At 51.1% G+C, this 230,686-nt stretch carries 202 protein-coding genes, 5 tRNA genes and 3 pseudogenes (2 of these 210 running past the window's edge); 62 read left to right on the plus strand and 148 right to left on the minus strand.

Annotated elements, in window-relative coordinates; all coding sequences use genetic code 11:
- The 4 genes from mnmA to FCN78_RS09040 form a co-directional block, all read left to right on the plus strand.
- On the plus strand, positions 1 to 737 hold the 3' portion of the coding sequence (gene mnmA, locus FCN78_RS09025; protein ID WP_077659475.1) for a tRNA 2-thiouridine(34) synthase MnmA. 373 nt of this gene lie to the left of the window's left edge; only the last 737 of its 1,110 coding nucleotides appear in the window; the start codon falls outside the window, past its left edge; it ends in the stop codon at positions 735 to 737.
- Between the two features lie 13 nt (positions 738 to 750).
- Entirely contained in the window at positions 751 to 1,395 is a 645-nt protein-coding gene (gene hflD, locus FCN78_RS09030; protein ID WP_069361197.1) for a high frequency lysogenization protein HflD, read from the plus strand.
- Between the two features lie 25 nt (positions 1,396 to 1,420).
- On the plus strand, positions 1,421 to 2,788 hold the full coding sequence (purB, locus tag FCN78_RS09035; RefSeq protein WP_077659391.1) for an adenylosuccinate lyase: 1,368 nt from the start codon (positions 1,421 to 1,423) through the stop codon (positions 2,786 to 2,788).
- Positions 2,789 to 2,899: 111 nt separating this feature from the next.
- On the plus strand, positions 2,900 to 4,048 hold the full coding sequence (locus FCN78_RS09040; protein ID WP_077659390.1) for a ribosomal protein uL16 3-hydroxylase: 1,149 nt from the start codon (positions 2,900 to 2,902) through the stop codon (positions 4,046 to 4,048).
- A 16-nt stretch (positions 4,049 to 4,064) separates the two neighbouring features.
- Here FCN78_RS09040 and FCN78_RS09045 read toward each other — a convergent pair whose 3' ends face one another.
- The 5 genes from FCN78_RS09045 to FCN78_RS15870 all read right to left on the minus strand — a co-directional run bounded on the left by FCN78_RS09045 (position 4,065) and on the right by FCN78_RS15870 (position 10,799).
- On the minus strand, positions 4,065 to 6,176 hold the full coding sequence (locus FCN78_RS09045; RefSeq protein ID WP_077659389.1) for a methyl-accepting chemotaxis protein: 2,112 nt from the start codon (positions 6,174 to 6,176) through the stop codon (positions 4,065 to 4,067).
- Between the two features lie 146 nt (positions 6,177 to 6,322).
- Positions 6,323 to 7,234, minus strand: coding sequence for an oligopeptide ABC transporter permease OppC (oppC, locus tag FCN78_RS09050; RefSeq protein WP_100297933.1), 912 nt, complete (start codon positions 7,232 to 7,234; stop codon positions 6,323 to 6,325).
- 10 nt (positions 7,235 to 7,244) lie between these two features.
- The gene (gene oppB, locus FCN78_RS09055) at positions 7,245 to 8,165 is read right to left on the minus strand and encodes an oligopeptide ABC transporter permease OppB (protein ID WP_069361193.1); all 921 of its coding nucleotides are present in this window, start codon (positions 8,163 to 8,165) and stop codon (positions 7,245 to 7,247) included.
- Between the two features lie 117 nt (positions 8,166 to 8,282).
- A complete protein-coding gene (locus tag FCN78_RS09060; RefSeq protein ID WP_077659388.1) occupies positions 8,283 to 9,959 on the minus strand; it encodes an ABC transporter substrate-binding protein in 1,677 nt (558 codons plus the stop codon).
- A gap of 675 nt (positions 9,960 to 10,634) precedes the next feature.
- Entirely contained in the window at positions 10,635 to 10,799 is a 165-nt protein-coding gene (locus FCN78_RS15870) for a hypothetical protein (protein WP_155522562.1), read from the minus strand.
- A gap of 815 nt (positions 10,800 to 11,614) precedes the next feature.
- On the opposite strand from FCN78_RS15870, the gene FCN78_RS09065 reads away from it, so the two are divergent.
- Together FCN78_RS09065 and yvcK are read left to right on the plus strand one after the other, a co-directional pair.
- On the plus strand, positions 11,615 to 12,187 hold the full coding sequence (locus FCN78_RS09065) for an LON peptidase substrate-binding domain-containing protein (RefSeq protein ID WP_077521160.1): 573 nt from the start codon (positions 11,615 to 11,617) through the stop codon (positions 12,185 to 12,187).
- 206 nt (positions 12,188 to 12,393) lie between these two features.
- Entirely contained in the window at positions 12,394 to 13,326 is a 933-nt protein-coding gene (gene yvcK / locus FCN78_RS09070) for a uridine diphosphate-N-acetylglucosamine-binding protein YvcK (protein WP_077659387.1), read from the plus strand.
- On the opposite strand, the gene FCN78_RS09075 is transcribed toward yvcK, so the two are convergent.
- From FCN78_RS09075 to uvrB, 3 genes are all read right to left on the minus strand, one after another.
- The gene (locus FCN78_RS09075) at positions 13,258 to 13,617 is read right to left on the minus strand and encodes an Hpt domain-containing protein (protein ID WP_069361189.1); all 360 of its coding nucleotides are present in this window, start codon (positions 13,615 to 13,617) and stop codon (positions 13,258 to 13,260) included. The two genes, yvcK and FCN78_RS09075, sit on opposite strands and share 69 nt — an antisense overlap.
- Before the next feature lie 13 nt (positions 13,618 to 13,630).
- Positions 13,631 to 15,079, minus strand: a complete 1,449-nt coding sequence (gene luxO / locus FCN78_RS09080) for a quorum-sensing sigma-54 dependent transcriptional regulator LuxO (protein WP_235607579.1) — start codon at positions 15,077 to 15,079, stop codon at positions 13,631 to 13,633.
- A gap of 308 nt (positions 15,080 to 15,387) precedes the next feature.
- Positions 15,388 to 17,415, minus strand: coding sequence for an excinuclease ABC subunit UvrB (uvrB, locus tag FCN78_RS09085; protein ID WP_069361187.1), 2,028 nt, complete (start codon positions 17,413 to 17,415; stop codon positions 15,388 to 15,390).
- A 759-nt stretch (positions 17,416 to 18,174) separates the two neighbouring features.
- Here uvrB and FCN78_RS09090 point away from each other — a divergent pair.
- From FCN78_RS09090 to gloA, 10 genes are all read left to right on the plus strand, one after another.
- Positions 18,175 to 18,250, plus strand: a tRNA-Asn gene (locus tag FCN78_RS09090).
- A 38-nt stretch (positions 18,251 to 18,288) separates the two neighbouring features.
- Positions 18,289 to 18,364 (plus strand) — tRNA-Asn (locus FCN78_RS09095).
- Positions 18,365 to 18,698: 334 nt separating this feature from the next.
- Positions 18,699 to 19,283, plus strand: coding sequence for an electron transport complex subunit RsxA (rsxA, locus tag FCN78_RS09100; RefSeq protein ID WP_046075315.1), 585 nt, complete (start codon positions 18,699 to 18,701; stop codon positions 19,281 to 19,283).
- Positions 19,280 to 19,855: an electron transport complex subunit RsxB gene (rsxB, locus tag FCN78_RS09105; protein WP_077484805.1), complete on the plus strand. Its 576-nt coding sequence runs from the start codon at positions 19,280 to 19,282 to the stop codon at positions 19,853 to 19,855. Before rsxA ends, rsxB begins: the two co-directional genes overlap by 4 nt.
- A complete protein-coding gene (gene rsxC / locus FCN78_RS09110; protein WP_137317900.1) occupies positions 19,855 to 22,449 on the plus strand; it encodes an electron transport complex subunit RsxC in 2,595 nt (864 codons plus the stop codon). Before rsxB ends, rsxC begins: the two co-directional genes overlap by 1 nt.
- A 5-nt stretch (positions 22,450 to 22,454) precedes the next feature.
- Positions 22,455 to 23,534 carry an electron transport complex subunit RsxD gene (gene rsxD / locus FCN78_RS09115; protein ID WP_077659624.1) on the plus strand — a complete coding sequence of 360 codons (1,080 nt, stop codon included), beginning with the start codon at positions 22,455 to 22,457 and terminating at the stop codon, positions 23,532 to 23,534.
- Positions 23,531 to 24,169 (plus strand): electron transport complex subunit RsxG, encoded by a 639-nt coding sequence (rsxG, locus tag FCN78_RS09120; protein WP_077521145.1) that lies wholly within the window; start codon positions 23,531 to 23,533, stop codon positions 24,167 to 24,169. Before rsxD ends, rsxG begins: the two co-directional genes overlap by 4 nt.
- The gene (locus FCN78_RS09125; RefSeq protein ID WP_077607675.1) at positions 24,166 to 24,864 is read left to right on the plus strand and encodes an electron transport complex subunit E; all 699 of its coding nucleotides are present in this window, start codon (positions 24,166 to 24,168) and stop codon (positions 24,862 to 24,864) included. The genes rsxG and FCN78_RS09125 overlap by 4 nt, the downstream gene beginning before the upstream one ends.
- A gap of 17 nt (positions 24,865 to 24,881) precedes the next feature.
- Positions 24,882 to 25,523: an endonuclease III gene (gene nth / locus FCN78_RS09130; RefSeq protein ID WP_046075309.1), complete on the plus strand. Its 642-nt coding sequence runs from the start codon at positions 24,882 to 24,884 to the stop codon at positions 25,521 to 25,523.
- Positions 25,524 to 25,567: 44 nt separating this feature from the next.
- Entirely contained in the window at positions 25,568 to 25,984 is a 417-nt protein-coding gene (gloA, locus tag FCN78_RS09135; protein ID WP_046075308.1) for a lactoylglutathione lyase, read from the plus strand.
- 113 nt (positions 25,985 to 26,097) lie between these two features.
- Here gloA and motY read toward each other — a convergent pair whose 3' ends face one another.
- Positions 26,098 to 27,006 carry a flagellar protein MotY gene (gene motY / locus FCN78_RS09140; protein ID WP_077456254.1) on the minus strand — a complete coding sequence of 303 codons (909 nt, stop codon included), beginning with the start codon at positions 27,004 to 27,006 and terminating at the stop codon, positions 26,098 to 26,100.
- Between the two features lie 209 nt (positions 27,007 to 27,215).
- On the opposite strand from motY, the gene rnt reads away from it, so the two are divergent.
- The 3 genes from rnt to FCN78_RS09155 all read left to right on the plus strand — a co-directional run bounded on the left by rnt (position 27,216) and on the right by FCN78_RS09155 (position 31,425).
- Positions 27,216 to 27,884, plus strand: coding sequence for a ribonuclease T (gene rnt, locus FCN78_RS09145; RefSeq protein ID WP_069362007.1), 669 nt, complete (start codon positions 27,216 to 27,218; stop codon positions 27,882 to 27,884).
- A gap of 500 nt (positions 27,885 to 28,384) precedes the next feature.
- The gene (locus tag FCN78_RS09150; RefSeq protein ID WP_077659623.1) at positions 28,385 to 29,686 is read left to right on the plus strand and encodes an outer membrane protein transport protein; all 1,302 of its coding nucleotides are present in this window, start codon (positions 28,385 to 28,387) and stop codon (positions 29,684 to 29,686) included.
- 416 nt (positions 29,687 to 30,102) lie between these two features.
- Positions 30,103 to 31,425 (plus strand): Na+/H+ antiporter family protein, encoded by a 1,323-nt coding sequence (locus FCN78_RS09155; RefSeq protein WP_077521133.1) that lies wholly within the window; start codon positions 30,103 to 30,105, stop codon positions 31,423 to 31,425.
- A gap of 105 nt (positions 31,426 to 31,530) precedes the next feature.
- On the opposite strand, the gene grxD is transcribed toward FCN78_RS09155, so the two are convergent.
- Positions 31,531 to 31,869 (minus strand): Grx4 family monothiol glutaredoxin, encoded by a 339-nt coding sequence (gene grxD, locus FCN78_RS09160; RefSeq protein WP_069362009.1) that lies wholly within the window; start codon positions 31,867 to 31,869, stop codon positions 31,531 to 31,533.
- Positions 31,870 to 32,151: 282 nt separating this feature from the next.
- Here grxD and sodB point away from each other — a divergent pair, with 282 nt between their 5' ends.
- Positions 32,152 to 32,736 (plus strand): superoxide dismutase [Fe], encoded by a 585-nt coding sequence (sodB, locus tag FCN78_RS09165; protein WP_069362010.1) that lies wholly within the window; start codon positions 32,152 to 32,154, stop codon positions 32,734 to 32,736.
- A gap of 151 nt (positions 32,737 to 32,887) precedes the next feature.
- On the opposite strand, the gene asd is transcribed toward sodB, so the two are convergent.
- Entirely contained in the window at positions 32,888 to 34,009 is a 1,122-nt protein-coding gene (gene asd / locus FCN78_RS09170) for an aspartate-semialdehyde dehydrogenase (RefSeq protein ID WP_106407198.1), read from the minus strand.
- Between the two features lie 535 nt (positions 34,010 to 34,544).
- Between asd and nhaC the strand changes: the two genes are divergently transcribed.
- Positions 34,545 to 35,984 carry a Na+/H+ antiporter NhaC gene (gene nhaC / locus FCN78_RS09175; RefSeq protein ID WP_077521128.1) on the plus strand — a complete coding sequence of 480 codons (1,440 nt, stop codon included), beginning with the start codon at positions 34,545 to 34,547 and terminating at the stop codon, positions 35,982 to 35,984.
- Between the two features lie 126 nt (positions 35,985 to 36,110).
- Here nhaC and yejK read toward each other — a convergent pair whose 3' ends face one another.
- Positions 36,111 to 37,130, minus strand: a complete 1,020-nt coding sequence (gene yejK, locus FCN78_RS09180) for a nucleoid-associated protein YejK (RefSeq protein ID WP_069362012.1) — start codon at positions 37,128 to 37,130, stop codon at positions 36,111 to 36,113.
- A gap of 77 nt (positions 37,131 to 37,207) precedes the next feature.
- Between yejK and FCN78_RS09185 the strand changes: the two genes are divergently transcribed.
- From FCN78_RS09185 to FCN78_RS09195, 3 genes are all read left to right on the plus strand, one after another.
- The gene (locus FCN78_RS09185; protein ID WP_069362013.1) at positions 37,208 to 37,426 is read left to right on the plus strand and encodes a YejL family protein; all 219 of its coding nucleotides are present in this window, start codon (positions 37,208 to 37,210) and stop codon (positions 37,424 to 37,426) included.
- 42 nt (positions 37,427 to 37,468) lie between these two features.
- Positions 37,469 to 39,346 carry a DUF3413 domain-containing protein gene (locus FCN78_RS09190; protein ID WP_069362014.1) on the plus strand — a complete coding sequence of 626 codons (1,878 nt, stop codon included), beginning with the start codon at positions 37,469 to 37,471 and terminating at the stop codon, positions 39,344 to 39,346.
- A 135-nt stretch (positions 39,347 to 39,481) separates the two neighbouring features.
- Positions 39,482 to 39,558, plus strand: a tRNA-Pro gene (locus FCN78_RS09195).
- 60 nt (positions 39,559 to 39,618) lie between these two features.
- Here FCN78_RS09195 and FCN78_RS09200 read toward each other — a convergent pair.
- On the minus strand, positions 39,619 to 41,685 hold the full coding sequence (locus FCN78_RS09200) for an alpha-amylase (RefSeq protein ID WP_077659622.1): 2,067 nt from the start codon (positions 41,683 to 41,685) through the stop codon (positions 39,619 to 39,621).
- 169 nt (positions 41,686 to 41,854) lie between these two features.
- Positions 41,855 to 44,800, minus strand: coding sequence for a bifunctional diguanylate cyclase/phosphodiesterase (locus FCN78_RS09205; RefSeq protein WP_077659621.1), 2,946 nt, complete (start codon positions 44,798 to 44,800; stop codon positions 41,855 to 41,857).
- Positions 44,801 to 45,022: 222 nt separating this feature from the next.
- Here FCN78_RS09205 and FCN78_RS09210 point away from each other — a divergent pair, with 222 nt between their 5' ends.
- Complete coding sequence (locus tag FCN78_RS09210; RefSeq protein WP_077456268.1) at positions 45,023 to 45,781, plus strand: sulfite exporter TauE/SafE family protein; 759 nt, start codon at positions 45,023 to 45,025, stop codon at positions 45,779 to 45,781.
- A 78-nt stretch (positions 45,782 to 45,859) separates the two neighbouring features.
- On the opposite strand, the gene FCN78_RS09215 is transcribed toward FCN78_RS09210, so the two are convergent.
- From FCN78_RS09215 to FCN78_RS09225, 3 genes are all read right to left on the minus strand, one after another.
- The gene (locus FCN78_RS09215; protein ID WP_077659620.1) at positions 45,860 to 47,863 is read right to left on the minus strand and encodes a DNA topoisomerase III; all 2,004 of its coding nucleotides are present in this window, start codon (positions 47,861 to 47,863) and stop codon (positions 45,860 to 45,862) included.
- A 115-nt stretch (positions 47,864 to 47,978) separates the two neighbouring features.
- Entirely contained in the window at positions 47,979 to 48,527 is a 549-nt protein-coding gene (locus FCN78_RS09220; RefSeq protein ID WP_069362019.1) for an NAD(P)H nitroreductase, read from the minus strand.
- Between the two features lie 95 nt (positions 48,528 to 48,622).
- Positions 48,623 to 50,635, minus strand: coding sequence for an NADPH-dependent 2,4-dienoyl-CoA reductase (locus FCN78_RS09225; protein ID WP_069362020.1), 2,013 nt, complete (start codon positions 50,633 to 50,635; stop codon positions 48,623 to 48,625).
- Positions 50,636 to 50,851: 216 nt separating this feature from the next.
- On the opposite strand from FCN78_RS09225, the gene sppA reads away from it, so the two are divergent.
- The 3 genes from sppA to FCN78_RS09240 all read left to right on the plus strand — a co-directional run bounded on the left by sppA (position 50,852) and on the right by FCN78_RS09240 (position 54,665).
- Positions 50,852 to 52,738 (plus strand): signal peptide peptidase SppA, encoded by a 1,887-nt coding sequence (gene sppA, locus FCN78_RS09230; RefSeq protein ID WP_077659619.1) that lies wholly within the window; start codon positions 50,852 to 50,854, stop codon positions 52,736 to 52,738.
- A 131-nt stretch (positions 52,739 to 52,869) separates the two neighbouring features.
- Complete coding sequence (gene ansA / locus FCN78_RS09235) at positions 52,870 to 53,883, plus strand: asparaginase (RefSeq protein ID WP_069362070.1); 1,014 nt, start codon at positions 52,870 to 52,872, stop codon at positions 53,881 to 53,883.
- A 119-nt stretch (positions 53,884 to 54,002) separates the two neighbouring features.
- Complete coding sequence (locus FCN78_RS09240; RefSeq protein WP_077456276.1) at positions 54,003 to 54,665, plus strand: glutathione S-transferase family protein; 663 nt, start codon at positions 54,003 to 54,005, stop codon at positions 54,663 to 54,665.
- Positions 54,666 to 54,733: 68 nt separating this feature from the next.
- On the opposite strand, the gene FCN78_RS09245 is transcribed toward FCN78_RS09240, so the two are convergent.
- Positions 54,734 to 55,030, minus strand: a complete 297-nt coding sequence (locus FCN78_RS09245) for a YeaC family protein (protein ID WP_069362023.1) — start codon at positions 55,028 to 55,030, stop codon at positions 54,734 to 54,736.
- A 153-nt stretch (positions 55,031 to 55,183) separates the two neighbouring features.
- On the opposite strand from FCN78_RS09245, the gene FCN78_RS09250 reads away from it, so the two are divergent.
- The 3 genes from FCN78_RS09250 (at position 55,184) to FCN78_RS09260 (ending at position 58,430) form a co-directional block, all read left to right on the plus strand.
- Positions 55,184 to 56,047, plus strand: coding sequence for a DUF2989 domain-containing protein (locus FCN78_RS09250; RefSeq protein WP_077659618.1), 864 nt, complete (start codon positions 55,184 to 55,186; stop codon positions 56,045 to 56,047).
- Positions 56,048 to 56,412: 365 nt separating this feature from the next.
- Positions 56,413 to 57,408, plus strand: coding sequence for a type I glyceraldehyde-3-phosphate dehydrogenase (gene gap / locus FCN78_RS09255; RefSeq protein ID WP_077456280.1), 996 nt, complete (start codon positions 56,413 to 56,415; stop codon positions 57,406 to 57,408).
- 137 nt (positions 57,409 to 57,545) lie between these two features.
- Positions 57,546 to 58,430: a D-hexose-6-phosphate mutarotase gene (locus FCN78_RS09260; protein WP_077659617.1), complete on the plus strand. Its 885-nt coding sequence runs from the start codon at positions 57,546 to 57,548 to the stop codon at positions 58,428 to 58,430.
- A 55-nt stretch (positions 58,431 to 58,485) separates the two neighbouring features.
- Here FCN78_RS09260 and FCN78_RS09265 read toward each other — a convergent pair whose 3' ends face one another.
- The gene (locus FCN78_RS09265) at positions 58,486 to 59,244 is read right to left on the minus strand and encodes a MipA/OmpV family protein (protein WP_077659616.1); all 759 of its coding nucleotides are present in this window, start codon (positions 59,242 to 59,244) and stop codon (positions 58,486 to 58,488) included.
- A 276-nt stretch (positions 59,245 to 59,520) separates the two neighbouring features.
- On the opposite strand from FCN78_RS09265, the gene FCN78_RS09270 reads away from it, so the two are divergent.
- From FCN78_RS09270 to FCN78_RS09280, 3 genes are read left to right on the plus strand one after another with little or no spacing between them, the layout of a single operon-like run.
- Positions 59,521 to 61,455 (plus strand): PrkA family serine protein kinase, encoded by a 1,935-nt coding sequence (locus FCN78_RS09270; RefSeq protein WP_069362028.1) that lies wholly within the window; start codon positions 59,521 to 59,523, stop codon positions 61,453 to 61,455.
- A 33-nt stretch (positions 61,456 to 61,488) separates the two neighbouring features.
- Positions 61,489 to 62,760, plus strand: coding sequence for a YeaH/YhbH family protein (locus FCN78_RS09275; RefSeq protein ID WP_069362029.1), 1,272 nt, complete (start codon positions 61,489 to 61,491; stop codon positions 62,758 to 62,760).
- A gap of 41 nt (positions 62,761 to 62,801) precedes the next feature.
- Positions 62,802 to 64,349: a SpoVR family protein gene (locus tag FCN78_RS09280; protein ID WP_077659615.1), complete on the plus strand. Its 1,548-nt coding sequence runs from the start codon at positions 62,802 to 62,804 to the stop codon at positions 64,347 to 64,349.
- Positions 64,350 to 64,427: 78 nt separating this feature from the next.
- Here the strand turns inward: FCN78_RS09280 and fadR are convergent, their stop codons facing one another.
- Positions 64,428 to 65,279, minus strand: coding sequence for a fatty acid metabolism transcriptional regulator FadR (gene fadR, locus FCN78_RS09285; protein ID WP_077456284.1), 852 nt, complete (start codon positions 65,277 to 65,279; stop codon positions 64,428 to 64,430).
- A gap of 405 nt (positions 65,280 to 65,684) precedes the next feature.
- Between fadR and nhaB the strand changes: the two genes are divergently transcribed.
- Positions 65,685 to 67,265 carry a Na(+)/H(+) antiporter NhaB gene (gene nhaB / locus FCN78_RS09290; protein WP_077659627.1) on the plus strand — a complete coding sequence of 527 codons (1,581 nt, stop codon included), beginning with the start codon at positions 65,685 to 65,687 and terminating at the stop codon, positions 67,263 to 67,265.
- Positions 67,266 to 67,353: 88 nt separating this feature from the next.
- Entirely contained in the window at positions 67,354 to 67,893 is a 540-nt protein-coding gene (gene dsbB, locus FCN78_RS09295; protein ID WP_077650391.1) for a disulfide bond formation protein DsbB, read from the plus strand.
- Here dsbB and FCN78_RS09300 read toward each other — a convergent pair.
- The 8 genes from FCN78_RS09300 to FCN78_RS09335 all read right to left on the minus strand — a co-directional run bounded on the left by FCN78_RS09300 (position 67,859) and on the right by FCN78_RS09335 (position 74,454).
- A complete protein-coding gene (locus FCN78_RS09300) occupies positions 67,859 to 68,365 on the minus strand; it encodes a (deoxy)nucleoside triphosphate pyrophosphohydrolase (RefSeq protein WP_077659614.1) in 507 nt (168 codons plus the stop codon). The genes dsbB and FCN78_RS09300 overlap by 35 nt on opposite strands.
- A 4-nt stretch (positions 68,366 to 68,369) precedes the next feature.
- Positions 68,370 to 69,008 carry a YecA family protein gene (locus FCN78_RS09305; protein WP_069362034.1) on the minus strand — a complete coding sequence of 213 codons (639 nt, stop codon included), beginning with the start codon at positions 69,006 to 69,008 and terminating at the stop codon, positions 68,370 to 68,372.
- The gene (gene dusC / locus FCN78_RS09310; protein ID WP_069362035.1) at positions 68,996 to 69,997 is read right to left on the minus strand and encodes a tRNA dihydrouridine(16) synthase DusC; all 1,002 of its coding nucleotides are present in this window, start codon (positions 69,995 to 69,997) and stop codon (positions 68,996 to 68,998) included. Before dusC ends, FCN78_RS09305 begins: the two co-directional genes overlap by 13 nt.
- 116 nt (positions 69,998 to 70,113) lie before the next feature.
- Positions 70,114 to 70,845 carry a DsbA family protein gene (locus tag FCN78_RS09315; protein WP_077659613.1) on the minus strand — a complete coding sequence of 244 codons (732 nt, stop codon included), beginning with the start codon at positions 70,843 to 70,845 and terminating at the stop codon, positions 70,114 to 70,116.
- 26 nt (positions 70,846 to 70,871) lie between these two features.
- Positions 70,872 to 71,393, minus strand: a complete 522-nt coding sequence (locus tag FCN78_RS09320; RefSeq protein ID WP_077659612.1) for a protein disulfide oxidoreductase — start codon at positions 71,391 to 71,393, stop codon at positions 70,872 to 70,874.
- On the minus strand, positions 71,390 to 73,513 hold the full coding sequence (locus tag FCN78_RS09325) for a protein-disulfide reductase DsbD family protein (RefSeq protein ID WP_077659611.1): 2,124 nt from the start codon (positions 73,511 to 73,513) through the stop codon (positions 71,390 to 71,392). Before FCN78_RS09325 ends, FCN78_RS09320 begins: the two co-directional genes overlap by 4 nt.
- A gap of 49 nt (positions 73,514 to 73,562) precedes the next feature.
- Entirely contained in the window at positions 73,563 to 73,922 is a 360-nt protein-coding gene (locus FCN78_RS09330; protein WP_077456298.1) for a hypothetical protein, read from the minus strand.
- Between the two features lie 91 nt (positions 73,923 to 74,013).
- Positions 74,014 to 74,454 carry a YcgN family cysteine cluster protein gene (locus FCN78_RS09335; protein ID WP_069362038.1) on the minus strand — a complete coding sequence of 147 codons (441 nt, stop codon included), beginning with the start codon at positions 74,452 to 74,454 and terminating at the stop codon, positions 74,014 to 74,016.
- A gap of 163 nt (positions 74,455 to 74,617) precedes the next feature.
- On the opposite strand from FCN78_RS09335, the gene FCN78_RS09340 reads away from it, so the two are divergent.
- Positions 74,618 to 74,884 carry a YkgJ family cysteine cluster protein gene (locus FCN78_RS09340; protein ID WP_077659626.1) on the plus strand — a complete coding sequence of 89 codons (267 nt, stop codon included), beginning with the start codon at positions 74,618 to 74,620 and terminating at the stop codon, positions 74,882 to 74,884.
- A gap of 60 nt (positions 74,885 to 74,944) precedes the next feature.
- On the opposite strand, the gene FCN78_RS09345 is transcribed toward FCN78_RS09340, so the two are convergent.
- Positions 74,945 to 75,808 carry a Tim44 domain-containing protein gene (locus tag FCN78_RS09345; RefSeq protein WP_069362039.1) on the minus strand — a complete coding sequence of 288 codons (864 nt, stop codon included), beginning with the start codon at positions 75,806 to 75,808 and terminating at the stop codon, positions 74,945 to 74,947.
- Between the two features lie 186 nt (positions 75,809 to 75,994).
- Here FCN78_RS09345 and FCN78_RS09350 point away from each other — a divergent pair, with 186 nt between their 5' ends.
- Entirely contained in the window at positions 75,995 to 76,390 is a 396-nt protein-coding gene (locus tag FCN78_RS09350; RefSeq protein WP_069362040.1) for an NINE protein, read from the plus strand.
- Positions 76,391 to 76,500: 110 nt separating this feature from the next.
- A complete protein-coding gene (locus FCN78_RS09355; protein ID WP_077659610.1) occupies positions 76,501 to 78,363 on the plus strand; it encodes an MFS transporter in 1,863 nt (620 codons plus the stop codon).
- Here FCN78_RS09355 and FCN78_RS09360 read toward each other — a convergent pair.
- The 7 genes and pseudogenes from FCN78_RS09360 to FCN78_RS09390 form a co-directional block, all read right to left on the minus strand.
- Positions 78,360 to 79,775, minus strand: coding sequence for an AMP-binding protein (locus FCN78_RS09360; RefSeq protein ID WP_131825573.1), 1,416 nt, complete (start codon positions 79,773 to 79,775; stop codon positions 78,360 to 78,362). The two genes, FCN78_RS09355 and FCN78_RS09360, sit on opposite strands and share 4 nt — an antisense overlap.
- Positions 79,757 to 80,746, minus strand: a complete 990-nt coding sequence (menC, locus tag FCN78_RS09365) for an o-succinylbenzoate synthase (RefSeq protein WP_077650382.1) — start codon at positions 80,744 to 80,746, stop codon at positions 79,757 to 79,759. Before menC ends, FCN78_RS09360 begins: the two co-directional genes overlap by 19 nt.
- Positions 80,747 to 80,754: 8 nt before the next feature.
- Positions 80,755 to 81,621: a 1,4-dihydroxy-2-naphthoyl-CoA synthase gene (menB, locus tag FCN78_RS09370; RefSeq protein ID WP_069362044.1), complete on the minus strand. Its 867-nt coding sequence runs from the start codon at positions 81,619 to 81,621 to the stop codon at positions 80,755 to 80,757.
- A 55-nt stretch (positions 81,622 to 81,676) separates the two neighbouring features.
- Entirely contained in the window at positions 81,677 to 82,456 is a 780-nt protein-coding gene (gene menH, locus FCN78_RS09375; RefSeq protein ID WP_077659608.1) for a 2-succinyl-6-hydroxy-2,4-cyclohexadiene-1-carboxylate synthase, read from the minus strand.
- Positions 82,449 to 83,699 (minus strand): hypothetical protein, encoded by a 1,251-nt coding sequence (locus FCN78_RS09380; RefSeq protein WP_137317901.1) that lies wholly within the window; start codon positions 83,697 to 83,699, stop codon positions 82,449 to 82,451. The genes menH and FCN78_RS09380 overlap by 8 nt, the downstream gene beginning before the upstream one ends.
- A gap of 197 nt (positions 83,700 to 83,896) precedes the next feature.
- A pseudogene (locus FCN78_RS16025) lies at positions 83,897 to 84,211 on the minus strand (thiamine pyrophosphate-binding protein); the annotation flags it as partial.
- Positions 84,211 to 85,509: an isochorismate synthase gene (locus tag FCN78_RS09390; protein WP_077456314.1), complete on the minus strand. Its 1,299-nt coding sequence runs from the start codon at positions 85,507 to 85,509 to the stop codon at positions 84,211 to 84,213. The gene FCN78_RS09390 and the pseudogene FCN78_RS16025, both read right to left, overlap by 1 nt.
- A gap of 271 nt (positions 85,510 to 85,780) precedes the next feature.
- On the opposite strand from FCN78_RS09390, the gene FCN78_RS09395 reads away from it, so the two are divergent.
- Positions 85,781 to 87,001, plus strand: coding sequence for a pyridoxal phosphate-dependent aminotransferase (locus FCN78_RS09395; protein ID WP_077456316.1), 1,221 nt, complete (start codon positions 85,781 to 85,783; stop codon positions 86,999 to 87,001).
- Positions 87,002 to 87,092: 91 nt separating this feature from the next.
- Positions 87,093 to 87,692, plus strand: coding sequence for a tRNA-uridine aminocarboxypropyltransferase (locus tag FCN78_RS09400; protein ID WP_077659606.1), 600 nt, complete (start codon positions 87,093 to 87,095; stop codon positions 87,690 to 87,692).
- A 57-nt stretch (positions 87,693 to 87,749) separates the two neighbouring features.
- Here FCN78_RS09400 and FCN78_RS09405 read toward each other — a convergent pair whose 3' ends face one another.
- The 10 genes from FCN78_RS09405 to FCN78_RS09450 form a co-directional block, all read right to left on the minus strand.
- A complete protein-coding gene (locus FCN78_RS09405) occupies positions 87,750 to 89,108 on the minus strand; it encodes an anti-phage deoxyguanosine triphosphatase (protein ID WP_077521059.1) in 1,359 nt (452 codons plus the stop codon).
- Positions 89,095 to 89,697, minus strand: coding sequence for a 5'-deoxynucleotidase (gene yfbR, locus FCN78_RS09410; protein ID WP_069362051.1), 603 nt, complete (start codon positions 89,695 to 89,697; stop codon positions 89,095 to 89,097). Before yfbR ends, FCN78_RS09405 begins: the two co-directional genes overlap by 14 nt.
- Before the next feature lie 106 nt (positions 89,698 to 89,803).
- Positions 89,804 to 90,106 (minus strand): ComEA family DNA-binding protein, encoded by a 303-nt coding sequence (locus FCN78_RS09415; protein ID WP_077659605.1) that lies wholly within the window; start codon positions 90,104 to 90,106, stop codon positions 89,804 to 89,806.
- Positions 90,107 to 90,267: 161 nt separating this feature from the next.
- The gene (gene ppiD, locus FCN78_RS09420; protein WP_077659604.1) at positions 90,268 to 92,148 is read right to left on the minus strand and encodes a peptidylprolyl isomerase; all 1,881 of its coding nucleotides are present in this window, start codon (positions 92,146 to 92,148) and stop codon (positions 90,268 to 90,270) included.
- Between the two features lie 169 nt (positions 92,149 to 92,317).
- Positions 92,318 to 92,593, minus strand: a complete 276-nt coding sequence (locus tag FCN78_RS09425; protein ID WP_046075257.1) for an HU family DNA-binding protein — start codon at positions 92,591 to 92,593, stop codon at positions 92,318 to 92,320.
- Positions 92,594 to 92,781: 188 nt separating this feature from the next.
- Positions 92,782 to 95,154, minus strand: a complete 2,373-nt coding sequence (gene lon, locus FCN78_RS09430; protein WP_069362054.1) for an endopeptidase La — start codon at positions 95,152 to 95,154, stop codon at positions 92,782 to 92,784.
- 138 nt (positions 95,155 to 95,292) lie between these two features.
- Entirely contained in the window at positions 95,293 to 96,570 is a 1,278-nt protein-coding gene (gene clpX, locus FCN78_RS09435; RefSeq protein ID WP_069362055.1) for an ATP-dependent protease ATP-binding subunit ClpX, read from the minus strand.
- 145 nt (positions 96,571 to 96,715) lie between these two features.
- Positions 96,716 to 97,339 (minus strand): ATP-dependent Clp endopeptidase proteolytic subunit ClpP, encoded by a 624-nt coding sequence (gene clpP, locus FCN78_RS09440; protein ID WP_046075254.1) that lies wholly within the window; start codon positions 97,337 to 97,339, stop codon positions 96,716 to 96,718.
- A 278-nt stretch (positions 97,340 to 97,617) separates the two neighbouring features.
- Positions 97,618 to 98,922, minus strand: a complete 1,305-nt coding sequence (gene tig / locus FCN78_RS09445; RefSeq protein ID WP_069362057.1) for a trigger factor — start codon at positions 98,920 to 98,922, stop codon at positions 97,618 to 97,620.
- Between the two features lie 336 nt (positions 98,923 to 99,258).
- Positions 99,259 to 99,335 (minus strand) — tRNA-Arg (locus FCN78_RS09450).
- A gap of 305 nt (positions 99,336 to 99,640) precedes the next feature.
- On the opposite strand from FCN78_RS09450, the gene folD reads away from it, so the two are divergent.
- Positions 99,641 to 100,501, plus strand: coding sequence for a bifunctional methylenetetrahydrofolate dehydrogenase/methenyltetrahydrofolate cyclohydrolase FolD (gene folD, locus FCN78_RS09455; protein ID WP_069362058.1), 861 nt, complete (start codon positions 99,641 to 99,643; stop codon positions 100,499 to 100,501).
- A gap of 31 nt (positions 100,502 to 100,532) precedes the next feature.
- Here the strand turns inward: folD and FCN78_RS09460 are convergent, their stop codons facing one another.
- From FCN78_RS09460 to FCN78_RS09475, 4 genes are all read right to left on the minus strand, one after another.
- A complete protein-coding gene (locus FCN78_RS09460; RefSeq protein WP_069362059.1) occupies positions 100,533 to 101,774 on the minus strand; it encodes a response regulator in 1,242 nt (413 codons plus the stop codon).
- A 214-nt stretch (positions 101,775 to 101,988) separates the two neighbouring features.
- The gene (locus FCN78_RS09465; protein ID WP_235607594.1) at positions 101,989 to 103,212 is read right to left on the minus strand and encodes a GGDEF domain-containing response regulator; all 1,224 of its coding nucleotides are present in this window, start codon (positions 103,210 to 103,212) and stop codon (positions 101,989 to 101,991) included.
- 64 nt (positions 103,213 to 103,276) lie between these two features.
- Positions 103,277 to 103,777, minus strand: a complete 501-nt coding sequence (gene rfaH, locus FCN78_RS09470; protein ID WP_069362060.1) for a transcription/translation regulatory transformer protein RfaH — start codon at positions 103,775 to 103,777, stop codon at positions 103,277 to 103,279.
- A 154-nt stretch (positions 103,778 to 103,931) separates the two neighbouring features.
- On the minus strand, positions 103,932 to 104,987 hold the full coding sequence (locus FCN78_RS09475; RefSeq protein ID WP_069362061.1) for a response regulator: 1,056 nt from the start codon (positions 104,985 to 104,987) through the stop codon (positions 103,932 to 103,934).
- 512 nt (positions 104,988 to 105,499) lie between these two features.
- On the opposite strand from FCN78_RS09475, the gene FCN78_RS09480 reads away from it, so the two are divergent.
- Positions 105,500 to 106,099: a Yip1 family protein gene (locus FCN78_RS09480; protein ID WP_046075248.1), complete on the plus strand. Its 600-nt coding sequence runs from the start codon at positions 105,500 to 105,502 to the stop codon at positions 106,097 to 106,099.
- A 62-nt stretch (positions 106,100 to 106,161) separates the two neighbouring features.
- On the opposite strand, the gene purF is transcribed toward FCN78_RS09480, so the two are convergent.
- The 10 genes from purF to fabB form a co-directional block, all read right to left on the minus strand.
- A complete protein-coding gene (gene purF / locus FCN78_RS09485) occupies positions 106,162 to 107,676 on the minus strand; it encodes an amidophosphoribosyltransferase (RefSeq protein WP_069362062.1) in 1,515 nt (504 codons plus the stop codon).
- Positions 107,677 to 107,707: 31 nt separating this feature from the next.
- Entirely contained in the window at positions 107,708 to 108,205 is a 498-nt protein-coding gene (locus FCN78_RS09490) for a CvpA family protein (protein ID WP_069362063.1), read from the minus strand.
- A gap of 61 nt (positions 108,206 to 108,266) precedes the next feature.
- Positions 108,267 to 108,815, minus strand: coding sequence for an SPOR domain-containing protein (locus FCN78_RS09495; protein ID WP_069362064.1), 549 nt, complete (start codon positions 108,813 to 108,815; stop codon positions 108,267 to 108,269).
- A 12-nt stretch (positions 108,816 to 108,827) separates the two neighbouring features.
- Positions 108,828 to 110,078, minus strand: coding sequence for a bifunctional tetrahydrofolate synthase/dihydrofolate synthase (folC, locus tag FCN78_RS09500; RefSeq protein WP_077659603.1), 1,251 nt, complete (start codon positions 110,076 to 110,078; stop codon positions 108,828 to 108,830).
- Positions 110,079 to 110,143: 65 nt separating this feature from the next.
- Positions 110,144 to 111,070, minus strand: coding sequence for an acetyl-CoA carboxylase, carboxyltransferase subunit beta (gene accD / locus FCN78_RS09505; protein WP_077456328.1), 927 nt, complete (start codon positions 111,068 to 111,070; stop codon positions 110,144 to 110,146).
- Between the two features lie 167 nt (positions 111,071 to 111,237).
- Positions 111,238 to 112,023 carry a tRNA pseudouridine(38-40) synthase TruA gene (gene truA / locus FCN78_RS09510; RefSeq protein ID WP_077659602.1) on the minus strand — a complete coding sequence of 262 codons (786 nt, stop codon included), beginning with the start codon at positions 112,021 to 112,023 and terminating at the stop codon, positions 111,238 to 111,240.
- Positions 112,024 to 112,158: 135 nt separating this feature from the next.
- Positions 112,159 to 116,772 (minus strand): FimV/HubP family polar landmark protein, encoded by a 4,614-nt coding sequence (locus FCN78_RS09515; protein WP_137317903.1) that lies wholly within the window; start codon positions 116,770 to 116,772, stop codon positions 112,159 to 112,161.
- Between the two features lie 283 nt (positions 116,773 to 117,055).
- A complete protein-coding gene (locus FCN78_RS09520) occupies positions 117,056 to 118,069 on the minus strand; it encodes an aspartate-semialdehyde dehydrogenase (protein WP_069360719.1) in 1,014 nt (337 codons plus the stop codon).
- On the minus strand, positions 118,066 to 119,220 hold the full coding sequence (locus FCN78_RS09525; RefSeq protein ID WP_077659334.1) for a 4-phosphoerythronate dehydrogenase: 1,155 nt from the start codon (positions 119,218 to 119,220) through the stop codon (positions 118,066 to 118,068). Before FCN78_RS09525 ends, FCN78_RS09520 begins: the two co-directional genes overlap by 4 nt.
- Positions 119,221 to 119,475: 255 nt before the next feature.
- Positions 119,476 to 120,690 (minus strand): beta-ketoacyl-ACP synthase I, encoded by a 1,215-nt coding sequence (fabB, locus tag FCN78_RS09530; RefSeq protein WP_069360721.1) that lies wholly within the window; start codon positions 120,688 to 120,690, stop codon positions 119,476 to 119,478.
- A 118-nt stretch (positions 120,691 to 120,808) separates the two neighbouring features.
- Between fabB and mnmC the strand changes: the two genes are divergently transcribed.
- Complete coding sequence (gene mnmC / locus FCN78_RS09535; protein ID WP_077659335.1) at positions 120,809 to 122,809, plus strand: bifunctional tRNA (5-methylaminomethyl-2-thiouridine)(34)-methyltransferase MnmC2/FAD-dependent 5-carboxymethylaminomethyl-2-thiouridine(34) oxidoreductase MnmC1; 2,001 nt, start codon at positions 120,809 to 120,811, stop codon at positions 122,807 to 122,809.
- A gap of 101 nt (positions 122,810 to 122,910) precedes the next feature.
- On the opposite strand, the gene FCN78_RS09540 is transcribed toward mnmC, so the two are convergent.
- From FCN78_RS09540 to prmB, 4 genes are all read right to left on the minus strand, one after another.
- Complete coding sequence (locus FCN78_RS09540) at positions 122,911 to 123,189, minus strand: YfcL family protein (RefSeq protein WP_077456339.1); 279 nt, start codon at positions 123,187 to 123,189, stop codon at positions 122,911 to 122,913.
- A gap of 4 nt (positions 123,190 to 123,193) precedes the next feature.
- Positions 123,194 to 123,745: an elongation factor P hydroxylase gene (locus FCN78_RS09545; RefSeq protein WP_077659380.1), complete on the minus strand. Its 552-nt coding sequence runs from the start codon at positions 123,743 to 123,745 to the stop codon at positions 123,194 to 123,196.
- 77 nt (positions 123,746 to 123,822) lie between these two features.
- Positions 123,823 to 124,884: a chorismate synthase gene (gene aroC / locus FCN78_RS09550; protein ID WP_077659336.1), complete on the minus strand. Its 1,062-nt coding sequence runs from the start codon at positions 124,882 to 124,884 to the stop codon at positions 123,823 to 123,825.
- A 178-nt stretch (positions 124,885 to 125,062) separates the two neighbouring features.
- On the minus strand, positions 125,063 to 125,995 hold the full coding sequence (gene prmB / locus FCN78_RS09555; RefSeq protein WP_069360747.1) for a 50S ribosomal protein L3 N(5)-glutamine methyltransferase: 933 nt from the start codon (positions 125,993 to 125,995) through the stop codon (positions 125,063 to 125,065).
- Positions 125,996 to 126,116: 121 nt separating this feature from the next.
- On the opposite strand from prmB, the gene smrB reads away from it, so the two are divergent.
- On the plus strand, positions 126,117 to 126,647 hold the full coding sequence (smrB, locus tag FCN78_RS09560) for an endonuclease SmrB (protein WP_077659337.1): 531 nt from the start codon (positions 126,117 to 126,119) through the stop codon (positions 126,645 to 126,647).
- 49 nt (positions 126,648 to 126,696) lie between these two features.
- Here smrB and sixA read toward each other — a convergent pair whose 3' ends face one another.
- Positions 126,697 to 127,185, minus strand: coding sequence for a phosphohistidine phosphatase SixA (sixA, locus tag FCN78_RS09565; protein ID WP_077659381.1), 489 nt, complete (start codon positions 127,183 to 127,185; stop codon positions 126,697 to 126,699).
- A gap of 142 nt (positions 127,186 to 127,327) precedes the next feature.
- On the opposite strand from sixA, the gene FCN78_RS09570 reads away from it, so the two are divergent.
- Positions 127,328 to 130,105 carry an insulinase family protein gene (locus FCN78_RS09570; RefSeq protein WP_167483333.1) on the plus strand — a complete coding sequence of 926 codons (2,778 nt, stop codon included), beginning with the start codon at positions 127,328 to 127,330 and terminating at the stop codon, positions 130,103 to 130,105.
- Positions 130,106 to 130,165: 60 nt separating this feature from the next.
- Here FCN78_RS09570 and fadJ read toward each other — a convergent pair whose 3' ends face one another.
- The gene (gene fadJ, locus FCN78_RS09575; RefSeq protein ID WP_077659338.1) at positions 130,166 to 132,301 is read right to left on the minus strand and encodes a fatty acid oxidation complex subunit alpha FadJ; all 2,136 of its coding nucleotides are present in this window, start codon (positions 132,299 to 132,301) and stop codon (positions 130,166 to 130,168) included.
- Positions 132,301 to 133,611 carry an acetyl-CoA C-acyltransferase FadI gene (gene fadI / locus FCN78_RS09580; protein WP_069360728.1) on the minus strand — a complete coding sequence of 437 codons (1,311 nt, stop codon included), beginning with the start codon at positions 133,609 to 133,611 and terminating at the stop codon, positions 132,301 to 132,303. Before fadI ends, fadJ begins: the two co-directional genes overlap by 1 nt.
- A gap of 484 nt (positions 133,612 to 134,095) precedes the next feature.
- Between fadI and FCN78_RS09585 the strand changes: the two genes are divergently transcribed.
- From FCN78_RS09585 to FCN78_RS09595, 3 genes are all read left to right on the plus strand, one after another.
- Positions 134,096 to 134,614, plus strand: a complete 519-nt coding sequence (locus FCN78_RS09585) for a sigma-70 family RNA polymerase sigma factor (RefSeq protein WP_235607575.1) — start codon at positions 134,096 to 134,098, stop codon at positions 134,612 to 134,614.
- Positions 134,601 to 135,305 carry a DUF3379 family protein gene (locus FCN78_RS09590; protein ID WP_077659339.1) on the plus strand — a complete coding sequence of 235 codons (705 nt, stop codon included), beginning with the start codon at positions 134,601 to 134,603 and terminating at the stop codon, positions 135,303 to 135,305. Before FCN78_RS09585 ends, FCN78_RS09590 begins: the two co-directional genes overlap by 14 nt.
- Before the next feature lie 274 nt (positions 135,306 to 135,579).
- Complete coding sequence (locus FCN78_RS09595) at positions 135,580 to 136,947, plus strand: outer membrane protein transport protein (protein WP_077659340.1); 1,368 nt, start codon at positions 135,580 to 135,582, stop codon at positions 136,945 to 136,947.
- Positions 136,948 to 137,030: 83 nt separating this feature from the next.
- Here FCN78_RS09595 and FCN78_RS09600 read toward each other — a convergent pair whose 3' ends face one another.
- From FCN78_RS09600 to ccmA, 10 genes and pseudogenes are all read right to left on the minus strand, one after another.
- Complete coding sequence (locus FCN78_RS09600) at positions 137,031 to 137,789, minus strand: MlaA family lipoprotein (RefSeq protein WP_077659341.1); 759 nt, start codon at positions 137,787 to 137,789, stop codon at positions 137,031 to 137,033.
- A 75-nt stretch (positions 137,790 to 137,864) separates the two neighbouring features.
- Positions 137,865 to 139,076 (minus strand): c-type cytochrome biogenesis protein CcmI, encoded by a 1,212-nt coding sequence (gene ccmI / locus FCN78_RS09605; RefSeq protein ID WP_077659342.1) that lies wholly within the window; start codon positions 139,074 to 139,076, stop codon positions 137,865 to 137,867.
- 89 nt (positions 139,077 to 139,165) lie between these two features.
- Positions 139,166 to 139,639: pseudogene (locus tag FCN78_RS09610) on the minus strand (cytochrome c-type biogenesis protein); the annotation flags it as partial.
- Entirely contained in the window at positions 139,636 to 140,187 is a 552-nt protein-coding gene (locus tag FCN78_RS09615) for a DsbE family thiol:disulfide interchange protein (protein ID WP_069360735.1), read from the minus strand. The pseudogene FCN78_RS09610 and the gene FCN78_RS09615, both read right to left, overlap by 4 nt.
- Positions 140,184 to 142,148 (minus strand): heme lyase CcmF/NrfE family subunit, encoded by a 1,965-nt coding sequence (locus FCN78_RS09620; RefSeq protein WP_077659343.1) that lies wholly within the window; start codon positions 142,146 to 142,148, stop codon positions 140,184 to 140,186. Before FCN78_RS09620 ends, FCN78_RS09615 begins: the two co-directional genes overlap by 4 nt.
- Entirely contained in the window at positions 142,145 to 142,630 is a 486-nt protein-coding gene (gene ccmE / locus FCN78_RS09625) for a cytochrome c maturation protein CcmE (protein ID WP_069360737.1), read from the minus strand. The genes FCN78_RS09620 and ccmE overlap by 4 nt, the downstream gene beginning before the upstream one ends.
- A complete protein-coding gene (gene ccmD, locus FCN78_RS09630; RefSeq protein ID WP_069360738.1) occupies positions 142,627 to 142,833 on the minus strand; it encodes a heme exporter protein CcmD in 207 nt (68 codons plus the stop codon). The genes ccmE and ccmD overlap by 4 nt, the downstream gene beginning before the upstream one ends.
- Positions 142,833 to 143,570 carry a heme ABC transporter permease gene (locus FCN78_RS09635; protein WP_069360739.1) on the minus strand — a complete coding sequence of 246 codons (738 nt, stop codon included), beginning with the start codon at positions 143,568 to 143,570 and terminating at the stop codon, positions 142,833 to 142,835. Before FCN78_RS09635 ends, ccmD begins: the two co-directional genes overlap by 1 nt.
- A gap of 28 nt (positions 143,571 to 143,598) precedes the next feature.
- A complete protein-coding gene (gene ccmB, locus FCN78_RS09640; protein ID WP_069360740.1) occupies positions 143,599 to 144,267 on the minus strand; it encodes a heme exporter protein CcmB in 669 nt (222 codons plus the stop codon).
- Positions 144,264 to 144,881: a cytochrome c biogenesis heme-transporting ATPase CcmA gene (gene ccmA, locus FCN78_RS09645; protein WP_077659344.1), complete on the minus strand. Its 618-nt coding sequence runs from the start codon at positions 144,879 to 144,881 to the stop codon at positions 144,264 to 144,266. Before ccmA ends, ccmB begins: the two co-directional genes overlap by 4 nt.
- Positions 144,882 to 145,001: 120 nt before the next feature.
- Between ccmA and FCN78_RS09650 the strand changes: the two genes are divergently transcribed.
- Positions 145,002 to 145,811 carry a hypothetical protein gene (locus FCN78_RS09650; RefSeq protein WP_077659345.1) on the plus strand — a complete coding sequence of 270 codons (810 nt, stop codon included), beginning with the start codon at positions 145,002 to 145,004 and terminating at the stop codon, positions 145,809 to 145,811.
- Positions 145,811 to 146,110 (plus strand): EscU/YscU/HrcU family type III secretion system export apparatus switch protein, encoded by a 300-nt coding sequence (locus FCN78_RS09655; RefSeq protein WP_327293049.1) that lies wholly within the window; start codon positions 145,811 to 145,813, stop codon positions 146,108 to 146,110. The genes FCN78_RS09650 and FCN78_RS09655 overlap by 1 nt, the downstream gene beginning before the upstream one ends.
- A 13-nt stretch (positions 146,111 to 146,123) precedes the next feature.
- On the opposite strand, the gene FCN78_RS09660 is transcribed toward FCN78_RS09655, so the two are convergent.
- From FCN78_RS09660 to FCN78_RS09835, 36 genes are all read right to left on the minus strand, one after another.
- A complete protein-coding gene (locus tag FCN78_RS09660; protein ID WP_069360744.1) occupies positions 146,124 to 146,558 on the minus strand; it encodes a DUF2802 domain-containing protein in 435 nt (144 codons plus the stop codon).
- Entirely contained in the window at positions 146,558 to 147,046 is a 489-nt protein-coding gene (locus tag FCN78_RS09665) for a chemotaxis protein CheW (protein ID WP_069360745.1), read from the minus strand. Before FCN78_RS09665 ends, FCN78_RS09660 begins: the two co-directional genes overlap by 1 nt.
- Before the next feature lie 34 nt (positions 147,047 to 147,080).
- Positions 147,081 to 148,220: a chemotaxis protein CheW gene (locus tag FCN78_RS09670; protein ID WP_077659346.1), complete on the minus strand. Its 1,140-nt coding sequence runs from the start codon at positions 148,218 to 148,220 to the stop codon at positions 147,081 to 147,083.
- Positions 148,207 to 148,989 (minus strand): ParA family protein, encoded by a 783-nt coding sequence (locus FCN78_RS09675; protein WP_069363177.1) that lies wholly within the window; start codon positions 148,987 to 148,989, stop codon positions 148,207 to 148,209. Before FCN78_RS09675 ends, FCN78_RS09670 begins: the two co-directional genes overlap by 14 nt.
- A 10-nt stretch (positions 148,990 to 148,999) precedes the next feature.
- Entirely contained in the window at positions 149,000 to 150,136 is a 1,137-nt protein-coding gene (locus FCN78_RS09680) for a protein-glutamate methylesterase/protein-glutamine glutaminase (RefSeq protein ID WP_077659347.1), read from the minus strand.
- An 18-nt stretch (positions 150,137 to 150,154) separates the two neighbouring features.
- Entirely contained in the window at positions 150,155 to 152,416 is a 2,262-nt protein-coding gene (locus FCN78_RS09685) for a chemotaxis protein CheA (RefSeq protein WP_077659348.1), read from the minus strand.
- A 9-nt stretch (positions 152,417 to 152,425) separates the two neighbouring features.
- Positions 152,426 to 153,160, minus strand: coding sequence for a protein phosphatase CheZ (locus tag FCN78_RS09690; RefSeq protein ID WP_077456365.1), 735 nt, complete (start codon positions 153,158 to 153,160; stop codon positions 152,426 to 152,428).
- Between the two features lie 30 nt (positions 153,161 to 153,190).
- A complete protein-coding gene (gene cheY, locus FCN78_RS09695; protein ID WP_046074931.1) occupies positions 153,191 to 153,559 on the minus strand; it encodes a chemotaxis response regulator CheY in 369 nt (122 codons plus the stop codon).
- Positions 153,560 to 153,614: 55 nt separating this feature from the next.
- The gene (locus FCN78_RS09700; protein WP_069363181.1) at positions 153,615 to 154,340 is read right to left on the minus strand and encodes an RNA polymerase sigma factor FliA; all 726 of its coding nucleotides are present in this window, start codon (positions 154,338 to 154,340) and stop codon (positions 153,615 to 153,617) included.
- Positions 154,333 to 155,220 carry a MinD/ParA family protein gene (locus tag FCN78_RS09705; RefSeq protein WP_069363182.1) on the minus strand — a complete coding sequence of 296 codons (888 nt, stop codon included), beginning with the start codon at positions 155,218 to 155,220 and terminating at the stop codon, positions 154,333 to 154,335. The genes FCN78_RS09700 and FCN78_RS09705 overlap by 8 nt, the downstream gene beginning before the upstream one ends.
- Complete coding sequence (flhF, locus tag FCN78_RS09710) at positions 155,213 to 156,727, minus strand: flagellar biosynthesis GTPase FlhF (RefSeq protein WP_369801980.1); 1,515 nt, start codon at positions 156,725 to 156,727, stop codon at positions 155,213 to 155,215. The genes FCN78_RS09705 and flhF overlap by 8 nt, the downstream gene beginning before the upstream one ends.
- Before the next feature lie 55 nt (positions 156,728 to 156,782).
- Positions 156,783 to 158,888 carry a flagellar biosynthesis protein FlhA gene (gene flhA / locus FCN78_RS09715; RefSeq protein ID WP_069363184.1) on the minus strand — a complete coding sequence of 702 codons (2,106 nt, stop codon included), beginning with the start codon at positions 158,886 to 158,888 and terminating at the stop codon, positions 156,783 to 156,785.
- Positions 158,889 to 159,039: 151 nt separating this feature from the next.
- Positions 159,040 to 160,176, minus strand: coding sequence for a flagellar biosynthesis protein FlhB (gene flhB / locus FCN78_RS09720; protein WP_069363185.1), 1,137 nt, complete (start codon positions 160,174 to 160,176; stop codon positions 159,040 to 159,042).
- Positions 160,177 to 160,180: 4 nt separating this feature from the next.
- Positions 160,181 to 160,963 carry a flagellar biosynthetic protein FliR gene (fliR, locus tag FCN78_RS09725; RefSeq protein ID WP_077456367.1) on the minus strand — a complete coding sequence of 261 codons (783 nt, stop codon included), beginning with the start codon at positions 160,961 to 160,963 and terminating at the stop codon, positions 160,181 to 160,183.
- An 11-nt stretch (positions 160,964 to 160,974) separates the two neighbouring features.
- On the minus strand, positions 160,975 to 161,244 hold the full coding sequence (gene fliQ / locus FCN78_RS09730; protein WP_046074938.1) for a flagellar biosynthesis protein FliQ: 270 nt from the start codon (positions 161,242 to 161,244) through the stop codon (positions 160,975 to 160,977).
- A gap of 11 nt (positions 161,245 to 161,255) precedes the next feature.
- Positions 161,256 to 162,095: a flagellar type III secretion system pore protein FliP gene (fliP, locus tag FCN78_RS09735; protein ID WP_077659349.1), complete on the minus strand. Its 840-nt coding sequence runs from the start codon at positions 162,093 to 162,095 to the stop codon at positions 161,256 to 161,258.
- Positions 162,092 to 162,475 carry a flagellar biosynthetic protein FliO gene (gene fliO / locus FCN78_RS09740; RefSeq protein ID WP_158014702.1) on the minus strand — a complete coding sequence of 128 codons (384 nt, stop codon included), beginning with the start codon at positions 162,473 to 162,475 and terminating at the stop codon, positions 162,092 to 162,094. The genes fliP and fliO overlap by 4 nt, the downstream gene beginning before the upstream one ends.
- Before the next feature lie 8 nt (positions 162,476 to 162,483).
- Positions 162,484 to 162,882: a flagellar motor switch protein FliN gene (fliN, locus tag FCN78_RS09745; protein WP_046074940.1), complete on the minus strand. Its 399-nt coding sequence runs from the start codon at positions 162,880 to 162,882 to the stop codon at positions 162,484 to 162,486.
- Between the two features lie 29 nt (positions 162,883 to 162,911).
- Positions 162,912 to 163,982: a flagellar motor switch protein FliM gene (gene fliM, locus FCN78_RS09750; RefSeq protein WP_069363189.1), complete on the minus strand. Its 1,071-nt coding sequence runs from the start codon at positions 163,980 to 163,982 to the stop codon at positions 162,912 to 162,914.
- A gap of 8 nt (positions 163,983 to 163,990) precedes the next feature.
- On the minus strand, positions 163,991 to 164,482 hold the full coding sequence (gene fliL, locus FCN78_RS09755) for a flagellar basal body-associated protein FliL (RefSeq protein ID WP_069363190.1): 492 nt from the start codon (positions 164,480 to 164,482) through the stop codon (positions 163,991 to 163,993).
- A 22-nt stretch (positions 164,483 to 164,504) separates the two neighbouring features.
- Positions 164,505 to 166,196 (minus strand): flagellar hook-length control protein FliK, encoded by a 1,692-nt coding sequence (locus FCN78_RS09760; RefSeq protein ID WP_077659351.1) that lies wholly within the window; start codon positions 166,194 to 166,196, stop codon positions 164,505 to 164,507.
- 91 nt (positions 166,197 to 166,287) lie between these two features.
- Positions 166,288 to 166,740, minus strand: a complete 453-nt coding sequence (gene fliJ / locus FCN78_RS09765; protein WP_077484638.1) for a flagellar export protein FliJ — start codon at positions 166,738 to 166,740, stop codon at positions 166,288 to 166,290.
- A gap of 3 nt (positions 166,741 to 166,743) precedes the next feature.
- Positions 166,744 to 168,063, minus strand: a complete 1,320-nt coding sequence (gene fliI / locus FCN78_RS09770; protein WP_077659352.1) for a flagellar protein export ATPase FliI — start codon at positions 168,061 to 168,063, stop codon at positions 166,744 to 166,746.
- Positions 168,063 to 169,025 carry a flagellar assembly protein FliH gene (locus tag FCN78_RS09775; protein ID WP_077659353.1) on the minus strand — a complete coding sequence of 321 codons (963 nt, stop codon included), beginning with the start codon at positions 169,023 to 169,025 and terminating at the stop codon, positions 168,063 to 168,065. Before FCN78_RS09775 ends, fliI begins: the two co-directional genes overlap by 1 nt.
- A gap of 22 nt (positions 169,026 to 169,047) precedes the next feature.
- Positions 169,048 to 170,103, minus strand: a complete 1,056-nt coding sequence (gene fliG, locus FCN78_RS09780) for a flagellar motor switch protein FliG (RefSeq protein WP_046074947.1) — start codon at positions 170,101 to 170,103, stop codon at positions 169,048 to 169,050.
- The gene (fliF, locus tag FCN78_RS09785) at positions 170,093 to 171,868 is read right to left on the minus strand and encodes a flagellar basal-body MS-ring/collar protein FliF (RefSeq protein WP_069363195.1); all 1,776 of its coding nucleotides are present in this window, start codon (positions 171,866 to 171,868) and stop codon (positions 170,093 to 170,095) included. The genes fliG and fliF overlap by 11 nt, the downstream gene beginning before the upstream one ends.
- A gap of 15 nt (positions 171,869 to 171,883) precedes the next feature.
- The gene (gene fliE, locus FCN78_RS09790) at positions 171,884 to 172,195 is read right to left on the minus strand and encodes a flagellar hook-basal body complex protein FliE (RefSeq protein ID WP_046074949.1); all 312 of its coding nucleotides are present in this window, start codon (positions 172,193 to 172,195) and stop codon (positions 171,884 to 171,886) included.
- 110 nt (positions 172,196 to 172,305) lie between these two features.
- Positions 172,306 to 173,715, minus strand: a complete 1,410-nt coding sequence (locus tag FCN78_RS09795) for a sigma-54-dependent transcriptional regulator (RefSeq protein ID WP_077659354.1) — start codon at positions 173,713 to 173,715, stop codon at positions 172,306 to 172,308.
- Entirely contained in the window at positions 173,712 to 174,761 is a 1,050-nt protein-coding gene (locus tag FCN78_RS09800) for a sensor histidine kinase (protein WP_069363197.1), read from the minus strand. Before FCN78_RS09800 ends, FCN78_RS09795 begins: the two co-directional genes overlap by 4 nt.
- 138 nt (positions 174,762 to 174,899) lie before the next feature.
- Positions 174,900 to 176,384, minus strand: coding sequence for a sigma-54 dependent transcriptional regulator (locus FCN78_RS09805; protein ID WP_069363198.1), 1,485 nt, complete (start codon positions 176,382 to 176,384; stop codon positions 174,900 to 174,902).
- A 163-nt stretch (positions 176,385 to 176,547) separates the two neighbouring features.
- Entirely contained in the window at positions 176,548 to 176,952 is a 405-nt protein-coding gene (fliS, locus tag FCN78_RS09810; RefSeq protein ID WP_046074953.1) for a flagellar export chaperone FliS, read from the minus strand.
- 12 nt (positions 176,953 to 176,964) lie between these two features.
- A complete protein-coding gene (locus tag FCN78_RS09815; protein ID WP_077456377.1) occupies positions 176,965 to 177,267 on the minus strand; it encodes a hypothetical protein in 303 nt (100 codons plus the stop codon).
- Between the two features lie 2 nt (positions 177,268 to 177,269).
- Positions 177,270 to 178,628: a flagellar filament capping protein FliD gene (fliD, locus tag FCN78_RS09820; protein ID WP_077522305.1), complete on the minus strand. Its 1,359-nt coding sequence runs from the start codon at positions 178,626 to 178,628 to the stop codon at positions 177,270 to 177,272.
- Positions 178,629 to 178,646: 18 nt separating this feature from the next.
- On the minus strand, positions 178,647 to 179,045 hold the full coding sequence (locus tag FCN78_RS09825) for a flagellar protein FlaG (RefSeq protein WP_268794361.1): 399 nt from the start codon (positions 179,043 to 179,045) through the stop codon (positions 178,647 to 178,649).
- A gap of 86 nt (positions 179,046 to 179,131) precedes the next feature.
- A complete protein-coding gene (locus tag FCN78_RS09830; RefSeq protein WP_077649423.1) occupies positions 179,132 to 180,256 on the minus strand; it encodes a flagellin in 1,125 nt (374 codons plus the stop codon).
- Between the two features lie 266 nt (positions 180,257 to 180,522).
- On the minus strand, positions 180,523 to 181,665 hold the full coding sequence (locus FCN78_RS09835; protein WP_077456385.1) for a flagellin: 1,143 nt from the start codon (positions 181,663 to 181,665) through the stop codon (positions 180,523 to 180,525).
- A 444-nt stretch (positions 181,666 to 182,109) separates the two neighbouring features.
- Between FCN78_RS09835 and FCN78_RS09840 the strand changes: the two genes are divergently transcribed.
- Entirely contained in the window at positions 182,110 to 184,218 is a 2,109-nt protein-coding gene (locus tag FCN78_RS09840; RefSeq protein WP_077659355.1) for a tetratricopeptide repeat protein, read from the plus strand.
- Positions 184,219 to 184,316: 98 nt separating this feature from the next.
- Here FCN78_RS09840 and flgL read toward each other — a convergent pair whose 3' ends face one another.
- The 13 genes from flgL to FCN78_RS09905 all read right to left on the minus strand — a co-directional run bounded on the left by flgL (position 184,317) and on the right by FCN78_RS09905 (position 197,064).
- Positions 184,317 to 185,510, minus strand: a complete 1,194-nt coding sequence (gene flgL, locus FCN78_RS09845; RefSeq protein ID WP_077659356.1) for a flagellar hook-associated protein FlgL — start codon at positions 185,508 to 185,510, stop codon at positions 184,317 to 184,319.
- Positions 185,511 to 185,521: 11 nt separating this feature from the next.
- Entirely contained in the window at positions 185,522 to 187,399 is a 1,878-nt protein-coding gene (gene flgK / locus FCN78_RS09850) for a flagellar hook-associated protein FlgK (RefSeq protein WP_077522315.1), read from the minus strand.
- A gap of 169 nt (positions 187,400 to 187,568) precedes the next feature.
- Entirely contained in the window at positions 187,569 to 188,519 is a 951-nt protein-coding gene (gene flgJ, locus FCN78_RS09855; RefSeq protein ID WP_077659357.1) for a flagellar assembly peptidoglycan hydrolase FlgJ, read from the minus strand.
- An 8-nt stretch (positions 188,520 to 188,527) separates the two neighbouring features.
- Positions 188,528 to 189,574, minus strand: a complete 1,047-nt coding sequence (locus FCN78_RS09860; RefSeq protein ID WP_369801983.1) for a flagellar basal body P-ring protein FlgI — start codon at positions 189,572 to 189,574, stop codon at positions 188,528 to 188,530.
- 67 nt (positions 189,575 to 189,641) lie between these two features.
- Positions 189,642 to 190,439 (minus strand): flagellar basal body L-ring protein FlgH, encoded by a 798-nt coding sequence (locus tag FCN78_RS09865; protein WP_240789785.1) that lies wholly within the window; start codon positions 190,437 to 190,439, stop codon positions 189,642 to 189,644.
- Positions 190,440 to 190,456: 17 nt separating this feature from the next.
- Entirely contained in the window at positions 190,457 to 191,245 is a 789-nt protein-coding gene (gene flgG / locus FCN78_RS09870) for a flagellar basal-body rod protein FlgG (protein ID WP_069363210.1), read from the minus strand.
- Between the two features lie 22 nt (positions 191,246 to 191,267).
- Positions 191,268 to 192,017 carry a flagellar basal-body rod protein FlgF gene (gene flgF / locus FCN78_RS09875; protein ID WP_077599131.1) on the minus strand — a complete coding sequence of 250 codons (750 nt, stop codon included), beginning with the start codon at positions 192,015 to 192,017 and terminating at the stop codon, positions 191,268 to 191,270.
- 172 nt (positions 192,018 to 192,189) lie between these two features.
- A complete protein-coding gene (gene flgE, locus FCN78_RS09880; protein WP_077599130.1) occupies positions 192,190 to 193,503 on the minus strand; it encodes a flagellar hook protein FlgE in 1,314 nt (437 codons plus the stop codon).
- 24 nt (positions 193,504 to 193,527) lie between these two features.
- Positions 193,528 to 194,271 (minus strand): flagellar hook assembly protein FlgD, encoded by a 744-nt coding sequence (gene flgD / locus FCN78_RS09885; RefSeq protein WP_069363213.1) that lies wholly within the window; start codon positions 194,269 to 194,271, stop codon positions 193,528 to 193,530.
- A gap of 14 nt (positions 194,272 to 194,285) precedes the next feature.
- Positions 194,286 to 194,699: a flagellar basal body rod protein FlgC gene (gene flgC, locus FCN78_RS09890; protein ID WP_077456397.1), complete on the minus strand. Its 414-nt coding sequence runs from the start codon at positions 194,697 to 194,699 to the stop codon at positions 194,286 to 194,288.
- A gap of 3 nt (positions 194,700 to 194,702) precedes the next feature.
- A complete protein-coding gene (gene flgB / locus FCN78_RS09895) occupies positions 194,703 to 195,098 on the minus strand; it encodes a flagellar basal body rod protein FlgB (protein ID WP_046074968.1) in 396 nt (131 codons plus the stop codon).
- 188 nt (positions 195,099 to 195,286) lie between these two features.
- Positions 195,287 to 196,114, minus strand: a complete 828-nt coding sequence (locus FCN78_RS09900; protein ID WP_069363215.1) for a protein-glutamate O-methyltransferase — start codon at positions 196,112 to 196,114, stop codon at positions 195,287 to 195,289.
- A 26-nt stretch (positions 196,115 to 196,140) separates the two neighbouring features.
- Positions 196,141 to 197,064, minus strand: coding sequence for a chemotaxis protein CheV (locus tag FCN78_RS09905; RefSeq protein WP_069363216.1), 924 nt, complete (start codon positions 197,062 to 197,064; stop codon positions 196,141 to 196,143).
- Between the two features lie 124 nt (positions 197,065 to 197,188).
- Between FCN78_RS09905 and flgA the strand changes: the two genes are divergently transcribed.
- The 3 genes from flgA (at position 197,189) to FCN78_RS09920 (ending at position 198,745) form a co-directional block, all read left to right on the plus strand.
- Positions 197,189 to 197,881: a flagellar basal body P-ring formation chaperone FlgA gene (gene flgA, locus FCN78_RS09910; RefSeq protein WP_077659358.1), complete on the plus strand. Its 693-nt coding sequence runs from the start codon at positions 197,189 to 197,191 to the stop codon at positions 197,879 to 197,881.
- An 89-nt stretch (positions 197,882 to 197,970) separates the two neighbouring features.
- Positions 197,971 to 198,294: a flagellar biosynthesis anti-sigma factor FlgM gene (gene flgM / locus FCN78_RS09915; protein ID WP_069363218.1), complete on the plus strand. Its 324-nt coding sequence runs from the start codon at positions 197,971 to 197,973 to the stop codon at positions 198,292 to 198,294.
- A 16-nt stretch (positions 198,295 to 198,310) separates the two neighbouring features.
- Entirely contained in the window at positions 198,311 to 198,745 is a 435-nt protein-coding gene (locus tag FCN78_RS09920) for a flagella synthesis protein FlgN (RefSeq protein ID WP_069363219.1), read from the plus strand.
- Between the two features lie 310 nt (positions 198,746 to 199,055).
- Here FCN78_RS09920 and FCN78_RS09925 read toward each other — a convergent pair whose 3' ends face one another.
- Together FCN78_RS09925 and FCN78_RS09930 are read right to left on the minus strand one after the other, a co-directional pair.
- Positions 199,056 to 199,490, minus strand: a complete 435-nt coding sequence (locus tag FCN78_RS09925; protein ID WP_077659359.1) for an LPP20 family lipoprotein — start codon at positions 199,488 to 199,490, stop codon at positions 199,056 to 199,058.
- Positions 199,491 to 199,514: 24 nt separating this feature from the next.
- Positions 199,515 to 200,150, minus strand: coding sequence for a FlgO family outer membrane protein (locus FCN78_RS09930; protein WP_069363221.1), 636 nt, complete (start codon positions 200,148 to 200,150; stop codon positions 199,515 to 199,517).
- 210 nt (positions 200,151 to 200,360) lie between these two features.
- Between FCN78_RS09930 and FCN78_RS09935 the strand changes: the two genes are divergently transcribed.
- Positions 200,361 to 201,494: a flagella assembly protein FlgT gene (locus tag FCN78_RS09935; protein ID WP_077659360.1), complete on the plus strand. Its 1,134-nt coding sequence runs from the start codon at positions 200,361 to 200,363 to the stop codon at positions 201,492 to 201,494.
- A 50-nt stretch (positions 201,495 to 201,544) separates the two neighbouring features.
- A tRNA-Arg gene (locus FCN78_RS09940) sits at positions 201,545 to 201,620 on the plus strand.
- Positions 201,621 to 201,628: 8 nt separating this feature from the next.
- Here the strand turns inward: FCN78_RS09940 and FCN78_RS09945 are convergent.
- The 10 genes from FCN78_RS09945 to glyA form a co-directional block, all read right to left on the minus strand.
- A complete protein-coding gene (locus FCN78_RS09945; protein ID WP_077659361.1) occupies positions 201,629 to 203,518 on the minus strand; it encodes a BCCT family transporter in 1,890 nt (629 codons plus the stop codon).
- A gap of 144 nt (positions 203,519 to 203,662) precedes the next feature.
- Positions 203,663 to 204,151: a phosphatidylglycerophosphatase A gene (gene pgpA / locus FCN78_RS09950; RefSeq protein ID WP_077659362.1), complete on the minus strand. Its 489-nt coding sequence runs from the start codon at positions 204,149 to 204,151 to the stop codon at positions 203,663 to 203,665.
- Positions 204,138 to 205,127, minus strand: a complete 990-nt coding sequence (gene thiL, locus FCN78_RS09955; protein ID WP_077659363.1) for a thiamine-phosphate kinase — start codon at positions 205,125 to 205,127, stop codon at positions 204,138 to 204,140. Before thiL ends, pgpA begins: the two co-directional genes overlap by 14 nt.
- Before the next feature lie 63 nt (positions 205,128 to 205,190).
- Positions 205,191 to 205,655, minus strand: a complete 465-nt coding sequence (nusB, locus tag FCN78_RS09960; protein WP_069363225.1) for a transcription antitermination factor NusB — start codon at positions 205,653 to 205,655, stop codon at positions 205,191 to 205,193.
- The gene (gene ribH / locus FCN78_RS09965) at positions 205,656 to 206,126 is read right to left on the minus strand and encodes a 6,7-dimethyl-8-ribityllumazine synthase (RefSeq protein ID WP_069363226.1); all 471 of its coding nucleotides are present in this window, start codon (positions 206,124 to 206,126) and stop codon (positions 205,656 to 205,658) included.
- Positions 206,127 to 206,247: 121 nt separating this feature from the next.
- Positions 206,248 to 207,357 (minus strand): bifunctional 3,4-dihydroxy-2-butanone-4-phosphate synthase/GTP cyclohydrolase II, encoded by a 1,110-nt coding sequence (gene ribBA / locus FCN78_RS09970; RefSeq protein WP_069363227.1) that lies wholly within the window; start codon positions 207,355 to 207,357, stop codon positions 206,248 to 206,250.
- Positions 207,358 to 207,367: 10 nt separating this feature from the next.
- A complete protein-coding gene (locus FCN78_RS09975; protein WP_069363228.1) occupies positions 207,368 to 208,030 on the minus strand; it encodes a riboflavin synthase in 663 nt (220 codons plus the stop codon).
- Between the two features lie 5 nt (positions 208,031 to 208,035).
- Positions 208,036 to 209,166, minus strand: coding sequence for a bifunctional diaminohydroxyphosphoribosylaminopyrimidine deaminase/5-amino-6-(5-phosphoribosylamino)uracil reductase RibD (ribD, locus tag FCN78_RS09980; protein ID WP_077659364.1), 1,131 nt, complete (start codon positions 209,164 to 209,166; stop codon positions 208,036 to 208,038).
- Positions 209,163 to 209,612 carry a transcriptional regulator NrdR gene (gene nrdR, locus FCN78_RS09985; RefSeq protein WP_046074984.1) on the minus strand — a complete coding sequence of 150 codons (450 nt, stop codon included), beginning with the start codon at positions 209,610 to 209,612 and terminating at the stop codon, positions 209,163 to 209,165. The genes ribD and nrdR overlap by 4 nt, the downstream gene beginning before the upstream one ends.
- 182 nt (positions 209,613 to 209,794) lie before the next feature.
- Positions 209,795 to 211,045, minus strand: coding sequence for a serine hydroxymethyltransferase (glyA, locus tag FCN78_RS09990; protein ID WP_069363230.1), 1,251 nt, complete (start codon positions 211,043 to 211,045; stop codon positions 209,795 to 209,797).
- Between the two features lie 525 nt (positions 211,046 to 211,570).
- Between glyA and FCN78_RS09995 the strand changes: the two genes are divergently transcribed.
- Positions 211,571 to 212,188, plus strand: coding sequence for a YitT family protein (locus FCN78_RS09995; RefSeq protein WP_077659365.1), 618 nt, complete (start codon positions 211,571 to 211,573; stop codon positions 212,186 to 212,188).
- A 104-nt stretch (positions 212,189 to 212,292) separates the two neighbouring features.
- Here FCN78_RS09995 and glnB read toward each other — a convergent pair whose 3' ends face one another.
- Complete coding sequence (gene glnB / locus FCN78_RS10000) at positions 212,293 to 212,631, minus strand: nitrogen regulatory protein P-II (protein ID WP_046074987.1); 339 nt, start codon at positions 212,629 to 212,631, stop codon at positions 212,293 to 212,295.
- Between the two features lie 149 nt (positions 212,632 to 212,780).
- Positions 212,781 to 216,671, minus strand: coding sequence for a phosphoribosylformylglycinamidine synthase (gene purL, locus FCN78_RS10005; RefSeq protein WP_077659366.1), 3,891 nt, complete (start codon positions 216,669 to 216,671; stop codon positions 212,781 to 212,783).
- 424 nt (positions 216,672 to 217,095) lie between these two features.
- Between purL and mltF the strand changes: the two genes are divergently transcribed.
- Positions 217,096 to 218,616, plus strand: coding sequence for a membrane-bound lytic murein transglycosylase MltF (gene mltF, locus FCN78_RS10010; RefSeq protein ID WP_077659384.1), 1,521 nt, complete (start codon positions 217,096 to 217,098; stop codon positions 218,614 to 218,616).
- Positions 218,617 to 218,623: 7 nt separating this feature from the next.
- Positions 218,624 to 218,785 (plus strand): hypothetical protein, encoded by a 162-nt coding sequence (locus tag FCN78_RS15875; RefSeq protein WP_167369481.1) that lies wholly within the window; start codon positions 218,624 to 218,626, stop codon positions 218,783 to 218,785.
- Here FCN78_RS15875 and tadA read toward each other — a convergent pair.
- From tadA to FCN78_RS10030, 4 genes are all read right to left on the minus strand, one after another.
- A complete protein-coding gene (gene tadA, locus FCN78_RS10015) occupies positions 218,782 to 219,324 on the minus strand; it encodes a tRNA adenosine(34) deaminase TadA (protein ID WP_077650353.1) in 543 nt (180 codons plus the stop codon). The two genes, FCN78_RS15875 and tadA, sit on opposite strands and share 4 nt — an antisense overlap.
- Before the next feature lie 98 nt (positions 219,325 to 219,422).
- Positions 219,423 to 220,937, minus strand: a complete 1,515-nt coding sequence (locus tag FCN78_RS10020; RefSeq protein WP_077484886.1) for an AbgT family transporter — start codon at positions 220,935 to 220,937, stop codon at positions 219,423 to 219,425.
- A 337-nt stretch (positions 220,938 to 221,274) separates the two neighbouring features.
- On the minus strand, positions 221,275 to 222,120 hold the full coding sequence (locus tag FCN78_RS10025; protein ID WP_077659367.1) for a hypothetical protein: 846 nt from the start codon (positions 222,118 to 222,120) through the stop codon (positions 221,275 to 221,277).
- Complete coding sequence (locus FCN78_RS10030; protein WP_205912064.1) at positions 222,074 to 223,162, minus strand: type IV toxin-antitoxin system AbiEi family antitoxin; 1,089 nt, start codon at positions 223,160 to 223,162, stop codon at positions 222,074 to 222,076. The genes FCN78_RS10025 and FCN78_RS10030 overlap by 47 nt, the downstream gene beginning before the upstream one ends.
- A gap of 16 nt (positions 223,163 to 223,178) precedes the next feature.
- Here FCN78_RS10030 and FCN78_RS10035 point away from each other — a divergent pair.
- Positions 223,179 to 223,289: pseudogene (locus tag FCN78_RS10035) on the plus strand (IS5/IS1182 family transposase); the annotation flags it as partial.
- A 223-nt stretch (positions 223,290 to 223,512) separates the two neighbouring features.
- On the opposite strand, the gene FCN78_RS10040 reads toward FCN78_RS10035, so the two are convergent.
- From FCN78_RS10040 to guaB, 4 genes are all read right to left on the minus strand, one after another.
- Positions 223,513 to 225,030 carry a hypothetical protein gene (locus FCN78_RS10040; RefSeq protein WP_235607577.1) on the minus strand — a complete coding sequence of 506 codons (1,518 nt, stop codon included), beginning with the start codon at positions 225,028 to 225,030 and terminating at the stop codon, positions 223,513 to 223,515.
- A gap of 260 nt (positions 225,031 to 225,290) precedes the next feature.
- Positions 225,291 to 226,364, minus strand: coding sequence for a DUF4297 domain-containing protein (locus tag FCN78_RS10045; RefSeq protein WP_077659368.1), 1,074 nt, complete (start codon positions 226,362 to 226,364; stop codon positions 225,291 to 225,293).
- Between the two features lie 205 nt (positions 226,365 to 226,569).
- Positions 226,570 to 228,147 carry a glutamine-hydrolyzing GMP synthase gene (gene guaA, locus FCN78_RS10050; RefSeq protein ID WP_077659369.1) on the minus strand — a complete coding sequence of 526 codons (1,578 nt, stop codon included), beginning with the start codon at positions 228,145 to 228,147 and terminating at the stop codon, positions 226,570 to 226,572.
- 75 nt (positions 228,148 to 228,222) lie between these two features.
- On the minus strand, positions 228,223 to 229,686 hold the full coding sequence (gene guaB / locus FCN78_RS10055) for an IMP dehydrogenase (RefSeq protein WP_069363240.1): 1,464 nt from the start codon (positions 229,684 to 229,686) through the stop codon (positions 228,223 to 228,225).
- A gap of 214 nt (positions 229,687 to 229,900) precedes the next feature.
- Between guaB and xseA the strand changes: the two genes are divergently transcribed.
- On the plus strand, positions 229,901 to 230,686 hold the 5' portion of the coding sequence (gene xseA / locus FCN78_RS10060) for an exodeoxyribonuclease VII large subunit (protein WP_106407188.1). 603 nt of this gene lie beyond the right edge of the window; 786 of the gene's 1,389 nt are visible here — the first part of the coding sequence; its start codon is at positions 229,901 to 229,903; the stop codon falls past the right edge of the window.

The raw sequence follows: 230,686 nt of genomic DNA on the forward strand, positions 1-230,686 counted from the left end.
TTGCCATGGGACATTATGTCCGTCGCACCTTCCCTGAAAGCGGCGAAAAAGCGCAAATGCTGCGCGGCTTAGACAATAACAAAGACCAAAGCTATTTCTTGTACACGCTTAGCCATGATCAAGTGGCACGCAGCCTGTTCCCTGTGGGCGATTTAGAAAAACCGCAGGTACGCCAAATCGCGGAAGAGCAAGGTTTGGTGACGGCGAAGAAAAAAGATTCAACCGGCATTTGCTTTATCGGCGAGCGTAAGTTCACTGACTTTTTGTCGCAGTACTTACCCGCACAGCCCGGCCCTATCGAAACCACTGAGGGCGACGTGATTGGTGAACACCAAGGGTTGATGTACCACACTTTGGGTCAGCGCAAAGGCTTAGGCATTGGTGGTCTTAAAGGCGGCAACGGTAGCGAAGCGCCTTGGTATGTGGTCGATAAGGACGTTGCGCGTAATGTATTGCTCGTCGGTCAAGGCCATGATCACCCTCGACTCTATTCAGAAGGACTCATCGCAGCGCAATTACACTGGGTCGATCGCGAGATTGTGACTGAGACCCGCCGTTGCACGGTAAAAACCCGATACCGTCAACACGATATATCGTGTACTATCACGCCCGTTGATGATGATACAGTGAAAGTTATCTTCGACGAGCCGCAAATTGCGGTAACGCCGGGGCAATCCGCTGTCTTTTACGATGGCGATGTGTGCCTAGGCGGTGGCATTATCGAGCAACGTATTTAAGGAGCCGTGATCAGTGGCAGAGACGATTTATGATCGCACCCTGGCGTTTGCCAGCATTTGTCAGGCAGCAAAATTGGTGCAAGACGTATCTCGCAATGGGTATTGTGACCAAGACGCATTAAATACGAGCCTGAGCAGCATTATTATCACCAATCCCTCTTCTACCCTAGACGTATTTCGTGGAGAAGTAGGGAATGTCACCGGTGGCGGTGAATCAGGCCTTCACCTTGGTTTAGAGACCCTCATTGGCCAACTCGATAATAGCCGCAACGGTAGCGAAACCATGCGCTACCTGATTAATTTGTTGGCGTTGGAGCGCAAGCTGTCCAGCCGCCGTGATGCCATGGCACAACTGGGCGATCGCATTGAAACGATCGAGCGCCAAGTGAGCCATTTTGATTTGCTCGATGAGCAAATGATCAGCAACCTTGCCAGCATTTATCTCGACGTGATCAGCCCACTTGGGCCGCGCATTCAAGTATCTGGTGATCCACAACATTTACAGCAAACTGGCGTGCAACATCGCGTGCGTGCCATCTTGCTTTCCGGTATCCGCAGTGCTGTCCTATGGCGTCAAGTAGGCGGCAAACGCCGGCATCTTATCTTTGGTCGCAAACAAATGGTTGAGCAGGCCAAACTCATTCTAGCCCGAAGCTAATCAGATTGAACTCAGGAGACAAAAAATGGAACTGTCAGCGCTGACTGCTGTTTCACCGGTCGATGGCCGATACGGTACGAAAACGATTGCGTTGCGATCGATTTTTAGTGAATTTGGATTGCTTAAATACCGCACCATCGTAGAAATCCGTTGGCTGCAAAAACTGGCAGCCACAGACAGCATTGCTGAAGTGCCCGTTTTTAGCGATGACGCCAATGCCCAACTCGACCGCATTGCTGCTGAGTTTGATGAGCAAGATGCCGCGCGTATCAAAGAGATTGAGCGTACCACCAATCATGATGTCAAAGCAGTTGAGTATTTTCTAAAAGAAAAGATTGCCGATAACGCAGAACTCCATGCCGTGAGTGAGTTCATTCACTTTGCCTGCACCTCTGAAGACATTAATAACCTGTCACATGCACTGATGCTCAAAGAAGCACGTGACACCGTGATTGTGCCAGAAATGCAGCGCCTGGCTGACGCTGTTCAAGACCTGTCTCAGCAGTTCCGCGATGTGCCCATGCTTTCACGCACCCACGGTCAGCCTGCGTCTCCATCGACCATGGGTAAAGAGATGGCAAACGTGGCGTACCGCATGGCGCGCCAAATCAAGCAGGTTAAAAGCAGTGAGATCCTGGGTAAAATCAACGGCGCAGTGGGCAACTACAACGCGCACTTGTCGGCCTATCCAGAGATCGATTGGCATGCCTACAGCGAAGCCTTTGTGACCTCATTAGGTATTGACTGGAACCCGTACACCACCCAAATTGAGCCGCATGACTATATTGCCGAGCTTTTTGATGCCGTGTCGCGTTTTAACACCATTTTGATCGATTTTGACCGTGATATCTGGGGCTACATTGCGCTGGGCCACTTTAAGCAAAAAACTATCGCGGGTGAAATTGGCTCATCGACCATGCCGCACAAGGTTAACCCGATTGATTTTGAAAACTCGGAAGGTAACCTCGGCCTAGCCAATGCCATTTTCTCTCACCTTGGGCAAAAGTTGCCGATTTCTCGCTGGCAGCGTGACCTGACTGACTCCACCGTATTACGTAACCTCGGTGTGGGTGTGGGCTACACCCTGATTGCTTATGCGTCGACTCTGAAAGGGATCAGCAAGCTGGAAGTGAACCAAGCCGCACTCGAAGCGGAATTGGATCAAAACTGGGAAGTCCTTGCCGAGCCTATTCAAACCGTGATGCGTCGTTATGGGATAGAAAAGCCCTACGAGAAGCTCAAAGAGCTGACACGTGGCAAACGGGTTGATGGCGAAGGAATGCGTATCTTTGTTGATAATCTTGATTTGCCTGAGCACGAGAAAGCACGCTTGAAGCAAATGACACCGGCTAACTACATTGGCGATGCGGTCAAGCTCACGGACAAACTGTAAGCAAAACGCATCCAATGCTCGCGGCCTCCAATATGGAGGCCGTTTTTTCTCCCCCTCGCACCGCCCCGCTCGTCACGTTATACTGCCGCAAATTTCGTAAACTAAGTCGTTATGTATCAATTTCAGTTCTCGCTCGCCGAATTTATGGCCACACATTGGCATCAAAGCCCCACCGTTATCCGCCAGGGATTAGCCGATTTTGACGATCCGATTGAGCCTGAAGAAGTCGCAGGACTCGCGATGGAAGAGGACATTGACTCGCGCCTAGTGACCCAAGCCGATGGCAAGTGGCAAGTCGCAAACGGCCCTTTCGAGCACTTCGATGATTTCCCAGAGACCCATGCGCAACTGGTGGTACAAGCCGCTAACCATTGGCACCTAGGCGTACGTGAACTGGCTGACGCATTTACCTCGCTACCGCAGTGGCTATTTGACGATGTGATGGTGTGTTATTCCCAGCCTCAGGGCGGCGTCGGGCCACACATTGACCAGTATGATGTGTTTATCGTGCAAGGCCAAGGCCGCCGCCGTTGGCGCGTTGGGCCAAAAGGTGATTACCAAGAAGCCAACTTAGACACCGGGCTCAAGCAGATCACCGGCTTTGATGCCATCATCGATGTGGTGCTAGAGCCAGGCGATATTCTTTATATCCCGCCAGGCTTTCCACACGAAGGCGATACCCTTGAGCCTTCACTCAGCTACTCAATTGGCTATCGCTCACCAAAAGCCCGCGAGCTACTGAGCAGTTATGCCGACCAAGTGATTGTCGACGAAGCCGGCGATAATCATTTCCATTGGCCTGCCATGTCAGCCCAACCAGACGCGCCTGCGGCATTGGATCCACAGCATCTCGCCCAGATGGACGAAATGATGATGGCATTAATGCACGACGAGACCCGTAAAAAGCGCTGGATTGGCGAGTTTCTCTCTCAAGCTCGGCATGAACTCGATTTGCTGAGCCCCGATCCTCAGTGGCAACCAGACAGTCTCAAAGCCGCCATGCAAGATGGACTCTGTCTGGAAAAGCTCAGTGGCTTGCGTGCGTTCTATCACGCCGATCAGCCAGAGATGGTTTTTATGCTCGGTGAGAGCTTTGACTTACCGGAAGGCTGTGAGTCACTGACCCCTAAGCTGTGCAATCAACGTTTTGTCGATTGGGAAACGCTCGGTAAAGCCGCTGACAATAGTCTGTTTTGGCCGATGCTGACGCTGTGGGTAAACCGCGGCTACTGGTATCCTCTAGAGGAAGCGCCAGAGTAACCGCGGCTCACCAAGGTTAGACTTTAAACTGGGCCGTTAGCGCACGCTGACGGCCAGCCAGCGCTTCCAGTTGACTGGCAATACTCGCCGCCGATTCGGCATGCGACAAGAGTTCATCACTGCGCTCACGAATATGGGTCACGTTTTGCGTCACGTCGCCTGACACCGCGCTTTGTTGTTCCGCCGCCGCGCTAATTTCACTGTTAAGCCCCATCATATCCTGCATCGCAGTACGAATTTGGTCCAAACTGGTGACGGTTTCTTGCACCTTTTCAGCGGTATCATCCGCTAGCTGATTCCCATCATGAATCGCCGCTACCACTGATTGTGCGCCGGACTGCAACGAATCAATCACGGTACGGATCTGGGTGATTGACTGGTTAGTACGCTGTGACAGTTCACGCACTTCGTCAGCGACTACCGCAAACCCGCGCCCTTGCTCACCCGCACGCGCCGCTTCTATCGCCGCATTTAACGCCAGCAAATTAGTTTGCTCAGACATGGTATCAATCACGGTTAAGATTTCAGTAATGTCCTGACTACTCTTTTGTAAGGCTTGCGCATCATGGGTCGCTCCATTCAGCGTCTCCACCAAACGCGCCATGGCTTGCGATGAACCAGTCACAATTTTTTCACCGCTCTCTGTGGCGGTGTTGACCGCGTTGGCTGCAGTCAGCGCTGACTCAGTATGGCTGGCAACCTGTGAGGCGGTTTGCGTCATCTCTTCTGATGCTGTCGCCACTGCATCCAAGCTTGATACTTGTTCACGGCTACCATCTCGGGTTTGCGCGGCCACACGGGCAGCTTCTTTGGCCGTATGTTCCGCTTCTTCAACGCTATTAATCACATTCGCCATAATAGGCTGCAGCTTGTCGAGGAAGCGATTAAAGCGCCCCGCCAGTACCCCGATTTCATCACGATTTTTAAGCTGGATACGTTGCGTGAGATCGCCATCGCCGTCGGCAATCTCTGCCAAACGTTCTGCCAGTAGCTTCAGGGGTTTAACGATTTGGCGCGCCGCGAATCCGGCGATCACCAAGGCAAGCAGGGTTGCCACAACCCCTAAGCTACGTTCTGTCCACGCGGCTTGACTGCGTTGCGCGGTAATTTGTTGGCTTAATTGGTTTGCCTCAGAGAGTAAGACCTCTTCCGGCAAGGTGATAAGGGCTCCCCACGTGGTGCCTGGCAAAGCAATTGGCACATAGGTCATCAACTGGCTTTTTTGCCACACGGTCTGTGGTTGACCTTCGGTCAGCCACCCACCCATGTTATCGGGCGCCGACGGCAAATCATCGACCTTCCCTCCCGTTGCTTGCGAGTTATCCGACGCGACTACTCGCCCACCTTGGCTTAGTACACTGACATTGCCAGCGCCATCAAAAAGGGCTTTATCCGCCTTTGAGATCACTGACTGTAAGCCGCCAAGCGCAATATCAATGCCTAGTACCCCCAGCACTTGCCCATCACGCATCAGCGGTGAGGAAATGGTGACACTCATACTGCTGCCCGCTTGTTTGGGCGCAGATACACAAGCGGCGCCTTGGCTCAATGGACACTGGTACCAATGATTCGCTGCTTGCCCGTTGTCATTTTTATCGCCGTTGTTAATTTGTTTCTCACTGAGCACGGTACCTTGCAGCTCGCCGTCCCGCTTTTGCCAGCGGCTGGCAAAACGCCCTGCGGCATTGGCGCCCCGTTCTGTATCGAGCTGATAAAAATCATCTTCTTGATCGAGCGCGTTGGGCTTAAACACCACGAACGCAGCTTGCACCGTATCGAAGTTCTCCACTGAGCGCCGCACCAGCTCATTGATTGAGCCGCGAAGCTCACCACTGTCGGTAAAGTTTTGCTCAGCGTTATATTGTAGGTACACCACACTTTGCGCCAGCATTTGGGCACGATACACCGCTTCATCCAACGAGCGTTGAACATGCGTCGCTTGCACTTGGGCTTGGCTGGTCGCGAGGCGCTGGGCGGCACTGCGCAGCGTTTGGGTACTCGCTTGCCCGACCGTTTGCTGAAACTGGTTATTAACGTATGTTGAGAAGGTTAATAATGTCACCGCGGTTACGGCAACACACACACTGGCCACCAGGGTGACCTTCCATTGAATTGAGAGGGATCGCATGACAGCTCCTTTGTCACTCTATCGACAGCCACCACTGCTATCGATTCTCATCCTTGAAACACGCATTTAACAGTAACAAAAAAGCGCAGGAAATAAACCTGCGCTTTTCATATTATTGCGTTTTTTACGATGGCAAAAAACGTCGCTTATCTGTCTTTTGGATCCAAGGCGTCACGAAGCCCATCGCCAACATAGTTAAAACAGAACAATGTCATCACCATAAAGGCGGCAGGGAACAGCAGCTGCCAAATCGCAATTTCCATGGTTTGCGAGCCCTCTTGTAGTAAGGCCCCCCAACTGGTCATTGGCTCTTGTACACCTAACCCCAAGAAACTCAAGAAAGACTCAAACAAGATCATGTTCGGCACCAGTAAGGTCGAGTAAACCGCAACAATCCCAAGCACGTTTGGCACGATATGGCGGGTAATGATATGACGGGTACTGACCCCAGACACATGAGCGGCTTCGACAAACTCTTTGCTGCGTAAGCTCAGGGTTTGACCGCGCACAATACGTGCCATATCTAGCCAGGCAATACAGCCAATGGCCACGAAGATCAGTACGATATTACGGCCAAAGAAGGTGACCAGCACAATCACAAAGAACATAAACGGAATAGATTGGAGGATTTCCACCAGACGCATCATCACCGCATCGGTGCGACCACCAATAAAGCCTGATGTGGCACCATATAAGGTACCAATCAAGACGGCGACAAAGGCGCCCATGACGCCTACCATGATCGATATACGCCCACCCATCATGGTGCGAGTAAAGAGATCTCGGCCTAACGCATCGGTACCAAACCAATGGCCCTCTAAGCCCAATGAAGGCGCGGCATGAATCGCATACCAATCGGTCGCGTCATAGGCATAAGCACTGATGTAGGGCCCAAGGATCACGCTCAAACCAATCAATACAAGAATCACCAAGCTCGCCATCGCAGCACGGTTACGCTTAAAACGAATCGCTGCATCCTGCCAAAGGCTACGCCCCTTGACATCGACTTCTTCAGCAAAGTTTTCGAGGGCGTCAATGTTTTCTTTTTTCGTCAGCATCATGTCACCCCTAGTAACGAATCTTAGGATCGATATACGCAAGCAGGATATCGACGATCGCGTTGAAAAGAATGGTCAGTGTACCGATCAAAATGGTACAACCAAGCACTAATGAATAATCACGATTAAACGCGGCGTTCACAAACAGCTTACCGATACCCGGCAAGCCGAAAATGGTTTCGATCACCACCGACCCAGTAATAATGCCCACAAACGCGGGCCCCATGTAGGAGACAACCGGTAGCATCGCAGGCTTGAGCGCATGTTTAACAATAATTTTAGGGTAACTGAGCCCTTTGGCACGCGCGGTACGGATAAAATTACTGTTTAGGGTTTCAATCATGCTGCCTCGAGTCACACGAGCAAATGTGGCCACGTACAGCAAGGACATGCCAATCATCGGCAACACCATAAATTGCCAGCCCCCGCCTTGCCAGCCACCCGCAGGGAGCCAACCAAGATTAATGGCGAAGATGTAAATCAGCACGGGCGCGAGCACAAAGGATGGCATCACCACGCCCAACATGGCCGTGGACATAATGGTGTAATCAATCCAGGTGTTCTGCTTAAGCGCGGCAATGGTGCCAATGCTCACGCCGAATAAGAGGGTAAAAATAAATGCGACAGCACCAATTTGCGCTGACACGGGGAGCGAGCCCGCGATCAACTCGTTCACCGAGTAGTCCACATACTTGAATGAGGGACCAAAATCGCCTTTTAGGATATTCCCCAAATAGGTGGTGTACTGCTCAAACACCGGCTTATCGAGGCCGTATTTGGCATTGATATTCTCCATTACGGCAGGGGGCAATGGGCGTTCGCTTGAAAAAGGGTTGCCTGGTGCAAACCGCATCAAGAAAAAAGAGATAGTAATTAAGACCAACAAGGTTGGAATAGCTTCCAAAAGGCGCTTGGCGATAAATTTCAACATAACTGTACCGTTTCGTTTTGAGCCTCACAGCGTCCGCTACCTAGGCGATACCTACATAGCGACAACCAGCCAAGGGAGCTGCATGTTGCAGCTCCCTTATCAGCTGTGAATCAGGCGTTACTCCGCCTTGATGTAAAGATCTTTTGAGTAGATCTTTTCTTCAGCGTTATTGGCAGGGAAGCCACCGACTTGTGGACTAAGCAGACGCGCTTTTACATATTGGTAAATAGGCGCAATCGGCATGTCTTTTGCCATTTGGGCTTCTGCATCCAAGTACAGTTGTGTGCGTTTCGCGTCGTCTGTAGTGGTCATGGCGTTTTCCATGATCGCATCGTAGGCTTGGCTATCATAGTGCACACCACCTGACGAGTTAGAGCTGCGCATCAAGCTAAGGAAAGTAGAGGCTTCGTTGTAATCGCCACACCAACCGGCACGCGCCACATCAAAGTTCCCCTCATCTTTGGTGTTAAGGTAGGTTTTCCACTCTTGGTTATTGAGTGCAACATCCACACCCAGCTTGTCTTTCCACATTTGACCAATGGCGACGGCCAACTTTTTGTGGTTTTCACTGGTGTTATACAGCAGTGAGAAATCAAGCGGATTATTTTCACCGAATCCAGCTTCTTTGAGCAGACGCTTCGCTTCCGCGTCACGCTCTTCTTGGCTCATCTTCGCGTACGCAGGCAGCTCAGGATCAAATCCAGCAGTGATTTCAGGCGTCAAGAAGTACGCCGGCTTTTGACCCTGACCCAGCAAGGCATCAGTGATCACGTTACGGTCAATCGCGTAAGACAGCGCCTTACGTACACGCACGTCATTAAAAGGTTCACGCTTGGTATTGAAGATGTAGTAATAGCTACACAGGTTACCGACGATTGAAAGATCCTCAGGATGTTCCTTTTTAAGACGACGGAAATGCTCGTTAGGGATCTCATACGTCATGTCGATTTCGCCAGCCAAGTAGCGGTTCATTTCCGATACTTGGTTTTCAATCGGCAAATAGGTCACTTTATCGAGCGTGGTGTTTTCATTATCCCAATATTGGTCGTTGCGTGTTAATGCAAGACGCTCGTTAATCACCCATTCGTCGACCACATACGCACCATTACCGACGAAGTTTTCAGGCTTGGTCCACTGATCGCCATATTCTTCTACCGTTTCTTTATGCACCGGCTTCATGGTGGTGTGGCCCATCATTTTAACCAGGTAAGGCACGGCGGTATCTAACGTCACCTGAAGGGTATGATCATCTAGCGCTTCAACGCCCAATGTGTCTTTGTCTTTGTCACCCTTGATGATGGCTTTGGCATTTTCCATGTGGGTGTAGCCAAGATACCAAGAATACGGTGATGCGGTCATTGGATCAGCCACACGCTTAAAGCTGTATTCAAAATCTTGCGCGGTCACAGGATCACCGTTAGACCATTTGGCGTCTTCCCGCAGATAAAAGGTAAACACCTTGTTATCTTTGTTTTCCCAGCGTAAAGCGACGCCTGGAATGACATTGCCATCTGCATCTTGGTTAACCAGGCCTTCTAACAGGTCACGAATAACGTGCGATTCTGGCACACCTTGGGTTTTATGCGGATCTAACGACGCCACTTCGGCACCGTTGCCACGCACGAGTTCTTGCTCTGCCGCCAGTTGCGGTTCGCCTGTCGCGGACTCGGCTTGTTGTTTGGTTTCAGGGTTAGATTGAGAGGTCTGTTTTTGCTCTGGTTCGCTGCATCCTGCTAGAGCCAGAGAAAGGCCAGCGCCCATAAAGAGGGTTCGGGTGATCGTGTTTAGCTTCATCGTGTAACTCCATAACAATCGCTATTGCATCCATGACAATCGACGCCGCTTGGCGGGAGAATCCGTTTTGCACAATCTAAAAAGCTGTGCTACGCCTCACTGCGCGATTAGAGGCAAAACATTACCAAGCAACGCTGTGTTTTGCCATAAATCTGAAGTATTTTGCCATAGAATGAGATTAAAAACTCATCTTTCACTACTCAAAAGTCACATAAAGGAATTTTAAGCTGGTAAGACGAGGCCGCGTTAGCGCTTTATTCACCACAAGAAACAAAATACGGAACAAATTGCTATTTATACTGAATCTGGGGGCATTGGCACTAATGCTGAACTAGCTTGCAGTCAAAAGAACACACAAGCCTCTCTCTATCTTCGCAATCTCAGTGACTTTGACTGCCAATATGCGTCAAATGTTACTTAATTGTAAAGCCGTTACTAAACGTTATTTGTCGGAAAAACTCAACAGAAACACATGCACGTGATGTCAGACAGCTATCACGGTCACAAAATCTGGCTTGGATGAGCGTTAATGGAACCTGTCATCGCGAATAGGCACGAGGGTCGAGCGAGGATATAAAATAGAGGGAGAAGGTAGAAACGGCTGCTACGGTAGACTCGAGCGGTGATAATGTCGCAACAAAGCCAGCTTCGAGGCTGGCTTTGTCCTGTAAACCACTATTTTTTGGCATCGTCGGGACTAAAAACGGGGCCACTATCGGATGAGCGATCATTGGCCTCATCGTGCAGAGCACGGTTGTCCTCGCGTGCTTTTTCCATTTCTGGCATGACCTCGTTGAGCATTTCTTTCATTTTCTTGTTGCTATAGCGCTTGTGTTTCATTGTGTCCTCCTGAACTCATCAGTATTTGGCACAGTCACTCGCACAACACCGACCGAGTGTGATCGGCTGTTGCGCCAGTACAAACCGCTTGTGCAATTTTTACGCTACACCTTCATCGTCAATAAAGCAAAATATGGCCGAAAAGGCATACCAGACAGTATCGTCCCTATAGCACCTTGACGTCGCAACCCAGGACCAGAGCGGATGTCGGCCCGCTCTTGCCTTAGTTTAATAACATTTGCTGATAATAAGCGGCTGTTTAGACGAAATACCAATATTGATGCTTTTTTAAGCAAACAATGTTGTTATTCGACGCCATATCCCCCATCATTATGTTGTTGATGAGTTGTTCCCGATCATCAACCTGATTTTTCTTCCGACAAGAGAGTAAAAAGCAAGACTATGAGACCACAAAGCTCAACCTCGCGCCCTTTATGCGCTCGCGTTCGCCATGGTTACAACCCAAATAAAGGAAAAAAACCACAGGTTAACCGCTAACGCGGTGTTGATGTTAAAACACCCCTTTAATAGCCTCCAAGTCGAGGCTATTTTTTTGTCTTTATACCGCGATGCTGACGACGAGTCAGAGCAGCCCCCTACTCACAAGCCGCCACAACGCGGGCAAGTTAGCGTTTGCGTAATGCGGTATCGCGAGCGGATTTGCATTGCAAATTGCGACTTTTCTCTCTCAAGCGCTACGCAACCGCGGCGTCACCATGCCGAACCGCTGGTATAAGGGCGTTTCAAAAAGTAGGCACCCCTTTTGCAATATCTAAATTACTAGACCAACGCCATTGCTTGTCAGGGGGTGTCACATGGGACAATCCACACCAATTTTGTTTAATGATCGTCACATCTTGCCAGGGGGGCGGATGCCTCTTCGCATTCCAACAGGCGACTCTTTAGACACACTCGTATTCGCGTTAAAGCATGGACTGCCTATCGGGGTGTGTATGGCGGAAACACAAGCTCAGCGCTCTCACGTGGATATTGGTACCTTTATTGAAATTGAGGACTATACCCGAAGCCAAGAAGATGGCTGCTTAGTGATCACGGCACGGGGAACCGCACGCTTTGCGATTCATGCGTTTAACCAGCAGCACAACCACATCTTGTTTGCCTCGGTAAACGCGTTACCTCGGTGGCCTGATTGCCACGTCGACAAACAAAGCGAGCCTCTCGTGGAGCGCTTACAGTCGATGTTTGAGCGCTATCCTGAACTACAACAAATGCACCGAGAGACCGAGTTCTCCAATTTGGCGTGGTTATGCCAGCGCTGGTTAGAGCTGCTGCCGCTCCCCACCGGGGAAAAACAACAGTTAATGGCGAACAGCTCCTGTGTCGCCACACGGGATTATCTGTTGAGCATGATGCAAGATCCCCATTAAACCGTTTTTATTGCTGCCTTGCTATTTGCCCTAATTATTCATTTGCTTGATTGGGCGAGGTAACGCGACACGTTACCTCTTTTTTTTTGCTTTCACCCTTCATCCTACTTTCCTGACTTGTTCACACTTTACTGCTGCGGTCAATACCTTGTCGCTCGAGCTTCAGGTAAACTATGCGCATTGATTTTTTCTCAGGAAACCAAGCAATGACCCAACAAGTTTCAGATCAGCATTCACAACGTATCGTCGCGATTGGGGGCGGACATGGTCTGGGACGCGTCTTATCGGCATTGGGGGACTATGGCGAGCAGGTAACAGGCATTGTCACCACAACCGATAACGGCGGGTCAACGGGTCGTATTCGCGCATGCCAAGGGGGGATAGCCTGGGGCGACATTCGTAACTGCCTCAACCAACTAATTACCGAGCCCTCGGTCGGCTCCATGCTGTTTGAATATCGCTTCAAAGGGAAAGGTGAGCTGAACGGGCATAATTTAGGTAACCTGATCCTGACGGCGCTGGATAACCTCTCAGTCCGTCCGCTTGAAGCCATCCAACTTATTCGCGATCTGCTAGATATCCGCCCCAATTTACTGCCGATGTCTGAGCACCCTTCTGAGCTTGCCGCGTTAACGCCAGAGGGCGAAACAGTGTCGGGGGAAACACACATTGATGAGCTAAGCGCGCCACCGACGCGTCTCTTTTTGTCCCCAACCGTCCCCGCGACCCGCGAAGCGATTGAGGCTATCGAGCAGGCTGACTTGATTTTACTCGGCCCTGGCAGCTTTTTGACCAGTGTGATGCCGCCACTATTGGTCCCGGAACTCGGCCGTGCGTTAAAACATGCGCAGGCCAAGCTGGCGTTTATTAGGAACCTTGGCAAGGAAATCGGGCCAGCGGGCGAGATGCCTTTAGCAACGATGCTTTCCTGGTGCGAGCGCGCGATGGGCGGGAAAGAAATCGATGTTGTGATCGGAGAACAACACGCGCCGCAGCTCGCCACGCGTTACCAACAAAAAGAGGCCAGCTTGTCCTCTTCAAATCATCATTGGCGTCATGACAGGGATAAACTACGTCAAGCTATTGATGAAACTCTGCTCGACGGCCATTTCTCGGTAGGTAGAAGCCGTTCCTCGTAGCATTTCGGTTAGCTCATCTAAATGATGTGTCATCCACTCTTGTTGGCCTTGCTTGACCCGTGATTCACACTCACGCGCCATCTCGGCCAGATCATCCGCACCAAAACTGGCTGCACTGCTTTTTATCGCATGGCTGATCTCACGCACTTGCTCGATCGACGGAGAACCAGACAATTGAGAATGGTATTGCGATAGCTCATCGCTAAAAACAGTGAGCAAAGCCGTCACCGTATCCTCGCCTACTTCTGATTTCAGTCGACGTAATGTGTCAGTATTTACTGTGGTGGCCATACATCCATTCCTATCATTCATGCGCCGCAGATTTTTGCCAAGCTTGTAGCTTTCGATACAAGGTTGAAGGGCTAACTTCAAGTAACCCCGCTGCTTGCGGGATATTGCCATTACACACATCGATCGCGACTTCAATCGCCCGTTTTTCCGTTTTCCATAGTGGTTCTATATCGGCTTTCATCACCACTGGTGATGCTGGTTTGACGGGCTCGTGCGTCGCTAGTGCGCTGTTCGCCGTTTCCGATCGCGTGTTATCCCCTGTAGATGCAATTTCAACACCAGAAACGCGAGCGACTGGCGATGGTAGCATTTCTTTGCTGACTTCTTCGCCGTTATGCAACACCACAATGTTACGAATCACGTTTTGCAGCTGCCGAACATTGCCTGGCCAATCGTAGCGAAGGAGCTGCGTGGTCACTTCGTCACTAAAACGACAAAAATCTTTGCCTTCTTCCGCGGAAAACAAAGCAAGCAACGCATTGGCAATGGCGATGACGTCGTCTCCACGCTCTCTTAAAGGTGGCAACTCGAGTGGAATGACGTGCAAGCGGTAGTAGAGATCTTCCCGGAATTTCCCCTGCTGTACTTGGAGCCAGGGATCGCGGTTGGTGGCACAGACAAATCGAACATCCACTGACTTCACTTGCGAAGAGCCAACCTTTTGAAAACTCCCCGTTTGAATGAAACGTAGCAGTTTGGATTGCAAATCCATATCCATTTCGCAAATTTCATCCAAAAACAAGGTGCCACCATTGGCCATTTCTGCAGCCCCTTCACGCTCGGACGCAGCGCCCGTAAAGGCTCCTTTCACATGGCCAAATAACTCACTTTCAATCAAATCTTTCGGAATCGCCGCGCAATTTAGTGCAATAATCGGCTTGTTACTTCGTGTACTGGCAGCATGAATCGCTTCTGCGCACACCTCTTTACCGGTCCCGCTTTCACCGGTAATAAACACCGTGGCTTTACTGGGTGCGGCCGATTCGATCACACGGTAGACAGCCTGCATCGGCAAGCTACGGCCAATGAACCCGTGGTATTCACTTTCCTGTTTAGTCGCTTTCCCCGGATGACTCGGCTTGGGTTTGAGCGACTTATTGACCGTGACACGCAACTGATCGGCTTCACAAGGCTTGATCAAAAAGTCATTGGCACCATGACGCATCGCATCGACAGCGGCATCAATCGAACCGTGAGCGGTCATGATAATCACGGGTAAATCGGGCGCGACCGCGCGCACTTTGGCAAGCACATCGATACCCGACATATCTGGCAGGCGTAAATCTAAAATCATCAGTGCTAACTGGTCGCCTTCTTGCTCGAAAAAAGCCATTGCATCCTGCCCCGTCCCTACAATGGTGACATCCACATCTAAGGGGTTAAGGTAGGATTTATATAACGCCGCCACCGACGCTGTGTCTTCCACCATCAATATTCGTTTACTGGGTGATAGTGCTGGCATGTATCCTCCAAGAATCGCATCGCGGCGTGTAGCGTTAACTCACTCAGTTGCACGAGCGTATGCGAAATGCGTTGCATTATGCAATTTTGCAACCATTGTAGCGGGACGAGTCCGTTAAAACCACACGTTTTGTCGATGTAATGGCTATCTTTTATTTTTGGCACGCCAAATGCATCTATTCCAGTGACCCTCAGGGGTCACCTAGCCAACTGACGTTGTTTGTGAGTTTTCACTCACTGAAACACTGTAGCCAACCTGTCGTTTAGGTTGGCTTTTTTTTTACTTTCAAGCGGTGATTGTTCACCCCATTAACTATTAACAATAAACTGCTCACGCAGTGCTTGTAACTGATCTCGCAATTGTGCCGCGGTTTCAAACTCAAGGTTCTGCGCGGCCTCAAACATCTGACTTTCCAATTTTTTGATTTCAGCATCAATTTGTTGTGGTGACTTCAACGCATAATCCGCATCAGGCTCGGCAACGGCACGCAGCGATTTGGCTGCTGGTTTCGCAGGTTTACTCCGTTTACCCGTGCCTATCTCCATCACGTCCATCACTTTCTTGTTCAGTTTCTGTGGCGTGATGCCATGCGCCTCATTATGGGCAATTTGCTTAGCCCGGCGTCGCTCCGTTTCATCAATCGCGCGTTTCATCGATTTGGTCATCGAATCGCCATACAAAATCGCTTTGCCGTGAAGGTTACGTGCTGCGCGGCCAATGGTTTGAATCAATGAACGTTCAGAGCGTAAAAAGCCTTCTTTATCCGCGTCCAAAATCGCCACCAATGACACTTCGGGCATATCTAACCCTTCTCGCAGCAAGTTGATCCCAACTAACACATCAAACTCACCGAGGCGCAAGTCTCGAATGATTTCCATACGCTCCACCGTATCAATATCGGAGTGCAGATACCGCACGCGGACGTCATGTTCTTGCATATATTCGGTTAAGTCTTCAGCCATGCGCTTAGTCAGGGTCGTAACGAGTACGCGCTCGTCTCGCTCACGACGCGCGCGTACTTCGGAGAGCAAATCATCAACTTGGGTGGCCACCGGACGTACTTCTATTTCAGGGTCGATAAGCCCCGTTGGACGCACGACTTGATCAATGATATCTGAGCCCGATTTCTCAGCTTCATAGTTACCCGGCGTGGCCGAGACATACACAGTTTGTGGTGCCAGTGCCTCGAACTCATCAAATTTTAGCGGTCGGTTATCCAACGCTGAAGGCAGCCGAAACCCATAGTCCACCAAGGTCTCTTTACGCGAGCGATCGCCCTTGTACATGGCACCAATTTGCGACACCGTGACGTGCGACTCGTCGATGATCAACAGTCCATCGGCGGGTAAATAATCAAACAAAGTCGGTGGTGGTTCACCTTCTGCGCGGCCACTCAAATAACGCGAATAGTTTTCGATGCCCGAGCAATAGCCCAACTCGTTCATCATCTCTATATCAAACTGCGTTCGCTGAGTGATCCTTTGCTCTTCCAGCAGTTTATTGTGCTCAAGCAGTGTTTTTTTACGGTCCGCTAACTCCACTTTTATCTGCTCGACCGCTTCGAGGATCCGCTCGCGCGGTGTCACATAGTGCGTTTTAGGGTAGATGGTGCAACGAGGCATATCTTTGACACTCACCTGCCCGGTTAAGGGATCAAACACACTAATGGTTTCCACCTCGTCGTCAAACAGCTCTACCCGTATGGCATCTTTGTCTGACTCGGCCGGAAAGATATCGATGACTTCTCCGCGAACGCGAAACGTTCCACGCTCAAAAGCCAAATCATTGCGGGTATACTGCAATTCAGCGAGGCGTTGTAAGATGGTGCGCTGGTCTAAAAAGTCACCACGACGGATGTGAAGCATCATTTTTAAATATGAATCGGGGTCGCCCAACCCATAAATGGCAGAGACCGACGCCACAATCACCACATCACGGCGTTCCATCAACGCTTTTGTCGCCGACAAGCGCATCTGTTCAACATGATCATTAATCGATGCATCTTTCTCTATAAAGGTGTCCGTCGAAGGGACATACGCCTCTGGTTGATAATAATCGTAGTAAGAGACGAAATACTCCACCGCATTATCAGGGAAAAACTCGCGCATCTCTCCGTAGAGCTGCGCCGCCAAGGTTTTATTGGGGGCCAATATCATCGTCGGACGATTAAGCTCAGCAATGACATTGGCCATGGTGAAGGTTTTCCCCGACCCTGTTACCCCCAGCAGCGTTTGATGGGCAAGACCGGCCTCTAATCCTTCACACAGGCGATGAATGGCCTCAGGCTGATCCCCTGATGGTTTAAAAGCAGAGTGCAGTGTAAATGTTTTACTCATGAAACTGTCCTGTTAGGGGCTGACCACTGTGTCTAGATTGGGGCGCTAGCGCGAAAAGCCTATTGTCCTGACTCGCCCTACGGAGTCAACGACTGCGGTTCATTACTCGCAAGATAATCATTGCGATCTTTTTCTTATTGAATGCTTGATCTCACTATGGCTCCTAGGTAACCTGTCTGTCCTCTTTTGGCATGCATGCACTGCATCCAGCCTCTACACGAAGACAAAGCGCTAAGCAAAGAAAACGCTAACTAAAGATAGTGCGATAAAAATAAATCCTCTAAATCACGTGTTTTCGTGCGTATCTCTGCCCAATACTCTCCAATACGACCGTTTTATCCCCGATACTCAGGGAGTGAACACATAGCGACCTGTGTATAATCCCCAACAGTTTTTTTTTCAATCTTATTGCGTTAAACAAACAAAAACCATTAAAAATAAACACGTTATATATTTTTTTATGCGTATCACCACTGCGTCAAGCTGGTAGAAAATCAGTCATCGCGTGAGTTGATCAGGATCCACACACATGGTTATCCACAGAATCTGTGGGTAACCGCTTAGAGCCCTCTCATAATCGGCCGTATAAAAAGTCAAGATAAAATTAGCCGCCATGCTTAATCAATCGCCACTATGGTGTTTTTATCATCGTCGATGGCTAGCTTTTCAGCAGTCGATTGAAAAGATAGATTTTATTGCTTTTCATCAGTTGACACCTTTCAAGGCGCTCGCTAACATTCGCTCCGTTCTCAAGGCAATTCCCCCTTAGTTCAGTTGGTAGAACGGCGGACTGTTAATCCGTATGTCGCAGGTTCGAATCCCGCAGGGGGAGCCACTATCTTGAGACCTCACAGAACACAATAGCAACACAATTCCCCCATAGTTCAGTTGGTAGAACGGCGGACTGTTAATCCGTATGTCACTGGTTCGAGTCCAGTTGGGGGAGCCAAATTTATGTCCGATGGCAAATTTAGTTCTTCAGACTAATCGTTCCGCAATGCGGAATATGTCACTGGGCTGGGCGCCCCCGATGAGTCCAGTTGGGGGAGCCAATTCTATGTCTCTCTTCTCCTTGACCTATCCTACTTTCTCCGTGATCTCATCACACACTCTTACCGTGATCGCACACGCTACGCTGCCACTACCCCTAGAATAAGGTACGCGTAAAGCGTCACTAACAGCTTACAGCGAGCCAAGCAAAAACCCTGCGTAATGGCGGTTGTTATAGCCGCTTCAAAGGTCGATAATAGGCAGATCACAAAAACATTAAATGATTAAACAGCATGGCTGAGTATTTGTTGCTACTGGTGGGCACAGTATTGGTCAATAACTTCGTACTGGTGGAGTTTTTGGGCTTGTGTCCATTCATGGGCGTATCAAAAAAACTGGAAACAGCAATTGGGATGGGGCTTGCCACAACCTTTGTGTTGACCTTGGCATCAGTGAGCTCGTATCTGGTTGAAACCTATATTCTGATCCCACTTGATCTCGGATACCTGCGTACACTGAGCTTTATCTTAGTGATTGCGGTGGTGGTGCAGTTCACGGAGATGGTGGTGCATAAAACCAGCCCAACACTGCACCGGCTATTGGGTGTATTTTTACCCTTGATCACCTCCAACTGCGCAGTGTTAGGCGTCGCTCTACTCAACGTTAAGCAACAGCACAGTTTTATCGAGTCGATTATTTATGGCTTTGGTGCGGCGTGTGGTTTCTCTTTGGTGCTGGTTTTATTCGCTGCAATGCGTGAGCGCATTGCGGCCGCTGACGTTCCGGCACCTTTTAAAGGCGCGTCCGTGGCGATGATTACTGCAGGATTAATGTCGCTCGCCTTTATGGGCTTTACAGGACTGGTGACTTTATCATGAGTGGAATAGTGATAGCGGTGATAGTGCTTGCCGCGCTTGCCGCCATATTCGGTGCAATTCTCGGTTTCGCCTCGATTCGCTTCAAGGTGGAGGCGGATCCGATTGTCGATCAAATTGATGCCATTCTGCCGCAAACGCAATGTGGCCAGTGCGGTTACCCTGGCTGTCGTCCCTATGCGGAAGCCATTGCCAATGGTGACGAGATTAACAAATGTCCACCAGGTGGTCAGCAAACCATTGAAAACTTGGCTGATTTGATGGGTGTCGAAGCGACCGAACTCGCCCACGATGAAGAAAAAAGTATCAAAACCGTTGCCTTCATTCATGAAGAAGATTGCATTGGCTGCACTAAATGCATTCAGGCCTGTCCGGTCGATGCCATTGTGGGCAGCACCAAAGCGATGCATACCGTGATCGAGCAAGATTGTACTGGGTGTGATTTATGTGTCGCCCCCTGTCCGACCGACTGTATTGAAATGATCCCCGTTCAGGACACGCCCGAAACCTGGAAATGGAAGCTTGAACAAATTCCCGTTGTAGATGTTACTGAGAGTCAGAGAGCACGCGCCTGATGGACAGCCTTATCGAACAAATAAAACATGGCCAGATCTGGGATTTCCATGGTGGCATTCATCCGCCTGAGCATAAAACCCAGTCGAATCAGGGGGCCATTTTAGAAAAGATTCTCCCTACCGAGCTTGTTATACCGCTCAAGCAGCATATTGGCAGTAAGGGCAAACTATGCGTGAGCCAGGGCGATCAGGTATTCGCGGGACAAGCCCTCACTGAGACAGATATTCAACAATGTGTGCCGGTACATGCACCGACATCAGGCACCGTGATTGCTATCGAAGATAGAACCATTGCGCATCCCTCAGGCTTGTCCGACCGTTGCGTGGTCATTCAGCCCGATGGCAAAGATACGTGGAGACCTAAGCCTGCCCTACCGGCCTATCAAACTCAGCCGCCCGAGCAATTGATCGATCATATCCGGTCTATGGGCATTGCGGGAATGGGAGGCGCAGGCTTTCCAACCGCAAGAAAGCTACAAAGTGGCTTGGCCAGAACAGAAGCCCTTATCATCAACGCCGCAGAATGTGAGCCTTATATCACCGCCGACGATCGGCTGATGCAAGATTGCGCCGATGAAATCGTCGCAGGGATACAGATTCTTAATCACATTGTTAAGCCTAAGCTGACCGTGATTGGCATTGAAGATAATAAACCAGAGGCTATCGCGGCGCTTAAAGCTGCGGTGAAAGCCGTCGATGAGGACATACTCATCCAGGTAGTCCCTACCAAGTATCCATCTGGCGGTGAAAAGCAACTGATTCAAATCATTACCGGGAAAGAAGTCCCTGCCAAAGCCTTTCCCGCTAGTATTGGCGTGCTGATGCAAAACATCGGGACCATCTATGCGATCAAACGTGCCGTGTTAGATGGCGAGCCGCTGATTAAGCGTGTGGTCACCTTGACTGGGAAAACGCTCAAAACCCAGCAAAATCGGTGGGCGCTTCTCGGCACGCCAATTGGCGAGCTGTTGGAACACCATGGCTATAAGGCAGAGAAAAAACAGCCACGGGTGATCATTGGTGGCCCGATGATGGGCTTTACCGTCCCACACGCACAAGTGCCGGTAACCAAAACCACTAACTGTGTGCTGGTGCCAACGCGCAAGGAAATAGCGCCTGCCAAGCAAGAAATGGCCTGCATTCGTTGCAGTGCCTGTGCCGATGTTTGTCCCGCTCACCTTTTACCTCAGCAATTGCAGTGGTATGCCAAAGATCAGGACTACGACAAGTGCCAAGACTATGATCTCTTCGATTGTATTGAATGCGGCGCTTGTGCCTATGTGTGTCCCAGTGAAATCCCGCTGGTGCAATACTATCGCCAGGCCAAAGCGGAAATTCGTGAAATTGAAGCGGAAAAAGAAGCCGCGGAGCGCGCGCGTCAGCGCTTTGAAGCCAAAAAAGCGCGCATGGAACGTGAAAAGCAGGAGCGAGAAGAAAAACATCGCAAAGCCGCGGAGCGTCGCAAAAAAGCCGCGCAACAAAACACGGGCTCCGATGATGCGCTTAACGCTGCAGTGGAGCGGGTGAAGGCGAAAAAAGCCGCGCAGTCGGCATCGAGCGATGTCAAACCTGCCGTGGCGGCGGCAATCGCCCGAGCGAAAGCGAAACAGGCCGAAGCGGCGCAAGCAGGCAGTGATGAGCCAGACAACAGTGAAATGATGAAGTTGCGTGAGGAGCGCAAACGGCAAGCACGTGAACGTAAGGCGGCCAAAGAGGCGCAAAAAGCCTCAGAGGCCACCGATTCACAGGCAACCCCCAACACCGATAGCCAAGACGGCAAGAAGGACGCCGTCGCCGCCGCGGTTGCCCGCGCCAAAGCACGTAAAGCGGCGCAGCAAGGCGACACCAAGGCACAATCTGCAACAGCTGCCGATACGTCATCCGATGCTGCGAACACCGCGCCGGCAGCTGACGAGGCTAACGACAAAAAAGCCGCCGTCGCGGCCGCCGTTGCCCGCGCCAAAGCGCGTAAAGCGGCGCAGCAAGGCGACACCAAGCCACAACCTGAGACGGCTGCCGATACGCCATCCGACGCTGCAGACACCGCGCCGGCAGCTGACGAGGCTAACGACAAAAAAGCCGCCGTCGCGGCCGCCGTTGCCCGCGCCAAAGCGCGTAAAGCGGCGCAGCAAGGCGACACCAAGGCACAATCTGCAACAGCTGCCGATACGTCATCCGACGCTGCAGATACCTCGCCGGCAGCTGACGAGACTAACGACAAAAAAGCCGCCGTCGCGGCCGCGGTTGCCCGCGCCAAAGCGCGTAAAGCGGCTCAGCAAGGCGACACCAAGCCACAACCTGCAACAGCTGCCGATACGCCATACGATGCTGCAGACACCGCGCCGGCAGCTGACGAGGCTAACGACAAAAAAGCGGCTGTCGCCGCCGCGGTTGCCCGTGCCAAAGCGCGCAAAGCGGCGCAGCAAGGCGACACCAAGCCACAACCTGAGACGGCTGCCGATACGTCATCCGACGCTGCGGACACCACACCGGCAGCTGACGAGGCTAACGACAAAAAAGCCGCTGTCGCCGCCGCGGTTGCCCGTGCCAAAGCACGTAAAGCGGCACAACAATCACAAGAAGATAAGGAATAACCCACGTGGCGTTTTTCATCGCAAGTTCACCACACGCCCACAACAAACGTTCCACCAGCCATCTTATGCTGACGGTGCTCCTCTGTGCCCTACCCGGTTTGGCCGCACAGTGGTATTTCTTCGGCTGGGGCGTGCTGGTTCAATTAACCTTGGCAGTTATCACGGCATGGTCAACCGAAGCGCTGGTGATGCGGCTACGACGTCGTTCCGTAATGGCTTACCTGCGTGACAACAGTGCCCTTCTCACCGCGTTTTTATTGGCGGTCGCGATCCCGCCGATGGCACCTTGGTGGGTGATCGTCATAGGTACCGCGTTTTCGATTATTGTTGCCAAGCATATCTACGGCGGATTAGGACAGAACCTCTTCAATCCTGCCATGGTTGGCTATGTGGTACTGCTCATCGCTTTTCCAGTGCAAATGACCACCTGGTTACCACCGGAGAGTCTCGCCACCCATAGCTTGACCATTGCCGATACGCTCGCGGCAATTTTTGGCGGCTATACCTTAGATGGCTTTAGCATCAACCAATTGCGTATGACCGTGGATGGCGCCACCATGGCGACACCTCTGGATACGATAAAAACCGCACTGGCCGGCGGCCAAACTGTGAGTGAAGCCTTGCAGCAGCCCATTTTCTCAGCGCTAGGCGGTAAAGGTTGGGCGTGGGTCAACACGCTTTATCTCCTCGGCGGTTTGGTGCTGATCCAACGTGGCATTATCAATTGGCATATTCCGGTCGCGGTACTCGCCGCCTTACTTGCATGCTCATTGCTCGGCCACCTGATCGCGCCGGATCAACTCGCCTCGCCTCTGATCCATTTGTTATCCGGTGCCACCATGCTCGGGGCATTTTTTATCGCCACCGATCCGGTTTCTGCTTCCACGACCGACCGTGGCCGCTTATGGTTTGGGGGCCTGATTGGCGTATTGGTCTATTTAATCCGTACGTGGGGCGGCTACCCTGATGGGATCGCATTTGCGGTGATCATTGCCAACTTGTGCGTCCCTTTGATTGATTATTACACCAAGCCAAGAACGTATGGGCATGCCACAAACCGTGCAGAGAAGAAGTCAAAATCATGATTGAGACCATAAAAAAACATGGGGGCATTCTCGCAATCGCTGCCCTCTTGTCGACAGCACTGGTTGCGGTCACTCACGCACTGACCGAAGACACCATTAAAGAGCAGCAGCAAATTCAATTATCAAAGGCGCTCAATCAGGTGATCCCTGAAGACAGGCACGATAATGCACTGCATCAAAGCTGTCGCCTTGTCGAAAATAAGGACGCCTTGGGGACCGATGACGCGCTGCCTTTTTATGTTGCCACCCTCAACGGTGAGGTCAGCGCCGTTGCCATCCAAGCCATCGCCCCTAATGGCTACAATGGTGCTATCAAGGTCTTGATCGGTATGGACGCGACTAGTCACCAGGTGCTGGGCGTAAGGGTTCTCGAGCATAACGAAACCCCGGGGCTGGGTGATAAAGTGAGCTTGCGGGTGTCAGATTGGATCCATAGCTTTAGCGGCAAAACCGTCACCAGTGAGGGTGATGCGCGCTGGGCGGTGAAAAAAGACGGCGGGCAGTTTGATCAGTTTACCGGTGCCACCATTACCCCGCGCGCGGTTGTCGGCGCCGTCAAAAAGGCGGCTTGGTTTGTGAGTCAACGCCAAGAAGCGCTGATCAACCAACCAGTTAATTGCGGAGGAGCGTCATGAATAGCGCCCACAAAGAGCTAATGAAAAATGGCTTGTGGAGTAATAACCCAGCGTTTGTGCAGTTATTGGGGCTGTGTCCACTTTTGGCGGTATCCGCTACCGTCACCAATGCACTTGGCCTAGGGGTCGCCACCTTGGCCGTACTCGTTGGCTCTAATTTAATTGTGTCACTGATCCGAGACTGGGTACCTAAAGAGGTACGGATTCCTATTTTCGTGATGGTGATTGCTTCACTGGTGACCTGCGTGCAACTGGTCATGAATGCGTATGCTTACGGCCTTTATCAATCACTGGGGATTTTTATCCCCTTGATTGTCACCAACTGTATTATCATCGGCCGTGCCGAAGCCTTTGCCTCCAAAAATCCTGTTGGTTTGTCAGTGAGCGATGGTTTTTGGATGGGCACTGGCATGACAGCAGCCTTGGTGGTACTCGGCGCTATTCGCGAAATCATCGGCAATGGCACCTTGTTTGATGGCGCCGACCTCTTGCTCGGTGATTGGGCTGCCGCACTGCGGATTGAAATTTTTCAATTCGACACCAAGTTTCTACTAGCGATATTGCCACCAGGCGCGTTTCTCGCGGTCGGCTTTCTGATCGCGTTGAAGAACATCATTGATACACACCTTGCCAGTAAAACAGAAAAAGACGATAAGCCGGTGATTGAGCGCGCACGGGTGACGGGTAATCAGTGATCGACAGGATAGGGTAAATGAATAAAGAAAAACGACGACAAATTCTGGAGCGCCTGCGCGATAACAACCCGAATCCGCAAACGGAGCTCAATTGGTCAACCCCTTTCGAGTTATTGATCGCGGTGTTACTGTCTGCGCAAGCGACCGATGTGAGTGTCAATAAAGCCACCGATAAGCTGTATCCAGTGGCCAATACGCCCGAAGGGCTACTGGCATTGGGCGTGGATGGGGTGAAGTCCTATATCAAAAATATTGGCCTGTTTAATTCCAAAGCCGAGAACGTGATTAAAACTTGCCGCGCCTTGATTGAACAACACCATGGCGAGGTACCAGAAAGTAGAGAGGCGCTAGAAGCCCTGCCCGGCGTGGGACGCAAAACCGCCAATGTGGTACTCAACACCGCGTTTGGTTGGCCCACCATCGCTGTCGATACCCACATCTTTCGCGTGTCCAATCGTACCAAGTTCGCGATGGGTAAAAACGTCAATGACGTAGAAGAAAAACTGATCAAGGTGGTGCCGAAAGAATTTAAGGTCGATGTGCACCACTGGCTAATTCTGCATGGACGCTATACCTGCCTCGCACGAAAACCTCGCTGTGGCAGTTGCATCATTGAAGATTTATGTGAGTACAAAGAAAAAGTTTATCCAGATAGCTAACGCCATCGAGGGCGAGCACTGGCAAGCAAAAAAGGAGCAACGTCATGTCAAACGGCAGAATTCTACACACTATGATCCGCGTCGGTGATCTAGACCGTGCTATCAAGTTTTACACCGAAGTAATGGGAATGCGTTTGTTACGCACCAATGAAAATGAGCAGTACAAATATAGCCTCGCGTTTGTCGGCTATAGCGACGAATCAGAAGGTGCCGTGATTGAGCTGACCTATAACTGGGGTGAAAGCGAGTACGATCACGGTAACGCCTTTGGCCATATCGCGATCGGTGTGGATGATGTTTACGCGACCTGTGATCAAATCCGCCAAGCGGGTGGCAACATCACCCGTGAGCCAGGCCCAGTCAAAGGCGGTAGTACTGAAATCGCGTTTGTTACTGACCCTGATGGTTACAAGCTCGAGCTGATTCAGAACAAAAGTGCCTCTGCGGGCCTGAACGGCTAACACAGCAAGACAGGTCAAAATGAAAAGCCCGGCGTACGAGATGCCGGGCTTTTTTGTGCTGTCTTTGTTTTATCGCCGCATGTGCTGTCTGTGATAACGTCTGCGGCTATCGTCTACAACAAAGTTCTTCCCAACGAAATCACCACACGGCGGTTTTTGCTGCGTCCAATCGGGTTATCGTTGTCGGCAATCGGGCGACGTTCGCCATAAGCCTCAACGGTAATTCTATCTTCAGGCAAGCCCAGCGAGGTGAAGTAGTCGCGCAATTTCTTCGCCCGCCGCTCCGACATTTGCTGGTTGGCTTCACGGGTGCCTCGTGCATCTGAATAGGTCGCCACTAACACCAAATCGATATCGTCGCTGTAACGAACAAACTCGGCTATCTGCGTGAGTCGCTGGCGGCTGGCTTTGGTCAACTCATCGCTATTTTCTTGGTAGCGCAACACCGTAAAAGAAATATCCTCAAACGCATAAGGCAAAAGCTTATTCAGACATCGGCTGAATTCATTATATGGCGAGCCAAATGCTACCGCCGACAAGGCCACATCTACCTGCTGCCGCTGACGCCGCCAATCTTTAAAGCTAAATGTCGGGAAGCGACCTGCCTCTAACTCACTCAGCATCGCCCAAGCCGTTTGACCGCCCACATAACCATTGAATTGCTTGAAAAATTTGAGCTGGTCCATATAACGTGCGGGTTCACCGGGCATCCAGTCAGCGGGCATGGAAAGCAGCGACACCTGCGCGGTCTCACCCATGGGCCGCTGCATATCGAGTGAGAAATCGAGATTCATGTCTTTGCTCGCCCGCGACGTAAACGAGGCCTGCCCGTACCCTGGCACGTCATGCTCTAGCCGGCACTCGATTGGCGTATCAATCGTCACTGTCCAGTTTGACTCCCCCAAGGATGCCACGTACTGCTTGTTGGCAGACGCTTGGTTGGGCAGAAGCAGACCAACACATGACAACACCACCACTGAGGTAAAGCGCCATTTTATTAAATCAACAGGACAAAACGCCATTACAGACTCCGTACGTCGCGTGATTCTGTCTTCACGCACAGTTTACTGCTTGCAAGGTTGCGTACGTCACCGCTAGGACAGTGACCGAAACATGACTAAGACACAAACAAATGATTATAAAGTTATCGACGCGTGACACGCCGACTTTAGCTTAACGCCACTATTTGCGATAATCACGCTTTTCTTATTGTTAGTAAAGTGACATCAGCATGAGCCAAGCAAGTGATCCAAACAGTCTCAAAGCCCGATTCCGTGGTTATTTCCCTGTCGTTGTCGACGTTGAGACAGCCGGCTTCAATGCCCAAACCGATGCACTGCTAGAAATATGTGCCGTGACACTAAAAATGGATGAGCAGGGCTGGCTAATGCCAGACAAAAAGCTGCACTTTCATGTCACCCCTTTTGAAGGCGCTAACCTCGAGCCAGCCGCTCTAGAGTTCACCGGCATCCGTGACCCTTATAGCCCACTACGTGGCGCGGTTGATGAGGGCGAGGCCTTGCGGGAAATCTTCAAGCTGATCCGTAAAGAGCAAAAAGCAGCGGAATGCCAACGCACCATTATGGTCGCCCACAATGCCAATTTCGATCATAGCTTTGTAATGGCCGCCGCCGAGCGGGCAAAGCTCAAGCGTAACCCGTTCCACCCTTTCGCCACCTTTGATACCGCCGCCCTGAGTGGACTGGCGCTCGGGCAAACGGTATTGGCTAAAGCCTGCCAAACGGCGCAGATCCCGTTCGATAATAAAGAGGCGCATAGTGCACTCTACGATACCGAGCGCACCGCTGAGCTATTCTGTGAAATCGTCAATCGTTGGAAACGTTTAGGCGGTTGGCCACTTCCCTCCACCTCGGAGAGCACAGCGTCCCCCTCTACCTAATCACGCTGATGTAAAGACCACATGCGTGCAGCCAGGTCGGCGACAACGCAACCTTTGCGTTGCGACCGACCCTGGTTAATTGACGCCAAACGTATTCACAAACCACAAAAAGTTCCGCTTAGACTTGTTAACAATTTGTTTGCGGTCACATTTTTGTGATCTTCTTTTGACCTTTATTTGGCGATCAGACTAACCACTATTAAACAGGCACATAAGGAGTGAGCGACAAAATAAAAATGTAAAAATCACGTTAAATAGGGGTTGAGCATAGTTATTAGGCAAATAGAGTTTTTACTTAAAACAGCCGATAGAAACATTGCTAGCCTAACCAGGTGAAATATTGTGTTACCCGTTTTGAAACCAACCTTTAACAAACGTGAAATTGGTGCCACTATTGAACCTGTAGAACATCCGACCACTTCTCACGCCCACGTAAGATGGGCACTGAAGCGGCGGCCCCAAAGAACAAGAAGCTAATTAACAAAGGAGTGAGGCGCGTTATGTCATCACTATTTAAAAAATCGCTAGTGGCAACCAGTTTATCTTTGTTAGCCGTGCAAGCACACAGTGCCGGCTTCCAAGTATCAGAAACCTCGGTATCCGGTTTGGGGCGTGCTTTTGCCGGTGAAGCCGCTATCGCAGATAATGCCGCAGTGGGTGCGCGCAACGCCGCTGCCCTAACCCGTTTTAACACCACCGCGTTCTCGGGCGGCTTAAGCATCATTGACCCAGATGTGCATGCGGATGTGGAGGCAACTTCACCACTCACAACGGACGCAAAAGATATTGCTCCGACTGAGTATGTGCCTAACATCCATATCATTCAGCCAATTGATGATAAATTAGCGGTGGGTTTCTCTGCCTTCTCCAATTTTGGCCTATCAACCGACTATCCGAAAGATTTTCATGCCGGTTCCATTGCGGGGTCAACCGAACTCGTGACCATGAATTTCAATCCTAATATTGCCTACAAGCTTAATGATCAGTGGAGCATCGGTGCCGGTATCAGTGCTATTTATGCCGATGCAGAACTTAAGCGTCAGAAAGGGGCTCTCAGCTTACAAAATCCGCCTAATGGTTTGGGAGGTAATGCCAGTGATCAAGTAGCAAAGCTAACCGGCGATGGTTGGGGATTCGGCTGGAATCTTGGCTTGCTGTGGGAAGTTAATGAAGATAACCGATTCGGTTTAACTTACCGTTCGCAAACAGACGTGACGCTTGATGGCAAGTTTACAGATGGCTTACCTGCACTGGCGGGTGGTCCAACTGGAGGAGGCCCTGGGACTGAAGTGGATGGTGAGTTGGAACTTAATTTACCTGAAATCATCGAGTTCTCTGGCTTTCATCAGTTAAACCAACAAATCGCAGTTCATTATAGTGCCATGTACACTGGTTGGGATAGCCTAAAAGAGCTGAAAGCAACGGGTTCAGGGTGCTCTGCCAATAACAATGTATGTTTCCAAAAAGAAGAAGACTGGGACAACAGCTGGCGTTATGCGCTGGGTGCCACCTACACCATGGATGAGCAATGGGCGTTCCGCGCCGGTTATGCCTATGATGAAAGTCCAGTACCTGCAGAAAAACGTACGCTAAGCATTCCTGACTCAGACCGTCACTGGTGGAGCTTAGGCACAACCTATACGGCGAACGAAAATCTGTCGGTTGACCTCGGTTTCGCTTACTTAGACGGTGATCAAGTTGATGGTACGGAAGCACTAACTAGTACGACCTCATCTGATACTGATTTCTCAGCTGGTGGCGATGCTTATATCTATGGTTTGCAGCTGAACTACTTGTTCTAAGCCCTGCAACTTAGCCATCACCCAACAAGTCGGCCTACATAGGCCGGCTTTTTTCGATCTATGTTCTGCCCTGAATGACATTAGAAGCGATTGCTGGCCGCTAAGCAGGCCCTCCGCGCCAAGGACGGCGCGGCGGAGCCCCCAGGGATGGGTTCACGGTGTGCCTGCGAGTGGCCTGCAATTGCTCCCCCACACCACTGCTCTTCACACCACTAGCATTTGCAGCCGTCCCTTTTTGCCTACTTTACTGGTCGCGAATTGCAGCAACGCTGACAAGCATGAAAGAAAGTAACCAAAAAAACCGATTACCCCTCGACACGGACAAAATTTTGCGCAAACTGGGTAGCTTAATTACAAAACCATAGATAATCCCTGCAGTGAAGCTGCAGTCACCACACCCATAACAGGAATGTTTAATGAACCCGGTAGTCATTTCAGTCTGCGTCATGCTGGCATTGGCGCTTATGCGTGTAAATGTCGTTGTCGCGCTCACGTTCAGCGCCGTCCTTGGTGGCTTGGTCGGTGGTCTTAGTATTTCCGACACCATTAGTGCCTTTGAGGGCGGACTGGGTGGCGGCGCCACCATTGCCCTGAGCTATGCGATGCTCGGCACCTTTGCGGTCGCTATCAGCCGTTCTGGGATCACGGATGTGCTTGCGCACTCGGTGATCCGCAAGTTAAACGCGCGTCCCACCGATGCCAATACCGCCACCTTTAAATACGTTGTTTTAGTCCTATTAGGCCTGTTAGCGATTTCGTCGCAAAACGCAATCCCGGTCCACATTGCCTTTATTCCCATTGTGATCCCCCCTCTATTGCATGTGTTCCAACGCTTAAAGCTCGACCGTCGATTGGTCGCCTGTGTACTCACCTTTGGCTTAATCATGCCGTATATGGTGTTACCGGTCGGTTTTGGCGGCATCTTTTTGAACAACATTTTGCTCAAAAATCTCAATGACAATGGTCTCGATGTGGTCGCAAGCCAAGTCCCTACCGCGATGTTATTGCCTGCAGCGGGTATGGTCGTTGGTCTGCTGGTCGCCACCTTTATCAGCTACCGTCAGCCTCGCCAATACAGTGAAAAAGACGTACTCAGCGCTGAGCCGGAAAACCAAGGCATTCAATCGCGCAACTTGTGGGTCGCCGCGATTGCGATTGTTGCCGCGCTAAGTGTTCAGCTGATGGCCGGCTCAATGATTGTGGGCTCGTTGGCTGGCTTTATGGTGTTTACCTTTGGTGGCGTGATCCGCTGGAAAGACACCCAAGATGTGTTTACCAAAGGCGTGCACATGATGGCGATGATTGGCTTTATCATGATCACCGCCGCGGGCTTTGCCGCCGTCATGAAAGCGACAGGGGGTGTCGAGTCCTTGGTCGCGTCGCTGTCTGGCTCCATTGGTGAGAATAAGCCACTGGCGGCTTTTCTAATGTTGGTGGTGGGTCTACTGGTCACCATGGGGATTGGCTCGTCCTTCTCGACCATTCCCATTATCGCGACGATTTACGTGCCCCTCTCACTGGCATTTGGTTTTTCACCGATGGCAACAATTGCGTTGGTAGGCACGGCAGCCGCGTTGGGCGACGCAGGCTCGCCAGCGTCAGACTCCACCTTGGGCCCCACGTCCGGGCTGAATGCCGATGGTCAGCACGAACACATTTGGGATACGGTCGTCCCCACCTTTATTCATTACAATTTGCCATTAATTGCGTTTGGCTGGCTCGCGGCCATGGTGCTCTAAGCGGGGGCGCCAAACAAACGTAACGCGCGATTTCACGCACCGATGAATACAAAAAGCCACGTCCAAGACGTGGCTTTTTCAAGGCCTGTCACATCAGTAACCGCGTTATTCGTTTTCGCTCGCATCACGGCGCTCGGCCGCTTCTTTGACCAGTGGCTGTAGCTCACCTTTTTGGAACATTTCCAGAATGATGTCACAACCACCGACTAATTCACCATCAACCCAAAGTTGTGGAAAGGTTGGCCACTGCGCGTATACAGGCAGCTCTGCGCGAATATCTGGGTTTTGTAATACATCCACGTATGCAAACTTTTCACCACACGACATAAGCGCTTGAGAGGCTTGTGACGAAAAACCACAGCTTGGCAGTTTTGGCGACCCTTTCATGTAAAGCAGAATCGCATTTTCTTCGATTTGCTGCTTGATTTTGTCCGTTGTTTCCATTGCTTCCTCGAACACTGTCTGTGAATCTTGTCTTGATTCTACTGGTTAACAAGCCGGAAAAAAATGCCTAAATCTTTTGTGGGATTAGGCATAAAAATTTTACCGCGATCCTTTTAATAAAGTAAAAACTTGCTAAACTACACTGAGCAAAACGAAAATAGTAGCCACACCCGATGCTTAGGTGATGTATGGTTCGTGTGATAATTGATGACAAACCATACGCTTGAGCGCCGGTGATGGACTACAGGAAGCACTCTCACGATAAAAACGGAGATATAAGCAATGTCATTCCAACTACCAGAACTCCCGTTCGCAAAAGATGCACTAGAACCACATATCTCAAAAGAAACCTTGGACTATCACTACGACAAGCACCACAACACCTATGTCGTGAAGCTTAATGGTCTGATTGAAGGGACTGATTTTGAAGGTAAGTCACTCGAAGAGATCATCAAAAACTCTTCAGGCGGCGTATTCAACAATGCCGCGCAAGTGTGGAACCACACCTTCTACTGGCACTGCCTAAGCCCTAACGGTGGCGGCGAGCCTACTGGTGACGTTGCAGACGCAATCACGAAAGCCTTTGGCTCTTTTGACGAGTTTAAAACTCAATTCACCAACGCAGCAGTCACCAACTTCGGCTCTGGCTGGACGTGGCTGGTGAAAAAAGCTGATGGTTCAGTGGCGATCGTCAACACCTCAAACGCTGAAACCCCACTGACTCACGACGGTGAAACACCACTACTAACTGTGGACGTTTGGGAGCACGCTTACTACATCGATTATCGCAACGTGCGTCCAGACTATCTGGCTGCCTTCTGGAAGCTGGTTAACTGGGACTTTGTGGCGAAAAACTTCGCGGGCTAAGTCAGCTTACGAAAAAATCTTGAAGAGTTAAGGAGGCGCCTATCGCCTCCTTTTTTGTGCGCGCTTGAAACGCTTGGCTAACCATGAAGAAAACCGGACATAAAAAAGCCGCCAACGCCGTTGACGGCTTGCAATGGTTATCGCTCAGTGATTAGTCTTGCGCTTTTTCCGACAAGATAATACGCAATGTACGACGCAGAGGCTCTGCCGCGCCCCACAGCAGCTGGTCACCCACGGTAAAGGCATTGAGGAAATCGTCACCCATTGCCAGTTTACGTAAACGACCCACAGGCACAGACATGGTGCCTGTCACTTTAGCCGGACTCAGATCCGTCATGGTCACATCGCGCTCATTAGGCACCACACTGACCCAGTCGTTATGTGATGCAATCATGTCTTCAATTTCATCCATTGGCACCGCTTTTTTCAGCTTAATGGTCAGTGCCTGACTGTGACAACGCATCGCCCCGACACGAACGCACGTACCGTCAATAGGGATCGGATTGTTGTCTAGCCCTAAGATCTTGTTGGTTTCAACCGAGGCTTTCCACTCTTCTTTGCTTTGACCATTGTCACGCTTCACGTCAATCCAAGGGATCAGTGAGCCAGCAAGCGGCACGCCAAAGTTGTCACTTGGGAAGTCGCTCGAGCGTAGGGTTTGCGCCACTTTGCGGTCAATATCCAGAATAGAGGTAGCAGGGCTGGCCAAATCGGTATTAACGGCATCGTTGATCACGCCCATTTGGCTGATCAACTCGCGCATATGCTTGGCGCCTGAGCCAGACGCAGCTTGGTACGTCTGGGCGGTCATCCACTCGACCAACCCGTTTTGGTACAAACCGCCCAAGCCCATCAACATTAAACTGACGGTACAGTTCCCCCCCACAAAGGTACGCGTGCCTTGATGAATACCCGCTTGGATTTGTTTGAAGTTAATCGGATCCAAGGTGATGATACTATCATCTGCCATTCGTAGTGATGACGCCGCATCAATCCAATAGCCTTTCCAACCTGATTCACGCAGCTTTGCGTAAACATCGTTGGTGTAGTCTCCGCCTTGGCAGGTGATAATAGCATCGAGGGTTTTTAGCATCTCAATGTCGTAAGCATCTTTTAAGGTGCCCGCATCCTTACCGTAGTTCGGTGCGTCGATACCCACTTGAGAGGTACTAAAAAAGACAGGTTCGATATGGTCGAAATCTTTTTCTTCTACCATACGCTGCATCAGCACCGATCCCACCATGCCGCGCCAGCCAACTAAACCTACTCGCATCATAATTTTCACACTCCATGTTGTGTGACCGTCGTATAAAGTTCGACAGTCAGTGAAAAAACGTTTTTGATACTAACACGTCTTTTCTCAGTCGTCAGGTTAGCCCCTTTTTCTGCTCAATTATCCACCATTTTTTAAACATTCCGTCACTGATCCCTTACTTGGTTTAACGTACATACGTCGAAAAACACTGCCCTCATACACATAAAAATCATTAATAAAAAACACGCAGGTAACCTTTGAAAAACACGGTAACAACAACTCATGATGACAATTAACTCAGCTCGCGTTTGACTCACATAAGCGACAAAAATGTTTCCCATCTCATTGTTCTGTTAGCTAGAGTATGACGCCTCACAAATGGAACAAAGGATACTGACACACGGACAGTGATGTGAGTTTGGTTGTTGCTAGTTGCATCGCTAAATCGCGCAGGGAGTAGTCGCGCAATCACAGACGATCCACCTTCCGATAATGATATTGATACGTTCGCCCTATCGGTTGTCACCGAGTGCGACGTGAAGAAGGTTCAGTTATGACAACACATCAAATTCGATTACCATCCATCGTTCAGGTCATTCTAGCGCTGGGTGCATTTTTGGCGCTCGCGTTTTCGTTTACCGCAAAACTCGATTTACCTATCCAACTGGCACTGTTTATTGGCTGGTTTGTGATCATGGGCTTGGGGCTCAAATTAGGCCATCAATATAAAGATCTTGAGTCGGCAGCGACCAAAGGCATTTCCAACGGCCTTGGCGCGGTGTTAATTCTCCTTTCCGTGGGCGCACTCGTGGGTACCTGGATTGCCGGCGGCATTGTCCCCACTATTATTTACTATGGTCTGAAAGCTATCCATCCTTCTATCTTCCTTTTAGCGACCATGTTGATTTGCTCGTTAACCGCTTTGGCGACGGGGACCTCTTGGGGCGCGGCGGGTACCGCGGGGATTGCGATGATGGGGATTGGCCAAGGCCTTGGGATCCCCGCGCCAATGACCGCGGGTGCGGTGCTCTCTGGCTGTTATTTCGGCGACAAAATGTCCCCGCTGTCTGATTCGGTGATCCTGGCTTCATCCATGTCAGGCGTGGAAATTGTCGAGCATATTAAAGGGATGCTTCCGATTGCGCTTATTAGCTACATAATTACCGGCATTCTATTTACCCTTGTGGGTTGGCACTACGCCGGCAATGTCGATATGAGCCAGGTAGAAATGGTGAAACAAGCGATGCAGGATCAGTTTGTGATCACCCCGATGTCATTTATCCCTGTACTCATCGTACTCGCGCTGCTCGCCATGCGCCTTCCATCCTTCCCGGTGATCAGCTTTGGCTCACTACTGGGCGTGGTGTGGGCAGTGATGTTGCAAGACATGGCTCCCGTTTCGGCGATTAACACCGCTTGGGCCCCCTTCTCTGTCGCATCAGGGGTAGATTTCATTGATGCCATTCTCAATCGTGGCGGCATGTCGTCGATGCTTGGGTCTGTGGCAGTGATTGTATTTGGTCTCGGCTTTGGCGGGTTACTGGAAAAAGTGGGCGTCCTCCATACTATCGCGAGCCTCTTTGAGCGTCGCGTCAACAGTGCTGGAAGCTTGGCCACCTCCACCATCGGCACAGCCTTTATGGGCAACATTTTTGGCTCAGCGATGTACGTGTCACTGATACTGACCCCCAAAATTTGTGCGAAAAACTACGACCGCTTGGGTTATCAGCGTAAGAACTTGTCACGTAACGCCGAGTTCGGTGGTACCTTGACATCCGGGATGGTGCCTTGGAGTGACAACGGCATTTATATGGCAAGCATCTTAGGGGTCGCCACCTTGTCGTATGCGCCGTTTATGTGGCTAAGCTTTGTTTGTATCGCTGTGACTATCGTGACCAGCTATATGGGTTGGTTTGTTGATAAAGTCGATCCAGCACAAACCGTGCAGACTGATGACGCTGCGACCCTAGACGCTCAGCCCGAGCGCGCATAAAAACGCCGATAAGGTTTTGTTGCGAACACGGCACGAGGCAAAGTAAAGAAACAAGCGGGACACCATCAGGTGTCCCGCTTTTTATCATCAAGATACCTGACCCAACCTCGGTCAATGAATTAGACCCTAGTCGTCATCTCGGCTCGACAAGCGGCGCTGAAGCTGGTCGCGCAAGTTCGGCGGCGTGCCTTTTATGGTCAGCGTATCTGTTTCTGGATCATAAAACACACGCTCCCCCAACAGCATGGCATCAAAGTTTACCGACAAACCGCCACCGGCCCCGACAAACTTGGTGAGCTTTCGCATCGTGGTTCTGTCAGCCGGGAACTGCTCTTCAAGCTCATACCCTTGCTGGTTAGCATACTGATAAAAGTCAGTGCCTTCGGGGGTGGCCGGCAACTCGCCCGCCAGCTCTTTCACCACCACCTCATCGCCCGCTTTAAGCTGATCATTACAATAATCAAAAACTTGCTTGCGATAGTTATTCTTTTCTTCCTTGTCGAGGCGAGCATCGTCGCAGTAGTCTTCTACCGCTTGCATCAGCACCTGGTTTTGCTGCTTGCTATCCATTCCCACTTCCGCTTGTAGAAAGTCGAGGAAGAAATCAGCGACTTTGCGCCCTACGCGACCTTTGATAAAGGAAAGGTAACGATTTGACTCGGCGTCCGTCTCCCAAGTCGATAAGTCAATGCGCGCAGCGATATCCATCTTGCTCACATCGAGATACTCGGTGGCATTTACCTCCAATTCATCGGTGACGCGTAAACTGTGCTTGGACTCAAGCACGCCGATAAACAGATAATCCGTCGCGAGCGCTCGGTAGTGCGCCATCACCAAGGTGCCGTTATCGGCAAAAGGGTATTTGGCTAGTTCAGCACGCAAGCGCTCCACCGCTTTTTCGGACAAGGCTTGAAAGTCGAGTTCACCGGTACGATAAGCCTTTAACCACTGCTGGAAGTCACTCTCGGTGTCAAACAAAGCAAACCCTTTGCCTGCTTTTGCATGATAAACCCGATGAATGTCTCCCATCAGGTTTTCGGTCTGCTCAGTCAGCGGCAACGGGCCGTCTCGAAGGTGAACGTTAAGCGAATCATCATCTTGCTTAACGATTTGATGCAATATTACGTTAGAAAGCGTGAGGGTCATGATTGAAAAGATTTTCAGTAAGACTAAAGTGTGAGTTATTATACGCTGCTTTGGTTTTAAGAAGAAAAGACGAATTTATGCCTGTAACTTCAAAATATGACGACGAGCAAGTGGAACGTATTATCAACGATGTTGTCAACGTGTTAGAGCAACACGATGCATCGACAGATTTATCGCTGATGGTGATCGGGAATGTCGCCACCAACATCCTTAATCACAATATCCCTGCCGCCCAACGCCAGGCATTTGCCGACAAGTTTGCCCAGGCATTAATGGCATCTATCGATAAGCAATAATGCATAAAGCAGCAGTCGCTAATAAGAGAAGAATAAATTTGTATGGTTGATAGCGGAACATCGTATCGTGACAAAGTATCCCAGCTTATCAGTTGGGGGCATTGGTTTAGCTTTTTTAACATCATTGCCGCTATGTTGCTGGGCACGCGCTACATCAGCCAATCGGGATGGCCTGAAACCCTATTAGGGCAAAGCTACTTGGTATTCAACTGGGTTGGACACTTTGGCTTTCTGGTGTTTGCGCTTTATATTCTGATTATTTTCCCGGCCAGTTTTCTTATCCCCTCCCAGCGGTTAATGCGACTGTTTGCCGTACTGGTTGCCACTGTCGGGATGATGGTGCTGCTGCTCGATATTTACGCCTACCAAACCCTGCACCTTCATCTTAACCCGCTGGTGTGGGAGCTGCTGTTAAGCGGCGAAAAAACCGATATGAATGCGCATTGGCAGTACTTGTTTATTGCCGTGCCTGCTATTTTTATCTTAGAGTTGATTATTGCCGAATGGGTGTGGCGCAAACTGCGTAAACTGACGCGTAAACGGATTGGTATCCCAGTGGCTACCGTCTTTGCGCTTTGCTTTATCTCTAGCCATCTTATCCATATTTGGGCGGACGCCTTCATATATAGCCCGGTCACTGCACAGCGCTCTACCTTCCCGGTCTCCTATCCGATGACTGCGAAAACCTTTATGGAAAAGTACGGCTTGCTCGACAGGCAAGAGTACCAACGTTTGCGTGAACAACGTGGACAAGAAACCAGCGAAGTGATCCGGTATCCCCTTCAGCCGCTTGCCTTTGCGCCGGATGCCAACAAATACCAGAAAAACTTACTGATGGTGATGGTAGAGGGACTGCGTGCGGACATGGTAAACCCAGTCACCATGCCTCACCTCCACCAGTTTGCTAATCAAAACCTGTGGTTTAAAAATCACTTTAGCAGCAGCAATGACGACATGGCGGGGTTGTTTGGCTTTTTCTACGGCTTGCCTGGCAGTTATGCGCAAAGCGCCCGTACCGAGGGGCTGCGTCCGGTACTGATAGAAACACTCAAACAGCGTGATTATCAACTGGGGTTGTTTAGTGGCGATCATTTTGCCAATCCCATTTATTATCAAAGTATTTTCAGCCAAGCGCTTGAACGCGATAGTCAATCGGACAAACCCGCTTGGCAAGCCGATGCCGAGGCCGTCAGCACGATGCAAAACTGGCTGGGAAGTCGCGAAACCGACAAGCCATGGTTTGGTTACCTAGAATTAGCAACCGTGAATGAATACGAGCAAGGTGGTGACTACCCACAGCCTTTTCAACCGGCACTGGATAGTGCCATGGCAGGGGTCGATACTCAGACAAGCTTGGTATTAAAAAACAGCTACAACAACGCCGCGCATTATGTCGATGACCAACTTGGCCGCTTGCTTGAGCACCTAGGCCAGTCAGGGCAATTGGACAATACCGTGGTGATGATTACCGCCAATCACGGGATGGAGTTTAACGAGACCGGACTCAACAGTTGGGGCTCAAACTCAAACTACAGCCGATATCAGTTACAAGTGCCCATGATTATGCATTGGCCCAACCAAAATGCGGAGCAAACTGCGCATTACAGTAGCCACCTAGATGTGGCCCCCACATTGATGGAATCCATGTTATCGGTCAGCTCTCCGGCGGAGACGTATAGCAGTGGAACCAACTTGTTCGAGCTTAAAAACCGTCCACGCAAGTGGGTGCTCGCCGGCGATAGCCGAGATATCGTGGTGGTACAACCGCAAAAAACCACCGTGGTGGATAAGTTTGGCAACTATAAGGTGTTTGATAAGCACTATACACCGCTGCCAGAGGGGAAACCGCAGTTGTCACTGCTGATGCAAGTGATGCATGAACTGAAACGCTTTTATTATCCCGAAGAGCCGTCGTCGTGATGAGCAAGAGGCAGAGTAAAATGTCACATCGCTACGGTGGGTTGACGCTTTAATAGCCAAACGGTTGAAAAACCGAAAAACAATGCCCCTTGGCAATTGACACCCACTAGGCCGATTCGTAATATAGCGCTTAGTCGGTCTGTAGCGCAGTCTGGTAGCGCACTGTCATGGGGTGTCAGGGGTCGCTGGTTCAAATCCAGTCAGACCGACCAATATTTAAGCCCACCGTTCATCGAACGGTGGGCTTTTTCGTGTGTGCGCATTAAAGGCGGTTACTTCGCTTGCCGCCCGACAAATGCCGCAACCACGGTATCTTCGCCGCGTTGACGAGAAAATACATAGGCCCCCGCTTGGGGGATGACTTGGTGCGTACCTGCCCCAATCGCCGGGTGATCTTGCCTAAACTGGCCCACTTTACGCCAATGGTTTAGCAAACCTGTTTGCATATCATTGCGCTGCCATATCATGTCTGAACGGGTACCTTGATGGAAATCGTCTCCGTAAGGGCCCAAGTCACGCCCGACTTCATCACCATAGAACACTTGTACCGCACCGGGCGCCAGCAAGAGTGCGTTAGCGGCACCACGCTGCATGCTGGCGTCTTTAAAGCGACTGAAAAAAAGCTCAGTATCATGGGACGACATATAGCTTACCGGAATGAAATCGCCCTCTTTTGCCATGGTGTCAGCATACGCTTGATAAGTGTCTTGCATTTCACTGAGGCAATACGCTCCCTTGTCCATCTGCTTTTGCAAATCGAAATTAATCAAGGCATCAAAGCCTTGGTCAAAATAAGGGCTGCGATAAGCACGGTGACCCCACACTTCTCCCATCATCCAAAACGGCTCTCCCGTTTTGCCATGCTGATGCCGCCACGTCTCTAACGCCGCCGAGGCTTGCGATTTCAATGCTCGCCATACTTCGCCATCGACATGCTTGACCGTATCCACCCGAAAACCATCAATACCGAAACGCTCTACCCATTGGGTTTGCCATTCCAGTAAGTAATCACTCACGGTATAGTTATCGCGCGCTTCAACGCGAGTACCTGGGTTGTTGAGCAACCATTGCGGTGGCGTCACTGGCTGATCGGATTCCGTTTTAAAGTCGGGTAGCCCAGCCAGTGTCAGGGTTTTATCACTGCTGCCGGGCTGATCATAACCAGGTAACCCAGCTCGCACCCAGTCTTTGCCCCACCATTGGTGCCAGTGGGTGCTCTTGTAGTCAATGGCCTGATGGAAGTCATGCCAACTTTGCCCCTTATCGGGCTGCCAATCTTGCCATTTTTCTGGCAACTCAGCGTCATTGACGACGTTAATCCCATCTTGCTGTAAGTCCGCGAGCGTGGCATAACCTGGGTGATTAACCACAGCGTCAAGAAACACTTTCAGGCCGCGCTGGTGGGCTTCATCCATGAGGGTTTTGAGTACAGTGTCATCACCAAAGTTTTTGTCTACTTGGGTAAAGTCACGTGACCAGTAGCCATGATAGGCATAAAAAGGAAAGCTGCCCTTGCTCCCACCGCCCACAAAGCCATGGACTTGCTCGACAATCGGCGACAACCAAATCACATCTGTGCCGAGCGACTGGATATAATCCAGTTTATCGATCACCCCTTGCAGATCTCCGCCATGAAAGGTGCCGATGTTCTGTGCGTTATCTTGATGGCGTCCATAACTGTGATCATTGCTCGGATCGCCATTGTTAAACCTGTCCACCATCACAAAATAGATATTGGCATTCCGGTAGCTAAACGTAGGAGAAGGCGCGTCAACCGGGGCTAAGAGTACCAAGCCACCACTGTTCGGTGCCGGCGTCAGCGTGACACTGTGATCCTTTACACGCACCACCTGGCCACTGAGCGCTTCTTTTAGACGGGTCCCTTCGGCAAAGCTATCGCCCAGTTGCAGAGTAACCGGCCCGCCTTGATACTGCTGGCATTGCACATCTGGCAAAGGCCGCTTAAAGGTCGAGGCCGTCTTTTTTGGCTCACGCTTTACCCGTAATGTGCGCGTATCCGCTTGATAATAAAAGCCATAGTCACCAGCAAAGCGAATGGTGAGATCAAAGGTGCTGGCCGTATCGCACTCAAGCGGTATCGGCGTATTAAACTTGGCTTTGTTTGGCGTATCGGCTTGGCAGTCCCCCTCAACGCCATCCACGGTGATTTGGTAAGTGTTCTTTCCCAATGCGAAGACCGCTGGTGCGTCTACATCAAGTGGTTTATCAGCTTGTGTGGTTGAGGTGGTCACCGTGATATGAGGAGAGGCTGCGGCTGTCATTGAGAGCGACGCGGCTATCGCGATAGCGAGCCGCTGCCAAGTAAATACAGGGGTCATGATCGTGCTCCTTGCGATTTTCTTTTAGGGTAAAAAACCCGCAAGCGATTGACATCATTCCTGCGTCTGCGCCCTAAAAATGTGAGCCATGACCATCCAAGGATGAGTCAAGTCAGTCATTGCTCTGTTTAATCGGCAACAGTTTGATCAGCAACAGCATGGTGAAACATCAATCATTCTCCACACCCAAAAGCTCGCCAATATCGGCAGCAGGGGCTGGACGACGATATAAATAACCTTGCCCAAAGGTGCAGCCAAGCTCATGCAGTATGGCTTGTTGATGTAGCGTTTCAATTCCTTCCGCCACCACGCCGATCCCGAGACTATCCGCCATCGCTATCATTGCTGAAACAATGGCAACCTCTTCTTCATCGGGCGATTGGCTTTGAATATCTTTGATAAAGTGACGGTCAATTTTTAGCTTCGAGATCGGATAACGTTTTAGGTACGCCATGGACGAATAGCCGGTACCAAAATCATCGATCGCTATCCCAACCCCCTTTTCACGCAACTGTTCGAGAACACGTAACGCATTGGCTTGGTTTTCGATCAAGGTATTTTCTGTGATCTCTAATTCTAAAAAGCGCGGATCCGCGCCGGTTTTATCTAATGCCTCAGCCACTACTTGGACAAAAGTGACGTCAGCAAGGTTACGGGGAGAGATGTTTACGGCCATGGAGATCGGCGCACCCGCATCATGCCACGCTTTTAATTGCTGGCAACCGGTTTCCACCACCCATCGGGTAATATCATGAATGATTGAGCGCTCTTCCGCGACCTCGATAAAATGAATAGGAGACAGCAAGCCACGTTCGGGATGATGCCAGCGCAGTAACGCCTCGACACCAATGATTTGCCCCGTCACCAGATCCACTTGTGGCTGATAATAAAGCGCCAGTTCATTGTTTTGTACACATTGGCGTAACTCCACCGCTAAACGTAGTTTATGGTTGGCATTAATGGTTAACGCATCATCATAGAACGCATAGGTATTGCGGCCCGACTTTTTGGCGTGATACATGGCTGAATCGGCGAACGTAAGGAGCTCTTCGGTACTTGACGTATCGTCTGGGTAGTGCGCAATACCTATGCTTACCCCAATTTGTGCATCAATGCCGCCATCGAGGACAAACAAACGATTCATGGCATGGATCACATCTTCTGACAAACGAATACACGCCGTGTTATCAGTATGAACCAAACGCAGGATAACAAACTCGTCGCCCCCTAAACGCGCCAAGGTGTCGCCTTCCTCGAGCAAGCCATGTAAGCGCTCACTGACCAACTTCAACAACTCATCGCCCACCGCATGGCCATGGCTGTCATTGACGAACTTAAACTGGTCGAGATCCAGAAACATCAAAGCGATCTGGTTGCGCTGAACGGACTGCCTATTCATCGCTTGACGAACGCGGGACGTTAACAACAGGCGGTTCGGTAGCTCGGTTAGCGCGTCGTAATGGGCCAAATCAATCAGTTTTTTCTCTGAATCTTTCAGCTTAGTGATATCCGAGAACACCCCAATATAATTGACCACATTGTCAGCCTCATCTCTCACCACGCTGATAGAGAGTAGCTGGGGATACACTACACCATCTTTGCGCCGATTCCATATTTCGCCTTTCCACCGCCCGTGTTCGGTAATTTGCTGCCACATTTCAGCGAAAAACGATTTGTCATGACGTCCAGAGTTCAAAATGGCCGGCGTGGCACCAAGCACTTCTTCCTCTTGATACCCGGTAATCGCACTAAAGCCACCATTTACCGTCACGATCCTTCCCGTCGCATCGGTAATCAGCACCCCTTCACTGGACTGCTCGAAAATTTTTGCATTCAGCATCAGCTTTCTCTCTACTTCAAGACGTTCTGACACATCATGAATCACAGAAAAAAGCAGCTTGGCATGACCAATGGTGATCGGTGAAGAATGAACTTCCACTTGCCGCACCTCACCACTTTTCAGCCGATGTGAGAAGATAAAACAATTTTTCGCGCGCTGTTGTGCCTGCGAGAGGCTTTCTCTGAGGACACTATCGGTTTGGGTATTGATATCACTGATCTGCATCGACGTCAGAGCAGCATGGTCATAGCCATAGAACTGCTGCGCACTGTCATTGGCATCAAGAATATCGCCCGTTTTCGCATCGAGGAGCATCATCACCGCATCGTGACGTTTAAAAATGCTTCTAAAGCGGTAGCTATCATCCACCACACGCCCGATCGATTGGGCAAAACTGCGCCCCGCATTGTAACGGCCATACAGGCCACCCAGCCAAAAAAGCAAAATAATCGTACCCACAACCCAGACCGTGGGGTGAGGATGCAACCCTTTCCACCCCGATTGCGGTACCCCCAATAAACGCCAATCCCCCGAGGGCAAATTGACCGTGACCGTCTCAGGCGACTGGCTGAGTACTGACGTGTCACCATAAACCGTGGTAAACACTTGGTCAGATTCGCGTTTTTCTTGTAATACCGCGCGGACAGGATAGTTTTCACCTTGCTTAAAACTGGCGGAGAACAAACCATCAATATCTAACACCGTGGATAACACCCCCCAAGGCAGACCGGTGTTTTGGTTAACGATTGACTGCCTGGCAATCAACGCCGTCCCGCCTTGTATAAGCTCAACAGGGCCGGAGATGACCGGCTGTCTCGAGCCATAGGCGGCACGAACACTCTCTAGTTGCTCGGGAATATCATGATAATGGGTACCCAATACGGAAGTTTCTAACGTGTTGGGGTAAACGTGGCTGATCACCCAGTTTCGCGCGGCACCAAAATTAAGAATATAGGGGGTTTTGTCTTGAAGCTGGCCCGCAAACTGAGAAAAATCCTCTTGGTCCAAATCCGGATTAAGGCTGATGTAGGTGGCAAGCCCGTGGCTTAAATCCAAATTCTGTGTCACTTTCAGCTCAATACGAGAGCGATAGGCCAGTAGCGCACGTTGCACTTCTTTCACCTCTTGGTCATGCGCTTGCTGGTAAAGCCAAAACTCCACCGAGACCACAGAGAAAGCAAAGACCATGATGGAGATAAGCACATTATAAACAAACCCCACTCGCGCGGAGCGGCGCGCGACTTTATCAAGCGCGGATGGAACAGCTTGCTGCATGACGTGATATAACCTTATTTCGCACGACTAATAGGGCGAAAATAACCAAACTTCAGGTGTAGCACGTGATTATAAAGGGCGTGAACAGATTCGCCAGTATTACTATTAGGTTTCACAACATTGCGCATAAACAGTATGCTTGATGGGGCTTTTCTATCAAGCGGTTACCCCTTTCACTCAAGGTAACCACACCAACGCAGCGATGCTAAACAAGGAGTGTGCATGGCAATGACCCTCGAGTATGGTCTGCTACTGGTCAGCTTAGGACTGATCGCGGGGATCATTAATACATTAGCGGGCGGTGGCTCGAACTTGACCTTACCTGCGTTAATGGTGATGGGCATGCCAGCTGATGTCGCCAACGCCACCAACCGTGTGGCGGTTTGGTTACAGTGTGTATCTGGCATGTCAGGCTTTCGCCACCACAATAAGTTGGAGACACAAGACATTGTCCCCGTTTTACTCCCCAATTTACTCGGTGGCCTTTGCGGCGCATTAGCTGCCGCTTGGCTACCGGCAAGCTGGGTGAAACCCTTGTTGCTTGGCACTTTGCTGACCATGACGCTAGTGATGCTGATTAAACCCGCGACCTTTGGTCCTCCAGAGGGAACACCAACGAAGCGCGTTAAAGATACCCCCATGGCTTGGTTGGGTCTCTTGCTGGCAGGCTTCTATGGCGGCTTCGTGCAAGCCGGGGTAGGATTTGTACTACTGGCAGCCCTATGCGGCACGCTTCACTACGACCTAGTGCGTGGCAATGCGCTCAAGCTGGCCTGTACGCTCGCCTTCACCAGCTTATCTTTAGTGGTGTTTATTGCCGATGATCTGGTGCGCTGGGTACCAGGGCTGATTTTAGCCATTGGCACCATGTTGGGCGCACGAGTGGCCGTTCGCTTTGCCATTTCCGCCAACCCCAAGGTGCTGAAAGCCTTCTTATTTGTGATGACCTTGATCGGCTGCATCGCCGCGTATGCGTTCTAACAGGTCACCTTGTACGTTTGCTTGCCACATGCTTCACATGCAAGCGTGGTGGTAATATGGCGTACCGCACCAACAACATTATTTTGCGGCTTTGCGTCTCGCTTTCGTGGCGCGCGCTGATGTCGCCGTTGACTTTGTATTAGCCGCCGGCTTTGCTTTCGCTGTCCGTTTTCGGTAGCCGGACGTGCGCCGCCCTTTGCGCGCGAACGATTTAGTGGGGGCGGCTGGCAAATCGCTTAACGAGGCCGGTGGGGGCGATGTTTTCACGGTTTCAATTAAGCCTGTCACTTGTGCCGTTAATTCTTGCATAAAAGGGTGATACGCACACTGACGATCCGCCATATCTTGCAGTTGCCGCTCCCAATCGGCGGTCATATCCGGATAGGTGGCACTGTCTGGCAGCGCCGCGATAAGCCCTTTACCACTGGCGCTAGCGTGCAAAGTCTTTCCTTGCCGCGTTAATAAGCCACGTTTCACCAATAACTCAATAATACCGGCACGGGTGGCTTCAGTGCCTAAACCGTCGGTCTCGCGCAATATCTCTTTCAGCGCTTTGTTTTGTACATAGCGACCAATGCCTGTCATCGCCTGCAACAGCGTGGATTCCGTAAACGCCGCCGGTGGCTCTGTCATGCAATCTTTAATCTCACCGCGTTCACAGCGTCCTTGATCGCCTTTCTCCATTAGCGGCAAGGGGGCCGTGTCGCTGTCTGCGGTGTTATTTGTCGGCAACAAAGCACGCCAGCCGGCCAACGTCAGCACCTTCCCTTTGGCAATAAAACACCCACCTGCGATATCAAAGATGAGCTTCCCTTCTGCGTATTCAGCGGCCGGGTAAAACTGCATCACGTATTGGCGCGCGATGAGCTGATAAATCTTTGCTTCATCGGCTGACAAGCTTGTCGGCGCGACTTTCGCTGTGGGAATAATTGCATGGTGAGCCCCTACTTTACTGTCGTTCCATGCCTTACCTTTGCGCTTGGCATCAGCCCCCTCACATGCTTGGCTAAGCGTCTCACAGCCTTGCTTAATGGCACCGAGTATCTTATTTGCCTCGGCGAAGTGGCCTTTGGGCAAATAGCGACAGTCTGAGCGCGGATAAGTGATCAGTTTGTGGCGTTCGTAAAGCTGTTGGCACACATCCAGTGCTTTTTGCGCACTAAAACCAAACCGCTTTGAAGCGTCAATTTGTAGTGCCGACAAGTTGTACGGCAACGGCGCGGCCTGTTTACGTTGCTGACGCTCCGCTTCAGTGACGGTCGCGGTTTGTCCTGCGATGCGTTGTGCGACGTTCTCTGCCAAGGGACGAGACAGGACGCGTCCCTGTTCATCTTGCCACTTTGCGCACGCTTCACTGGGCTGCCAACGTGCCCGTATCTCTCCCTCTGGATGAGCAATGATCGCATCCAGTTGAAAAAACGGGTGAGGTACAAAACTGTCTATCGCCTGATCACGGCGCACCACCAGTCCTAACACTGGCGTTTGCACACGTCCGACCGATAACACGCCTTGGTAGCCGGCCTGTTTCCCTAACAAGGTATAGGCACGAGACAGATTCATTCCATACAACCAGTCGGCGCGTGAACGCGCTAAAGCCGATACGGACAGTGGCATGTAGGCTTTGTTATCTTGCAGTTGCGCGAGGGCTTTCTTCACCGCAGAAAGGTTTAAGTCACTGATTAACAGGCGCTTAATGTTAGCTTTTTTGTTGGCACTGACCTTGGCGTAGTCAATCACTTCATCAACCAACAACTGTCCCTCTCGATCGGGATCACCCGCGTGCACCAGTTGATCAAACTGTTTGATCAGTTTTTTGACGACTGCCAGTTGCGCCGCGGCGGCTTGACGAGGACGGAGCTGCCATTTTTCAGGCACAATCGGCAGATCAGCCAGATCCCACTTTTTATAGCGGCTGTCATACGCATCCGGCTCAACCTGCTCTAACAAATGGCCGATACACCAGGTCACTACATCGCCTTGAGCGGTCTCGATGTAGCCTTTGTGATTTTTGTGCGGTTTAGGCAGTCCCGCCGCAATCGCGCGCCCGAGACTGGGTTTTTCCGCTATAAACAATCGTGCCATGACAAAGCCTTTTTAACCGTCGCTGAGCGCATGGTATGCAAAGGCCGATCAGGGCGCAATAAAAAACCTGTACATATGCACAGGTTTTTTCGAGGTAAACGCGATTTATCCTAGTTTACAGGTAGGTCACAAACTTACTGGTATCACGCTTCGGAGCATTAGCTGGGGCGCAATCAGGCGTCCCCAAGTATAAAAAGCCGACAATCTGATCGTCACCTTCTACCGACAGCGCTTCGCGCACAGCAGGATGATAAGCAAACGCGCCAGTGCGCCAAAACCCTTGAAAGCCCTGCGCGACAGCGGCCATTTGCATCGCTTGTGTGGCACATCCCGCCGAAATATGTTGCTCAATGGTAGGAACCTTATCGTGCGGACGCGTGCGGGCAATCACTGCCACCACCATAGGCGCTCGAAGCGGGGCGTTACGCGCTTTTTCAATCGCCGCCTCATCCGCGCCATTGGTTTGTGCGGCGTCGGCAAGAATAGTGGAAAGCCGGGTAAGCCCCTCACCTTCGCAGATCACAAATTGCCACGGCGTCAACGCGCCATGATCAGGGGCGCGCAGCCCTGCTTGAATAATGTTTTCAAGCACGTCACCGCTCGGTGCGGGCGCGGCGAGACGCGGTATCGAGCGGCGCTGTAAGAGCATTTCAAGTGCGTCCATGATTCATCCTTTTTACCGTTAAACGGCCATGTATAACTCGGTGATCACAGGTTAACACAGCCTGAAACGGATAAAATCGTGCAAAGTGTATGGATTTAGAGCGCCAACGCCGTTTCAATCCCTTGGCGAATCGCACGCTTCGCATCCAGCTCGCCCGCATGCTCTGCCCCACCAATTAAGTGATAGGACAGATTAGCTTGTTTCAACTGCTCTGCAAGCTGATTAACCGACTCTTGCCCGGCACACAAGATGATCTGAGTGGCAGGAATCAAGTGCGCCTCGTCTTTGATACTCACATGTAGTCCCTCATCATCAATTTTATGATAGGTCACCCCCCCCACAAGATTCACGCCCCGTTTTTGCAAGGTTTTACGATGGATCCAGCCAGTGGTTTTGCCCGGCCCTTTGCCAACTCGGCCTTCTCGGCGCTGTAATACCCAAACCTGCTTATCGCTATGGGTATCATGGCCAGGATACAAGCCGCCTTCGTGGCTAATGGTTTTATCGATGCCCCACTCTTTGAGCCAATCATCCAAGCTTTGATCCTTGGGCTCGGTGATCATGGTGGCAACATCCACTCCAATGCCTCCCGCGCCGATAATCGCGACATGGCTACCCAAGGCCGGGTTGTCACGAATAAAGGTTTGGTAGTCAATCACCTTTGGATGCTCGATCCCTTCAATCGCAGGGCGGCGCGGTTTGACGCCTGTCGCCACCACAACGTCATCAAAGGCACTTAATGTATCCACATCCACTGTTTGATTGAGTTTGACCGTCACTCCCGCTTTTTCCAACCTTCGGAGGTAATAGCGAATGGTTTCTTTAAACTCTTCTTTTCCTGGAATGGCCATCGCCAAATTGAATTGCCCGCCTAGACGATCCGACTTTTCGAACAAGGTCACATCGTGGCCGCGTTCGGCCGCCTCGGTGGCACAGCTAATCCCTGCCATGCCACCCCCAATCACCGCCACCTGTTTCACTTGCCGGACCGGTGTAGCGATCAGTTCGGTTTCGTAACAGGCTTTCGGGTTCACCAAGCAACTTGCCCGTTTTCCTTTAAATACGTGATCAAGACAGGCTTGGTTACAAGCAATACAGGTATTAATATCATCCGGCTGCCCCGCCTTAGCCTTGGCGACAAACTCAGCGTCGGCCAAAAAGGGTCGCGCCATCGACACCATATCCGCCTGCCCGCTGGCCAAAATCGATTCAGCGACCTCAGGCGTATTGATGCGGTTACAGGTCACCAAGGGCACCGACACTTCACCTTTTAATTTTTCCGTCACCCAGCTAAACGCACCTCGTGGTACCTGAGTAGCAATGGTGGGTACACGGGCTTCATGCCAACCGATCCCCGTATTGATAATGGTCACGCCCGCTTGTTCAAGGCCCTTCGCTAAGGCAACCACATCCTCGAAGGTATTGCCTTGCTCAACCAAATCCAGCATCGATAGGCGGAATATCACGATAAAGTCGTCGCCAGCGGCCTGACGCACCGCGCGCATCACTTCAACGGCAAAGCGCATTCGATTTTCAACCGTTCCGCCCCACTGGTCGTAACGACGGTTGGCGCGGTGACAGAAAAATTGGTTAATGAGGTAGCCTTCCGACCCCATGATCTCAACGCCATCATAGCCCGCTTCGCGGGCAAGCGCGGCACTGCGCCCAAACGCTTTAATGGTGCGCCAAATCGCCCGCTCACTCATTTCAAACGGAGTAAATTTACTGATGGGGGCGCGAATGGCTGATGCACTTTGCGCGAACGGATGAAAGGCATAACGTCCCGCATGCAAAAGCTGAAGCGCAATTTTCCCGCCATGAGCATGAACCGCTTCCGTAATGGCACGATGTGCACGTGCCGCGCGTCCAGAGCTGAACTGGGCGCTAAATGGCGTCAAGCGACCGCGAAAATTGGGCGAGAAGCCACCCGTCACAATCAACCCTACATCGCCTTTCGCACGCTCGGCGTAGAAGGCCGCTAGCTTTTTAAAACCATCGTTTGCTTCTTCAAGCCCAGTATGCATAGAGCCCATTAGCACGCGATTTTTTAGGGTGGTAAACCCAAGATCGAGGGGGGCTAGCATGTGGGGATAAGGGTGCTGTTCCATTGCTTGCTCACTTATTGTTTTGTGGTCTGACCAGACTATAGCGCTGACAGACACGTGATTTCAAACATTCGTTTACAAGTTAGCAACATGGTATCACGATTTATGATCTGGGTAGGACTTTCACCCAGTATTGGCGTATATCGATAATCGCTCGCACCTATCGCTCTTGGCTCTGATCAGCTAGGATATCAGCGACATGCACCGATGGACTCAAGTATGAAAAAACTGTTCCGCTTTATTGCATCCCTTTTTAAATGGCTGTGGCGTGCGCTCAGTTTCGCGCGGCAGCTTTTGTTAAACGTCCTTTTCATAGGCGTCATTGTTGCCATCTACTTTGCGCTGACGTCGGAAACCCCCTTGACGCCAAAAGACGCTGAATCGGTCAAGGTCGCTCAATCTGAGCCCGAGCCACGCGCCCTCTTGCTGAACATTGATGGCCCGATTGTTGAGCAGCGTCAACGTATTAGCCCAATTGATACGCTATCGCGCAACGCACTCGGTCAACCGGTTGAGCGTGAAAATGTGTTGTTTGACATTGTCGACACCGTGCGCCATGCCGCCACTGACGAGCAGGTCAATGGGCTTGTGCTCAGCTTGGGCGACATGCCGTCCACCAGCTTGACCAAGCTGCGGTATATCGCCAAAGCCATCAATACCTTTAAAGAGAGCGGCAAACCCGTGATCGCCATTGGCGGCACCTATAGCCAAAGTCAGTACTATTTAGCTAGCTATGCTGATGAGGTGCTAATGTCGCCTGATGGCATGGTGATGCTGCAAGGTTATGGTAGCTACAATCTGTATTGGAAAGACTTACTCGATAAGTTGGACGTCTCTACCCATGTGTTCCGTGTGGGGACCTATAAATCGTTTGTCGAGCCTTACACGCGCAACAACATGTCTGATGCCGCCCGCGAGGCGAATCAAGCCTGGCTGTCTCAGCTGTGGCAGGCGTATGTGAGTGATGTCGCCAAGAACCGCGGTATCCAAGCCGATATGCTCTCTCCCAGCGCTGAGCAACTGCTCACGCGATTACGCCGTTTCGAGGGTGACTTCGCCGCATTGTCTAAGGACGTGGGGATCGTCGATAAATTAATGACGCGTCAGCAAATCCGTCGCTATCTCGCCGATAAGTTCGGGAGCGATGGCAAAGACAGCTTTGAATACACAGGTTATTACGATTACCTGCCGAAGATACAAAATGGCTTTAGCTTGCCGGGCAACAATAACATTGCTGTCGTCGTCGCCAGCGGCCCCATCATGGACGGACATCAACGTCCGGGGACGGTGGGTGGCGATACCACCGCGGCAATGCTTCGCGATGCGCGCCTAGACAACAGTGTTAAAGCCGTCGTGCTGCGTGTTGATAGCCCGGGAGGCAGCGCTTTCGCCTCTGAAGTCATTCGCAATGAGGTAGACGCATTGCGTGAGGCCGGCAAACCTGTCGTGGTATCGATGTCAAGCGTAGCCGCCTCGGGGGGATATTGGCTATCGGCCAGTGCCGATAAAATCATTGCCCAACCTACCACGATCACAGGTTCGATTGGCATTTTCAGCCTATTCACCACCTTTGAGAACACGCTGGATGATCTCGGCGTGCAGTCTGATGGTGTCGGCACCACGCCGTTTGCCGGTGTGGGACTGACTCGCGCGCTCCCTGACGAGGTGGGAGACATCATGCAACTTGGCATTGAGCACGGTTATCACCGCTTCCTCTCGGTCGTCAGTCACCACCGCAATATGTCGATGGAAGAAGCCGATCAGGTCGCGCAAGGCCGCGTCTGGACGGGACAAGACGCCCTGAACCTCGGCTTAGTGGATAAGCTGGGTGACTTTGACGATGCGGTATCAACAGCCGCCGATCTCGCAGAGATTGAGGACTACCAGCTCGATTGGATGCAACAGCCACTCACCCCCTTTGAGCAATTTATTAACGACGTGCTCGGACAAGGTGCGAGTGTGCTTGGCAAAACCGTCCAGGCGAGCATGCCATCGATCGCTCAACAACTGGCGTCGTCACCACAGTGGCAGTCATTGACCTTGTTGGAAAAATTTAACGACCCCCAAGGGCGTTACTTATTCTGCTTGAACTGTCAATACCAATAAAATCGACTCGCCCTGACCCTACAGTCAGGGCTTTTCTCTGTTTTTCTTCTATTCTGTGTGTCGCTCGGTGTTATCGATGTAATCGTTACATGTATACTGTGCTCACGCTCATTTAATGCAGATTTGACATGATGGAACGTAAACACATTTATATCGCTTACACAGGTGGCACGATCGGCATGCAAAAGTCCGATCATGGGTATGTCCCTGTGTCTGGTTTTCTGCAACAACAGTTGGAGAAGATGCCCGAATTCCATCGTCCAGAAATGCCGCTTTTTACTATTCATGAGTACCAACCACTCATTGATTCATCGGATATGACGCCAACGGATTGGCAACGGATTGCGGACGATATTGGCGACAATTATCACAAGTACGATGGCTTTGTGATCTTACATGGTACCGACACCATGGCTTACACTGCGTCAGCCCTGTCGTTCATGCTGGAAAACCTAGAAAAACCCGTGATCGTGACCGGCTCGCAAATTCCGATTGCAGAGTTGCGCTCAGACGGGCAAGCCAACCTACTCAATGCCCTTCATATTGCCGCTAACTATCCGGTGAATGAGGTCACCTTGTTTTTCAATAATCAGTTATTACGTGGCAATCGCAGCACCAAATCCCATGCCGATGGCTTTAATGCCTTTACTTCGCCTAACCTGCCTGCGCTGCTTGAAGCCGGCATTCATATCGAAGTAAAAGCAGATAAGCTCAACCAGCCTTCCGCCGGCCCTTTTAAGGTGCATACCATCAATGATCAACCGGTTGCAGTGATCATGATGTATCCCGGCATCTCACCGGACGTGGTAAGAAACGCACTCAAGCAGCCAGTTAATGCCATGATTTTGTTAACCTTTGGGGTAGGCAACGCGCCTCAGCACCCCGAACTGCTGGACTTGCTCAAACAAGCCACCGATCGGGGTGTCTTGGTGCTTAACTTGACCCAATGTTTGGCAGGACGCGTGAATATGGGCGGCTACGCAACAGGCTGTGCATTGGCTGACGCCGGTGTGTTGAGCGGCTATGACATGACGCCAGAGGCGGCGTTGGCAAAGCTTCATTTCCTGCTGAGTCAGTCCTTGCCGTTTGAGACCCTGCGTACCTTGGTACAAAAAGATCTCCGCGGAGAACTCAGTTACTACTAGCTTGTTACTGTTTCACGAATCTTTCAGTGTGTGACGTCGGCAAGGTTGCCGGCGTTTTTATTTGCTAACGTATACAGAGGGGTAACCATACTGTTGGTCGTCATTAAAAGGAGCGCATAATGAGGGTATTACATGGTGACTCGCTGTCGCCCCATACGCGAAAAATCGCGCTGGCGCTGAGGTTAAAGCATTTAGACTATCAACTCGCCCCCACTTCCCCTTTCGAGGCACACGAGCGCGTCATCCACCACCCTCCGATGCAAACTGTGGTCGCACTCGCCGAGTCATCACACACCATTTACCAAGACACAGTGATTACGGCCTACCTTGATGATGCCTACCCTGATCCGCTGCTCTATCCAGGCAACCCCACCCATCGCGCCCAGATCCGCTGGATTGAGTGGTTTTGTCGCTATCAGCTAGATCCCTTAATCACAGATACCTTGTTTTACCAACGGGTGGTACGCGGGCATATTTTAGACAAAACGGTCGATCATCAGGCCGTGAACCAAGCTCTGCAAACATTACCCGCCTGCTGCCAATATTTAGGCGAGCAAGTAAAAGCAATGCCCACCCAGACGGTGACGATGGCAGGTATCAGCGTGTGGAGTCTGTTTCGTTGCGCAAAAATGGCAGGGTTGGTGTTGGACGACCGATTCGCGGCGCTGAGTGATTACCTCTCAGCTCTCGACCAACACCCCTTGTTCGATGCCTATGCGCAGGAGGAAAATCATCAACTAACGCCGTTTTTCGCCAGCCCAATTAGCCTAGCGACCACCTAGGTACCAGCATGCTAATGGCCGATTCAATGATAGACGCGGCCATCGCCGTGATCGCTGAGCTGTGCGCGCTAGTGTTTAGTATTGCTGTCCTGAGTCGCCACCTCAATCCGGGTTTCATCTGGACGGGCAAACTCACGTTTTAGTTCCGCTTTCGATTTCCAGGTCACATTGCCCCCTTTCGCGACTGTCATGTGCTGGGGCTGGCTGTTATGACGTGATTGATACAACATCACGGCTTGCAAGGCTTGGTCTCGTTGCGCTTGGTTCAAGCTGGTGCCGTCCGGCCATTTGCCCGTCTCCACGGCATAACACAACCGATCATACACTTCAGGCGTCATTGCTTTTAAGACTTGTTCAATATCCATGATTACCTCTTGGCGATCCTCATTAGGCTATTATGCCTGAACTGGGTGGGTGGACGGCATGCTTGGTTCAGTGCGCTTTATCACGCTTTAGACCATCAACTACACTAAAAGATCACGTATACTCATCGCAATTGACTCAGGATACGATAAACCATGGATTTACGATTACTCATACGTTGTTTTTACCCCTTGGGGTTAATTGCGAGTGTACTGCTTCTTACTGGCTGTGAAGGCGAGCCCACCACTAATCAAGTCTGTGAAACCCACCCAGAGCTATGCGCAGGATTAAACACCGGTGATGGGCAATGCCGATTTGAGCGCTCTGATCTGATTTTTGATCGCTTATCTGTCTATCAAAACCCCAGTGATTTGAATAAGCTTACCGAGCTAAAACAAACCAAAGTCTACCTTCGCTGCATGGAGCTGGTTGCCGAAATAGAGCCCACCACCTTAAAACAGCGCAAAACCAAGCGCACCGAAGCGGTGTATCATGCTTACGACGCGATTGAACGGCTAGAGGGCGAACTGAAAGACTCTTACCAACCACCCGTGATTTACTATCGCTGGTCTCAAGGCGACAACAGCGCGTTGCCGCAGTTTTTAAAGCTAGAGGGAACACGCCATCTCGAAACGCCACAATTACAGCTGGGGCTTGCCACCTATTATGTGTCGCGCAATAAAGCGAAAACAGTAGAGATCCTGCGCCATGCGTTAGAACTGTATGATGGTGACAATGAGACCGTTCGCAAAGCGGTGATCCCAGAAGCCATTAAGTCACTGGCGACCACCAATCATGCGCTAAAACGCTTTGAACATGCTTATTTATGGGCAAAAGTGGGGGAAAGTTACAACCTGCCGATTGCGCGCGGTGATCGCCTATCGCGACTTTACCCATTGACCGACGCACAACAAAAAAACCTACAAACCCTTGCGTTTGAGATTGCCGCCGCGATTGAAGATGGTGAGTTTGAAGCGACCCTGTTGCAGCCACTTGATAAAGGCAACCACGCCTCATAGCACAGCCTAATTTAGTATAACGCCTGCGCATCACCCTCACTGGTGCGCGGTGCGGAGACGGACTTCCTGCCGTTCCACCGTCTCGCTTGTCATACCACTTTAACTTTCACGATCGCGGTTCTGCTTCTACGCTAACAATTACCAGCGGTCGCTCCGTGTCTGCAGCCGTCGCATTAATCGCACGCGGTTAAAGCGCATACAGACATGGTGGCAAGGGGTCAAATGTTTAGGCGATGTAAAAAAAATCCGTACTTTTTTTTGACTTTAAACAATTTTGGCTGCGATTACCCTTGCATGGCGGGGTCCTATTCTGTAATTTTACTACCAGTTTCATCTCACTAGAAATTAAGTTGTGGAGCAACATAATGACTATCAAAGTAGGTATTAACGGTTTTGGCCGTATCGGCCGTTTCGTATTCCGTGCATCTGTCGAGCGTAACGACATCGACGTGGTAGCAATCAACGATCTTATCGACGTTGAGTACATGGCTTACATGCTGAAGTACGATTCAACCCACGGTCGCTTCAACGGCACAGTTGAAGTAGAAGGTGGTAACCTTATCGTTAACGGTAAAACCGTACGCGTCACTGCAGAGCGCAACCCAGCAGACCTTAAGTGGGATGAAGTGGGTGTTGACGTTGTTGCTGAAGCAACCGGTATCTTCCTCACTGACGAAACCGCGCGTCAACACATCCAAGCGGGTGCGAAGAAAGTGGTTCTAACCGGCCCATCTAAAGATGCGACGCCAATGTTCGTTATGGGTGTTAACCACAGCGATTACGCGGGTCAAGACATCGTTTCTAACGCGTCTTGCACGACTAACTGCCTAGCGCCAATCGCGAAAGTACTGAACGACAAGTTCGGTATCGTATCTGGCCTGATGACCACCGTTCACGCCACCACTGCAACGCAAAAAACCGTTGATGCTCCGTCTGCGAAAGACTGGCGCGGTGGCCGTGGTGCGTCTCAAAACATCATCCCATCTTCAACCGGTGCTGCAAAAGCGGTTGGTAAAGTATTGCCAGTACTAGACGGCAAACTGACTGGTATGGCGTTCCGCGTACCAACTGCCAACGTGTCTGTTGTTGACCTGACTGTAAACCTTGACAAAGCAGCGTCTTACGACCAAATCTGTGCGGCGATGAAAGAAGCGTCTGAAGGTGAGCTGAAAGGTGTTCTAGGTTACACCGAAGATGCCGTGGTTTCTCAAGACTTCATCGGCGAAGTACAAACGTCTGTATTCGATGCTAAAGCAGGTATCGCACTGACTGACAACTTCGTGAAAGTAGTTTCTTGGTACGACAACGAAATCGGCTACTCAAACAAAGTATTGGATCTGGTTGCACACATCGCTAAATAATGCGCATGTAACCCTATTCAACGTAAAGGCGGCCATTGGCCGCCTTTTGTTTATCAGGCCCATGACTCGCGACCACGCTGTCTGTGAACGTGTCTTCGATAACTGATTAAGGAACACTTACCCAAGAGGATCAGGCTATGACTTCTCCCACCCTGCATGTTGAACGTCAACTTTCTGCATCTGTCGATCTGTGCTATCGCCAGTCCGTTCCGATTCTTCGTGTTACTCACCCTGCGTGTTCAGCCACTATTAGCCTATTCGGCGGACACCTCATCACCTTTGCTCCTGCAGGTGAAAAGTCACTGACTTGGATGAGTGATAACGCTATCTATGATGCCAACACCCCCTTACGAGGTGGCGTCCCCATTTGCTGGCCATGGTTTGGTCACACCGGGCAACCTTCTCATGGCTTTGCTCGTCGTCAAATGTGGCAGTTAGCGAACATTGAAGAAACCCCTAAAGGCGTCACTATTCAACTGCAGTTATCCGACTCAGACGCTTCGCGAGCACTATGGCCACATTGTTTTCAGGCGACGGTGACCTTTACGCTCACCCATCACGCCGACATCGCCCTAACCGTGACCAATACAGACCAACACCCTTGGACCATGGGTGGCGCCTTGCACAGCTACCTTGCGGTAGAAGATAGCGAGCAAGCGAACGTGGAAGGGCTGGGTTGTCAGTATCTTGATAACTTTGCGGCAGGCAAGGCCGTGCCAGCGACGGGCAAAGTGACCTTCGAGGAGCCGGTTGATAGGATTTATACGGGGGCTGACAACACCCTCACTGTCACCGACCCGATGGGAAACCGTCGTCTCAAAGTCAACAATCAAGGTGCAAGCAGCGCTGTTATCTGGAACCCGGGTCAGGCGGCGTCCATTCAGATGGCGGATATGGACGATAACGGGTACCTCAAGTTTGTCTGTGTCGAAGCGGCGATTGAACAACCCACACAAGTTGTCCATCCAGGTCAAAGCTACACGTTAGCAACCCAATTAATGGATGAGCGCCACTCAAGCTAGACGGGCGTAACAGGCCGCCTTACACCCAAGCGGCCTGTTTTAATGGCTAACAAGGCTACATAAAAATGTAGTTAACCCCTAAGTAGCCCGAGGCGGCAGTCGATTGATCCACCATTGGGCTGTTCGCTATTTCATCATCGAGATTGGTATAGCGCACGCCACCAAGCAGTTGGATGCGCTCGGTCAGCATAAAATAACCACTGGCACCAACAAAGTAATGACCCGCAGAGCCTGGCTCATACGCCGATAAACCGGAACGCGCCGCTTCGCTATCGCTGATCCCGTACAGGTGCTGGTTTAGCTCATGGCTGTTATAGGAGTAACCCACTTCCGGTGACACGCCCCAGAGAGGATGGTTGAACGCGTATTTCCAGCTAGCCTCGCCATACACCCCGTCCCTATCATGGGTCACGCCTTCCCCAGCCAGCACCTGAAAACGCCCTATCGGAGAATGGTACTGGTAAGCCAGTGCAGCAACGATGGATGTATCACGTTTATCAAGTTGACTGAGTTGTGGGTCATCAGTGTCTGCGGGATCAAAGCGACGTGGATCATAAGTGGCAGATAAAACAAGGTTATGGGTCGATCCTTTAGGTGCCAGTCGCGCGCCCGCCGTCAGGCCACGAAAATAAAAATGGTCAGTCTCAACATTGACCGTCGGCACGACCAGCGGATCGGTATCCGTGTCTTTATAGACCTGAGGTGAAAATGCGCCTATTACGCCAGCAGAGACACGCGTCTCAGCGTAAACACTGCTGGCGGTTAGCATCAGGGCGCAAGCGACCCAAGCCGTTTCTCTCGCTATGTTCATCATCTATTCCCTTCTTGTTTGACGGCTGGCAAACGTCCACCTAGTAGCCCTAACGGATAAAAATATCACCGTTATCATACCTCACTCGTTTGAACGCCAGCTGTCAATATCTTGACAAGAAAAGCGTACGGATCCGGCAACAAAAATTATCGAAAAAACAAACAATTCTTTCACGCAAAATCGGCAAATCAGGTCTAACCTTATTGAAAGGAAAGGGATCATTCAGCCAATTTTGCACCTTTTCTTTTTGAGTTATTAGACGATTTAGGGGGCAGGACCATGACTATTTTCGATCACTATCGTCAGCGTTACGAAGAAGCGAAAGACGAGGAAATGAGCCTTCAAGCATTCTTGGATCTTTGCCGAGAGGATCGCGGCGCGTATGCCAATGCGGCAGAGCGTTTGCTGATGGCGATTGGCGAGCCAGAAAAAATTGATACCTCGCTTGATCCGCGACTCAGCCGTATTTTCTCCAACCGAGTAATTTCCCGCTATAAAACCTTCGAAGACTTTTATGGCATGGAAGACTCGATTGAGCAAATCGTCTCTTACCTCAAGCACGCCGCCCAAGGTTTGGAAGAGCGAAAACAAATTCTCTATTTACTCGGGCCTGTCGGCGGGGGTAAATCATCCTTGGCCGAGAAGCTAAAGAGCTTGATGCAGCAAATGCCTATCTACGTGCTGACGGCGAACGGCGAACGTAGTCCTGTGAACGATCACCCATTTTGTCTGTTTGATGCCGAAGAAGACGGCCATTTACTCGAGAAAGAGTATGATATTCCCCACCGTTATATTCGCCATATTATGTCACCTTGGGCGGCGAAACGGTTGAAAGAGTTTGGTGGCGATATTAGCCAGTTTAAAGTGGTGAAACTGCGCCCATCGATTCTTAACCAAGTCGGGGTAGCAAAAACCGAGCCCGGGGATGAGAACAACCAAGATATCTCGTCCTTGGTGGGTAAAGTTGACATCCGTCAGCTCGAACACTATTCACAAGATGACCCCGATGCCTACTCCTACTCCGGTGCGCTGTGTCGCGCTAACCAAGGGATGATGGAGTTTGTGGAGATGTTTAAGGCTCCTATTAAGGTGCTCCACCCACTGTTGACCGCGACCCAAGAAGGTAACTACAACGGCACCGAGGGCCTGTCAGCACTGCCGTTTGATGGCATCATTCTCGCGCACTCAAACGAATCTGAGTGGCAATCGTTCCGCAACAACAAAAACAACGAGGCTTTTCTTGACCGTGTCTATATCGTCAAGGTGCCCTATTGCTTGCGGGTGTCAGACGAAATTCGAATCTACAACAAGCTGCTGTCTTCTAGTGAGCTACGCCATGCGCCTTGCTCCCCCAGCACCTTAGATATTCTGGCGCGCTTCTCTGTGCTTTCACGGCTGAAAGATCCTGAAAACTCGAGCATTTATTCAAAAATGCGCGTGTATGATGGTGAAACCTTGAAAGATACGGATCCTAAAGCCAAGTCCTACCAAGAGTACCGTGATTTTGCCGGTGTTGATGAAGGCATGGATGGGCTATCGACCCGTTTCGCGTTCAAGATCTTGTCGCGAGTCTTTAACTTTGACCACGCCGAAGTCGCCGCAAACCCGGTGCATCTGTTCTACGTGTTAGAGCAACAGATTGAGCGAGAGCAGTTCCCGCAAGAGATGGCAGAGCGCTACCTTGAGCACTTAAAAGGCTACTTGATCCCTAAATATATCGAGTTTATCGGCAAAGAAATTCAAACCGCGTATCTCGAGTCCTACTCAGAATACGGGCAAAATATTTTTGACCGCTATGTCACCTATGCTGACTTCTGGATTCAAGACCAAGAGTTTCGCGATCCAGATACTGGCCAGTTGTTTGACCGCTCAGCACTCAATGCAGAGCTGGAAAAAATCGAGAAGCCCGCCGGGATCAGTAATCCAAAAGATTTCCGCAACGAAATCGTCAACTTTGTCCTCCGTGCACGCGCCAATAATGAGGGTAAAAATCCGGCATGGACCAGCTATGAGAAACTGAAAACCGTCATTGAGAAGAAGATGTTCTCTAACACCGAAGATTTGCTTCCAGTGATTTCCTTCAATACCAAAACCTCGAGCGAAGAGCAGAAGAAACACGACGACTTTGTCGCTCGTATGATGGAAAAAGGCTATACCCGCAAGCAAGTTCGCTTGCTCGCAGAGTGGTATTTGCGCGTGCGTAAATCATCGTAGCCCGCGGGCTGACGCAGATGACGGGAGAGAGATATGGCGCATTTTATTGATCGTCGTCTCAATGGCAAAAATAAAAGCACTGTCAATCGACAACGCTTTTTACGCCGACACAAGCGGCAAATTAAAGAGTCCATTGCTGACGCCGTCAACAACCGCTCGATCACGGATGTCGAGAGTGGAGAGGATATTTCTATTCCTTCTCGTGACATTCGTGAACCGACGTTCCACCAAGGCAAAGGGGGACAGCGTGATGCTGTCCACCCAGGTAACGACCAATTTAGCCCAGGGGATCGTATTGCTCGTCCCCCCGGTGGCGAAGGCGGCGGAGCCGGAGAAGGACAAGCCAGCCCTGATGGCGAAGGCCAAGATGAATTCGTCTTTCAAATATCAAAAGATGAGTATTTGGATCTCTTGTTCGAGGATCTTGAGCTTCCGAACCTGAAGAAAAACCAAATGAATAAAATGGTGGAGTACAAAACGCATCGCGCGGGATATACCTCGAATGGGGTGCCCTCGAACATTGCTATTGTACGTTCACTGCAAAACTCACTGGCACGACGCACAGCAATGTCAGCCGGCAAACGCCGAGAGCTGGCAGAGCTTGAAGAGGCGCTGGAGCGCGTGCGCGAGGCCGAGCCAGCACAACCGCTTGAGGTGAAACGACTCGAAGAAGAAATCTCGGTATTGAAACGCAAAATCGCCGCGGTGCCGTTCATCGATACCTTTGACTTACGGTATAAAAATTACGAAAAGCGGCCACAGCCCAGTAGCCAAGCCGTGATGTTTTGCTTAATGGATGTGTCCGGCTCGATGGATCAAGCGACCAAGGATATCGCCAAGCGGTTTTATATCCTGCTGTATCTTTTCCTGACGCGCACCTACAAAAACGTGGAGGTGGTCTTTATTCGCCACCACACGCAAGCGAAGGAAGTGGATGAACATGAGTTCTTCTACTCACAAGAAACAGGCGGCACCATTGTATCCAGTGCCCTGCGGCTGATGGATGAAATCATCAAAGATAGGTACGACCCGGCAGAATGGAACGTCTATGCGGCCCAAGCCTCGGATGGCGATAACTGGGCCGATGACTCACCCGGCTGCCGAGAACTATTGCAAAATACCCTGTTGCCGGTCAGCCGTTATTACGCCTATATCGAGATTACCCGCCGCGCGCATCAAACACTGTGGCGAGAATATGAGGCGTTGGCGCAAAGCCATGACAACTTTGCAATGCAGAATATTCGCTCAGCGGAGGAAATTTTCCCCGTGTTCCGCGAACTGTTCAAGCGTCAGGTCGAAGCCTGACGCCATACCGGCATAGACGCATTTTATCAGGGAGACATGGTATGGCTGTCACCAAAGGTAAACGTAACACTCCACTTCATGATGGACCCGATTGGACCTTTGACCTGCTCGAGCAGTATCACAAGGAAATCAAACGGGTCGCTGAACACTACAAACTGGATACTTATCCAAACCAAATCGAAATCATTGCCGCCGAGCAAATGATGGATGCTTACTCAAGCGTCGGGATGCCCATCAATTACAATCATTGGTCGTTTGGTAAAAAGTTTATCGAGACCGAACGCAACTATAAACACGGCTACATGGGGCTCGCTTATGAGATAGTGATTAACTCCAACCCGTGTATTTCTTATTTGATGGAAGAAAACACCATCACCATGCAAGCGCTGGTGATGGCACACGCCTGTTATGGCCACAATTCCTTTTTTAAAGGCAATTACCTGTTTCAAACCTGGACAGATGCAGGCTCCATTATTGATTATCTGCTGTTTGCTAAACATTACATCAGTCAATGCGAAGAAAAGTACGGCCTCGCGGAAGTAGAAAACCTTATCGACTCCTGCCATGCGTTGATGAACTATGGGGTCGATCGCTACAAGCGGCCGCAAAAAATCTCTCTTGCCGAAGAAAAAGCGCGTCAAAAGGCACGAGAAGATTACTTGCAAACACAGGTCAATGAGCTGTGGCGTACCATTCCGGGCGGTAAAAAAGAGCAAGAAGAAGAAAAGCGCCGCTTCCCGACCGAGCCACAAGAGAACCTGTTGTATTTTTTTGAAAAACACTCTCCGCTGCTTGAACCATGGCAGCGAGAAATCGTGCGGATAGTGCGTAAGGTCAGCCAGTATTTTTACCCGCAAAAGCAAACCCAGGTGATGAATGAAGGCTGGGCGACGTTCTGGCACTACACCATCCTCAATCATCTGTATGACGAGGGCTTGGTGACGGATAGCTTCATTATGGAGTTTTTACATAGTCACACCAATGTGGTGGCACAACCACCATACAACAGCCAGTTCTATTCCGGCATTAACCCTTACGCACTCGGGTTTGCCATGTTCCAAGATATTCGTCGCATTTGCGAAAATCCCACGGAGGAGGATGAGTACTGGTTCCCTGATATCGCCGGAAAGGACTGGCTCGAAACCGTGCATTTTGCGATGGCAAACTTTAAAGATGAAAGTTTCATCAGCCAGTTTCTATCGCCCAAAGTGATGCGGGATATGAAGTTTTTCGCCGTCAATGACGACGATCGGCAAAGTTATATTGAAGTGACCAGCATTCACAATGAACAAGGGTACCGCCAGTTACGCGAAGATCTCTCCGCGCAATACAACCTCAGTAATCGTGAACCGAATATTCAAGTGTTCGATGTCGATTTGCGTGGCAACCGTTCACTCACACTTCGCTATGTCCCTCATAACCGGATCCCGCTCGCTAAATCTTATGAAGAGGTGTTAAAGCACGTGCATCGATTGTGGGGATTTGAAGTGATCCTCGAAGAGGAAACCAGTGAAGGGCGAGGAAAGATACTGAGTAGCTGCCCCAAGCGGCCGCAGTTTGACCCTGATATGTTAATGGGCAGCCACTAAAACACATAGCTCCCCTAACCAAAAGCCGCGATGAACCCTGTTCAAAGCGGCTTTTCACGTTTTAAGTATCAGAACGCGTTAGGCTTCTTCTTCTGCCATATGTGCCGCGATCGTTTCACGGTTACTAAACCATAAGCCACCGCACTCACGTCCGTATTGCTTGACCCTATCGCCAATCATGGGGTGCTGGTTATTGGCCACCATCTCCCGTAAATCACTGTAGAAACTCAATGCGTTCTCACAGGCACGGCGATCCATAAAGTAATATCCGCCCACACGCGAATAAATCTGACGCATGCCATTAATGGTTAACACATACACCTTGTTGCCAGAAAAGTGCGCCATGCCTTGGAACAAACGATAGTCAAAGTGATTAAACGCGCGCCCCATACATATGCGCTCACACAAGGCGGGATCTTGCTTACCGTATTTGTCCTGGATCTTTTTAACGTCTTTTAAGACTTCATCTTGTTCATCGATGAGCCCCAAAAACTGCTCAAAGCGTTCGCACTCAAGCACTTGCTCACAGCGTTTAATCACATGGTCAATCAGGTTTAAGCAATCATCAGCACGGTTTTTTGCCGCATAGCGCATGTACACGCCACTGATGTCGGTGCGCGCCGCGAGTAAGTCCTCAAGTACGCCATGCACATCTTGCCCCTCTAGGGTGACCAGGGTATCGAGAATACTCAGCCCCGACGTACGCATATAATCATTCACACGTGTGGGTTTGCCATGTTGAATGGTTAACCAGCCATCACGCGCCAAGCGTTGCAACACTTCACGTAAGGTGGTGCGAGTGACCCCAATCAGTTCAGACAGTTCACGCTCTGCAGGTAAAATGGAGCCTTTAGGAAAGTGATTATTCCAAATACTTTCAATTATATATTTTTCAGCAAATGTTGCTGGGCTATCCGCCTTTATAACCATTGAATCTAAATTCCAATTTGCTTCTTGCTCTGATTAATAACTCATCATACCACCAGACGCCATCAGCAGAAACCGCTGAGTGAGATCACCGGATATCGCGTGACATCTGCTATCTTTTTGTACCAGATCAATGAAAAACTGGGCATAAATCGCAAAACTAACCCATACAAGATGTAACAAAATATGTCTGAGGCAAACTAGCGCACACTTATTCGTGACAAGACTATCCATCCACGCATTGTGAACCATGCGTCCCGATGAGCCTTGGTCACTGATATCTGTCATCCTCATACTGTGCCCATGCAGCCGTTCGCCGATGGCGCGTTTGTGTTGGTGCACGAGACTCGCCCATCCGCGCCCTAGGTAGGCATAGATAACAATGAGACTTTCACTATGGCGAAGACCATGACACTCAGAACTGCGTTTCTTAAGAATTTTCTCGGCAAAGCCCCCGATTGGTACAAATTAACCATTGTTGGCTTTTTAATTCTCAACCCAATTGTTTTCGCGATCGACCCTTTTATCGCTGGTTGGCTCTTGGTGGTCGAGTTTATTTTCACCCTCGCGATGGCCTTGAAATGCTACCCACTGCAACCCGGTGGCTTATTGGCGATTGAAGCGGTCGCCATTGGCATGACCAGCCCCGCGCAAGTCAAACACGAATTAGTGGCCAACGTTGAAGTCCTGTTGCTCCTCGTCTTTATGGTGGCGGGGATCTATTTTATGAAACAGCTATTGCTGTTTATTTTCACCAAAATCCTGTTGGGCATTCGATCCAAGATAGCCTTGTCATTGGCCTTTTGTGGCGCGGCGGCGGCGCTCTCCGCCTTTTTGGATGCCTTAACCGTGATTGCCGTGGTGATCAGTGTTGCCGTCGGTTTTTACGCCATTTACCACCGCGTGGCGTCCGGGAAAGAGTTCGGCGCTAACCATGATCATACCTCAGATGAAAGCTTAAGCGACGAGCTTAGCCGCAACGATTTGGAAAATTATCGAGCGTTTTTGCGCAGCCTATTGATGCATGCTGGCGTGGGTACCGCATTGGGCGGGGTGATGACCATGGTCGGCGAGCCGCAAAACCTGATCATTGCCGACCAAGCTGGTTGGCATTTTGGTGAGTTTATTTTACGTATGGCACCGGTCACGCTGCCGGTTTTCTTTGCTGGCTTGCTAACCTGTGCGCTGGTCGAGAAGTTTGCTTGGTTCGGTTATGGCGCACACCTGCCGCAAAATGTATTAAAAATATTGGTAGAGTACGATAACGCACAGCGAGCAAAACGCACGCCTCAAGACATCGCCAAGTTGGTGGTGCAAGCGCTGATTGCGGTGTGGCTAATCACCGCATTGGCTTTACATTGGGCCGCGGTCGGTTTAATTGGCCTAAGTATCATTATCCTTGCCACCGCGTTTACGGGCGTTGTTGATGAACACCATATCGGCAAAGCCTTTGAGGAAGCGCTACCGTTTACTGCGCTATTGGCGGTCTTTTTCTCTGTGGTGGCAGTGATCATCGACCAACACCTGTTTGCACCTGTCATCGACATGGTGTTGTCGCTGGAAGGTCACCTGCAACTGACCATGTTTTATATCGCCAATGGCCTGCTTTCCATGGTGTCAGACAACGTGTTTGTCGGCACCGTGTATATCAACGAGGTGAAAACCGCCCTGCTCAATGGCGTGATTGGCCGCGAGCAGTTCGATATGTTGGCGGTTGCGATTAACACAGGCACCAACTTACCCTCGGTCGCCACGCCCAATGGCCAAGCGGCTTTCTTATTCTTACTGACTTCCACACTCGCGCCGCTGCTGCGCCTTTCTTACGGGCGTATGGTATATATGGCGTTGCCTTATACCATTGTCATGGGGGTACTGGGGGTGATTGGCATTGAGTTTTTCTTGGTGCCTGCGACCGAGTGGATGCTACACCAAGGTTGGATTTCCGAAACCATCCATATGACTCAGCAAGCCATACCGAGCGCTCACTAACGCATTTCTATCATTGACCTTAGTCTCAACAAACGATTGAATAGCAAGGCTCTCAATATAGGGCCTTGTTTTTTATCAGGAGTGAGTTATGTGGCGCGCCTTAAACCAGTTTTCTCGCAGCCGAGCGTCCTGGCTGTTGTTGCTTCTATGTGTTGTGGGGCTGGAAGCCACCGCGCTTTACTTTCAACACTATCAAGGGCTGGCACCTTGTGTGATGTGTATTTATGAACGCGTTGCCCTATTAGGGATTGGCGTGGCTGCCTTGTTGGGTTTAATCGCGCCTAACGACCCTTTTTGGCGCACACTTAGCTTGCTTGGCTATGGCGCCACAGCCGGGTGGGCGCTAAAGCTCTCGTTAGAGCACGTGAGTTATCAATTTCCTGATCCAAACCAATTGTTTGGTGCCACCTGCGATGTGGCGGTGAACTTCCCTGCTTGGGCGCCACTCAACCAATGGCTGCCCTCCGTCTTTGAAGCCTACGGTGATTGCAGCAAGGTGGTGTGGCAATGGCTAGGCTGGTCGATGCCTCAATGGCTCGTGGGGATCTTTTCCGCGATGTTGCTTGTCTGGGTGTTAGTGGTAATTGCCCAGTTTATTGGCCGCCCTCCACGCCGCATTTTTTCATAACGGCGGGTGACGGATTGTGCAAGATAGCGTCGGCTTTATCGGCGCTTTCGCTCCTTGCTACGCGGTTGAACCGCTCACACAGCACCTTGATTAAGGGACGATCTGCGCCACTAAAAACCCCAGCATCGAGGCGACGAGGCTCACTCCAATAGATGGCCTGATGTTGATGTAGCATGGGCGGTCCATCAAGGATGTCACACCAAAAACTGCACAATAAGATCACCTTGTCACCGTAATCGAACTCGGTTTCTACAATCGGCGCCCCAACATGGATATCCACCCCAAATTCTTCACGCCACTCGCGCTTGAGAGCCTGCTGGTCAGTCTCGCCTTGCTCGACTTTGCCACCCGGAAATTCCCACCAGCTAATAAACTGCGTATCCGGTTGGCGTTGTGCCACCAACACTTGGTGATCTTGGGTCGCCACACCGGCGACAACACGTATCGGAGAGGATTGTTTTGACGGCTTCATCTGATTAACGCCCACAGCATTTTTTGAACTTGGCACCACTGCCACATGGGCAAGGATCGTTGCGGCCTATCGACTTAAATGGATTGACCTGGTGCGCACCATGCGTGCCTTGTTGCGCTTCATCCGCCGCTTTCGCCACCTCCTGGATCATTAAGTCCAGTTGTTCCATATATTGGCCCGGCTCAACATCAATGCCGACCTCTTTCATCTGCGCTAATGTGCCTGCTTCATCGTGTAGCAGCAGCATGCTGGTGACTAAGGCGGATAGCATCCGGCGACTGCCATCATTGAGCGTCACCTCGTGCCAGTGCGGCTCAACATAGGGCCACACCGCTAAAAATCCCTCGGCGAAAGCTTGGGCGTGCTCACCGCGCATCGACAACATTAAGCTATCCGGCAATACATAATCATTACGCATTAGGGCGTGATATTGCTGCTCAAGGTGCGCCAGCACCACCTGCTTATCGTCTTGATTGAGGCTAACGACCTCCCCATCTTCTTCAACCCCTGCAGTCACTAGCACCGACAGCCAGGTATCAGGATCTAAAGGAGCCGGACATATATTCGCGGCCAGGAGGGCACCTTCAATAAAACTGGCGGGCATCCCCTCCCAGTGTTCAGAGAGTGTCACTAGTGTTGACATAAACTTTCCTGTGTCATGAATTCTGTTTGTTGACGTGCGTTATCGAGTGCACGGACTATCTCATCCGCGCGCTTAAGAACGCGAATCACCTTAAAGCAGGCATCTGCCTGGGGGTAATATTGGCGCAAATACTTAAACCATTGCTTAATGCGGTTAGGGAAATACTGCGCCTTATCACCTTGGCGTTCTTGCTCGGTATAGCGAATCAGCAATGCGAGCACGGCAGGCCAAGGCATGGGCGCGACGTTATCACGGATATGCTGACCGAGATTAGGCATATTTAACGCGCCACGACACACCATTAAGGTGTTGCAGCCGGTGAGGGCTTGGCAGCGCAGCGCATCCTCACGGTGCCAAATATCCCCATTGGCCGTGACGGGGATGGGCAGGTGTTGATTAATGTCAGCAATTAAATCCCAACGAATAGTGCCCGCTTTGTAGCCATCGCGTTTAGTGCGCCCGTGTACCACCAGCTCATCCGCCCCTGCGTCGGCCACCGCTTCGGCAATGAGCAAGTAATCATCAAGATCATTAAAGCCAAGACGCATTTTGGCGCTCACCGTATGAGCCGGATCAACCGCCTCTCTCACTGCTTTGACCACATCAAACATATGCTCTGGGGTTTTAAGTAGCGCTGCCCCACCACGGTTGCCATTGACGGTTTTCGATGGGCAGCCAAAATTAATATCAATCCCTTGCGAGCCCAGTTCGATCGCACGCACCGCGTTACCCGCCATTGCATGAGGATTTTGACCCAATAGCTGTACGCGAACCGGGGTTCCCGCGGTGGTGAAGCCCCCTTGCGCTAACTCCGGACAAAAGCGATAAAAGACTTTTTCCGGCAAGCGTTGGTCGACCACGCGCACAAACTCGGTGACACAGAGACTGTAGTGATTAATCTCGGTGAGCAACTTGCGCATCAAGGGGTCGAGTACCCCTTCCATCGGGCCCAAGACGATATCTGGTGGTGATTGATGTATTTGACTCATGCCATACCTTCGCGATTAAGGCGCGCTATTTTGCCAGCTTTTACACCAAAGCGCAGCTAAGAAAAAAGCCAGTCAAAAAGTGACTGGCTTTCAAATCGTTAGCGACGCCGGTGGAGTTAGCCCTCTGCTCTCGCCGCGTCAACCATGGCTTCTAGCTGCGGGTACGGCAAATAGCCAGGTGCGACCTGCTCGCCAATGATCATCGCTGGGGTACCTCTTAGCCCCAGTTCAACAAAGGCGCGATAGTTTTCTGCGACCGCTTTTCCGGTCATTTCTTTACCTTCCAGCAATGCTTCGGTACCGGTTTTCTTGGCGATTTTCTCTAACGAGCGCGCATCATGCATGCCGCGCTTTTTCATCAATAATTGATGAACCTGCGCAAAGGCCTCCGGTTTTTCCAGCCACACATTCATCGCATACACCGCAGAATTGGTGCCGAGCGATTCGATACTCTGCTGTTTGAGTGGTACGGCAATATTAATCACCTTGACATCATCATGTGCGGCCACCAGTTTCTGTAACTCTTCTTCCAGCTTTTTGCAGTATGGGCAGTTGTAGTCCATAAAGTTCACCACGGTGACTTCAGGGTTCTCTGCGCCAATCCAGCTGTGGGTGTCCGATTCAAACCAGTCACGGCGTGCGGCAAGGTTTTCCTTTAACGTCTTTTGTTGTTCAACAAACTTTTGCAAACTCTGGTTAAGGTTGGCGATCAGTTTGGGGTTCTCTTCCAACAAGCTGACTATGTCATCCAATTGCGCTTGCTCGGTATCGGACAACGCATTCGCGCTGACAGGAAGAGCCAGAAGCAGTAGAGCCCAAAGCGGGGCGATATAGCGAGATAAGGACATCGGGTTTCCTTTTGATAAATGTAAATTCATAACGCTAGCCTTAACCATAGGCCAAGCGGTGTCGTGAAGCCTGTTGTGATTGACGTGATTTTTCCTTGCTCGACCACCATCACGGTAGGCGTCACTTTCACTGAAAACGCTTTAGAGAGGTTTCCATGTTGATCGTTCACCACGGGAAAATCATAACCATGATGAGCAAGGTATCCCGCAATGTGTTTATCTGAGCCTGAGCGTAACGCGATCGAGACTACCTGCGCATGACCACTTAACCAATCTACCGAGGGGGTCACAAAACGGCAGACACCGCACCAGCTTGCCCATACATAGACAAGCACGGGGTCGTGTTGCGACATGGCGATCAAATCCTGCTGGCGGCCATCGAGCAAACGCATCGACTCGACGGGCACCTGACTGGTGTCGATATCGCGGCTTCGCCACCAATCCATCGCGGTACTCGATATCAGCACAAACACGATGAGCCAGCAAATGTCACGCGCACCGCGTTTGATCCGTTGACGCCATGACAGCTTTTTTTGCTTGGCCATCATGGTGTTTTCGCCTGTTCAATCGCCGTCATCACCGCGTTATCGGTCAAAATGACGGGTAAAGCGATCCCTTCAGGCGCACCAGGGCCGTAGACAATATTGAACGGCACGCCATAACGCTGGTGCTCTTGCAAGTATTGGGTCACGGTGTCGCTCGGACGGGTCCAATCACCTTGCATCGCCACCACATTCGGCGCGGTGATGGCGTCATACACGGGGGATTGTAGAATCACTCCCACTTTGTTGGCATGACAGGTAATGCACCAATCCGCCGTCACATCAACAAACACCACTTTGCCCTGATCCACCGCTTGATCGATCGCGGCTTCATCCAGACTCACCCAGTCTGGGTCCGAGTTCAATGGCGTTGCCCACCGCGGCGCTGTCAATGACGCACCAATCAACCCAAGTACAACCACCACGAGCAGCCCAGCTGTCCCTTTAATCGCTGCCAGTTTTCCAAGGGTGCGATATGTTAGCCACACACTGGCAACCAGTAGCAGCGTTCCCACTGCGATAGCGCCAGCAACGCCAAGATATGGCATCCACAACCAGAAGAGCCACATCGTGGTGCCAGCCAGCAATAATGCGAATACCCGTTTGACATGATTCATCCAGGGGCCAGGTTTGGGCAATGCGCGGGTCAGACCAGGAAAAGCGGCAACCAGCAGCCACGGCAGCGCCATGCCAACGGCGAGTGCGGTAAAGATAAGCCACAACGCCGTCAGCGACCCACCTAGCGCATAGGCGACCGCCGTCCCAAGGAAAGGGGCCGAACATGGTGTGGCCAGTAAGGTCGCAAACACGCCTTGAACAAAGTGGCCGCTGGTTGTGTGGCCGCCGCGTGTCGCCATCCAGGTTTGCCAACTGGGCGGTAAATCAATGCGCAGCACATCAAATAAACTCAAGGCAAACAGCCAAATCACCAGCGTCATCACCCCAATAAACAGCGGGCTTTGAAACTGGATCCCCCACCCCACGGCTTGCCCGGTAAGCTTTAATGCCATCAACAGCCCCGCAATCGCCCAAAAGGACACCAGGATCCCCGCCGCTGAGGCCAAAAACTGGCCGCGAATAGCGCCACGTGTCGCTTCTGGATTGGCAACGATACTGTTGAGCTTAAGCCCAAGTACGGGGAGCACACAGGGCATCACGTTGAGGATCAAGCCACCCAAAAGTGCAATACCGCCAATCATCCATATTGATAATCCCGCTTGCGAAACCACATTGCCCGCCTTCACGGTGGTGGCGTGCTCAGCCAGCAGTTGCTTATCCATGACCGTCACTTGAATCGGTTTATCAGTCAGGTTGGGCGTTTCAATCCAATTGGTCACGTCAAACGTGGCGGTCAGGGTGTCGCCATCACGGTGGATACTCGGCACGCCAAAGGTATCATCGATCACCGCCTCCCCATCCACCAGCATATCGGGTTGCTGCCAAGTTTGGTTGCCGGTCACGGTGACCGCGAGCTGTTGTTGATTGGTATCCCACACCGCGGATTCAATCTGCACACTGGGTAGCGGCTTAGGCACTTGGCTCATCGCTTGGTTGAACTGATACATCCGCTCACCATCCGCCTCAAGCGTACTCGGAGTAAAATCGAGAGAGATGGGATAATCAGTGATCACACACACACTGGTGCATGAAGACAAGCGCAAGGTGGCATCGAGCGACACCGGCTGTTGCCAGGTTTCAACCTTGAAGGTTAGTGGGAAGGTCACTTGCCCTTTGTAGCCCAACATGGTCAGGCCAAGTAGCTCGTGGCGCTTCGGTGCTGGCCAATGCCAGGTAATATCGTCCAGGTTTTGGCTGTCATTGATAATCAGCTCTGGAGCGACCCCGCCCTCGCCTGGCGAGCGCCAATAGGTTTTCCAATCGCCTTGCAAACGGATAGAAAGTAACCCATCGAGGCGCAGAGTGTCTGGACTCCCTTGCCCAGTTAACGCTATACGCGCCGTGACCGGCGGGTGGTCAGGATTAGTGAGCCAGCCGGTATCTGGGGCATTGGCGCGAGCAGTCGGAGTGAGTAACAATAAGCACAATAACAGCAGCGGTAGCAAGACCCAAGCTTGCCAAGCGCGCCCTTGTTTAACAGTGTGCCAATAGTGATTGAGTCGATTCATAAGTCTGTTCCTTGTTAAGAATAAATACGCTATTTAGGAAGCAGGCGCTTTATTCTCGGAACACACAAAAGCAAAGATGCCGTCGTCGATAGGTCGGTGGATCGTGAGTGGGTAAGGTGATCGATACACTAACGGTCGCCATCACCGCCAGTAGCACAATCAGCCACCAAAGTGGTGACGGTAGCCAGTCTAATGCCAACGCAGACGGATGCATCAATTGCTCGGAAAGCGAACATTTTTTACCCAGTGCGCTTTTTGCGTCCTCGGCGTCACCAATACTGACTGCTTGGCAAACCGCTTGCGCCCCTGATTGCCAGCTCAGTTGGTTTTGCAAGGCACACACTGCTAGAACCCATAACGCAATCGCGAGGGCCCAGCCAGCTTTTGAACGACGCGTGTACCTTTGCATTCCACCTCCTGTCGAGTTGGCGATCATTATGCCCAACAACAAAAATTAAACAATAAGTGAGTCTGCACCACAGGGTGACAAGGCGCTGGAGTTATCGCGGTTGTTGAGTTAACTGGATATGATCTTCCCAATCAATCACATCAATTTCGTACACCACGCTGTCTTTGACCGAGATCCCTGCTTTGTGCATCGCCGCTTTTGATCCTGTGATCAAAGGATGCCACTCGGGCAAGGGTTTATTTTCGGCCAGCAAGCGATAGGCGCAGGTTTCCGGCAACCAATAAAACTCATCAATTTTATCGCGGGTAAGCTTCAGGCATGACTCTTCATACGAAAAGCGGTTGGGGTAATCTTTGCACGAGCAGGTTTGATCATCGAGCAAACTACACGCCACATTGGTGTAGTAAAGCTCATCGGTCTCTTCATCAATTAATTTGTGTAGGCAGCAGCGGCCACAGCCGTCACAGAGTGATTCCCACTCCTCATCACTCATTTGTGCCAAGGTTTTTTGTTGCCAAAAAGGCGTGCTCATGATGCTTCATCTCTTTTTTATTGCCGTCTATTCACGGCAACGACATTGCGCGCTTGTTATAACCATCATAGGCCTAAAGTGCAAGCAAGCCTTTGTATGGCTTGGATAGTGCAAAAGTGAGTGATAGAGTGCCCGACTTTGCACCTTGACGGAGGCCATGATTATGCCCACTGCATCGCCATTTTCGTGCCGCCTTGGCTGTGGCGCGTGCTGTATCGCTCCTAGCATTTCGTCACCTATCCCTGGTATGCCAAACGGTAAGCCCGCTCACACTCGTTGTGTGCAGCTAGATGATCGCAACCTCTGCAGGCTGTTTGGCTCTGAGGCCCGCCCCAAGGTGTGTGCCGCGTTCGATGCGGATCCCGAGGTATGTGGCAACTCATACCAGCAAGCGCTCGACAACCTGATTTATCTGGAAGCGGCGACATAAAAAACGCTGGCTTGTCTCAGCCAGCGCTATATCTATCAGCGTATTATCACCGCGAGCTTGTTAGCTTTGAATGCCCACAATTAGCCAAGGCGCATTGGGCTGGCGTAGGTCACGCTCTAGGTGCCAGATATCGGTAATATCTTCTTCGACCCCCTCCACGCGATCACAATAACGGCCGGTGAATTTTAAGCTCAATTGTGCCATGCGGCTGTCATAATCGGCGCGAACAATCTCGGCATCCACATACATGACTTCAGTATGTTGTTCACTCCCCAATCGTGCACGCTCGGCAGCCAGATCGTTATAAAGCTCAGGCGTCACATATTCTTGGATTTTATCCAACTCATTATGGTTCCACGCACCTTGCAAAATCCGATAGTGCTCACGGGCACCGCTCAAGAAACTTTGCATATCGAACTGAGGCGGGAAGTTAAATGGCACATCATTGTTTGTGGCACCAAACCCACTCGATGACGCACCGGCAGCTGTCGGAGCCTCTTGTCTAAACGCATGAGGCTGCTCATGGTAATAGCCTTTATTTTGTCCCGCGTACGCTGGCCCTTGCGCCTGTGCGCCCGCTTTGGCTTGGGTCAGTCCGCGGAGAAACTTCATCGCAAAGTAAGCAATGACACCCAAAATCAAGATGTCCATAAATTGGATACCTTCAAAGGCACCGCCGAAGAAAGCGGCCAGTAAACCACCGGCGAGCAAACCGCCGAGTAGCCCCCCCGCGAGTCCTTTTTTACTGGTTTTCGAGGTGTTCTGTTTAAGGGTATTAGTATTAGTGGTGTTATTTTTTGGCGCAGGCGCGGTTTTAAAGCTCTTACCAAAAGACTTACCACCGCCGAAGCGTTTCGCTTCTGCGTAGGGCGCTGTCACAACAAAGACAAACATCAAGGCGGCAACAGAGAATAATTTTTTCATTATCGCATCATCTGTGGTTTTAGACCGTTATCATGCTAGAGTCTCTGGTGATGAAGTCAATTGGCAAAGTGGGAAGAATTGTTACCAAACGTCATCTAGACACCCCTGTTTTGTCGTCAGTAGGAACCATTTGCCACGCTGGGACTCCAAGCCATTAGTATTCTTTCACTGCAATAGGACCAAGCCATGAATGATACCCACAGTAAATTTGTTGGTTACTTACTCTGGATCTTTGGTTTTCTCGGATCCCACCGGTTTTACTATGGTAAACCGGTAACTGGCACCCTCTGGTTTTTCACCCTAGGCCTGTTCTTTGTCGGCTGGATTGTGGATTTATTCTTGATTCCCGCCATGGACAAAGAAGCCGATCTCCGTTTTCGCAGTGGCCCTACGGATTTTACCATTGCCTGGCTATTACTGACCTTTCTGGGTGTGTTTGGCATTCACCGTATGTACATGGGTAAATGGATCACTGGCTTTATTTACCTATTTACCGGTGGCTTTTTCTTAATTGGTGTGCTGTATGATTTTTGGACACTCAATGAGCAAGTGTCGATTAAAAACATGCAAAAATTCTCTTAGTCTGCCTTTTTGTCAACTCACTAAATGATGCGCAACGTATTCAAGGTTGCGCACACCTCGCTCGCTGCTAGTATAAGTCGCTTACTGCAACGCGAAATGGATCTGCCTAAATGAGCCAACAGTTTCAGCTTTTACGCGAGCGACGTTTTTTGCCTTATTTTATTACCCAGGCATTAGGCGCGTTTAACGATAACGTCTATAAGAATGTGTTGGTGATCATGGTCGCGTTCGCCTCGGCCGATCAACTGCCGATGGATGCTACGCTGTTTATCAACGCCGCTGCTGGCTTGTTTATTCTGCCTTTTTTCCTATTTTCTGCCTTTGCGGGCGAGCTTGCGGACAAATACGACAAAGCGCTGATCATGCGGCGGGTGAAGTGGTTGGAAGTGGTGATCATGTCAAGTGCCGCTATCGCGCTGTATTTCCACGCTTGGAATGTGTTACTCGGCTTACTGTTTTTGATGGGCACCCAATCGGCTTTTTTTGGCCCGGTGAAATACGCATTACTGCCACAAACGCTCAATGACAAAGAGCTTGTTTCAGGCAATGCCTTGGTGGAAACCGGCACCTTCTTATCGATTCTGCTCGGTACCTTGCTGGCGGGCTTTATTGCCCATCACCCTGACTCTAACCTGATCTCAGGGATAGCTGTATTAAGTTTTGCGTTGCTTGGCGTCATGTCTGCCCATGCCATCCCACCTGCGCCTGCCGGGAACCCTGGGCTCAATTTACGTTACCGGCCCGTTGCTTTAATGCGACAAACGCTGCGTTTCGCGCGTAAAGACAAGGTCACCTTGCAAGCGATACTCGGGATCAGCTGGTTTTGGTTTCTAGGTGCCAGCTATTTAACCCAGTTTCCCAAATTCACCGCCTCGATCGGTGGCGGTGAAATCGGCGTGTCGTTTCTGCTCACCTTATTTTCTGTCGGCATCGCTGTGGGCGCATTGCTGTGCGATAAGCTTTCTGGCCATCGTATCGAGCCCGGCATTGTCCCCTTGGGCAGTTTAGGATTAACCGGCTTTGGCTTACATTTGTTTTTTGCCACGCCAGCCGATCCAACGCTCCACACCAGCCTGCTTGCTTTTATCACTGATCCAGCTCTGACCTGGGTATTTATCGACCTATTGATGATTGGCGTGTGTGGCGGGATTTTTATTGTGCCGCTGTATAGCCTGATGCAACAACGCGCCGATAAAGCCGCACGTGCGCGTGTGATTGCCGCCAACAATATTTTCAATGCCTTATTTATGGTGGGCAGTGCGATACTCGGTATCACCCTCTTGGTGGTGGTGGAGTTATCTATCGCGGAATTCTTCTTGGTCTTGGCGGTGCTCAACTTCTTGGTGGCTATCTATGTCAGCAAGCTGGTCCCCATTTTCGCCTTGCGCTTTTTTACCTGGATGGTCACCCATACCTTGTATCGGGTAAAACACCAAGACTTACACCATATTCCTGAAAAAGGCGGTGCCTTACTGATTTGTAACCATGTCAGCTATATGGATGCGCTCTTATTAGCCGGCGCGTGTCACCGTCCTATCCGTTTTGTGATGTTTGAAGATTTGTATCAATTACCGGTGCTGCATTGGTTTTTCCGAACGTCAAAAGTGATCCCCATTAGCCATCGGGGCCGCACGATCCGGGCCGCCATGAACGAGATTCAAAAGGCGCTTGATAATGGCGAAGTGGTACTGATTTTCCCGGAAGGGCATCTCAGCTATGACGGCGAAATCGACCAGTTCCGCCGCGGGATGGATATGATTTTGCAACGCTCGCCGGTGCCTGTGGTACCGATGGCGTTACAAGGCCTGTGGGGCAGCTACTTTAGCCGTCATGGCGGGAAAGCCATGTTAAAACTGCCCAAGCGTTTTTGGTCTAAAGTCACGGTCGTCGCCGGTCCAGCCGTTGAGCCTGAGCAGGCGACTTCAGAGCATATGCGCAATCAAGTCATTCGTCTACGCGCTGATCGGCCTTAGTCTATCGCTTGGCGTTGCGCCCATTGGGTTAATAGCGCTCGAGACGGTTTAATTCCCGCCTCGGGCGACAAAGATGGCCAAGGTAAAAACGCGACCGGGCGTTGATAAGCGGGCAAGCGCCGACAATAGTCAGCCAGCTGCTGGGCGTTGAAGTGGCCCCGACTCTGGATAATCGCCAACGGGCGCGCCCCGAATTCGCGATCGTCAATTGGAACGACCATGGCCTGACGGATCTCGGCACACTGTTGCAAATGTGCCTCAATCACCTCGGGCTGAACGTTCTCCCCACCGCAGATAAATTGATTATCCTTCCGCCCGACGATGCTCAGTGTCGGCGGCTGAACGTCCGTACACCAGCTGGCTAAATCACGCGAAGCCAGTCCTGTAGAAGCATCAATTGGATGCAGGGCACCCGCTTGCCAAACCCCTAAAGCTAACGTCTCCCCGCGATGGATTACCTCACCGTCATCCGCCACCATCAGATCGCGATAAGGCAAGATAGTGCCCACGTCATCCTGTCCATCGGCTCGCTTTAAGGTGACCGTCGATGCCGTTTCCGTCATCCCATACCCACACCAACAGCTTATCCCTTGTTGTTCTGCCTGCTCCGTCAGTGCACTGGAAATCGCAGCACCACCAAGCAACACGTGAGATAAGGTGCACGTGTCTAGGCATTGTCTCAGTACGGGCAACACGCGATAGAGCTGCGTGGGCACTAAAGAGGCGTGGCTAACATGTGTGAGCGCCGATGCCATGCTTTCCCCGCGGCATGGATAGATAGCCAGCTGAGCACCTTTATACAGCCAGCGCCATACAATGGCTAAGCCGGAGATATGAAATAGTGGCAAAGACAAGAGCCAACGATCGACGCGGTTTTCTAGAGCGGTCATCTTATCCGCCAAGCCCAAAAAAGGCAGCATTTGGGTTAAACCGGCAGCACTGGCGAGATGCTGATGAGCCGCGTGAGCAATCACCTTAGGCGTACCGGTTGACCCCGAGGTTAAAGTTAACGTCAGAGGCCGATCAGGTTGCCAATGGCTCATCGTTGGCAGCACATTGACATCCGGTTCACGCGAGCGGTCAGGCAAAAATTGATAGACACCAAGTTGACTCAGCACTGTGGCTTGCACCTCGTCACTTAAAGCTTGATTCAATACTAGCGTTTTTTTTCCTGCCTGCCATGCCGCGAGCATCCCCACGATCAGCGCCCTTTGCGACAATGCGCTGTCGAGCACCACAATGGGCGCCTCACCCAGTCGCGCTTGCTGGCCATCCACGAGAGCGGTGAGTTCACCCCATGTAAGTGCCATCTCGCTATCAATGGCTTTCGCGTTCGGTGCCATGGCCGCCCAGTGCTGCCATGGCCACGTATCAAACCCAAACATGCCCTCACTCACAAGGTGTTTATCCACACGAGTGGTTGATCGTGGAGTGGGATCAAGGGCTGCGATGCCCCTGGCCAGGTGCGATCGAGTTGATGCTGATAAATCCCCAATGTATCGAGTCCTGGCACAGTACCCGGGGTTAACCAATTTGCCAACCGAGACAATTGCGTTAAGCCCAAACTGGTCTCCAATGCCGAGCTAATCACCGCCGTTTTCCCTAGCGCGTGCGCCCGGCTCACCCATTGTTCAATGGTGGCCAGATCGCCGAGCAAACTAGGCTTAATCACCCAAGCAGATGCCAAATCGTGTTCAAGCAACGCACTGTCACGGCTATCTGTTAAGCTTTCGTCCCACGCCAAAGGAAAGCCTAAGGCCTGCGCTTGGACGAGCGACTGGTGAGGATCGGGGCAAGGCTCTTCAATCCAGTGAATTCGCGCTTGGTGTGCTTCACTCAGGCCGTTCCAAAAACTGGCAAGTTGCTCGGGCTGCCAGCGACGATTCGCATCAAGACGCAACCTCAAGTCCGGTAATGCCTCTAACAAGGTCGCGATCATTAACCGATCGCGGGCGACCTCATAGTCCCCCACTTTGATTTTTGCCTCATAAGGCTGACCCGCCGGTTGTTGTCCCAGCGTCATTAACAGCGCATCCGGATCCCCTGTGCACACAGGCACATGACGAAACCCTGACTGAGTGGGCAAATATTTATCTAACTCGGCTTGCGCAATGCTTAATCCCCATGCCACCGAAGGCGGCAGTTGTGGCATGGCAATATTACGATGATCACACCAAACCGCGGTGGCAGCAATTAACGCATGACGTGCCTCGGCGAAGGTTTCTTGGCTAAAGCCGGGTAATGGCGCAATTTCTCCCCAGCCACGTTGTGCCCCCTCGCTTAATTCAACCACCAAGCCCTCTCGCTCCGTTAACGGCTGATCACGGACAAATAAACCGGCATTGACTGGCAAGGTGTAGTGATAGATCCGTGCCTGTCTCATAGTGACCTCTATGGATTACGTGGGAAACGATCAAATTCAGGGCGGCGTTTTTCATTAAAGGCATTGCGCCCTTCTTGCCCTTCATCGGTCATGTAAAACATCATGGTGGCATTACCGGCGAGTTCTTGCAGCCCCGCCTGCCCATCGCAGTCTGCATTCAACGCCGCTTTTAAGCAGCGCAGCGCCATGGGACTGTGTTGGAGCACTTCCCGGCACCAACGCACTGTCTCTCGCTCAAGCTCATCCAGTGGCACGACTGTGTTCACTAATCCCATGTCTACGGCTTCTTGCGCATTGTAGAAACGGCACAAGAACCAGATTTCACGGGCTTTTTTCTGGCCCACAATCCGCGCCATATAAGAGGCTCCCCAGCCGCCGTCAAAGCTGCCGACCTTGGGACCTGTTTGGCCAAATTGGGCGTTGTCGGCGGCGATGGTTAAATCGCACATCATATGCAGCACATGGCCACCGCCGACGGCATAGCCTGCAACAGCGGCGATGACGGGTTTAGGACAGGTGCGGATCTGACGCTGAAAGTCCAACACATTCAAATGATGCGTGCCTTCATCATCTTGATAACCGCCGTAGTCACCCCGCACGGACTGATCGCCGCCAGAGCAAAACGCCTTCTCTCCCAACCCGGTGAGAATAATCACGCCCACTCGGCTGTCATAGCGCGCATCAGCCAAGGCTTGCATCATTTCTTTTACCGTTTGCGGCCGGAATGCATTGCGCACCTGGGGCCGATTAATCGTGATCCGAGCGATGCCGTCGGCAGATTTATGGTACAGGATATCGCTAAACGTATGCTCGGTGGGTACCCACTCAATCGGCGCGTAAAGCTCTTGTTCGGTGATCCCTGGCGTGACAGCCATAGTGTCTCCCTTTTCTCGGTTGCTTGGGACAAGGCCCGTCATAAAGATAAAAAAGTCAAGCGAGTGCGTGACTTTGCGTCAGTACCTGCACAAACCTATCTGGGTTTTCAACATGGCTGTTGTGCCCCGCCCCTTCTATCGGCGTGGCGGGGATCCCTGTGTGTTGCCATAGTGAGTGTGCAAGTGAGGTAAATTTGTTGTCGTGCTCTCCACAAAGGTAGTCAATGACGACGCCTTGTCGAAAGGCTTCACCCAACCCCGCGCGTAAATTCGCCTGGCGACCCAAGGAGGTCGCCATCAGCATTTTCGCCACAGCAGGGCCATGATTATCACGACGCGCCGCGATAAGGTCGGCCCACTGCCCATCGGTCAGTGAATGAAAAACCGGTTGTCGATACCATTCAGCTAATACCTCATCGATAGCTTGATGCGCGAAGCGTTCCGCCCACTGGCTATCCTGTACCAGCCGCTTGCGCCGTTGGTGGCTGTCCGTCAACCCAGGATGACCCGCTTCCAAGAAGACCGCGTGCCAGAGACTAGGTTGAGTGCAGACAAGATGCATAGCAAGACGCGCGCCGAGCGAGTATCCCACCAGGCATGCTCTTTGGTGCCCCCATACCTGATGGCACGTTTGCCGTATTGCTGCCACAGTCGTGGTAAAGTCAACGGCTTGACAGCTCAAGCTGCCACCATGACCGGGCAGATCAATACACAGCCAATGACAATGGTGCATTTTATCGGTCACCGTGCGCCAGTCTGCTCCGCTACCTAAAAACCCATGGAGAAACACCACTTTCTTTCCATGCCGATCGCCGCCTTGCTGGTAACTAAGCATATGTCCCCCTGGCGGCCATGGCAGCTAAGCACTCGCTGAGTACCTGTCCCGCTTCTCCGGCTGGCGTCACCACCTCAATCACATCAGCACCAGGGGTAGTGAGCGCCTGATTCACGCTTACCACGAGATCATCTGGGGTCGCGGGTTGATGGAAACCCAAAGAGAATTGCGCCGCGATATGTTCAAACCCGAGGTCATGCGGCATCCGGTAGTAGGTATCACACAGGGTTTGATCAACCGGCAGCGCATCAAAAATACCACCGCCATTGTTATTCAAGATAAGGATGGCGGCTGGCGCGGATGTCTCTCGCCATAATGCAAAACTATTAAGATCGTAAAGGGCACTGGTATCACCCAACACCACTAACATAGGTTGAGCGCGGTATCGCTGCACCCCAGCGGCACAGGCCAGTAAACCATCAATGCCAGACGCGCCGCGATTAGCAAACACCCGATGGCCGGAAAGATCAGACCATATATCGGCTAAGCGGATCGCTAGGCTATTACCGATAAAAATATCTGCCCACTTGGGAAGCAAAGCAGGGAGCTGTTGAAACACGCTATGTTCCGATAATGCCGTGTGGGACAAGGTTGTGGCAGCTTGCTGCATCTGATGCTTGGCTTCTCGTATCAACGTCTGCTGCCATGTCTTGACGCTATCAATACCCTCTCCAGGTGCAGAGTACGTGTTAGCCACTGACTCAGCCAACGCCTGGAGCCAAGGCAACCAATGAGGGGGCGGCACAACAAATTGCTCTAAAGACTGATGGTTAGGATCAAGCGCTTGCGTGTGTTCGCTGATCAGCCAGTAGTGAGCTTGCGTTTGCGCCAGCCATTGGCCTAGGCGTTTAGACACCAACCGCCCACCGAGCTGAATCACCCATTGGGCTTGGTTCAATTGCTGGAAAAGATCGGGGTGGTTAAGCCAGAGATCGTAGCCTGGCGCGCTGCTCGCCACCCCTGACTGCGGATCGGCCAAGATAATGGCATGAAGCGCACTCGCTAACCGCTCCACGGCCTCGGACAGCCCCGCCGGCACGGCACCAAGTACAATCACTGTTCGCGGGCTCCCACTAGACGGCCTCAACCAAGGCGACCATTCAGACATCGCACAACAGCGAGCTTGATGATAGCGGGTATAACACTGGCCGCTTTGCCACCAGTGGGCAACAGACTCGCGAAGCTTTTTCTCCTCTGTTTCATCGCGTTCGCCATAAAAAGGCTCACGAAACGGACAGTTAATATGGACGCTCCCCCTTGCTCAGCCTGACGTGCAAGTAGCTGATCCACTTTGGTGAGTAACGCCGGCAAAGGGATCTCAGCAGTCGGCGCCGGAAGCGCCAATTCAGCGGTCACATGAGAAGAAAACAGGCCTGATTGGGTAATCGCTTGGTTCGCGCCACAATCCATCAATTCAAACGGGCGGTCAGCAGAAAGAATCACTAACGGTTCACCGGTTAAGCCACTCTCTACCACGGCAGGCAACAAGTTTGCCACCGCGGTGCCTGAGGTCACAATCACCGCGACAGGCTCACGGGCACTCTTTGCCAAGCCAAGGGCAAGGTAACCCAGCCCGCGCTCATCAAAATGACGGTGGATTGTCACCGGACGTTGGGGGTGTTGACTTTGTTTCACCGCGGCCAACGTCAAGGGTGTGGAACGTGAACCGGGCGCGATGCAAATATGCCTAACGCCTAGGCGCGATAGCTCTTCTATCATCACCTCTGCCCAAGTGTGTGTGAGAGAAAGCGACATTAGCAGGCTCCGAGTCTGATGGCGTCTTTTTCCGGCATCGTGCAAGCAGGCAAACACTGACGGAGAGTCGTGAGCTTATTGTCCAACTCCTCCCACTCAGCGTCCGGATCCGACCCAGGGACAATCCCGGCGCCGGCGTATAGATCCACGGTATTCTCGGTCACTTGGGCACTGCGTATCGCCACACAAAACTGGCTTTCACGCTGAGACAGATAACCGACTGCACCGCTATAACGGCCACGTGCGATGCCTTGCTCGGCTAAAAAGGTGCGCGCGTTTTCACGCGGCAACCCGGCCACCGCGGCGGTGGGCTGTAAGGCACTGAGCAACACAGCATCATCGACACCAGGTCCGATGATGGCACTGATACGACGACGTAAATGCTGAAGATGGCGAAGCACAATCAGATGCGGCTCAGGGTCAACCGTGATGGTTAACGCATGACGGCGTAGTCCGGCGAAAATATCATCCACCACCAGCTGATTCTCGTGCACGTTTTTGGTGTCGCGCAATAACCACTCACCAAGGCGGTGATCGTCACTAAAGCTTGCGCCACGACGTACCGTCCCTGCCACCGCTTCTGTGGTGACACGACAATCGCGACGACGGTATAGCCGCTCCGGAGTTGAGCCAACAAAAGCGTCATCAGGGCCGGTAGCAAAAAGGAAGTGAAAACTCTCGACGTTATGCTGCTGGCTATGCTGTAACAGCTGGCCGGCACTGATCGGTGCATTGAGCGAGAGACGCGTTTGACGCGCCAGCACCACTTTTTGTAGTGCGGTCTGCTCCATGTGTGTCAACGCACAACGGACAGATTGACACCATTGAGCGCGGCTGGGCGTATGTGTTTCCTCACGGACGACGGCATGTTGTGCCGCCAAAGGACGGCCTTGCCAAATGATCTGATTCAATAAAGCTTGACTGTCGCACGCTTCAGTGAGGTTAACGCTCAGGTGCCACTGTTGATCGCGCCTAATTAGCTCCACCACCGGTAAGAAAAAATCACCATAACCGGGCGCATCATCAAAGGCCACACAGCCCCAAATGCGCTGGTCAGGCAACAGACTGGCTTGAGCCGCTGACAACTGAGAAAACTGGCGGCCAGCGCCCAGTACCAATACCTCTTCACGACCATCGCGTGATTGCCAGTAGGTTTTCGGGTAAACAGGCTGTGCATCCAACCAAGCAACGGGCGATAAATCACCTGGCCAAGTAAACGCCATGGTCAGTTGAACAGGCGCTTGACTGATCGCTACTTGGCTTTGTAAATGATTAGCCGCTTGAATCAAGGTAGTCACGACATCCTCCAACCGCTTAAGCGGCAGTGCTCTTTGCAAGTCAATCCGTACTCTTTTTATGTAGCACGTTATTCTTGCTTGTCAGTCTACCTGTGAGCGTCTTTTACAAATATGCGCTAGATCAGTTATCTGTCAAACTTGGTCGATTTTTTTGTTCCATTGGTGGCAGTAAAACTTTATCCGCCTAAGTCTTTCGAATTGGCAAACAAATAGTGTAAGTTATCAAAAAAGCCTAATAACAATTTTCACCTTTTTATTTACAGGAACGTTAATGCAAACCATTGGAATGTCCGCCAAGCTGGATGATGTCTGCTACGACATTCGCGGTCCAGTCATGAAAGAAGCGAAACGCCTCGAAGAAGAGGGACACCGCATTCTTAAGCTGAATATCGGTAACCCCGCTCCGTTTGGCTTTGATGCCCCTGATGAAATCTTGGTGGATGTGATCCGCAATCTTCCGACCTCGCAAGGATATTGCGATTCAAAAGGGCTCTATTCCGCCCGTAAAGCGGTGGTGCAGCACTACCAAAAACGCGGTTTGATGGACTTAGACGTGGAAGACGTCTATTTGGGCAACGGCGCCTCCGAGCTTATCGTGATGGCCATGCAAGCGCTGCTTAACAATGGCGACGAGTTACTGGTGCCCTCACCCGACTATCCACTCTGGACGGCAGCAGCGTCTTTATCAGGGGGCAAGCCTGTCCATTACCTTTGCGATGAGGAGTCGGACTGGTATCCAGACTTAGAGGATATCAAACGTAAGATCACGCCCAGCACCCGGGGGATTGTCCTGATTAATCCCAATAATCCGACAGGGGCGGTCTATAGCCGCGACTTTTTATTGCAAGTGGTGGAGATCGCGCGCCAGCATAACCTGATCATTTTTGCCGACGAAATCTACGATAAAATTCTCTATGATGGCGCGCAACATTACTCCATCGCCACCTTGGCGCCGGATGTATTGTGCCTGACCTTCAACGGTTTATCTAAAGCCTACCGAGTTTGCGGCTTTCGTGCTGGCTGGATGCTGGTAACCGGCCCCAAACAACACGCGCGCGGGTACATTGAAGGCCTTGAAATGCTGGCATCAATGCGACTTTGTGCCAATGTGCCCATGCAACATGCGATTCAAACCGCGCTAGGGGGGTACCAGAGCATCAATGAGCTTATCTTACCCGGCGGTCGATTGCTGGAGCAGCGCGACAAAGCCTACGAGCTTATCAACCAAATTCCAGGGGTGAGCTGTAAAAAGCCGAAAGGCGCGCTCTATCTCTTCCCGAAAATCGACACTAAGCGGTATAACATCCATAACGATGAAAAGTTGATGCTCGACTTTTTACTCCAAGAGAAAGTGCTTATGGTGCATGGTACGGGGTTTAATTGGCATCAACCCGATCATTTCCGGCTTGTAACCCTCCCCCGTGTGGATGACTTGGAGATGGCGATTAGTCGCTTTGAACGCTTTCTGAGCGGGTACAGCCAAAAAGCCTGATCACGCAAAGCCATTGATAACGCAAGTACGTGCGACACGGCTTGCGTTATGTTATTGATCGCCATATTCCATTTCTAGCGCCCTGATTCGTATGTCTCGATACTGCTCTCGCTGCCATAAAGCCCACGCCATTTGCATTTGCGATGCCATTACCAAGATTGATAACCCCAATCCAGTGATCCTGCTTCAGCACCCTGATGAAGTCTCACACCCTAAGAACAGTGCTTGTCTGCTGAGCCTTTCGCTACAACATTGCGTTACCTTAGTCGGAGAAGATTTTAGCCAGCATCCCCAACTGAATGGGTTGTTGGCGGATCCAGACATCAATTATGTCGTGCTCTACCCCGGTGAAAACGCACTGCCACTCAGTGAGATGATGGCCGAAGGGGCGAGTGCCAAACAAGGGATTATTCTACTGGATGGGACCTGGAAGAAAGCCTATAAAATGTATCAGTTGTCGACCAATTTACAGGCACTTCCGAGTGTCAGTATTGCCGCAAAGATGCCCAGCCACTATCAGATTCGTAAAAGTCGAAAGCCAGGGGCGCTTTCCACGCTCGAGGCCGGATACATAGCGCTGAGTCAGTTGGAGGATAATGCCAAACGCTACCAGCCTTTGCTCGATAGCTTCGACACCATGATTGCACGCCAACTCGCTTTTTTACCCAATGCGAGTCAACGCCGCGACTGAGTAAGCGACTTGCTTATACCGAGGGCGTTATAATCCACGTCCTCGCTCTGCCCATGGCTAACGAATCGCGTATAGCGGGCCATTGCTGGCGGCGGTGAACATGGTGCTGTGAAGCTTTTGCGCAAAGCTATCAGTCATCGACGACAGGTAATCAGCAATCACCCGCATCCCTGATTCTCCCCGCTCTCTGGCGGCCAGCCAATCGCGTCGATAGTCGGTTGGCAACAAACGCTCGGGATCAGACGCAAAGGCATCAAACAGCTCCATCACCAACTGCTGGCCTTTGTACTCCACCACCTGAAGCTCTGGCTGTTTGACCACAAACTCACTGACAAAGCGCTTTAGCACCTCCAAAACACCGGCCATGACCTCAGTCAAATAGGCATTCCACGCCAATAGCGGCGAGGTAAAACTATGGGTGCCATCTTGATTGCTCGGCGCCACTTCCACCGAGGTCAATAAGGTATTCACCAAGGCACCAATGGCGTCTTTACGCTCGTACGGTGGGCCAAACATTTGCTCGCTCAACTCGCCAATGTTGGCCTCTAGCCAAGGGTCACCGCATTCTGCCAAATGACTGGCGACCGCCTCTTGCCATTGCTCTCGGGTCACCAAGCCCATCACGATGGCATCTTCCAAGTCATGGACGCCATAAGCGATGTCATCGGCCAGCTCCATAATAGAGCAATCGAGAGATTTATAGCGTGTTTTGCGGTGTTGGTCGGCGGCCGTGTGATCACGAAACGTTAAAAATAACGCGCGATCCGCTTCATTAAGCGGCGCAAGCACCCAATCTCGCCGCGCTTTATCATCATCATAAATGCCCTTAGCAGGTTGCCACTCCCGCGCTTTAAGATGGCGAAAGTCATTAACCGGCGCAGGCTGATTGCCATTGTGAGCGGCACTGATCAACGCAGGGTACTTCATCACTCCCAGTAAGGTGCGACGCGCCAAGTTCATCCCGTGAGCTTGTGTATAGGGCTCAAGCAGCGTAACAATGCGAAAAGTTTGCGCATTGCCCTCAAAACCACCGTCATCGCGCATCATGTAATTCAGTGCGATTTCACCGCCATGACCATAAGGCGGATGGCCGATATCGTGAGCCAAACAGAGGCTTTCCATCAAACCCGTCGATGGCAGCAGAGGGCGAAATGCGGGTTGTTTCTCTTTGAGCTGCGCGACAATACCGGTACCAATTTGCGAGACCTCAAGTGAATGGGTTAACCGAGTCCGATAAAAGTCGCTGTGCTCGGCACCGAGCACCTGGGTTTTAGCTTGCAAGCGTCGAAAGGCCGCTGAGTGCAGAATTCGCGCACGATCGCGCTGATAGGCCGTGCGCTTATCATGACGACGCTTTTTTTTCTCATTCGCCATCTGGCGAGTTTGCCAGGCGTCAGACAGGTCAAAATCCATCATCACTGATCTCATCCAACGAGAGTGTAAAACTATCCACAAAGGTAGCCATAAAGTAATCGCTCGCCGGGGAGCGCCTTTTTTCTAACGAGGCTTCCAGCCGCTTCTTCGCTTGCTCAAACTCATGGTTCCCCGCGGCAATTTCTTCTAGGCACTTTAAATACGCACATAAGGTGTCGGCTTGTTTAACCAGCTGGTAATCATCCGGCGCGATGTGATCTGAGTCTATCAGCCCGCTATATTCCTCTTGCAACTCAGGCGGCAACATCGCGATAAGCTTCTTCTCAGCCATTTTCTCTATTTTTTTATACTCCCCCGCAATCGAAGGGTTGAAGTACTTGACTGGGGTAGGCAAGTCACCGGTGATCACTTCGCTGCAATCATGGAACATCGCCAATACCGCAACACGCTCGGGTTGATAGTGGCCATTAAAGCGTTTGTTATTGATTAACGCTAGCGCATGCGCCACAAAGGCAACTTGTAAGCTATGTTCAGAGATATTTTCGGCGGAAACATTGCGCATCAGAGGCCAACGATAAATCAGCTTCATTCGCGCAAGGTGGGCAAAAAAGTGGCTTTGTTTTTGAGTCATCGCATCCTGCTACCATGCTACACATCGCTGTCATTGTGTGCATTCAGGCCAACAGACACAAGTATTATTCGCGCAAAGCGGCAAACACCACTTTGCGCGAGTCTGGTTACACTTTGATGCGATCACGGTTTTTGTCCAGCGTTGCGGTGCCAATACCTTTGACCTCCATCAGAGCATCTGGCGAGCTAAATTCACCATTGGCTTGGCGATACTCAATAATGGCTTTGGCTTTCGCCGGACCAATCCCCGAGAGCTGCTCTGATAACTGCTGCTCACTCGCCGTATTGATGTTAACGGAAAGACGCTCAACTTGCTCAGTTGCTTGCGAGGTGTTTTCATCCGCGCTCCATGCGACCGGGGCGGTGATTAACGCCATGGTGAATAACAGACAGGATAAAAGGTGTTTCATGGTTGACTCCTTGTAAAAATGTCCACCTTACCCTAAGTTCGCGCACGCCTATTTGCATGTCAGTGATAAAAGAAAAACGACGCAGGACAAAATCCTAGCGCCGTTTCTATTGCTTAAGCGAATGGGATGCGAGAGATCTCACTCTCTCGTCGCCGTCTCACTTATTGTGCATCTGACTCCGCGTAAGTCACATCGACGTCTTCACGCAATGCTTGTAAGGTCGCAGACAATGACGTATTACTCATCGCGCGTTGAACACGCGCCGCCATTTGACTTTGCGGGCTGATAGCCGGCACCTCAGGGGTCACCACCTTGTCCAGTGCGACAACCACTACGTCACCTTGGCGGTTTTGTGTGACGCCATAACTCGCCGTCTCTGATTCAGGCTGTGGCAGAGAAAACGCCAGTTCCGCGACGGCTTGTTGTTGCGACACACGGTTAAGTGTCATCGGTGCGCTAAAGGTGTAATCGCTTTCCGTTAACTCACCGCTTTCTTCGAGCTGGGCGATCAAGTCTCCAGCCGTTTCTTTCGCCTGCTCTTGCCCTTTCTCGGCAGCAAGCGTTTCGCGAACTTGCTCTTTCACGTCAGCAAAGCTGAGCTGCTTTTCCGGCTTCACATCATCAAGACGCACGACAATGGCATGCTCACCAGACAATTCAATCAACTCTGAGTTGAGCCCGTTTTCACGAACATCATAGCTGTCAAGCGCTTGCTGGATTTGAGGGCGAGCCATCAAGCCAGTCGCCGCGTCTAACGCAAAGTAATCAGTATACTGCACCTTGCCATTCACCGCGTCAGCCGCTGGCTCCAAACCGTTCGCTTCTTCAAACGCGACTTCCGCCAGTGTGGTAGACTGCGCGTAGAAACGATCCGCCGCACGCGCTTGTTGCAATTCGCTACGAATATCGTCTTTTACCTCTGCAAGCGGAGTGACATCCGCCGGATCAATATCATCTAAACGGATAATATGATAACCAAAGTCAGATTGAACCAGCCCAGAGATATCGCCTTTCTCTGGCAACGCATACGCCGCTTTCTCGAACGCCGGATCCATCACACCAGGTTCAATCCAATCCAGTGACCCACCCTGCTCAGCACTGAAGGTGTCATCAGACATTTCCTTTGCCAGCGCGGAAAATGCGTCGCCTTGATTCAGACGCTCTAACGCTTGCTGGGCTTTGGCTTTGGCCTCATCACCTGTTCCTTCAATTAGGATGTGGCTAACTTTACGACGTTCTTGTGAGCCATACTGAGACTGGTTCTCTTGGTAATAGGTCGCGATTGCGTCATCCGAGATCTGAACCTCATTAGCCAGTCCCTCTCCCGTTAGCTCTACATAAGCGACTTTGACCATGCGAGGCTGGATATAATCTTCTCGGTGAGCTTGATAGTATGCTTCTAGCTCATCGTCCGTGAGCGTTACCTGCTCCGCAAAATCATCTACCGGGAGCGTGATGGTGCGCACTTGCCGACTCTGTGCTTCTAGGCGATACAGGCTTTCCAGCTCACTCGGTAACACAAACCCCGAACTTTGTAAGCCATTTACCAGTTGCTGACGCATTAAATCCGTACGCATGTAATTGGCAAACTCATCGGCACTCATGCCCGTTTGCCGCAGAGCGGCCTGGTAGCGGTCGTTATTAAACTGCCCGCCTTGACGGAACTGTGGCATCGCACGGATCGCGGCTTTGACTTGTGCATCACTCACACGCAGGCCAAGGTCGCTGGCTGCCTGCTCTAACAGCAAGTCATTGATCATTCGATCTAAGATGTTTTGACGAAAACGCTTCACATACTCTGGGTTACCCAGCAGTTGATTAAACTGCTCTCCCGCCTGTTGCTGCATACGAGCACGTTCGTTTTGATAAGCTCGATCGAGCTCTGCACGGCTGATTTCTTTCTCGCCGACGGTTGCAGCGGGCGGGTTGGAACCGCCTGCCAGATAGCTGCCGACACCGGCAAAAGCAAAGGAAAAGATAATAAGGCTTAAAATGATCTTCACCGCAAGACTATTGGTGCCTTCGCGTATACGTTCCATCATAACTGGCCGGTACTCCAACTGGTTTGGGCTGGTTGGTTTTCAACTAAAAAGGCGCATCATGTGATGCGCCTTTACGCTCTTGTGTGCAGAATTATACGCGGTTGTTACTGGCTTTGCAGCTCCAACGCCCCGTCAAACGCGAATAATTCGGCAGCGAGTCACGTGATTATTACTCGTTAACGGCGTCTTTTAACGCTTTACCCGCTTTAAAGCCAGGTACTTTGGCCGCTGCGATATCAATTTCAGCGCCAGTCTGCGGGTTACGGCCCTTGCGTGCGGCGCGTTCGCGTACAGAGAAGGTGCCAAAGCCCACTAGCGCGACTTGGTCGCCTGACTTCAATGTGTCAGACACCGCCTCGACGAAGGCATCCAATGCACGGTTTGCTGAGGCCTTAGAAATATCCGCACCTTCTGCAATATGATCAATCAGTTCCGACTTATTCACTTTTTCATCCCCTTAGATTACATCTCCGCAAACCTATCAATGTTGCGGTGTTCAATAACAGACGCTTTGTCGACGAAAGACGTTGAAAGCGCGCTTGCCCGCCCCATGCAGGCAATGCGTCAGAGCAACGTTAGCGAGCAAAAAAAACGCTGACAAGCCTTTTACTGCCTGTCAGCGTTTTACGTTGCTTAATTTTGCTGCATGTCACTCTTTTCGGCGTTAACCAGCTCAATACCGAGTGGGTTATTCTCTAACGCAATGGTTAAAACCTCATCAATCCAGCGCACTGGATGGATAGATAAATCCTCTTTGACGTTAGCAGGAATGTCCTCCAGATCGCGCTCGTTCTCTTTTGGAATGACAACGGTTTTGATCCCCCCACGACGCGCAGCCAATAGTTTTTCTTTCAAGCCACCAATCGGGAGCACTTCACCACGTAAGGTGATCTCGCCGGTCATTGCCACATCGGAACGCACGGAGTTACCGGTTAAGCTTGAAACTAACGCGGTACACATCGCGATACCTGCGCTCGGTCCGTCTTTCGGGGTAGCGCCTTCAGGGACGTGGACATGAATATCACGCTTCTCGTAAAAGTCGCTATTGATACCCAGTTTGTCAGCACGGCTACGCACCACGGTCATCGCCGCTTGCACCGACTCTTGCATCACATCGCCCAGCGAGCCTGTGTGCGTCAGTTTGCCTTTACCTGGCATCGCTTCGGTCTCGATAGTGAGCAAGTCGCCACCCACTTCAGTCCAAGCAAGCCCAGTTACTTGACCCACGCGATTTTGCTCATCCGCTTTACCGTAATCAAAGCGGCGGACGCCTAAGTAATCTGGCAAGTTCTCATCCGTCACCGTCACTTGCTTAAGTTCGCTATTAAGCAGGATTTCTTTTACCGTCTTGCGGCATAGCTTAGAAATCTCTCGCTCAAGGCTACGTACGCCCGCTTCGCGTGTGTAGTAACGAATAATGCCGATGATTGCCGAGTCTTCAATGGTGATCTCATGCGCTTTCAAGCCATTGCGCGCCACTTGCTTGTCAATCAAATGCTGTTTAGCAATGTTGAGCTTCTCGTCCTCGGTGTAACCTGAAAGCCGGATCACTTCCATCCGATCCAGCAGCGGGCCGGGGATATTCATCGAGTTAGACGTCGCCACGAACATCACATCCGAGAGATCATAGTCGACCTCTAGATAATGGTCGTTAAACGCGTTGTTTTGCTCAGGATCGAGCACTTCAAGTAACGCTGATGATGGATCGCCGCGCATGTCAGACGATACTTTATCGATTTCATCGAGTAGGAACAGCGGGTTACGGACGCCCACTTTGGACATCTTCTGGATAAGCTTGCCGGGTAATGAGCCGATGTAGGTCCGGCGATGACCACGGATTTCCGCTTCATCACGCACGCCACCCAAGGCCATACGGGTATATTTACGCCCGGTGGCACGCGCAATAGACTGCCCTAGCGAGGTTTTACCCACCCCTGGCGGTCCCACTAAGCAAAGAATCGGGCCTTTCAGCTTCTTCATCCGGTTCTGTACCGCGAGGTATTCCAAGATGCGGTCTTTGACACGCTCAAGCCCGTAGTGATCAGCGTTCAATACTTCTTCCGCCCGGGCTAAGTTTTTCTTCACTTTTGAGCGCTTCGCCCATGGCACACTAATCATCCAATCGATATAGCTACGTACCACAGTCGCTTCCGCTGACATCGGAGACATCATTTTCAGCTTTTGCAGTTCTTGCTCGGTTTTTTCCCGTGCCTCCTGCGGCATTTTTGACTCTTCGATTTTTTGCTTCAGCGCTTCAAACTCATCCGGCGCATCATCCAGCTCACCCAGCTCTTTCTGAATGGCTTTCATTTGCTCATTGAGATAGTACTCGCGCTGGCTCTTTTCCATTTGCTTTTTAACGCGGCCACGAATGCGCTTCTCAACCTGAAGCAAGTCAATCTCAGACTCCATCATGGTCATCAGGTATTCAAGACGCTCGGAAATATCAACGATTTCCAACACATTTTGCTTGTCTTCAAGCTTAAGCGGCATATGGGCAGCAATGGTATCAGCGAGACGCGCCGCCTCTTCAATACCATTTAAGGATGTCAGTACTTCTGGCGGGATCTTCTTGTTGAGCTTGATAAAGCCTTCAAACTGGCTGATCGCCGTGCGAACCAACACTTCTTGCTCACGCTCATCCAAGCTTGGCGTGGTCAAATACTCGGCCTGCGCAGTGAAGAAATCATCTTCACTAAACTGCTCGATGCGCGCACGCTGCATCCCTTCAACCAGCACTTTCACCGTGCCATCTGGAAGTTTAAGAAGCTGGAGAATGGTTGCCACCGTACCAACGGTGTATAAATCTGAGATACTTGGATCATCAGTGGCGGCATCTTTTTGCGCAACCAGTAGAATCTGTTTGTCGTTGTCCATCGCCGCTTCAAGGCAGCGTATCGACTTTTCCCTTCCCACAAAAAGCGGGATCACCATGTGAGGATAAACCACCACATCCCGAAGTGGCAGCACCGGAATGTCAATGCGCTCGGAACGCTCCAAGTTCATATGCTTCTCTCTTCCGTTCAATCTGATTATGAGTATATGGGGTCTGTTGGACAGGTTTCAACGGCTCAACCGTCAGAAAATAAAAAAGGGAGTTGTCACTCCCTTTTTCTATATCACTGATAACCTTATGTAACGATATTATTCGCCACCCGCCGCTTGGTTATCCGTGTGTTCATACATCAGTAGAGGTGCAGATTCACCTCGGATCACTGAATCGTCAATCACCACTTTGCTCACGTCTTTCATTGACGGTAAGTCGTACATGGTATCCAACAACACAGCTTCGACAATCGAGCGCAGGCCACGTGCACCTGTTTTACGCTCCATCGCTTTTTTAGCGATAGCACGCAGTGCGTCGTCCCGGAACTCAAGCTCGACACCGTCTAGCTCAAGCAAGGCACCATACTGCTTCGTGAGTGCGTTCTTAGGTTCACGTAGAATTTGCACCAAGGCGTCTTCATCGAGCTCTCTCAACACCGCGGTGACGGGCAGACGCCCGATAAATTCAGGGATCAGACCGTATTTCACCATGTCTTCAGGCTCAACTTTGCCAAAGAACTCGTCAGCTGAACGATCCGTGGCACCTTTGACCTGTGCACCAAAGCCAATGCCAGAGCCTGTGTCGACACGTTGCTCCACCACTTTATCGAGGCCCGCAAACGCACCGCCACAGATGAACAGGATTTTCGACGTGTCTACTTGCAAAAATTCCTGCTGTGGATGCTTACGTCCTCCCTGAGGAGGAATCGAGGCGACTGTTCCTTCTACCAATTTAAGCAGTGCTTGTTGCACCCCTTCCCCAGAAACGTCTCGGGTAATAGACGGGTTGTCGGATTTACGAGAGACCTTGTCAATCTCATCGATATAGACGATTCCACGCTCCGCTTTGGCGACATCGTAATCGCACTTTTGCAACAGCTTCTGGATAATGTTTTCTACGTCTTCACCCACATAACCGGCCTCGGTCAATGTGGTGGCGTCTGCCATGGTAAATGGCACATCCAAAAAGCGCGCAAGCGTTTCGGCCAGCAGTGTTTTACCACTACCGGTAGGGCCGATCAGCAAGATGTTACTCTTGCCCAGCTCCACGCCATCTGCGCTTTTGTCACCGTTTCGCAAGCGTTTGTAGTGGTTGTATACTGCAACCGAGAGCACTTTTTTCGCTTGCTCTTGACCAATGACATAATCGTCAAGGTGTGCACGAATTTCACTCGGCGCGGGCAAGGTATCTCCCTCGCGCTTCGGCATCACTTCTTTGATTTCTTCGCGGATAATGTCATTACACAGGTCAACACACTCATCACATATGTAGACCGATGGCCCGGCAATTAACTTACGAACTTCGTGTTGGCTCTTACCACAGAATGAGCAGTAAAGCAGCTTTCCGCTTCCACCGTCTTTTCGCTTGTCTGTCATTCGCTAACCTCTTTGGGGCATTTGCCCGTCGTTGCCTTATGTTGAGTTTACAACAAATCGGCCACTTTTTCCGACCCAACCACTGACAAGCTTTGCACTTGTTCACGCAGCTTGCTTGATTTCAACGCCCTAAGGCATGTTGGGTTTAGTCTCGTTGACTTAATACGGCGTCAACCAAGCCATAGTCCACCGCTTCTTGCGCCGCCATGAAGTTATCACGGTCGGTGTCACGCTCAATCACTTCCATCGGCTGGCCTGTATGCTCAGCTAACAAGGTGTTGAGGCGGTGCTTGGTTTTGATCATTTCTTGGGCATGAATTTCAATGTCAGACGCCTGGCCTTGGAAGCCTCCTAGCGGCTGGTGAATCATCACCCGTGAATTCGGTAGGCAATACCGTTTGCCTTTCGCCCCCCCTGCCAACAGGAACGACCCCATTGAGCAGGCTTGGCCAGTACACAGAGTGCTCACATCTGGTTTAATAAACTGCATGGTGTCATAAATCGCCATCCCCGCCGTGACCACACCACCTGGTGAGTTGATGTACAAATAAATGTCTTTTTCTGGATTCTCTGACTCTAAGAACAGCATCTGCGCCACAATCAAATTTGCCATTTGATCTTCCACTTGCCCAGTGAGGAAGATGATGCGTTCTTTAAGCAGGCGAGAGTATATATCGTAAGAGCGCTCGCCGCGCGAGGTTTGTTCCACCACCATAGGGACAAGGGCGTCCATAATTGGCGGCATGGCATTATTGTGTTGTTGGCTCATAGCGTAATATCCCTAATCGAATTCGTTATAACTCTTGCCTTAACCAAGGTTTAGCACAAAACGCTGTAACAGGTCACTAAAATCTTAAATCGATGAACGCAGCTTAATGATCCAACAAGATTTTTTGTGGCTAAAACGTCTCGCACTCTCAACGGCTAAGCGGCCCGTATAGCGACTCAGTAGATGGAAAAAATGGCCCAAATGACAAGTCATTAGGGCCATTGTAAGCAAATCCATTTACGCAGTGTCAATGCGACACAAACGTTTTTTAACCTTGATTAAGCTTGCTGCGAAGCGTTCATCAAGTCACTAAAGCCGACTTCAGCTTCGGTGACAGTGGCTTTTGCCAGCAGTGCATCAATCGCTTGCTCTTCTAGCGCGACGTTACGCATGTTTTCCATCAGCTTCTCGTCTTTCTCATAGTAAGCGACAACTTCTGATGGATCTTCATACGCCGATGCCATTTCTTCGATCAGTGCTTTAACGCGCTCATCATCCGCTTCAAGCTCTTCCGACTTGATCACTTCACCAAGCAGCAGGCCAACGCTTACACGGCGTTTGGCTTGCTCTTCAAATAGCTCACGGGGTAGCTGAGACGCGCTGTCCATGTTGCCACCAAAGCGCTGTGCCGCTTGCTGGCGCAAGGTGCCAATTTCTTGCTCAATCAGCGCAGACGGTACATCGATTTGGTTTTGCTCAACCAAGCCGTCTAGTACCTGCTCTTTGACCTTGTTTTTGATCGCTTGCTTTAGCTCGCGATCCATGTTTTTACGCACTTCTGCTTTCAGGCCTTCTACGCTGCCATCAGCAATGCCAAAGCGCTGTACGAACTCTTCAGTCAGCTCAGGCAGCTCTTGTTCTTCCACTGTATGCAGTTTAATCGCGAACTGTGCTGCTTTACCTTTTAGGTTCTCAGCGTGGTAGTCGTCTGGGAAGTTCACATCGATAGTGAATTCTTCACCCGCTTTTTTACCCACTAGGCCGTCTTCAAAGCCTGGGATCATACGACCTTGGCCCATTTCTAGTTGGAAGCCTTCAGCTTTACCGCCTTCAAACTCTTCACCGTCGATGGTACCCACAAAGTCCAAGGTGACACGGCTGTTCTCTTTCGCTTCACCGTCTGCTTCTACCCAGCTTGCTTGTTGCTTGCGTAGCGTATCAAGCATTTCATCCACATCGCTTTCCTGCACTTCGGCTTTTGGCTTTTCAACGCTAATCGCGTCTAGACCTTGCAGCTCCACTTCTGGGTACACTTCAAAGTCAGCTTTAAAGACCAAATCTTGACCCGCTTCGTTTTCAACGGGTGTAAAGCTTGGCGCCCCTGCTGGGTTCACTTTTTCTTGGATCATCGCTTCAATGAAGTGACGCTGCATCACTTCGCCCAGCACGTCTTGGCGTACTGTGTCACCGTACATGCGTGACACCATCTTCAATGGAACTTTACCTTTACGGAAACCATCAAAACGACGATTCTTAGCGATATTGCGTAGCTCTTTAGTGACTGCATCATCGATGTTGGCAGCAGGCACTGTGATGGTCATTTGGCGCTTAAGGCCTTCGGTGGTTTCAACGGTAACTTGCATTATAAATTTAACCTCAAATTTACTCAGGGGTACTGAGTGATGTTTACCAGTTTTACTGGTGGCATCATCTGAGCTATGAATCCGTCATAGCCCCTGCGAATCCGGATACACGCGATTGGCGTATCGAGCTATCTCATCCGAGACTGAAAATTAAGACGCGCTATTATAGCGGCACCCGTCAACTGAGTCGAGACAAGGGGCGACCGATGGCGTTTCAATATCGAAATTGGGGTGATATCTCACAATTCAACCGCGTAAGATCACAGTTTTTACGGTTTTGTGCGCGTTTGGTTATTTTCAGAGCAATTGGGAGAGAAAACGGGGGAGAAAGTAAAATGGCGCGCCCTACAGGATTCGAACCTGTGACCCACGGCTTAGAAGGCCGTTGCTCTATCCAACTGAGCTAAGGGCGCACTGTCTTTACGCAGCGTGGATTATAAAGCGACGTTAGGCGTCGTCAACGCTTTTCCCTAAAATCTTGACGCGGTTGCTCAAAACCACATCGTTTACTGGTTATCCATTGATGCGACGCAGGGAGGCAAGAGCGCTCAGCCTGTTCTTTTCGTGTTTCCGTCTAACAAAGCATCGTGCCGCCATGGACGGCTTATTATTTTTTCCTTCATCCTCATTAAAGTGCATTAGCAAACGTTTGCGCAATAGCTTTTAGGCGCGTTTTTTGTCACACTATTGCCAACATTGCTTTAGCCGAAGGATAGTTATGGCCGCACAACTCATTGATGGAAAGCTGATCGCGCAAACCGTGCGCCGAGAGGTTGCCGCTCGTGTCTCTGCTCGCACGCAAGCGGGACGTAGGGCCCCCGGATTGGCGGTAATTCTGGTTGGAGACGATCCTGCGTCACAGGTTTACGTTGGCAGTAAACGCCGTGTTTGCGATGAAGTGGGGTTTGTATCACGGTCCTATGACCTCCCCACGTCTTGCTCTCAACAAGAGTTACTCTCACTCATCGACACCTTAAATGCAGATGACAGCATTGATGGCATTCTCGTCCAACTGCCCTTACCTGCAGGGATTGATGCCACGTCCGTGTTGGAGCGCATCCGCCCAGACAAAGATGTCGACGGCTTTCATCCCTATAATGTCGGCCGCCTGTGTCAACGCATGCCAACGCTGCGTTCTTGCACTCCAAAAGGGATCATTACCCTCCTAGACCGCTACAATGTGCCTCTTCGTGGTAAACATGCTGTGGTCGTCGGCGCCTCTAATATTGTTGGTCGCCCGATGACATTGGAGCTGCTGTTGGCTGGCTGCACAACCACAACGTGCCACCGTTTTACTCAAGACTTAGAGGGGCACGTTCGCCAGGCCGATGTCCTGGTGGTGGCGGTCGGTAAGCCTAAGTTTATTCCTGGCGAATGGATTAAACCCGGCGCGATTGTGATTGATGTGGGCATTAACCGCATGGAAAACGGCAAACTGATTGGCGACATCGAATACGATCTCGCTTATGAAAAAGCCAGTCATATTACCCCTGTCCCGGGTGGTGTGGGCCCCATGACTGTCGCAACCTTGATTGAAAACACGCTCATGGCCTGTGAGCAATACCACGACGGTCACTAGCAGGCAAGAGGGTCACATTGGCCCTCTTTTTTCACGAGACTAAATCCGTTTGGCTGTCTTGGATGAGCTGGTTTCTTCCCCCTGCCTTGGCTTGGTACAAACACCAATCGGCACGCTGAACAAGTTCATCAATATGCGCATCGGCATGGACCATCCCAATACTAATGGTGATTGAAAACGTCTTGTCGTAGGGTGACCAAACGGTCTTTTCCAATTCTTCTCGCATCGCCTCAAGTCGGCGCACAAAGCCCAGCTCGTCATTGCCGTAGAGGATACAAAACTCTTCCCCACCAAAGCGAGCGACCATGCCTTCTGGAAAATAACGTTTCATCATTTTTGCCAGCTCAATCAGCGTAATATCACCAATATGATGGCCAAATTGATCATTGATCTTTTTAAAATGGTCGATGTCAATCAGCGCCAAATTCCGCGGCCCTTTGTGTGAGCGAGTGTGGGGGTGTTCGAAAAAATAACGTCGATTCCACACCTGGGTTAAATAATCCGTGTTGGCCATATTAAATAAACGACGTTCAGTATCGAGCGCATTCAGTGTGCTATGCAAACGACAATAAAACTCCTCTTGATTAAATGGTTTGGCCAAAAAGTCATTCGCCCCTGCTTTCAAAAACCGTGCCGTTAAGCTGGAATCCTCCTCACCCGATAAGCCAATAATCGCCAACTGGCCGTCTGTCTTGAGCTTGCGTAGTGCTTTGACCACGCTCACACCATCCATTTCTGGCATGGTGTAATCAGTAATCACCAAAGAAATTCGCTTATCACGCCGCACCATAGCCAAGGCCTCTTGGCCATTTTGTGCTTCGAGGACATTAAGGTATTGCCGCTCCAATAAGCTACGCACGTAACGGCGTGCCGTCAGTGAATCATCCACGACTAACACATGGTGCTGATGGTTCTTTTCCAAGCGGTTAAGTAAAGGCGCTATCGACGACACGCACGAAGGACTATCTTTGGGGATGTAATCAATAACGGTTTTGGCTAGCACACGCTCCCGAGTCCGGGCGTCCATCATCGCAGTGAGCACAATCACTTTTATATTCAGCGACAAACAAACATCAATGATTTCACCGTCCTGCCCGTCGGGCAGGCAGTAATCGAGGATAGCGCAAAGAAAGTCGGTCTCTTGGTTGAGGATCTTCTCTGCTTGCTCGATTGAGTCTGCTATACATGGGATGTAACCGGCCTTTCGTATCTCGGCTTCAAGTAACCGCCTGAAAGGTCGACTATCTTCCACAACCAACACTTTATATTCCATCTGCAACGCACCACGTCTTCACGTTAATTTTGCGCGACAATACACGCAACGGGGCAAGAAGCGATACAGGGTAAGGGCAATTCAGTGCGTGTAGACAGAAATTGCGCAAGTTTCTCAACAATGACACATATCTCGCAGAAATTTGACGCAACATCTACAACTGAGCGTACACTTTATGCGTTATTTCGTATCATTTTTTAGGCAATGCAGCCATTTACCCTTGATATACCACCATTTGATTTCGACCAGACGCTTTTGCCTGATACAAGGCTTTATCAGCCATGTGTAAAAGGCGTGAAAGAGAAGCAGCTTGCGAGTCCACGCCAATACTCACCGTGACTTTCAGCGTCTGATCTAACACCTGTATGGGGCGATCAGCCACCGATTGGCGGTACGTGTCTAACGATTGCTGAAACACCGCCAAATCACCAAGTGATAACACACAAAACTCTTCTCCCCCCAAGCGGGCGACCGTGTCCTCCGGGAAAGCGTCTGCCAGCATTTGCGCGATCTCAACCAACACATCGTCACCGATATGATGACCAAACTCATCATTAATGCGTTTAAAATAATCAATATCAATAATCGCTAGATGCTTACGCGCCTCAGTCGCCAGCTGCTCCCCTCGCTCAAAGAAATAGCGTCGATTACAAAGCTGCGTGAGAAAATCTGTATTGGCTAAAAGAAATAACCGCCATTCGATATCAATCGCGTTCAAGCAGCTATGAACGCGACAGAAAAACTCTTCCTGATTAAACGGTTTGGGCAGGTAATCGTTGGCCCCTGCTTTGAGAAAGCGTGCCGTTAGCGCACTATCATGATGTCCAGACAAGCCAATGATCGCCTGGGAACACTCGGTATCTCTCTTGCGAAGTGCAGATACAAGCCGAAGACCATTCATTTTAGGCATGTCGTAATCAGTGATAACCAGCGATATATCTGGCGTTTTTTCCACCACGTCAAGTGCCTGTTCACCATTTTCTGCTTCCAATACGGTTAAATACTGGCGCGCCAACAACGCAGAGATACGTTGACGTATCGAGGCTGAGTCATCCACCACCAGCACACGATGGCCTTGATTGTCAGCTAAACGCTTAATGAGTCGGCAAACCGCATCAATACAATGACTACTGTCTTTGGGGATATAATCAATAACGGGCTTTGATAGGATCTCATCACGCGTTTTCTCGCTTTGCGAGGCGGTGAGGACAACCACTTTAAGCCCTGCGGATAAACATAAATCGATGACTTCGCCGTGGTGAGCGTCTGGCAGATTATAATCGAGGATCGCACAGAGAAAGGGGGTGTTGTGAGCTAGCACATCCCGTGTTTCGGCTAGGCAGGTACAGGTTACAGGGGCAAACCCCGCTTTTTTCACCTGCTGTTCAGCCAGCATGCGAAACGACCGGCTGTCTTCAACGATAAGTACCGACTCCAACGACTGCCTCCCCTACTTTAAACTGTCCCCTTAGCGAGTGTAGCAGCCAAACCGGGAGAGCGGGTTATCTGGAAGCACTGATATCGGCGTTATCGATATGAAGTTCAGTTTGCTTGCTAAGCATATTTATCAGCAAAATACAGCGCTTCTCGCCGTCTTTTTCTTTGAAGATCGCTTCCGTGCCTGCAAACTGCCCCTTTTCAATCATCACCGACTGTCCGGGCTTGAAGCCTTGGTAGAGCGCGTCGCGTTGTTCGTCACAGTCTTCTATCGTCATCAGTTGTTGAATCAATGCCAAGTCGACCTTGATGGGATACGCACCTTGGCGAACGAAATCAACCACACCACGCGTGGAGCGAACACTCGTATACTGCACAAGGTCGGGATCAAAACCGGCAAAAATATAGTTGGGAAAGAGCGGCTCCTCAACGTGCTGACACTTACCACGACGCAGCTTTTCCACCGTCACTATCGGGTAGTAACAATCAACGCCTTGGCGCTTCAAATTTTGCTCTGCGCGTTGCTGTTCCGCGCGCTTACAATAAAGTAGATACCAATGTTTCATGTCATTCTGTCCCTGATGTCTATCGCCAGTAGCAGCCTGTCCAGAGCGACGAAAGTATACGGATGTTAAGCTCGCACAGCAACAAAGGCGAGCAGCCACCACGGCCACTCACCTTTACATAGGGTTGACAATTCGACATTGCATCGCTGGGTCGTTAAGCGATTTTTTGAATATCGACACTGAAACTGTTCAAGCCCACTTCACTCAATGACACACGTGCATCACCTGATTGAAGATCAACGCTTTGAAACTGGCTCGAGAACGCATCGCGCCCCAACCAGTGATCATTGTGAACCAGGCTTGTCGACCCGCAGCTATCCACCGTGGCTTTTATCCCCGCCGGTAAAATATCAAGCTGATTATCGGCGGTGTTTAGCACACCGAACATCGCACGAACCGGCGACGTATAGGCTGAGGCGCGAATCGCATCCTCGATCCGTTTTACCAGGGTGAGAAACCCTCTTTCATTAACATCACCTGAGCGAACAAAATCATTAAAAAACGCACGGATCATCAAGGTGGTCGCGGTACCGTCTTCCTCTGCCGAGGCAGAGTCGACCACATAAAATGCCATTTTCCCGCCCATTAACCACGCATAATCCAGCACAATGGGGTTGGTATCTGCCGATTGCAGTGAGTGATAGGAAAGACGCCAAGCACCTTGTTGCGAGTCGGGTTCTGGCATCAACCCCATTAATAGTTCACGTGCGCTACCTGGGTTGTGGCGTAAGGCATCAAGGTGCCATTTCAGTTCCGTCTCTGATGCGCCGCGATCCGCGTCCTCGCTCACCTTAAACCATTGTTGACTAAAATCATCGCTGGCGTGTACATCGTCGTTGGCATCATCAACCACAGCTTCGATGGCTTTTTTGACCACATTGATATCTTCGATCGGTTTGATCAAAAAGTCCTTCACCCCAAAGCGAAGCGCTTGAGCCACATCTGCCATCCCCCCGGTGCCAGAGATCACGATCATAGGTAGCATTGGGTATTCAAGGCTCACCTCCTCAACGAATTCTAAGCCTGTCATTACCGGCATCGATAGATCACTGATCAATAAGTCAGGAATCGATTGCCTCAGCGCTTGCAACCCTTCTAAACCATTTTCGACCTCACGTACTACCGCTCCCTCTCTTTCGAGAAAAGACGCAATCATCCGACTGAAGACGGGATCATCTTCGACGATTAAGATCTCTTTATTATGCAACACGACGCTCTCCTCCAGGACTGCAAAGCAGCGGCTGTTTTCATTCTCACTGCACTAATCGTAGTTGAATTCAGGCACACCTGTGATCGCTAATGAGATTTAATTCAGAAGCGCTCTATAAACAGCTGTTTAAAATAATAATTTTCTTAGCATTCAAGCAGGTGAGCCATCAAAGCCATTTATCGGCAGCATAAAAAAGGCTTGAAAATCAATGACACTATAAGAGTACGCTACTCTGTATTAAAAGTAAGACTTGTAACAATTAATACATGATGTCTATCACAAGAATGTATATCGGCATTATCTCAATATCGCGCCAGTGAGCCATGCGCAGAAAGGCGATTTTTGTCGAGAAGAAAACTTGCCAATTCAGGCACCAACAACTATTCGTTATTAAAGAAGAGTGTATACGGCATCTATCCTCCGCATACGAGCAGAGAAGAAGCAGTTACTTGAGGCGTCGTGCGCCAACCGTTGCACCTGACTTCACTGAGGGAATAACGAGCGGGGTTACTATGATTTTGAGTCATTTACTAGGGTTATATACCCATCCCAAAAAGGAATGGAAAGCGATTGGCGAGCGCCACGAGGCCGCTTCGAACAGCATTGGTCACGCGTTGTTACTCGCGTTAATCCCGCCTGTTTGTGCCTACTACGCGAGCGTCCACATTGGTTGGCAAATCGGCGCGGGGGATCCCATCTTTATGACCCCGCAAAGCGCCCTGTTCATTGCCAGTGCCATGTATCTTGCTTTGTTGGGTGGTGTCGCGGCGTTGGCCTATCTCACATTATGGATGAGTCGTACGTTCGGTTCCGCTCCGACTTACACCCAGTGTCTTGAACTGGCAGCCTATACCGCAACGCCCATCTTTATGGTGGGACTCGCCACGCTTTACCCAGTGGTGTGGTTTGTGATGATCGTCGGCTTGATTGGTATTGCCTATTCTGTCTACCTCCTCTACACGGGGGTACCCATATTGATGGAGATCCCTGAAGAGCGAGGATTCATCTATGCCAGCTCTGTCGTCACTTGCGGGTTAGTATTGCTGGTCGCGATTCTGGCTGCCTCAGTCATCCTGTGGAATGTCGGCATGGGGCCTGTCTTTACCCATTAGTCAACATGGGCGTAGCAGGCTCACAGTGAAAAGCGCCGCGATAACTGTCGCGGCGTTTTCAGTTAGTCCTCGTTATGTATCTCTAAGTTCGCTAGCTCTTGCTGCTGCTCGCGTACCGTTTTCGCATCGTCGTTACGCAAGCTTTGTATATACTCGAGGTAAGCTTGATCGACATCTTGAGTGACATATTCACCACTGAATACGGATGTCTCAAAGCGCTCAATAGCTGGGTTCGCTTCGCCAACCGCCGCCACCAAGTCAGACAGATCTTGGTAGACCAAACCATCTGCACCAATCAGTTGACCAATTTCATCAACTTCACGGCCATGGGCGATCAGCTCGTTGACACTGGGCATGTCGATGCCATAGACGTTAGGAAAACGCACTTCGGGAGCGGCTGATGCCATGTACACTTCTTTTGCTCCCGCCTCGCGCGCCATTTCGATAATTTGCTCCGAGGTGGTGCCGCGGACTATCGAGTCATCGACCAACAAAACGCGCTTGTCTTTAAACTCAGAACGAATGGCATTGAGTTTACGGCGCACCGATTTCCGACGCATTTGTTGCCCAGGCATAATAAAGGTCCGCCCGACGTAACGGTTTTTGACAAAGCCTTGTCGGTAAGGCTTACCCAGCACTTGGGCAATCTCCAAAGCGATGTCACAGGAGGTCTCTGGAATCGGGATCACCACATCAATGTCAGCGTCATCCCACTCACGTTGAATTTTAGCCCCCAGTTTTTGGCCCATACGAATACGCGCGCCGTACACGGAAACCTTATCGATAAAGGAGTCAGGGCGAGAGAAGTAGACAAATTCAAAGATACAGGGGTTTAAACTCGGCGTATCCGCACATTGACTGGTATGCAGTTGCCCATCCAGCGTGATATAGATAGCTTCACCGGGTGCCACATCACGGACAAAATCAAACCCGACCGCATCCAACGCCACTGTCTCCGACGCCACCATGTATTCAGTGCCCGCCTCCGTATCGCGCTTACCTAAACAGAGTGGCCGAATGCCTTTGGGGTCACGGAACGCGATCACACCATGACCAATGACCATGGCCACGACCGCATAAGCCCCCGACACTTGGCGATGCACCGACGCCACCGCGGCAAACATATCGTCAACCGTTAATGGATGCGATGTCGCGGTTGATAACTGGTGGGCAAGGACGTTAAGCAGGATTTCAGAATCAGAGGTGGTATTAAGGTGACGACGATCTTTCTCGAATAGCGACTGACGCAAGTCTTGGGCATTGGTGAGGTTGCCATTGTGCGCCAGGGTAATACCGTAAGGCGAGTTGACATAAAACGGCTGCGCTTCTGACGCACTCGAACTCCCCGCGGTTGGATAACGCACATGCCCAATACCCACTTGGCCTTGTAAGCGCTGCATATGCTTAAGTTGAAACACATCCTTTACCAGACCATTGGCTTTTCTAAGCCGGAAACGATTGTCGTCAATAGTGACAATCCCGGCTGCATCCTGTCCCCGGTGTTGTAGCACCGTCAGTGCATCATAAATGGACTGATTGACCGGGGTGTTACCAACGATTCCAACAATACCACACATGTCAGCGATTCCTTGTTACGCGAATATCATCCTAAGATCCGGCGATCTCAGGTAAGAAACTGGAACTGTTCTCGAGATAGTGGAAAAACCATTCAATCACTACCGCAAAGTTAGGAATAAGTTGCGACTGCCCCCATGCTTGGGTGTGAGCGACCGACGTAAAGGCATCCAGGAAGAAGAGCATCGCGGCAATAATGAGTACACCACGCACACTTCCAAACACCATACCCAGCACCCTATCGGTACCAGACAACCCGGTTTTCTCTACCAACTGAGCAATCACATAATTGACCACCGCCCCCACGATTAAGGTGGCAATGAACAATAGGGCTATTGCGCTACCATTACGAATAACGGCATCTTCAATATTGGTCAGGTAAACCGCCAGTTGCGTATAAAACTGACTGGCGATAAAAAACGCACCAAACCATATCACCAATGACAATGCTTCTTTAACAAAGCCTCGAATCACACTAACTAGCGCCGAAAAACCAATGACGCCAATAATGAGGTAATCAATCCAATTCATCGTATTCACTTGCTCGAGACGTGCGCATTCTAACAGAAAAAATGCTCACGCAAACGTTTTCTTATTGGGTGAGTGGGTCAAATTTACGCAATTGACCCTTCAATCCTGTCAAAGATTGCAAATCAGTCAGTTGCGATTCTAACGCCGATTTAGAGACGTGAGGCCCCACGACCACCTTGGCTAAATCACCCGGTTGGATGGCTTTGGGTAAGATATGTGCTTGGTAGCCTTTTTCGCGTAATTGCTTGACCAAACGTCGGGCGTTGTCTTGGTTGCGAAAGGTGCCAAGCCGAATCATCCACGCCCCTTCTTGAGCACTGGCTGACGAAGAGGCGGTATCGCTAGACGCCGGTTTAGGCGCAGGCTCGTTGTCCAATTCGTTTGTCTGACGCTCTTTTACCTTGGTGTCTGGCGCGTCCACCTCAACCACTTGTGGGGCTTTAATCGGTGCTTGGCTCACCTCACTATCAAAATCATCCCGTAGTGGGATACTTTCATAGCTCTCTTGATAATGCTCTTTTTTGCCATCAAGCACATCTGGCAGCACTATCACCCCGATAGACACCAACACCAAGGTACCCACGATTCTTTTTTGTAACTTACTGGCCACAATGACTCCGTTTTAGTTAAGCGCGCTTATTACCTGCCCAACGGTATGAAACGACCCAAATACGACCACACAGTCTCGCGCAGGTTCAGCATGTTTTAATGCCTGCTGATAAGCCTCACTGGGTGATGCAAACTGTTGTGATGCCGGCACAGGCAAGCTGTCGGCGGGTGCACCTCGAGGCACAGATAACGATGCCGGATACCAGTGATCCACGATTCCGTCCAAGCAGGCTAAGGTACCCGCCATGTCTTTATCGGACAACATGGCCACCACCGCATGCACGTGTCCGCCGCGTTCCGCTTTGCACTCAGCCAACTTCTCTGCCAAATAAGCGGCCGCGTGCGGATTATGAGCAACGTCAAACACAGTGTAAGGCGCATTGGCAACAACCTGCATTCGCCCGGGTACCGACACCGAGGCTAACCCGTCAGAGATGTGTGTGTCTGCGATCTCCAGCTCGGCAACCCCCAAAGCCATCAAGGCAGTGGCGGCATTTTGTAACGGTATTGCCGGGATAGGCAACGCCGTCAGCTCAAACGCCCCTGCCGCCCAACACCAGGTATTATCCGTGAGCGTATATTGATATTGATAGCCCAACTGGTGTAGCTCGGCGCCAATGCTGTCAGCATGTGCAGCCACGCTCGCCGGTGGAGAGGGCTGACCGCAAACAGCGGGTTTACCTGCTCGGAAAATCCCTGCTTTTTCGTAGCCGATTTGGTTAATGTCATCCCCTAACCAATCACAGTGATCGAGCGCGAGGCTGGTGATCACCGATACGTCATGCTCCACCACGTTGGTGGCATCGAGGCGTCCACCTAAACCCACTTCTAAAATAACCACGTCCAGCGAATGCTGCTTGAACAAGTGCAATGCGGCCAAGGTGCCGAACTCGAAAAAGCTCAGGCTCGTGTCACCACGCGCTTGTTCAATTGTCGCGAACGCTTCGCTGTGCGCGGCATCGTCTAGCCGTTCGCCATTAATGCGCACGCGCTCACTATAGTGAATGAGATGCGGGGAGCTATAGACACCGGTGCGATAACCCGCATGCTGCAAAATCGATTCTAGCAGCGCACAGGTTGTGCCTTTACCATTGGTTCCCGCGACGGTAATCACTGTCGGCGCTGGCTTAGTCAGTTGCGCTTTTTCGGCCACTGCCGCGACGCGTTCAAGGCCAAGATCGATGGCACGGGTATGGATGCTTTCGAGATAAGACAGCCACGTCGTTAAAGAGGACGTGGCTGTTGGGTGTTGTTGTTCAGACATTGGCTTGGTCAGTTACTCCATGATGGGTAAATGATACCAAGGATAGCGCCGTGGGACACGGTCAATTATTGCTCTTGAGAAGGCGGTGCCGCTTCAGGCTCAAGATCAGGCTTGCCTTGTTCTACATCGACCACCAGTGGTGAGTGACGATTATTCAATTTGGCAAGCAGACCCGCTAAGCGTTGACGCATTTCTCGGCGATCGACAATCATGTCAATCGCACCATGCTCAAGCAAAAACTCACTGGTTTGGAAATCTTCAGGAAGATTCTCACGCACGGTCTGTTCAATCACTCGGCGCCCCGCGAAACCGATAATCGCTCTAGGCTCGGCCACATTGATATCACCTAACATGGCAAAACTGGCCGTCACGCCACCGTAAGTCGGGTCGGTTAATACTGAGATAAACGGCAGGTTATGGCGGGAAAGGCGTTCCAATGCGGCACTTGTTTTGGCCATTTGCATCAGTGACATGAGCGCTTCTTGCATACGCGCACCGCCACTGGCAGAAAAACACACCAAACCGCAGTTATTGTCAATCGCCGCATCCACGGCTTTAACAAAGCGAGCGCCCACAACGGCTCCCATCGAGCCACCCATAAATTTAAACTCAAAGGCGCAGGCCACCACGGGTACATCAAGCACGCTGCCTTTCATGACCACCAGGGCGTCTTTTTCGCCACTTGCTTTTTGCGCCGACGCTAAACGATCTTTGTACTTTTTCGAATCGCGAAACTTCAACACATCTTTGGGTTCAAGCTCACTGGCAATCTCTTCACGCCCGTCTTTATCCAAAAACACGTCGAGCCGGCGGCGTGCTGGCATGCGCATATGGTGTTCACACTTTGGACAGACTTCCAAGTTACGCTCGACATCCGCGTGATAGAGAACTTGATCACACGACGTGCACTTGGTCCACACGCCCTCTGGAATCGACGCCTTGCGTGATGAACCAATATTACTTTTGGTTAATATTTTTTCTAGCCAGCTCATGGACAACCTTTACTTAGTGATAGCTCTCGCGAACGGACAACTATCTTGGATTCGTAACAAATTAGACCGAATTAAATCACAAGTCTGTCAGACTTGGGATAAAAAACTGGTACTACCTATTCTTTCTCCGTGCTTTATGAGTACAGCGTACTTGCCGCCACAATCACCTAATCCGGCAAAAACAGGGGGCCAATGGGTGAACGAGGCAACCCAAATGTTTCGGGGTAGTCCACCTCAACCAGATACAAGCCTTCAGCTTTGGCGGTCGCAGCCGCCTGGGTACGATCTTTTTGTGCCAGCAACCAAGCCATCCACTCAGGCGGCTGCTCTTGACGACCGACCGTCATTAAGCTCCCCACAATATTGCGAACCATATGATGCACAAACGCATTGGCTTTAATATCAATCACGATAAAGCGTTCTTGACGGTTGACCGATAAATGCATCACGTTCCGCCAAGGGGATTTCGATTGACACTGAGCGGCACGGAATGAGGAAAAATCATTCTCCCCAAGGAGATACTGACCCGCTCGGTGCATTAAGGTTTCATCAAGTTCAGCGTGATAGTGACTGACTCCCTTGGCTAAGATCGCCGGGCGCAAGGGATGATTATAAATCACATAACGATAGCGTCGCGCGGTCGCACTAAAACGGGCATGAAACTCGTCTGTCACGGGCTTCGCCCATCGCACCGCAATCGGATCCGGCAAGTTCGCATTGACACCCATGGTCCAAGCTTTTAATGGACGCTGATTATCAGTGTCAAAGTGCACTACCTGTCCTGTTCCATGCACGCCAGAGTCGGTACGTCCCGCACACTGTACGGCGACAGGGTGATTGGCAACCGTCGATAAAGCACGCTCGAGGTGTTCCTGTACACTGGTGACTTCTCGTTGCCTCTGCCAACCGTAAAACTGAGCGCCATCATACTCAATGCCTAACGCGAATCTCATGCCCTGCCTTCTCGTTACTCGTCAATAAGGCGCCGCATTATACCCATAAAGCCCTCGAGTTGCAGGTGAAAAGCGCGTGCTTGGCCATCACTGCCGCCATAAAGAAACAGGCAGCATTCGCTACCTGTTTTTTCACTACCTCAGCTGTTCTAGCAACTGACGTGCTTCTTGCTGTAAGGCCTTGTTGCCCGACTGCATCACTTTTTCGAGCAAAGAAATCGCCCCATCGATATCGTTCATTTCCAAGTACGCTTTGGCAAGGTCAAGATTCGTCGATGCTTCAGTACTCGCGGTATCACCATCCACATCAATGGCACTGATATCTTCTAACACATCAGGAAACTCATCTAAACCCACATTCAGATTCATTTCCGCTTTATCAGGATCGATATCTGGCGTAGAACCATCATCTCGCATGAGCTCCTCAATGCTGATGTAGTCATCTTCTTCTTGCTCTTCACCAATCAGCTCACTCTCTGCTTCTCCCTCACTCAGAAGATCCTCATCTAAGGCTTCCTCGAGTTCAAACGTTTCCAATGACGCCGGATCGATGGCGGGCTGTTGACTCCAGTCTTCACTCTCTGCTTCAGGCTCAGGTTCATTATCAGCTTGCCAAACCGCCGCTTCTTCATCGGACAGTGAGGAAAGATCCAGTGGCGTGTCATCGTCTGACTCGGAGAGCAGTGCCTCCATGTTTAAGCCACCCACTTGGTGATCGTCATCGTCGAGATCGCTGATATCTCGCTCATCACGCTCAGGCGTTTCCTTGGCGACGTCACCCTCTTGCTGCTCATCTAAATAAGATTCTAGCTCTCGCTGCTCTTCGAGCGCAGCGCTTAGTGCGTCGTCTTCGCCAAACTCGCCCAGCTCATCAAGCGAGAAAGAGTCAAACTCATAATCTCGCTCGCTGTTTGACTCTGGCTCTGGCTCTGGCTCTGGCTCTGGCTCTGGCTCTGGCTCTGGCTCTGGCTCTGGCTCTGGCTCTGGCTCTGGCTCTGGCTCTGGCTCTGGCTCTGGCTCTGGCTCTGGCTCTGGCACGCTATCTAAATCCGCTTGTTCTTGATCGTCAACCGGTTCAGCGTCTGCCAATGCCGCTTCTTCGTCGTACTCTGGTAGGCTGGTTAAATCAAGTAAGTCTTCTTCGCTAATGTCGTCGAGATTATCGCCGTCATCATCAGCCGCTTCATCTTCCTCGCGGGTAGCTTCTGGCTCAGCCGATTCGTCCGCCTCTGCATCGTCTTCACTTAACGCTGCTTGCGGCTCGTCTTCCGCGTCATCGTCCGCTGCGGGTGCATCATCGGCCTCGCTAGTGGCTTCTGGCTCAGCCGCTTCGTCCGCCTCTGCATCGTCTTCACTTAACGCTGCTTGCGGCTCGTCTTCCGCGTGATCGTCCGCCGCGGGTGCGTCATCGGCCTCGCTAGTGGCTTCTGGCTCAGCCGGTTCTTCCGACGGTGCATCGTCTTCACTTAACGCTGCTTGCGACTCGTCTTCCGCGTCATCGTCCGCTGCGGGTGCGTCATCGGCCTCGCTAGTGGCTTCTGGCTCAGCCGATTCTTCCAACGGTTCATCGTCTTCGTTTAACGCTGCTTGCGGCTCGTCTTCCGCGTGATCGTCAGCTGCGGGTGCGTCATCGGCCTCGCTAGTGGCTTCTGGCTCAGTCGATTCGTCCGCCTCTGCATCGTCTTCACTTAACGCTGCTTGCGGCTCATCCTCCGCGTGATCGTCCGTCGCGGGTGCGTCATCGGCCTCGCTAGTGGCTTCTGACTCAGTCGATTCGTCCGCCGGTGCATCGTCTTCACTTAACGCTGCTTGGGGTTTGTCTTCCGCGTCATCATCAGCTGCGGGTGCGTCATCGGCCTCGCTAGTGGCTTCTGGCTCAGCCGCTTCGTCCGCCTCTGCATCGTCTTCACTTGACGCTGCTTGCGGCTCGTCTTCCGCGTCATCATCAGCTGCGGGTGCGTCATCGGCCTCGCTAGTGGCTTCTGGCTCAGCCGATTGGTCCGCCTCTGCATCGTCTTCACTTAACGCTGCTTGCGGCTCGTCTTCCCCGTCATCGTCCGCTGCGGGTGCGTCATCGACCTCGTTAGTGGCTTCTGGCTCAGCCGCTTCGTCCGCCTCTGCATCGTCTTCACTTAACGCTGCTTGCGGCTCGTCTTCCGCGTGATCATCAGCTGCGGGTGCGTCATCGGCCTCGCTAGTGGCTTCTGGCTCAGCCGATTCTTCCAACGGTTCATCGTCTTCACTTGACGCTGCTTGCGGCTCGTCTTCCGCGTCATCATCAGCTGCGGGTGCGTCATCGGCCTCGCTAGTGGCTTCTGGCTCAGCCGGTTCTTCCGACGGTTCATCGTCTTCACTTAACGCTGCTTGCGGCTCGTCTTCCGCGTTATCGTCCGCTGCGGGTGCGTCATCGGCCTCGCTCGTAGCCTCTGGCTCATCTGGCTCAGCCGATTCGTCCGCCTCTGCATCGTCTTCACTTAACGCTGCTTGCGGCTCATCTTCCGCGCCATCGTCCGCCGCGGGTGCGTCATCGGCCCCGCTAGTGGCTTCTGACTCAGCCGATTCGTCCGCCGGTGCATTGTCTTCGTTTAACGCTGCTTGGGGTTCGTCTTCCGCGTCATCGTCCGCTGCAGGTGCGTCATCTGCCTCGCTAGACTCTGCTGCGGCGGGGGTGTCCGCTAGTGCGTCAGCGTCGCTGTCTTGCTCAGCACCTGTCTCTGATCCTGGATCAGTGTCAGGTGTTTCTTCTGTTTGCGTATCCGACGCGTAAAGAAGTTGCTCTAACTCCGCTTCGTTCGGATCATTGTCATCTTCTTCTCCCCACAATGCTGGATCATCATCCTCAGCGAGTGGGTCGGGTTCATCGTCATCCCCCAACACTTCTTCGAGTAAAGCGTCAGAATCTTCTAAATGAGGGTCATCATCTTTGTCTAAGACTTCATCCAGTAAGGCGTCACTACTTTCATCGAATTCGCCCTCGGTATCATCCCCTTCATTGAGCCAGCTATCTTCGTCCTCTTCATCACCGACAAGTTCATCAAGCAACTCGGTTGTGTTATCGAGAGAAACGTTGTCATCATTATCATCATCAGATAAGTCAATGTCTTGGCTTAAGTCCAGCTCAGGTTCATCGTCGAGCACCGAGTCAAATAGCGCGTCATTTGGCGCTTGCTCGTCATTGTCTTCGCGCTCTTCTGACGTTTGCGCTTTCGTCTCGGCGCTTTCGCTCTCAGGCTCTTCCGCTGGGGCTTCAGCGGCGTTTCCATCAGCTTCACCTGCCAATAAGGCATCGATATCGTCGACATCACTGTCATTGCCTTCCTCGAGCGCTTTAGCCCACTCGGCGGCAAGCGCTTCATCAGCACTCATTTCCTCTTCAGGTTGCTCTGTATCGCCCGTTTCCGATTCGTCCCCCTCGTGGGATGATGTGTCATCGGCAGCGCTATCCTTATCAGCCGGCGGCGTATCGGCCAGCTCATCCAGCGCGCGCTCCATGTCTTCAAGACCGATAGCATCATCGCTGGTAGGCGCGACACTCGATTCATTGCCAGCCATATCATCGAGTTCGTCATCCAGATCCAGATCGTCCAGGTCGGTATCATCGCCAAACGCGATATCCTCACTCGCCGTCTCATCATCGGTGATCTCTAACTCATCGTCATCTTGCGGATCGTCAACATCGTCTTCATCGTCATCCGGATCGGGCACCATGACCACGGGCATATCGTCCATATCATCATGATCCAGTGCCGCGGGCTCTTCCGTGTCTTCTTCTTGCTTTCTACGACGCGCGAGGAAGAAGAATATCGCCCCTGCAATCAAGGCCCCCGGGATGATAGCCAACATAGCCAGCAATAATGGGCTATCAAGTAAAGATTCAACCGCTGAGGGAGGTTGAGTGTCCTCAGCCACCTGTTGCTGACGCTGCTTTTCTAAAAATGCCCGGATCTCTTTATTGAGTTCAGCATCACCGCTCATCTGCTCTTTTAGGGCGCTCAGCTCGTGCTGAACCTCAGACAAACGAACCTTGAGCACATGATTGCTCTCAACCAAACGCGTCATTTCTTGGTCTGACGCTTGCAGCTGAGACTGTAAATTTTGTACCACTTGAGGCTCAGGCGCACTGGCTTGCTGAGTCTCTTCACTGGATTGGGAAGTGTCTTGGCTTGTTTGCTCAGGTTGCGATTGTTCCGGCTGGGTGTTCGTTGAAGGCGCTGGCGACGGTTGCGGACTCGGTTGCTCAACCTGTTCGCTGAGTGGCGTGGTATTTTGGGCTTGCTTACGCGCTTCATCAATTTCAAGCCGATTGATCACATCTTGGGTGCTTTCTTGCTCAATTTGCGCCAGCGTCGGCATTACTAAGGTGCTACCCGGCTGCAAACTATGAATATTGTTGTTGGTGAATGCGTCGGTATTCAGACGAAAAATCGCGCCGAGCGTCTGATACACACTCACTTGCGTATTAGGGCGCATTTGAGTCGCAATCGACCACAAAGTTTCATTGGCCCCGGTTGGACCATATTGTTGTGCCGATGCAACCGCTGGCGTTGGTTGGGGCGAAGCGGTTTCAGCCGCCATTTCATCTTGCGGACCAAGAATGCGTATTGCCGCTTCGACCGGCACCGTTGAAACACTGACAAGCGCAACCGCCAATACCCCTGCGACGGCAATAAGATGCCGCTTAACGCGATGCGAGGTTATGGTCAATCGAGTTTGAGAAGAAGACTGTTCACTTTGCTGTGCGTTGGACACACCCGCACTCCCTTATGGCAAAAATGGCCTCACTAAATATCTAACTATATCGGAAGCCATGCTAAAAACTGTAGTTTGGTGATATAAAAGTGTGTTGCGCGATCAAACTGTGGGCGCTCTGCCTCAGTTTTGACTCGATGATAGCATCGTCACACGTCGCGTATCGCCCACCTTTGCAAAATTAATGCCTAAAAAAATACCCCATCAACGGATGGGGTATCAATCAACCTAGTGTGGTGATGGGCGGGCTATCACGCTCTTTTGTGGGTGCGACGCTTGTTGCTTAAAGGTAATCGCGAACCAATACTTCCGCAATTTGTACCGAGTTAGTCGCGGCCCCTTTACGCACATTGTCTGCTACCACCCAGAGGTTGAGCCCATTAGGGTGGCTAATATCGTTGCGAATACGCCCCACCAGCACCTTATCTGAGCCAGTGCCTTCTTTCACCTGAGTGGGGTAATCTTCCCCTTCAAAGACCTCGATGTGTTCATGCTGACTCAAGATCGCTACCGCTTCCGTTGCGTCAATCGGTTGACGGCACTCAAGGTGCACGGCTTCAGCATGACCGTAAAACACGGGCACGCGCACACAGGTAGGGTTAACCCCTATCATCTCATCGGCAAGAATTTTCTGGGTTTCCCACACCATTTTCATTTCTTCTTTGGTGTAGCCATTTTCCATAAACTGGTCGATGTGTGGTAAGCAATTAAAGGCAATTTGCTTGCTGTATAACGCAGGCTCCGCATCTTGGCTGTTAAGCAATTTAACCGTCTGCCCGGCAAGCTCATCAACGCCTTCTTTCCCTGACCCTGAGACCGATTGGTAGGTAGACACATTTAAACGTTCGATACCCACGGCATCGTAAATAGGTTTTAATGCCACCAGCATTTGGATCGTCGAGCAATTTGGGTTAGCAATAATATTACGATTACGGAAGTCACCAATTGCGGCTGCGTTCACTTCAGGGACCACCAAGGGCACGTCGAAGTCATAGCGGAATTGCGACGTGTTATCGATAACGACGACGCCCGCTTCCGCTGCAATCGGCGCCCAATGCGCTGAAGCCTGTGCGCCCGCCGAGAACAAGCCAAGCTGAACCTGTGTCCAATCAAATTTGTCGACATTTTGCACACGCAGGCTCTCACCTTTAAAGGTGATGGTTTCACCTGCACTCCGCTCACTGGCGAGGAGGTGTAGCGTGCCAATGGGGAAATCGCGCTCTTCTAAAATCTCGATCATGGTGCGTCCTACCGCACCGGTTGCGCCCAAAATGGCAACGTCAAATGCTTGTGTCATGCATGCTCCTCAATACTAAAGCCCAGCTTAGCCAGCGACTGTAACCCGAAATCAGCCTGTCCGGCTACCGTGATCGCACTGTACTCGCGTCGATCCCAGTAATTTTTCCGTAATTGGTCAAAGGCTGTACGCTGAGCGGGTTTGTCATCACCGGCCTCATGCATGGCCCGACGAAAATCACTGTCATCTCGGCGAATATCGTAGACCAATTGCGTCAGTGCCATCAGATCACTTTGTTGCCAAGGCTGTGCCAAGGCAACGTGTGGAATCGGCGCGGTGGGCAGCAGCTCACTGGCATGGGCACGATGAGGCAGGCCCAGGTGTTCACACAGTGCGTTAAAGACCATGGTAGTACCACGGGCTTTGCCTTCCAGACCATAGCCTGCAATATGAGGCGTAGCAAACGTAAGCTGGTCCATCAGGGCAAGGTCGACCTCGGGCTCCTGTTCATAAACATCCAACACCGCATCAATATCGCCTCGCGCTAACCGCGCTTTAAGTGCTTGATTATCAACAATCGGCCCCCGAGCGGCGTTTATCAAAATGCTTCCTGACGCGAGCGCATCTAACCGAGCTTGATTCATGAGGTGATAAGTAGGATGCGCACCGGTCTTGGTCAAAGGGGTATGGAAAGTGACCACATCCGATTGTGCGATCAGGGTGTCAATGTCCACCATCTCAGTAAGGTTCTCTCGATCCTGACGGGGGGGATCGCAAAGTAAGGTTTTAATCCCAAGTGCCGCAAGCCGCTCGGACAAGTAGTGCCCCACATGACCCACGCCCACGATACCGACCGTTCGGTCGGTCAACTTAAAGCCTTGCTGTTGCGCTAACACCAGCAAGGCGCTAATCACGTATTCCGCCACCCCAACCTTGTTACAGCCAGGCGCCGCCGTACCGTGGATGCCTTGTGCGTGCAAGGCGTTAAAATCAAGATGATCTTCACCCGCGGTGGCTGAACCGACAAAACGCAGACGAGTTGCACCGTCAATCAGAGCATGGCTCACTTGCGTGACGCTTCTCACCATTAATGCGTCAGCATCAATCAAATCCGTCGTACGGATTGCGCGCCCGGGTAATGCAACCACCTCACCCAATTGACTAAACAAGGTTTGGGCATAAGGCATGTTTTCGTCTACAACAATTTTCACGTTCAACGTCCTGTGTGAGTCGGTGCATCGCTTATCGGATGCTCAATGCAAGAAAATCATTGTATCTATCTCACGGTGAGAAAACACCCTTGAACTGAGTGGATAACCCGCTCACCGGGTGGCCTCAAGCATAAAAAAACCCGGCCGAAGCCGGGTAAATCCAGGACCTGAAAAGACCATTAACGGCTCTCAACGATAATGGTCCGTGTCTGATGGCAGAGCCTCTCTGCATACCTGGAAAAAGGGGCGATTGTATTAACCGCGATATTTTTCAATTACCAAGGTGGCGTTGGTACCGCCAAAGCCAAAGCTGTTGGACATCACGCGCGTCAGTGCTTGCTCTCGCGGTTGCGTCACAATATCTAACCCTTCAGCCGCGGGATCCAAGTTCTCCACGTTGATACTTGGCGCGACAAAACCTTGCTCAAGCATCAGGGTTGAATAGATGGCTTCGTGCACCCCTGCCGCCCCGAGCGCGTGACCTGTCATTGACTTAGTCGCAGAAATCGCTGGGCTCTTGCCGCCAAACACTTCCTGAATCGCGCCAAGCTCTTTTACATCTCCTACTGGGGTTGAGGTGCCGTGAGTGTTGATGTAATCAACCTCACCCTCTACATCTTGCATCGCCATATTCATACAGCGCACCGCGCCTTCACCCGACGGCGCCACCATGTCATAGCCGTCAGACGTTGCACCGTAACCGACAATTTCACCGTAGATGGTCGCACCACGCGCCAGCGCATGCTCCAGCTCTTCCACGACTAGCATGCCGCCACCACCAGAGATCACAAAACCGTCTCGTTCCGCGTCATAGGTACGAGAGGCCTTCTGCGGGTCGTCGTTGTATTTGGTTGAAAGGGCCCCCATGGCGTCAAACATCATGGTCAGTGACCAATCCAGCTCTTCACCGCCACCGGCAAACACCACATCCTGTTTACCCAGCTGAATCAGCTCAAGGGCGTGACCAATACAATGCGCCGAGGTCGCGCACGCAGAACTCATGGTGTAGTTCACCCCTTTAATTTGGAACGGGGTAGCCAAACAGGCTGAAACAGTCGATGACATGGTCCGTGGCACCATGTAAGGGCCAACACGCTTCACGCCTTTTTCGCGTAATGTATCAACCGCGGTGACTTGGTTCACCGATGACGCACCACCTGAACCGGCCACTAAACCAGTTCGTGGGTTAGAAACTTGCTCAGGAGCCAGGCCCGAGTCTTCAATGGCTTGCTCCATTGCCAAGTAGGCAAAGCCCGCCGCGTCACCCATAAAGCGCATTCTTTTGCGATCAATATGGTCGGCTGGGTTGAGTTTGAGATCCCCCCAAACATTGCTACGCAGCTTCATATCTGCAAACTGCTGAGAAAAGTTAATGCCAGATTTCCCCGCTTTGAGCGACTCCAGCACTTCTTTGACGTTGTTACCAATACTGGAAACAATCCCCATGCCTGTAATGACAGCTCGTTTCATGATTCTTTCCTAGACGTTAATTTCGCAGTGGATGATAGCGTTTTTGAAGCTGATAAGTGGTCAGCTTTCCTTTGAGCCAGTACAATTTGCTTTTTCCTTTCCTGTGTAAGAGGCATTTGTGAGCACTCCCTCGATCGACCACGCAAAAATCAGCTGGAATGACACGGGCACCCCCGTCGCGGAACAGTTTGATGACGTCTACTTTTCCAATCACGACGGTTTGGCCGAGACCCGCTACGTGTTCATCGAACAAAACCAACTTCCCGCACGTTGGCAAACTGCCACATCATCCCGGTTTGTGATTGCGGAAACCGGCTTTGGCACTGGGCTCAACTTCCTGGCCACTTGGGCGGCTTTCGAGCAGTTCCGTCAAACCCATCCAAACGCACCCGTGACCCAGCTTCACTTTATCAGTTTTGAGAAGTACCCCCTGACAGTAGAGGATCTCGCCCGTGCACATCAAGCTTGGCCAGAGCTGGCACACTATGCTGAACGGCTACGCGCCGACTACCCTGTGCCGTTAGCTGGTTGTCAACGAATCGTGTTGGCTCAAGGTCAGATTACACTCGATTTGTGGTTTGGTGATATTAAAGATTGGTTACCACAAGTGCCAACAGGCCCTGAGGGGGTGGTGGATGCTTGGTATTTAGACGGCTTTGCCCCAAGCAAAAACCCAGAGATGTGGAACCAAGATTTGTTTAATGGCATGGCACGACTTGCACGCGAGCAATGCACCTGCGCCACCTTTACCGCCGCTGGCTTTGTGCGTCGTGGCCTTATCGAGGCCGGTTTTGAAATGAAAAAGGTGAAAGGTTTTGGCCACAAGCGAGACATGTTGGCAGGTGCACTGCCTGCTCGCCAAGCCCATGCCAGCTACTCACCATGGTATGCCCGCACACCCGCTTCAACAGCGGACGACATCGCCATTATTGGCGGCGGCATTGCCAGTGCCGCCTTGATCACCGCATTGCTGCAACGGGGCAAGCAAGTCACGCTGTATTGCCAAGACCCGCGCCCGGCTGCTGGCGCATCAGGGAACCATCAAGGCGCCATTTATCCGCTTTTAAATGGCAATAACGATAATTTAAGTCAGTTTTTTGCCCCCGCCTTTTTGTTTTCACGACAGTTTGTTCAACAACAAAACGCTCAAGGCATCGCTTTTGAGCACGACTGGTGTGGGGTGACACAGCTGGGTTACGACGACAAGAGTGCCGCTAAACTTGCTAAGATGGCCGATGGCGCCTTCCCTGAGGCATTGGTCACGCCGTTAGACGCCGATGGCGTGAGCGAGAAGGTCGGCTTAGAAACCGGGCATGCCGGCGTGTTTTATCCGCTTGGCGGTTGGATAAGCCCACAACAGTTTACCGCGGGTGTAATAGATAAAGCCATTGCCAGCGGACAGCTACGTGCCCATTTTGATTGTCCCGTGAGAGCGCTAACACAATCGAACAATGGTTGGACACTCGAGACCAGCATGGGTGAGGTTCACCACCCAAATGTGGTGATCGCCAACGGCCACCAAGCAGATAGCTTCAGCCAAACACAGCCTATTCCCGTTTATCCGGTGCGCGGCCAAGTCAGCCATGTGCCCACCAATACCGAACTCAGTAAGCTCAGCACTGTATTGTGTTTCGAGGGCTATTTAACCCCAGCTAATCAGGCGGGCGAGCATTGTCTAGGGGCCAGCTATCGTCGCAATAATGCGGACGTAGGGTTCCAAGCCGCCGATCAGCTTGAAAATCAACAGCGCTTAACCAATTGTGTCGATACAGACTGGGCACACGCGGTGCCTCTGGCGGAAGACGGACGCGTTGGCGTGCGCTGTGCCAGTCGCGACCATTTACCTTTTGTGGGCAACGTGTGTGATTACGACGCCTTGGTGTCTGCCTACCAAACCTTGCAAAAAGACAAAGAAAAAGCGAACGCCGTTCCCGTTTACTCCGGGTTGTTTTGCTTACTGGGGCTCGGCTCTCGCGGCCTCACTTCAGCGCCATTGGCGGCAGAAGTGCTAGCAGCTCAGCTTTGTGACGAGCCTTTACCTTTACCTCAGTCGGTCCTAGACACGCTGCACCCAGGACGGATGTGGGTTCGTAAGCTGCTAAAAGGTAAAACACTATAGCGCGTCACGGCCAACAAAGAAGCCATCACCGAGGCGATGGCTTTCTTTTGCTACACGGTACCGTTTGCGATACCGCTTAGTGTCCCATTTAAAACAGTGTGTTACGCGTCTTTTTCCACTTGCTGTTGCAATAAATCCCACAGCGCCCCAACGAGACGTTGGTCGCCGGGTGACAGCTCACTGGCATTATCATTGAGACTGGCATCGACGCGCGCTTTCAATGCTGACACCTCATCAACCCCCTCCAACTCACAGTCCGCTGCCGCTAAAGAAACGTGGCCACGTAAATAGCCACTGGCAAACAATTCATCGTCTGAGGCGGTTTCCACCATCTCATCGATTAACGCTAAAATGCGTGTTTCATAGTCTTGAACTTTCATCTTTTTAACCTTGGCTTGGCAACGTAAAGGTATCTGGCGTCAACGGCGCAACACCATAAAAGTCTCGCAAGGTATCAGAAAACTGCTTGGCGCGCACGGGCAAAGCGGTGCTTGTCGCGGTATCAGAGACATACTGTACGACTTGTTGCCGAACTTTCTCAGTAAACGCGTGGCGATCGGGCTCAACACCACTTAAATTGTCACAGCTCACTTGAAACCGAAATCCACAGCTTGCAGAGAGGATCCATTCAATCGCCTGTGGCTTCACTTCGACGGCCTCAAAGGCGGCTTGCGTGTCAGCGTCACGGCCATCCGGGTGATACCAATAGCCATAATCTTCCCATTGACGACGCTGCTCACCGGCAATGGTCCAGTGTGCAATTTCGTGCAATGCCGAGGCAAAAAAGCCGCGCGCAAAAATCACACGATGATGAGGATGATCGGCATCAGCAGGTAAGTAAATAGGCTCATCCCCGCCACGCACCAGCTCAGTATTGAAAGAAGCAAGAAAGGATTGGTTAAAAAGTTGGATCAAGTCGTGATAATTGTGGGTCATAATCTTAAACAATAACAACACCCCAACTATCCAAAACGACAGATGGGGTTAAAGAAGATGAAACGTTTGGGATATCGCTATGCGCCCATTTGGCCGCGGTGACGAAGCAAATGGTCCATCAGCACAATCGCCACCATGGCTTCGGCAATCGGCACGGCGCGGATCCCCACACACGGGTCATGACGACCACGCGTCACCACATCCGCAGATTCACCGTGAACATCAATACTCTTGCCCGGCACGGTAATGCTAGAGGTGGGTTTGAGCGCTAAATGTGCCACTAGTGGCTGGCCTGATGCGATCCCACCAAGAATGCCTCCCGCATGGTTTGAGGCAAAGCCGTCAGGGTGAATTTCATCACGATGCTCACTGCCACGCTGATTCACCACATCAAAACCATCTCCAATTTCGACCCCTTTCACCGCGTTAATTCCCATTAACGCATGGGCAATGTCCGCATCTAAGCGATCAAACACCGGCTCACCAAGGCCGACAGGAAGGTTTTCTGCCACCACGGTGAGCTTGGCACCGATTGAATCTCCGTCTTTTTTCAGTTGACGGATCAGCGCATCCAATTCCTCTAGTTTGTTCACATCCGGGCAAAAGAAAGGGTTTTGCTCAACTTGCGCCCAATCGACGGTATCGATGGTCACCTCGCCCATTTGCGCCAAGTAAGCTCGCACTTGAATGCCGTGCACTTGCGCGAGGTATTTTTTAGCCACCGCGCCTGCGGCGACACGCATCGCCGTCTCTCTTGCCGATGAACGGCCGCCCCCGCGGTAATCGCGGATGCCATATTTATGGTGATAGGTATAGTCTGCATGCCCAGGGCGAAACACATCTTTGATTTTGGAATAATCTTTGGAGCGCTGATCGGTGTTTTCGATCATCAAGCCAATCGATGTTCCCGTGGTTTGGCCCTCAAAGACCCCAGAAAGGATTTTCACCGCATCCGGTTCACGGCGCTGAGTGGTGTATTTCGACGTCCCGGGACGACGGCGATCGAGATCATGCTGCATGTCCGCTTCAGTCAATGCTAACCCCGGTGGGCAGCCGTCAATAATCGCCCCCAACGCAACGCCGTGGCTTTCTCCAAAGGTCGTGACGCGAAATATCTGTCCTATCGTGTTGCCTGCCATGCCTTCCTCTACTTGCCTGATGGGCATTGTTGTATTTTTGCGTACTTTGTTAGCAATTAACCATAAAGCAATCAAATACGCAAAGAAAATCCAGGTGAGCAACGGAGCGACTGCAAGTGTTAGAGACTAAAAAGCCAGCACGAGGCTGGCTTTATATCATGATCGGCGGGTACTGCCTCTAGTCGCGATAAAGGGCAAATTCATCCGCACACGCAACGAGATCTTGGCGGCTGATCATAAACACACCATGACCGCCGTTTTCGAACTCAATCCACTGCAAAGGCAAATGACCGTATTGCTCTTGCATATGCACAATCGAATTACCAACCTCACACACCAACACGCCATCGTCTGTCAGATAATCGGGTGCATTGGCAAGCATCCGACGCACCAGTTTCAACCCATCCGTGCCGGCGGCAAGCCCCAGCTCAGGTTCATGGCGAAACTCGTCCGGTAAGTCGTCCATATCTTCCGCATCGACGTAGGGTGGGTTGCTTACGATTAAATCGTATTTATCTTGCGGGACATCTTTAAGCAAATCCGACCGCATCGGGATCACTTGCTCTTCCAAGCCATGATCCTGAATATTGATTTCAGCGACATCCAGCGCATCGGTGGAAATATCCACCGCATCGATCTCTGCCTCTGGGAACGCATAGGCACAAGCAATAGCGATACAGCCACTGCCCGTACATAAATCCATAATCCGGCGAGGAGGGTGAGGCAAGATGCCAGCGAATTCTTGCTGGATAAGCTCACCTATCGGTGAACGTGGAACGAGCACGCGCTCGTCGACAAAAAACTCTAAGCCACAGAAATACGCTTTGTTGGTCAGATAGGCAACCGGTGTTTTATCATTGATACGTGCAATGACACGCTCAACAATACGATGCTTTTCACTGGTGGTCAGACGCGAAAAGCGCGTCTCTGAGGGCACATCAATCGGCAAGTAGAGTGTCGGTAACACCAGCTGTACCGCCTCATCCCACGCGTTGTCGGTGCCGTGGCCATAAAACAAGCCTGCCGCATTGAAACGACTGACGGTCCAGCGCAGCATATCTTGCAGCGTATGTAACTCGCTGACCACCTCTTCAGTAAAAATCGTATCCACATTGGCCTCCATCGGCTTCATGCAATTGGGGGTCGCCCTTTGACGCGAGGTCAGTACAATAAGCAGCATTTTGAGCTAGCTGAATGTACAATTCAGGTCATCACCTCGGGGACAGTTTTTTATGAGCAAAAAACCATCGATGACGGAAGAGGACTTGGCGCTATTCCGTGATGCCGTCAAAGGCGCAAAAAAGTTGAAGCAGGATACCATAAACCCACCACAACGCCAGACGACCAAGACGCGCAAACAACGTCAGTTTGAGCGACAGAGTAGCGATCGTGCATTTTACTTTTCCGATGAGTTCGAGCCGCTGCTCAATGAATCGGGTCCAATGCAGTACGCCCGTCAGGATGTCTCTAAATACGAGGTCAAGCGGCTTCGTCGTGGTGTGTATGTGCCCGATATCTACCTCGATTTACACGGAATGACCCAGACAGAAGCCAAGCGAGAGCTGGGGGCGATGCTCGCGGCCTGTGTGAAAGACGGCACTCGTTGCGCCAGTGTGATGCATGGGATTGGTAAACGGGTACTCAAAGACAAAATTCCACTGTGGCTGGCACAGCACCCTAATGTGATGGCGTTTCACCAAGCGCCAAGGGAGTTTGGGGGGGATGGCGCCTTGTTGGTGCTGATAGAAGTGCCCGAGCGCTAAAGCAACCTGTCGCTAAAGAGACAGAAGCGCGTCAAGCACTTTCTACCGATTACGAGTTTAAAAGCTGTCGTGGCGACATATGCGCACTCAGCGACGCCTGTTGGTTGGTGACATCGACCTCAATCAACGCCATGGCTGACGTGGCAAACATCGGCGGTTGCCCTTCTTGCACCCACTCGTTGGTAAGGTATCCGACTAAAGGCAGATGAGAGACGACCAAGACCACGTCAAGTTTCTCAACCTCTATCATTGCATTCAGGTAATCATAGACACGATCACTTTGCCCAAAAGGGGTGATCTCTTCTTCTGTGATCACCTCTTTTGCATCGGGTAACAAAGGCGCACACACCTGCCAGGTTTGCTGCGCACGTAAGTAAGGGCTCACCAGCACTTTATCAATCCCTTGCCCATCCAATTGCTGGTTCAGCCACGTCGCCATCTGTTTGCTCTGTTGCTCACCATTGGCCGTGAGCGCGCGGTCGCTATCACTGGCTGCAAATGCTTGCGCTTCGCCATGACGCATTATGATTAATTTCATCGCCTTAATACCCACATTCATATGCCAAGATTGGCTGCATGCTATCAAGATGATCCGCAAAAGACCAAATAAGTGGTTTGCGACTCTGGTCACTGGTAGTCATACTTACTACTAACTTATTTACTCTGATAGTGAGATGCTTGTGCACGTCAGCCCTAACGACCATAAACACTACCGTTATATCACGCTTCCTAACGCATTACGTGTCTTATTGGTGAATGACCCACATGCGCATCGCAGTGCCGCGGCACTGTCGGTGAATGTCGGTCACTTTCACGACCCAGTCGAGCGACAAGGGCTGGCGCATTTTCTCGAGCATATGCTTTTTTTGGGGACGGATCAGTGCCCCGTCATCGGTGACTTTCAGCGCTTTATTAGCCAGCATGGTGGCCACAATAATGCGTGGACAGGCACCGAGCACACCACCTTCTTTTTCGATATTCGCCCCAGCCAGTTCGCGGCAAGCTTAGATCGCTTCAGCGCCTTTTTCATTTCACCCCGTTTTGATGCCGATGCCGTAGATAAAGAACGCCAATCGGTCGACGCCGAGTATCGCATGAAGCTCAATGACGACGTGCGACGTATCTATCAAGTTCACAAAGAAACCATCAATCCTAACCATCCGTTTGCCAAGTTCTCCGTTGGCAGTGTCGAGACGCTCGCGGATCGTGATGATTCCAATGTACGTGATGATCTCATCGCCTTTTACCGAGCTAACTATAGCGCCAATCTCATGACACTGGCATTGACCGGGCCACAGTCATTGGATGAGCTTGAGCGCTTCGCGAAACAGTATTTTTCCACCATTGCCAACCATCACTATCCTGAACTTGCCATCAATGCGCCCCTGGTCACCAAGAGTGAGCAGCATCAATGGGTGACGATTGAACCTTTAAAAGAGGTTCGTAAGCTCACCTTGGCGTTTTCTGTCCCTGAGAGCCCCGAGCAATACCGCACTAAGCCTTTGTCTTACATTGCCCACTTACTGGGTTATGAAGGACCTGGGAGTTTGATGTCACTATTAAAAAACAAAGGCTATATCAACACCTTGTCTGCAGGTGGTGGGATCAGCGGGCGAGATTTTCGTGAATTTACCCTCGGCTTTTCGTTGACGCCATTAGGGCTGAGCCATCTCGACGATATTATTACCTATGTTTTTCAAACCATTGCCCTCATTCGGCGCGATGGATTACAACCTTGGCGCTATCAAGAAAAACGGCAAGTCCAAGAGCTGGCATTTCATTATCAAGACCCACAGCGCCCTATTGATACCGTCAGTCATTTGGTAATGAACATGCAGCATTATGCGCCAACCGATCTTCTGTACGGCGACTACATGATGACAGGGTTCGATCGCCACCAGATTCAAGCCATGCTGCAACATATGAGCGTCGATAACCTTCGCGTGATGCTGGTTGCCAAAGGGCAACATTACGATCAGCGCGCCGATTGGTATCACACGCCTTACGCGGTGAAACGGTTTTCTGCGCAACAAATTGCCAAATGGAAAACGGATTACATTTCACCGGTACTGACACTGCCTGACCCCAACCCATATATTGCTGATGCCCTGCACCCAATAGCTATCGAGCAAGACGCCAGCGAGGAGCCAAGCTTGATTGAAGAGCTGCCTGGCTTTCGCCTCTGGCATGGCCAAGAGTCACACTTTAGCGTGCCCAAAGGCCATATCTATATCGCCATAGATAGCCCACATGCCGTGGCGACGGTGAAAAACATTGTCATGACCCGCTTAAGTGTCGAAATGTTACTCGAAGCCCTGAATGAGCAAGCCTATCAGGCTGAAATTGCGGGAATAAATTACAATTTATACGCGCACCAAGGTGGGGTGACGCTGACACTTAGTGGCTTCAATGACAAACAGCCGCTATTGCTCGAACTTATCTTGAAAACCTTCTCTCAGCGCAGTTTCAACCCTGAGCGCTTCGAGACCATAAAAGCGCAGCTGCAACGCAGCTGGGAAAACGCAGAAAAGAATAAGCCGCTGAGCCAATTATATAACAGCATGACCGGGCTACTTCAGCCTAATAACCCACCGTACCACGCTCTTTTAGCGGCATTAGAGACGGTGACCCTGAGTGACTTACCTGACTTTGTCGATGCCATGCTTGCCACCTTGCATGTCGATATGTTTGTGTATGGTAATTGGCACCGCCATCATGCCAAGGCCTTGGCAGAAACCGTCAAAGACAGTTTGCGCGTGCAAGGGCAAGCGTATCAGGAGTCTGTGCGTCCGTTGACCTTACTTGAGGGCGTCGGCACCGTCAGTTTTGAGCGCCCTCTTGCGCATGCTGAATCAGCGCTTTTAGTGTATTACCAAAGTCCATCGACCGATCCTAAAGCGGTGGCAACCTATACCTTGGCTAACCACCTGATGTCGGCGACCTTTTTCAACGAATTGCGCACCAAACAGCAATTAGGCTATATGGTTGGGGCGAATAACTTACCGCTAAACCGCCACCCTGGACTGATTTTTTATGTCCAGTCCCCTATGGCAGGTCCTAACCAGTTAATGGCAGCGATTGATGATTTTCTGAATGCCTTTTTCATGGTGCTGTTGGAAATGACAGAAGCGCGCTGGCAAAGCAGTAAACAAAGCTTATTGGCACAAGTGAGAGAGCCGGATAATAACCTGCGCGCCCGCGCTCAACGTTACTGGATCAGTATTGGCAACAAAGACTATCAATACCAACGTCGCGAGCAGGTTGCGGAGGCGATGGCGACACTCAGCCGCGCGGATATGGTGCGGTTTGTGGTCAACACACTCAAACCGAGAACCGCAGATAGGTTAGTGATGCACAGTTGCGGGACCGACCATCAACAAGACGCGCACCTAGATGGGACCTATCCGATTGCGGACATCGCAGCCTTCCGCGCGTTATGTCAGCGTAGTGAAGACTGAGCGCCCAGCAAACAGAAAGGGCAGCCACTGGCTGCCCTCGTATCTTCCACTTGCGTTGCCTTACCCCTCGGGATAAAACACCTGTCCCTCTTTGGCCATCACGGTTAAACGCTCACAGGGTGCAAAGCGCTCACCATAACGATTTTGATGCTCGTTGAGCAAGTTGACCACACGGTCGATGCCGATATGGTCCATATAGCGGAAAGGTCCACCCAAGAACGGCGGGAAACCGATACCAAAAATCGCACCGATATCACCGTCACGCGCAGAGCGAATCACGCCCTCATCGAGGCAACGAGCCGCTTCATTGAGCATCATTAATGCACAACGTTGCGCCACCTCATGACCGGACAACTGGGCGTTTAGGGTGATATTCAGCAAGCTATAAACTTTCTTATCCACCTGCTTGGCCTTGCTGCCTTTTTTGCTGGCATCGTAGCGATAGAAGCCCTTACCTGTTTTACGTCCTTTGCGGTCATCATTCAGCAGCACATCGAAGACATCTGGCGCTTCAAAACGCTCACCCAGCTCTTGCGTCAGGATAGGCGCTATCTTAGCGCCAATATCAATGCCCACCTCATCAAGCAAAGTGATTGGCCCAACAGGGAAACCAAAGTCCAATAGCGCGGTATCGATATGTTCAATCGTTTCGCCTGCCAACAACACACGCGCGGCCTCATTCATATAAGGGGCAAGGATCCGGTTAACGTAAAAGCCTGCGCTATCACCGACCACAATCGGCGTTTTACCTTGCTGACGCGCCAGCTTAACCACAGTCGCAATCGTCTGATCACTGGTGTTTTTATGGGGGATCACCTCCACCAGCGGCATTTTTTCTACCGGGCTAAAGTAGTGCAAGCCCACAATGTTTTCTGGGCGCTGGCTACCCTCAGCGATTTGATGAATCGGTAATGACGAGGTATTGGTAGCAAAAATAGCGTCGTTACCTGTGATTGACTCCATCTCCTCGACCATGCGGTGTTTAAGCGATAAATCTTCAAATACCGCTTCGATCACCACATCCGAGTTAGAGAGGGTTGTCGCCTGTGTATCACCCGATAGCTGCATCATGGTGGCTTGCAACTCGGCTTTGCTAAGCTGTTTGCGCTTGCGCTTTTTGTCCAGCAATTTGTAGCTGTAGCGTAGCGCATTCAATATGCCATCTTCGCTCACATCTTTCACGCGTACCGGGTAACCGGCCTTCGCGACCGAAACATGCGCGATCCCGGCGCCCATCAAGCCACCGCCAAGCACACCAATACGACTAATATCACCCGGCTCAGCATCAGCCCCGTTTTCTTTTTTCATCGCGGTAGTGGCGAAGAAGATGCTACGTAGCGCTTTAGACTCCGACGTCATCACCAGCTCACCAAACTGGCGTGCTTCTTCCTCAAATCCGGCTTTCAAGCCTTTATCGAGCCCCTTTTTCACCACAGATAAAATGGCATCAGCGGCGGGGTAATTACCACGGGTTTTCGCTCGCGCTTTTTTGCCCGCTTGATCAAAGACGATATTACGCCCGACCGCATTGCCATTCAGCATCCAACTTTGCCAGCTACGGTGGCGTTTTGGTTTCGATTTCTGCGCCAGCTGCTCGGCCACGTCGAGCAAAACGGTATCCGGCACACAATCATCCACCACACCCAGCTTTTTCGCTTTTTTGGCACGTAACTGTTTGCCGGTTAGCATCATATCCAGAGCGTCTGGCACGCCGATAAGACGTGGCAATCGCTGTGTACCGCCCGACCCTGGCAATAAGCCTAATTGTACTTCTGGCAGACCAAGGCGAGTTTTATCCCAGTCTGTGGCCACACGGCTATGACAGGCCAGCGCGAGTTCAAGCCCACCACCTAAGCAAGGGCCATGAATCGCCGCCACCACGTGAAATGGCAGCGTCTCAATGCGTGAAAATAGAGCTTGACCTTGCGCGGCAATATCGCGGGCTTGCTCGGCGCTGTCACAGGCTTCGAGCATGCGCACATCCGCACCAGCCACAAAGTTATCGGGTTTACCCGAATGAATCACTAGCCCTTTGACGTTTTTATCATTTTCGAGTTGGTCTAATACCGCGGAAACGCCCTCGACAAAGCTTGCCTGCAGTGTATTCATGCTCTCACCCGGCACATCTATGGTCAGCCAGGCGATTTGGTTTTCAGCAACCGTTAAATGAAAGGCTTGTTGGGTTTCTGTGGTCATTATTCTGCCTCCAAAATCATTGCTGCGCCTAGGCCACCTGCTGCACAGGCTGTGTTCAATGCTAAACCGCCGCCACGACGTTTTAATTCACGTAAGGTTTGGGTGATCATCCGTGCACCTGTCGCGGCAAAGGGGTGACCATAGGCGATTGACCCCCCTAACACGTTGAATTTATCCATATCGATGTCACCAATCGCACGGTCACGGTTTAAATGCTCACGCGCAAACGTATCAGAGGCGAACATTTTCACATTAGACAAGGTTTGCGCGGCGAACGCCTCGTGCATATCAATCAAGGTTAAATCCGCGAGAGAAATACCCGCGCGATCAAGCGCAAGTGGTGTGGCATAAGAAGGGCCCATCAGCATGTCTTTTTCCACCCCGATGGCGGAGAACGCATACGAGCGAATGTAACCGAGCACCTCAAGCCCTAATGCTTTCGCGCGACTTTCTGGCATCATCAATACCGCAGCCGCGCCGTCGGTAAGCGGCGTGCTATTCGCTGCTGTGACCGAGCCATGCTTGCGGTCGAACGCTGGCCGCAGCTTGGCGTAGTCTTCTAGCGTGGAGTCAGGACGCAGGTTATTATCTTGTGCAATCCAGGCTTTGTAGGGCTCAGGATAGGCAGTCATCACTTCATCACTGAGCAAGCCTTCATCCCAAGCTTTGCTCGCCAGTTGATGGGAGCGCAGCGCCAACGCATCTTGCTCTTTACGTGGGATCTGATGCGACTTTGCCATTTGCTCAGCCGTTTGCCCCATGCTCAGCCCCGTCGAATATTCAGCCACCGCAGGCGGAACCGGTGCCAGATCTTTCACTGAAAGCTTACTGAGCAGCTTTAATCGCTTGCTCATGGTTTTCGCTTTGCTTAAATCCAATAATGTCCGCGCCAGTTTTTTGCTAACGCCGATGGGTAATACAGATGATGAATCCGCGCCACCAGCAATCCCCACCTGGATATTGCCTGCGACCATGCTCTCTGCCACATTGGCGACCGCTTGAAAGCTGGTCGCACAGGCACGTGTGACACTGTAGGCATCGGTGTGGATATCCATGCCGGTACCCAGCACGATTTCGCGAGCGATGTTTGGCGCTTCAGGCATTTGCACTACCTGTCCAAACACCACTTGATCAATCTCTTTCGGGGAAATACTGCTTCGGTTGAGCATCTCTTGTACCACCATTTTGCCGAGATCCACCGCCGGCACATCAGTATAAGCGGTTGATTGGCGGGCAAAGGGTGTGCGTAGCCCAGACACAATAGCAATGCGATCACCATTGCTGGTTTTGAGGTGTTGCTGAGACGTCATCACTGCTCCTTAGGATGTTCTACAGGTCTGACCACGAGTGTAACCAAATTGTTACCAGCTTAAAACATCCGTTTTAATTGATTGGTAAGATTGCCAACAGGCGCACAGATCCGCTACCAGTGCCACCATAATGGTTCATGGTAAACAAACGAAGAAGCAAAAAGAAAAATAAAAAAAGGGGCCTTGCGCGAACGCAGGCCCCAAAATATTGGAAAGCAAAACGATAATCTGGGAAGTGTGCAGTGCTTTTCCCGCACCCAGATCCGAACAGAAAGTCATATCATTCAAAAAGGAAACGCCGTTCACTCAACCTCACGAGTGTCGACACATGGCCGATAACGACAGGAGTCACTTTACCGACTTGCGGTGTTTTAATATTGAAACAGATCAAACTTGTGCCGATTTTTCACCTAAGATGAAATAAAATAACAAATCACTCGGTCTCTATAGACTGATGCAACCCATGGACAAAGGCTCATCCGGTATGACCCGACAAGCACGATACGAGGCATTGGTGCGCGCATGGCACCGTGACCTCTACCGCTATGCCTACTGGTTAGCAAAAGATCCGCATATCGCGGAAGATTTGGTGCAAGAAACCTGCTTACGCGCTTGGCGCTCGTTAGACAGCTTGCAAGATGACAAGGCAGCCAAAGCCTGGCTCATCACCATTTTGCGCCGAGAGAATGCAAGACGCTTCGAACGTAAGCAGTTTGACCATGTGGACGTTGACGATGGCGAACTGGAAGACAAAACCCGCCCCAGCGAAGAAGCGTCCATGGAGCAGCGCTGGCTACACCGACAAATTGCCGCTTTATCACCGGAATATCGTGAGCCCTTGGTCTTGCAGGTGATTGCCGGCTTTAGTGGCGACGAAATCGCCCAAATCTTGGACTTAAACAAAAACACGGTGATGACTCGCCTCTTTCGCGCTCGCGCTCAACTTAAAGAAGCACTGGACACCACCGCAACTTCAGGAGGCCAACAGTATGGACGATCTTGAATTTCGCCGCCGCCTACTTGCAGACCCTTATGATACCGATCCTGAGTTGCAAGCCGCCAAGGCCGAGTCTGAACGTCACCAAGGCTATGCGGACGATATCGCCGAGTTGGACAGCAAAATCGACCAGGCGCTTCGCGTGGAAGTACCGGAGGATTTGCCCGATAAAATTTTGTTTTCGCAAACCACCGATGTGGAACAAGGAGTCAAACGCCCACGCTGGCATCTCGCCATTGCCGCCTCGATTGCCTTTGTGTTTGGTATTGCACTTGGTCAGTTTAACTGGGGCAGTGCCACGCTGGACCTTAATCAAACGGCATTAGCGCACTATTATCACGAACATGCCTTTATAGAAGGCATTAACGAAGGAGCAACCATTGAGCAAGTCAATGCCAAACTACAGCCGTTTGGCAAAGCTTTTAATGCTCTCCCCGGCGAGGTCACTTACATCAACCATTGTAGTTTTGGGGATCAACATGCGTTGCACATGGTCATGGAGAGTGATGGACAAGCGTATACAGTGTTTGTAGTCCCGTCAGCCAGTCAGGCGCCCGCGCAGAAAAGTGACGGAAAAATGCAAGCCGTCAGCCGCCCCGTGCAATCGGCGAGCGTGATTGTGGTCGGTGAGGCGAAAAGCCCCGCCGCCCCCATTGCCGAGCAACTGCAACAGCAACTCACGCCCCAAGCGATCTAGCCACTCATTGTGCGCCCTCTCGGTAGACAGAGAGGGCGCGCGCTGCGATTTTTCCTTCCGTACCAATGACTTTTCGCCTGGTAATGTGTAACAGGTGTTCGCTGAATTCATCCCTCGTCGCTTAAATGCTCGCCAATCCTATAGATAAAAATACTAATAATGCTATTTTTATTGTTTCATTATTTTGTTTTTACCCTTTATCGTAGCGATAAATTGATTTACGCACGCGAGCTTTTACTCTAGGCCTCCCTTTATACAGCGAACAAGTAAGCAGATGAAAAATAATAAGATCGTTTATCTTGCCGTCGCCACCGCGCTCGGCTCTCTTTCCACCACCGCACACAGTGCCGGTTTTCAGCTCGCAGAAACCTCAGCGACCGGCCTTGGCCGCGCTTTCGCAGGGGAAGCGGCCATGGCGGATAACGCCAGTGCGCAATTTCGTAACCCTGCGCTATTAAGCTACCTTGCCGATACGCAAGTATCAGCCGGTGGCATCTACGTGAACCCCAACGTTGATATTGATGGGACAAACACAAACATCTCGAATGGTAAAAAGACTGCAACGTCAACCGATGATGTTGCCCATGATGCCGTGATCCCTAATTTCTATTTTGCCCATCAAATCGACGATCGCTTGACCGCTGGCCTCGCTCTGGCGACCAACTTTGGCATGGAAACCGAGTTGGGCAATGACTTCACGGGTACCCAGTTTGGTAACGAAGCGGCGGTGACGACCTTTGAAATCAACCCTAATATCGCTTGGAAAGCCACCGAGCAATTACGCCTCGGTGCCGGTATCCGTTATGTGTTGGGAGAAGGGAGTATTGGCGCCAAGAGTAGTACAGATTCTAAACTACCTACCAGCGCAGGCGCACTTGCTGGCAGCCCTGTTCCTGCACACAGCACTCTAAAATACATGGAAGGGGATGACCGTGCTTGGGGTTGGCAATTGGGGGCCGTGTACGACATCAATGATATGCACCGTGTTGGCGTTAACTATCGCTCTGAGGTAAACCTGACATTAGATGGGCATGCAGAAGGACTAACTTACAACCTAGCAGCGATTCAAAAAGGTCAACTTTCTGGAGCAGATTATCTGAGTGGCAATCACTATTCAGGCAGTATGGATCTCACCCTCCCCGCTACCGCCGAGTTCTCTTCGTTGCATCAGCTGACTGAACAGTGGGCAGTACACACCAGTATTAACTGGACCGAATGGAGCAGCTTTGACAAACTCGAGGCGAACATTCCCTCCCTTTCTAGCGATCCAAAGATGGTGAAAGTGGAAAACTGGGAAGATAACTATCGCTTGGCCATCGGCACCACCTACCAGTGGGATCAAAAACTGACGTTGCGCTCAGGCGTTGCCTACGATACCTCGGCAGTGAGCGATAAAAACCGTACTCTGACCATCCCAGAGACTGACCGGATCTGGTTGAGCGTGGGCGCCGGCTATGACGTGACCTCCAAGCTAACGCTGGATGCCGCGTTTACCTATGTGTTTGCCAAAGATGCCCCGGTGAAAGAGCCGCGTGATGGCATTGAGTCCGACAAATCAGGCTCTGCGTTTGGCGGTAATTTTGAAGGCGAGACCACAGGTAATGTGTGGTTAGTTGGCGTGCAAGCCAGCTATCGTTTCTAAGCATCACGCCTTATCTAACAAACACACCACGGCTTTGGCCGTGGTGTGTTTTATCGCGTTTTACCTGACCCGCTTACGCTGATTTACGGGGCGGCATCGATATCATCGATAAAGTCATCGAGAAACTCATCATCCAAAGCGGGTTGTTGCTCCAATGCCTCGTCCCCTTTGGCGCGATAACGGCGATTTTGCAGGTAAGCGTCGCGGGCAAACGCATAAGGGTCTGGCGAATTGTCCAATTGCGACTCCTGAGACACTAACGCGGCGCGCGACTCCATCCCATCAAACACCCATTTTAAAACCGACTGCGGCAGGGTAAGTAACGCCAGCGGCGGGTACAGGCCATCAACGACTTCGCCCGCGCCTTCTCGCACTGAGGTAGGCCCATAGCCAGGCAGCATAATATACGCGCCCGTGCCCACATCATAGTGACCGATGGCATCACCAAATTCGCGCTGATCATATTTTTGAATATCAGCCGCTGACGCGATGTCAATCAAGCCCCCTAACCCAAACAAGGTGTTGATCCAAAAGCGGTTAAAATGGGTCGCGGCTTTCTCGCCTTCCAGCATGATCAAACTATTCAACATGCTGGCGGGCTCTTCGAGGTTGCCCAAAAAATTAGAAATCCCAGTGCGCACGGGGCTTGGCACGTAATCAACATAAGCGATTGAAACAGGACGCGCCACATAGGGATCCAGATAGTCGTAGTTGACCGTCCACATCGCACGGTTAAAGCCTTCTAACGGGTCTTCTGGGTGCGGCTCTGCACCTGGCGGACGTGATACACAACCGGATAACAGGCCGAGTACCGCCACCATCAAACACAGACGTTTCCACATCAAATGGGATTCCTCTACACAATGAAAGGCTGGGAATGCCCAGCCTTGCTAACAATGATAACTATTTTGTCTTGGTTATTGCTGTTTGTCGATAACCAGTTCTGCGTGGCTGCCTAGACGCACCGCATCACTTTGCCCGACCCAGTCACCTTCTTTGGTGCCCACATCGCCATCTTGGTCAATCCGCGCCCGAATCACTACCTTATCGTGCGAGGATAACGCCTGATTAGGATTCAAGCTGTCAGTGTCTGCCAAGTCCACAGATAAGGGAAACTTAGATAACGGTAGGCGCTTAGCCGCGATTGGCATCGGTGAGTCGGCCGAGGCATGCGCGGAAATAATCACCACACCATCCTCGGGTAACTGCACTTGCTGATCCAATACCACTGTTACCGCCACTTTCGCGCCATCGGCGCTGTTGAGGGCTAGGTTTGCGCGCGCAATCGACTGATCTAACGTTTGATTACGCGGATCGTCACTGCCTATCAAAGTTTTCATCGCCTTCCACGTGGCAATAGCGTCTTGATATCGCCCTTGCTCGAACGCTTGATAAGCGAGCAAAGACATCGCCTGTAGATTGAAGGGATCCGCTTTCACCACAGATTTTAATAAATTCTGCGCCCGGGCACTGTCTGCTTCATCACCGGCAAACAACAAGGCTTGCGCCAGCCCGACTTGAATATCAGGCTGTGAAGGTGCCAAGGCATAGGCTTTCTCCATCGCCTCTTTTGCGGTCTCTCCGTCTCGGTTTGCTAGCCCAATTCGTCCCAGCAACAACCAACCGGTGCTGTCTTGCGGCTCATGCTGCAACCGGGTCCGCAACGCCAAGGTAAGATCTTGCATCTCTTGTTTGGTTAATGGCTTCTCACCCTCGAGTAGCCGCTTTGATAGCTCAGGCAACTGTTTGGCGGTTTGCTGCCACTGCGCCACTTGATTGGCACTACCCTCAATGCCATACAAGCCAAAGCTGACCACTGCCAACACAACCAAACCTGGCACCCACTGCATCGGCGTCAGGCGCAAATGACGCGCTTGCTTGGCTTTCTCTTTTTCTGGGATATCATCCAGCAATGACTGCTGCAGATCCTGCCTCAGATCACGCGTATTATCGATTAAGCCTTCGGCACTTTCCGCTTCAATTTCTTCTACACGATCAAAGTAAAAGGCTTTGTTGAGTGCATCACGGCTACCTTGATGATCGTGCTCACTTTTTTGCCAAAGGGGCCACAAAAACATCACTGCGCCAAGGACAAAAAACACCAAGGTCGCGCCCCAAAACTCAATCATTTTGGCTCCTTATCTTGCTGGGTTGACGCATGCTCAGATGACGCCGGTTGTTCCGCTTGTTCATCGATGCTCGTCGCTGACGAGCCGTTTGACGACGCATCGGTTTGTTCTGGCGATGACAACAGCGCATCGAGTCGTTGCTGCTCTTCATCGCTCAGGGCGTGATTGACGGTCTGCTTAGCGCGTCGGCTACGCACTATCACCACCCCCACGCCAGAAATCAGCACCAACGCCGGTGCAAGCCACAAAATGAGAGTTGATGCGGTGACAGGCGGGTTGTACGTTACAAAGTTGCCGTAACGCGCGACCATAAAGCTGCGAATTTCCTCATCCGTCCGCCCTTGCTGCAGCATTTGGTGCACTTTTTGGCGTAAATCCTGCGCAAGCTCCGCGTTGGAGTCGGCAATGCTGTTATTTTGACACTTGGGGCAACGCAACTCACTGGTCAGGGCGCGAAAACGGGCTTCTTGCTCGGCAGAGTCGAACTTATACACGTCAATCGCGTTGGCAAATGCCAAGCTTGCGGTTAGCCACAACGCGCCAAGCAGGATCAGTCGCTTCATTTGTCAGCCCCCTTCAATGCATCAAATTTTGGCTTGAGGGTCTCTTGCCAATTACGTGCATTCACATCACCCACGTGTCGGTACTGAATCACGCCGTTGGCATCAATCAAAAAGGTTTCCGGTGCGCCATAGACGCCGAGATCCAGCCCTAACATCCCATCGCCATCATACAAACTAATCTGATAAGGGTTACCCAGGTTGTTTAACCATTTGATTGCTTTTTGCCGATCATCTTTGTAATTGAGTCCGATGATTTTCACCCCTTGTGCCGCCAGTTTGTTCAAAAACTGGTGCTCTGCATAGCAGGTCGGACACCAGGTGGCCCATACGTTCAGCAGCAGTGGCTCGCCGGTGAAAATGGCTTGGTCATACTCCTTGCTCGGGGTTTGTAGATCCTCAAGGTGAAAAGCGGGCACAGGCTTGCCCACTAATACTGACTCTAACTTGGTCGGATCATCCCCTTTGGCGTTGTTGTCGAGTTGAGCGACAAAAAAGCCCGCCAATGCCGCAAAAGCCAGGAGTGGCAGAAACCAAAGTAACTTCTTCATACGCTGGCCTCCTGTTTGGGTGCCTGCTTGCGACGAAACCGGTAGCGCTTATCGCTGATCGCTAACGCACCACCCAATGCCATGACAATGGCACCGAACCAAATCCAGCGCACAAAGGGTTTGTAGTAAAGTCGCATTGCCCATGAGCCATCAGGCAGCTCTTCACCCATGGCAATATAGAGATCACGGGTAAAGCCGCGATCAATCGTGGCTTCTGTCATCATCGAGCGCTGCACGGAATAGAACCGCTTTTCAGCATCCAAATGGTTGATAAAGGTATCACCACGGTATACATCAAACGAGGCCACGTAACCCTGGTAGTTAGGTCCTTGCTTGTCTGATAAGTCCGTAAACTTAAAGGTATAACCTTGCAAAGTGACGCTGCTGCCCGGCGCCATTTTGACATCACGCTCAATGTCATAATTCTCGACCATTGCCACCCCAATAATGGTGATCGCAAGGCCGATATGACCCAGCACCATGGCCCAATGGCTGCGACCCAGTTTTTTAATCCCTACCGTAAAGGCATGACGATGGGTAGCACGCAAGTGAAGCTCATAGCCATGCAGGAAGGTGATCCACAGCGCCATGGTTACGCCCATTGCCGCCATCGCTTTGAAACTGTCCGCTAAGATTGCGATGGCACCGACGCCTAGAGTGACAGCCGCAATCCCACTCACGAGCATCGGCTTGGCTAAGGTTGACAGCTTGTCGCGCTTCCAGCGAATCAAAGGTCCAATGCCGAGGAAAAAGGCAAACGGTAGCATCAGCCACGCAAACAGGAAGTTAAAGAAGGGCTCGCCAATCGACACTGAGCCAAGGCCCAACTGCTTGTGCACAAGCGGCAATAAGGTACCAATCAAGACAATCACAAGCGCGGTCATCAACAAGGTATTGTTAACCAACAAGGCGTTCTCACGAGAAATGAACGACACTTTGGTTCGCCCTTTGATCTCGGAGGCACGCAGAGCATAGAGCAACAGTGAGCCACCAATCACCACCACAAGAAAGCCAAGAATGAATAGGCCACGCGCCGGATCGGAGGCGAACGAATGCACCGATACCAGCACCCCGGAGCGTACCAAGAATGTCCCTAATAAGCTGAGTGAGAACGCAGAAATGGCGAGTAATACCGTCCACGCTTTAAAGGTGCCACGCTTTTCTGTCACCGCTAAGGAGTGCATCAAAGCGGTTCCCGCCAGCCAAGGCATAAATGAGGCGTTTTCGACCGGATCCCAGAACCACCAGCCGCCCCAGCCAAGCTCGTAATAGGCCCACCAAGAGCCGAGCGCGATGCCTAAGGTTAAGAAAAGCCATGCAGCCGTGGTCCAAGGACGCGACCAACGCGCCCACGCGGTATCTAAGCGTCCCGCGAGCAATGAGCCAATGGCGAAAGCAAAGGCGACCGAAAAACCTACATACCCCATGTACAAAATAGGTGGATGCACAATGAGCCCAGGATCTTGCAACAATGGGTTCAAGTCACGGCCATCAACAGGGAAGTATGGCAGAGTGCGGTCAAACGGGTTCGAAGTCAGGATAATAAACAACAAGAAGCCGACCGATATCATGCCCATCACGGCGAGCACACGCGCGACTGACGATAACGGCATACCGCGGCTAAATACCGCCACTGCCACGGTCCAAAGCGCCTGAATCAGCACCCACAGTAACAGTGAGCCCTCGTGCGCCCCCCAAACTGCGGTTAAGCGGTAGTACCAAGGCAAGGCACTGTTGGAATTACTGGCGACATAGGCCACCGTAAAGTCATTGGTATAAAACGCCCAACTTAACGCAATAAAAGAAAACAGCAGCATGGCAAACATCCCCAAAGAAAGAGGACGCGCCATTTTCATCATTCCTTCATGGCCCTGATTGGCACCATAAAGCGGATAAAAACTCAATAACAGCGCTAATCCCAACGCAAGGATTAACGCATAATGCCCGAGCTCAACAATCATAACTGACTACCTTGTTTTTGCTCCTCTGTGTATTCAAGCGGCTGATGATTCTTTTCCATCGCCTCGGCAATTTCGGGCGGCATATACTCTTCATCATGCTTAGCCAGTACCTCACTGGCTTTTACCGTGCGTGAGTCAACCAATACCCCCTGAGCCACAATACCTTGTCCCTCGCGAAAAAGGTCCGGTAAGATGCCCTCGTAGGTCACGGTGACCGCTGGGCCCACATCGGCGACGTCAAACTGAATAAGCAACGACTCTTGGTCGCGTTTCACCGAGCCTTCCACCACCATGCCGCCAATTCTTAAGCGCTGACCGACTTCCGGCTTGCTTCCATCCGGCTTACCTTGCACGATTTCGGTCGGTGTGTAGAACAGATCCATATTTTGGTTTAAGGCATACAAGACCAGGCCGATAGTGGTCGAGACACCAATTAGCAACGCTAAAGTGATCCACAACCGTTTTTTGCGTCGAGGCGTCATAATGTGTTCTCCAGTGCTTGTGCATCTTTTATTCGCTGCTCACGGGCGATTTGTTGTTTAACCGCTTGCAGGCGTTTTTTATGTGTACGCCGGTAACCCATAATGAGGGCCAACATGGCCGCCGCGGTGATACCGAATGCGCTCCATACATAGGCGGCATAGCCTCCCATCGCTAAAAACGCACTAAAACTCTCAAAATGCATTAGTTACCCTCCACCAAAGCGCGCACCCAAGGTCGATGAGACTCTCTTAAGAGAATTTGATTCCGCAGTCCCATCAAGGTCAAGGCGACAAAAAAGCACGCAAAGCCGAGTAAGCACACCAGTAGGGGCCAAAGCATGCCAGGATCGATTGAAGGGCGAGCGAATTTGGTGATAGTGGCGCCTTGATGCAAGGTGTTCCACCACTCAACAGAGAAATGGATGATAGGCAGGTTAATCACGCCCACCATCGCTAAGATCCCCGCGGCTTGTGAGGCCGTGCGCGCATCGTCAAACGCGTTATACAAAGCCATGACGCCAATATAGAGGAACAATAGAATTAACTCAGACGTGAGGCGTGCATCCCACACCCACCAAGCGCCCCACATCGGCTTACCCCAAATCGCGCCTGTCACTAGGGCAATAAAGGTAAACACCGCACCGACCGGCGCGATCGCTCCCACCGCCCAATCGGCCATCTTTAACTGCCAAACACGGCCAATAAATGCCGCGATCGCCATCGACATATAGGCGCCCATCGACCAAATGGCGGCGGGAACATGAATATAGATAATGCGAAAACTATCGCCTTGTTGGTAGTCTGCTGGCGCGAAGGCTAAGCCCCAAACCATGCCCACCACCAAGCTCAGGCCTGCTAACACAGCAAACCAAGGGAGGAGTTTTCCACACAGCCGGTAGCTCACTTCCGGCTTTGCGTAAGGGTGAAGCCACTTCCACATGACAATTGCTCTACTTCCTGATTAATTATTAGTTCACGCTCACACGCAACGCGGCGGCGATAGCAAAGGGGGCCAAGGTGACGGACCCAGCCAACATGGCACCAAGGATCGCCAGCTGTCCATTGATGTCTGCACCGAATCCCGCCATATCAATCGCTGAGGTGGCAAAAATCAGTACAGGAATATAAAGCGGGAGGATCAGCAAGCTCAGAAGAACGCCTCCCTTCCGCAGCCCTACTGTCAGAGCAACCCCAATCGCACCGACAAAACTTAATGTTGGGGTACCCAACAATAAAGTCATGACCACCGCTTGATACTGGGTGGCATCGAGTGACAGTAATAACGCCAACACCGGGCTGACTAACAATAAAGGCAAACCGGTCAGTAACCAGTGTGCGATGACTTTCGCGATCACTAACAGTGGTAAGGGGACGGGCATCAGCATCATTTGCTCAAGTGACCCATCCAGGTAATCGTCCCGGAACAAACGCTCCAATGACAGCAGCGCAGAGAGTAACGCCGCGACCCAAATAATGCCGGGGGCGATGGTCTGCAATAACTGGGGACCTGGCCCGACACCGAGCGGAAACAAGGTGATCACGATAATAAAAAACCACAAAGGATTCAGACTATCAGCCGGCTGGCGAAAAGCGACTTTTAGCTCTCGGCGAACAATCAACCACATTGCTTTGATCATTGCGCCCCCAACTGAATACGACGTAATAGCGGGTGATCCACAAACATGTCTTGGTGAGTGGTAAATAGCACCATCCCACCTTGTTGCACATGCCGCTTAAACACAGCTTCAAGCACCTTTATCCCTTGTTTATCAATCGCTGTCAGCGGCTCATCGAGAATCCACAATCGCCGATCACTTAACCAAAGTCGCGCAAGGGCAACGCGCCGATTTTGTCCCGCAGATAGCTGCCCCGCAGGAATATCCTCTCGCCCCGCCAAACCGACTTTGGCAAGCGCTTGCCAAATGGCATCATGATCACACCGCCCATGCATTTGCAGATAGTAAGCCAGGTTTTCGAAGGCAGTAAGCTCGCGCTTAACCCCTGTGGTGTGGCCTAAAAATAGGAGATCGCGATAAAAGGCGTCGCGTTGTTGGGTGATCGCCTGCTGCTGCCAACAGACCTCGCCACTGTCCGCGAGCCCTAGACCCGCGATAATTCGCAATAACGTGGTTTTGCCTGCTCCGTTTGGGCCTTCTACCTGAACAAGATCACCGGGAGACAGAGAGAATGTCAGCGCATCAAACAACACTCGGTCATCACGAACACAGCAAAGCTGTTTCACTTCCAACATGACAAATGTTGCATCCTGCTTGTGTTACAAAAGTGGACGCATAGTACCACAATGGTCAAAATGACTGTTAGTTACCACAGGGTTGCAAAGTGTGACTCGCGTAAATAATTGTGAGAAACCATGAAGATTGCACCAACCAATCTACAGCATTTGATGGTAAAACCCGCAGCCATCGCCTCACCGTCCTTGCCATCAATCGATGGCCGCGCGCTGTCGCAGGCACAATTTACCCTAATTCATACCGCGGCCAGCACAGGGTTGGCCGATGTGTTAGCCCAGTTACATTTGTTACCTGCACTGACGGCCACCATGAGACAACAACCGGCATCAACCCAAGCGTTAATGCAATCACTGCTTAGCGCTTGGACGCTCCCCACTTCCGGTCAGCAACAGGCACCCCGTTCAGACACCATTGCCCAATGGCTCGCGCAGCGCCCCGCCGATAAGTTGCTTACCACATTGCTCAAGCAATGGCTTTCGTCTCAGTCAGAGGGGGATAATATGACGGGTGCCTTAAGACTGATGGCCGAGCAAAGAGTCGCTGAGTCATCACGCCCCGGCGAGTGGCAATGGGTTTTACCCTTTTCTGATCCACAGCGTCCGCCCGTTCGCGTCACAGCACGCAAACAAACCGGACAATCGGCGCCTCCCTCGGCGGATAGGGTGCAGTGGCAAGTTCGACTTTACCTTCCTGTCGGCCATCAGTTTGTCCGCGCAGATTTATCGCTATCAAAGGAGGAAAGGGCGCTGACACTGACCGCACCGACCGCTAGGCTTAAACAACGGATTCATCAAACACTTGATTGGCTCAATGAACGGCTTACCCATCAAGCGATTGCCTTGGATATCGACATCAATGACGACATCGACGAAACCGGGCCCGTGTCTGAGGGTGACGTGCCAGCCGCTGGCATTTCCATGAGGGTTTAATGATGAAAGATAAAAAACGCGCGGTCGCGCTTGGGTATAACGGCTACCATGCCCCCAAAGTCAAAGCGAAAGCCACTGATCAACTGGCGCTGGAGCTGATTGAGGCCTTGAGTGAGCAAGGTGCACTGATTCATCAAGATGCCCATTTGCTCGCCTGGCTAGACCGATTAGATAAAGATGATGAGATCCCACCTGAACTCTATCGAGTGATTGCCGAGTTGATCGCTTACGCTTGGGTATTGGAGGGAAAGACCCCACCAGGTTGGCAGGGACACACACCGATAGATACGTTGGTGTAGGATAGCTTAGCGGTTAGCGCTGCTGGTTGGCAGCTTGTCGCTTACGCAGATTAAGCAGCAATTCAGCCTCTGCTTTGGGAAGATCACACTCTTGCATTAACTCGTCGACATCCGCACCCAAATCAACCATTTTACTGGCTCGACTATAGAGGCGACTTTCCGAATCTTGCATTTCCAGCTCAACATGCTTTTCTAACAACTCATCCACACTGGCAGATAAATCGGCGAGCTTCTGCCCCATCCCCATACTACCCGCCCGCAATTCATTGAATTGCTTCGCCAGACTGTCATGGCGCTGGCGCGCACTTTTGAGCACGGTTTCCATTGCTTGCAGTTTATTCTCTAGCCGCTGTCTGGCACGCTTTTCTGCGCGAAGGCACCATAAAGCAACGATGGCAAACACCACCGTCACAGCAACGGGCGACCACGTCAGCACAAGCTCCATCATTACAGCATGGCCATCTCATTCCACTCTTCGTCGGTCAACAGCTTGTTGAGATCAACCAAGATTAGCAGTTCGCCGTTGCGGTTACTGACGCCTTGAATAAATTTAGCGCTTTCTTCTGTTCCCACACTTGGCGTGGTATCAATTTCCGATGTTTTTAGATACACCACTTCCGCGACGCTATCGACCATAATACCGATCACCTGCGTCTCAGCTTCGATCACTATCACGCGCGTGTTGTCAGTGACGTCGGCTGACGCCAAACCAAAACGTGAACGCGTATCAATCACAGTGACGACATTGCCACGCAAGTTAATGATACCCAATACATAGTCAGGGGCGCCCGGAACGGGTGCAATTTCGGTGTAACGCAGCACTTCACGCACCTGCATCACATTAATGCCGTAGGTCTCTTCTTCAAGCTGAAAAGTAACCCACTGCAACACCTCGTCATTGACGCCTTCTTTTTGAACTTCAGCTACCTGAGACATTGATTTTCCTCTTTACGCGCTGTGTAACTAGTTATTACGCCATCGCCTTGGCGTCAATCCCCTGATTTAACATAGCAATAAATGCTTGAACATGGATCAGAGCACACATTTTTTCTTTGACCATGCCTGCGAGCCAAGGCCGCTTTCCCGCTTGTTTTCGCCAGCGAATCGCTTTACCACTGAGCGCTTGGGTACCGAGCAATTGATCACATGCCAGTCCCCACTTACTATCGCCCAGAATCACAATATAATTATAGTCGTCCCTGTGCTGATTATCTGCCAGTTTTTCTGGCATCACCCAGCGGGCTGTATCGACGACATCAAGCTGTTGTTGCTTTTCTGTCTGTAATCCTAGATACCAATCTGGTCGACCGATAAGACGGTTGCATTCGCCAAGCTGATGAATACCGCCCAATTCGGCCAAAGGCACCGCATAGGTTACCCCCATACTCTCGAAGAATAATACCTGAAACTCTGCCTCGGTTTCAGCATTTTCCCATTGAGTGGGGGGCAGATCGTCACCGGCTTGCGTGTCGGCTTCAGCCTCGTCGTGAATCTGCTCTGCTTGTACCGTCTCTTCAACGGCCTCAGTATCAAGTTCGGGGACAGCTTGTTCTGCTTCTACCGCGACATCGACGTACGCCTCGGTCTCGGTCTCGGTCTCGGTCTCGGTCTCGGTCTCGGTCTCGGTCTCGGTCTCGGTCTCGGTAAGAGTTTCTACCTCTGGGACCGCCTCGTCTACCTCAACCTGCTCCTCAGCATCCAGGCCCCAATCTGCCAGGGTATAGGTTTCAGTGGTTGGCTCCTGTGCTTGATCCACAACCTGCTCGGCCGTCTCTTGGCCAACGTCTTCCTGGGTCTGAGTGGCTGTTTTCGCTTCCAGCTCCGCCTCTTCATCCACTTTCAGTTGCGCAAGCAACCGCTCGACTTCCGCCAAGTCACGTTCCGGCTCAGCATACGCGACCGGCTCAGGTGTTCCCGCGTCCATAACAGGCTGTGGCTGCAGCTGCGGCGCCTGCTCATCAAGGTACGATGCAGACGACACCTGCGGTTTATCGCGCTCAGGCTCTCCAAGCTGCTCGCTTGGTTGTGCCACTTCGCCTAAATCATCCAGCAGAGCCTCAAAGTAATCGTCGAGCGCTTGACCACTGGATAGGGCGTTATGCTTGTTCATCCTGCTCCAGTCGCTCCAAATAGGTTAATAGAGTTTTGTAGGCAAACACACCGCGGCAATTTTTCGCGTAGAATGACGCGGGCATATGCTTTAAGCTCGCATCCCGAAACTTGGTGTCGATGGGCACGGCTGACGCCCAGACCTGGTCGCTATAGCGAATTTTAAGCTCCTGCAGCGTTTCCAACGATGCCCGCGTACGCTTGTCATACATGGTTGGAATGATAGTAAGATTAAAGTCGGCGCTACGAGACTTTTGCATGATCTGTAACGTGCGCATCATACGCTCTAACCCTTTCATCGCCAAAAACTCGGTCTGAACCGGGATCAGCACACGGTGGCTGGCCGCTAGGGCATTGACCATCATCACGCCCAAAATCGGTGGGCAGTCGATCAACACATAGTCATAATCATCGGCCAACGCATCCAGCGCTTTTTTCAATACCAGTCCCATGCCACCCCGGTTGCCCATTACACGGTCCAAGGTAGCCAGCGACATGTGCGCGGGAATTAAGTCCATGTTTTCAAACTGCGTTTTGACGATAAGTGGCTGCACCGTCTCTTTATTGACGGTCTGTAATTGAAACAAATCAAATAAGCTAGCGGGTAACTGCTCTGAATCAAAGTTCAAATAGGTCGAGAGCGAGGCGTGTGGATCCGTATCCACCAGCAGGACACGTTTCTTACGCTCACTGATCAATCCTGCCAATGTCACCGTGGTGGTTGTCTTACCAACACCGCCCTTTTGGTTGGCGATACTCCAGACTATCAAGCCCCACTCCTTATTTTAAATTTAGCTCAACCAATATGCGTTCAGCGATCCTCTCCAGCGGTAAGTCTTCCGACGATATCCCCGCTTTCGCCACGGCTTGCGGCATGCCATAAACCACGCAGCTTTCCTCATCTTGCGCCCAGATAGTGGCACCGGCGCTTTTTAGCATCCGCGCCCCTTCTCGGCCATCCGCTCCCATCCCCGTTAACACCATGGACAATACTTTATCGCCATATATTTTGGCGGCAGAGCCAAAGGTCACATCAACACAGGGTTTGTAATTCATTCGCTCGCCGCCATCTAAAATTTTCAGGCGTGCGGCCCCCGGCCTGCCATCAATCATCATCTGCATCCCACCTGGCGCCAAGTACGCGTGCCCGGGTTTGAGGGTGTCACCATCTTTCGCTTCAACGACCGTAATTTTGCTCAGCCCATTGAGGCGCTGTGCAAATGCCGATGTAAATGTCGCCGGCATGTGTTGAATCAAAATAATCGGCAGCGGAAAGTTAGCGGGCAATTTGGTGAGTACTTTTTGCAGCGCAACAGGCCCCCCAGTCGACGTGCCAATTGCCATCACTTGGTAACGTTTCCCTGTCGCGGTAAATCGCGCTGGCGCCTTGGACGACGAACTCGTCCCCACCGCGGGGCGTGACGCTGGGCGCGCGGGCGTACGTACACCGCCCGCTGGCGACGCTGTTTGCCCAGTACCGCTAGTGGACGCTGGACGTGTGGCGCGTCGAAGTAACGGCCGTTTACGCGCAATTTCGAGTACACGCTGTTGCAGTAAACTGGTCGCTTCTTCGCGGTTACGAGCAATATCCTCGAACTTTTTAGGAAGAAAGTCGAGCGCGCCGGCCTCAAGCGCATCCAACGTGGCTTTCGCCCCGTCATGCGTCAGCGATGAAAACATTAGAATCGGTGTTGGCGTTTGCGCCATGATTTGACGCACCGCCGAGATACCATCGAGTACTGGCATCTCCACATCCATAGTGACAACATCTGGCTTCAGTTGCGCGGTTTTTTCTACAGCCTCTTTACCATTTACCGCGCTATCAATGACCTCCATTCTCGGGTCGGCATTGATGATTTCACTCACGCGGCGACGGAAGAAGCTGGAGTCATCTACCACCAATACTTTTACTGCCATGGGCGTCCTTTTCTCAAATTAACCTGCGTAGTGTTTCAACAGGTTGGGCACATCCAGAATTAATGCAATATGGCCATCACTGGTGATGGTGGCCCCTGCCATTCCGGGTGTTCCTTGAAGTAGTTCGTCAAGCGGCTTGATGACCACTTCCTCTTGACCAAACAAGGTGTCTACTACAAACGCAATGCGTTGATGCGCGATTTGCACGATCACCACGTGGCCTTTGGTTTTATCGATATCGGTTGCGCTTCTGCACAGCCAATCTTGCAAGAAGAAAATCGGGATGGCTTTGTCTCGAACAATCAAGGTAAGCTGCCCATCCACCGTGTTGGTTTTGGACATGTCCAAGCTGATAATTTCACTGACATTCGACAGCGGGAAGGCAAACGGATTTTCACCAACGCCTACCATCAAGGTTGGCAATATTGCCAGCGTCAATGGCACCTTGATTTCCAGGACTGTCCCTCGACCTAACTCAGAGTCGATATTAATAGAACCGTTGAGCTTGGTGATGCCAGTTTTAACCACATCCATCCCCACACCCCGGCCAGAGATATCAGAGACTTCTGTTTTGGTCGAGAACCCGGGCGCAAAAATCAGGTTGTAGGCTTCATTATTCGTGAGGCGTGCCGCCGCTTCTGCATCAAGTACACCGCGCTCAACCGCGATGCTCTTTAACTTCTCAGCATCCATGCCTCCGCCATCATCAGCGATGGTGAGAAGAATATGGTCCCCTTCCTGCGACGCTTTTAGGGTGATAGTACCGACTCGAGGTTTGCCTGCTTTCTCGCGTTCATCAGGCATTTCAATACCGTGATCCACCGAGTTACGTACTAAGTGGACCATAGGATCCGCTAGGGCCTCGACCAGGTTTTTATCTAGGTCGGTCTCTTCGCCCTGCATTTCCAAGACAATTTCTTTTTCCAAGCTACGCGATAAATCACGCACCACTCGGGGAAAGCGGCCAAATACTTTTTTGATTGGCTGCATACGCGTTTTCATCACCGCGCCTTGCAAGTCGGCGGTGACCACGTCTAGGTTGGTGACCGCTTTGGCCATGCTTTCATCGTTACTGCTTTGGCCCAGACTCACTAAGCGGTTACGCACCAATACCAATTCACCGACCATATTCATAATGCCGTCAAGCGTGGAGGTATTGACTCGCACGGTTTGCTCTTGCTGAGGCGCGGCTGGTGGCTTTTTCTCTGGCGCTTTTTCTGCCGCCGCAGGGGCTTTGCCGCCCGCGCCTGCACTTTTCGGTGTGCTTTCTTTGGCTGGTTCTGGCTTGCTCGCTTTTTTAGCTGGGGCGGCAGGTTCAGGTTTAGGCTCAGGCTTAGCTTGCGCATCTACCTTGTCGGCATCCGCTTTCGCTTTATCCGCCTCAGCGGCGGGCCCTTTGCCTTTACCATGCAAATCATCCAAGAGCTTTTCGAACTCGTCATCATCAATCAGCTCATCACTACCTGACTGTGATGCCGACGTTGACGCATCAGACGCCGCGGGGGCCGCGGGGGCCGATTCCTCTCCCTCACTTGGCGAGGCAGCAGGCCCTTTACCTGCACCGTGCAAGTCATCTAGCAGCTTTTCGAACTCATCGTCGGTAATATCGCCGCTGTCAGCCTCGGTACTTTCTACCACTTCAGGCTTTTCTGATGATTGGGTGTCAGACGCTGTGGGGGCTTTTCCCTCACCATGGAGCTGATCGAGCAGTTTGTCGAATTCATCTTGGGTGATCTCATCCACGGAGTCGCCACTGATCGCACCGTCATCCTGACTCGCTGCGTCACTGGCGGGCGTCTCAGGTTCTGGCTCGGGATCGGGTTCAGGGGCCGGTTCTGGCTCAGGATCGGGTTCAGGGGCTGACGCTTCTGCCGCCGCTTCATCTTCACTGGCAGGCTTGGCATAGCGGTGAAGTGCTTCGAGCAAGGCACCATCGGCTGGCACAGGCTCTTCGCGATTTTGTACCGCAGCGAATTGATCATTCACGGTATCCAGTGCCTGCAAAATGGTATCCATCACATCCGATGTCAACTCACGTCCGTGATTACGCAAGTTATCAAAGACGTTTTCAGCACCGTGGCACGTATCGACCAACGCATTTAAGCCAAGAAAGCCCGCGCCACCTTTTACGGTGTGGAAGCCGCGAAAAATACTGTTTAGTAAGTCTGCGTCATCAGGGGCACGCTCCAAATCGACCAGCTGCTCAGACATCTGCTCGAGGATCTCTCCCGCTTCAATCAAAAAGTCCTGAAGGATTTCTTCATCCATCTCAAAGCTCATAGCGCACCTCTAAAAACCCAAACTCGATAATAAATCGTCAACATCATCTTGGCTGTGAACCACGTCATCGCGCTCTTCAGGGTGAATCACAGGACCCTCAGGGGCTGACTTATCGGTGGTATCATCTACTTTTTTCGCCGATGCTGCGTCAATCGCAGCGCTCTCCATGCCAAAGGCCGTCAGTATTTCAACCAGCTGTTGCTCAACTTCTTGCACCAATTCAATCACGCGCCGAATCACTTGGCCGGTTAAGTCTTGAAAGTCTTGTGCCATGAGGATTTCAGTCAGGTGCGCGTGCAATTCCGTCGCGCCCCCTTCTACTTGGGTCAAGAGTTCGTCAATGTTGTGGCACAATGACTTGAACTCATCCAAGGCAATCTCACCGCGCATCAGGCTGTTCCAGTTGGGACGAACGGCTTGCAAGTTGTCTTGTAGCTCGCTCGCGATTGGCATGGTTCGTTCAACCGAATCCATGGTTTTGTTGGCGGCCAATTCGGTTTTCTGCATGACATACGTGAGCCTGTCGCGAGCGTCAGGGATATCCACGTTGGCCAAATCACTCACTCTAGGATCCAAACGAAAGTCAGTAATCGAGTCATGTAATTGGCGGGTGAGCTTTCCCACTTCATTAAACAGTGGGTCACGCGCTTCTTTCGCTATCTCGGTAAGAAGCGTATTAGCGTTATCTTGCTCTCCGTTTTCAAGATACGCGACCAATTGTTTCGCTTGGTCCAGATTGATCATGGCGGTTCCTTCTTACTGTGCGCTTACTGTTTACATACGCTCGAAAATTTTGTCGAGCTTCTCTTTCAACGTAGCGGCAGTAAAAGGTTTAACAATGTAACCATTCACCCCTGCTTGCGCGGCTTCTACAATCTGCTCGCGCTTCGCCTCAGCGGTGATCATCAATACAGGCAGGTGCTTAAGATCGCCGTCTTTACGGATTTCTTTAAGCAAATCGATCCCCTGCATACCAGGCATATTCCAATCGGTCACGACAAAATCAATACCGCCTTTTTTGAGGATTGGCAGCGCGGTTAAGCCGTCATCCGCTTCAACGGTATTGTTGAAACCTAAGTCACGAAGAAGATTCTTTACGATACGGCGCATTGTTGAAAAATCATCAACAACGAGAATTTTCATGTTTTTATCCAAGGTTGCCTCCGGTGAGGTCTCGTTTTATTGTCGAAACAGTTACTTACTCACTATGCCAAGCGGATAGCTTAGCTCTCAAACGTTGCGTAGCCTGACTTTGAATCTGACAGACCCGGGATTCGCTGACCCCTATCACTGCGCCTATCTCTTTGAGGTTTAATTCCTCATCATAATAAAGAGATAGCACTAGTGCCTCTCTTTCAGGAAGACTTTTGATCGCCGCCGCTAACGCAGCTTTGAAACTGTCTTCCGCAACACCCTGAAAGGGAGTGTTGTCGTTACGATGGCTCTCTGTTGTGAATGCATCTTCAGAGACGCCCAGATCATCCATCCCGATCAAACGCCCACAGTTTACATCGTTAAGCGCCTGATGATACTGCTCTAAGCTCATATCAAGCTTTTCAGCCACCTCCACGTCGGTTGGATCCCGACCTAACGCTTTTTCTAGTGATGCGATGGCATCACTGATTGAACGACTCGCCTTGTGGACAGACCGTGGCACCCAGTCACCGCGGCGCATATCATCCAGCATAGCACCGCGAATTCGAATACCGGCATAAGTTTCAAAACTCGCCCCTTTAGAAGGGTCATAATTTTGCTGTGCCTCAAGGAGGCCGACCATACCAGCTTGGATCAAATCTTCTACTTGAACACTCGGTGGCAAGCGCCCCATCAAGTGATGCGCGATGCGCTTGACCAAACTCGAATAACGCTCAAGTACCGCTTGGCGATCTGCCCCTGTGCGGCTATACGTGAGCGCTCTATTCACGAATTAACTCTCCTGCGTCATCATTTTTGATCAGCAACCGCTCAACAAAAAACTCCAGATGGCCTCCCGGATTTCGCGGCACCGGCCAGGTCAGCGCTTTGTTCGCCAACGCACTCATCGCCAATGATGCGGGCGAGCGAGGAAATGCGTCAATGACAACTTTTTGTTTTCTCACTGCTTGCCTCACCCTTTCGTCAACGGGAACACATGCTACTAATTCTAGATTAGCATTGAGAAACCTTTCAGTGACTCGCGTTAATTTTGTGAACAAGTCTCGTCCTTCACGGTAGCTTCTGACCATATTTGCAACAACTTTAAAGCGTGTCACACCATGCTCACGGCTGAGTACTTTAATCAATGCATACGCATCAGTAATTGATGTAGGTTCATCACAGACCACAATGACGACATCTTGTGCGGCGCGCGAAAAGCTCAGTACCATGTCTGAAATCCCCGCGGCAGTATCCACTAAGAGTACATCAACCTCTTCTTCGAGTGTACCAAAAGCGCGAATTAAACCAGCATGTTGCGCCGGTGTTAGCTCTGTCATACCTTGAAGACCAGACGATGCAGGTACGATTTTCATACCGTGCGGACCTTCGAGAATAATATCTTTCAGATCACAGACGCCTTGAAGCACATGAGACAGATTCTTACCCGCTCTTAGGCCAAGTAACACATCCACATTGGCGAGACCAAGGTCGGCATCTAGCACCATGACCTTTTTACCTTGGCGGGCCATAGACGCGGCCATTCCCAGTGTGACATTGGTTTTCCCTACGCCACCTTTTCCCCCGGTTACGGTAATAACCTTGGTGCGTGACGGATTGGTTAAACGGCGCAGGCCGCTTGCTTGATCTTGCATGCTTGTCTCAATCATAAAAGTCCGCCCCATTCGACTCTGGGACATCACTGTTCCAGAAGTGACTGTGCTGATCCGCACCTGATTCCAACATGTCGCTGGCTTTTGCAACCAGGAACTGTCCCGTGGCTTGGCGGATATCTTCCGGCACACGTTGCCCGTCGGCTAAATAGGCCACAGGCAGGGCATTTTCGATGGTGACACACAACAGTTCACCGAGGCTGAGCGATTCATCGAGTTTGGTCAGAACACATCCCGATAACGGGATACGGCGAAAATGTTCAATGGTTTCTTGTAAAACGCGGCGTTGTGACGTCGCTGGTAACACCAGCAGGCTACGGATATGGGAGCCACTGTTTTGCATCAGGGTATCGAGCTGTTCCGACAAGCGAAGATCACGCTGCCCCATTCCAGCGGTATCTAGCAATATCAAGCGTCTATGACGCAGCTGATAAAGGATGTCGGCAAGTTCATCAGCATCTTTAGCCACTTTAACAGGACAGCCAAGGATACGGCCGTATGTGGCTAACTGCTCATGGGCACCGATACGGAATGTGTCTGTGGTCACCAAGGCAATATCTTCAGGGCCAAACTCCATCGCGGCTCGCGCCGCCAGCTTGGCAATCGTGGTGGTTTTTCCTACCCCAGTCGGACCCAGCAGTGCAATCACCCCGCCAGTTTCTAGCATATTCTCATCAACCGTGATCACCTGATCCGCCACTAGGTCAAGGAGCGCTTGCCACGCCTCATTCGGTGGTGTCTCTTCTGGAATATAACAGGCCAATTGATCCGCTAGCTCGGACGAGAGTCCCATGCGCTCTAGGCGTTTGATGAGCATGGCGCGCAGCGGCTCTCGCCGCTCTACCTCTTGCCACATCAGCCCCGACAATTGATGCTCTAACAGGCTTCTAATGGAGGCCATTTCTTGACGCATTGCATCAATTTCTTGATGCGAAGCCTGAGATTGACGCCCCTCAAACCGAGAGGGATCAAGCTTCGGTTTTGGTGGAGAAGCGGCCCCGCCATTGGGTTTGGTGGTGGTATTTTGCCAGTCCGAGCGGTTGTTGCTTTTTAGCTGGCGACGCGGCTCATAACCGCGCCCTAGCGCGGCAGGCCGATCGTCAGCCCCTGATGGCGATGAGCGCCGTGCTGGCTGCTTTTGTTGACGTTGTAGCAAGGCGCTCAGCGAGTCAGCTTCTGTTTCTGGTTCGGCTGGCTGAGATTGTTCACGGTACTCGTCCAGCATCGCGGAAAAGCGAGGTGGGCGCTTAGTATGACTGTTTTGACGACTACCTGCCTGTTGCCGTTGACGCAGTTGCACTTGATCATCCGCCAGTTGGCGGTGCGCCTGAGAATAAGCCTGAGCAGATTGTTGCTGCGCGTTTGGGGCGGGCTTATCAGGCATTGGCTCTGTATCCGCATCAACCGCCGCGACAATTTCTACGCCGCCAGTCACTTTTTTGTTAGACATGATCACCGCATCAGCGCCAAGTTCTTCTTTCACTTGGCTTAATGCTGCTCTCATATCCTTTGCAAAAAAACGTTTTATTTTCAAAGCACTGCCCTACTCATAAACGATGTTAATTGTTGCCAACCGCATTGACGATACGAATTTGTTTTTCATCAGGCACTTCTTGATAAGACAAGACGCGTAGCGTCGGTATTGTGTTTTTGACAAATTTCGCCAATGTCGCTCTTAGCACGCCAGACGTTAGCAATACCGCCGGCTCGCCTTGCAACTCTTGCTGCTGTGTCGCGTCAGCCAATGAGGATTGCAATCGCTCAGCCAAACCCGGCTCAATCCCGGTCGACTCGCCACCCGATGCCTGCATGGTTTTATGCAACATCTGTTCCAGTTCAGGAACAAGGGTGATCACTGGCAGTTCAGGGGCGCTGCCATTGATTTCTTGAACGATCAGACGACGCAGTGCAATCCTGACCGCAGCGGTTAAAATGTCAGGATCTTGACTCTTGCCGGTATACTCGGCCATGGTTTGCACGATGGTGCGAATATCACGGATAGGGATCGCTTCACTGAGCAAGTTCTGCAGCACTTTGACTAACACACTGAGCGGGATTTGATCCGGGATCAGTCCTTCAACCAAGCGCGGTACCTGCTTACCTAACATATCCACCAAGTTTTGCGCTTCCTCGTGACCCAATAAACGCTCGGCGTTGTTAGTCAGCATCTGGCTAAGGTGAGTGGCCAACACAGTGGCAGAGTCAACCACGGTATAACCGAGTGCTTGCGCATGCTCCCGTTGGCTAGGCTCAATCCAAACCGCCTCAAGGCCGAAAGCCGGATCTTGGGTTGGCTCTCCGTCGATAGGGCCAAATACTTGACCTGGGTTAATGGCAAGTTCATGTTGAGGGTGGACGTCGGCCTCTCCAACCGCGACCCCCATTAAGGTGATGCGATAGTTATGGGGTGGCAGCTCAAGGTTGTCGCGAATGTGTACGGGTGGGATCAAAAAACCAAAATCTTGCGACAGTTTTTTGCGTACACCTTTGACTCGGTCGAGCAGCTCGCCGCCCTGATCACGATCGACCATGGCAATCAGACGATATCCTACCTCTAGCCCGATAACATCCACCGGCTGCACATCGTCCCACGATAGCTCTTTCGGCGTGGCGGGAGCGGCCTCAGGAAGATCGGTTTGCTCCGGTGCTTGTTGCGCTTTTTGATATTGTTTGTATTTCCAGTACGCTAGGCCACCACAAATCACTGCCAGCAGTAAGAAAGGCAAATGCGGCATGCCCGGCACCAACCCCATCACCGTCAAAATACCGGTGGCAATCATCAACGCACGCGGATTATCAAACAGCTGGAACACCACCTGCTGTCCCATGTCTTCTTCGGTGTTTTGTCGCGTCACCATAATGGCGGCGCCTATCGACAGCAGCAACGACGGTATTTGTGCAACCAGACCATCACCAATGGTCAATAAGGTATAGACTTCTAGTGCTTCGGAAAACCCTAAGTCATGCTGCCCCATCCCGATCGACAAACCACCCACAATGTTGATGAAAAGGATCAAAATACCGGCGATGGCATCGCCTTTGACGAATTTAGACGCACCATCCATCGAGCCGTAGAAATCCGCTTCTTGCGTGACTTCTTGGCGTCGTGACCGGGCTTGCTCTTGGTCGATGAGCCCCGCGTTTAAGTCGGCATCAATCGCCATTTGTTTACCCGGCAAGGCATCCAAGGTAAAACGCGCGGTCACTTCTGAAATACGGCCCGCACCTTTAGTGACGACCATGAAGTTAATGATCATCAAGATAAGAAAGACCACCAAACCCACAGCATAGTTACCGCCAATGACCACCGAGCCAAAAGCACCAATCACTTGGCCTGCTGCATCCGGGCCCTCGTGCCCATAAAGCAAAACCACACGCGTGGAAGCAACGTTAAGAGCCAGCCGCATTAACGTTGCGATCAGCAGCACCGCCGGGAAAGCCGCAAACTCAAGTGGACGCCTTGTGTAAATGGTGACCAGCAGTACCACCAGCGACAATGCAATGTTAAACGAGAACATTAAATCGAGCAGCATGGGCGGGACAGGAAGCACCACCATCGCTAAGGTCGCTAATACCAGTGCTGGCGCACCGATAGCCGGCATCGCTCCTAACCTGTGGTAAGGCACTTTGTCAGAAAATGGCAATCGCCAGTTGGCTTTTAACATGTTAAGCGTTCAAATCCATGATTGGTGAACGCGGGCCTGGTGCCGCGTATACTCAAAACGGGAATGCAGAGGAAGCAAGTTTTACGCCAAAAAAAGCCCGTAAAGTGTCAGCATTTTGGCACTGCGCTGACATTGTCGCGCTCGGCGACGATTAGTCATGTTGTAAATCGGTAGGGATAGGTAAATAAGCGTCATCAGGACGCGTGGGCCGTCGACCTCGTCCCTTTTTGTATTGCTTTAACTGGAAGACATACGCAAGAACCTGAGCGACGGCGGTAAACAAACCGTCAGGGATCTGTTGCTCAAGCTCCGTGCTAAAATACAATGCCCGCGCCAGCGGGGGAGCAGGAACGATGGCAATATCATATTCAGCGGCAATTTCTCGTATTTTCAATGCGGTAAAGTCGGACCCTTTGGCGATCACCACGGGCGCGCTATCCATATCACTGTTGTAGCGCAACGCCACGGAATAATGTTCAGGGTTAGTGACCACCACATCCGCTTGGGGCACGTCAGCCATCATTCGGCGCTGGGCCATTTCCCGCTGCAACATGCGAATTCGCCCTTTCACTTCTGGGCTGCCCTCGGTTTCTTTATGCTCGTCTTTGACCTCCTGTTTGGTCATTTTGAGCTGCTCATTGTGTTGCCAAATTTGAAACGGCACATCAATGACCACCACAACCAACAGGGAGCAGCACACCAACAGAACGAAGTTAAGTAATATATCGAGCGCGTGATAGAGGTTGCTGGGGAAGGTATCAATGGTCAGCTCGAAGAAGTCCTCTAGGTTGATATAAACCAAGTATGCGGCCACACCCGCCACCAACACGACTTTGAGAACCGACTTCAATAACTCGACCAATCCCTGGGTACCAAACATGCGTTTAAAGCCAGAAAGCGGACTCATTTTCGACAGTTTAGGCCGTGCAGCCTCCCACGAGAAACTCACCCCACCGAGCCCGGCCGCCCCTACGAGGCCGGAGATAAAGAGCACAATCAAGATCAGCCCAAGTGGCAGAATCAAATGCAGTAGCTCACCGACCACCACCAGCATCAGCTCTGAGCTGTCAAAGATCTCGGCGCGTGACAAAGAGAATAGGCGCGTCATTAATGCCATCAAGGCTTCGCCCAGCGCTTGTCCGAACCACATCAAACTGATGGCACCAACGACCAATACGGAAACCGAAGCCAGTTCTCTTGAGCGCGGTACTTGGCCCTTTTCCCGCGCCTGCTCCTGCCTTCGGGGTGTGGCGTCTTCTGTTCTTTCCTGACCTTCGCTCTCTGCCATGCCTCTACTCGCAATTAATTCGAATTAGCGAACAAACTTGGTTTAACCCTGTTTCCCAATGATTGTTGTAGTGCGTCAACATACCGAACAGCAGATACCAGCTGATCAGCAGCCCCATCAACAATGCAAAAGCGAAGCCAAGAGAGAAAATATTCAACTGCGGCGCGGCGCGCGTCATCACACCAAATGACAAGTTGACCACCAGCAAGGCGATAACGCCTGCTAGGGAAATACTGAGGGCAACTTTAAACATGATCCCGAACCACTGCGCCAAACTGCGGTAGTCGGCAGCACCAATCATCTCGCCAATCGGTAAGGTATCAAAGCTCATCACCACTAGGTTAAGCATTTTTAAATGCCCATCCGTGGCGAGAAACAACATCACCGCCAAAAATAAGTAAAACTGCCCCAGCAAGGGGGTATTCTGGCCATTGGCCGGATCGACCATGGACGCAAAACCCAAGCTCGATTGCATCCCCAAAATCTGTCCCAACACCACAAAGGTTTGCGTAATAAATTGGGTGACCATCCCCATCGCCACACCAATGACCACTTGCTGCGCGAGCACGGTAAAACCAGCAAAGGAGACCAGCTCGATATTCTCGGGGACGGCCGGTAACGCGGGCATCACCGCGAAGGTAATCGCCAGTGACAGGTAGAGACGGATCCTCACTGGCACAAATCGCGCGCCAAAGAAAGTCATCGCCATCATCATCGAAGAGATACGGGTAAAGGGCCAAAAGTAGTTAGCCATCCAAGACAGGAGCACTGAGGCTGGATATTCCATGGCTTGCCTCGTCAGTAAAGGATGTTGGGGATGTGATCAATCAAGCGATAGAAATACTCCATCAACATCCGCGTCATCCAGTGGCCAAAGAACATTAAGGCAATAAAGGTGGCGATCAAACGTGGCAAAAAGCTCAATGTTTGCTCGTTAATTGAGGTCGCGGCTTGAAAGATGGCCACGATAAGACCCACCAACAAGCCGGGTACTACAATGGCTGAAACCAGTAGCAACACCAGATAGAGCGCATCTTGGAAAAGCTCGACAAACGCTTCTGGGGCCATCGCTGCCTCCTTTAGCCGAAACTGGCTGCCAAGGTGGAGAGGATAAGATTCCACCCATCAACCAAGACAAAAAGCATTAACTTGAAGGGTAATGACACTATCATGGGCGATAGCATCATCATACCCATCGCCATCAAGACTGATGCCACCACCAAGTCAATCACCAAAAATGGCAAGAACAACATAAAGCCAATTTGGAACGCGGTTTTCAGCTCTGACGTCACAAACGCAGGGATCAGCACCGTCATCGGGACTTGCTCAGGCTCATCCACTTGCGCCCCCGACATATTGACGAAGGTTTCCAAATCTTTCACTCGCGTTTGCCGAAGCATAAACTCACGCAGCGGCACTTGTACCCGATCAAACGCTTCTCGCGCAGTGACTTGTTCATTGATATAGGGCTGAATCGCTTCTGTATTCATTCGGTCAATCACCGGTGACATGATAAACAAGGTCAAAAACATCGCGATGCCAATAATCACTTGGTTAGATGGCGTTTGCTGTAACCCCATGGCTTGACGCAAAATCGCCATCACCACCACAATCCGGGTAAACGACGTCATTAAAATGACAACCGCTGGCAAAAAGCCCAACGCGGTCATGATTGCCAGAATTTGTAACGTGACCGAGTAGTCTTCACTGCCATCCGGGTTGACACGCATGGTCACCGCCGGGATCCCACCGCCCGTATTACGGCCCACATCTAAACGTGCCGCTTCACCGCTTTCGCTAATCGATTCGGTGGTGATGCTTTCTTGTGCTGGCGTCGCTTCTTGTTCGGCAACAGCAAACGGCGTAAATAAGGTGGCTGCCACCCACACCCAAGCGGCCAATAACATTCGTATCGTCATTTTCGATTCAACAGTTGGCTTAGCTGATTGGCAAAGCGAGAAGACTTATCTGACCCTGACGTCGCAGTTGGAATGGGGTTATCCAGTGTTTTTAACACGTTCACGCTGTTTGCTGTCACGCCGACAACCAACTGTTCACCGTGGATATCAACCACCAAAATGCGCTCCTTTTGACCCACAGCCAATTGGCTAACGATCGTGATGCCATCACTTTGCTGTGCCAGCCCTGGCACTTTTAACCGTCGCAGCAACCAGGCCAGAGCAAAGATAAGCCCTAGCACTAATCCTAGCGACAACAGCATTGTCACTATACTGACCTCGGGCGCCGCCGCCCAAACAGGCATGGGCACCAGGAGTAGACCCCAAATGCGTCGGTTCACCGTCATCCCTATCGTAGTTTCTTAATCCGCTCAGTTTGGCTAATCACATCTGTGAGGCGGATACCAAACTTGTCGTTTACGACCACCACTTCACCATGAGCAATCAAGGTGCCGTTCACCAGCACATCGAGCGACTCCCCAGCTAACCTATCTAACTCCACCACCGAGCCTTGGTTGAGCTGAAGCAGGTTACGGATGTTAATTTGCGTATGCCCCACTTCCATGGAAATGGTCACTGGAATATCAAGGATCGCGTCCAGTTTCCGCTGTTCATCCGCCCCCATTTTTTGCTCGCTGTCATCAGTGAGCTCTTCAAGTGGGGCCGCTTGCACATCATCTGAGCCCTCGGCGTCAGATTGCTCAGCCAGGGCTGCAGCCCAATCATCGTCTACATCATTTTGATCCATGACGTCTCACCCTTGTTTACTGGTTCTGATCACTGAGCATTACCTTGTTTATCATCGATGGGTAGATCTTCCTCGAGATCATCGAGTAGCTCAGGTTTATCCTGTAACAACGAAATATCCGATTTCGCCATTTCAGGACGCTTAAGTTTTTCTACAATTTTAAGTGCCAACTTATCGTTAGATTGCCCCATTTTCGCGCGATAGGTGGGCAAGTCTTCCACGAACACGGTGCACGCATCCGGCATTTCCACCGGAATCACATCCCCTTTTTGTAGCTCCATTAAGTCGCGCAACGATAAGGTGACATCCAATAGCTTGGCACTCAATTCAACATTGACATCCAAGATCTCATCCCGTAGCGCTTTACTCCAGCGCACATCGGTATCCATCTTGTCACTTTGTACCCCGGCATCGAGCAGCTCGCGAATCGGCTCTAGCATCGAGTAAGGCATGACCATGTGAATATCGCCGCCACCACCATCAAGCTCAATGTGGAATGAACTCACCACAATCACTTCTGAGGGGCTGACAATGTTGGCCATCGCCGGGTTTACTTCTGAGTCTAAATACTCAAAAGCGACTTCCATCACGGGCGCCCAGGCGTCTTTGTAATCCTCAAACATCAACTTAAGCAGCATCTGGATCACACGTCGCTCGGTTGGCGTAAACTCTCGCCCTTCAATACGCGCATGAAAGCGCCCATCACCACCAAAAAAGTTTTCTACCAAAATGAACACCAGACGGGCTTCCATGGTGATCAAGCTGGTGCCTTTTAACGGGCGAAAACGCACCATATTCAAACTGGTCGGCACGTACAAGGTATTTTGATACTCGCCAAACTTCATCATCTGCACGCCGTTAATTGACACTTCGGCAGTTTTACGCAGCATGTTAAACAAGCTAATGCGCATATGGCGGGCAAAACGCTCATTAATAAGCTCGAGCGTCGGCATCCGCCCACGTACAATTCTGTCTTGTGACGAGAAGTCAAAGGAAACGGCCCCCTCTTGATCGGCTTCGGGCTCGTTATCTTCCTCTTCAACGTCATCAACACCGTGAAGCAGCGCATCAATTTCGTCTTGGCTGAGTAAGTCAGTCACGTCATCACCTATTGCATCACAAATCCAGTGAAGAGCACACGCTCCACCACCGGCTCGCCCGTTACTTTGATTAAGGCCGCGCGCACATTCTCTGCCGATTGGCGGCGAATTTCGAGCTGCCCCTGCGGTGTACGCAGTTGCTCGACCGTTGCCGCACCAAACGTATTAAGAAGCGCGTGCTCAATCAGCGGCAAGTTTTCTTTGGCCAAGGCTTCCATTTCACTGCCACGCACTAACAACTGGGTATTGACTTGCACCAGTCGTTGTTGCTGATCCCCGGTGACATTAAAAACAAAGGGTTTAGGCAAGGTGACATAAATCGCGGGCAGGGCATTGTTTTGTTCCTCGAGGACAATGTCTTCTTGGCTGCCGTCATCACCGGACAGGAAAAAAAACGCCGCGCCACCGGCCGCCGCGAGCAATACAACGGCGGCGACAATGATAATAATCAGCTTTTTTTTGCTCCCGCCTTGTTCTGGGGTTGCGTTATCATCTGCCATGGCTGTGCTTGCTCCTTGTTATCTAAGCGTAGTAATCGACGGCCCGATCACTGTGTGAGACGTTCAGCGTCTGCCCGGTTAGCATGGTATCATCACTATCATCCGGCCCTGAGGTACCGAGTGATGCGCCACCGGCATGACCGTCGCCGGTACCGGCACCATGCTGGCCTGAGGCCATCTGTTGTGCACCACTCTCTTGTTGTTGAACCGATCCTTGGGCTAACTGTAGCCCTTGTTGCTGCAACATATCACGCAGTCTTGGCATCGCTTGCTCGACCGCATCACGCGCTTGCTGGTTGGCAACCGTTATATGCACGGAAGCTTGGTCGTTGTTGATCCCCAGCTTAATTTGCATGCGCCCAAGCTCGGGTGGATCGAGACGAATATCCACTTGCTTCAGGTTTTTAGACAACATGACATTGATTCGCTCGGTCAATGCCACACCCGCTTCGCTAGGCGTTTGCCCTAAAGGTAACGGGGCCTGCGCACTTTGAGCGACCTGGATATCTTGTCGTGCTGTCGCCGCGTTCGCGGTCGGTGTGCCTAGACTGCTTGCCAGCTGCTGGGCCAAGTTTTCGCCTCGTGAGGCACCTTCCGCTGCGCTTGCTGCGTTGCCTGCCGCCAAGGCTGCGTCAGTTTGAACCGCCTGCTCTGCCATCGCTTTTAACGCCGCTTTACTCAGGCCATCTGACTGACTGTGTTGCCCTGCCAGCAGCGAAGCGGCATTCGGGTTGCCTGCTGCGCCAGCTTTTACGTCAGGGTTTGCCATATTCTGTTGTAGGCTCGACGCCTGTCGCAGCTTATCAGCCAATTCATTCGTTTTCGTCGTCGCCCCTTCTTTGGCTAACCAATCTTTAAGCGCAGACTCTTTATTGGCTGACGCAGCATCGCCTAAGGCAGGCTCACCGGGCGCCACCTTAGCGGCGGCAGCCCCATGTTGACTCTCCTGCTGCGCCTTCATCGCCGCCCACTTTATCGCCGGCCCATCCGCTGGGAGAGATTGCCCCCCTTTAGCCGCCTCACCATTGCTATCAAGCGCAATTTGGCGTCCAGCACCTTGTTCCAAGGCACCTGTGCCACGATCTTGCGTGACTTTAACCTGAGCGACTAACACGGCGAGTTGTTCGGGCGATAACTGTGCCAATACCTCCTCCGCAGACACCTCATCCGGCAACGCTTTAGAAAGCTCCGCAAGCAGTGCTTGTTTGTCTACTTCACCCTCTTGAATCTGGCGGTCTACTCGCGCGTTACTGTCAGTGTCGCTTATCGGTAATACATCGGCAGACGATGCCATAGCGTCGCTATCGGCAGATAATGCCAAGGCGTCGCTATCGGCAGATAATGCCAGGGCGTCGTCATCGGCAGGCAAGGTTTTGCCAGTTAACATTTCAGCGGCTTGGTTCAACCGCATTAATAAGGATTGGCTCTCTTCCATTGCCGTCATATCGGCAATTTTTTCCATCTCAGCCTCGCTGAAAATACCGTCAGCCAACATGGCCTCCGCATCAATGGCTTGACCATCAACGAGTAAGGTTTTTCCATCACGAGTCAGCTTGATCGCCCCCGCTTGTCCTTCACTTCCATCGAGGGATTGATGCAAGGCGGACAAAAAGCCGGCACTTTTCTCTCCTTTCACCTCGCTGGACGCGCCTTCACTCGGCGCAGACAGGGTTTTACTCGAAACATTGGAAAGTGTCAGCATTGACTGCGTCATAAGTGTCTCATCATTACCTATGGTTACCTATGCGCCAACTTGGCATCAACTGGCGCGTCGGTAATGAGAAAGCAATTATCGCGCCATTTTACTATGAAGAGAAGGGTGAGGGGCGTCGACGTGCGATAATCGCTGCCATTTCATCCATTTGCCGTTGTTCTTGATAGCGAGCACGCTCTGCTTCCTCTCGTTCTCGTTTTTCTATCAGCCATTCTAATGATTGCCGGTGCTGGCGAGTTTGTTGCCATGTCTCACGGCATTGCGCTAAATGATCTTTAAATTGATGCTCTGCATCTCTTTGTTTTGCAAGAGTTTCATCAAGCTGAACAATGAATTTATTTAAATGACCAAAAGCACTGGCCGATAGCCCTGACTGACCACGATCAGACATCTGACGGCAATATTCGAGCCGGTACTGTTCGATTTGCTCCAACTGGCGATAGTAATCATCAAGTGATTGCTGAGCCGCGCTCACACTGAGCTGGGCTTGCTTTTCATCTTCTTGGGCTTTTTCTAGTAAAAGTTGAAGCGCATGATCTGCCATACATTAGCTCTGCAACGTTGAACGCAACATGTTGACACACATGTCGAAAGGGACCACTTCTTTAATACCTTGCTGTAAATAGTTGTCTAGCTTAGGTTTTAAATTGAAAGCCTGATCAACCGCTGCGTCGCTACCCGGCTTATACGCGCCAATGGAGACCAAATCTTGGTTTTTTCGGCACACGGACAACACTTGCCGCACCGCTTTCGACATCAGAATTTGCTCATCGCTAGTAATATTGGGCATCACTCGACTGACCGAACGCTCAACATCAATCGCCGGGTAATGACCGCTATCCGCTAACTCGCGCGATAGCACAATGTGGCCATCCAATATCGCACGCGCCGCATCGGCAATAGGGTCTTGTAAATCATCCCCCTCGGTCAGCACGGTAAAAAAGGCAGTGATCGACCCCTGCCCAACGGCACCGTTCCCCGCGCGCTCAACCAGTGAGGGTAAGCGCGCAAACACCGAGGGCGGATACCCTTTGGTCGCCGGTGGCTCGCCCACCGACAACGCAATTTCGCGCTGAGCCTGCGCAAACCGCGTTAACGAGTCCATCAATAAGAGAACATCAAGACCGAGGTCGCGGAAATATTCGGCAATGGTTAACGCCGTTTGGCAGCCTTTAAGCCTCACCAAGGGTGATGAGTCAGCTGGCGCAGCGACAACCACTGCCCGTGCACGGCCTTCTTCTCCGAGGATATCATCGATAAACTCTTTCACTTCTCGGCCACGCTCACCAATCAATCCGACGACCACCACTTGCGCAGTGGTACCGCGTGTCATCATCCCCAAGGTGACAGATTTACCCACCCCAGAGCCAGCAAACAAGCCGATGCGCTGGCCTTTCCCCACCGTCAATAGACCATTGATCGACTTGATGCCAACATCGAGCGGCTCACGGATCGGTTGCCGTGATAAGGGATTGATCGGTATACCCTCTAGGCTTGCTTGCTTATCCGTATAGATATCGCCCTTACCATCCAGTGGATTGCCCATACCATCGATAACGCGCCCCAACAGCTCCATCCCCACCGAGAGTTGACTGCGTTCAGACAAGGGCGTGACTCTTGCCCCTGGCAACACACCTGAAACTTGCTCGTTAGGCATCAAGTACAAAAGCTCATCGGCAAAGCCCACTACTTCAGCTTCAATGGTGCCATTAAGGGTTTCAACCGAGCACACAGACCCAATGGGCGCGCGACAGCCTATCGCTTCAAGTGTCAGCCCAACCATACGCACCAATTTTCCCGACGCCACTGGCTTGGGAGCTAAATTATCAAGCTGACATTGTTTTAACCGCTCAGCGAGTTGGCTCATTATGATTGCCCTGGATCCTCAGTCGATGTGGCTTCATCTTCAGACGTTGCCGCGGTGTCTTGCTCAACGGGGTCGTCACTCGCCGCCGCGCCCTCGGTGGTCGCCGGTTCGTTGGCATAGGCACCGGTATCAACAGGCTCTACCGTTGCGCCGTCTGATGGCGCGGATTGCCGGGGTTGATTCTGCCCTTGAAACTCTCTTAATAACGCGTCCACGCGCTCAGCATAGCGATAGTCGACCACTGAATCTTTGGCTTTTACATGGACGTCTCCACGCGAGAGGGCCGGCTCGGATTGCAAGGTCCAGTCGCGAGCCGCGAGCATATTGTCATCATACGCGTCGGTGACAATGGCATAGTCATCTGGATGCAACGCCGCAGTAACCGGGTGATCGGCCACTGGCAAAGCGGCAATGGCGGCTCGTAAGGTGTGCAGAATCACTTGAGGATTCGTGTCTAGCTCCACACCTGTCAATGACTTGGTCAAGGTCTGGACCATCACCAACAGTTGTTGCTCGACATCCATCTCCAACTTTTCTAACGGATGACTTAACTGATTGAGTATACTATCGAGCTGCTGACAACGTGCTTCAATCAGCGCTTGCCCGTCAGCGACGCCTTGCTCAAATCCGGCCTTTTTTCCTTCTTCATGGCCTTTCTCATGCCCTTGCTCTAAACCGGCCTCAAGTCCCTCGGCATGCCCCAGCTGCTTGCCCTCTTCATACCCTTCGTCATAGCCCTGTTGGCGAATAGCGTCGAGGGCGTCAGCGGTTAAAGGTTCCGGGGCAGGCTCGTTTTCCTCCGGCTCCACCTCAACGTCTGGCTCCCAACTGGGATCGTAGTTAAGTGCGGTATCTTTGGGCAGGTTTTCGCCTTCGTTGTAAGGGGGCAATGCCCACCTATCAATGGTTTCCGCATCGGCCTCATCGGCGCGAATATAGCCACGGCGTTTTTCTAAACTCATCAGTGCCCCTTACAAATACGGCTTAGACGAACTCATCGCCGCCGCCTCCGGTAAGCATAATTTCACCGGCATCGGCAAGACGACGCGCAACCGATAAGATTTCTTTTTGCGCCCCTTCCACATCAGAGACCCGGATAGGGCCCATAGCCTCGATATCGTCTTGCAACATCTCGGCCGCACGTTTGGACATATTGCGATAGATTTTCTCGCGCAAGTTATCTTCCGCGCCTTTAAGCGCTTTTTGCAACACTTCTTGTGGCACATCACGGAGTAAGGTCTGCACCCCGCGGTCATCCACATCAATCAAGTTATCAAACACGAACATCAAGTCTTGGATTTGTGAGGCCATCTCTTCGTCTTGATCGCGAATCGAGTCCATCAGTACCCCTTCGACACTGTTGTCCATGTAGTTCATGATTTCCGCTGCTGCTTTCAAGCCACCAATTTTGGCCGCTTGTGCCCCCGCTTGGCCAGCAAATTGCTTTTCCATGATCTCGTTTAACTCGTGCAGTGCTGCCGGTTGCACCTCTTCTAAGTTGGCAATCCGCATCATCAAGTCCAGTCGATCTCGCTCAACAAACTGTGACAAAATCTCGGCCGAGTGCTCGGGATCCAGATAAGATAAGACGATGGTTTGGATTTGCGGGTGCTCGTTGATAATAATGCTGGCGACTTGGCGCGGATCCATCCATTTCAGTGAATCCAAGCCTTTGGAGCCGCTGCCAAGCAATATTTGGTCCACCAAGTTATTCGCTTTGTCTTCACCCAAGGCAGCCACCAGGGCGTTGCGTACAAAGTCTTCACTCCCCATCCCGATAGAGGTGTATTTTTGGATCTCCTCTAAAAAGGCACGGTGGACGGCCGCCACTTTGTCCGAGTTAAGGTCGGTCATCGAGGTCATGGCCGCGCCCACCCGTTGAACCTGTTTCGGCTCAAGGTGGCGAATGATACTCGCGGCATCTTGTTCACTTAAACTGAGTAGCAAAATGGCGGCTTTTTCGATCCCACTCAACGAGCTGATATCGAAGTTTGAGCCAGCTTGCTCATCACCGCCTGTGGTTGCGACTTCATTTGCCATCTTCGGTTACCCAATTTTTCACCGCTTGTGCGGCCAAGTCTGGCTCATTGGCAACCAGCGCCCGCACCGCTTTTAACAAGTCTTCATCTTTATGTAAGTTTGGCAGCTCAACATCCGACGCTGACATCGCAAAGTTGCTAGAACCGTCAAGCTCAGAGCCTATCAAGCCGACATCATCCCCATCAGGGGTAACTGGCAAGCCATCTGGGCCAAGGATTTCGCCATTGGGGCCCACGGTATTGCCATCTTCGTCGGTATTTGGATAAAGCAGCTTTTTCATCGCTGGACGCACCAAGACCACGATAATAACAATGATCACCAAGGCCGCCGCTAACCAACGAACCCAGTCATTAAAGTTGGGATGATCCCAAATCGGCACATCTTGCTCTGCCGCTTGCTCTGGCTCAACAAAGGGAACGGCGATCACTTCGAGCACATCACCACGCTGCTCACTAAAGCCGACCCCGCCCATTAAAAGACGGCGGATTTTGGCCAGTTCATCATCTGACAAAGGCTGCTTAACCGTATCCCCGGTTTCAGGATCGACACTTTGTTTAAAATTCACCGCCACAGAGACGGTTTGTCTATCGATGACGCCTGACTGCGCGCGTCGGTGACGAATGGTGGTATCGAGTTCAAAGTTACGTGTCGATTCACGGCTCACTGATCCGGTACCGCCTGCACCATTTTTAAGATCCCTGACGTCTTCCGGAATGGAGGCATCGGCCGGCGGTTGGTTGCTTAAGGCTCCTGGAATACCCGCGACACGATCCGAGCCATTATAGTCTTCGCGCGTGTATTCGCTGCGTGTTGCTGGTGTGTTGGGATTAAACTGGCGCTGCGTTTCTTCCAGTGAGCTAAAATCTAATGCCACGTCGACTTGTGAGGTATAGTTGCCCAGCCCTAGTACGGGGATCAGTATTGAGTCGATTTTTTCGCGCAATTGGCGCTCTTGTTTACGCTCCAATTCGTACTCTTTGCGCCGCGCCGCTGAGGCTGGATCTTCACTGCCTGAGTTTAGCAAGCGACCATGCTGATCGGTGACGGTGACGCGCGTGGGTTTTAGCGACGGGACGGCAGAGGCGACCATATCAACAATTGAGTCCACTTCCTCTTGACCTAGGGTATTTGTGCCTCCCAAGGTTAAGAATACCGTGGCTGATGCCTCTTGGTTGTGGCGTACAAAGACGCTCTGTTTGGGCATCGCTAACAAGACACGGGCGTTTCTCACTTGCCGCACTTCTTCAATCGCGGCGGCTAGCTGTCGCTCACGACTGAGTTTTAATCGCTCTTGCTCGAGTTTTTGTGAGACGCCAAAGCCCATGTCATTAAGCAAGATCTCATCGCCCTCGGCCGTGCTGGTATTCAGCCCCACCCGCGTTAAACCGAGGCGAATGGAGGAGTAATCGCTTGAAGGGACGCGGATGGTATTCCCATCCAATTGGTATTCAACTTTGTTCTGGTCAAGGTGATCCAAAACAGGGATAAGTTCTTCTGTTTCGTACGTACCCAGTGGCCGCATTTCGGGTTCCTGCACCCAAAAAAACAGCATCATGATCAGCGCGACACAAATCGCAACCGCTAACACTAAGATCAACTGGCGCACCATGTCGAGATCGCCAAATATCGAGTTTGACGATGCTGACTGTTCTGATGCGTCCGGATCTTGCGTGCTTTGCTCTGCGTCTAATGCCGCATCGGTTGATGGCAATGCTGCTGCGCCATCTGAAACCGCCAGATCGGTGTTTTGGTTCTCTTCAGCCACTGATTAATTCCTACATTAAACAGGCATATTCATAAGTTCTTTATACGCCTCAACTAACTTGTTGCGCGTTTGCACGGTGGCATCAAACGCCACACTCGACTTGTTTCGAGCAATCATCACATCCGATAAGCTTACGTTACGGTCACCTTCATCGAACCGCGTGGCAAGCTCGCCCGAGGTCTTTTGCAATCCATTTACATGATTAATCGCACTGGCAAGCATATCGCCAAATTCTTGGCTGACTTGTTGACCGGTTGCAGGCTGAGAGACATTCTTCGCCGCTGCCGCCATGGCTTGCATCTCTTGCGTCAAGGCATTCGCTTTCATCGTCGATCCTTCCTGTGTCAATATTTTGTCAATTCAGTCAGATTACTATCAGTCATCTTACTATGTGCAACTTTGAGACCACTTTCGCAAAAGCTGACGACGCTGGATCATTACTGAGGAATATCAATCCCGGCATCACGCATTTTGGCCAGCTTATAGCGCAGTGTCCTGGGGCTGATCCCTAAGCGCTCGGCGACATCTTTGCGCCGCCCCTCACACGCACGGATGGTATCGAGTATGATAGAAAACTCTTGGTCGCGTAATTCGTTGCCCAAGCCTGCCCCGTTTGGTGAAGGCTCCATCGTTTCTTGGACAGGCTCGGTCGGTAGCGTCGCAGCGGCTGCGTGCGATTGACTATCCATCACCTTGCTTTGTAAGCCAGACGCATCTTGCCAGTCTTGCCCCTCGAGTAAAATATCTGTTGCTTGAATATGAGATTGGGTGGCCAGTATCAAAGCACGCTGCATGACGTTATCAAGCTCCCGCACATTGCCAGGCCAGGTGTAATTCAACAACTTTTGCTCAGCGTTAGGCTGTATGCTGGGACAAGGCAAACCTTGTTTTTGACAATGCCGAGATAATAAATAATTTGCCAGCGGGATAATGTCACCTGGGCGTTCATATAACGCGGGCCACGTGATGGGAAACACATTCAGACGGTAATATAAGTCTTCACGAAAGTGTCCTTGCGCCACATAGTCTTTTAGATCGCGGTTACTGGTGGCAAGCACCCGCAAGTCAAGCTGAATACTTTTGCGCCCCCCGAGGCGTTCCACCTCTCGCTCTTGCAATACGCGGAGCAGCTTGGCTTGCAGCCCCAAATCCATCTCACTGATTTCATCCAATAAGATAGTGCCACCTTGGGCTTGCTCAAATTTTCCCGGACACGCTTGCACCGCACCGGTAAACGCCCCTTTCTCATAGCCGAAAAGGGTGGCTTCCAGCATGTTTTCGGGAATCGCGGCACAGTTAATCGCGACAAAGGGGGCATTCGCGCGCGCAGAGTGGTCATGAATATAGCGCGCCATCACTTCTTTACCCGACCCTGACGGCCCAAGGATCATCACATTGGCGTCAGTATTGGCGACTTTATCGGCCAAGGCTAACAAGGCGACACTTTTCGGATCTTCTGCAATCGCATCCGAGTCATCGTTTTTAACCGGTGCATAGCGACTGACCATATTGAGGAGCACTTCTGGCGCAAAAGGTTTGGCCATGTAATCAATGGCCCCCTCTTTCATGGCGGCCACCGCATCCTCGATGTTGGCATAAGCGGTCATGAGCAACACAGGTAAATTTGGCGTATGCGTTTTGATTGATCGCAAAAGCGCCAAGCCATCCATCCCCGCCATCTGTACATCTGAAACAACAATATCAATTGGCTTGGCTTTTAATGTCACGAGCGCTTGCTCTGCACTGTCCGCTTCGCGCCAATGGTATCCCGCTAAGGCTAAGGTATCGACCAGCGCCTCGCGCAAACCTTCATCATCTTCAACGATTAGCACTGTGGTTTGGCTCATTGTGTTTCTCCTACGCTCTTACCCTGCTCTGCCGCTCCCCCCTTGGCAAGCGGCAAACACAATGTAAAACAGGCCCCTTTTTCAGGTTCCGATTGTAAGGTGAGTTTACCCTCATGGGCATGACACACCATTTGCACAACGGCGAGGCCAAGACCTGTACCTTGCTGTCGTGTGGTAAAAAAAGGCTCTAAAACTTTCGCTTGCAGCTCAGGCGCAATACCTGGACCACTATCGGCTACAGACAGTAATAAACTATCGCCTTGTTGGCGCGAATCAACCACCACTTGGCAGCCCTTGCCCGCGACTTGAACAGCATTGACAACCAAGTTACTCAGCGCGCTGGCCAATGCATTGGGGTTACCGAGCAAGGGGAGGCTTTCGTCATCGCTGTTGATGGCAAAATCAACATCGTGGCCTTGAATCACCGCATCCACCATGGGCTCAAATTCATTAAACAACTGCTCAACGGTAAACACTTTCACCACTTTGTTGTCGCCACCTTTAGCAAACAACAACATATCGTTCACTTGCTTTTCTAAGTCATGTAGCCGGTCTAACAGTTTGAATTGAAACCGCTGCCGTGTCGCATCATTGAGGTTGGGCGCGCCAAGGTTCGACGCATATAAAATCGCGCTAGATAGCGGCGTGCGCACTTGGTGAGCCAGCGACGCCACCATTTTCCCCAACGACGACAAACGTTGCAGATCACTCACGCGCGACTGCAATAAGCGGGTTTCTGTCATGTCGGTGATCAAGATAAGTTGCCCTGAGTCGGACGCTGAAATGGCCAGCTTCACCCGACGACCATCTTTGAGGGAGACCTCGTGTCCATCATCGTCTCGCGGCGAGAAAGCGCGTTGAATCACATCAAACCAACGCTGCTGAGTGAGCGGTTCCCCAAGGAGGCGATGCGCCTCTGGATTGGCTTCAGCGACACGGCCATTAGCATCAAGCAAGATAACGCCTGCTGGCATCACATCGAGAACTTGCTTATACCGAGTGACTTGTTGATCCACTGATCCCAGTGGCGAAGATTGGGTTTCCATTTAGGCAACACACATTTCGATCAAGGTTTTACTCACTTAAGCAGAGATTATGCCACAAAAATCACTAATTTTATCAGATAGTTGAAGACAAAAAAGCGAAGTCATTTTTTTGACTCCGCTTTTTGACGCCTCGTCGTTCTAGATTAATTCTTCCTTGTTCAATCCGTACTTTCGCATCTTTTCTACCAGTGTCGTTCGCCGCATACTCAGCATGTCAGCCGCCCGAGCAACCACACCAGACTGCGCCTCTAGCGCTTGCTTTATCAAATCAATCTCAACCTCGGCGAGGGTTTCTTTCAAATTCACGCCCTCAGGCGGCAAGCTTGTGAAGCCGGGACTATCCGCAAAGCCAGGCATATCCTCCTCGAAAGCGGGCTCATCCGGCTCATGAAACATCGCGGTAAGCGCATCGCGTTCGGCCATCTCGGTATCTTCAACCGAATAGGCCTCAGGCTGAAATTCAGGAATATCACTGTAGCGATATTTGGCAGGCAAATGATTCACATCGACCATTTGCCCTGGGTACAAGATAACCAAACGCTCAATCAGATTCGCCAGCTCGCGAACATTGCCTGGCCACTCATGCTCCATCAGCGAATTAATCGCACGAGGGGAAATATGGATCCGACCATTACCTTCCACATCAAGGCGAGACATTAGCTCATGAATCAATAGCGGGATATCATCAATTCGCTCGCGCAGCGCTGGCATTTCGATCGGAAAAACATTGAGCCGATAATACAAATCTTCTCGAAACTCACCGTCTTTGATCATGGTTTCTAGCGTACGGTGGGTCGCGGCAACGACGCGAACATTGGCGCGAATGCTTTTGTTGCCTCCTACGCGCTCAAACGTGCGTTCTTGCAACACACGTAACAATTTAACTTGCATCGGCATCGGCATGTCGCCGATCTCATCCAAAAATAATGTTCCGCCTTCCGCCAGCTCGAAGCGCCCTTTACGCGCTGAAATCGCCCCCGTGAAGGCACCTTTCTCGTGACCGAAGAGTTCGCTTTCTAGCAACTCGCCTGGAATTGCTCCGCAATTGACGGGGACAAAGGGGCCAGACGCGCGTGATGAGGCATGGTGAATATGACGCGCCACCACTTCTTTTCCGGTACCAGATTCACCGAGGATCAAAACACTGGCTTCGGTAGACGCGACCTGCTCAATGAGATGACGAACCTGTTCGATAGCATCGCTTTTACCCACCATGTTATGAAAGGCGGTATTATCACCAGACAACTGTGGAATACTGAAAGCCTGTTTACCGGCAAATTCGCGACAGTGATGGAGTGCATCGAATAATTGCGGATAGTTCAAAGGTAGCCCAAGTTCACCCACATAGTTGGGTAACCCTGAAAGCTCACGATCGTGGCGTCGAATCGCAATCACAGGCACGTGATGATAGGTCGCAAGCTGCTCAAGTACTTTTTCAAGTAACGGTGTCGAGCGGACGTGGCCAAGAAAACATGCGCCCCAGTTTTGCTCCCAAAGTGCATCACTGACATCCGCGGTCGAGTGAAGCGCGTAACGCTCGCCGATAAAGTCGAGTATCACGCCGAGATCGTGACGAAACTGGTCATCGTCATCGATAACGAGGATCTTTGCTAAATCTTGCATGTGTGAGATACGTCTGCCCTGATAACTTTTTATAATCGTGTCGCTTTTCAGCAACAACAATCTCAATTTTAATCAAGACATTGTAATAGAGAACGCGCATAAGGCAACCGGAGACACAGTAAACCTGTGACTCCAGTGCCATGTCAGTGGTTTGATAGGCAGTTTAACTGGTCGCTTGAGTCATATTATGGTATTCGGAAGGAATCTGGTCCCAAGCGGATTTTATCTCTCTTAATAGTTCAATCACATCGTCGATGGGTTCCGGTTTATTTTCCAAATTCGCGGTACTCACCTGACGAATCATAAAGTCATAGATGGCGTCTAAGTTATCAGCGATATCGCCGCCATCATCCATTGATAGACATGCACGTAGATTAATAATGATATCTAACGCTTTACCTAACCGCTCACCTTTGACGGATAAGTCGCCTTGTGCCATGGCAGCTTTGCCTTGAATTAAGCGCTCAATCGCGCCGGCCATCAGCATTTGGATAACCTTATGAGGCGACGCAGCGCTTAATTGACTGTCAACCGAGACCTTCTTGTAGGCCTGTAGTGAGCCTCTCATAGTCTTCCTCACTTATTGAAATTTCTTATACAGCTGCACAGACTGCTTCCCCTTGCGCTGCTGTAACAAGCGCTTGGCAGCATCGGCTTTCTGCCCCTCGAGTGCATCAATGAGCGTTTCTGTTCTTGTTAACGCCTGAGACCATTGCTGTTGATTCGGCGCTTGTGGCGACGCTGCAATCTGGTCAAGTAACGCCTGTCTGTCATGCAATTGCTGAGCCAGCTTTTCTGAATCAATGTCACTCATGTTCAATTGCTGCGCAATAGCCTCATCAATCTGTTCGAGTGCGTCGAGCCATTCGGATACCTGGGTCATTATTAACCCGGCATAATGTTTTGCATAGCTTGTAACTGTGAACGCATTTGCGAGGTGGCTTCTTCCATCGCAGAAAAGCGCTGCATGGTGCGCGACTCTAAGTTTTCCATGCGGCGGTCTAGTTCTCGCTGGTCATCACGAAGGCGAAGTTTTTGCTCTGATAATGTGCTTTCACGATTACTGATCGCGCCCCCCGCGCCGGTAAAGCCGCCAACCACTTGTTCAAGCTGACGCGCAAAACCATCATTGCCACCAAAAAAGCCTTCCAGTGCGTTAAAGTTTTGACGCAGTTGTCGGTCAAGTACCTTGTTGTCGACTTCTAGACGACCGTCCATGGTGGTAGTGACGCCAAGCTCACTCAGGGTTTTCATTCCCTCAGGCGCTTGCTCAATCGGTGACGAGAAAAGGTTACGCAATCGACTGGTTGCCGTTCGAATGACACTTTCCCCCACCAAAGGGCCGCCTTGCTGGGTCTCGGGGTCATACTGACTCACCGCTTGCGAGACACGGAAAAACGCATTGTAATTATCCACGAACGACGTAATGGTCGAACGTACTGACTCTCGGTCATGCTCAACGGCGAGTGACAGCGGCTTATCACTGGTTTGCGCCACTTCCAGTGATACGCCTTCGATGGCATTATCAAAGGTGTTGGTCGCACTGGAGACTGACGCGATACCATCAATCAGTATCTTGGCATCTTGTGCGGCTTGCATTTGTGCCATGCCGTTATTAGCTTGCCCGGCTTTGAAGCCTAACTGGTAAAGCGCACTGCCCACTTGCGCATCAACACTGACTTCCACCTGATTGTCCGCCCCCGTTTTATTGCCATTCAACACCATGCGTGCACCGCTATCATCTTGGATAAGCGACGCTTGCACACCGGGGTTTTTCGGATCGCTATTAATCGCCCGCACGATGTCTGCCAAGCTGTCTTTGCCTTGGGGAACATCAATCACACTGGTGCGATTACCCATGGTGATAGTGAGCTTGCCACTACCTAAAGACGCCTCAGCATCAACGCCCGGTGACACAAGCTTGTGTGCACCCGCGAGTTGCTGAACATCGATTTGATAACGACCGGGAATGGCATCTGGCGTCGCGCTGGCGCCAAGTGCGTCTGGATTGCTGACGGATGTGGTTCTCGCCGCAAAACCTTCATTGCGACGAAAATCGTACATTTGGGTTTTGAGTTTATCGAGAGATTCTTTTAAGCGGCCAAACGCACTGATGTCGGTTTCAACCTCATTAGTGCGTTTGACAATGCGCTCTTGCTTGGGTGCACGTTCAGCATCCACGATTTTAGTGACCATGGCATTAATATCCATGCCACCGCCCATGCCTGCTGCCTTAACACTCATAACGACTCTCTCACCTCGTTATACCTTTTCTGTGACAAGCCCTCGCGCGTGTTGCGACAATTGCTTAGCAAGCTCTAACATTTCCTGCTCTGGGATCTGACGGATGATGTCACCACTGTTCATTTCATAAACGGTGATCACACTGCGCCCTGTGTCTTCATCCAAACGAAATGCGAGCCCTTTGTTAAAGTCGGACATAAACTCATCGAGCCGCTCTACCAACTTCTCCAGTTGTTGTCGTTGTAGTTGACGATTTTCCTCAATGCGCTGTGACTGCTCTACACGGCGTTGTTGCATCGATTCTCTCGCCTCACGACGTTCTGCCTGCTGATGCTGGCTGACCGGATCTGGGCGTACTTTTCCAACTCTTACATCTCTAGCAACCTTTGTGCCATCAGAGTGTACTGAGTGCGGCAGGGATGAATTTGTAACGGATGAAATGTCCATCGCTATTCACCTCCCAAAACGTAGCGGCGGCGATTAAGCCGCCACTCGTGAATGGTTTAACCGAGCAAGCTCAGTGCGGCTTGTGGTGCCTGCTTGGCTTGCGCCAAAATAGAGGTACCAGATTGCTGCAAGATTTGTGACTTGGTCAAGTTGGTTGTTTCTTTGGCAAAGTCAACATCACGGATCCGGCTGTTAGAGGCCGAGACGTTTTCATTAACGTTATCCAAGTTGGAAATGGTGTGACTCAAGCGGTTTTGCTTCGCACCCAATTCCGCACGGTGAGAGTCGATAAACTGCATCGCGTTATCAATCATACCCACGGCTTTTTGCGCACCACCCATAGACGAAACATCAACATCTTTAATGGTTTCATCCACTTTGGTACCCATCGCTAGCGATGTTGCCAACGCGCCCGTGAAGGTGGCATCAGACCCAGCACCGGTTACGATTTGTAGCTCGCCATCTTCAGTGACAGACGCGCTCAATTTATCATCCGCTTGACCATTGATATAAGTCGCGATTTCTTCAATATCGTCGCCACCTTTGGCCGTCACGTTGATAGACGTAGACGTGCCGTCAGCGTTAGTGATATTGATTGCCATGGTGGCACCGGCAGTCGCCGTCCAGCCTGCTGATTTTGCGTTAGCCGCTGTAAAGCTTGCCCCACCCATTTCACTGTGGTCTGCACGGATGTTTTTAAACTCCATCATCACCGCTTCACCGGCGTCTGCCCCCACTTGGAAAGAGCGGGTACCGAAGGTACCGTTAAGCAATTTCGCCCCACCGAACGAGGTGGTTTCTGCAATACGGTTCAGTTCGTCTTTCAGCGCAACAACCTCTTCTTGGATTGCAGCACGTTCAGAGTCACCGTTCGCACCGTTAGCTGATTGCAGTGACAAGTCACGCATACGTTGCAAGATGTTGCTTGACTCTTCCATCGCACCTTCAGCGGTTTGCGCCATTGAGATGCCGTCGTTCGCATTTCGAACAGCCACGCCCAAACCACTGCTTTGCGCCATCAAACGGTTAGAAATCTGAAGGCCTGCCGCGTCGTCTTTAGCACTGTTAATGCGAGAACCGGATGACAAACGCTCCATCGAGTTGTTCAGCGCATCGGTTGAATTATTCAAATAACGCTGAGCCGTCATCGCAGGGACGTTAGTGTTAACAGTAATAGCCATAACTATTCTCCTTTGGTTCTAGGTCCGGCTTCGCCCAGCTGACCAGGGAAAACCAGTATCAAAATTGTTCACAACCCATTTAGCGGCGCACGTTGAGAAAGCTTTAGCTTTTTTTATCGGTGCTTGGCGGTGCATTAACACCACTGCCGTAAGGCGCTATGAAGGTTAACGCCCAAAGGAGAAATATCTTTAGGAAGATTTTTAGAAAAATAGCACAAAAAAAAGCGGCAACTGATTGCCGCTTTTAGTGTGCTGATATGCAGGCATTATTGTAGGAGGTTTAGTGCCGCTTGCGGCATCTGTTTCGCTTGCGCCAGCATCGAGGTGCCCGCCTGTTGCAGGATTTGCCCCTTGGTCATTGCCGTGGTTTCTCGGGCAAAGTCGGTATCACGGATCCGGCTGTTAGACGCAGACACGTTCTCCTGGATATTCGACAAGTTACTGATGGTGTGACTGAGTCGGTTTTGCTTAGCACCCAAGTCCGCCCGTTGGCTATCGATATAGCGCATTGCAGAGTCAATGACCCCAACGGCCATTTGCGCGCCACCCACATCCGACACATCAAGGTCGGCGGCGGTGACCAAATCACCATTGCCAGACACCATCCCCAAAGAGGTCGCCAACCCGCCACCAAAGGTCACCGCACCTTCAACTTTGTGCTCTTCGATAAAGATTTGAAGTTGACCCTCTTCATCGACTGAGGCGGTTAACATTTCATCAGACTGACCATTGATGTAACTGGCCAGCTCTTCAACATCATCACCCGCTTTCGCTGCGATGGCCATGCTCACGTTTTGGCCATCTTTGGTGGTGAACTGCAGCTGTAATGTCGAGGCTGCGCCATCCACTTCCCATCCAGCTGATTTGGGTTGACCACCAACAAATTCTACGCCACCCATGCGGAAATCATCAGCGCGAATACTCGATAGTCCCATGATGATCGCCTCACCGGCATCCGCACCAATTTGGAACGAGGCTTCACCAAACGAGCCATTAAGCAATCGACGGCCACCAAACGCCGTGGTTTCAGCAATCCGGTTAAGCTCATCTTTCAGTGCTTCTACCTCTTCTTGGATAGCGACACGCTCAGATTTACCATTGGCACCATTTGCAGACTGGAGGGAAAGATCCCGCATACGCTGCAAAATGTTGGTCGATTCCTGCATTGCCCCTTCGGCAGTCTGCGCAATAGAAATACCATCATTGGCGTTTCGCATTGCCACATCAAGGCCTCGTGTTTGGGCAACCAAACGGTTAGAGATCTGCAAACCCGCCGCGTCGTCTTTAGCACTGTTAATTCGGCTACCTGACGACAGACGTTCCATTGAATTATTCAACTCATCGGTCGCTTTATTCAGGTAACGCTGCGCAGTCATCGCAGACACGTTGGTGTTAACTGTTACACCCATTTTGCTCTCCTTTGACTTTCGCTTGCTTTGCGAAACAGCCTACCCGCGACGTGTTGCACTGTGTTTGGCGGTGCTGCGGGAACAGCTTGTTAATCAGTTTCAAAATCAGCCCGTTCAAAAACTGGCCGCTTGAATAAACAAATACAATATGTGTGCCAACTTTTATAATTCTTTCAAAATCAGATATTTAAATGATTTTTTCATCCTCACAGCCAAGGCCAACTCGAAAAATTCTGCCGTTTTTCTGTGCTTAGCGGCAAGGTACGGCAATGCCTCGCCTAGCTTTTTGCCGTCTATATGAAAGTTAGCCTGCAAGTTAGCGGCCAACTTCTTTCAACAGCCGGACGCAAGGCATATTTTTTGCTAAATTATTGGTTTATCGATGCTCGCCAGCCTCATGCTGTGATGCACGAGGCTTTCACGGATAACAGGACGATGTAACCGATGACGCAAGACAATGACGGCCACACCAATATGACGCTGGATGACGCCTTTCAGCTCGGGATTCGTCTTTACCAAGAAGGGAAGAAACCCGATGCGCGGCAAGTATTCGAGCAAATACTGAGCCATGCCCCCGATACGGTTCAAGTGCGGCAAGTGCTGGCCGTACTGGATGCGGAAGCGGGACAATACGTGCAAGCAATGGCTCACCTTGACCACGCGCTTGAGCATGCCCCTGACGATCTGTCTTTGTTGTTCGATAAGGCACAGTTATTGACGCAACAAGGGCATAACCACGCGGCCATGGAAATCGTTGAAGCACTGTTTGCCGCCGCCCCCACCAACCAAGACATCCTTAATTTGCGTGAGCAGTTGACGGCCAAACTCGGCCTACAAGGAGAAAGTCGTCGAACGCACGCTTTGCGTGACGAGCTCCACCAGCTGAAGAACCAAGGGCTAGCGGATGAAATTAACAAAACCTTGTCAGTGGCAGCTGATTTGGTCGCTGATGGACACAGTGACCAAGCCGAACAGCTTTATCAAACCATACTCACCCTGGAGCCTGATTATCCACCTGCGCTAATGGCATTGGCACAGCAAGCATTGGATCAGAAAGCGTTCGGTAAAGCACAACAATTGCTACTACGTGGCAGTGACAAAGCACAGGCTCATCCAATTTGGCAACTGTTACTCATCCGTGCAGAAGCCGGGCTGGGTGAGTATGCTAGCGCGCGCCAGCGCTGCTTAACGACCTATAAGCAAACACAAGACACGGCATTTATGCGTCAACTCCTGGTGGTTTATCTCAATGAAGCAAACTGGTTAGAAGCAAGCAAACTGGCCAAACAATGTTTGCGTGATGAGCCTGAGCGCGGTGAGTTACATTATGCTTATGCCCGTGCGACCTTCGAACTGCTCAAGCAGCACCATCAATTTACCCAAGATAAATTAACCGATTGCTACCAGATCCACGAGAAGGCGCTCAATCATGTCAAAGATAAACAAGCCAATACACTACAAGCACAATTGGGCGAGCTTGACTGGTATATGGGCAATATTGACCAAGCTCAGCAGCGCCTCGAGACCCTGCTAGCTTCTCAGCCTGACGATCACGCACTGCGATTCAACCTGGCGTTTGTCTATCGCACGCAAATGGCATGGGAGAAATTCTATCAAGCCAATGAGGCGGGGATTGAGTGCGGTCGCCGCCTCAAATATCACGGTAACTTACCCCGTTGGGACTTGTCTCGGCCTGAGACGGATGCCGTGCTTATCATGCCCGAGCAGGGGGTCGGCGATGAACTGGCTTATTTACACAACGTCGCCATGGTGGTTGAGCGCGCCCGTCAAGTCTATGTCGGCTGTGATCCTCGCTTGGAGCCGGTGTTGCGTCAGGCTTTTCCCAGCACGGAGATTGTGCCCATTTCTCGCACTGACGGAAAAGATATTTTTGTGCCAGAACATGTCCTAGCCGATATTGATAGTTGGATTGCCGGAGGGTCGCTAGCGGGCCTGTGCTACCACCACTTTGGGCGTCACCTCTATCAACAAACCTATATTGTCCCGGATGTCGCCGCCGATGCGCCTTGGATCGCCCCGTTAGCCGAGTTACATCAACAAGGGCCTGTGTTTGGTGTGTGTTGGCGAAGTGGCCTCGCCGCCGCCACGCGTAACATTCACTATTTGGTGGCAGATGAATTAGCGGGTTGGATCAAAACCATGCGCCAGCTTTGTCCTGACGCCCAGTTTGTTAATTTACAATATGGCGAGTGTGATAAAGAGCTTAGTAAAATCAAGAAAAAAACAGGGGTTGAAATCGTCACCTTGCCTGGACTGGATCTTAAAAATGATTTTATGGGAACGGCTCACGCGATCAAACAGCTGTCTGGGGTGTTTACCGCCGGGACAGCGGTACACAGGCTGACGGTTGCCGTTGGCACACCGTGTTATGTGTTTTTTGCCGGCCATCAGAACAGTGATATGCAAACCCCTGATGCCATGCCAGGCTATGCTGAGTACGCGTTCAGTTACCCGCCTATGCTCAAAGACAAGCAACCTCTGCTTGATGCCATGGCACGCCGTATAGTGAGTGACCTCTGCCCTAAAGGATGAGCCCGCAAGCCTAACCGGAGACAAAACGGGGCCGCTGATGCGACCCCGTTTTTTCTTATCCTCGGCACCTTGTGACAATCAAACGCTGACACTTTGGATTAGATATAATTAAACAGCGAGAGATCTTTGGTTTTGGCAAAGGCCTGCTGAGAGGCTTGCAGCGCGAGCATGTCCTCGTTCATATCGATGGCCGCTTGGGTATAGTCCAAGTCTTCCATGGTGCCCAGTGAACGATTGAGGACCAACTTGAAGTCTTTGTGCATACTTTCTTGTCGATCGAGTGTGGTCAACCGTGTGCCGACCTCTGAGCGTGCCTTGTTCAAGTGCTTGAAGGCCGCCGCAAACTGTTCAGTCACTTGGTGGAGTTCTGCCGTAGCAGACGCATCATCAATATCGGCATATGATAGCGCGGCACCCTTTTTAAACGAATCGAAAATATTGAAGCTGTCTTGTCTTTCTAAATTGATGGTATCGCCTGGCTTCATCTCACCTTCGAAGGTCATTTTCAACGTGTTCCACTCAACGCCATTTTGCGGGTCATACAGCCCAGCACTGACTTCAGTGCCATCTTGCATCAACGAGTAGGTGGTATCGCCATTGGCATTAACATCAAAGGAAACCGAATAGTTAGAGGTATCCGCATCATTGGTATTTTCCGCTTTCGCCATCAGCAATAAAGAGCCATCTTCGAGATCATATTCGGGCTGATAGTCGCCAAAGGGATTATCAATTTCCATAAACAGTTTATCGCCTGGATCAGACGTCGGTACTTCCACCGCAGGGGCCACTTGGGCGGTACGAAAGTAACTATCTCCCGCATAACGCACATTGCCTTGACTATCACGATAAAACGGCTGTGTACTGGTCTGGGTACCGGAAAACAGAAAGTTACCTGACTCATCTTTGGTGTTTACCAAGTCCATAAAATTATCAAACATCCCTTGCAAGTCTTGCCGGTGCGCGGTGCGATCTTCCACCGATAATGAGCCGTTGATCATCGCCATCACTTTGCGTTTGGCGCCGTCCATGATTTGCTCGGACTCATCAATCGCGATTTCTTCGCGGGTTTGCCGGTTTCGCGCTAACGTAATCGAGTCAATAAATTGGTCAATTTGCTCATCTTGTTGGCGAAAGTTTTGAATGTAGATCGACGACACCGGATCATCACCGGATGTAATAACACGTTTCCCCGTCGCCATCTGCTCTTGGTTATCCTGTACCTTCACATTCTGGCGCATAATGTCGTTGGAGACAGACTGGTAATTGTGAAAGCTGGCAATACGACTAATCATACTGTCCTACCTTATCGCGTTGCATTGAGCAGAGAATCAAAGGTTTCATTGGCGGCGGTCATGATCCGTGACGCGGCCATATACGCGCGCTGAAACTTCATCATGTTGGCCGCTTCTTCATCTAGGTTCACCCCAGACACTTCCGCCACGCGACTTTCTGCGGCATCGTGTTCAACCATACTCACATCTTGTAGACGCTTATAGGAGGCTTTTTGTACCCCAAGATCGGTACTTAGCCCCTCATAAACATCGAGCACTGTCGAGCGACCGTTATCCATTAGTTTTTCCGTTTGCAGCTCTTGCATGCGGATCAGGTTACTGTTGTCACCATCCGCCGGGATCAAGCTGACCGCCAAGACATCATCGGGGGCCGCTTTATCGTTGACCTCAATAATGGTGCCGTTGACATCAATGGGTCCACCTGGCGGATAGGCCTGTGGCGCGACCAAGACTTGCCCCTTAGGATCGGTCACCGCAAATTGACTCCCATCGGGGGAGAGCCGAACTTGAAACTCTTTTTGTCCACCGGCTTGTAAAATTCGTACATCACCGTCGCCGTTACTCACCGAGCTTGCACTGACATAGCTTTGTGCCGCGATATCCGCCGGATCGTCCATAGTCACACGCATTTGCCCTGCCGCTGAGCGGGCGGGCCGAATTAAAACGCGCTCGTTAGCCGCCAACCCGGCATCCACTTGCACGCGCATCCCGTCGACATTAAAACTTGGCGGCGTGCCACTGGGGGTCACCGTCGATTGCTTTCCATCTGGTGAGGTGAGGGTATATTGGGTGCCATCAAACTTGAGTTGATAATCACCCCGTTTGAGCTGCTGAAGATCATCGATATAAACTTTCAAGTCTGCCGTGGAATCGCCGCTTTTTATCGCGCGCGCACTCGCAATACGGTCACTGTTATAGTCAGTGAAAATGTTCTTGCCAACCTCACCATTAAGATCGAACCCTTGCCCCTGTAAGTCATTGAGCGATTGGGAAAAGCCAATGGCCATCCGACCTAATTCGTCTCGCGCTTGTCCCAAGGTATCATCCCGATATTCAAACAATGCCCCGAGTTTGCCGCGGATGTCTTGATTAGAAATGGCTTTGACTGTCTTACCTTCCACCAATGCCAAACGACGCTCTTGATGATCAGGCTTACCCGGCAAGGTGGTCAACTCACTGCTATTCATGCCAGATACCAACATATGGCCACTGCCGATAATCACATTGAACAACCCATCTTCGCGCGTGTTCACACTCACCTGTGTATATTCAGAGAGCTCTCGGATCAACTTATCATGGCGGTCTAACAAGTCATTGGCTTCAGCGGGGGTTTTGAGCATTGCCTTATGCACGTCCACCAGTTCTTGGCCAATGTCATTCATCCGCTTAACGGTCGCGTCAATTTGAGAAGAGGTATCAATTGACTGCTGCTGCAACACACCATAAACATCGTTCATGCCAGCGGCGACCATACGCGCTTTTTCGAGCACGACTTTACGAGCCCCCATGTCACTGGGGCTATCGGCCAGCCCTTTAACCGCGCCATAGAATTCGTTCATGTTCTCGGGGATTTTTTTGGCCGAGTGCGCCATCATATCGTCAAGCCGACCAAGCTGTTCATTGCGGGCAGCGGCATGAGAAAGGTTTGATGTTGAGACATTTAATTCGTTAACCGCAAACTTGTCATAGTTGCGACGGATTGCCGCGGCATGGACACCGGTGCCGTAATTATTGCCGCCCCAAAAGTGGACATCATTGGTTTTTTGCTCAACCGACTGACGACTATACCCCTCCGTATTCACGTTAGAGATATTGTGACCTGTTGTATTCAGCTGTCGCTGCGCAGTCAGTACGCCTTGCGACCCAAGGGAAAGCAGGTCCAAGCCCATTGTGCCTCCAAATAACCCGGCAATTAAAACGAGATACTAAGAAACAAGCAAAAATTGAGCCAAGGAGAGGTCAAAAAGAAAAGTCATTGATAAACATGATGTTGAGAGAATAGTAAACCGCATCAAAGAGCGCAAAAAACAGAACGGCAAGCCCTTGCCTGCCGCTTTTCTAGTCCATCATGTCGCGGACTTGGTCGAGTACACGAATGACCTTATCCGCGTATTCCGGATCGGTCGCATACCCGGCTTGATGAAGCTCGCGAATAAACCGTTCAGGTTGCGCAGATTGTGATAAAGCTTGCTCATAGCGTGGATTATCACGTAAAAATGAGACGAAATCGTCAAAACTCTCTTGATAAGAGGGATACGAACGAAAGCTTGCCGTTTCTTTAACCGGGATCCCGTCATACACTTCCAGGGTTTGTGTCGCGACTTTATCGCCCCCCCAACGTTGATCCGCCTTTATATTAAACAAGTTATGACTGTTATCGCGGGCATTGGCAATCACCTTCTTTCCCCAACCGGTTTCTAGTGCCGCTTGAGCAAGAATAATCGCTGGATCAGTACCCAGCGCACGCGCCGCGCGACGTGCATGCGGCGCCAGCGTGTTTACAAAGGAGTCTGGCGAATCAAAGCCTTTTGACCGTTGGGACGCGGGGATACTGGTGGCTGGCGGCGCGATAGACTGGCTATCGAGCGCCGCTATCGCCTGTTCTGCTGCCTCTCGACTACGATTTTGATCCAACGGCAAAGATTGCGCCGACGCGCGAGCCGCTTCATTCATGTCTGGCTGGCTGTCGCCCTGCGCTTTGCCTAATTGTTCAACAATCATATCCGCGAGCCCCAGTGAGCCTTCTCGGCTGAGTTCACTGGCCATCTGCTCATCAGCCATCTGCTCATAAAACTTCGAGGTACGATCATCAATCAAGTCAGACTCAAATGCCTCATTGGCATCACGCATCGACTTGAACAGCATCTGAGTAAATAAGGACTCGAACTGCTCCGCCGCTGAACGCAACGCCGCTTTTTCATCCCCTTCTTCTCCTTTCACGGCTTGGCGACGTAATGAATCGAGCTGGCTTATATCGTGTACAAATTGACTATCAACAGGAGATTTCATGCGTTGCCCTATATCACTATCAATTGGCCATCGATGGCCCCGGCTTGTTTCAGCGCTTGCAAAATCGCCATGAGATCCGAGGGTGCCGCGCCAACCCCATTCACGGCACGTACGAGATCGTCTAGGGTCACGCCAGGTTTAAAGTGGAACATTCGCCCTTCTTCTTCCTCAACATTGATCTCAGTATCAGGCGTGACCACAGCTTCACCGCCTCCTAGTGGATTAGGTTGATCAACGTTGAAGTCCTCTTGTATGGAGACCGTCATTCCCCCATGCGTAATGGCGGCTGGGCGAAGGCGAACATTTTGCCCAACCACAATGGTGCCGGTGCGAGAGTTAACGATTATTTTCGCTGCCGCATCACCCGGCTGAAACTCAATATTTTCCACGGTGGATAAGAAAGCCACGCGCTGGCTCACATCGCGTGGCGCTCGGACTCTCACTGAGGTCGCATCCATGGCCGATGCGGTCGACGGACCAAGAAAGCGATTAACCGCATCCGCCATACGCTGTGCGGTGGTAAAGTCGGATTGGAACAGGTTAAAGGTCAGGTAATCACCACGACCAAAGGGATTAGGGACTTCCCGCTCAACGGACGCGCCATTGGTAATACGGCCAACGGTTGGGGTGTTGCCCACCAGCTGAGAGCCATCGGCACCGGTCGCGCTAAAGCCACCGACAATCAAGTTTCCTTGTGCGGTTGCATAGACCTTACCATCCAAACCTTTGAGAAAAGTTTGTAGCAAGGTGCCGCCACGTAAGCTCTCTGCCGACCCAATCGACGACACAGTAACGTCAAGTTTTTGACCTTGTTTGGCAAACGCAGGCAGATCAGCGGTGACGGCGACGGCGGCAATATTGGCCGATTGAGGATTGATATCTGGCGGTAATTGGATGCCAAAGTTTTCTAGCATCGACTTAAAACTTTGATCGGTAAAGGGCGTGCTCTCGCCGGTACCCGGTAACCCCACTACCAAGCCATAACCCGTTAGGGTGTTACTGCGTACCCCAGCCACCTCCGCCACATCTTTGATGCGCGCGGCCAGGCTTGGCATCGCCACCGTCAGCAGGACTATCGATAACAACCACTTTTTCACGTCAACTCTCCGGCACATTGTAGGGCTACAAGGTGACATTAAAGAATCGTGCCAACCAGCCTTGCTCTTGGGTATCTTGTCGCTCACCAGTGCCTGAATACTGAATTCTGGCGTTGGAAATTCGGGTCGATGCAATGGTGTTGTCAGGGCCGATATCGGCCGGACGAATGGTGCCGCTGAGACGAATGTACTCATCCCCGGAGTTCAAAGTAAGCCACTTTTCACCACGCACCATCAGGTTACCGTTCGCCAGCACATCCACCACCTGCACAGAGATAGAGCCTTGAAGACTGTTACTTTGATCCGCTGAGGTAGAGCCAGTTACCGAATTGTCATTACTGACTTCGTAAGACAAGGTTCGCTCGCCAATGGTGATCTCTTCACCACCAAGCGAGAGGGGATCCATGGTCAGATCATTGGATTTGGCTAAGTCAGAACTGGCGCTTTTTTGTGCTTGGGTATTTTCTTCCAGCATCACGGTCACAATGTCGCCTAGCCCGCGAGGCTTGGAGCCATCATAGAGATCACGCTGTTCACTGGCATTAAACAAAGAGCCCGTTGCCGTGGCATAGTGCTCAGGAGGCTGTTGTGGGCGAATCGGCGACCATGCTGGATCGTCAGCTTTGGGATCATCACGTTGGCGCAACAAACCAATCAAGCCTTCGCTCTCTGGTGTGGTGTCCCCTTCTACCGCGTCGGTGGTCGAGGTCGCTTGGTCAAGATCACTGCCTGTATCTTGTTGCCCCGGCAATGAACAGCCACCCAGCCCCAACAAGGTGGCAAAGAAAAGGCCTGGGATTAATATACGTTGCACCGACATCATTGCCTCCTAAACCTTACTTAAAGCTGCTGATTGACGTAGCTGAGCATCTGGTCAACCGACGAGATCACTTTGGAGTTCATTTCGTAGACACGCTGAGCCTCAATCATGTTCACCAGCTCTTCAGTCACATTGACGTTAGAGGTTTCCAGCATCGATTGCTTGACTTCACCAAAGCCATCAAGCCCGGGAACGCCTTCTTGTGGATCACCACTCGCGCCGGTGGGTAGGTAAATATTTTGGCCTATTGGCTCCAACCCACCTGGGTTAATGAAATCCACCGTAGTAATTTGACCCAGTACCTGGTTCTCTTGCTGACCTCGTAATCGCACAGACACTTCACCATCGGTTCCGACCGTCACTTGCACCGCATCGTCGGGAACGGTGATTTCAGGCTCTAGCGTATAGCCTGAACCTGACGTCACTATCGTGCCTTCATCATTCAAGGTAAATTGGCCGTTACGCTGATAGCCGATGTTGCCATCAGGGAGCAGCACTTGGAAAAAGCCGTCTCCCTCAATCATCATGTCGAGGGCATTGTCTGTGGTTTGCACATTACCATTGGTGTGGACACGCTGGGTGGCCACCACCTTTGAACCGGCACCGAGCATCAATCCACTTGGCAACTCAGTGTTCTGTGAGGATTGCCCACCTGGTTGGTTAATGTTCTGGTAGAAGAGATCTTCAAACACCGCGCGTGATTTTTTAAACCCGACCGTGGATGCGTTGGCTAGGTTATTCGAAATCGTCGAGATATTGGTCTGCTGCGCATCAAGTCCGGTTTTACTGACCCATAATGCTGGATGCATAATTACTTCCTCTTAATAAACCTTAGCCAAGCCGCAATAGTGATGCTGACGACTCGTCCATTTTTTCTGCGGTTTTCATTAACTTCACTTGCATTTCAAAATGACGTTGCAAGTCGATTAACCCAGTCATCTCACCCACAGCGTTGACGTTACTGCCTTCTAACGCCCCTGTTTGCAGCGTGACACCAGCATCGGCTGGAAACACGGTGCCGGCCTCTTTGGGTTTGAACACACCGTCTTTGTCTTTAAAGAGATCTTGATTATCTGGGCGAACCAGTTTGATTCTATCCACCACTTCCATCGCATCAGGTGGCGCACCTTGGGGGAGTACAGAAACACCGCCGTCTTTGCCCACTTCTATTTTTGCTGCAGGGAGGGGAATAAATATCGGGCCCCCACTCTCTCCGACAATGAGGTTACCATTACTGTTTTGGAGTAGGCCGGTTTGATCCACTTTGAGATGGCCGGCACGGGTGTAGCCTTCTTGCCCTTGGCTGTCTAGCACTGACATCCAGCCTTCACCTTGCACCGCCACATCCAGATTACGACCTGTGGTAATGGTTGAGCCTTGCTCGAAGCTGTATCCAGGTCGCTCAGTCATATTGAATACTCGACTGGGTAACCCCTCGCCATAAGCTTGCATTGATCGAGACTGTTCAAGGTCAGCCCGGAAACCGGTGGTGCTGACATTGGCCAAGTTATTAGCGCGCAATTGCATAGCCTGCATATCTTGCTTTGCGCCACTCATGGCAAGGTATAACGAGCGATCCATAATTGGTTGCCTCCACAATCGTTCTACACAGAAGAAAGCAAAGAGCGTGCCAGTAATTTTATGCCTTTAAGATCAATCTATTACTAGTATTTTCGCCGCCAGAAAGGGGGGAGAGGAGAGAGGAAATGGAAAAGCCTTGCCGCCCTATCAGTGGGCGGCAAAGCTAATGTCACTAACGGATTTGTAGAATATTTTGTTGCATCTGGTTACTCACTTCCAAGGCGCGTGAGTTAGCCTGAAAGTTTCGCTGCGCGGTAATCAAGTCAACCAACTCTTGGGTCATATCGATATTGGACTGCTCGATCGTCCCGCTTTTTACCTGACCAAAGGCGCCTTGCATCGCTTCACCAAAAACGGGATCACCCGAATCTTGAGTCACATCCCATTGGGTATTGCCTACTTGGGCTAAGCCTTGCTGGTTGGCGACGCGCACCATCGCAACCCGCCCCAACGCGACATTTTCACCGTTACTGTAGGTCGCCATAATGGTGCCTTTAGGATCAATATCGACCTTGGTGAGATACCCCGTGGTTGCACCGTCGTCAGTAAATTTACGCATCTCAAACGGCGCGGCATATTGAGTCGGATTATCGAAGTTGAGCGTGAGCTGCTGGTCACCGTCAGCCCCGTTCATTTCTAGCCCCGCACCCGCTGGCCCCAAGGCATCGGTCACGATCGGGTTACCGCCATTGATGCTGTTCACCGAGCCATCGGAGTTAAAGTCGATGGTGTGGCCAACCTGTCCAGCGGCATTGGTAGCATTACCGCCTTGGATATTCACCGGCTTTTCACCTTCAGGATCTGTCATGGTGTAGTACACCGACCAACTGTTCGGATTCGCCGGATCGTTACCTTTTACATAATACGTCGACAATTTGTACGGCTGACCCAGTGAGTCATAGACCGTTGCCGACGTTTGCTTGTTATAGGTTTCTGGATCTTCAAAGTTAAACTGTGCGGGATCTTTCTCTTCCCCGCCGGCCGGTAAGTTCAAGCCAATATCGACATTTTCTGATGCACGAGGCTGGCCAAACTGATCGGGCACATTGAGCGACTGCGGCTCATAAGACGAAACCTGCTGGGTGTCAGGGTCGACATTATAACCGAGCAAATACTGACCCTCAGAGTTGATAATGTCGTTATTTTTATCAAGGTGGAAGGCACCGTTGCGCGTTAAGTGGTAATCGTTATTTTGCAGCTTGTCATTTGACACGCCGAAAAAGCCGTTACCGCTAATCCGCAAATCAAGTGGGTTGTTGGTGTAGATACTTGAGCCTTCGTGGAACTGCTGTGCCACGGTCGACGTTTGTACACCGGTCCCGTTAGTGGTCTTCGAGTTTGAGAAGATAGAGGTTGAGTAGACATCACCAAACTCAGCACGCGATTCCTTAAAGCCATACGTATTGGCATTCGAGATGTTGTTACTGGTGGTGTTCATGTCTTTCTGGGCCGCACCAAGGCCACTTAACGCAATATTAAAACCCATTGCTTTTCACTCCTAATAAATCGGTTAGCCTTTCGTCACATTTCCGACGTCGGCGTTACCGACCTCTAGCACTTCAGCCAGTTTCATCGGTGAGGAAAAGCCAGCAATATTCAACATCACATTGCCATCGCCATTCCCCAGCAAGACACTGTTTACATTGGCATAGGTCGATACATCAAACTCTTGGGTTTGGCCATCAACCATGCCACTTACTTTAATTTTGTACGTACCCTCCGGCATAGGATTGCCGTTATCGTCGAGCCCGTCCCATTCAACGCGGTGATCGCCCGGCGGCTTAGCGCCCATACTGAAGGTTCGCAATAGTTGCCCTTGCTCGTTTTCCACCCGAACACTGACATTATCCAGCGCTTGGGGCAGCTTCACCATTCCTGCAACACCGCCCGTTTCACCTTTCACCCCCGTGGAGCCGGGGACGAGGACGTCACGTCCAACCAAAGATGACGCTTGCAATGCCTGGTTAGACGTAATCGACTCATTGAACGTATCAAATTGCTTATTCATTTTGCCGATGCCCTCAACCGTGGCAAACGACGCCATCTGTGAGATCATCTTGTCATTATCGACAGGTTTAGACGGATCCTGCTGTGACAGCTGTTTGGTGAGCAATTTGAGAAAGTCTTCCTGCTCGAGTGCTTGCTTACCCGTGGTCGAGTCTTGCTTCTCTTGCAGTTTTTTCTCTTGCTGCGCCTTTAGCTGGTCAATGTAGGACAGTCCGTTCGTTGAACCTGTACCGTCGATTCCGGCCATCTTCGCCTCCTACATTACTGACCCATCTGAAGCGTACGCATCAGCATTTGTTTACTCGCATCGGCCACCTGCACATTGGTTTGATAGGCGCGCGATGCGGAAATCATGTTCGCCATCTCTTCCATCACATTGACGTTCGGCTTAAAGATATACCCTTCATCATTCGACATCGGATGGTTGGGGTTATATTCCGCGCGTAATGGTTTCTGGCTTTCGACAATACCATCAATGTTGACTGGCACACTTTCACCCTGCTGCTTAAAGCGATTAAGCTCCGCAGAGAAAATCGGATGCCGGGCTCGATACGTCTCTTCAGCAGAGCTGCTCACCGAATTGGCATTGGCCAGGTTACTTGATGTGGTGTTCAATCGTACTGATTCGGCACTCATCGCCGATCCCGACACGTTAAAAATATTAAACAAACTCATCGATTATTTCCCATTCAATGCCTTTTTCATGTTCTTGAACTTAGAGCCAAGAAAATCCAGTGAGGCTTGGTATTCCAGTGCGTTCTGCATGAACAAGTTCTTTTCTAATTGCGCATCAACCGTGTTGCCATCGCCGGTATCTGGCTGTGTGGGGATACGGTACTTCTTTTCCCCCATCACTTGGCTAGAGGCAGCAATGTGCCGCTCATTGGTGCGGCTTAGGCCAATACTTGCCTCGGATGTTGCCGCTTTTAGGGCGCGTTGAAAGTCGATGTCTTGCGCCTTGTAACCTGGCGTGTTGGCATTTGCAATGTTGCTAGACAGGGTTTCTGCCCGCTTGCCTCTTACGCCAACCGTGTGCTGGTGCACACCAAGTGCATTGTCAAATGTGATCGCCATGGACAACCTCCGAGTTCTTACTGCATGGAATAAAGCAAACAGGGTGCCAAGTTTCTAGCAAGGCTTCTTTTTTATCTTAAACCCAGGTGGGACGTGGACTGAGAGCAGGGGCACTGATGAATGAAAAACGAGAGCGCGAGACTAGGAGGCAAAAAAGCGGCAAACAATGTGCCGCTTTTTGCCGTCCTCTATTTAAGCTTATAAATAATGCCAGGGTTACACCGAATCATCTCGAACTTGTCAGTTAACCCCGTGAGTGACTCCGACGCGCCCAAGATCAAATAACCGCCGGGATTCAGTGCTCCCGCCATTTGATTCAACACTTTGGCTTTCATATCAGGTGAAAAGTAAATCAATACATTACGACAGAAAATGATGTCAAACTTGCCTAAAAGGCTGTAGCTTTCCATCAAGTTTTGTGGGCGGAAGGTCACCATGCGCTTTATATTGTCTTTGATCCGCATTTTGCCGTCACCGACATCTTCAAAAAACGTACGACGACGCTCTGGCGACAGCCCGCGTCCTAGTGCCAGGTTGTCATAGATCCCCTGACGACAGGCTTCTAACATCGACGTGGAGATATCGGTGGCGGTGATGCTTACGCTGCCCATCATGCCAGGTTTACGCTGCTGGGTTTCCGCGACTGTCATGGCAATCGAATACGGCTCTTGTCCTGACGAACTCGCCGAGGACCAGATTTTAATCGGCTTACGTGATTTAGCCAGCTCGGGTAACAAGCGATGTGCCAGCACCTCATACGGATAGGTATCACGAAACCACAATGTTTCGTTGGTGGTCATCGCATCAATGGCCGCAACCGCGAGTTCACGATTACGCCCCGTAATCACCGACTTTATCAATTCTGACAGCGACCCCACGCCAAATTTATTCACCAGCGGGCTCAAGCGACTACGTACCAGATACTGCTTGCTGTCTCCCAGTACGATCCCACACTTGGCTTCGAGATGTTTGCAAAAGTCTCGATATTCTTGGTCACTGATTGCTACATTTGTCATTAATTAACTCAATCGCTTTGGTTGGGTTACGACTTAACCGCCTCGAGTACGGCAGAGCCCAATTCGTCAGGGTCGAACTTCGCGATAAACGAGTTAGCCCCGACACGCTCAACCATGGCCTCATTAAATACCCCACTCAATGATGAGTGCAATACTACATGAAGATCTTTAAGACTCGAATCTTTTCTAATCTCAGTTGTGAGGGTATACCCATCCATTTCAGGCATTTCGATATCGGAGATCACCAAGGCAAGTTGACTATAGATGCTTCCCTCAGCGGCCATTTCTTTCAGTTTTTCGAGTGCTTCTTTGCCATCTTGTACCAAGATAACGTCATAACCGACGCTTTCAACCGCGCGCTTCACCTGTCGGCGTGCAACGCTGGAATCATCGGCCACTAGCACTTGACTCGGAGCACTTTCTTCCCGCTCTTCACGTTTCGAGAGTACTTCCTCACTCACATCTTCATTCACAGGTGCGATTTCATTGAGAATTTTCTCAACATCGAGCACTTCCACTAACTCGTTATCAATTTCGGTAACCGCCGTGAGGTAGTGGGATCGCCCTGTCCCTTGAGGAGGGGGGAGAATTTTTTCCCAGTTCATGTTAACGATACGCTCGACCGAGCCGACAAGGAAGCCCTGCATCGAACGGTTGAATTCTGCAATGATCACAAAGCGATTCTCTGGATCAGGAATAGCTGGCCCGCCAGTTGCTAGGCTCATGTCGATGACAGAAACGGTTTGACCGCGGATGTGAGCCACTCCTTTCACCAAAGGATGCAAATTTGCCATTGCGGTGAGTCGTGGGCATTGCAGCACCTCTTTGACTTTAAATACATTAATGCCAAAGCGCTGTTTTCTCATCAGGCGGAAAGTCAACAGCTCTAACCGGTTTTGTCCTACCAGCTGCGTACGCTGGTTGACCGAATCAAGAACACCACCTGTCATAAGATAAACTCCATATTGCCCCGTTTTTTTTGTAGAGTAGCATGGTAATCATAGTGGGTAATCACATGACTCTCGAGAAAAGAAGGGATTTTTTTCTTAACGTCCGCTACTGCTGGATTGAACTATGTCCAAGATATCATGTTTATTTATCGTCGTTTGGCTTACAAGCTTTAGCGTAAGTATAGCTGCTGCGACAGTAAGTCAAATTGAAGCGGTGCAAGAAGCCGCGGAGGCGCATGTCGCCGATATTATTTCGCTGCCTAAAAATGGCGAACTCAACATCGCGGCGGGGAACCTTGATTCGCGTATGCGTCTCACCGATTGCCCAGTGCCACTCGACACCAAAGTGCCAGGTCGTCAACAGATTAATACCTCAGTGACCGTGATGGTGTCTTGTGATCGAGACAACTGGCAAGTGTATATTCCGGTTAAAATCGAGCTGATGACCCTCTCGGTTGTCGCAAAGCGACCGCTCAATCGTGGCATGACTATTGCTTCAAATGATGTAGCCGTTCAGATGGTAAATAGTCGGTTTCAACGCGGGCATACCTATACGCAACCCGCACGTTTAATTGGCTCTAAAGTCAAACGAACCGTGGGGATAGGTGAACCGATCAGCAGTAACGATGTCTGCGCCGTGTGTCGAAATGATGACGTTTTGATCACTGCGCAAGGAAACGGACTGAACATTGTTGCAAAAGGCACGGCATTAAGTGATGGCGCTCTAGGTGAGCAAATAAAAGTGAAGAACAATAAATCTAACCGGATTGTCGATGCTACAATCTCAGCGGTCGGCGAAGTGACGGTTAATTTCTAACTTTTTACGTCACACTGCTAAAGTAACTGCAAGGTGTGCCGATACGCTGAGCAACGGACTCAAAAAGCGACTGACAGTAAGGCGATGTTATGGCGAGTATTGACCAACTACGTGGTAATCAGCAACCCCTGACCACAACTCGTAACACGAGTAACCAGACCCAAACACAAGAAACGCAAGGCGGCTCAGTTCGTGAACAGCAAGGGGTGAAAGCCCAAGACGACGCTGTTTCGCTCAGCCAGCAAAGCCAAGTGATCGATAAAATGAATCAGAAAATGGCATCTGAGCCCTATTTTGATAGCGCTAAAGTGGATCAGATCAAACAAGCGATATCAAACGGCTCTTATAAAGTGGATCCTGACAAGCTTGCCGCAAACATGATGCGTTTCGAGAACGATCTCAACGACAGCTAAGCTGATTGGAGTGGTTATGACCCCTACTGCGCCTTTAACAACCTTGGTTGAACAGCAACTCGAGCGAGTCCAAGCGCTACAAAGCGTGCTCGAGCAAGAAGCCGGTGTCATTGCCAGCCGCGCCTCCGAAGATATCGAAGCAATCGCCAAACAAAAACAATCACTTATCAACGAAATTCAACGCAATGACGCGCAAATCAGTCGTCACCCTGAACGTGATTTGCTTAACCATGATCAGGCGTTAATTGAACACGTGAGTGCCATTCAATCCACGCTCTCTGCCTGTAAACAACAAAATGAAACCAATGGTGTTGCACTTCAGCGCGCCAGTTTAAGCATTCATCGCCTGCGCAATCTGTTCCAAGAAAGCGGTGGTAAGTCAGAACTGACCTATAACCAAGACGGTAACGCATCGGGGAGAAAAACCCTGGGCACTAACGTCAAAGCGTAACGTCCTCCTCACGCACCACCACGCCTAACGGCCAGACACGCCGAACCTAACGGGTACCTGTGAGCTTTACTTTCCTTACTTGCCTTATCGCCGTGCTTCCATCTGCCTGTCTTTTGCCGACTCTAGTTTGTTCCCTAAGACAGCGTGATGCGCTATCGCGCCACTATAGAGCCTGATTCAAACACTAAAAAAGCGAGCATAGTGCTCGCTCTCCGCCTAAAAGGCGAGGTCGTTTGTTACACCCGCCCGCTTGAGTGCCAAGATGTTGGCGTCATCCATCGCATTTAACCAAAGCAAGACGCCCTAACGGCTAGAAAATAATATTATTGTTACTCGGTACAGGCTGCGATTCGCCGTAGCGTTTCATTTTCTGCATGGTATCAAGATCAAGTTCGAGTTCTGTGACGTAACTATCACCAACTTTGTAACTCGCCACCACTTCGGCGCCGCGAATAATGCCATCGACGGCGCCTTGCGTATTGTCACGACCTAAACTTTGATCGTTGACGCTCGAACGGCTGCTGACCCGCAAGCCATAAACTTGCTCGCTCAACTCTTTGTAGGCGTCCACTTTAGAGGCACGCATAGCACGGGTTTCTTTTTCTTCTTGGGTTGCGCCTTGTTGCGCACTGATCGATGCCATTCCCACCGCAGAAATGATATTTTCTTCTTTCATCTTGGTTAATGGCTGACAGGCTGACAGCATCAGCAAGATTGCGATGACAAATCCTTGTTTCGTAAACATTTATCTACCTTACTCTTTCCTATACTAAGGTTTTAACACCACTGTCTCACGCTTCACGCGGTTTTGATCATCTCGAATAATCACGCCATCGCGTTTGCGAACCTTGTATAAACTATCAATATCACGCCCAATACGATCGGCCGGCAAGAAGCCTTGCGCCGAGGCAACCACCACGCGAGATTCCATACCGATTACCCGGGCATTGACCAATACCCCGCCGCCTTGACGCAACATAGTTCCCGTCAATACATAATCGATTTGTTGTTCAGGGTTCAGCTCTTTCCAGTCTCGGCTAATGGTAAAATCGCCGTCTTCCGTGACCCGAATCGCGCCCGTCGATTTAAAGTCAATCACCGTAAAGCCGCGGCGCTGCATTTGGTAAATCAGCCCCTCGGTCACGGTATTACCTAACCAGTTGGTCTCATCCATTTTTTGCAAATCAACAAACGAGGTAACCGCCAAGGGCGTTCGCGCTGTCAAATACGCATTGGTGGCTAACAGCTCATCGGCCATGCTATTTAGAAAGTAATCAAGGGTGTGACGTGGCCGCTGCTTAAGGAAAAACTCACTGCCCGAATACGGCTCTTTGCCGTTATAAATTGGCGTGTAAGCACAGCCTGTTACCCATAGCGCTACTATCGCCACTATCCACTTTTTCATCGTATCATGCTCCGCGCTCAGTCATCGATGTGAGACAAGTGTGTCATTAAGGGTATCGGTTGATTTCATTAAACCTTTACCTTTGATTGCTGGCTCTATTTGGGTACACAACTTGCATCAGCGTCTTTGCGTCATCTTTTTGGTAGGTCTTAACCCTACGCACTAATAGATTGAAAGCAATTTCCATACCCACTAAGTGAGATCTTGACTATGAAAACCCTTTTGGCGCGGTTAACGCTCATTGTCAGCCTGAGTGTCGCTCCTTGGGCGCACGCGGCGTGGTATGAAGTATCAGCCAGCTCCCCGATACTCGAAAGCCAGCAAGCCGCCCGTGTTCGGGCACTTGAAGCCGCAACCTTTGATGCCATGCGCTTCGCCGGTGCCGATGTAGGCAGCTTGCAGCAACTCAAGCGATTTTACTCGCAAGTCAAAGCTGGTTATCAGTTTAGCGGCAATGCGGTGCGCGAAGTACAAGTGTTAGAAGAAGGCACTCAAGGCGGCAATTATGTTGTCAACCTACGCTTAGATATCTATCCATCGGCAAACGCTTGCCACAAAACCTTGTATAAAAAAGGCATGGTATTAACACGTTTTCCGATTGTTTCTCCCCAACAAGCCGCATTAGGGGGCATTTATCAATTTGGCGATGACTTTTCAGTGCTGTTAAACCGTGAGATTAAACAGCACGCACAAAGCTTTGTCGGGCGTGGTATCGCCAATGTCGATGTCTCGCCCAATGCGCCCCGCACGGTGGCTATGTTAGCGGAAGACAAAGACGCACAGTTTGTGATCACAGGCGCAATCACTGACTTGTCTGCCACAACCGACGCCAGTGGCTTTGGTGAAGCGCAAAATAACCGCCAATTGGCCGTCAATGTTCAGGCAATGGACAGTGAGAGTGGTGAAGTCATATTTCAACGCCGCTATCGCGATGTCGCCCAATGGCCGTTTGAACGCCATAGCCAAGTCGATACTCAGACCGCGCGCTTTTGGCAATCTCCTTATGGGCAAATGGCACGCCGAATGAGCCGAAATATATTGTTAGATTTGGAGTCGTCACTGTCTTGTCGCGCCAGTAAGCCAGAAATCGTCGCCCTCAAAGACAATATTGCACAAATCAATGTCGGGCGTATCAATGGAGTGAAACAAGGCGATCAATTAAACCTTTGGCACATTGCCTCGTTCACCGATGATTTAGGTATCGTCCGTACTCAACGTCGAAAAAGCGGGATCACTCTGACTGTTGCACGCGTTTATGAAAGCAGCGCTGAAGCCGTGGTTCAGCCCAATAACCTCAGCGGCAGCATACAAATCGGCGACATAGTGACCAAAGGGGTTAATTAAATGAAAACAGGCGCTTAAATCGCGCCTGTTTTTACGTATAATATCGACACGCTCTCATAGCTCAACAGGATAGAGCAGTCGCCTCCTAAGCGATCGATCGGGGTTCGAGTCCCTGTGGGAGCGCCATCTTTTTCTTACGCCACCTGAGATTCGTCGTTGTCTGTCGATAACTTCTTGTACTCAGCATGCGCTTTCTCCGCCTGCTGAGAAAGGCGAACTTTACGAGCAATTGCATCTTTTAAGGCTTTTTCTGCTTTTCTCAACTTCGCAACTTGCTGCTCTGAAAGCTCATTCATCTCATTTTCAAGGATTTCTCCTTTAAAAAAGCCAAAGTACTCACGTTTCAGAGATGTCAGTGCTTCCGTCTCTTTTTGCACGTCTTCGACGGCCTGGCGTGCAGACTGACATAAGCTTTCAAACTCTCCGAATACTGCGCCTTCATGTGACCATGGATCAACCTGCGGGAAAGCCTCAATATGAATGACAGGATCTTCATACTCAGCCTGCTCTCGCAGATCAAGCGTTGCGGCTCGCACAAATGAGATCATCAACAACACCGATATCACCAGTAACGGCAACCCACCAACAATTGCAGCCGTCTGTAATGTCGATAAGCCCCCCATAAACATCAAAACAGCGGGCAAGAAGGACAGCGCAAACGCCCAAAACAAGCGATTCCAACGCATTGGCTCTTCTTCAACATTATTCTGTACAACAGCAGCAAGAATGTAAGATATTGAATCAAACGTCGTTGCTGTGAATATGACACATAATAAGGTAAAAACGGCGATGACCAAGGTCGACATCGGTAACTGATCTAGGGTCGCGAAGATCGCAGCGGGTGCGCCTTGTGCGTTGAGGATCGCGACGACATCAAGTTGACCACCTAATTGTAGCGATAGGCCATAGTTGCCCAAGACGATAAAGAATAGCGCGCAGCCCATTGAACCAAAGAAAATGGCGCCCGTGACCATCTCTTTAATGGTCCGTCCTCGGGAAATCCGCGCGACAAATAGGCCCATAACCGGAGCAAACACTAACCACCATGCCCAATAGAAAATGGTCCAATCTTGTGGGAACTGAGTGTTGGAGAACTCGCCATAGCCTCCAAATGGTTCAGCCCAAGTCGCCATAGAGAAAAAGTTCGACATCATGCGACCGATTGCGTCTAGCCCTGTTTCGAGCATAAACACGCTGGGACCAACGATAAAAACGAACAGCAGTAACCCCATTGAACCCCAAAAATTGATATTGCTTAGGAATTTAATCCCTTTTTCCATCCCGACATAAGACGAATAGGCAAAAATTGTCGTACAAATAACGAGCACGCCAACTTGGGTCAATGTATTGTTCGGTAGCCCCGTCAAATATGTCAAACCGCCATTAATAAGTGGTGCGGCTAAACCTAATGTCGTTGCCGCCCCACCCAACATGCCAAACATAAACATGACGTCGAAACATTTACCAAGCGCCCCCTTAGCTCGCCGCTCGCCTATCGCTGGCATTAACGCATTCGAGATTTTTAGCGCAGGTTGTTTCCGAACATAAAAGAAATAAGAGATCGGCAGCGCAGGGATCATATAAATAGCCCAAGCAACGGGTCCCCAATGGAAAATACCGTAGGTGGATGCCCACTGGATCGCGGCTTCACTGCCAGGCGCGTGCTGAAAGGGCGGATTTTGATAGTAATAAGCCCACTCGATACAGCCCCAGTAGAGAATACTGGCACCAATACCACCACAGAATAGCATTGCCGCCCATGAAGCTAGGCCAAACTCTGGTTTCTCGTCTTTTTCACCCAGTTTGATTTGCCCTAAATCACTAAAGATAACAAAAACCATAAAAAACAACGCAGCAAGCCCGAGAGCCAAATAGGCAACACCGAGCTTACTGGTCATCATGTCTTTTGCATAAGCGATCCACTCTGCACCTGTGACAGGAAAGGCAGCTAATAATGTCACAATCAGCAGTAACAGCCCTATTGAACCAATAAATGTTGGTTTATCAATAAGTTTTGTATTCATAACTTATATCTCCAGCAAGTAATCGACGCGAGTCTATGCTTTTTCTGAAGAATTAAATAACAAAACTTTCTTATGGTGACGAACAGATAATTTTTTCGATGTGAGTGTCGCTTTTTCAGAGCTAACCGTTGATTAAGCGGCTCACTAAATAGGGAGGAAGTGAGTCATGAGCCACAAGCTCAGCATTGCCATCACGCCAGCTAAAATGTCGTCCAACATGATCCCTAAACCACCATGAATGTGTTTATCCAACCAGCTGATCGGCCAGGGTTTCGCCATATCAAAGATGCGGAATAACACAAAGCCCGCCACAACGGATTGCCAATCGGTGGTAGGTACCAAGGCCATGGTTAGCCAAAACCCGACGAACTCGTCCCAAACGATCGCGCCATGATCATGCACTTGCATATCTTTCGACGCCCGACCGCAAATAGCAATGCCGGCAAGGCCTCCGACAATAATGGCCACCCACAGTCCAAGGATGCCGCCGTAATTGACAAACGCAAGATAAAACGGCACCGCAAACAAGGTACCGACGGTCCCGGGTACTATCGGTGACAAGCCACTGCCAAAGCCCAGTGCCAATAAATGGTATGGATTGGTCAAAGATAAACGATGTTTAGGATCCGTCACGATGTGGCTCCTTAAAATGAGCCCATCCAGACAGCACCCAATCGAGAGGCTGATTGTCTGCTACAAGCTCAAGGCGATGGTTGCCGGTTATTTGCCCGATGCATTGCACACTCACGCCACTGTGCTTGAGTGCTGTGTCTAGTGTGCCACGGTGTAGCTCAGGGACAGTAAAACACAGTTCATACTCCTCACCACTGGTCAGGGCAAGTTTTTGTGCCTGCTCGTCACTGGCCTGATCGGCCAACAAGGCTTCAGAAAGTGGTAATTGCGCCACATCGACTTTTGCGCCAACACCGCTGGCGGTGAGGATGTGGGTTAAGTCTGCGTGTAAACCATCAGAAATATCAATCGCCGCTGACGCGATACCCCGCAATGCCTGTCCAGCGGTTACTCGGGGCTGAGCGCGATAATGACGATTGATTAATGTGGTTGCGCGAGCCTTATCAACTACTGTCTTACCGAGAATATAATCAAGCCCGGCTTGGCTCTCACCCAGTGTGCCGGTCACAAAAATCCAGTCGCCCGGTTTCGCCCCCGCGCGCGTCAAGGCCTGCCCTTTAGGCACATGGCCATGTAAGGTAATGGTGATGCTTTTGGGCCCACGTGTGGTATCACCGCCAATCAGCTGGACCTGAAAATGCTCGGCAAGGGCAGCAAAGCCTTGGCAAAAACCTGCCACCCAGGCATCATCGGGCTCTGGTAAGGTAAGCGCCAGAGAACACCACGCTGGCATTGCCCCCATCGCAGCTAAATCACTCAAGTTCGAGGCCAACGCCTTGTGCGCCACATCAGAGGCACTCGCAGTCGGAAGAAAATGCGTCCCCTCCACCAGCGTATCTGTGGTCACCACTAACTGGCAGCCTTCAGGGACCTCGACCAACGCACAGTCATCACCAATACCTAAAGCGACATCACGACGCTTGACCGGCTGACGAGCGAAGTAGTCGCGAATCAAATCAAATTCGTTGCGTGTCATAAACACTATTTTGTTGGATAGAACAATAAAAAGGCCAGCAGTGCTGGCCTAGTCGGGAAGGGATTAACGTAACCGAGGGTACGCTTTATCCAAGACACCGTTGACAAACTTATGGCTGTCTTCTGCGCCAAAACGTTTTGCCAGTTCAACGGCCTCATTGATAACCACTTTGTAGGGGACATCGTCGCACTTGATCAGCTCATACATCGCAAGACGCAGTAAGGCATGCTCCATATCATCTAAATCCTGCAAAGGACGTGACAAGTATGGGCGCATCTTACTATCAAGTTCTTGATGGCTAAGCGCAACACCGCTAAACAGATTACGAAAGTAAGCAACGTCTGTTTCTGGTTCACGTAGAAGCGGCTCGGTTTTCTGATGCTCGTCTTCTTCTTCGTATTTATCTGCGGCAAGAAACGCGGCTTCAATATCAGCAACATTACCTTGCGCTAGCTGCCATGAATAGATGGCTTGCAATGCAAATTGGCGTGCATTACGTCGTGCGGCTGGTTTCACTTTAACCCCCATTTAGGATTCAATTTGGGACAGAACATTCACCATTTCAAGCGCGCTCAGTGCAGCCTCTGCCCCTTTGTTACCAGCCTTGGTACCTGCGCGTTCGATCGCTTGCTCAATGGTGTCGACCGTTAGCACACCAAATGCGACTGGGGTTTCAAACGCCAGTGCAACTTGTGCCAACCCTTTATTACATTCTCCGGCGACATAGTCAAAATGCGGTGTGCCACCACGGATCACTGATCCAAGTGCCACAATCGCGTCATAGCGACCGCTCTTGGCGAGCTTTTGGGTCACCACAGGCAACTCGTAGGCACCTGGGCAACGCACCACGGTGATATTATCGTCGTTGACTTGGCCTTGGCGCTTCAGTGCGTCAACCGCACCATCTAGCAAACTCTCGTTGATAAAGCTATTAAAGCGAGAGATAACAATAGCAACCTGCGCGTTGGGCGCGGCAAATGCCCCTTCGATTACGTTCATGAGCCTTCCTGTGACTTGCTTTCCGGAATGAGAAACCGCGCGATTCTACCACATTTTTATCCAATGGCACCATGTTCCGTACCAGTGGATAATGGTGCCTATCGCGCGTCGTTGTTATACGTTATTCGGTGACGTATTCCACCACGTTCAGGCCAAAGCCAGACAAGGCATGATAACGCTTGGTTGATGAAGACAGCAGGCGCATTTGCTTGACACCAAGATCCGCCAATATTTGCGATCCAATCCCCACTCGGCGAGAGGTCCCCTGCCACTTGGCACCGGCCGGTTTCTCACCTTTATCTTGCGCTTCAAACGCTTTTACCTTGTTAACAATAGCTTCGCTGGTTTCTTCTTTACCTAGAATCACCAACACCCCGCCTTCATCGCTAATCCTCTGCATCGCACGGTTCAGACTCCAACTGCGCTCAGCGGTGCGGTCAGACTGGAGTACATCGGTAAAGGTATCTTGCAGATGAACACGAACCAGGGTGGGATCGGCAGTTACTTCGCCTTTACACATCGCGTAGTGGATTTGATCATCGATGGTGTCACGATAGGTCACCAAATCAAATTCGCCAAACTCCGTCGGCAGTTTACAAGACGCCACCCGCTCGATGGTGGTCTCGTTGAGATTACGGTATTCAATCAAATCGGCAATGGTGCCCAGCTTGATGCCGTGCTTGTCACAGAACACCTCCAAGTCAGGGCGACGTGCCATGGTGCCGTCTTCATTTAAGATCTCAACAATCACAGAAGCTGGGCTGTAGCCACCTAAACGGGCCAAATCGCACCCTGCTTCAGTGTGGCCAGCGCGGGTGAGTACCCCTCCCTCTTGCGCCATCAAGGGGAAGACATGGCCCGGCTGCACCAAGTCAGCCGCTTTAGCGTCGGGGGTAACCGCGGCTTGCACGGTGCGTGCGCGGTCAGCCGCCGATATCCCGGTGGTAACACCCTCTGCCGCTTCAATCGACACGGTAAAGGCGGTAGAAAATTGCGCGTTATTGTCCGACACCATCAAAGGCAACCCAAGTTGCTGGCAGCGCTGCTGGGTCAGCGTCAAACAAATCAACCCTCGGCCATGCGTGGCCATAAAGTTGATCGCTTCTGGGGTCACTGCTTCTGCCGCGATGATCAAATCACCTTCATTCTCGCGATCTTCGTCATCCATCAACACCACCATTTTACCTTGGCGGATATCGTCAATGATTTCTTGAGCGCTACTAATTGCCATCTTGGGATCCTTATTTCAAAAAACCGGAACGGGCCAATGTTTCCAGGCTGATACCCGTTGATTGTGTCGGCTCAGCCGCCTTATCACCGAGCATCAATCGCTCGAGGTAACGGGCGATCACATCGACTTCGATGTTTACCTTGCGCCCGGGCGCAAAGTGCTGAATGGTGGTTTGCTCGGCGGTGTGCGGCACGATTGTGAGTTTGATATGGCTGCCATTCACTTCGTTCACTGTCAAACTGATACCGTCCACCGTGATAGAGCCTTTCAATGCCACATACTTGGCGAGATCAGACGGCAATGCAATCCAGTACTCCCAGGCACGACCCGTTTGACTGACTGATGTGACTTCACCCAGACCATCAACATGGCCGGAGACCATATGGCCGCCAAAGCGGGTGGTCGGCAGCATGGCCTTTTCAAGGTTGACGTTATCTCCTACCGATAAAGCGCCCAGCGACGAACGCGCCAAGGTTTCCGAGGAGACATCGGCGCTATAGCCCGTTGCGGTCAATGCAACCACGGTTAAACATACTCCGTTGGTGGCGATGCTGTCACCCAATTTAACGTCGGCAAGATCAAGCTCGCCGCTGTCGATGGTCAAGATAACGTCTTGTCCTCGACGGCTTAGGGTTTGCACGCGCCCCATCGCTTCAATAATGCCAGTAAACATCGTCTTTAATACTCTTGCGTGGTCACAGCATGCTCAGAGAGCATGGCGGTTAAGCGAACATCGTCACCGATCACCTTCACCTGATTAAACTGGAAACGCGGTGCATCGTCCATCCGTTGCATCCCGTCTAACGCAACCAAGGGGCGACTATCGCCCCCTAACAACATTGGCGCTTGGTAAACGATCAGCTCATCAACTAACGATTCAGTGAGCAACTGAGCCGCCAGCCTCGCGCCCGCTTCTACCCATATTTTGTCAATATCATGTTCGGCCAGGGCGCGCAGAATGGCAGACAATGACGCACCTGGCATCACCCACTCTTGAACGTTATCCGGCCACACCTGGTTACTCGGCGTATCAACAACACGGATCACATCGCCCTCTAGTTGATAAACAGCCGCATCAGGAGAGGTTTTATTGTCTTTATCCAAAATTACCCGTGTGGGCTGACGCAAGGATGGCTGCGGGTAGGTATCGAGGATGTCAGCGGGAAGCTGACCATTGCGAATATTCAAGCTAGGGTTATCGGCAAGCACCGTGGCACTGGTTGATAAAATGGCGCTGGCTTGCGCGCGAAATGCTTGCACATCGGCACGCGCGGGCTCACCGGTAATCCATTTACTTTGCCCATTCGCCAATGCCGTGCGCCCATCAAGGCTTCCCGCCAGTTTAAGCTGCACATACGGCATTTTAGTTTGCATACGTTTGATAAAACCAAGGTTCAGCGCTTTTGCCTGTTCAAGCATCACGCCCACAACTACCTCAATGCCTGCTTCTTGTAACCGTGCGATACCACGTCCGGCCACTTTAGGGTTTGGGTCTTGCATCGCGCACACCACGCGGCTGACGTTGGCAGCAATCAACGCATCGCAACACGGCGGCGTGCGACCATAATGAGAACAAGGCTCTAAGGTGACGTAAGCTGTCGCGCCTTGTGCGCGTGCTCCCGCAGCCTTTAATGCATGCACTTCAGCGTGCGGGCCGCCGGGGGCGATATGAAACCCTTCACCGACCACTTCGTCGCCCTGTGCAATCACACAACCAACATTGGGGTTAGGCGTGGTGGTATAGCGACCTTGGGCTGCGAGCGCTAACGCGCGCATCATCATGGTTTTATCGCGTTCGCTTTGACTCATTTTTGCAACCGTGCGATTTCTTCGCCAAATTCACGAATGTCTTCAAAACTATGGTATACAGAGGCAAAGCGAATATAAGCCACTTTATCTAGCTCCTTGAGCGCTTCCATCACCAAGTTCCCCACCATGGCAGAGCCAATTTCGCGCTCTCCGGTAGCGCGCAAACGTGACTTTATACTGTTGATCGCTTTTTCAATGTCATCGGCGCTCACTGGGCGCTTTTCTAATGCGCGTTGAATGCCGCCACGCAGTTTCTCTTCGTCAAACGGTTCTCGGTTGCCGTTGGTCTTAATCACCCGTGGCATCACTAACTCTGCCGTTTCGAACGTGGTATAACGCTCTGCGCACGCCAAACATTGGCGGCGACGGCGAACTTGGTGACCATCAGCCACAAGACGAGAATCGATCACTTTGGTGTCGGTAGCACCACAAAATGGACAGTGCATGAGTGTCGCCTCCTCAATATCGTCTTGCTAGTGTAACCGATTTGTAGCGATGAAAAAGCCTATTGAAGAGGACTTTATGGTGGTTTTGTGTGCTAAACAAACCCTGTAAGGTCGGTGATGCCTGTAAAAACAAAAAAGACGCCCTAAGGCGCCTTATAAGCTATTCATTTTCGTGCCAATAATTAGGCATACACAGGCAGGCGACGGCAAATCGCTTGCACTTTTTCTTTGGTCTCGGCAATCACTTGCTCATTACCGATGTTATCCAAGACATCACACATCCAGTGCGCAAGCTGCTCGGCATCCTGCTCGGTAAAGCCACGACGTGTAATCGCAGGCGTGCCCACACGAATGCCAGAGGTGACAAACGGACTGCGTGGGTCGTTCGGCACACTGTTTTTGTTGACCGTGATGTTAGCGGCACCTAACGCGGCATCGGCTTCTTTCCCAGTGATGTCTTTATCAATTAAATCAACCAACAACAGGTGGTTGTCAGTGGAATCCGATACGATTTTATAACCGCGAGCTTGGAAGCCTTTGACCATCGCGCGGGCATTATCAATCACGCGCGCTTGGTAGGCCTTAAACTCAGGCTCCATTGCTTCTTTAAACGCCACGGCTTTACCCGCAATCACGTGCATCAGTGGGCCACCTTGGCCACCTGGGAACACCGCAGAGTTGAGCTTTTTATAGAGGTCTTCACCAGCATTCGACAAGATCAAACCACCGCGAGGCCCCGCCAGGGTTTTGTGGGTGGTGGTGGTGACCACGTGCGCGTGTGGCAAGGGATCAGGATATACGCCCGCCGCAATCAGACCTGCGACGTGCGCCATATCCACCAACAGCCATGCACCGACTTTATCGGCGATTTCACGCATGCGCTTCCAATCCACCACTTGTGAGTAAGCAGAGAAGCCACCGATCAGCATTTTGGGTTTGTGCTCCAGCGCCAGCTGTTCCATTTGCTCGTAATCGATCTTGCCCGCTTCATCAATGCCATAAGGGATTACATGATAATGCTTACCAGAGAAGTTGACCGGCGAACCATGGGTTAAATGACCACCATGCGCCAGGCTCATACCTAAAACCGTGTCGCCTGGATTTAGCAGCGCCATATACACGGCACTGTTGGCTTGTGAACCTGAGTGAGGCTGCACGTTGGCATATTCACAACCAAATAACTCACACGCGCGCTCAATCGCGAGCGCTTCCGCTTTGTCTACGTACTCACAGCCACCGTAATAACGCTTACCGGGGTAACCTTCTGCGTACTTGTTGGTCAGTTGAGAGCCTTGCGCTTCCATCACGCGTGGGCTGGTGTAGTTTTCTGATGCGATCAGCTCAATGTGTTCTTCCTGACGTGCCGTTTCTTCTTCAATGGCGGCGAACAGGGCGGGATCGTAATCCGCGATATTCATGTCACGCTTTAGCATTTGTCTCTCCTGACTTAACATTGGCGGGCAATAACCCCAAAAGCGAACGCTAGGGCGCTTTCAACTCCCCTAGCAAAAACGTGTGCTGGTGTGATGGCTTCGATCACCCCTTGGCTTAGTCGCCTTAACATGACAAATCAAAGCGATTAAGCCAAGGAAAATTGCTCATTCCAGCCGCCCCACGCAAACGTTTTCGTCGCCGCCATGACTGCGTTCGCTATTCTACAAAAAATCCACCCTGTCAGGTAGTCTGTGTCACACTTTTTTATTGCGCATGACGATGATAATGGTCGGGCGTCAACGCACATGGGCGGTGTAAAGATTTTACAGCTGAGTATCATAATACTGACATTCTACATTCAAGTGATTTACCTCATCGGCTTTCTCTTCGACCTAATTGGCGATAAAATCCGCGCCCGAAAATCCCATTAACCTTTTTTACCGCCGGCCCGCTGGGTTTTGGCGGCCTTTTTGTTGTTATCACGTTTTTGTTTTTATCACGCTAATTAAGTAGGGAGAAGCCGTGTGAGTCAGTACCAACACAGCTTTAAAGAAGACATTATTGCTATCGCCTCGGGCGCGTTTCTGGTCGCCCAAGGGGTGTTTTTTTTGCAACAAGCCGGACTCTTAACCGGGGGCACCACAGGTCTTGCCTTGTTGGTCAGCCAGTTTACCGACCTATCGTTCGGTACTTTGTATTTTCTGTGTAATTGCCCGTTTTATTTAATGGCGTGGTTTCGTATGAGCCCACGCTTTGCTGTGCGTAGCTTACTCGCGGGGGGCGCGGTATCGGTGATGGCTGACCATATTGCCTACTTCTTTGAAATTACCTGGCTGGCCCCGGCGTACTGTGCCGTCATTGGTGGTTTGCTAATGGGCGTCGGCATGCTGATGATTTTCCGCCACAATGCCAGCTTGGGCGGCTTTAACGTGCTGGTACTCTATTGTCAGGACAAGTTTGGGATCTCGGCAGGAAAGCTACAAATGAGCATCGACTGCACCATTCTCGCGTTATCTTTCTTCCTCATCGATTTAAACCTACTGATGTGGTCGGTGGTTGGCGCGATCGTACTCAACTTAGTGTTGGCGATGAACCACAAGCCTGGGCGCTATCAGGCGCATCCTGCTAACCCCGGCGCTTGAGCGGCCTATCAACGCCAAGCCATACAACAAGACGGCGCAAACCAACAAAGCCAAGCATGATGCTTGGCTTTTTCGTAGTGACTTAACTGCACTCAGACGCGTGATTAAATCGCTTCTTCGTCTTCCTCACCGGTACGGATGCGCACCACACGCTCAACATCAAAGACAAAGATTTTGCCATCACCGATTTTACCGGTTTGTGCGGTATCAATAATGGTATCGACACACTGCTCGGCTACATCGTTACTGACGATCACTTCAAGCTTCACCTTAGGCAAAAAGTCGACCATATATTCGGCGCCACGATACAGCTCAGTGTGGCCCTTTTGACGACCAAATCCCTTTACTTCTGAGACAGTCATCCCCGTGATGCCCACATCAGCAAGCGCTTCGCGCACGTCATCGAGTTTAAATGGCTTGATGATGGCTTCAATTTTTTTCATTGTGTTATCCCTCTCGTTGGCCGCAGCCGGTCCTGATGGATCAAGTGTTTAGCTGAAATTGTATCGCAGCATGATAAAAAATCATCCATCGATTCACGCATAATACAAAAAAGCCGCCAATCGATGGCGGCTTGTATCACATTTAATGGTTACCCCAAGGTCACGCGCGCGTTGCGGAACATGCGCATCCATGCACTGTCTTCGCCCCAATCATCGGGGTGCCAAGAGTTGGCGACGGTACGGAATACCCGCTCAGGGTGCGGCATCATAATGGTGACGCGGCCCGACTCTGTGGTCAGCGCAGTGATGCCATTGGGTGAGCCATTCGGGTTGGCCGGATACGCTTGTGTTGGCTGGCCGTGATTATCGGTGTAACGCAGCGCTACCGTGCCGGACGCTTCAATCGCCGCCAGATGCTCAGCATCGCGCACCTCCACGCGTCCCTCACCATGCGATACCGCAATGGGCATCCGTGACCCTGCCATCCCGGCAAAAAAGGCGGAGGGGCTTGATTGCACTTCTACCATGCTAAAGCGGGCCTCAAAGCGCTCGGACTCATTGCGAACAAACCGTGGCCAGTGTGCGGCGCCAGGGATCAGTTCATGCAGGTTCGACAGCATCTGACAGCCATTACACACACCAAGTGCCAAGGTGTCTTCACGCATAAAGAAGGCACTGAATTGATCGTGCGCGCGGCTGTTAAACAGAATGGATTTCGCCCAACCTTCACCAGCGCCTAACACGTCACCGTAAGAGAAACCGCCACAGGCCACCAGCCCTTGGAAACCGTCCAAACTAATGCGTCCTGAGAGAATGTCACTCATATGAACGTCCACAGCGTTAAATCCAGCGCGATCGAAGGCGGCGGCCATTTCCACATGCGAATTCACGCCTTGCTCACGCAAAATAGCCATGGTCGGTTGTTGACCGGTAGCGATATATGGTGCAGCAATATCTTGGTGCACATCAAAGCTCAGGCTGGCGTGCAACCCAGGATCGGTCGCCTGTTTGGCGTCAAACTCTTGGCGTGCACAATCTGGGTTATCGCGACGCGCTTGCATTTGATAGGTGGTTTCAGCCCAAATCTGACGTAGGTGCTGGCGACTGGCTTGATAGATAGGAGTCTCACCATGACGCAAGATAACCTCATCGCTATCGCTTAAGCCGCCAATCAGGTGACTGCATGCGGTCAATTGATGTTCATCCAACACCACCTTAACGCGCTCGAGATCTGGCGCTGCCACTTGGATCACCGCACCCAGCTCTTCGTTAAACAACACTGACAAGGCATCGTCGCCTAAACGGGCGATGTCGACGTCGATACCGGTGTGGCCGGCAAACGCCATTTCTGCCAAGGTAACGAAAAGTCCGCCGTCGGCTCGGTCGTGATACGCCAGTAGCTTTTGCTCTGCCACCAAGGTTTGCATCGCATTGAAAAAGCCTTTTAGGCGGGCGCTGCTGGTGACATCGGCAGGCTTATCGCCCAATTGATGATACACCTGAGCCAACGCAGTTGCGCCCAGACGCTGCGTGCCTTCACCAAGATCAATCGCAATCAGGTGGCTGTCACCTTTATCGGTACGCAATTGTGGGGTCACGGTACGACGCACATCTTCCACACGCCCAAAGGCGGTGATGATCAGCGACATCGGCGCGGTGACAGTTTTATTTTCATCGTCTTGCTGCCACTGGGTTTTCATCGACATCGAGTCTTTACCCACCGGAATGGTCAGTGACAGCTCAGGACACAGCTCCTCACCCACGGCCTTGACCGCTTCGTACAAGCCAGCATCCTCACCCGGGTGCCCCGCCGCGGACATCCAGTTGGCAGACAGTTTAATGTTGGTCAGGCTACCAATGTCGGCACAGGCGATATTGGTGAGTGCTTCCCCGACCGCCATTCGGGCAGAGGCAGCAAAGTCGAGCAAGGCTGCAGGCGTTCGCTCACCCATCGCCATCGCTTCGCCGTGATAACTGTCATAGCTGGCCGCTGTCACCGCACAGTTAGCGACCGGTACCTGCCACGGGCCGACCATTTGGTCACGGGCAACCAGTCCAGTCACCGAACGGTCGCCGATGGTGATCAAGAAGGTTTTCTCCGCCACCGCCGGCAAGCGTAAAACACGCTCACAGGCTTGTGCCAGCTCAATGCCTTGAGTGTTAAGCGCGGTACCTGTCACTTGCTGACGCGTGACATCACGGTGCATTTTGGGCGCTTTACCCAACAGAATATCCATCGGCATATCGATAGGGCTATTACCGAAGTGGCTGTCTTCAAGCGACAGGTGACGCGCATCGGTGGCCTCACCAATCACTGCGTACGGGGCGCGTTCACGCTCGCACAAGGCTTCAAAACGCGCCAGGTTTTCGGGTTTGACCGCCAAGACATAGCGCTCTTGTGACTCGTTACACCAAATGGCGAGCGGGCTCATTCCCGGCTCATCATTCGGAATATCACGCAAGTTAAAGCGTCCACCGCGGCCGCCATCATCGACCAGCTCTGGCATCGCATTGGACAGGCCACCCGCGCCCACATCATGGATAAAGGCAATCGGATTGTCGTCGCCAAGTTGCCAGCAACGATCGATCACCTCTTGGCAGCGGCGTTCCATTTCTGGGTTCTCACGCTGTACCGAGGCAAAGTCCAAGTCTTCCGCCGACTGGCCGGATGCCATCGACGATGCTGCCCCGCCACCAAGGCCGATGTTCATTGCCGGGCCACCTAACACAATCAGTTTGGCGCCCACATCAATCTCACTTTTTTGCACATGGCCGTCACGGATGTTCCCCATTCCGCCTGCGAGCATGATGGGCTTGTGATAGCCACGTACTTCCTCTCCGGCATGTGAGGTGACTAATTGTTCATAGGTACGGAAATAACCCAGCAAGTTAGGGCGACCGAATTCGTTGTTAAACGCCGCGCCGCCCAAAGGGCCTTCCAGCATAATATCGAGCGCAGAGGCAATGCGCTCAGGCTTGCCATAGTCTCGCTCCCACGGCTGAATAAAGCCCGGAATTTTGAGGTTAGAGACGGAAAAACCGACCAATCCAGCTTTGGGTTTACCGCCGACACCGGTTGCCCCCTCGTCACGAATCTCACCGCCAGAGCCGGTCGCCGCGCCTGGCCAGGGTGAAATTGCGGTGGGGTGGTTATGGGTTTCCACCTTCATCAAAATATGGGCAGGTTCATGATGATACTGATAGCTGTGGCTCTCTGGGCTAGGGAAAAAGCGCCCAACGTTTGAGCCCGTCATCACAGCTGCGTTGTCTTTATACGCCGACAGCACGTTATCTGGAGTTTGCTCGTAGGTGTTTTTGATCATCTTAAACAGCGATTTGGGCTGCTTTTCACCATCAATAGTCCAGTCGGCGTTAAAGATTTTGTGGCGGCAATGCTCAGAGTTGGCTTGCGCAAACATCATCAGTTCGATGTCGTTAGGATTACGCCCCAGCTGGGTGAAGCTCTCGACCAGATAGTCAATTTCGTCTTCTGCCAGTGCCAACCCTAAGGCTTGGTTGGCCTCGACTAAGGCGACGCGGCCACCCGAGAGAATGTCTACGCTATGCATCGGCGCAGGTTCCGCTTGCTCGAACAGCACTGCGGCAGCCTCAAGCTCGCTGAACACCGTTTCCATCATCCGATCGTGCAACAATCCGATTAAGGTCGCGTGTTGCTCATTGGTCAAAGGCGCAGATAACTGAATATAGTACGCCGTCCCGCGCTCCAAGCGTTTCACCGCATCTAAGCCGCAGTTATGGGCAATATCAGTCGCCTTGGAGGACCACGGCGACAAGGTGCCTGGACGTGGCGTCACAAGAAACAGCGTCCCTTCCGGGGCATGCGGTGGTAAGGTTGGTCCGTAAGTCAGTAGCTTTTCGAGCTTTTCGCGACTGGCGCTATCCAAAGGCTGATGCAAATCGGCGAAATGAATAAACTCAGCATACAGTGCCGTGACAGGTAACTGGTGTGCTTGGCAGCTCGCCAGTAATTTGTTGACACGAAACTCAGACAGTGCGGGGGAACCACGCAAAATATCCATGTGCGTACGTCTCTCGTTAGCGGTAAATGAAAGGGGTATACCCAAGTTATCGCACCCTGGCACCATAACTTGGGTATCACCACTGACCTTGCCGCAATGGCAGTTGTCACGGTTATATTTAACGGTAAGCGCGGATACCGTTCACGCATTACGCATAAAGCGAATTCACTGAGAGCCCCGAGTGATACGCCGCTCAACCCGCGTTTTAATGCTGGCATTTTGCCCAAGCGGCCGCCATTATAGGGGAAAACCGTCAACGACAACACACCTGACGCAACCGTTTGCGCAAAAATTTTCCCTCTATCGGTCTGACGTCTAATCACGTAGAATGACGCGTCTATCGATCAGCGCTAGCGGTTTGATGCTGGCATGCAACAGTGAGCGACAGCCTTTGACACAGCGTGACTTTTCTTTGCGATCATGGATGATTAGCCTAACGGTACTTGTGCTTAGCCTCGCCGTCACAGGCTGTGATTGGACCTTCGACGATCGTACCGTTCTAGAAAAAATCCGTGACCGCGGCGTTTTAAGAGTCGGGACACTCAACAACGAACTCTCATACTATATTGGTCCTGATGGCCCCACCGGGCTGGATTACGAGCTTGCATCACGGTTTGCTGATAAGCTCGGGGTAAAACTGGAAATGGTGCCGACCTACACCTTGTCCGGGCTGTTCCCTGCTCTCAAGCGCGGTGATGTGGATCTGATTGCCGCTGGCCTTACCATTACCGACCAACGTTTAGCCCAGTTTCGCCCTGGCCCCGCCTATTACTTTGTCAGCCAACAAGTGGTGTACAAAAAGGGACATTGGCGCCCACGCGATGTCGATGACTTTAACCGTGACGATGCCACCATGGCGGTAGTGGAAGATTCTAGCCACGACCTCACCCTGCAAGCGTTAAAACAAGACCACCCCGATCTCAGCTGGAAAGTGGTGCAAGACGCCGACGATGATGAGCTGCTTAAACAAGTCGCAGACGGTGAGATTGACTTTACCATTGCCGATTCCGTCGATATTGCCTTGATGCAACGCACCCACCCAGATATAGCCGTCGCCATGGCCCTCAGTGAAGACGAGCCTGTCGCCTGGTTTATGAAAAAACAAGGCGACAGCAGCGCCTATGCCTTGATGGTCAATTTTTTTGGTGAGATCAACCAAACTGGCGAATTGGCTATTTTAGAAGAGAAGTATTTTGGTCACGTTGATCAATTTGATTACGTCGATACCCGCGCCTTTTTGCGGGCACTAGAGAGCAAGTTACCCAAGTGGGAGCCGCTTTTCAAAAAGCACGCCAACGATTTTGACTGGCGCTTACTGGCGGCCTTGTCGTATCAAGAGTCGCATTGGAACCCTCGGGCAATCTCGCCTACCGGGGTGCGCGGTATGATGATGCTCACCCTGCCAACCGCGAAATCCGTGGGTGTGCGCAATCGTCTCGATCCGGAACAAAGTATTAAAGGCGGCTCGCTCTACCTGCAACGCGTACTTGACCGTGTGCCTGATAGTGTTAATCCACATGAGCGCATTTGGTTTGCCCTCGCCTCTTACAATATTGGTTTTGGCCATATGATGGACGCACGCCGACTCACTGACGCACAAGGGGCCGACCCTAACTCTTGGAGCGATGTAAAACAGCGCCTACCTTTATTAGCCAAGCGCCAGTATTACACCCAAACACGCTATGGTTACGCACGTGGTTACGAGGCGCTTAGCTACGTCGAGAATATTCGCCGCTATTACCAAAGTATTCTAGGCTATGAGAAGGCACACATAGAGTCTCTCGACAGCCAACAAGTTGAAGATCTCGGTGGTCTACAAACGATCGTCGCGCCTGATGAGCCATCGGAAAATGCCTCCGAGAATGCAACCGAGCAAGCGCCAGACTCGGCGTCATCACAGTCAGAGGATAACTCGACACCGCAATCAGACACGCAATCACAATGAGGGCAGCATGGTTCCAAGAAAACGGCTGGTGAAACAGAGCTTTCGCAAAAACAACATTTCATCCGCTAACCGGCGTAAGCGTATGCGCCAAAATATGCATAAAAAGGTGCTTTGGCGACAACGTGCCTTCGCGATTCGTGAATTTGCCGCCTTTGATGACGCGTTCTAGGACACCTTGCCTGAGCCAGGTAAACAGGATTGAGATTGACAGGCTGCTTTTTTAGCGGCCTTTTTTTCGGCGCGACGACGGCGGAAAAAGGCTTGCAGTTGCGCACGGCATTCCGCTTCTAACACCCCGCCCTCACTGTGCACATGGTGATTCACACCCTCATAGCTCAGCAAGTTCATTACCGAACCGGCAGCCCCCGTTTTGGGATCCGGCGCGCCAAAGTAGACTTTTCTGACACGGCCATGCACGATCGCCGCCGCACACATCGGGCACGGTTCGAGTGTCACATAAAGATCCGCGTCTAATAAACGATAATTCCCCAGCACTTGGCCGGCTTGGCGTAAGGCCATGACTTCGGCATGGGCGGTGGCATCATGCTGGGTAATGGTTCGGTTCCACCCCGTGCCCACCACCTCACCTTGATACACCACCACGGCGCCGACAGGTACTTCACCCTCTTGTTCCGCCTTGTCTGCTAACTGGATCGCTTGGCGCATATAGACGTCGTGCTCGCTATCCGACGCATGTGGATCTTTCATTCCAACCTCTGTGACTCACAACCTAATACGCCCTCAGTATACGATACAAATAAGCCGGCTCGAAGGCCGGCTTATCTCGCTCAACGTGTTGCCACGTGTTACTGCACCAAGTACTGGTAACTGGCTTGAATGCCCAAAGGCAATCCGAACGCCCAGTACGCCAACAAGAACAAAGTCCAACCTACCAGCATGGTAAGCGAGTACGGAATCATCATTGACGCCACGGTACCAATACCCGTGGTTTTCACGTAGCGCTGGCAATACACCACCACCAGTGGGAAGAACACCATTAATGGCGAAATAATGTTCGACACGGAATCACCCACACGATAAGCGGCTTGCGACAACTCAGGGGAAATGCCCACGACCATTAACATCGGTACGAGAATCGGCCCAATCAGCCCCCATTTCGCCGACGCGGAACCAATCAATAAGTTCACCATTGCCGTCAGCAAAATCATTCCCACAATCGTCATCTCACCTGGCAGGTTCATTGACTGCAACAGCTCCGCGCCGTTGAGCGCCAACAAAGTACCAATGTTTGATTGGGTAAATGCGGCTAAGAATTGCGCGCAGAAAAACGCCATCACCATATACGCGCCCATGGTCGCCATGGTGTCAGACATGGATTTGATCACGTCCTGGCTGGTTTTAAAGGTGCCCGCGGTTTTGCCATAAACAATGCCTGGAATAATAAACAGCACAAAAATGAGCGGCACGATTGATTGCATAATCGGTGCATCAAACGCAGTCAGCTCACCCGCCGGTGAGCGAAGCGGGGACGTTTCCGGCCACGAGGCCGCCACCAGCGCAGCGATCCCTAGTAGCATCGCCAGCCCAGCACGGTTAAAGGCTTTACCTTCAATCGCCGTAAAAGAGCCCAGATCCGGTGCCTCTTCGGCATCCTCATCAATTGGTGTGCGATTTAAGCGTGGCTCGACAATTTTCTCAGTTACAAACCAGCCCAGCGCCACGATTAAAATCGACGACAAGCCCGTAAAGTAGATGTTAGCGAGGGGATTAACTTGGTAGCTGTCATCCAACACGTGTGCGGCCGACTCGGTAAAGCCTGCCAGCAAAGGATCAATGCCAGACGGAATAAAGTTCGCGGAGAAGCCGCCGGATACCCCAGCAAAGGCGGCAGCGATACCGGCCAGAGGATGACGACCCGCCGCGTGGAAGATAATCCCGCCGAGTGGGATCACCAGCACGTAGCCAGCATCTGCGGCGGTGTGGGAGACAATCGCCACCAAAATCAGCATGGGTGTAAGCGCTTGCTTCGGCGTTATACTCAGCATTTTCTTGAGCCCGGTGGTAATAAAGCCTGACTGATCAGCCACACCTACACCAAGCATCGCCACCAAAACAATCCCCAGCGGCGCAAATCCAGTAAAGGTGTCAACCATATTGGCTAAAAAGTGGGCGAGCGCATCGCCGGTGAGCAGGTTTTTGACTTGGACAGCGTCACCGGTCAAAGGGTGGACTGAATCAAAAGAGATCTGAGAGAGAATAGCTGACAATACCCAGACGGTGATCAGCCCCCAAAAAAACAATAACGCGGGATCCGGAATGCGGTTCCCGGCCCGCTCTATCATGTTCAAAAACCGATCCATGCCGCGCGGCTGGCCAGCATCGGCTGAGTCGCTTATGTGTTGGCTCACTGTTTACTCCACTTTTCGATGTTGTGTCTTTGCTTACCTGCTGGAGCAGGTTTTAGTGACATTAAAATGACAAACTTTCGCCAGTAAAGCAAAAATCAGCATAGTTAGCCATAACAAAGCCAGTTAACCAAATGTTAAATTGTTTTGTAATTCGAAAAGCAGCACAAAAAACGGATGCTTACAGGGCGTGCTGAAATATTTAGAAACAAAAAGATCATGCTAGGTTTGGGGATTAGAGGAAGTCTGATATCGAAAACGATTTGCAGAATAGGCCCGTTTTTCACGGCAGTTAAGACGGCTCTTGCAACGCTAGCCCTGCCCAAAAGTCATTCTGCAGCTGCTCTATCCTCTCATAGCTGCAAAGATTCTGACTTTTGAACTGAGCCCTGACCAGTCCATCGATATCAGTTGCCAATGTGGTAATCCGGCTGATGGTCTCCGGATTGGTAGCAGGCTCAGACAAAATCATTTTCAAATCATATCCAAGCAAGAAGGCCCCTTGCCGCTCGGTATCATATTCTAAGTGCTCTGCCGGGATATAAGGCTCCCATAGACGATCCGCCTGAACATGCTGATACTCAAAAAGAATGGTTAAAAAGTCAGAAGCGTCTTTACTACTCTCGCTTCCCCGCTCCTGCCAGGCAATCAGTTTTAGCAAAGTCAGCCCGGCCAGTGACGCAACTTTGATAATATCGCCCTGCCCTAGGTCTATTGATAAAGCGGCATCGTAAGCTTCCTGAAATCCAGCTACCGTCATGGTGACAGCATGCTCGGGTGGCCATTGTATTTCACCTGCTTCATCGGCGATGGCACCAAAGGGAATAATATCAATTGGCAAACCACTGTCAGGATCTTTAAGCCGATGCGCTTTATTGGTTGCGATTAATCCGGTATCCAGCAAAGCCTGCTTTACACTGGCGAACGCGTCCCAATCCGGTATCAGAATGCCGGTATCAATATCCCGAGTCTGACGGCCGGGGTCACGGCCAAACACATGATACAAAACGAGATCTCTTGCCGTTGCCCCAGCAACAAAAAATGGTACGCCAGTTTGCTGAGTTGTGCGGGTGATCAGTGTCAGTACAGACTCAAACCCAGGTTTCAGGCAGTGTTTTAAGCTGTAGATATTGATCATTGATGCGTTCGGCAACCTCCTTGTTTCGGCTATCTCTACTTGCAAGTAGCTCAGCAACAGCCAGCAATGCCTTGGCATTGATATTGATATCCAGCGCCTTTCCCCAGAATGCAGGCACTACCCAAAGTCTGCCGGAAGCGTCTGGCTTTGCCTTGAGCAGCGCAAGCTTTTTTTGCAATGGTTCAAAGGTAAAGAGCTGTAACTCATAAGGCTGTAAATAGCGTGTTAGTTCATCGGCAGCGACTTCTCCCCCCCAGCAATCATTGGATGTTAAAGGGATGTCTCGCCAATCATCCGGCGCAACTAATTTTAGCCCTCCGAGCTTTGGCCTAAGCACGGTACGATAGTGTTCAATCCAGATCTGATAAAGGGTCTCTTTATCCAAAATGCGACGAGTACGACCAAGACTAACAAGCTTCTCGGCTTCTAAGTATTTAAACCCCTTACTCACCATACCTAATGAGATATTCGCCATCTCGGCTATGGTTCGAAACGGCAGATGCAACACATCTTCCTGAGCCAACAAAGCAAACAGAAGCTTCATAAAACCTAAGCCTGGTTTTGCCGGCTGTGGAATTGCAAAGTGGTTTTCAGTGAGATTTTTGCCCTCAATCCATAGATTTAACCCGTTAAAACTCACGCGAGCATTACCGGCCTCATCAATAAAATTGATCGCGTTCTTGGTGCAAAAATCGGCGAGATGAGTCGTCAGTCTGTTACACACCAACAGATTGTCTGAGCGAGCAGCGCCTAGCAATGCTGATAGGCTCTCTTTACGATGGATCCGCTTTATTTCAGTGCCAAACAAATATCGTTGGCCGTGCACTGTCAGAGTCACCTCAGCATCGGTGTAAGGCCCACCATCCGGCTCTGGAGCGAAAGTATACTCCCCTTGAATATGCGAAGGCAGATTATCCAAAGCTCGCATTAGTAGTGTCGAGTTCTCGTTCACACACAAATACCGTTCATGAATCATGAACAAATAATAGTCGTGAACATAAAATTCTGCAAGATAAGCGGAGAGCTTGAGTGAAGCAGGCACCGGTTAGCGTAACGCGCGACTGAAACTGCGTGATTACGATACACAAGTTGGCGAAGTATTAGCCAACGTGAAAGCAATGAACAAAGTCATAAGACTCGGTACGCCTGTTAGTTACTGCGTTGGCTGATACGGTGGGTTCATATTTAATCAGTGCGTTAGGCGAATAACTTGATCAACAACGCCGTTTTTAACGTTCGTCTTTAATGGTGCTTCCTTTGGCGGCTTTTTCCTTCTGCTTTGCGGTCACTGGTGATGTCTTCATTCAATACATCAAGGTAAGCGCCTCAAAGGTCTAGCTCGAAACCTAGACCTTTTCCATCAGTGGAGCTAAGCGAAAGTAGCTTTTTCTTCTAACTGTTTCTTATAACAACTTGCTCATACTCAGCGCGAAGTTGGGCATAAGACTCATATCGCAATAGACGGTTTTCGCCTAGCTCAATGATATGAGCATCCTGTTTATAGGTGGATAAGGCGTCGTTGTCCATAGCACATAAAATCACTTGATAGCCATTAGGGATGTTGTCAGTAACAACATCCATGACTTGCTCATATCGGTGCTTTGCCTGTTCTTGTTGGTTAGGAGTATCGATAACAAACGGAGCGAGTTGGCAATGGTTGGCATAATTAATCTGGCGAAGAACGGCAAGCTGGTAGGCTAGTGTACCTCGTGTCCCTTCTGCTGCACCGCCACCTAGGATTTTTCTATAATCCATCGGCGCTTTGACATCATTTAGGTTAACTCCAGTAGCCGATAACGCGTTGATGATTTCGGCTAAATTGCCCATAAATAACTCGTTCAACTCGTCCTTCTCTTTCTTCTTAACAAGCTTGCGTTGCTCTGCTTTTATGCCTTTCTGCTTGTCCTTAGCACATTGCGATTGAAGTACGTAGCTTTCTTTTTTCTGAGCAACGCTACTATTGACTTTCTTTTGGGAAATAGCATGAAGTGCTTGATCAAATATCTGTTGTTCATTACATTTATCTTCAGGAGCATCTTCTTTTAAATACTTACTATTTATTCGCTCTATTTCAGAGGTTATAAAATTCAACTCTTCTGTTAACACTGTACGTTGTCGATATTTAACCTCAAGTGCAGCTTCAATGCTATATGCTTGTTGCTCTAAGTCTTCCTTGTCAGCTAAAAGACCAGCACGAGTTAGCAAAGAGTTGTCGTGTTCAACCCCACATAAAGGGCATTCTAGAGAATCTGAGGGCACGTTTTCTACTGCGAAAGTGTAATCTTCGTCGAGCTCTCTTGCAGAAGTACTAGCAATAAGATGTTGTTGTTCTAAATCATGGATTTCATTTGCTAGCGCTGAACGTTGCTCAAAAAGCTCAGACTGGTGAGCAGAAAATACTGTTAGTTCTTTTTCAATCTCCTGCTGAATAGATTCAAATTCTTCTTGAGTAAAAGCAATATTCTGCTCTGGTGCTACCTCTTCAAGGACACTAATCGCATCTGAAATACGACTAGCTTGTTGATTAGCTTCTTTTTCTATAGCTTTTTGCGCAAACACATCCTCTTCAAGTTCAAAGTGCTCGCTAGGTAAGTAACCACAGAAGTATTTGATTAATGTTTTTTTGAAATTACTGTATTGACCGAGCCCTTCAAAGCCGTTCCATGGTTCATCCCAACTTTTCTTCTGGTCAATGTAGAATGGTAGGAAGTAAAAAGCAGGAGGAGGGCAATCAAGGCCATCCTTCCTATTTGCTAGCATTAGATCAAAACCTACTTCCTCTGCGAAGTCTTCAGCAAACTTTCCCGTTACTTTAGAGTATTTCGTTAATGTAGAACCTTTACGGCCAAAATAAACTCCATCTGCGTATCGGCTAACAATGTATTCCTGCTGATTTATTTTGAAGTACAAGATGGCCTTAACGTCATTTGATCTCCATTCTTCATCAAAGTGAGGCTCGCAACCAATGGCCCAGAATAGACTTTTTGTACTAGTGTTGATTTTCCAATACTATTGTCGCTTCCGGTAACGAGATTGAGTCTCTTCGGAAACGTGAACTGATTCGCCAGTTTTTTCGAATCGGACAGTAGAACTAGACGTTGAAATTGCAAGCCTTTCATTTTTATGTTTCCTAAGATTTCTTATCAATAACTTGTAATTACTTTTCATCGTTAAGCCTTTAATAAGCAGTAGATGACTTCTAAAAACAGTTCATCTTGGTCACTAACCTTCACAAGTAAACCGTCTTCAATGGCTTGTTTACCTAGAGCCTCAAGATAAGTAATATCGTCAGAATAATTATTTTCATCGACCTTACAGTGAGATCGTTTAAATACACTCGTAATCTCAATATCTAGCGCACTCATAAACCCAGATCTTCGTAGTGCTAGTAAAGCCAGTTTACTCTTGAAAGTGCGCTTTTTTTTTGCTTTCCAACCTAAATCTCTTGCTAAGTCGTCAAAGTCATTTTTTAATTCATCTACACTTGGATGAGTTGTATATTGAGTGATCACGTTATGTACTTCAGTAGAAGTGAGAGATTTATTGTCGATAAGTCTTGCCCAATCTCTATAGTCATACTCGACGCGGCCAATTCGTCCCATCTCATCAACGACAGAGCGATAGATGTTTACAGGGTTGCAATATGCTCCGGGGAACAGCGTATTTACGAGACGAGCAAAGTGAGACAGAACATAATCTTCCTGATTTTTTAACTGTACATCAGGGACAATAAACTGTAAGTGCTCTGGTAGAACTTCAATTCCTAGTTCATTATCAATATTTTGAGTCAAACTTGCCAAATCACTTGTGGCAATGTCTCCAACCTTGATCACGTCCAGCTTTAACCCTTTATCAAGGTTTAGGCTAAACCCGCTTGAGGAGACCAATCCAATAATTGTAATTCGGTCTTCATATTCTGTATTAATGCAAGAGCTAAGTAACTTCCCGAGAACCGAGTTCTTAAGAGTATCATTGGCTCCCTTTTGTCTGTTGGTGAGTGAAGCTAGCGTGTACTTAGCACTTTGGTTTTTTACTTGATAAAATTCAAATTGGGCTTTATCAGCATCTAAGCTATCTGCAATTACGACATCCTCATGATGCTCAATTAGTAATGCATATTCTTTCTTACTCTTGTGCTTCTCAATGATCTCGCACAACGCCCAATGAAATTGAAAATTATATTTACCAAAGGTGCTTGCCCCTGCGGATTCTCTCTGAGCTTCTGCGAGTGGATTGTCTGCCATATGACCTAAACCAACTAAAAGTGATTTTTACTTTTAAAATAAATAGTAACATAAAATATATTTATAAATCATTCTATCCCTTTGAACTAGATCATGAATTTTTAACAGCCATGATGCCAACCTTGCAACAACAAAAAATGCCAGTCAGAAACTGACTGGCATTTCATTTATTTACTAAAGGCTTATTAGCTGTTTACGGCTAGCCTTACTCCCACTCAATCGTCGCTGGGGGTTTGCCGGAGACGTCGTAAACCACGCGGGAGATACCGTCGACTTCGTTGATAATGCGGTTTGATACCTTACCCAGGAATTCGTATGGCAAGTGTGCCCAATGTGCGGTCATAAAGTCGATGGTTTCGACGGCACGTAGGGCAATGATCCAGTCGTATTTACGGCCATCGCCCATCACGCCCACCGAGCGAACAGGCAGGAATACGGCGAAGGCTTGCGAGACTTTCTCGTAAAGATCGGCATTGCGCAGCTCTTCGATAAAGATCGCATCGGCGCGACGAAGTAGATCGCAGTATTCTTTTTGAATCTCGCCTAGCACGCGCACGCCGAGGCCTGGCCCTGGAAAGGGGTGGCGATAAAGCATGTGGTACGGTAAACCTAGCTCAAGGCCAATTTTACGCACTTCATCTTTGAACAACTCTTTAAGCGGCTCAACCAGACCCATTTCCATTTCTTCCGGCAGGCCACCGACGTTGTGGTGTGATTTGATCACATGCGCTTTACCGGTTTTCGAGGCCGCTGACTCAATCACATCCGGGTAGATGGTGCCTTGTGCCAGCCACTTGGCATTTTTCATTTTGCTCGCTTGCTCATCGAATACTTCGACAAACACGCGACCAATGATTTTCCGCTTGGCTTCCGGATCCGCTTCGCCTTTAAGGGCATCGAGGAAACGGTCTTCGGCGTTAACATGAATAATATTCAAACCAAAGTGGTCACCGAACATTTCCAGTACTTGCTCACCTTCGTTAAGGCGTAGCAGGCCATTATCGACGAACACACACGTGAGCTTATCGCCAATTGCACGGTGAACCAGCATGGCGACCACAGAAGAGTCAACGCCGCCAGACAAGCCAAGGATCACCTCATCATCCCCGACTTGCTCGCGAATACGCTCAATCGCATCGTCAATAATGGTGGCTGGTGTCCACAAGCGCTCGCATTGGCAGATTTGCATCACAAACTGCTCCAACATGCGTTGGCCTTGGCGAGTATGGGTCACTTCTGGGTGGAATTGCACACCATAAAAACGCTTGTCTTCATTGGCCATGGCCGCGAAGGGGCAAGTGTCCGTCTCGGCCACTTTGACAAAATCTTCTGGAATGGCGACCACTTTATCACCATGGCTCATCCATACATCGAGGAGCGCATGCCCGTCATCGGCGATGGCATCTTCAATGCCATCAAACAACGCGCTTTGTCCAACGCGTTTTACTTGCGCGTAGCCAAATTCACGGTGATCAGAGCCGGCCACTTTACCACCAAGCTGCTCAGCCATGGTTTGCATGCCATAACAGACGCCCAACACAGGCACACCCGCGTTAAAGACATATTGCGGTGCTCGTGGCGAGTTCTCCTCTGCCACGCTCTCTGGACCACCGGATAGGATGATGCCGTTAGGGGCAAAGTCACGAATGTCTTGCTCATCGACATCCCAGCTCCAAAGCTCACAATACACACCGATCTCGCGTACACGGCGCGCAATCAATTGGGTGTACTGGGAGCCAAAATCAAGGATCAAAATACGTTGAGCATGAATGTTCTGGGTCATTATCTGGCTTTCTCAATTAAGTGGAACAAAGGGGAGCCGCGCTCCCCTCTCAAATGCATCGCGGTGGTGATGTCTTTAGCCGAGGCGATAGTTCGGCGCTTCTTTAGTAATAGTGACATCATGCGCGTGTGACTCTTTCATGCCCGCGCCAGTGACGCGAACAAACTGCGCTTGGGTGCGCATCTCTTCAATGGTGGCAGAGCCGGTGAGGCCCATGCTGGAGCGCAGGCCACCCATTTGTTGATGAATGATCTCTTTCATCATGCCTTTGTAATCAACACGTCCTTCAATGCCTTCAGGCACCAGCTTGTCTGCGGCGTTATCGCTTTGGAAGTAACGGTCAGATGAGCCTTTCGACATGGCGCCCACTGAGCCCATACCACGATAAGATTTGTAAGCACGGCCTTGGTAAAGCTCCACTTCACCCGGAGACTCTTCGGTACCAGCGAGCATTGAGCCTACCATCACACAGGATGCACCGGCCGCAATCGCTTTACACAGATCCCCAGAGAAGCGGATACCGCCATCGGCAATCACAGGAATGCCGTATTCTTGCGCTACAGCGGCTGCATCACTGATCGCCGTGATCTGCGGGACACCGACGCCAGTGACGATACGCGTGGTACAGATTGAGCCTGGGCCAATGCCAACCTTGACGGCATCCACACCGGCTTCAATCAGGGCGCGCGCCCCTTCAGCGGTGGCGACGTTGCCGCCCACAATCTGCAGGTTCGGATACGCGGCACGTGCTTCACGGATACGTTGCAACACCCCTTCAGAGTGGCCGTGTGATGAGTCAATCAGCAGCACATCCACGCCGGCTTCAACCAAGGCGGCAATACGTTCTTCATTGCCCGCACCGGCCCCGACCGCACCGCCAACACGTAAGCGACCTTGTTCGTCTTTACAGGCATTAGGCTTGCTTTCCGCTTTTTGGAAGTCTTTAGCGGTGATCATACCGGTGAGATGATGGCTTGAGTTGACCACCAAAACCTTCTCGACGCGGTGTTGTTGCATGAGCTGCTGTACCTGCTCACGCTCCGCGCCTTCTTGCACAGTGGCAAGGCGAGATTTTGGTGTCATCACGTCTTCGACGCGCTTGCTTAAGTCAGAGACAAAACGCACGTCACGGCCAGTGATGATGCCCACCAGCTCTTTTTGTGCATTGACAACAGGGTAACCGGCAAAGCCGTTACGCTCAGTCAGCGCCTTCACATCAGCAATGGTCATTTCAGGGGTCACAGTCACTGGGTTGGTGACCATGCCTGCTTCATAGATTTTGACCAAGCGTACTTGTTCAGCCTGTTGCTCGATGGTCATGTTTTTATGGATAAAGCCAAGACCACCTTCTTGCGCCAAGGCAATTGCCAAACGGGCTTCGGTCACCGTGTCCATCGCGGCGGATAGCACAGGAATGTTTAAGCTGATCGAGCGTGTCAATTTAGTACGCAGATCGGCATGGTTAGGAAGAACATTTGAGTGGGCAGGGACGAGGAGTACATCGTCAAAGGTTAGCGCTTCTTTCGCGATTCTCAGCATTGCAATATCTCACACCAAAATTTGTGAAGGGGAACAAAATATTGCCGCAGCATTATACGTGCAGCGCAAACGTTTGGCTATCGATTTTTACTAAGAATGTCCGTTTGTTGGGCAACTCAGATTTAGTCGGTTGATTTATCAACATATATCCGCGGGACTTTTTCGCAACCGATTGCTCTAGGTCTATTTGGCATACCGGAATGCGACAGGTAGTATGCTGACAAGCTTATTGAAAGGGACCGAGATCGTGACCGCTAACAACCGAAATATTCTTTCCGTCTCTCGCTTAAATGCCGAAGTGCGTCTTTGCTTGGAGAAAAACATCGGTATCGTCTGGCTCACGGGGGAAATCTCTAATTTTACCGCCGCGACATCGGGTCACTGGTATTTGTCGTTGAAAGATAACCAAAGCCAAGTCAAATGTGCGATGTTCCGTGGTAACAATCGCCGCGTGATGTTCAAACCTAAAAACGGCGATCAGGTATTGGTACGTGCACGCGTGTCTATGTACGAGCCTCGCGGCGACTATCAACTGATCTTAGAAAGCATGCAGCCCGAAGGCGATGGACGACTGCAACAGGCGTTTGAGCAACGCAAACAAGCGTTAGCCGCTGAAGGCTTATTCGCACAAAGCGCCAAACAGGCCTTGCCCGACCAACCCAAACGCGTTGGCATAATCACCTCCAAAACGGGCGCTGCCTTGCACGATATTCTAAATGTGTTGAAACGGCGCGATCCGAGTCTGCCCGTGGTTATCTATCCCACGCTGGTACAAGGACAAGAGGCGGCGGTTGCTATTGCCCAAGCCATAGGACGCGCGAATGCGCGCAACGAGTGTGATGTGCTGATTGTTGGCCGTGGTGGAGGCTCACTCGAGGATTTATGGTGCTTTAATGAAGAGATTGTCGCCCGTACTATCGCCGCCAGTCAGATCCCCATCGTCAGTGCCGTAGGCCATGAGGTCGATGTCACCATTGCCGACTTTGTTGCCGATGTGCGC

This window comes from Salinivibrio kushneri (assembly GCF_005280275.1).
GTDB classification, from domain to species: domain Bacteria; phylum Pseudomonadota; class Gammaproteobacteria; order Enterobacterales; family Vibrionaceae; genus Salinivibrio; species Salinivibrio kushneri.

Bases quoted from the DNA above. Each gene is read 5' to 3' on its own strand.
- purB (WP_077659391.1), top strand. From the start codon at position 1,421: ATGGAACTGTCAGCGCTGACTGCTGTTTCACCGGTCGATGGCCGATAC.
- FCN78_RS09040 (WP_077659390.1), top strand. From the start codon at position 2,900: ATGTATCAATTTCAGTTCTCGCTCGCCGAATTTATGGCCACACATTGG.
- FCN78_RS09045 (WP_077659389.1), bottom strand. From the start codon at position 6,176: ATGCGATCCCTCTCAATTCAATGGAAGGTCACCCTGGTGGCCAGTGTG.
- oppC (WP_100297933.1), bottom strand. From the start codon at position 7,234: ATGCTGACGAAAAAAGAAAACATTGACGCCCTCGAAAACTTTGCTGAA.
- oppB (WP_069361193.1), bottom strand. From the start codon at position 8,165: ATGTTGAAATTTATCGCCAAGCGCCTTTTGGAAGCTATTCCAACCTTG.
- FCN78_RS09060 (WP_077659388.1), bottom strand. From the start codon at position 9,959: ATGAAGCTAAACACGATCACCCGAACCCTCTTTATGGGCGCTGGCCTT.
- FCN78_RS15870 (WP_155522562.1), bottom strand. From the start codon at position 10,799: ATGAAACACAAGCGCTATAGCAACAAGAAAATGAAAGAAATGCTCAAC.
- FCN78_RS09065 (WP_077521160.1), top strand. From the start codon at position 11,615: ATGGGACAATCCACACCAATTTTGTTTAATGATCGTCACATCTTGCCA.
- yvcK (WP_077659387.1), top strand. From the start codon at position 12,394: ATGACCCAACAAGTTTCAGATCAGCATTCACAACGTATCGTCGCGATT.
- FCN78_RS09075 (WP_069361189.1), bottom strand. From the start codon at position 13,617: ATGGCCACCACAGTAAATACTGACACATTACGTCGACTGAAATCAGAA.
- luxO (WP_235607579.1), bottom strand. From the start codon at position 15,079: ATGCCAGCACTATCACCCAGTAAACGAATATTGATGGTGGAAGACACA.
- uvrB (WP_069361187.1), bottom strand. From the start codon at position 17,415: ATGAGTAAAACATTTACACTGCACTCTGCTTTTAAACCATCAGGGGAT.
- rsxA (WP_046075315.1), top strand. From the start codon at position 18,699: ATGGCTGAGTATTTGTTGCTACTGGTGGGCACAGTATTGGTCAATAAC.
- rsxB (WP_077484805.1), top strand. From the start codon at position 19,280: ATGAGTGGAATAGTGATAGCGGTGATAGTGCTTGCCGCGCTTGCCGCC.
- rsxC (WP_137317900.1), top strand. From the start codon at position 19,855: ATGGACAGCCTTATCGAACAAATAAAACATGGCCAGATCTGGGATTTC.
- rsxG (WP_077521145.1), top strand. From the start codon at position 23,531: ATGATTGAGACCATAAAAAAACATGGGGGCATTCTCGCAATCGCTGCC.
- FCN78_RS09125 (WP_077607675.1), top strand. From the start codon at position 24,166: ATGAATAGCGCCCACAAAGAGCTAATGAAAAATGGCTTGTGGAGTAAT.
- nth (WP_046075309.1), top strand. From the start codon at position 24,882: ATGAATAAAGAAAAACGACGACAAATTCTGGAGCGCCTGCGCGATAAC.
- gloA (WP_046075308.1), top strand. From the start codon at position 25,568: ATGTCAAACGGCAGAATTCTACACACTATGATCCGCGTCGGTGATCTA.
- motY (WP_077456254.1), bottom strand. From the start codon at position 27,006: ATGGCGTTTTGTCCTGTTGATTTAATAAAATGGCGCTTTACCTCAGTG.
- rnt (WP_069362007.1), top strand. From the start codon at position 27,216: ATGAGCCAAGCAAGTGATCCAAACAGTCTCAAAGCCCGATTCCGTGGT.
- FCN78_RS09150 (WP_077659623.1), top strand. From the start codon at position 28,385: ATGTCATCACTATTTAAAAAATCGCTAGTGGCAACCAGTTTATCTTTG.
- FCN78_RS09155 (WP_077521133.1), top strand. From the start codon at position 30,103: ATGAACCCGGTAGTCATTTCAGTCTGCGTCATGCTGGCATTGGCGCTT.
- grxD (WP_069362009.1), bottom strand. From the start codon at position 31,869: ATGGAAACAACGGACAAAATCAAGCAGCAAATCGAAGAAAATGCGATT.
- sodB (WP_069362010.1), top strand. From the start codon at position 32,152: ATGTCATTCCAACTACCAGAACTCCCGTTCGCAAAAGATGCACTAGAA.
- asd (WP_106407198.1), bottom strand. From the start codon at position 34,009: ATGCGAGTAGGTTTAGTTGGCTGGCGCGGCATGGTGGGATCGGTGCTG.
- nhaC (WP_077521128.1), top strand. From the start codon at position 34,545: ATGACAACACATCAAATTCGATTACCATCCATCGTTCAGGTCATTCTA.
- yejK (WP_069362012.1), bottom strand. From the start codon at position 37,130: ATGACCCTCACGCTTTCTAACGTAATATTGCATCAAATCGTTAAGCAA.
- FCN78_RS09185 (WP_069362013.1), top strand. From the start codon at position 37,208: ATGCCTGTAACTTCAAAATATGACGACGAGCAAGTGGAACGTATTATC.
- FCN78_RS09190 (WP_069362014.1), top strand. From the start codon at position 37,469: ATGGTTGATAGCGGAACATCGTATCGTGACAAAGTATCCCAGCTTATC.
- FCN78_RS09200 (WP_077659622.1), bottom strand. From the start codon at position 41,685: ATGACCCCTGTATTTACTTGGCAGCGGCTCGCTATCGCGATAGCCGCG.
- FCN78_RS09205 (WP_077659621.1), bottom strand. From the start codon at position 44,800: ATGCAGCAAGCTGTTCCATCCGCGCTTGATAAAGTCGCGCGCCGCTCC.
- FCN78_RS09210 (WP_077456268.1), top strand. From the start codon at position 45,023: ATGGCAATGACCCTCGAGTATGGTCTGCTACTGGTCAGCTTAGGACTG.
- FCN78_RS09215 (WP_077659620.1), bottom strand. From the start codon at position 47,863: ATGGCACGATTGTTTATAGCGGAAAAACCCAGTCTCGGGCGCGCGATT.
- FCN78_RS09220 (WP_069362019.1), bottom strand. From the start codon at position 48,527: ATGGACGCACTTGAAATGCTCTTACAGCGCCGCTCGATACCGCGTCTC.
- FCN78_RS09225 (WP_069362020.1), bottom strand. From the start codon at position 50,635: ATGGAACAGCACCCTTATCCCCACATGCTAGCCCCCCTCGATCTTGGG.
- sppA (WP_077659619.1), top strand. From the start codon at position 50,852: ATGAAAAAACTGTTCCGCTTTATTGCATCCCTTTTTAAATGGCTGTGG.
- ansA (WP_069362070.1), top strand. From the start codon at position 52,870: ATGGAACGTAAACACATTTATATCGCTTACACAGGTGGCACGATCGGC.
- FCN78_RS09240 (WP_077456276.1), top strand. From the start codon at position 54,003: ATGAGGGTATTACATGGTGACTCGCTGTCGCCCCATACGCGAAAAATC.
- FCN78_RS09245 (WP_069362023.1), bottom strand. From the start codon at position 55,030: ATGGATATTGAACAAGTCTTAAAAGCAATGACGCCTGAAGTGTATGAT.
- FCN78_RS09250 (WP_077659618.1), top strand. From the start codon at position 55,184: ATGGATTTACGATTACTCATACGTTGTTTTTACCCCTTGGGGTTAATT.
- gap (WP_077456280.1), top strand. From the start codon at position 56,413: ATGACTATCAAAGTAGGTATTAACGGTTTTGGCCGTATCGGCCGTTTC.
- FCN78_RS09260 (WP_077659617.1), top strand. From the start codon at position 57,546: ATGACTTCTCCCACCCTGCATGTTGAACGTCAACTTTCTGCATCTGTC.
- FCN78_RS09265 (WP_077659616.1), bottom strand. From the start codon at position 59,244: ATGATGAACATAGCGAGAGAAACGGCTTGGGTCGCTTGCGCCCTGATG.
- FCN78_RS09270 (WP_069362028.1), top strand. From the start codon at position 59,521: ATGACTATTTTCGATCACTATCGTCAGCGTTACGAAGAAGCGAAAGAC.
- FCN78_RS09275 (WP_069362029.1), top strand. From the start codon at position 61,489: ATGGCGCATTTTATTGATCGTCGTCTCAATGGCAAAAATAAAAGCACT.
- FCN78_RS09280 (WP_077659615.1), top strand. From the start codon at position 62,802: ATGGCTGTCACCAAAGGTAAACGTAACACTCCACTTCATGATGGACCC.
- fadR (WP_077456284.1), bottom strand. From the start codon at position 65,279: ATGGTTATAAAGGCGGATAGCCCAGCAACATTTGCTGAAAAATATATA.
- nhaB (WP_077659627.1), top strand. From the start codon at position 65,685: ATGACACTCAGAACTGCGTTTCTTAAGAATTTTCTCGGCAAAGCCCCC.
- dsbB (WP_077650391.1), top strand. From the start codon at position 67,354: ATGTGGCGCGCCTTAAACCAGTTTTCTCGCAGCCGAGCGTCCTGGCTG.
- FCN78_RS09300 (WP_077659614.1), bottom strand. From the start codon at position 68,365: ATGAAGCCGTCAAAACAATCCTCTCCGATACGTGTTGTCGCCGGTGTG.
- FCN78_RS09305 (WP_069362034.1), bottom strand. From the start codon at position 69,008: ATGTCAACACTAGTGACACTCTCTGAACACTGGGAGGGGATGCCCGCC.
- dusC (WP_069362035.1), bottom strand. From the start codon at position 69,997: ATGAGTCAAATACATCAATCACCACCAGATATCGTCTTGGGCCCGATG.
- FCN78_RS09315 (WP_077659613.1), bottom strand. From the start codon at position 70,845: ATGTCCTTATCTCGCTATATCGCCCCGCTTTGGGCTCTACTGCTTCTG.
- FCN78_RS09320 (WP_077659612.1), bottom strand. From the start codon at position 71,393: ATGATGGCCAAGCAAAAAAAGCTGTCATGGCGTCAACGGATCAAACGC.
- FCN78_RS09325 (WP_077659611.1), bottom strand. From the start codon at position 73,513: ATGAATCGACTCAATCACTATTGGCACACTGTTAAACAAGGGCGCGCT.
- FCN78_RS09330 (WP_077456298.1), bottom strand. From the start codon at position 73,922: ATGCAAAGGTACACGCGTCGTTCAAAAGCTGGCTGGGCCCTCGCGATT.
- FCN78_RS09335 (WP_069362038.1), bottom strand. From the start codon at position 74,454: ATGAGCACGCCTTTTTGGCAACAAAAAACCTTGGCACAAATGAGTGAT.
- FCN78_RS09340 (WP_077659626.1), top strand. From the start codon at position 74,618: ATGCCCACTGCATCGCCATTTTCGTGCCGCCTTGGCTGTGGCGCGTGC.
- FCN78_RS09345 (WP_069362039.1), bottom strand. From the start codon at position 75,808: ATGAAAAAATTATTCTCTGTTGCCGCCTTGATGTTTGTCTTTGTTGTG.
- FCN78_RS09350 (WP_069362040.1), top strand. From the start codon at position 75,995: ATGAATGATACCCACAGTAAATTTGTTGGTTACTTACTCTGGATCTTT.
- FCN78_RS09355 (WP_077659610.1), top strand. From the start codon at position 76,501: ATGAGCCAACAGTTTCAGCTTTTACGCGAGCGACGTTTTTTGCCTTAT.
- menC (WP_077650382.1), bottom strand. From the start codon at position 80,746: ATGAGACAGGCACGGATCTATCACTACACCTTGCCAGTCAATGCCGGT.
- menB (WP_069362044.1), bottom strand. From the start codon at position 81,621: ATGGCTGTCACGCCAGGGATCACCGAACAAGAGCTTTACGCGCCGATT.
- menH (WP_077659608.1), bottom strand. From the start codon at position 82,456: ATGCTTAGTTACCAGCAAGGCGGCGATCGGCATGGAAAGAAAGTGGTG.
- FCN78_RS09395 (WP_077456316.1), top strand. From the start codon at position 85,781: ATGCAAACCATTGGAATGTCCGCCAAGCTGGATGATGTCTGCTACGAC.
- FCN78_RS09400 (WP_077659606.1), top strand. From the start codon at position 87,093: ATGTCTCGATACTGCTCTCGCTGCCATAAAGCCCACGCCATTTGCATT.
- FCN78_RS09405 (WP_077521059.1), bottom strand. From the start codon at position 89,108: ATGATGGATTTTGACCTGTCTGACGCCTGGCAAACTCGCCAGATGGCG.
- yfbR (WP_069362051.1), bottom strand. From the start codon at position 89,697: ATGACTCAAAAACAAAGCCACTTTTTTGCCCACCTTGCGCGAATGAAG.
- FCN78_RS09415 (WP_077659605.1), bottom strand. From the start codon at position 90,106: ATGAAACACCTTTTATCCTGTCTGTTATTCACCATGGCGTTAATCACC.
- ppiD (WP_077659604.1), bottom strand. From the start codon at position 92,148: ATGATGGAACGTATACGCGAAGGCACCAATAGTCTTGCGGTGAAGATC.
- lon (WP_069362054.1), bottom strand. From the start codon at position 95,154: ATGAACTTGGAGCGTTCCGAGCGCATTGACATTCCGGTGCTGCCACTT.
- clpX (WP_069362055.1), bottom strand. From the start codon at position 96,570: ATGACAGACAAGCGAAAAGACGGTGGAAGCGGAAAGCTGCTTTACTGC.
- clpP (WP_046075254.1), bottom strand. From the start codon at position 97,339: ATGAGCCAACAACACAATAATGCCATGCCGCCAATTATGGACGCCCTT.
- tig (WP_069362057.1), bottom strand. From the start codon at position 98,922: ATGCAAGTTACCGTTGAAACCACCGAAGGCCTTAAGCGCCAAATGACC.
- folD (WP_069362058.1), top strand. From the start codon at position 99,641: ATGGCCGCACAACTCATTGATGGAAAGCTGATCGCGCAAACCGTGCGC.
- FCN78_RS09460 (WP_069362059.1), bottom strand. From the start codon at position 101,774: ATGGAATATAAAGTGTTGGTTGTGGAAGATAGTCGACCTTTCAGGCGG.
- rfaH (WP_069362060.1), bottom strand. From the start codon at position 103,777: ATGAAACATTGGTATCTACTTTATTGTAAGCGCGCGGAACAGCAACGC.
- FCN78_RS09480 (WP_046075248.1), top strand. From the start codon at position 105,500: ATGATTTTGAGTCATTTACTAGGGTTATATACCCATCCCAAAAAGGAA.
- purF (WP_069362062.1), bottom strand. From the start codon at position 107,676: ATGTGTGGTATTGTTGGAATCGTTGGTAACACCCCGGTCAATCAGTCC.
- FCN78_RS09490 (WP_069362063.1), bottom strand. From the start codon at position 108,205: ATGAATTGGATTGATTACCTCATTATTGGCGTCATTGGTTTTTCGGCG.
- folC (WP_077659603.1), bottom strand. From the start codon at position 110,078: ATGTCTGAACAACAACACCCAACAGCCACGTCCTCTTTAACGACGTGG.
- accD (WP_077456328.1), bottom strand. From the start codon at position 111,070: ATGAGCTGGCTAGAAAAAATATTAACCAAAAGTAATATTGGTTCATCA.
- truA (WP_077659602.1), bottom strand. From the start codon at position 112,023: ATGAGATTCGCGTTAGGCATTGAGTATGATGGCGCTCAGTTTTACGGT.
- FCN78_RS09520 (WP_069360719.1), bottom strand. From the start codon at position 118,069: ATGACACAAGCATTTGACGTTGCCATTTTGGGCGCAACCGGTGCGGTA.
- fabB (WP_069360721.1), bottom strand. From the start codon at position 120,690: ATGAAACGAGCTGTCATTACAGGCATGGGGATTGTTTCCAGTATTGGT.
- FCN78_RS09540 (WP_077456339.1), bottom strand. From the start codon at position 123,189: ATGAAAGTTCAAGACTATGAAACACGCATTTTAGCGTTAATCGATGAG.
- FCN78_RS09545 (WP_077659380.1), bottom strand. From the start codon at position 123,745: ATGACCCACAATTATCACGACTTGATCCAACTTTTTAACCAATCCTTT.
- aroC (WP_077659336.1), bottom strand. From the start codon at position 124,884: ATGGCAGGCAACACGATAGGACAGATATTTCGCGTCACGACCTTTGGA.
- smrB (WP_077659337.1), top strand. From the start codon at position 126,117: ATGAGCAAAAAACCATCGATGACGGAAGAGGACTTGGCGCTATTCCGT.
- sixA (WP_077659381.1), bottom strand. From the start codon at position 127,185: ATGAAATTAATCATAATGCGTCATGGCGAAGCGCAAGCATTTGCAGCC.
- fadJ (WP_077659338.1), bottom strand. From the start codon at position 132,301: ATGACCACAGAAACCCAACAAGCCTTTCATTTAACGGTTGCTGAAAAC.
- fadI (WP_069360728.1), bottom strand. From the start codon at position 133,611: ATGACGTCTCAGCAACACCTCAAAACCAGCAATGGTGATCGCATTGCT.
- FCN78_RS09585 (WP_235607575.1), top strand. From the start codon at position 134,096: ATGACCCGACAAGCACGATACGAGGCATTGGTGCGCGCATGGCACCGT.
- FCN78_RS09590 (WP_077659339.1), top strand. From the start codon at position 134,601: ATGGACGATCTTGAATTTCGCCGCCGCCTACTTGCAGACCCTTATGAT.
- FCN78_RS09595 (WP_077659340.1), top strand. From the start codon at position 135,580: ATGAAAAATAATAAGATCGTTTATCTTGCCGTCGCCACCGCGCTCGGC.
- FCN78_RS09600 (WP_077659341.1), bottom strand. From the start codon at position 137,789: ATGTGGAAACGTCTGTGTTTGATGGTGGCGGTACTCGGCCTGTTATCC.
- ccmI (WP_077659342.1), bottom strand. From the start codon at position 139,076: ATGATTGAGTTTTGGGGCGCGACCTTGGTGTTTTTTGTCCTTGGCGCA.
- FCN78_RS09615 (WP_069360735.1), bottom strand. From the start codon at position 140,187: ATGAAGAAGTTACTTTGGTTTCTGCCACTCCTGGCTTTTGCGGCATTG.
- FCN78_RS09620 (WP_077659343.1), bottom strand. From the start codon at position 142,148: ATGATTGTTGAGCTCGGGCATTATGCGTTAATCCTTGCGTTGGGATTA.
- ccmE (WP_069360737.1), bottom strand. From the start codon at position 142,630: ATGACGCCTCGACGCAAAAAACGGTTGTGGATCACTTTAGCGTTGCTA.
- ccmD (WP_069360738.1), bottom strand. From the start codon at position 142,833: ATGCATTTTGAGAGTTTTAGTGCGTTTTTAGCGATGGGAGGCTATGCC.
- FCN78_RS09635 (WP_069360739.1), bottom strand. From the start codon at position 143,570: ATGTGGAAGTGGCTTCACCCTTACGCAAAGCCGGAAGTGAGCTACCGG.
- ccmB (WP_069360740.1), bottom strand. From the start codon at position 144,267: ATGATCAAAGCAATGTGGTTGATTGTTCGCCGAGAGCTAAAAGTCGCT.
- ccmA (WP_077659344.1), bottom strand. From the start codon at position 144,881: ATGTTGGAAGTGAAACAGCTTTGCTGTGTTCGTGATGACCGAGTGTTG.
- FCN78_RS09650 (WP_077659345.1), top strand. From the start codon at position 145,002: ATGAAGATTGCACCAACCAATCTACAGCATTTGATGGTAAAACCCGCA.
- FCN78_RS09655 (WP_327293049.1), top strand. From the start codon at position 145,811: ATGATGAAAGATAAAAAACGCGCGGTCGCGCTTGGGTATAACGGCTAC.
- FCN78_RS09660 (WP_069360744.1), bottom strand. From the start codon at position 146,558: ATGATGGAGCTTGTGCTGACGTGGTCGCCCGTTGCTGTGACGGTGGTG.
- FCN78_RS09665 (WP_069360745.1), bottom strand. From the start codon at position 147,046: ATGTCTCAGGTAGCTGAAGTTCAAAAAGAAGGCGTCAATGACGAGGTG.
- FCN78_RS09670 (WP_077659346.1), bottom strand. From the start codon at position 148,220: ATGAACAAGCATAACGCCCTATCCAGTGGTCAAGCGCTCGACGATTAC.
- FCN78_RS09680 (WP_077659347.1), bottom strand. From the start codon at position 150,136: ATGGCAGTAAAAGTATTGGTGGTAGATGACTCCAGCTTCTTCCGTCGC.
- FCN78_RS09685 (WP_077659348.1), bottom strand. From the start codon at position 152,416: ATGAGCTTTGAGATGGATGAAGAAATCCTTCAGGACTTTTTGATTGAA.
- FCN78_RS09690 (WP_077456365.1), bottom strand. From the start codon at position 153,160: ATGATCAATCTGGACCAAGCGAAACAATTGGTCGCGTATCTTGAAAAC.
- cheY (WP_046074931.1), bottom strand. From the start codon at position 153,559: ATGAAAATTCTCGTTGTTGATGATTTTTCAACAATGCGCCGTATCGTA.
- FCN78_RS09705 (WP_069363182.1), bottom strand. From the start codon at position 155,220: ATGATTGAGACAAGCATGCAAGATCAAGCAAGCGGCCTGCGCCGTTTA.
- flhF (WP_369801980.1), bottom strand. From the start codon at position 156,727: ATGAGAGCAGCATTAAGCCAAGTGAAAGAAGAACTTGGCGCTGATGCG.
- flhA (WP_069363184.1), bottom strand. From the start codon at position 158,888: ATGTTAAAAGCCAACTGGCGATTGCCATTTTCTGACAAAGTGCCTTAC.
- flhB (WP_069363185.1), bottom strand. From the start codon at position 160,176: ATGGCAGAGAGCGAAGGTCAGGAAAGAACAGAAGACGCCACACCCCGA.
- fliR (WP_077456367.1), bottom strand. From the start codon at position 160,963: ATGGAATATCCAGCCTCAGTGCTCCTGTCTTGGATGGCTAACTACTTT.
- fliQ (WP_046074938.1), bottom strand. From the start codon at position 161,244: ATGGCCCCAGAAGCGTTTGTCGAGCTTTTCCAAGATGCGCTCTATCTG.
- fliP (WP_077659349.1), bottom strand. From the start codon at position 162,095: ATGACGATACGAATGTTATTGGCCGCTTGGGTGTGGGTGGCAGCCACC.
- fliN (WP_046074940.1), bottom strand. From the start codon at position 162,882: ATGGATCAAAATGATGTAGACGATGATTGGGCTGCAGCCCTGGCTGAG.
- fliL (WP_069363190.1), bottom strand. From the start codon at position 164,482: ATGGCAGATGATAACGCAACCCCAGAACAAGGCGGGAGCAAAAAAAAG.
- FCN78_RS09760 (WP_077659351.1), bottom strand. From the start codon at position 166,196: ATGACGCAGTCAATGCTGACACTTTCCAATGTTTCGAGTAAAACCCTG.
- fliJ (WP_077484638.1), bottom strand. From the start codon at position 166,740: ATGGCAGATCATGCGCTTCAACTTTTACTAGAAAAAGCCCAAGAAGAT.
- fliI (WP_077659352.1), bottom strand. From the start codon at position 168,063: ATGAGCCAACTCGCTGAGCGGTTAAAACAATGTCAGCTTGATAATTTA.
- FCN78_RS09775 (WP_077659353.1), bottom strand. From the start codon at position 169,025: ATGAGTTTAGAAAAACGCCGTGGCTATATTCGCGCCGATGAGGCCGAT.
- fliG (WP_046074947.1), bottom strand. From the start codon at position 170,103: ATGGCAAATGAAGTCGCAACCACAGGCGGTGATGAGCAAGCTGGCTCA.
- fliE (WP_046074949.1), bottom strand. From the start codon at position 172,195: ATGAAAGCGAATGCCTTGACGCAAGAGATGCAAGCCATGGCGGCAGCG.
- FCN78_RS09795 (WP_077659354.1), bottom strand. From the start codon at position 173,715: ATGAGCCAAACCACAGTGCTAATCGTTGAAGATGATGAAGGTTTGCGC.
- FCN78_RS09800 (WP_069363197.1), bottom strand. From the start codon at position 174,761: ATGGAAACCCAATCTTCGCCACTGGGATCAGTGGATCAACAAGTCACT.
- FCN78_RS09805 (WP_069363198.1), bottom strand. From the start codon at position 176,384: ATGCAAGATTTAGCAAAGATCCTCGTTATCGATGACGATGACCAGTTT.
- fliS (WP_046074953.1), bottom strand. From the start codon at position 176,952: ATGAGAGGCTCACTACAGGCCTACAAGAAGGTCTCGGTTGACAGTCAA.
- FCN78_RS09815 (WP_077456377.1), bottom strand. From the start codon at position 177,267: ATGACCCAGGTATCCGAATGGCTCGACGCACTCGAACAGATTGATGAG.
- fliD (WP_077522305.1), bottom strand. From the start codon at position 178,628: ATGAGTGTTAAGGCAGCAGGCATGGGCGGTGGCATGGATATTAATGCC.
- FCN78_RS09830 (WP_077649423.1), bottom strand. From the start codon at position 180,256: ATGGCTATTACTGTTAACACTAACGTCCCTGCGATGACGGCTCAGCGT.
- FCN78_RS09835 (WP_077456385.1), bottom strand. From the start codon at position 181,665: ATGGGTGTAACAGTTAACACCAACGTGTCTGCGATGACTGCGCAGCGT.
- FCN78_RS09840 (WP_077659355.1), top strand. From the start codon at position 182,110: ATGACGCAAGACAATGACGGCCACACCAATATGACGCTGGATGACGCC.
- flgL (WP_077659356.1), bottom strand. From the start codon at position 185,510: ATGATTAGTCGTATTGCCAGCTTTCACAATTACCAGTCTGTCTCCAAC.
- flgK (WP_077522315.1), bottom strand. From the start codon at position 187,399: ATGGGCTTGGACCTGCTTTCCCTTGGGTCGCAAGGCGTACTGACTGCG.
- flgJ (WP_077659357.1), bottom strand. From the start codon at position 188,519: ATGAAATCTCCTGTTGATAGTCAATTTGTACACGATATAAGCCAGCTC.
- FCN78_RS09860 (WP_369801983.1), bottom strand. From the start codon at position 189,574: ATGCCAAGCCTGGCCGCGCGCATCAAAGATGTGGCGGAGGTGGCTGGG.
- FCN78_RS09865 (WP_240789785.1), bottom strand. From the start codon at position 190,439: ATGATGTCGGTGCAACGTATATTAATCCCAGGCCTTTTCTTTGCCACC.
- flgG (WP_069363210.1), bottom strand. From the start codon at position 191,245: ATGCATCCAGCATTATGGGTCAGTAAAACCGGACTTGATGCGCAGCAG.
- flgF (WP_077599131.1), bottom strand. From the start codon at position 192,017: ATGGATCGCTCGTTATACCTTGCCATGAGTGGCGCAAAGCAAGATATG.
- flgE (WP_077599130.1), bottom strand. From the start codon at position 193,503: ATGGGTTTTAATATTGCGTTAAGTGGCCTTGGTGCGGCCCAGAAAGAC.
- flgD (WP_069363213.1), bottom strand. From the start codon at position 194,271: ATGGCCGGAATCGACGGTACAGGTTCAACGAACGGACTGTCCTACATT.
- flgC (WP_077456397.1), bottom strand. From the start codon at position 194,699: ATGAGTTTGTTTAATATTTTTAACGTGTCGGGATCGGCGATGAGTGCC.
- flgB (WP_046074968.1), bottom strand. From the start codon at position 195,098: ATGGCGATCACATTTGACAATGCACTTGGTGTGCACCAGCACACGGTT.
- FCN78_RS09900 (WP_069363215.1), bottom strand. From the start codon at position 196,114: ATGACAAATGTAGCAATCAGTGACCAAGAATATCGAGACTTTTGCAAA.
- FCN78_RS09905 (WP_069363216.1), bottom strand. From the start codon at position 197,064: ATGACAGGTGGTGTTCTTGATTCGGTCAACCAGCGTACGCAGCTGGTA.
- flgA (WP_077659358.1), top strand. From the start codon at position 197,189: ATGTCCAAGATATCATGTTTATTTATCGTCGTTTGGCTTACAAGCTTT.
- flgM (WP_069363218.1), top strand. From the start codon at position 197,971: ATGGCGAGTATTGACCAACTACGTGGTAATCAGCAACCCCTGACCACA.
- FCN78_RS09920 (WP_069363219.1), top strand. From the start codon at position 198,311: ATGACCCCTACTGCGCCTTTAACAACCTTGGTTGAACAGCAACTCGAG.
- FCN78_RS09925 (WP_077659359.1), bottom strand. From the start codon at position 199,490: ATGTTTACGAAACAAGGATTTGTCATCGCAATCTTGCTGATGCTGTCA.
- FCN78_RS09930 (WP_069363221.1), bottom strand. From the start codon at position 200,150: ATGAAAAAGTGGATAGTGGCGATAGTAGCGCTATGGGTAACAGGCTGT.
- FCN78_RS09935 (WP_077659360.1), top strand. From the start codon at position 200,361: ATGAAAACCCTTTTGGCGCGGTTAACGCTCATTGTCAGCCTGAGTGTC.
- FCN78_RS09945 (WP_077659361.1), bottom strand. From the start codon at position 203,518: ATGAATACAAAACTTATTGATAAACCAACATTTATTGGTTCAATAGGG.
- thiL (WP_077659363.1), bottom strand. From the start codon at position 205,127: ATGACACGCAACGAATTTGATTTGATTCGCGACTACTTCGCTCGTCAG.
- nusB (WP_069363225.1), bottom strand. From the start codon at position 205,655: ATGGGGGTTAAAGTGAAACCAGCCGCACGACGTAATGCACGCCAATTT.
- ribH (WP_069363226.1), bottom strand. From the start codon at position 206,126: ATGAACGTAATCGAAGGGGCATTTGCCGCGCCCAACGCGCAGGTTGCT.
- ribBA (WP_069363227.1), bottom strand. From the start codon at position 207,357: ATGGCAATTAGTAGCGCTCAAGAAATCATTGACGATATCCGCCAAGGT.
- FCN78_RS09975 (WP_069363228.1), bottom strand. From the start codon at position 208,030: ATGTTTACTGGCATTATTGAAGCGATGGGGCGCGTGCAAACCCTAAGC.
- ribD (WP_077659364.1), bottom strand. From the start codon at position 209,166: ATGAGTCAAAGCGAACGCGATAAAACCATGATGATGCGCGCGTTAGCG.
- nrdR (WP_046074984.1), bottom strand. From the start codon at position 209,612: ATGCACTGTCCATTTTGTGGTGCTACCGACACCAAAGTGATCGATTCT.
- glyA (WP_069363230.1), bottom strand. From the start codon at position 211,045: ATGCTAAAGCGTGACATGAATATCGCGGATTACGATCCCGCCCTGTTC.
- glnB (WP_046074987.1), bottom strand. From the start codon at position 212,631: ATGAAAAAAATTGAAGCCATCATCAAGCCATTTAAACTCGATGACGTG.
- purL (WP_077659366.1), bottom strand. From the start codon at position 216,671: ATGGATATTTTGCGTGGTTCCCCCGCACTGTCTGAGTTTCGTGTCAAC.
- mltF (WP_077659384.1), top strand. From the start codon at position 217,096: ATGATTAGCCTAACGGTACTTGTGCTTAGCCTCGCCGTCACAGGCTGT.
- FCN78_RS15875 (WP_167369481.1), top strand. From the start codon at position 218,624: ATGGTTCCAAGAAAACGGCTGGTGAAACAGAGCTTTCGCAAAAACAAC.
- tadA (WP_077650353.1), bottom strand. From the start codon at position 219,324: ATGAAAGATCCACATGCGTCGGATAGCGAGCACGACGTCTATATGCGC.
- FCN78_RS10020 (WP_077484886.1), bottom strand. From the start codon at position 220,937: ATGGATCGGTTTTTGAACATGATAGAGCGGGCCGGGAACCGCATTCCG.
- FCN78_RS10025 (WP_077659367.1), bottom strand. From the start codon at position 222,120: ATGATCAATATCTACAGCTTAAAACACTGCCTGAAACCTGGGTTTGAG.
- FCN78_RS10045 (WP_077659368.1), bottom strand. From the start codon at position 226,364: ATGGCAGACAATCCACTCGCAGAAGCTCAGAGAGAATCCGCAGGGGCA.
- guaA (WP_077659369.1), bottom strand. From the start codon at position 228,147: ATGACCCAGAACATTCATGCTCAACGTATTTTGATCCTTGATTTTGGC.
- guaB (WP_069363240.1), bottom strand. From the start codon at position 229,686: ATGCTGAGAATCGCGAAAGAAGCGCTAACCTTTGACGATGTACTCCTC.